The sequence below is a fragment of the Aeromonas bestiarum genome, assembly GCF_000819745.1.
In the GTDB taxonomy this organism is placed as follows: Bacteria; Pseudomonadota; Gammaproteobacteria; order Enterobacterales; family Aeromonadaceae; genus Aeromonas; species Aeromonas bestiarum.
This window is the reverse complement of record NZ_CDDA01000028.1, coordinates 1-230,686: the sequence shown is the minus strand read 5'-3', so window position 1 is coordinate 230,686 and position 230,686 is coordinate 1. Positions and strand designations below refer to the sequence as shown.

Sequence of the window (230,686 nt, the reverse complement as noted above, 5' to 3'; positions counted from 1 at the left end):
AGGGGCGTCACCGAGCTGGGTACGCCGCTCCAGCAGGGTCTGTGCGAAGGGTTCCAGCGCCAGATCGGCCAGTGGCAGCAGTGCATTGACGGCGGCGCGATCACGGGCCGTGGTGGTCGGCGAGGTGAGGCTGAAGGTGTCGCTGATGATGGCCCCTAGCAGCAGGCGAGCCTGGGTGCGAGAGAGGGTGTCATATCCCATCAGCTCCAGCAGGACGGTGGCGCTGCAACCCACGGCCCGGATCCAGGCATCGAGCGGGCCCCGGGTGATGAGTGTGCCTATCCTGTGGTGATCGATCAGCCCCTGCACGTCGGCCTCGGCCAGCCCCTCCGGCCCCTGCTCCAGCTCGCTGAAATCCACCAGAAACACAGATTTGTTGGCCACGCTGCCCTGCAGCAGGGGCGGGGTATCGACCCCGGCAGTTTCCAGAATGAAGCGGGTTTCGGCTATGGGTTCACCCAGGGCATAGGCCTGGGCCTGCCGGCCCTGGCGATTGAGCCAGTCGGCGGTGACCAGGGCGGTACAGATGCTGTCGCTATCGGGGTTCTTGTGGCCAAACACATGGAGCATAAAGACATTCCTGACGTTGGAGGCTAGCCTGGCCGAGATCGCGATGACGCAGATCGGGCAGGGGGCGCGGCTAAGATGGCTAAACGGAGTGAGGGCTTGCCCCCAGTCTGGTTTCACTCTATGCAGCTGTGCTACTTATGGCAACCAGGCTGATCCGCTAGCCCCTTGCCGCCCCCCGTCGTGCGGGTGGGCGGAGCCGGTCATGGCGAGCACCTTGTTGCAGACCCAGACCCAGACCCAGACCCAGACCCAGACCCAGACCCAGACCCAGACCCAGACCCAGACCCAGACCCAGATCCAGACCCAGACCCATGCTCGGATCCTGCCCCAGGAACTTGGCTGCAGCTCAGGTGTTGTCCTGTCTACCGCTGGCGCCAGTGCCGGATCCGGGTCAGAGAGGCTGCTCTGATATTGGTTGGCCAGCCAGAGGAGGGGATTGTGGGAGAGGAAAAGAGCATGAGGCAATGAGGGGAGAGCAATAAAAAAGGAGAGCCCAACCCTGCGGGTCTGGCGCTCCCTTTTACTGCCTGCCTGGAGATGCTTGCTCAGGAGGCCAGCAGCTCGCGGGCATTGGCCAGGGTATTGTCCGTGATATGGTCGCCGCCCAGCAAACGAGCCAGCTCCTTGAGGCGGGCTCCCTGATCCAGCGCCTGCATCTGGGTCTCAGTTGTCTTGCCGTCCGTGTGCTTGCTCACCACCATGTGCTGGTGGCCCTTGCCAGCCACCTGCGGCAGGTGAGTCACCACCATGACCTGAGTGGATTCACCGAGCTGGCGCAGCAGACGACCCACCACGGCGGCGGTGGGGCCGCTGATCCCCACGTCCACCTCATCGAAAATCAGAGTCGGGGTCGAGACCTTGCGGGCGCTGATCACCACTATGGCGAGGCTGATCCGCGACAGTTCACCGCCGGAGGCCACCTTGCCAAGCGGCTGGATCGGTTGCCCCGGGTTGGTGGTGACCATAAATTCCACCCGATCGATACCGAGTGGCGACAGGCTGCTCTGGGCATCCGGTCGTACCTCGATGGCGAAGCGGCCGTCCGGCATCGCCAGCTCGTGCATGCTGGTGGTCACCTTGGTGCCTAGCTCCTGGGCGTAACGCTGACGGCTCTGGCTCAGGGCCTCGGCGGCCTGCACGAAGGCGAGGCGGGCCTCGGCCAGTTCATCTTCCATGCCCTCGAGGCGCTCCTCGTCGGAGTTGAGGCGGGCGAGATCACTGGCCAGATCCTGATGATGCAGGGCCAGCTCGGCCGGTTTGACATGGTGCTTGCGGGCCAGATTGATGGCTTTGGAGAGACGGGCTTCCAGCTCGTTGAAGCGTTCGGGATCCAGTTCAAGCCGATCCAGATAGCTGCGCAGCTCGCTGTGGCTCTCCTGCACGCCTATCATCGCCTCGTTCAGCATCTCCAGCACAGGGGTGAGCCGGCTGTCCATGCCCACCAGACCCTCGGCCTTGTCGACGGCGATCTGCAACAGGCCGGCGATGGTGGTCTCTTCGTTGTCATAGAGCAGATCGAGACAGGCGCCGCACTCCTGCATCAGCTCGGTGCCGTTGGCGAGCCGCTGATGCTCTTCTTCGATCGCCTCGAACTCCCCCGGTTGCAGGGCAAACTCGTCCAGCTCCTGCACCTGATATTCGATGAGCTGACGGCGGGCCTCCCGCTGTTGCTGCTCGGCCTTGAGGCGGTTGAGTTCGTTTTGCAGCTGACGCCACAGCTGATAGTGCTGGCGCACTTCGTCCAGCAGCAGGTGATGGCCGGCATAGCCATCCAGCAAGCTGAGCTGATAGTCGGGTTTGAGCAGGAGCTGGTGGGCGTGCTGGCCGTGGACGTTGACCAGCAGTTGACCCAGGTTCTTGAGCTGGGTCAGGGGGACGGGTACGCCGTTGATGTAGCTGCGGGAGCGCCCCTCGGCGGAGAGCACCCGCCGCACTATGCATTCGCCTTCGTTGTCCAGCTCGTTGGTGGCGAGCCAGGCGCGGGCGGCCGGGTTGCCGTCCAGCAGGAAACGGGCGCTGACCTCTGTCTTGTCGCTATCGGGGCGCACCATGCTGGCTTCGGCCCGCTCGCCGAGGCAGAGGCCGAGCGCGTCTATGGCGATGGATTTACCGGCACCCGTCTCACCCGTAATGCAGGTCATGCCGGGTTGCAGATCGAGTTCGAGAAACTTGACGATGGCGAAGTTGTTGACGGTCAGCTGGGTCAGCATGGTCTCATCCTGTATGGGCCAACATTACTGTGTATGCATCCAGTATATACTGGTTTTACATACAGTAAAGAGTCGGCCCGCAACAGGATGGATAAGGAAGGGTTGAAAAGCGGCTTAGAACAGCTTGCTGCCCCAGCCGAGCTTGTTGCGCAGCACGTGGAAGTAGCTGTAGTCGAGCGGGTGCACCAGGTGCAGCTTGTGGCTGCTCTTCTTGATGAGGATCTCGTCACCCGGGTGCACCGCCAGGGTGACCTGACCGTCGCAGCTCACCTGCATGGCGTCATCCTGGTTGTCCGGCGAGACCAGCAGCCGCACCTCGCTGTCCGCATCCAGCACTATGGGGCGGCTGCTGAGGGTGTGCGGAAACATGGGCACCAGTGTGATGGCGTTGAGCTTGGGGGTGAGGATGGCGCCGCCCGCCGATAGCGAATAGGCGGTGGAGCCGGTCGGGGTGGCGACTATGATGCCGTCCGAGCGCTGGCTGTACATGAAGCTGCCATCGATATAGACCTCGAACTCGATCATGTGGGCTATCTTGCCGGGGTGCAGCACGGCTTCGTTCACCGCCAGGTTGCTCGATTTGCGCTCCCCATGACGATAGACGGCGGCCTCCAGCAGGAAGCGGTGTTCACTCTTGTAGTGGCCGGAGAGCACCTGTTCCAGCGGCAGCAGGTAATCCTGCGGCGACAGGTCGGTCAAAAAGCCGAGATTGCCCCGGTTGACGCCGATCACCGCCACATCGAACCGTGACAGCACCCGGGCCGCCCCCAGCATGTTGCCGTCGCCGCCGACCACGATGGCCAGATCCGCCTGCTCACCGAGCTGGACCAGATCCATCACGTTCTCATCCATGATGCCGAGGGTATGGGCCACCCGGCTCTCCACCAGCACCCGAAAACCTCGGGTAGTGAGATATTGATGCAGACCGGTCAGGGTCTGGTTGGCCCCTTCGTGGTGGGGTTTGCCAATCAGGGCAATGGTTTTGAACGGAGAATCCATATGCTGTCGGGTCTGGGATGAGTATTGGGGGGAGTATACCGCGCTTTGTGGGGGATTTGTCTGCTGCCGGCGTCTACTGGTGGGCATAGCGCCATGAAAAGTGGCAATTTGGCCGTTGGCTCGGCTCATTGGCGACGATAGCGCCCTTTTCCCCTTGAAAGCCGGGGCTGCGTCCCCATAATAGCGCCATTACAGGGTCTGTTACCGACTTGTCGCGCACCCGAACGTCAACAGACCCTAACAAGCAACCCTGAAATTGGAGATGTCATGAACCACGAAGAACAAAAGGTTGAAGCGATGGAGCAAGTGGAAGTCCAGCCAGTCGAGCCAACCGATGTAGACAGTGAAGTGACAGCCGAGCAGGCCCGCATTGCCGAGCTGGAGGCCCAACTGGATGCCGCCCGGCTGGCGTCCAATGAAGAGCGCGAGCGTGCCATTCGTGCCGTCGCCGAGATGGAAAACCTGCGTCGCCGCGCCGCCCAGGACGTGGAGAAGGCTCACAAGTTTGCGCTGGAGAAATTCGCCGCCGAACTGCTGCCGGTACTGGACAACCTGGAGCGTGCCATCGAGCTGGCGGACAAAGAGAACGATGCCCTCAAGCCCATGATCGAAGGGGTCGAGCTGACCCTCAAATCCATGCAGAGCTCGGTGGGCAAGTTTGGTCTGAATCCGCTGGATCCGCTCAATCAGCCGTTCGATCCCAACGCCCATCAGGCGATGAGCATGATCGAGAATGGCGAGCTGGCACCGAACACCGTCATCGCCGTGATGCAGAAGGGCTACGAGCTCAACGGTCGGGTGATCCGTCCGGCCATGGTGATGGTCTCCAAGGCGCCGGCCTGAGAGTCATCGCTGTGCTGAGCCCGCCGCTCGGCGGGCTTTTTATTGATAGCGGCGCCATTTTGCGTATTAAGTGGCGCCATTTGGCAAGCATTCAGCCGTAAACAGGGCAAGAATGCGCGGTTTTTTGAGGGCGGGGCTTGAAGCGACAACTTGAGACCCCATATAGGTTGCAAGGCCGCGGCGGCACAAAAAATTTGATGCCGGGAGCTTGAAAGCCACTCTGGCTGCCCCCACCTAGCCGTTAACGCATTAAGGCGAGTTCCTCGCCAGTTTATTCAAAGTATTTGGAGATTCGTCAAATGGGTAAAATCATCGGTATTGACCTGGGTACTACCAACTCCTGCGTCGCTATTCTGGATGGCGACACCGCTCGCGTGATCGAGAACGCAGAAGGCGATCGTACTACTCCGTCCATCATTGCCTATGCCGATGATGGCGAGATCCTGGTTGGTCAGCCGGCCAAGCGTCAGGCCATCACCAACCCGAAGAACACCCTGTTCGCCATCAAGCGTCTGATCGGTCGCCGTTTCGAAGATGAAGAAGTGCAGCGTGACCTGAAGATCATGCCGTACGCCATCGCCAAGGCCGACAACGGTGATGCCTGGGTTGAAGTGAAGGGCAAGAAAATGGCACCGCCGCAGATCTCTGCCGAAGTGCTCAAAAAAATGAAGAAGACCGCCGAGGATTACTTGGGCGAGCCTGTGACCGAAGCAGTCATCACAGTACCGGCCTACTTCAACGATGCCCAGCGTCAGGCTACCAAGGATGCCGGTCGCATCGCGGGTCTGGATGTAAAACGCATCATCAACGAACCGACTGCCGCGGCTTTCGCCTACGGCGTGAACAAGGTCAAGGGCGAGCGCAAGGTTGCCGTGTATGACTTGGGTGGCGGTACTTTCGATATCTCCATCATCGAGATCGACGAAGTCGAAGGGGAAACTACCTTCGAAGTACTGGCGACCAACGGTAACACCCACCTGGGTGGTGAAGACTTCGACAACCGTGTCATCAACTATCTGGTAGACGAGTTCAAGCGTGAGCAGGGCATCGACCTGCGCAACGACCAGCTGGCCCTGCAGCGTCTGAAAGATGCCGCCGAGAAAGCCAAGATCGAACTCTCTTCCGCCCAGCAGACCGACGTGAACCTGCCGTACATCACCGCAGATGCCACAGGTCCCAAGCACATGAACATCAAGGTGACCCGCGCCAAGCTGGAATCCCTGGTGGAAGACATGGTGAAAGACTCGCTCGAGCCGGTTCGTACCGCCCTGAAAGACTCTGGTCTGGCTGTTGGCGAGATCGACGACGTCATCCTGGTCGGCGGTCAGACCCGCATGCCTATGGTGCAGAAGACTGTTGCCGAGTTCTTTGGCAAAGAGCCGCGCAAAGACGTCAACCCGGACGAAGCCGTGGCCATGGGTGCTGCCATCCAGGGTGCCGTACTGTCCGGTGACAAGACCGACGTACTGCTGCTGGACGTGACTCCGCTCTCCCTGGGTATCGAAACCATGGGCAGCGTGATGACGGCGCTGATCGAGAAGAACACCACCATCCCGACCAAGAAGTCCCAGGTGTTCTCCACCGCCGAAGACAACCAGTCTGCCGTGACCATTCACGTGCTGCAGGGTGAGCGCAAGCGCGCCAGCGACAACAAGTCCCTAGGCCAGTTCAACCTGGAAGGTATCCGTCCGGCTCAGCGTGGTCTGCCGCAGATCGAAGTGACCTTCGACATCGATGCCAACGGTATCCTGCACGTCTCTGCCAAAGACAAGGAGACCAACAAGGAGCAGAAGATCACCATCCAGGCTTCCTCCGGTCTGTCTGATGAAGAGATCGAACGCATGGTACGCGAGGCGGAAGCCAACGCGGCCGAAGACAAGAAATTTGAAGAGCTGGTGCAGACCCGCAACCAGGCTGACGGTCTGGTCCACTCGGTCCGCAAGCAGGTAGCCGAAGCCGGTGAAGCCCTGCCTGCCGACGACAAGACCAAGATCGAAACCGCATTGAGCGAGCTGGAAGCCGTCATCAAGGGTGACGACAAGGCGGTCATCGAAGCCAAGCAACAGGCGCTGATGGAAGCCTCCCAGAAGCTGATGGAGATTGCCCAGCAGCAAGCCCAGGCTCAGGGTGCTGGCGCCGATGCCGGTCAGTCCTCTTCTTCCGCCAAGGCTGACGACGACGTGGTCGATGCCGAGTTCGAAGAAGTGAAAGACGACAAGAAATAAGCCACACCCAGATGGGCAGAGTCCGCTCTGCCCATCGGCTTGAACGATGAATTTACGGGCGTTGGGTGACCAACGCCCGTCTGCATAACTGTTTACGTAGCAACAGGATCAGTATGTCAAAGCGCGATTTCTATGAAGTGCTTGGGGTATCGAAAGATGCCGACGAGCGCGAGATCAAGAAGGCGTACAAGCGTCTGGCGATGAAGTTTCACCCGGATCGCAACCAGGGTGATGCCGCCTCCGAAGAGAAGTTCAAAGAGGTCAAGGAAGCCTATGAGGTCCTGACCGATGCCAACTTGCGCGCCCGTTATGACCAGTACGGTCATGCCGGCGTGGATCAGAGCCAGGGTGGCGGTGGCCACGGTGGCTTTGGCGGCGGAGCCGATTTCGGTGATGCGTTCGGTGACATCTTTGGCGACATCTTTGGCGGTCGCAACGGCGGCGGTCGTCGTGGTCCGGCCCGGGGTTCCGACCTGCGCTACACCATGGAGCTGACCCTGGAAGAAGCGGTGCGCGGCGTCTCCAAGGAGATCAAGGTACCGACCCTGGTCCACTGCGAGGTCTGCAACGGCTCCGGCGCCCACACCGGCAGCAGTGCCCAGACCTGCCCGACCTGCCACGGTGCCGGTCAGGTGCAGATGCGTCAGGGCTTCTTCGCGGTGCAGCAAGCCTGTCCGCACTGCCACGGTCGCGGCAAGATCATCAAGGATCCGTGCCGCAAGTGCCATGGCGAGGGTCGCTACCAGAAGACCAAGACACTGTCGGTGAAAATTCCGGCGGGCGTCGATACCGGCGATCGCATCCGTCTCTCCGGCGAAGGGGAAGCGGGGGAAGCCGGGGCTCCGGCCGGGGATCTCTACGTACAGGTGCACGTCAAGGAGCACGAGATCTTCGTGCGTGACGGCAATAACCTCTACTGTGAAGTGCCCATCAGCTTCACCGCGGCCGCACTCGGTGGCGAGATCGAAGTGCCGACCCTGGATGGTCGCGTCAAGCTCAAGGTCACTCCCGAGACCCAGACCGGCAAGATGTTCCGCATGCGGGGCAAGGGCGTCAAGTCCGTGCGCTCCGGCCAGGTGGGGGATCTGATGTGCAAGGTGGTGGTCGAGACCCCGGTCAAGCTGACCGAGTCCCAGAAAGAGCTGCTGCGCCAGCTGGACGAGTCGTTCAGCGGTGCCGCCGCCAAGACCCACAAGCCGAGATCGGAAGGTTTCTTCGAAGGGGTGAAACGCTTCTTCGATGACCTGACCCGCTGATGGCAGCCGGTCCGGCACCAAGATAGAAAGAGGGAGGCATGATGCCTCCCTCTTTTTTTGTCGTCTTGATCCAAGCGCTATCGCGACCTGTCATCCCGATGTGCAGAGCTGTCCATATCAGGCGCCGACCAGCGTGCTGCCGAGGAAGGCATAGGCGAAGCCAAAATAGATCAACACACCCAGCAGATCCATGATCGAGGTGAGCATGGGGGAGCTGAGGGTGGCCGGGTCAGTGCCTATCTTGCGCGCCACGAATGGCAGAGCCAAACCGAGCAGGCTGCCAACGACGGTCACCGTCATGGCCGACAGGCTGACGATCAGCACTATGTCCCAGCCGATGCTCTTGCTCCAGAATGCCATCACGCCTTCCAGCACGGCGACACCCACCCCCAGCGCCAGGGCCACGGGCAGATCGCGACGCAGTACGAAGAAGAAGTCACGCAAGCTCAGCTTGAGCTGCCCCATGCCCATAGAGCGGATCACCAGGGTGGCAGACTGGCTGCCCGCGTTGCCGCCCATGTCGATGATGGGGGCAATGAAGGCGGCGAGGATCAGGACCTCGCTGAGCAGATCCTCCTGGGCCGCGACCAGATTGCTGGTGAGAATGCCAAAAATGGTCAGTACCGCCAGCCAGAAGAAACGGGCATTGAACATGCTCAGTGTGCTGGATGCGCGAAGATCGAGTTCGGGGCCACCCAGAGCCGCCGTGCCACCGAAACGGGCAATGCGGTTGGCGTCCTCTTCTTCGGCCACATCCATCGCATCATCCACAGTGACCATGCCGAGCAGCTGCCGGTCATTATTCAACACCGGCAGGGCCAGCAGGTTATAGCGGGCTATCATGTCCGCGGCGGCTCCCTTGTGGGCATCTGCCTGAATACTCACCAGCTCCCGCTGCATGATGCTTGATATGGGGGCCTTGCTGTCGGCCAGAAAGAGTTCTCGCAGCGAGACAACCCCGATGAGGCGGCGCATTTCATCCACGACATACAGGGTGTAGATGCTTTCTCTGTCAGCGGCAGTGCTGCGCAGGCGCTGCAGCCCCTCGCCCACAGTGATGTCGGCCGGCAGGCTGGCACAATCCGAGCTCATGATGGAGCCGACCAGGCTGTCGGAGTAAGAGGCCAGTCGTTGGGTATCCTCCCGCTCTTCCTCCGTCATCGCATCGAGCAGGATCTGGCGCAAGGCGGCGGGCAGACGATTGTAGAGGTCGGCCCTGTCATCGGGGGAGAGGCGGGTGCACAGCTCCTCCAGCTGGGTCTTGGCCATGGATCGCACCAGACTGGCCTGAATATCGCTTGGCAGATGGCGGAAGATGCGAGCGGCCCGCAATGCAGGCACCAGGCTGAGGAAGGTGTGAATATGCTTGTCTGTCAGGCGCTTTATCGCTTGAGCCAAATCGACTTCATGAATATTCAGGCTCAGGCTCTGGATCCCCATGCGATCCTTGTTTTGCAGCAGTACGTACAGCTGTTGGTGAATATCTTGGTATTGCATTTATATATCCTTTAATACATCAGCCGGAAAAATGGCAAATAGAGTCCCGACTGACATCACATCAGCAAAAATAGATAAAGAAATAACACCCGAAAATTAACTCGGGCTAGTCGCCAGTACAGGCTCCAGGGTCAGGGTCCATAAGGCACCTCCTGATTGATGTAGAAAACGGCCATATTCTTGCCCGTCATGGGCAATGAAAGGGGAACTGAACTGGTGCAACGCTCGGCCAGCGTGCGGCAAGGGAGACCGGATGGCGAGACGGACGCAACCCGGTGACCGGCGGCTGCCATGTCCCCTGCGGTTTCGCCGGCAAGCCGCATGGCCACTGACCCTCGGCAAACCGGGCTCGCCATTGGCAACTCGCGCCATGGGCGGAGCAACATGGGTTGATGGGTAGACAGCGGTAATGACATGCGGGTCCTGATATCAGGAGAAGATCCATGCAGGCATGATTGACGGCATCCAGCGGGTGACCCTGGATGGCGCAAGTAATAGACATCGAGTGAATACAGGGAAGGGGTGCACTCAGGTGCAAATAAACCGCTCTCCGCATAGCGCGAGATAGCGGCAGAAGACTCTGCGGGATCTCGCGACTCAGGTATTGGCTGACGAGCTCAACAACCTACTGTCATCTGATGAATTGCCCACTGATGGTCTCCGTTATTAATCAATGCGGCGATGCTACTGGAATGACACTTGTTGGTAAATAATTAATCCGTCGACAGAAACATTTAGAAACATCTTTATTGATATGTTTCGTGATTGAACGACAGGGTACATTGGGTACGCGGCCATATTACGCGCCGGGCTCGGCATCATTATCTGCCACTTCGCCGCCGACCCAGATGGTGCACTGTGTGTGTCAACGTCCACTCACAGGATGGTGCATGGCCAATGCCCGGCAGACCCATCGTCAGCACCATGACCCCCTTGACCCATATTGCCAGCGAGATGCGGCCCCTCATCCACACCGCCAGCCGGGATCGCCGGTCTGCGGATGTGGATCCGCCCTATTGAGTGGATCCCGATGAGGGATCCACCTCACAACTCCCGCCAATTCCCCCTGTACAAACGTTATCCCGCTCACAGAGTGGCTGAAACGGTTTAGCTTCTGTATTGAGTTAGCTAAAGCGGTTTAGCTATGCTCTCTTCGCCGATAAAAACAGAGCCCGATCGGGCAACACACGACAGGTGAGGAAGATGATGATGTTCAAGAGCAGATTGGCGTTGGCGGTAGCGCTGGGATTGGGGATGAGCGGCCCGCTGTGGGCGGCTGAGGGCGGTATCGAAGCCAGGCTGGCAGCGCTGGAGGCGCGGGTACAGGCGGCCGAAGCGCGAGCCGAGGCGGCGGAAAGTCGTGCCAGTCAGGCCGAGGTGAAGGCGAGTGCGGCCAGTGAGCAGGCCCAGGTCGCCAACAGCCGCAGCCAGAAGGTGGATGAGAAGACGGCGGGGGCGCAGGGCTTCGAGTTTCACGGCTATGCCCGTTCTGGCTTGCTGGTCAACGGCAATGGCAACGGCGGGCGCGGCGGCCCCTACCTCACGCCAGCCGGCTCGGTGGGCGGGGCTGTTGGCCGGCTTGGCAACGAGGATGACACCTACATGGAGGCCAATCTGCTCAAGACCCAGACCTTCGCCGATGGCAGCTGGGCCCGCTACAAGCTGATGCTGGCCGATGGCGTGGAGACCAGCAACGACTGGACCGCCAGCGATTCGAGCCTCAATACCCGCCAGGTGTTTGCCGAAATCGGCAATCTGGCGAGCTTCGACGGCCCCTTCAAGCATGCGGTGCTGTGGGCGGGCAAGCGCTTCGATCGGGACAACTTTGACATCCACTGGCTCGACTCGGACGTGGTGTTCCTGGCCGGGACAGGTGGCGGCGTCTACGACGTGCAGCTGGCCGACAGCTGGAAGGCGAACTTCTCCCTCTATGGTCGCGACTATGGCGACATCAGCGCCAGCGGCCTGTCGGACATAGAGAGCCATATCCTCACCATGAACAACCGCGTCGGCAACTGGCAGTGGATGCTGAACGGCCTCTCGGCCAAGGACAACGAAGCGCGCATCAACGACGGCGGCAAGGGAAGCGAGGCGGCGAACAAGGGGGCGCACACCCTGCTGGCTTATCACGCCGACAGCTTCTTTGGTATCAACCCCGGCTTCTCCAAGGCCGCCATCCTCTACGGTCATGGCCTGGGGGCCGAGCTCAAGGGGCTGGGTTCCGACAGCGAGTTGCTGCCGGATGCCGATGCGGTGCGAGTTGCCGTGTTTGGCGCCACGGATCTCAACCCGCGCTGGCGTTTCGCGCCGGCCCTGCTGGCAGAGCAGAGTCAGGACCGTTACGTAAAGGGGGATGAATACCAGTGGCTGACCCTCAATACCCGGGTGGCCCAGGTGCTGAGCCAGAACGTCGAGCTGGTCTACGAGGCGGCATGGCAGTACATGGATCTGGATCCCAAGGGCTACAAGGGCCGCCAGACGGTGAGCGGCAACTTCACCAAGCTCACCTTCGCTCCCACCTTCAAGGCGCAGACCGCCGGCTTCTTCGAGCGGCCAGAACTGCGGGTGTTCGCCACCTGGATGGACTGGTCATCCGAGCTCGACAACTATGCCAGCGACGACGCCATGGGCCAGAGCAACTTCACCGCCGGTGGCGAGTGGAACTTTGGCGTACAGATGGAAACCTGGTTCTAGTTCGTTATCCCGATCACAAAAATGGCAGCCGGTGCCGAGATCTGTTGGTTGGCTAAATCGGTTTAGCTGATAATGAAAGCCAAGAGATGAGGGCTTGGCCCCGTCAATGAATCCTGTGCAGCAGTGGAGTAGCAAGGTGACGAATCGTGTGTGGGTAATGGGGGATGCTGTGGTGGACTTGATCCCGGAAGGGGAATTGCACTACCTCAAGTGTCCGGGTGGCGCACCCGCCAATGTAGCGGTCGGGGTGGCACGGCTTGGCGGTGATGCGGCCTTTATCGGCCGGGTCGGCGCCGATCCCTTCGGTCGCTTTATGGCTGATACCCTGGTGACCGAGGGGGTCGATATCGGTCACCTGACCCAGGATCCGGCCCATAACACCTCGACCGTGCTGGTGGCGCTCGATGAGGCAGGGGAGCGCAGCTTCACCTTCATGGTGCGCCCCAGTGCCGACCAGTTCCTCGAACCGGCGGACTTGCCCCGCTTTGAGGCCGGTCAGTGGCTGCTGACCTGCTCCATCGCGCTCGCCAACGAGCCGGTGCGCAGCAGTTGCCTGCAGGCCATGGCAACCATCAAGGCCGCAGGCGGACGGGTCTGTTTCGACCCCAACCTGAGGCCCGAGGTGTGGGGCAAGCCAGCCGAGATGCTGCCGCAGGTAAGCGCGGCCATCGCCCTGGCGGACGTGGTCAAGCTCTCCGGCGAGGAGCTGCAACTGCTGAGTGGCGAGGATGATCTGGCCGCAGGGCTCGCCACCATACGAGGGCCTGCCCTGGTGCTGGTAACCCGGGGGGCGGCCGGTGTGGTGGCCCGCTTGGATGGCGAGTTGCTGGAGTGGGTGGGGCAAAAAGTGACCCCGCTCGACACCACGGGGGCGGGGGATGCCTTCGTCGCCGGTCTCCTGGCCGCGCTGGCACAGGGCGAGCGATTGCCCACGCTGGCCGAACTGCCCATCATCCTGGCCCAGGCCCACGGCTGCGGGGCGCTTGCCACCACCGCCAGGGGGGCCATGACGGCGCTGCCGACCCGCACAGAACTGGATGCCTTTTTGCGATCAGGCACAAGCGGCTGTTGATCTGCGGCTAGAAGCCCGGGTCGACAGCCCTTACTCTCATGTGACAAGGACCCGCCAGCGTGGCGGGTCATAAGAGGAAGAATATGAATATCAGTGCGATAGCCAAGGATCTGGTGCCCCTGCTCGGGGGCAAGGAGAACATCGTCAGCGCCGCTCACTGTGCCACCCGGCTGCGGCTGGTACTGGCCGACGACAGCAAGGTGAACAAGGCCGCCATCGACAAGCTGGACGGGGTAAAAGGCTGCTTCAGCAACGCGGGTCAAATTCAGGTGATCTTCGGCACAGGTCTGGTCAACAAGGTCTATGCGGAGTTCGTCGCCCTGACCGGTACCGGCACCGCCAGCAAGGCGGAGCTGACCGACATGGCGACGGCCAAGCTTAATGTGGCCCAGCGCCTGGCGCGGACGCTCTCCAACATCTTCGTGCCCATCATTCCGGCAATCGTCGCGTCCGGTCTGCTGATGGGGCTGCTCGGCATGGTGCGCACCTACGGTTGGGTCAATGCCGACAGCGCCCTCTTCGTCATGCTCGACATGTTCAGCTCGGCGGCCTTCATCATTTTGCCGATCCTGATCGGCTTTACTGCGGCGCGTGAGTTTGGCGGCAACCCGTATCTGGGGGCCACCATGGGGGGCATCCTTACCCATCCGGCGCTGACCAACGCCTGGGGCGTGGCCGGTGGCTTCAAGACCATGGACTTCTTCGGTCTCGATGTCGCCATGATCGGCTATCAGGGCACAGTCTTCCCTGTGCTGCTGGCGGTCTGGTTCATGTCCCATCTGGAGAAGCAGTTGCGCAAGCGCATTCCGGACGCGCTGGATCTGATCCTCACGCCGTTTCTCACCGTCATCATCACAGGTTTCGTGGCGCTGCTCTTCATCGGCCCGGCGGGTCGGGTGCTGGGGGACGGTATCTCCTTCGGTCTGAGTGCGCTTTATGAGCAGGCAGGCTGGTTGGCGGGGCTGGTGTTTGGCGGCACCTATTCCCTCATCGTCATCACCGGCATCCACCACAGCTTCCACGCCATAGAGGCGGGACTGCTCACCAATCCGGCCATTGGGGTCAACTTCCTGCTGCCCATCTGGGCCATGGCCAACGTGGCGCAGGGCGGGGCCTGTCTGGCTGTCTACTTCAAGACCCGGGATCCGAAAATCAAGGCGATCACAGTGCCGGCGGCCATGTCCTGCCTGCTCGGCATCACGGAGGCGGCGATCTTCGGCGTCAACCTGCGTTACATCAAGCCCTTCCTGGCCGGTCTACTCGGCGGTGCCCTGGGCGGTGCCTACGTGGTGGCGGCCAAGGTGGGCATGACGGCGGTGGGGCTGACCGGCATTCCGGGCATGGCCATAGTCCAGCCCATGAGCCTCATACACTACGTCATCGGGCTGGTGATTGCCTTTGGCGCCGCCTTCGCCGCCTCCTGGCTGCTCAAGTACAAGGTGGAGTGATGAAGGACGTCGATCTCCTCAACCAGGTTGTCCGGTCCCTGCTGGCCGGACAGCTCAAGGCGGCGGCCGATCCCCATAGGCCCCGCTGGCATCTGGCAGCCCCGGTGGGGCTGCTCAACGACCCCAACGGTTTTATCGAGCACGACGGGCGCTACCACCTCTTCTACCAGTGGAATCCGCTCGGCTGCGAGCACCGCAACAAGGGGTGGGGCCATGTCAGCTCGACCGATCTGCTGCACTGGCAGCACGAGCCGGTGGCGCTCTTGCCCACCGAAGCCTATGAGAGCCACGGCTGCTACTCGGGCTCGGCGGTCAGCGACGAGCAGGGGCGCTTGACCCTCATCTACACAGGCAACGTCAAATACCCGGATGGCAGCCGCACCGCCTACCAGTGTCTGGCTCGCGCCGACGGTGAGGGCGGTTTTGCCAAGCTGGGCCCTGTGCTGGAACTGCCCGCAGGCTACAGCGGCCATGTGCGGGATCCCAAGGTGTGGCACGACGGCCAGCAGTGGCTGATGGTGCTGGGGGCCCGCACTTTGGACGACAGGGGCGAGGTGCTGCTCTATCGCGGCGACACCCTGCAAAGTTGGCAGCTGGTGGGCCCCATCGCCGGCAGCGGGCACGGGGGGCTTGGCGAGTTTGGCTATATGTGGGAGTGCCCGGACCTCTTCCCGCTGGCCGATCGCCATCTCCTGATCAGCTGCCCGCAGGGGATTGCCCCGGTGGGTGACGATTATCGCAATCTCTACCAGTGCGGCTGGCTGGCGGGCACTTTCGACGGGATGCAGTTTACTCACGGGGCTTTCCACGAGCTGGACAGGGGCTTCGAGTTCTATGCACCGCAAACCACGCTGGACAGTCAGGGGCGGCGCCTGCTGTTTGGCTGGCTGGGGCTGCCGGAGGAGAACGAGATGAGCCAGCCCACCATCCCCTATGGCTGGATCCATCAGATGAGCTGCCCGCGGGAGCTGTTCTGGCAAGACGACTGGCTCTGCCAGCGGCCGGTGGCAGAGTTGGCGGCATTGAAGGGGGAGTTGACCCGGTTCGAGGGGATGCCCGGCGAATTTGCGGGGCTGGCCATCGACTCGGCCTGGCTCGATCTGGATCTGTGCGGTGAGGGGAGTCTCTGGTTCGGCACCGTGGCCGAGCTGGTGTGGCAGCCGGGGCGCATCACCCTGCGGCGCCAGAACTGGCAGAGCGGGGAATGGGAGACGCGATCCACCCCCTGGCTGGGTGGGCGGATCACAGTGCTGTGCGATCGCTCCAGTCTGGAGTGTTTCATCGATGGCGGTCGCCATACCCTGTCGGCCCGCTACTTCCCCGGTGAAAAGCCGCAGCTATCGGCAGGGAACGCGGGTGGGGGCTGCAAAATTTGCCTCAATCACTGGCCGCTGTCGGCTTGCCTAGTACAATAGCCCGGTGCTAGTCAGCCGGGAGGCCAGGTGGAGAAGAAGAAACGGATCACGATTGCCCAGATAGCCGAGTTGGCGGGGGTGTCCAAGGCGACCGCCAGTCTGGTGCTCAACGGCAAGAGTGCTGAGTACCGGATTGCCGATCAGACCCAAAAGCGGATCCAGGCGGTGGCGGATGAGTGCCACTACCAGCCGAGCTTTCATGCCCGCGCCCTGCGCGAGACTCGCAGTTACACCTGGGGTCTGGTGATCCCCGATCTCACCAACTTCGGTTTTGCCCGCATCGCCCGTGCCCTCGAGGCTCACTGCCGGGAGGCGGGCATCCAGCTGCTGATCGCCTGCTCCGAGGATGATCCCACCCTGGAGCAGACGGTGGTGGACAACCTCATCAGCCGTCAGGTGGATGGCCTCATCGTCGCCTCCAGCGGCCACAGCGACGATATCTATGCCCGTATTCACGACCGTCTGCCGGTGGTGCAGCTGGATCGCCACATAGGCGAGTCGCGCCTGCCCATGGTGATCTCCGATGCCTGCAAGGCCACCGCCGAGCTGGTGCGGGACATGGCCAGCGAGTGCGGCGAGGAGATCTACTACTTCGGCGGTCTGCTGGATCTCTCCCCCAGTCGCCATCGGCTTGCCGGATATGAGCTGGGGCTGCATCGGGCCGGGCTTGAGGCGGACGCCATCCGGGTGCGCCATCGCGACTATCAGCCCAGCTCGGGCTATCAGCTGATGGCCGAGCTGGTGGCCGAGCTGGGTGCGCCGCCCCGCGGGCTCTTCACCGCTTCTTTTACCCTGTTGGAAGGGGTGCTGCGCTACCTCAACGAGGCGGGGCTGATGGAGACGGGCATGCGGCTGTGCACCTTCGATGATCACGATCTGCTCGACTGCATACCGATGCGCATCGACTCGGTGGCGCAGGATTGTCCGGCGCTGGCCCGCGCCGCCTTCGAGCTGATGCAGCAACTGATCGCGGGCAATGCCCCCGCGCAGACCGCCCAGGTGATCAGCCCCAGGGTACGCTGGCGTACCCGCCGCTAGTCGCGCAGGTTCGCTCCCATAGAAAAGCCCCGCCAGAATTGGCGGGGCTTTTTGTTTATCGGGGGAGGGCGCACAGACATGCCCAGCCGGTTCAATCCGTGGTACTGGCGCGCCAGAACACCTGCTTGATATGGGGATGAATGGCCAGCTTCACCATCAGGGCATCCAGCTCGTCGCCATCGATGGAGGTGGCCAGCAGCACGGCGGAGATCTCCAGATCCTGTTCACCGAACGGCTCTATGTCCAGTTCGCTCAGAGGGTAGTTGGCCTGCTCCATCATCTCTTCGAGCCAGTGCAGCACCTCTTTTTGATACTCGCGCTGGGCGAGGGCCGTGACCCTGTAGGTCACCTCGGTATCTGTATTGTCCACCGGGCGGCGGTTGATCTGGTTGACCAGCGGTCGCAGCAGGGTGTTGGCGGCCAGCACGAACAGGGCGCCGAGCACTGCCTCCATGGCGAGCCCGGCCCCGCTGGCCGCGCCCACAGCCGCCACGCCCCACAGGGTGGCTGCCGTGTTGATGCCGCGGATATTGCCAGACTCGCGCATGATGACACCGGCGCCGAGAAAGCCGATGCCGGAGACGATATAGGCCACCACATGGACCACGTTGTAGTTGCCGCCGTGCAGGTCATAGATGCGCTGGGCCAGGCTGACGAACAGGGCGGCCCCCACGGCGACCAGCACGTTGGTGCGAAGACCGGCGGTACGCTGGCGGTACTGGCGCTCCAGCCCGACCAGGCTGCCCAGCACGAAGGCCAGCAACAGACTGGCCAGGGTGTCGAGCAGGGAAATCATGTCAAATTGCTGCCACATTCTCATGGCGTACTCCTTCTGGTTTGAGATGGCCTTCGGGATACAGGATAGAAGGCCCAGTGAGCATTCCTGATGAATCGCAGAGGTGCGCGCGGTGAAGGCCATCATGGGAAATGAAAGCGGGCGCACGGTCAAACGGGCCCGCGCACTCAGAATGGCGAGCAGATAGCCGGGCCAGATGGAAAGGGGCCAGCATGGCTGGCCCCCGATCTACGCGATCCCGGTTAGTTGAGCAGCGGCTCGGCGTCGCGACGGGGGCGCAGCTCCCAGCGAACCGGGTGGGCGACCCCGACCTGGTGCACGAACTGCACCAGATAACGGCGCTGTGGCGGGGTGCAGTGCAGATTGAGCACCAGCTCCCGACCTCCGCTGCGCCCTGGCCTCAGGGACTGCATGGGACGCAGCCCGGCCGGTTGCAGGGTATGAGTCACCATGTCGAGCACCTGCTCCATGTCGGCGCGATCCTGGCAACGGATCTGCAACCTGTAGTGGTGCTGACTCGGCTTGGCGCGCAGCCAGAGTGGCAACAAACCACGGCCCAGCTTGCTCAGCAGGGGGTGAGCCTGGGTGGATCCGGACTTGGTTGAAATAAAACGCATAGCAGCCTCCTTGTGGGAAGCAGAAACTATGCAGGCAAGGTGTCCAGGCCTGGGCTTGGGTCACCTGACGTCAAGTGTAAAAAGAGAAGAGGGGAGTGGATTTCCGCTTCTCGCAGGGTTGCGAGAACGCGGCAGAGGAAGACCTGCGGCTATCTCGCGACCTGGGTGCCGACTGACTGGGTCGGCCTACAACTGTCACTTGATGAATTGCCCACTGATGGTCTCCGCTGTTGATGAACGGCCAGATGGTACTCATCCAGAGCGATGAGGTAAAGCCTTATCCGCGCTCAGCAACATTTAGATACAAGTTTGTCAATAACCTGAGCCACTTGGCTACATTCATACCAGCCCGGCCAAGGCCGGCGCCATCCCAGGCGCCGGGCCAGTGGCCGCGGCAGCCTGCGCCATGATCCACGGCCATGCCTAGGGTTTACTCTCACATAAAATTAGATATTGCTAATTTAGGTTTTATTTATAGAATGAAGCTTAATATAAGCAACTGCTAATTTATGCCTATGGCCCCTTTCGATGAGATGACCCGGCATGCCAGCGAGGCGGCCGCCCTGCTCAAGGCGCTGGCCCATCCCGAGCGGTTGCTGGTGCTCTGCCAGCTGCTTGATGGCGAGAAGGGTGTTGGTGAACTGCTGGCGCACAGTGCGCTGGGGCAGTCGGCGTTCTCCCAGCAGCTGGCGGTGCTCAGGCGCAGCGGCCTGATCCGGTCGCGCAAGGTTGCCCAGCAAATCTACTGCTCGCTGGCGAACGAGGCGGCGGCGGATGTACTGGCCGTGTTGCGCACCCATTTTTCTCACTCCCAAGACGACGAGGTGTCCTGATGTTTGAAACCCAATGGTTACTTGCCCTGGCCGGGGGCATGCTGGTGGGGCTCTCCGCCCTGATGCTGATGCTGTTCAACGGCAAGGTGGCCGGGATCAGCGGCATTCTGGCGGGCGCCATGCAACACAGGCACGCCTGGCGCTGGCTGTTTTTGCTGGGACTGGGGGCGGGGGCCTGGCTGGCATTTTCCCTGGACTGGGCCAGGCTGCCGCGCTTCGACACCCTGCCGGCCTGGCCGCTGGTGTTGCTGGCTGGGCTGCTGGTCGGGATCGGTACCCGTCTTGGCAATGGCTGCACCAGCGGTCACGGCATCTGCGGCATGGGTCGGCTTTCTGTGCGCTCCATCCTTGCCACCCTCACCTTCATGGCAACCGGTGCCCTCACCGTGTTTGTCACCCTGCATCTGTTGTAACGAGGCGATGAGATGAAACTCTTTATCAGTCTGTTGGCCGGTCTCTTGTTCGGGCTCGGCCTTGCCATCTCCGGCATGGTGGATCCGGCCCGGGTCATCGGCTTTCTCGACGTGGCGGGGGCCTGGGATCCCAGCCTGGCCTTCGTGATGGGGGGGGCCTTGCTGGTGTTCATGCCGGGCTACTTTCTGCTGGTCAAACCGAGCCGCCAGAGCCTGCTCGGTGAGCCATATTCGTTCAGCCAGGCCCGGCAGGTGGACGGTCGCCTCCTCGGTGGCTCGGCCTTGTTCGGCATCGGCTGGGGCCTGGTGGGCATCTGTCCCGGGCCTGCCTTGAGCCTCATCTCCAGCGGTCAGCCCATGATACTGCTGTTCGTGGCGGCCATGGTGAGCGGGATCTTGCTGGTGGACAGGGTATGGCCGACGCTGTGGCCCGCCCGCAGCGCCTGATCCCCAGGCGCCATGAGCCCGCAGTCCCGGCATCCGTGCCGGAGTCAGGCAGGCGCAATAGCGAGAGGGCCACCTGGGTGGCCCTCCTCTTTTCACACGTTCAGGTGGCTGGCGCGCTGAGTCAGCGTCCTTTCATCAGCGGGAAGTAGCGTCGGTCGGCCTGGCTCATGTGGCCGACAACCAGCTCCTGAATGATGAAGTTGAGCAATTCGTCGTTGCCAAGCTCGCCGGCCCTGGCGGCGGTCATCAGCTGGCTTGCCCTGTGCAGCAGCCGCTGGTGGTCCTGCTGGTGGCTGGCCAGCTCGGCATACTCCAGCTCGGCCAGCATCTGCTCCTCGAAGGCGAAGTGATGGCGCGCCATCTCGAACAAGCCTTCCAGACTCTCCAGATAGAGGGCAGGGTGTTCGCTGTTGTCTTTCATGCGCTCCAGCAGCCGGTTGGTCAGCACGAAGAGCTGGCGATGCTCGGCATCGATGCGGGGGTGGCCGCACTCGTGGCTGTTTTGCCACAGCAGTGAGCCCAGCTCGGGATCCAGCCCGGCGGTAAACAGGCAGACCCGGCCGCGGCCCCGTCCCTTGGCCTGATACATGGCCTGATCGGCATGGTGCATCAGGGTCTTGGGATCCGTGCCATGTTCCGGGTAGAGCGCCACCCCTATGCTGCTGGAGATCCGCAACTCCTGCTCTTCATCCACCCGGAACGGATGACGCAGGCTCTGGTGCAGATGATCCGCCACTGTCAGCGCCTCGTCACTGATATCGGGCAGCAGGATCACGAACTCATCGCCCCCGAGGCGGGCCACCAGATCCTGTTCCCGCACGCAGTGGCGCATGCGCTCGGCCACCATGTTGAGCAACACATCGCCGGTTTCATGGCCGAAGGTGTCGTTGATCGGCTTGAAGTGATCCAGATCGATGAACATCAGCGCCAGCTCTCTCCCCTCGTCGGCCATGGCCTCCTTCAGCCGCAGTTGCAGCAGGCGACGGTTGGGCAGGTTGGTGAGCGGATCATAGAAGGCGAGGCGGTGCATCATCTCCTCGCTGGCGGCGCGTTCCGTGATGTCGCGGGTGACCCCCAGGATGGCGTCTGGCTGGCCTTTCTCGTTGCCGTGCAAGGTGGTGATGGTCTCGGTCGCGACCAGATGCCCCTCCCTGTGCCGCAACTGGGTGCGGATCACGCAGCGGGTCTGCTCGTGGTCGCCTCGTTGCCAGGCAGCGAGGGAGTCACTGAGCTCATCGCGCAGCTGTTTTCTGGAGGTCTCCGGGATCAGTTGCTTGAGGGGCAGGCTGAGGATGTCGATCGCCTCGTAACCGCTGAGCGGCAGAATGGCCGGGCTGACGTAGCGAAAGCGCAGGGTGGCGGTATCCATGGTCCAGATGACGTCAGCGCTGTTCTCCGCCACAAACCGGTAGTGCTGTTCGCTCTGGGCCAGTTCATGGGTGAGCCGCAGTCGATCCCGGGCCTCCTGACGCAGGCGCAGGTAGAGATGGCAGAAGATGCCGAGCAGGGTCAGCAGGGTGAAGGTGATCAGCATGGCGACGGCCACGCTTTTGTCGAACAGCTGCCTCTGCTGGCGCATCCGCTCCCGGTCCGGGTTGTAGAGGAAGCGCTCCAGATCGGGCAGGGAGCTGAGCAAGCCCGCCTCCAGGTAGGTTCTGGCGATCTGCTGCCATCGCTCGGGTTGCATGTAGCCGGGCTCGATAAGATCCGGCTGCATCAGCTCCCTGGTTTCATGGGCCTCGAACTCCAGCTGCTCACGACCGTAACCGCTGGGATAGTGCTCCATGATCCAGCTGATCATCTCCTCCGGGTTTTCCATGGCATAGCGCCATCCCTTGAGGCTGGCCTGCTGGAATGCATAGACCCGCTCCGGCCTGCCCGCCAGCTCACGCTCAGAGGTAAACAGATTGTCACCGTAGAAGTCGAAGTCGATGTCGCGGGGGGAGAATACCCGGTAGGGGATCCCCAGCTGGGCCAGATAGAAGGGCTCGGTGGTGCTGTAGGCGCTGATGGCATCCACCTGTCCGGTCAGCAAGGCCTGCAGCCCCTGTTCATAGGGCAGTCTGGTCCAGCTCTGTGGCTGGGCATGGCGGCCGAGATAGACCTGCAACTCCCTTGAGCCTGGTTCCAGCATCAGGCGCTTGCCCGCCAGATCAGAGGGTTGCAGTATGTCGGGCCGTTCCAGCGAGAGCAGGACCAGCGGCGAGTGCTGCAGCATGGCCGCCAGTACCACGACCGGACGGCCTGCGGCACGGGCGAGCAGCAAGTCGCTGCCGCTGATCCCGAACTGGGCATTGCCCGACACCACCTCGTTGACCACATTGGTCTGCGGCGTGGCGGCGCGCAGCGCGACATTCAGACCGGCATCACGATAAAAGCCCTTGAACTGGGCTGCGTAATAACCGGCGAACTGGAACTGATGTTGCCATGGCAGTTGCACCACTATCTGATCTGCCGCCCTCAGGGGCAGAGAGGTGACGCTGTAGCAGATCGCCATACCCAGCATTGGCAGATACCAGAGCAAGCGATGAAGGGAGGAATTTACGCCTGTCATATACATTCCTCTCGGGAGACGGGTTCGATCCTAGAGTCAAACAATTCCTTGTTGCCCGCAAGGGGGCGAAAGGCCGCTGGAATGGGGGATGGGTGACAAAAAAAGTGATTTCTGTGTCGTTTATCACATTTGGCTTTCATGCTCGGTATTTTTGTCAATTATGCGAATAATTAAGGAGCCATATGGCCTATAAAAACGGTCGCATTTTAGTCGTATTTAGCTGTTGTTTACCTCAGTAATAGTGAGTGATTGCTTTTTTCACGGTGCAATGCGTCAACCTGTGTCGCCGTATCAAAAGATACTTTTCTGATGCTGTGGGAATGTATCCGGATTGATTCTATTAGGTTGTTAATCGGTAACGATGGAGCCCAGCCGGCAAGGGCCCAAATCCAGTCGCCAGCGGTGGTATGATAGCGGCTCTTCCTTCTCGTTGAGGCTCTCTCATGTCCCGATTGCGTCTGTTGTTGTCCGACTCTCACGATCCCCTGTTCAACCTGGCGGTGGAGGAGTGCATCTTTCGCCAGATGGACCCGAACCAGCGGGTGCTCTTCCTGTGGCGCAACGCCAATACGGTAGTGATTGGCCGCGCCCAGAACCCCTGGAAGGAGTGCAACACCCGTCGCATGGAAGAGGATGGGGTGACCCTGGCCCGGCGCAGCAGCGGCGGCGGCGCCGTGTTTCACGACCTTGGCAACAGCTGCTTCACCTTCATGGCGGGCAAGCCCGGCTATGACAAGAGCATCTCCACCGCCATAGTGCTGGATGCGCTCAAGCGGCTCGGGGTGAGCGCCTTCGCCTCCGGGCGCAACGACCTGCTGGTGGCGACCCCGGACGGGGATCGCAAGGTGTCGGGCTCGGCCTATCGGGAGACCCAGGATCGCGGCTTTCATCATGGCACCCTGCTGCTGGATGCCGACCTGGGCCGGCTCGCCAACTACCTCAATCCCGACCCCAAGAAGCTGGCGGCCAAGGGCATCAGCTCGGTGCGCAGCCGGGTGGCCAACCTGTGCGAGCTGCTGCCCGGCATTGACCACAACCAGCTGAGCCACGCTCTCTGCGAGGCCTTCTTTGCCCATTACGGCGAGCAGGTTCTGCCCGAGCACATCTCTCCGAGCCAACTGCCCGACCTGCCCGGCTTTGCCGACACCTTCGCCCGCCAGCGCAGCTGGGAGTGGAACTTCGGCCATGCGCTTGCGTTCAGCCATCAGCTGGACGAGCGCTTCGGCTGGGGCGGGGTCGAGCTCCATTTCGATGTGGAGAAGGGGGTCATAGGCCGGGCGCAGATCTTCAGCGACAGCCTGGATCCGGCGCCGCTGGATGCGCTGGCCGAACGGCTGGTTGGCCTCGCCTATCGCCGCGAGGCCATAGCGGCGGGGCTGTCGCAACTGCGGGCCGATTTCCCGGCCCAGCAAGCCGAGCTGGACGAGCTCTCCCGCTGGTTGCTGGCCGCACTGCGCTGAAGTTTTTTCCTGTCCGATCACGAAATCAAAAGAGGCGCCCAAAAGGCGCCTTTTTGCCAGCCCACGCCACGGCTCATCATGACAAAAAGTAGGGGAGGCCATTAGATATTGTCGCTGTTTCAAACAGCGGCTCAGGGGTATAAGGGCAGCACACTTGCTGTACTAATGGTATAAAAATGAGTGACTTAGTTTATCTGAAAGATGAAGACGTCAACGCCGTCCACCCCGATTTCTCCGCCCGTTTCGCCACAGTCAAAGCCAACTTTTTCTCGCGCAATCCCGATCTCTGGCCGGTGTTTCGCGAGCCCGGTTTCGCCACCCTCAACGAGTTTCGCGCCCGTGGCCTGGCGCCGGATGCCCGCCTGAACGCCTGGCCAGATGGCCGCGCCCGCCTCGCCGATCTCTGCGAGACCATGCCGGTGCCCGCACAGATGCGCACTCCGGGCGAGCCCATGACCGAGCTGCTGTTTGCCGGCGCCCTGTCGAAAGACTGGGAGAACCCCTCCAGCGTCGAGAACGTCATCACAATGTCGGCGGATCCCGCCATCTACGGCGCCCAGATGGGCATATTGGCCAACCCCAACCTGGTCTACTCCGAGTATGCCGGGGTGGCCGAGGAGCTGGAGAAGAAGGTGGTGCGCCAGATAGCCCTGCTGGCGGGCTATGATCCGGCCCGCGCTACCGGCATCTTCACCCAGGGGGGGACCTTCTGTAACCTCTACGGCTACCTGCTCGGCATTCGCAAGAGCTTGCCCCAGGCCAAGCACAAGGGGCTGGGCCACTATCAGGACTACCGCATCATCAACTCCCAGGGCGGCCACTACTCCAACATCACCAACCTCTCCCTGCTCGGGGTCGACATAGAGAACAAGACCATCCGCATCCAGGTCGGCGAGAACAACGACATCGATCTCGATCATCTGGAGCGCACCCTGACCGCCTGTTTTGCCCTCAAACATGTGGTGCCCACCATCATGCTCACCATGGGGACCACGGACACCTTCGGGGTGGACCAGGTCAAACCCGTGGTCGAGCTGCGGGATCGCCTCTGCGAGCGGTTCGAGGTGTCGGTCAAGCCGCACATCCACGTGGATGCAGCCATCGGCTGGTCGATGATTTTCTTCCTGGATTACGACTTTGGCGCCAACCCGCTCGCCATCAACGGCGCTACCCTGGCGGGGATCGAGCGCAACGTGGCCCGCTTCGCCGAGCTGAAATACGCCGACTCCTTCACCGTCGATTTCCAGAAGTGGGGCTATGTGCCCTACACCTCCAGCCTGGTGATGATCAAGGAGCAGGACGATCTCAAGGCGATGGAGAACGACCCGGAGAACTTCTCCTATTTTGAGCGGGACATTCAGGGCCAGACCCACCTGCAGTCCACCATAGAGTGTTCCCGTGGCGCCAGCGGCCTGTTCGGTGCCTATGCGGCGCTTAACTACCTGGGGGTCGAGGGTTATCGCACCGTGCTGGCCCACTGCCTGCAAAATGCCAACTACTTCCGCTTCCGGTTAAGCCAGCTTGGCAACGTCAAGCTGGTGGCCCAGGAGAATCAGGGGCCGAGCGTGGGCTTCAAGATCTACAACCCCGAGTGGGTGCAGGATCCGGACGCCGAGTTCGCCTTCGAGCTGGCACGCAGCCCGGATGCGGCCTACAAGGCGCGCTTGCAGCGCAACACCGACTATCACCGCGGCCTCTTTACCGGGCGCGGCAAGGTGGGGCTCTACACCAACTGGGTGGAGGCCATAGCCCACTCCGACTACGATGCCCGCGGCAAATACTCCTATATCGCAGGGGAGAAGGCGGTCTTTATGAACCCCGCCTGCGGTCGTGAGCAGATCGATGCCTTCATCGCGCACATTCGCGGCTGATGGCGGATGAATGACGGGGCGCAGGCGGGTTTCCCCCTGCGCCCTGCTTTTTTGATACGTCAATCAATTGAATCAAAAGGGATTGCTTGCGAATCCCCCGGGAAATGTGAAGCTCTGCACGTTACGCCCCTCTGCATCCCTTTCTGACTTTTCTCGCCCTGTTTTTTCCGTACGGTATGGACTCCAACGGGCTGACTTTCAGCCTTGGATATCAACAAAAGGAGCCGTTATGGACAAGCACAGACGCAGAGTCACCCTGGGATTGTTGAGTGCCCCACTGGTCGCCACCCTGGCCGGGTGCAACAGCAGCAACGACAGCGAAGGGAGCCCGGTCGACTTTAGCACCACCCTGACAGACCGGCTGAGCGCCGAATTGCACGACGAGCAGACGGCCCGCCGGCTGGCCCCCTTCATCGAGGAGGCCTGTTTCAACATGACCCCGTCCCGGGTCGTCATCGACAGCGTCAACTGCGTAATAGCCTTTGCCTTTGGCAACCGCCCCAACGCCTCGGGCAACCCGGATGAGCTGGCCGAACCCGGCCCGATGAACGAGGCCCTGGCCGCCTGTTGCGCCGCCCTCTATCGGCAAAAGCCGGTACCCATGTATGTGCAGTGGGAGATAGCCCGCTTCCTGGACTCTAAAGCTTATGGGGATATTCCAACCACGGATATCATCTCCATCGAGCCTTACTGGGATGACGCTGGCAAGCTTATCTATCTGAGCACGGATGATGTGGTTAAAAAGATTATTGAGGAGCACACCCAGGATCAAGACCCGGCCAGCCTCGGCATGGCGGCCGTTATAGGTCACCGCGACCACGTCAAACGCTGCATCATCACCTGCCGTGCCCGCAAGGTGGCGAGCCATGCCCCGGAGGGGATCGAACTGCCCGTCTGGTATGACGAGCAATCCGATCAACCCTGGACCCGTCGCCGCGACCTCTATGTGCTGCAGGACATCTCGGCCCAGCTGATGGGGGTGGCGCAGGCCAACATAGCCCAGGCTTATCCGAACGGGTGAGCCGCGCTGATGGCGCAATGCAAGCCGGGTCAGGGGCCCGGCCTGTTTGTCATCATGACGGGCGAAGCGCCAAGGCATCAGATGGATTGCCTCTGCGGGCTCACACCGGCCTGGATAATATCGGCTTGTGCCCGAATGTGGCGTAATTAGTGCGGCGTAATAGAGACATGCCGGTGCAAGGTGCACCGGCATGATGTGATCAAGGTATATTGAAGGTGATGGGTTCAGGGAGTCGGCACCGTACTGGCGCAATCATATTGTTCGCCACTTAATCCCATGATATGACAGGTTGCGGTCAACACATCATTGGGACGGGCCCATGCAGGATCCCAGCCGCCCATAGGTTCATCATGGCGTTTGTCTTTATACAGATCCCACATGATCATGCCGGATGGTGAATATCTGGCCGTGCGCGTGGCGATATCCGTGAGGAGATCCTTGCTCAGCAATAAATTGCCTGTCGCCGGTCTGCCAACTTCAAATCCGACCGTGATGGCTGGACTTATCAGCAATTTTTGCGGTTGAATGGCGGCGCTGGCATAACTCGGCGATCCTTTTACCACTGCGTGCCCAGGTCGTATGGTGTCACCGGATTTCAGCCAGCTGAAGAAGGCCCCGTAATAATAATCAACCTGTCCTGCCAGATCGCACGGAATATTGGTGTCGCCCCCACAGTCAGTTTCGCTCAGGTCATATGACATTATGCCAATGGTGCTGAGCCGATCGACCAGATCCGGATATTGCAGCGCGGTATTGTAAATCAGGCCATATAAATTACCGCCCCACCAGGCACCACCATAGGTATTGCTGGTATAGGCATTGCTGCCCCAGTTGGCCGACATGTTTGGGATACCGCCGGTTGCGGGGGCCGCCGTGCTCAGTGCCAGCTCGGGGTTGATGGCATCTATGGCCTGGTAGAGGGAGCGCATGATGGCCGCAAACTTGTCGACCGTGTCCGGCATGATCCTGGGATAGGGCTGCTCGGCGGGATTGAGTTGCATGCTGTCGTTGTAGACCCGCACTCCCTTGCCTCTGCTCATCAGGGTAGCCGTGTCCAGGTATTCCACATTGCTGGCCGGCGGCTGCACCGAATCCGGCGTCAGCCGCCAGCTGTAGGCGTTGAGATCCGCGTGCCAGAACTCCTCGTAGTCCAGATCAATGCCTGCCACGCCGAGGTCATTGGCCAGCTGCACCACGTTGCGATACGCCTGATCCGCAGCCTGGCCGGATATCAGGTTGTCGAAGCGGTTGCGGGGGCCCGGGTTGGGGAAGGAGTCGTATTGCTCTCCGGCCGGGCCACAGGCATCCACCTTGCCCGCCGTGACATCGTAGTATTCCGGGATGCAGCTGAAGTTCCAGCCCCCGACGGCAATATAGGTCTCGACGCCATGGAGTTTGAAGGTGTTGATAATATCCCTGAGCTGGGAAAAGTCGGCGATGGATTTATTATTATCAGCCAGATTGTTTTGGGTTGTGGTATCGCAGATATATCCAAACAATCCGGTGCAGGCCAAATCATTTTGCGTGTAATTGACCAGGCTGGGTTGGACAAATGACAGTACCAGCTTGTTGAAATTGCTCTTTTGACTGGCCACCTGATTGCTCAAGGTTTCCAGATTGTCCAGTGACGCATAGTAACCAGGGGTATTGGCTGGAGCATCCGAGCCACTCAGATAGTAGGCGGTTATTTCCGGCGTTTGGGCCATGGCGCCGCTGGCAAACAGCAGCGGGATCGCGCCGAACAGGGGGTGATGTTTCATATAATATCCTTATTGATCTCTACAAGAGCGCAGTAGAGCCGAAAGCAACATCCTTGCTCTCATACAGGGTTATCTTGGATGACATTATCGGTGGTATATTTTATTGGTCTGATGTGACTCCGGTTATGAATAAGGAGCCCTGATAATAAGGTGAGATGACTGTTTTTTGCTGAATATAAACTGAATGGCTGTCAAGCTTGTTTTATTAACTTTGTTGTCAGTGTTTCATCATTGTTTTAAATGCAAATAACTGCTCGTAGTTATATATCCAGCCTGCTTGCCGAGGTCTTTGTTGAATTATATTTGGATGTTTGACCATAATCCGGTTGGGGTGCATCAAGAATAAAGAAAGGGAATATGAAAGGCGGAGGGTGTCCGCCTTCCATATTCCAGTTTCACGTCGGTTGTTTTACCGCTTCTGCAACTGGGTGACCGTCAGCTTGCCGGCCGGGTTTTCGGCGTGAAAGCGCACCGCATCCCCCACCTTGAGCCCCTTGGTCAGGGCGGGATCGGCCAGCAGGAACACCATTGTCATGGGGGGCATCTTGAGGTTGTCGATGGCCTCGTGTTTGATCCCCACCTTGCCGCTGGCCTCATCTATACGGCTGATGACCCCCTTGGTCATCACGCTCTCTCCCATCGCCTGCATATCCGTCCCCTCCATCTGGGCCATATCGTGTCCCTCGTGGCTCATGGTCATTTCGGCCCGGGCCTGGAGAGAGGCGAGGCCAAGCAGCAATGTCAGGGTCAGCGTCTTGTAATTCATGATGTTTTCCTTCAGTCGTTTATTCAAAATCGGTTGTAAGTTCGGGTTATTCGGCTGCCTGGTGCGCGGCCTTGCCAAGGCTTCGGCTGCGCCACAGGTAGTAGGCGGCGGGCAGCACCAGCAGGGTCAGCACCAGCGCGCTCACCATGCCGCCTATCATGGGGGCGGCGATGCGCTGCATCACCTCCGAGCCCGTGCCCTGGCTCCACATGATGGGCAAGAGACCCGCGATGATGGTCACCACAGTCATCATCTTGGGGCGCAGGCGCAGGGCGGCGCCGTGGATCACGGCCTGGTGCAGGCCCGCCTTGTCCGGTTTGCCCTTGGCTACCAGGTCATCCCAGGCGTGGTTGAGGTAGACCAGCATCAGCACGCCCGTCTCCACCGCCACCCCGGCCAGGGCGATAAAGCCCACTCCCACCGCCACCGAGAGGTTGAAATCCAGCAGCCAGATGGTCCAGATCCCGCCCACCACGGCCAGTGGCAGCGTGGTGAGAATGAGCAACACCTCCTGCATGCGGCGAAACGCCAGATAGAGCAGCAGCACGATAATGGCGATGGTTAACGGCACCACGTAGGCGAGGCGCGCCTTGGCCCGCTCCATGTATTCGTACTGACCCGACCAGGTGAGGGCGTAGCCCGCCGGCAGTACCAGCTGCTTGGCCACCTCGGCCTTGGCCTCTGCGACGAAGGTGCCGATGTCGCGACCGCGAATATCCACGTAGACCCAGCCGTTCAGGCGCGCGTTTTCGCTGCGCAGCATGGGGGCCTCGTCACTGATGTAGACGCGGGCCACGTCCGCCAGCGCGATGCGCGCACCGCTCGGGGTGATCAGCGGCAGCAGTTCCAGGCTGGCTACTGAGTCGCGATAGCTCTGGGGATAGCGCAGGTTGATGGGGTAGCGCTCGCGCCCCTCGATGGTCTGGCCCACGTCCATGCCGCCCACTGCGGTGGCGAGCACCGCCTGCACGTCGGCGATGTTGAGGCCATAACGGGCGGCATTGAGCCGGTCTATATCCACCTTGACGTAGCGGCCACCGGCCACCCGTTCGGCGTAGACGGAGGCTGCCCCCGCCACCTTGCCGACGATCTGCTCGAGCTGCTGGCCGACTTGCTGGATCACCTTGAGATCGGGCCCGGCTATCTTGATGCCGACCGGGGTCTTGATGCCGGTGGCCAGCATGTCGATGCGGGTCTTGATGGGAGGCACCCAGGCGTTGGTGAGGCCGGGGAAGCGAATCAGGGAGTCTAGCTCCTCTTTCAGCTTCTCCGGCGTCATGCCGGGGCGCCACTGGTCGCGGGACTTGAGCTGTATGCTGGTCTCCATCATTACCAGGTCGGCGGGGTCTGTGGCCGAATCGGCGCGCCCCGCCTTGCCAAACACGTTCTGCACCTCGGGCACGGTACGAATGAGCTTGTCGGTCTGCTGCAATATTTCCCGCGCCTTGCCCACCGAGATGTTGGCCGCCGTGGTGGGCATGTACATTATGTCCCCCTCATCGAGCGGCGGTATGAACTCCGAGCCCAGATACTGGAGTGGCCAGAAGCCCGCCACCGTCACCAGCAGTGCGGCGGCCAGCGTGGTCTTGGGGTGCGCCAGCACGGCTTTGAGCAGCGGGATATAGGCCTGGCTCAAGCCACGGTTGAGGGGGTTGGCCTGTTCGGCCAGCACACTGCCACGGATGAAATACCCCATGATCACCGGCACCAGCGTGATGGAGAGCCCGGCCGCCGCCGCCATGGCGTAGGTCTTGGTGTAGGCCAGCGGATGGAACATGCGTCCCTCCTGCGCCTCCAGCGCAAACACCGGCAGGAAGCTCATGGTGATGATGAGCAGGGAGAAGAAGATGGCAGGCCCCACTTCGATGCTTGCCTCCGTGATGATGCGCCAGCGGTTCTTGTCCGTTAATGCCTCCCGCTCCATGTGCTTGTGCACGTTTTCGATCATCACTATGGCGCCGTCCACCATGGCACCGATGGCGATGGCGATGCCGCCAAGGGACATGATGTTGGCGTTGATCCCTTGCAGGTGCATGACGATGAAGGCGGTCAGGATGGCGATGGGCAAGGTGATGACCACCACCAGGGACGAGCGCAGGTGGAACAGGAAGGCCAGACAGACCAGTACCACCACGGCGAACTCCTCCAGCAGCTTGCCGGAGAGGTTGTCGATGGCGCGCTGGATAAGATCGGATCTGTCGTAGACGGTGACTATCTCCACCCCCTCCGGTAGGCTGCTCTTCAGCTCCGCCAGCCGCGCCTTGACCCCGTCTATGGTGTGCTGGGCATTCTCGCCGTAGCGCATGACTATGATGCCGCCCACCACTTCCCCTTCGCCGTTGAGCTCGGCGATGCCGCGCCGGCTCTGGGGGCCCGTGACCACATCCGCCACATCGCCGAGCAGCAGGGGAGCGCCCCTGACCTGGGTGCCGAGCGGGATCTGCTTGAGGTCTTCGACGCTCTTCAGATAGCCGTTGGAGCGCACCATGTATTCCGCTTCCGCCATCTCGATGACGGAGGCGCCTGTCTCCTGGTTGCCCTGCTCTATGGCGGTCTGGATGAGGGAGAGGGGGATGCCGTAGGCACGCAGCTTGTCCGGATCGACCCGCACCTGATACTGGCGCACCATGCCGCCGACGGTGGCGACTTCGGAGACGCCGTTGACGGTCTGCAGCTCGTATTTCAGGAACCAGTTCTGCAACGAGGTGAGCTGGCTGAGATCGTGCTTGCCGCTTCTGTCCACCAGGGCGTACTGGTAGACCCAGCCCACCCCGGTGGCATCGGGACCCAGCTGGGGTTTCGCCTCGGGCGGCAGATTGGGGGCGACCTGGCTCAGATACTCCAGCACCCGGGCGCGGGCCCAGTAGAGATCCGTGTTGTCGTCAAACAGCACGTAGACGAAGGAGTCGCCGAAGAAGGAGTAGCCGCGTACCGTGGTGGAGCCCGGCACCGCCAGCATGGCGGTGGTGAGCGGGTAGGTGACCTGATCCTCCACCACCTGGGGTGCCTGGCCCGGGTAGGAGGTCTTGATGATCACCTGCACGTCGGAGAGATCCGGCAGGGCGTCTACCGGGGTCTGTTTGACCGACCAGAGCCCCCAGGCGGTGAGCATCAGGGTCAGCAGCAGCACCAGAAAGCGGTTGCCCACGGACCAGCGAATAATCGAGGGGATCATGATCTGGCTCCTTGCTCATGTTGCGCAGAGAGCGGAGCTTGGTTGTCAGCAACGCAGCGAATGATGGAAGGGATCATGGCTTGGCTCCCATATCATGCTGGCTATGGTCCATGCCTTCCATGTCCGTCATGTCATCGTTGGCAGGCGCGGCGCTGTTGGCGGGGGCATCCTCGATATGGATGTTGGTGATGCGGTACTCGTCCCCCTGCTGTTCCACCTGCAGATGCAGGGTCTGACCCGATGCGAGTTTGGTCATGTCGACGCCGTCCGCCACGGTGAACTCCATCTCCATGGCGGGCCACTGCCACTCGGGGATGGGTTGGTGGGAGACCGTCAGGGTGCGGTTGGCAAGAGTGATCCCCTGCACCTCGCCCTGGGTCCACACCTGGGTGGGACGCACCGCTGTCATGCGCTGGAAGTCCGAGTCGATGGCCGATTCGGAGTCGAGCAGGAACTGGGCCGAGCTGACTATGCTGTCACCCGTTTCCACCCCCTCCTCGATGGCGACCTTGTCACCAAACTGGGCGCCCAGGGTGACGGCCACCGACTTGAAGCTGCCATCTCCCAGCGCCAGTACCAGCCGGTTCTGGTTGCCGGTGCGGATCACGGCTTCGCTCGGTACCACCATTTGGGGTTCCCCCTTGCCGGTGCGGATGCTCACCTTGGCGAACATGTTGGGTTTCAGGAACTCGTCCGGGTTGTCAAAGCGCAGCCGTACCTTGAGGGTGCGGGTGGCGGCATCGAGCGTCGGATAGAGGTAATCCACCCGGCCCTGCCAGCTGCGACCGGGGGCGTAATCCAGGGTCATGGTGACCGGATCGCCCACCTTCAGCTGGGCTGCCTGGCGTTCGAACACCTCGGCGCTCACCCACACCTGCTGCAGGGTGCTGATGTTGAACAGGGCGGCGGCGGGCTCCACGTACTGGCCCTCGCGCACCTTCAGCTCCGACACATAACCGCTGCTGGGGGCATAAATACTGATGGTTTCACGCACCTGGCGGCTGCGCTTGAGGGCGGCTATCTGGTCCGCCGGTACCTGCAGGGACTTGAGCTTGCCCTCGGCGGCGCGCAGCAGCAGCGGGTTGGCGGTGTTGAGCGCCAGCAGGTATTCGTGCTGGGCGTTGACCAGATCCGGGGCGTAGAGCTCATAAATCAGGCTTCCCTTGGTCACCCTCTGCCCCTCGCTCTTGATGGCGAGGGTGCGGATCCAGCCCGCCATGCGGGCGTTGACCGCCTCCAGCCTGTCTTCGTCATAGCCGACGTAACCCACGGTCTCGATCTGCTGGTGGATGGGCAGCCTCTCTACCTTGGCCAGCCGCACTCCCAGGTTCTGCTGGATCTCGGGGCTGATGGTGATGGTGCCGGGCGAGCCACCCTGTTTCTCCTCATAGACGGGGATGAAGTCCATCCCCATGTTGTCCTTGGCGGGGGCATCGCGCTTGTCGCGGGGATCCATGGGGTTGACCCAGTAGAGCGGCGTCTTCTCTTTGGCGCTGGCGCCGTCGGTCGTCTGTTTGGCTACCCAGTAGCCGCCACCGGCCCCGAGGGCGAGCAGCAGGGCAGCGACCAGCAGTTTCTGGCTCATCGCACACCTCCTGTCTGCGGGAGGCGGGTGGCACTTGGTTCGACGCAGCGCTTGGCACTGTGTCCGGGAATGCGGGCAGATGACATCATATGTCTTCTCTTCTGTCAGGCCGCCGGGCTGCCGTGATGACAAGTGCGCCAGAGTGGCACCTGGCTGTCGTTATCACGGCAGCACACACGGGTAGGGCGGCAAACGGGGCGCAGCTGTGTCAGCGCGCACGGCTCCCTGTGGTGACTGGCATGGCCAGTCGTGACAGGGTCAGGCAAGGGCGTGCGCAGGCGACAAAATGAGCCTTGCCGCGAGCACGCGAGAGAAGTGCTTTCTAATGGCGCAACACCGACAGCATCAGATGTCGGCGGGGCCAGGAGGGAGGGTGAGTACCGCGAGATCGCAGGAAGGGATCTCGCAGCCAGTGATCGAACAGATGGCTGGCGACCCCCAGATGGGGCAGCAGCAACAAAGGGAGAACGAGCAGGGTCAGCAGCGCGGCCAGCAGCGGCAGACCGGCACCGGTTGGCGAGGTGAGGCCGCCGTGCATCTGGCACTCCCCCTGGCTCATGGCATCGCCCTGAGCGCCATCATCGGGTGCCATTGTGTGGCAGGCGAGCCCCTGCATGGCGGTCGCGCTCATGGTTGCGTCGTCGCTGCCGGTCGCCATGGCGGGGGAGATGAGACTGGCCCCGTGCCAGCTGATGCAGAGGGTGAGATTGCAGACGAGCATGAGCGCCAGCAACAGCCGGGCAATGCGCTCAGTGGGCAATCTCGATGACAGCATGGACATGTCCTGATGATGATTGGGGTCACTGTAAACCTTACCTTGAGAGTAAGGTCAAGGTGAGTACAAGCCAATCGGCGCGGTTGTGATCCCGCCGGCGCTTTGCCTGAGGAGGTGCCTGGATGGGAGGAGCAGATGGAAGCACAAGGAGGGGGCGACAGATGAGCCGCGTATGCATAACAAAGCCCCCGCATCGGCGGGGGCTTGTGTCACTGTTTCTGCTGGGGCGCGGGGGCGCGGGGTCGCTCCGATCGCTTCATGATGAGGCGGAAGAAGAGCGGGATGAAGAAGATGGCGATGAAGGTCGCCGCCAGCATGCCGCCGATGACCGGCCAGCCGAGGGCGTGACGGCTCGCCGCGCCGGCGCCGCTCGAGGTCACCAGCGGCACACAGCCGAGGATGAAGGCGAGCGACGTCATGACGATGGGGCGAAAACGCAGCCGCGCCGCCTCCAGCGCCGACTCGATGAGGCTCATTCCCTCCTCGTGCTTCATCACCGCAAACTCCACGATCAGGATGGCGTTCTTGGCTGCAAGGCCCACCAGCGTCACCAGCCCTATCTGGAAGTAGACGTTGTTGGTGAGCCCGACCAGCCAGGTGGCCAGCAGGGCGCCGAACAGGGCGAACGGTACCGCGGTTATCACCGCAAACGGCAGGCTCCAGCGTTCGTACTGGGCCGCCAGGATGAGGAAGATCATCACTATGCCGAAGCCGAACGCGGTGCCGGCGCTGCCGGCGGCCGCCTTCTCCTGATAGGCGGAGCCGGTCCACTCCAGCTTGGCGTCGTTGCCGAGGGACTCGTCGGCCACGGCCTCCAGCGCGGCTATGGCCTGGCCCGAGCTGTAACCCGGCGCCGGTTGCGCCATGATCTTGGCCGCCTGGAAGATGTTGAAACGCTCGACCAGTTCGGGGCCTGTGGCATCGCGCACCGTCACCAGACTGCTGAGCGGTATCATCTCCCCCTTGTCGGAGCGGACATAGACGTTGCGGATGTCGCTCTTCTTGGCGCGGTAGTCCGCCTCGGACTGCAATTGCACCCGGTAGGTACGGCCGAACTGGTTGAAGTCGTTGACATAGACCTGACCGAAGGTGGCCTGCATGGTGTCAAACACCGCATTGATGGGCAGCCCCAGCGCCTTGGCTTTCTCGCGATCCAGATCGAGATAGACCTGGGGCACGTTGGCGCGATAGGTGGAGGTGACGCTGGCGAACTCGGGGCGCTCTTTGGCCGCTTCCAGGAAGCGCTGCACCTCGGCCGAGAAGGCCTGGGCATTGCCGGTGCTGCGGTTTTGCAGATAGGCCTCAAGCCCGCCTGTGGTGGACATGCCTGTGATGGGCGGCGGGTTGAAGGAGGCGACGAAGCCATCCGCCAGCCCCATCAGGCTCATGCCCTGGAAGGTCTTGGCCAGGGAGAAGGAGTCCTGCCCCGTGCCCTGGCGCTCGCTCCAGTCCTTGAGGGTGATGAAGCTGATGCCGCTGTTGCTGATGATGGCGTTGGAGAGGATGTCAAAGCCCGAGAAGGTGATGACGTCCTTGACGTTGGGGTTGGCCATCGCCATCCGGTCGAAGTCGTTCGCCACCGCCTGGGTGCGGGTGAGGGAGGCCGCATCCGGCAGCATGACGGCGGAGAGCAGGTAGCCCTGATCTTCGTTCGGTACCAGCTCCCCGGGCACCTTCAGCAGCAAGCCGTAGATGGAGACCAGGATGAAGGCGATGATGGTGAACGCCACCCCGACCCGGCGGTTGAGGAAGGCGACCCCGCGCACGTAGCGACGGGTCAGGCCGTCGAAGGCGTTGTTGAACCAGACGAAGAAGCGGGCCGGCTTGTGGTGACCCTCTTTCAGCAGCACGGCGCACAGGGCCGGTGACAGGGTCAGCGCCACCAGACCTGAGATGGCTACCGACACGGCGACCGTGATGGCGAACTGCTTGTACATGACCCCCGTCATGCCGCCCATGAAGGCGACCGGCAGGAAGACGGCGCACAGCACCAGCACGATGGCGATGACGGGGCCCGACACCTCCTGCATGGCGAGGATGGCGGCCTCCTTGGGCGAGCACTTCTTCTCCTGCATTATTCGCTCGACGTTCTCCAGCACCACTATGGCGTCATCCACCACGATACCGATGGCGAGCACCATGCCGAACAGGGTCAGCAGGTTGATGGAGAAGCCCAGCACCAGCATGCCGGCAAAGGTGCCGATCAGCGACACCGGCACAGCAATGCAGGGGATCAGGGTTGCTCGGAAGTTCTGCAGGAAGAGGTAGACCACCACGAACACCAGCAGGATCGCCTCGAACAGGGTGTGCACCACCTCCTCGATGGAGATCTTCACGAACTCTGTGGTGTCGTAGGGGATCTGGTACTCGATGTCCTGGGGGAAGCGCTCTTTGAGGCGCAGCATGGTGGCATGTACCTGATCGGCCACCGCCACGGCGTTGGCGCCCGGTTGCAGGTAGGTGGCGATGCCGATGGCGGGCTTGCCGTTGGCCTTGGCCAGCAGGTCGTAATCCTTGCCGCCGAGCTCGACCCGGGCCACGTCCTTGACCCGGATTTTCGAGCCGTCCGGCATGGAGCGGATGATGATGTTCTGGAACTCTTTCACATCCTCGAGGCGCCCCTTGGTCTGCACCGTGTAGGTGAAGTCGATGGGGGCCGTGGTGGGCTGGGCGCCTATCTTGCCGGCCGCAAACTGGGTGTTCTGCTCGCGGATGGCGCCGATCACGTCGCTCGGGGTGAGCTCGAGCTGGGCCAGCCGGTCCGGCCGCAGCCAGATGCGCATGGCGTAGTCGGTGCCGCCGAACAATGTGGTATCGCCGACCCCGGGAATCCGCTTGAGCTCATCTATGATGTTGAGCAGGGCGTAGTTCGACAGATAGGTGGTGTCAAAGGTGCCGCCCGGGGATTGCAGGGTCACTACCTGCAGGATCGAGGTCGATTTCTTCTTGACCGTCACCCCCTGCTTTTTGACCTCTTCCGGCAGCTGGGCCATGGCGGCCGAGACCCGGTTGTTGACGTTGATGGTGGCCTGATCCGGATCGGTACCGATCTCGAAATAGATGTTGAGGTTCATCTGGCCGTTGGAGGCCGAACCGGACTGCATGTAGAGCATCCGCTCCACGCCGTTGATCTGCTGCTCCAGTGGCGCGGCCACCGTCTGGGAGATCACCTCGGGGGTGGCGCCCGGGTAGAAGGCAGTCACCGACACCACGGGCGGCGTTATCTGCGGATACTGCTCTATGGGCAGGGATCGCATCGCCGCCAATCCAGCCAGCACTATGATGATGGAGATCACGCTGGCGAAGATGGGGCGTTCGATGAAGAACTTGGAAAACATACGAACTCCTTACTTGGCCGCGGCCTGGCTGACCATATTGGCGCTGATGGCCTTCATCTCGGCGGCCGAAACCGGCTTGACCACGGAACCGGGACGGGCCTTCATCAACCCCTCGACTATGTAGCGCTCGCCGGGCGCGAGCCCGCTGTCGATCAGCACGCCGCTGTCGACCACTGAACCCAGCTTGACCGGCCGTGGCACCACCTTGTTGTCGGCATCCACCACCATCACCATGCGGTCGGCCTGGGACTGGACTATGGCGCGCGGCGGTACCAGGATGGCGTTCTTGCGCAGCCCCAGATCGATGGTCATGCGCACGAACTGGCCGGGCAGCAGGGCGCCCTTCTTGTTGTCGAAAATGGCACGGGCACGTATGGTGCCGGTCTGGGGATCGACCCGGCTGTCGGAGAAGTTGAGCTTGCCCGCCTCTGGATAGACGGAGCCGTCGGCCAGCCGGATGTGGGTGCGCCAGTTGGTGGCATCCTTGGCCTCAATCAATCCCTTTTTCACCGAGTTCTCGAAGTTGAGACGATCCTGCTCCGAGTAGGAGAAGTTGACGTAGAGCGGGTCGAACTGGGTGATGGTGGTGAGCAGGCCATTTTCGCCGCTGGTGGAGATGAGGCTGCCTTCGGACTGGGAGCTCTTGCTCGCCATGCCGTTGATGGGGGCCGTGACCTGGGTGTAGCTGAGGTTGAGATCCGCCTCCTTCACCTTGGCCTGGGCCGCCTGATGGCTGGCGATGGCGGCCTCGTAGTTGGCTATGGTGTCGTCATAGTCCTTGCGACTCACCACCTGGCGTTTGAACAGGGGGATGATGCGATCCCGATCGGCGCGGGCCTTGTTGAGACGGGCCTGCTCCTGGGCAAGTGTGCCTCTGGATTGCTCCAGCGCCACCTTGTAGGGCTCGGGGTCGATCAGGAACAGCTCCTGGCCGGCGCTGACCGGCTGGCCTTCCACATAGGTGCGTTTGAGCAGTATGCCGCTCACCCGGGAGCGGACATCGATCTCGCGAAAACCGGCGGTTTCACCCACCATCTCGGCGGTCAGGGGCACATCGGTCAGCTTGACCTCGGCCACCACCACGGGCACGGGAGGCAGCGCCTGGGCACCTGCGGTCGGCTCGTCGCCACAGGCGGTCAACAGGCTGGCCAGTGCCAGGGCAATACCACAACGCTTGAACCTAGCTTCCCTGACGTTTTGCACTTTCATCATCACACTCCTGTTGGATGGACAGCGATCGCCGTGCACACCTTTCTTCTGAACTGACATCATCAACAGCATGGTTACAAATTCAACTCATTGGATTACTGACAATTTTTCATGATAGAGCACGAATATTGAACCCAAGCTGCTCGGGGATGGAAGTTATCAGTGCCAATGGCGGCAGAGAGGCGAGCCAGCGACAACTTGTGTCCCGGCGCCGGACGCACTCACTATAAGCGTTGCGCGCGGCACGGGTGGTCTGGTGGGCATTATAAGAAGGAAAAGGACGGGGAAGTGGGGGCCGGGTCACAGTGGGGGCGTCAAACGTCCCCACTGTGTGTCGTCATCAGGCGAAGCAGGCCCAGATGGGGGCGTGGTCCGAGGGTTTCTCGATGCCGCGCAGCTCGTAGTCGATGCCGGTCTCGGTCACAGCGTCCTTGAGGGCGTTGGAGGCCATGATGAGGTCGATGCGCAGGCCGCGATTCTCGTCAAAGCCCTTTGAGCGGTAGTCAAACCAGGAGAAACGCTCGCACTCGGTGGGGTTGGCGGCGCGGAAGGTGTCGGTCAGGCCGAACCCTTTCAGCCGTTCCATCCATTCCCGCTCTATGGGCAGGAAGGAGCACTTGCCATCCCGCAGCCAGCGCTTGCGGTTCGCCTCGCCGATGCCGATGTCGAGATCGGTGGGGGAGATGTTCACATCCCCGATCAGTACCAGCTGATCGTCCGGGGTGTGGTGGGTCTCCAGATAGTGCTGCAGATCCTCGTAGAACTTCTGCTTGGCCGGGAACTTGGTCTCGTGGTCCTGGCTCTCGCCCTGGGGGAAGTAGCCGTTCATCACCTTGATGAGGGAGCCATCTTCGCGCTTGAAGGTGGCCATGATCATGCGGCGCTGGGCATCTTCCGGATCCGTGGGGAAGCCTTTTTGCACCTCGACCGGTTTCTGCTTGCTCATGATGGCCACCCCGTAGTGGGCCTTCTGGCCGTGGAACTCCACGTGATACCCCATGGCCTCCACATCCGCCAGCGGGAAGGCCTCGTCGTGCACCTTGATCTCCTGCAGGCCGATCACATCCGGCTGGTGTTTGTCGATGATGGCTTGCAGCTGATGAAGACGGGCGCGCAGGCCATTGATATTGAAAGAGATGATCTTCATGTCCGGGATGCTCATGTCATTTTTATAAGTCGCTATTGGACTAGGAATCCGCCCTGGATGCAAGTTCAGGGAGGGGTTGGCGCCGCGGGGGCGGGCCAACCCCCGTCAGCGGGTCATCTTCTTGACGAACACCACCACAAACAGCGCCAGCGTGAAGCTGCCGGTGAAGGCCTCGAAGGCGGCGAAGAGCCGTGACAGGCCTATGGGGGTGAAGTCCCCGTAACCCAGGGTGGTGAAGGTCACCACGCTGTAATAGAGGCACTCGAGCAGGAAGATGGCGTTCTGCTCCAGGGGGGCGCCTGGCCGGTAGATGAGGTGGTTGCCGTTGAAGCTCAGGCCAAAGAAGAAGTAGAAGATGCTGCAGATGAAGATGAGCAGCAGGGAGAAGAGCACCACCCGCATGGGCGCCTCGCCATAGCCGCAGAAGAGATCGACGATCCAGGAGGTGAAACGCTGGGTCGACCAGAGCGGCAACTGCAGCCGGCGCATGGTGAGCTCCTGCTGTATGTAGCGGCCGGACATGGTGAAGATGCCCTGGGCCTCCGAGGCCTTGCGCAGATCCCGGTAGGTCTCCTCGGCCTCTTTCAGCCAGATGCGGGCCTGCACGGGATCGCGCTCCTTGCGGCCGCGCCGCTCCTGCATCAGCCGTTTGCCGGTGTTGAGGTTGTCGAGGCGGGTGTTGTGCCAGCGAATGCCGAGCAGGTTGACGTCGTCGAGCTCGGCGCAGTGCAGGTTGGCTTCGCTGAGATCCGCTTTCATCAGGCTGCCGCCCTTGATGCGGATGCCGTAGAGGTGAGCTCCCTGCAGGTTGGCGCGATAGAAGTTGCACTGTTCCAGCAAGAAGCCCTGCGGGGCCCCCTTCTTCACCAGGTTGAGGCCGGCCAGGTTGGCGCGGGCCAGTTGCAGGCCGTGGCACAGACCCCCTTGCTGGATGTAGTGCTCCAGCTCGCGAGCGGTATGGGGACTCTGATGATCGGCGTGGGGATAGTGCCAGCGGCACAGTTCGTGCTCCTCCGCCTCCTCGCTGCAGTGGCGCCCGTCCGCCACCAGATATCGACACATGGCCATCGTCTGTTTCCTCCCCTCGCCGAGTCTGTATCAGCATAGGCGAGCGGGCCTTGGCCGGGGTCAACTGAGCTGGGTAAACTCCTGACGCAGTTTGCGAAAACGATCCTGCTGTGCCGGGTTCAGGGGGATGCCGTCCAGCACCTCCAGGGTCTCCTTGCACTCGGCGCCAAACTCCGGGCTCTTGCGGTTCTTCTGCATCAGTTGCAGCAGCACCTGGATCTTGTTGAGGGCGGCACCTGTATTGGCGGGGGCCCGGCGCAGCGCCTCGCGAAAGTGGCCGAGGGCCTGCTCCAGTTCACCGCTCTGGTAGGCCTTGATACCCAGTTCGTTGAGCTGCTGGTAACGCTGGCGGCGCTCGAGCACCGTCTTGTCGTCGCGGGTGGCCTGGATGCAGGTGGTGAGCAGCCTGTCTTCATCCTCCGCCAGCAGCGCCTGCAGCGTCTCGGCATATTCGAATTCGCCGAGCTGGTAGAGGGCGAGTATGGTCTCGCCCAGCAGGCTGGGGGGCATGGTGCCCGGCTGATCGAGCCAGTTCTGGTTGGCGCGATAGAGCATCTTTTTGCCCTTGAGCAGCTCGCCCAGGGCGATTTGCACCCGGGCCTGGCAGATCTGCTCGAACACCGGGTAGTTGAACTCCGACATCATCAGCGAATCGCGAATGCGCGACAGCGCCGAGTTCACCTGCTTTTGCAGGTTGGCGATGTGGTAGATGTCGTTGCTGTTGAGGGCGTACAGGGTCAGCGCCTGGATATAGGCCCCCAGATAGTGGGGGGTGCGATGGATGGAGTTGCGCGACAAGTCGATGAGCGACAGCAGCACGTCCTTGGCCTGGGCGTAGTCGTGGCGCAGCAGGCACACCTCCGCCAGCCGGCGGGAGAGCTGCACCGACTGGGGGGAGATGTCCACCGCCCGTCTGAGCTCCTGCTGGGCCTGTTCGTCATTGCCGAGCGCCAGCTGGGATTCCGCCAGCCAGAGGTGGGCCTCCACCATCAGCGGGGTGTTCTTGAGGGTCGCCTGCAGGTGGCTCACCGCCTCCTCATTAAGTCCGAGCGTATGGCACGCCTTGCCCAGGGTCAGCCGGGCCCAGCTGTTCTCCTGGCCGGCCAGCAGCTGGCGCATCAGGCTGCGCGCTTCCTTGGCCTGCCCCAGCTTGAGCTGGGTATCGGCCTGCAGGCAGCGGCAGAAGTTGGCAAAGCGCGGCACCGCATCGGCCCGTTCGGCACAGGCGGCCAGCAGGGTGGGCAGATCGTCCTGGGCGAGGGCGCTGAACACGCTCTCCAGCGCCAGGCGGCGGGCGAGGGCGCGTTTGAGGCGAAACGAGAACTGCTCCTGGGAGAAGGGCTTCATCAGGTATTCGTCGGGCTCGGCCTCCAGCGCGCTCAACACCATGGCACGGGAGCTGTCGCCACTCACCATGATCACCACGCTCTGGGGGGGGATGAGCTTCTGATCCCGCAGGCTCTCCAGCAACTGGCGGCCGTTCTCGCCGACCCCCAGTTCGTAATCGAGCAGGTAGATGTCAAAGGTCTCTTTCTGACAGCGACGTCTGGCCTCCTCGGCCGAATTGACATAGGTGATGCGACTGATGCCGATGTTGATCAGCATCGCCTTCATCATCACCTGAAAGGATCGCTGTTCGTTGACCAGCAGAATGCGCTTGGGCTTGGGCGGGGCTTTTTTTTCTGGCTCGGGTTCCGGTGTCTGCATCTGTCTGGGTCAGGGCGCTACGGGCGGATAACAGAAGTGTGCCACCAAAGCGCGCAGACAGGCAATTGAACATGGGGTGGGTGCCCTGTTTTTCGGCAAAGCCCCGTTATTCATGGCTTTTTCTGCACCAGATAGGGGGCAAATTGCGGGCTGTAGTCGGCCCGAAAGCCCTGCTCCGTCTTGATGATGAGGTAGACGGCCAGTTGGTGCTCCCTGGCGAAGGCCATGGCCTGCTCGGGCCCCATCACCATGAGCGCCGTGTCGAGGGCGTCGGCTTCCAGTGCGGTCGGGGTGATCACGCTGGCGGAGACCAGTTTGTGGGTCACAGGCGCGCCCGTGGCGGGATCTATGATGTGGGAGTAGCGCTGGCCATCGAGCTCGTAATAGTTGCGATAGCTGCCGGCTGTGCTGAGGGCCATGCCGTTCGGGCTTACCACATCGGAGAAGGCCCCCGGTTGATCGGACGGCTCGACTATGGCCACCCGCCAGGGGTTGCCCTTGCCCTTGCCCTTGCCGTTGTGGCCCTTGCTGCGCACGGCACCGGCCACTTCGATCAGGTAGTTGTGTACCCCCTTGCTCTCGAGCAGGGCGGCTATCTCGTCCGAGGCGGCCCCCTCGCCCAGGGTGGAGAGATCGAGGTAGAGCGTCGGGATTGTCTTGCCGAGCAGGAAGTGATTCCCCTCCGGCGTCAGGCTCAGCTTGTCTATGCCTACCTTGAGGCGGGCTGCGGCAATTTGCCCGGCATCTGGCCGCTTGAGCGGGCGCTTGTCCGGGCCGAATCCCCACAGGTTGACCAGCGGCCCCACAGTCACGTCCAGCTTGCCCTGGGTGAGATGACCGGCGTCGATACCCTGCTGCACTATCCTGGCCATGGCCGCCGGAATGACAGTGGGCTGCTTGCCCGTGCTCTGATTGAAGCGGGAGATGAGGGAATTCGGATCGTAGGTGGAGATCTCGTGGTTCATGCGCGCCAGCAGGGAGTCGACCTCCTGTTGCAGCGCAGGCTCGCCCCCCGGGAAGGGATCGCTCACAGTCACCACATAATAGGTACCCATTGTCTTGCCCTGAATGCGGGTCTGGGTCGGTGCAGGCTGGCAGGCGGTCAGCGCCAGTATCAGGGTCAGCAGGAGGCCGCGCAGGGCCAATACCGGGGGAAACGACATAAGCAATATCTCTATCTTGAACAGGGCCTGGTGCCATGGGCCGCCAGCTTAGCCAAGCGGCTGGCGGCTGGCGAGTGGCCGTGTGGAAAATGACGGGAGAAAATTAAACAGGGGTGGGCCGGGAGAGGGGTTGATGCGTATCCATTCAGGTTCAGCGTCTGTTGTGAATAAGGTCAATCTGGTGACCTGACCCGCAGCTTTGCGCTAAAGCCATAGCCGATTGACAACATTTGAGTAGAATAAGGTCGATTTTGACAGCATCTTTGCCAGTCCGGGCGCTCGCCTGCAGGCAATCGTGTTGCCATCTATTGCCAATCAAAGGAGAGGATGATGAAAAAGGCGATTACCCTGCTGTTTCTGAGTACCCTGGCTGCCCCGGCTCTGGCCGATGAGTGCGCGTTGGTCATCGAAGGCAATGATGCCATGCAGTACAACCTCAAGGAGATGAGCGTACCTGCCACCTGCAAAGAGGTGACTGTGACCCTCAATCACACCGGCAAGATGCCGGTGACCGCCATGGGCCACAACTGGGCGCTGGCGAATACCGCTGACTATCAGGCCGTGGCCACCGCAGGCATGAGTGCCGGTGCCGACAACAACTACCTGCCCAAGGATGATCCGCGCGTGCTGGCCCACACCAAGCTGGTGGGCGGTGGCGAGAGCACCAGCGTCACCTTCAAGACCGACGGCCTGGCCGGCAAAGACCTCACCTTCTTCTGCTCCTTCCCCGGCCACTTCGCCATGATGAAGGGCACCTTCAAGATCGGTTAAGCCGCTTGTCGGGTTGTCATGAAGAAAAAAGCCGGGCTGCCCCGGCTTTTTTTATGGTGCGGATACCTGGTGTCTATCGCGCTGTGCTGACGAGCCAAGCGATTGAATGAATGGTTCATTTCGTGATCTGGCGAGGAGTGGCCGCGTCCTGGACGGGATAGAATAGGCCGCAAGCGGGGCCTGTTGCCCCAGACTCAGAATGGATGTGGGTGATGAGAGCAGTCAAATGGGTGGTCAGCTGTTGCCTGCTGCTGGTGTGCGCCCTGGCGCTGGCGGCAGAGCCCCCGGTCAAGAAGAGCAGGAGCGGTATCTGCCACCCCCAGGGCGGCACCTACTACAGCCGCACCAAGCATTATGTTCCCTACGACAGCATGCAGGCCTGTCTCGACAGCGGGGGCCGCGCCCCCAAACGCTGAGCCCGACACCAGGGCCTGCACGGGTGTCTTCCTTAGCGGGCTTGCAGGGTAAAGAAGGCGATGGCCGTCTTCTTCTGGCACTCCAGTCGTATGCTCTCTTCCCCCGTGACCACCAACGTCTCGTTGACCGCGACGGCTTGGCCCTCAACGTCGAGCTGGCCGCTCAGCAGGTGGCAGAGGTAGGTCTTGTCTGTATCCAGACTGAGGCTAAGCGGGAAGGGCAGATTGAGCACCCGCACGTTGGCGCCGATGCGCACGGGATCGTAGATGAGCCCCAGATCCGTCACCTCTTTTTTCAGCAGCTCGCAGTGTGTCTCGTCATCGCCGCTGAAGTGGGCCGCCTCTAAGGTGGCATAGGGGTGGCCGTTGAGCACGAAGCCGGCGCCGCTGATGGGCAGCAGGATGCGTTGATAGCCGGGAAATTTGGAGAAGGGACCGGCGGCCTTGATGGGGGCCGAGCTCAGCCGGTAGTCAAAGTCGAGCTTGTCCAGGGTGGCGCCGCTGGGGGCGATGAGGATCTGGGCTGTGGTGCCCTGCTTGTTCTTCCAGGGCATCTTCAGCTGGTCGGACTCTTTTATCAGGGTGATCACTATGGCGCCTCGGCAGTGGAGTGAGAGAAGGGGCAATGAGGCCAAGTGATACCATCCCCCAGGCCGGCTCACAAGGCGGCGGCGCTTCGCGGTCGTCCGGTTGGCCACGATTTAGGCGCATTGGTCCGTCTGCCACCCGGCCTGCTCAAAATGCCGCCACTCGACGGGGCCGGGTCGGGTGAAACCCTCAGGCTGTGATCCCTGCGCTGTTAAACGGGCGGGAGGTCGCTACACTGGCAACTCTCTTGCTGTCTGGAGGCCCCATGGCCCACAAAATCATTCTGGATACGGATCCCGGTATCGACGACGCCATGGCAATACTGTTTGCCGAGGCGCACCCCGCCATCGAACTGCTCGCCATCACCACAGTGTTTGGCAATGCCACCATAGACAACGGCACCCGCAACGCGCTCTGGCTCAAGCAGAAATATGGCATGAAGGCGGATGTGGCCAAGGGAGCCGTGGCCCCACTGCGCCGCGAGCCGGTGGGGCCGACCACGGTCGTGCACGGCCCGAGCGGACTGGGGGACGTGGAGGCGGGGGAGGTGACCATCACGGCGGATCCCAGACCCGCCTGGCAATATATCGTCGAGGCGGTGAAGGCCGCGCCTGGCGAGATCACCCTGGTCACCATAGGACCGCTCACCAACCTGGCGCTGGCACTGCAGGAGGCGCCGGAGATCACCAGCCTGGTGAAGCAGGTGGTGGTGATGGGGGGCGCCTTTGGCGTCAACGGCCATCGCGGCAACGTGACCCCCTATGCCGAGGCCAATATCCACGACGATCCCGATGCCGCCGACCGGGTGTTTACCGCCGACTGGCCCGTGGTGATCATAGGGCTGGATGTGACCCAGCAGAGCTTCTTCAGCAGCGCCTATCTGGATGCGCTGCGCGATGATGCGGGTGAGCCGGGCCGCTTCCTGTGGGATGTGAGCCGCTTCTACCTGCGCTTCTACTCGGAGCGTATCGGTCTGGATGGCTGCCACGTGCACGATCCCTCCGCCATTGCCTACGTGATAGATCCGACCCTGTTCACCCTGCGGGAAGGACCGGTGCGGGTCATCAACGAGGGCCCGGCCATCGGCCATACCCTGCAAAAATTCGATGGCAAGTCCCATCCCCACGATGGCTGGGCCGACTATCGTGCCCAGCAGGTCGGGGTGGCGGTGCGGGATCAGGCGCTGCTGGCACTCTATCGCGAGACGCTGGTGGCCTGGGGCAAGGATTGCTGAGTGGCGCTCAAATGACGCTGTGGCTGTGATCCCCGCCAAACAATCGGGAGCCATGGCGGCCTATACTGGCAGCCATGGCGCGACCGGAAGGGCCTGAGATGGCCTGATCTGCGCGCGGATATCGAGTCGTTAGGAGGGAAATAGATGGCCTGGTTATCCTTGTTGGTGGCGATTGCCCTGATCTGGTGGTTGATGAAGCTGGGACGGGGCGCCCTGTTCGAGATCCGGCTTGCGCCGGGCAAGCTGGTGGTCAAACGGGGCAAGGTGCCTCCCGCGTTCATTGAGCATGCCAAGCAGATACTGCGCCACGAGACGGTGCGGGGCCGCATTCTGGGTCAGCGTGACGGAGACGGCGTCAAGCTGGTCTTCTCCCGCTCCATCCCCGAGCCGGTGGCCCAGCGTTTTCGCAATGTCTTCCCCTATGCCGATTACCGCCAGCCGGCGGCGCCCCTGCCGGGCTCAAAACCGCGCAAGGGTTGACGCTGCGCTCGCACACAACAAACGGGCCTCCACTGGAGGCCCGTTTTTTTATGGCAGAGGTGGTGCGGCGCAGGCTTATTCGTGCAGCGCGCGCTGGGCCTTGACGGTGGCCGGCTTGATGGCCACCCCTTCATTGCCCCAGGATGCGCGCAATGTGTTGACCAGCCCGGCCACCTGTTCGTCGTTGAAGGTCCAGCCATAACCCGGCATGCGGTAGCCGATATGACCCTGGGTAATGGGGGTCTCGGCGCCGTACAGCAGCACGTTGAGCAGGCTGGCCGGATCGTCGGCCAGCACTGTCTGGTTGCCCACCAGAGATGGAATCACTCCATCATTGCCCTGACCGTTGACGCCGTGGCAGGTGGAGCAGTACATGGCATAGTCCGCCTTGCCGCCCGCGTTGGCGTAGGCCCGGTTGCCCTGGGCTGGCGGCGTATGGTCTCCGATCTCGATAAGATAGGTGGCTATGCCGGCCAGATCCGCATCGCTGAAGTACTGGCTGCTGTGAGTGATCACTTCCGCCATGGGGCCGGAGACGGCCTGATGCTGGCTGCGACCGGTTTTCAGCAGATCGATCAGCGCCTGCTTGTCGTAGCGGGTGCCGCGGATGTCGGGGGCATACCAGCCATCCAGGGTGGCGCCGCTCAGATAGAGGGGGTCTGCCTCGGTCAGGGCTTTTTCCTGCATGCCGAGTCCGCGCGGGGTGTGGCAACTGCCGCAGTGACCGGCACCCTGCACCAGATAGGCGCCGCGATTCCACTGCTCGCTCTTGCCCGCCACCGGGGTGAAGCGGCTGTCATCGTGATAGACCCAGTTCCAGCCCATCAGCGGCCAGCGCATGTTGAGCGGCCAGGGGATGTCGCTCTCCTTGTTGGCCACCGCCAGCGGCTGCACCTCCTTCATCAGATGCTGGTAGAGATCCCCGAGATCTGCGTCGCTCATCTTGGCGTAGGCGGTGTAGGGCATGGCCGGATAGAGCCGATGACCATCCCGGGCCACCCCTTCACGCATCACCTTGATGAACTCCGGCAGGCTGTAGTTGCCGATACCGTGGGTTTTGTCGGGGGTGATGTTGGTGGAAAACACTGTGCCGATCGGGGTCGGGAAGCCCTTGCCGCCAGCCAGCGGCTGGCTGGTTTCGCTGGTGTGACAGGCGGCGCAATCCCCCAGCTTGGCCACGTATTCCCCCGCCGACATGGCAGGCGTTGCCTGTGCAGCCAGGGCGGGCAGGGCCAGCAGCAGGGCGCTGGCGGTCAGTGACAGGGCGCGGTTCATTGGGCACCTCCCTTCTGCATGGCGACCAGCTCGTTGACCGCACGCCAGGCCTGATCGATGGCGGAGTGGGCGTAGGGGCTCCAGTCCGAGTCGGAGTTGGCTATGGTGATGTTGCCTATGGGCTGACGACCCAGCTCAATCCATTTTTCGCACTGCGCCTCGTCATCGAACAGGGTGTTGGTGATGTAGGAGTAGCCGTGGGACCAGCGGTTGACCGTGATGGCAAGGATATCCTGCTGGTGGTTGAAACCGGCGCTGCCCAACATCCCCTGCAGCTGCTCGCGGATCATCTGCTCGTGCTGCTCGAACGGCATGCCGAGGATCATGGCGCGCCCCTTGCGGGACTGCTCGCGGGACGAGAGACCGCTGCCCGGCAGGGTCGGCACATAGACCATGTGCAGGCACATGGGCTGCTCCGGGCTCTTGGGATGCTCGTAGCCGCCGAGGTTGACCGGGTAGTCCAGCTTGACCCGGCTGTAGGGGGCCGCCGGTGAATAGACCTCGTGCACGCCGAGTTTGACGAAGGCGTGCCAGTTCTTGATCACCACCTTGGTGTAGACCAGCGGCGCCTTGGCATTCTGGCGCAGCGCCTCCTTCTGGGGCTCCGGCAGCTCGGGCACCATGTAGGGGATCATCATGTTGTAACCGGCCATGATTGACTGCTTGGCCCGCACCCTATGCAGTTTCCCCTCCTTGATGTAGGTGACATCCACCGCCGATTTGCCATCGGCGAGGCGGACGTTTTTGGCCTGCAGCGCCGTGCTGCCAAGGCGCAGTTGCACCTTGTGCTCCGGCAGGTCGAGCTTGCCGTAGTCAAACTTGGCCAGCACCACGTCCTGCATGGTGTGGCCGGGGGCCACCTGCGGAATGAGCTTGCGCACCATCAAGCGGGTCAGGCCGGCGTTGCCGTCCGGGAAGTGGAAGATGTAAGGATCGTCCAGCTCCGCCTGCTCCTCGGCATCGAGGGGAGTGAGATCCAGCCCGTCGAAGCCCGGCAGGGCACAGAGGCGCGCATCGGCGCAGGCGGTGGCGTCTATGCCGACCGCCTGGAAGTCGTTGGTGCGCTGCTGGAAGTAAGTGATCGCCCGCTCGCTGAGCCCCACCTTGTCGCGCAGGAAGCTGGTGTAGCTGTTGCGGGTCATCCAGAGGTCTTTCTCCTCCCGGCTCATGCCGCTCAGGTAGTCGATCTTCTCTTCGTGCAGGGCCAGCAGGGCCGCACGGTCGCTCTCGTCGAGCGGGAAGTCACCGATGAACTGTGCCAGCGGTCGGCCGTTCAAGCGATCGCGGGGGATGTCGTCGGCCACGTTGTGGCCCGGATCGCCGCTCACTACCTTGTTGACGCCAAAGTGCTGCTCGTCGAAGTAGACGCCGCGGCTGAGCCCCAGATCCGGGTAGAAGGTCTGCTGGAAGCCCTTGGCCAGCTCGTCGATGTTGACCTCGAGCGCCTTGAGCAGCCCGAGCGCAATGGGGCTGTAGACGGAGCGCGGCGATTGCAGGGATTCGCTGCCGCCGTAGCCCAGCCTCAGCCCATCGGGGGTGGTGAACTCGTTGCGCTTGGCGTGGCCGCCAAAATCGTCGTGGTTGTCGAGCAGCAGGATCTTTTTGTCCGCGCCGAGCAACTGCTGATAGAAGCAGGCGGCCGCCAGGCCGCTGATGCCGGCGCCGACGATCACCAAATCGTACTCATCCTCGAGGAGGACATTGGCGAAGTCATACTGCTTGCCGTCGCGGGCTATGCTGTGGGCCGGCTCGAAGGAGCCCGGATGGTTGCCGCGCAGGCCGGTGAGGGCGGGCGGATAGGCCAGCGTCTTGTCGGCCAGCGCGTTGCCGCCTTGCGCCGCTTGCAGCAGATTGATGGGGGCGACACCGGCCGCAATCGCTATGGCTACGCCGTTGAGAAAGTCTCTGCGTGTGATACTCATGGCAATCCCTGTTGTATGAAGAGTCAAATGGGAAATGGGATAGGGTTGAATTCGTGACTGGCTTGGTAACGAAGGGGCGCAACCTAACGCCATATCCGGATGGAGTCCATGGCCTTGATAATAACTTATTAAACAAAATGATGAGTCCTGTGATGGATTCGGCCCCTGGAAATGCATGCAATATGCATCTTTGCGGACTATGGCCCCATCAAATTCATGGAATTAATTAGAGTTTAATTTGATTAATTATGGTCCGGATTGAGTTCCACCCAATGATCTGTCTGTTCGGCGGCGGCGCCGAAAATAGCGTCGATATTTTATACAAATAGCAACGAACGGGGCGATTTAACCCTGCCGAATATAGGGTGAAGCAGCTATCTGTCTATTCAATCAACAACTATTGGATGAAATAAAGTCGGTTAATGATGAATTCATGATTTGTGGGATTTGATAAATACCTTGCCGTCAAGGCATTAACATGCTTCACAGGGAAATCCCAAACCGCACACAAGTTCGGGATTAATTTTTCATGTTGTTCACATCCCCCCCCGATGCAATAGAATGATGCGTTTTTATTACAACTTTACGCCTTGCGAAGATGAGGAAACGGCATGAGACCTGATGTAAAAAGGGGCTTGGGCGCCTTGCTGTTGCTCGCGACAACCGGCTTGCTCAGTGGTTGCGACATGGCTCTGATGAGCCCCAAAGGGCAGATTGGTCTGGAACAGAAATCACTGATATTAACGGCCATCGGGCTGATGTTAATTGTAGTGATCCCTGTGATTATTATGGCAGTGGTATTCTCTCGTAAATACAGAGCATCCAATACCAATGCCAAATACACCCCGGATTGGTCTCACTCCAACAAGATTGAAGCGGTCGTCTGGACCGTACCCGTCATTATTGTCGCCATCCTGGCGGTCATTACCTGGAAAACATCCCACTCGCTGGATCCTTATAAACCGCTGGAATCGGACGTCAAACCGATCCAGGTCGATGTTATTTCCCTCGACTGGAAGTGGTTGTTTGTCTATCCGGAACTGGGTATCGCCTCGGTCAATGAACTGGCCTTCCCGGTCAATACCCCGGTCAATTTCCGGGTGACCTCCGACACTGTGATGAACTCCTTCTTCATTCCCCAGCTGGGCGGTCAGATCTACGCCATGGCGGGCATGCAGACCAAGTTGCATCTCATCGCCAACGAGGCGGGCCAATACAAGGGGATCTCCGGCAGTTACAGCGGCGCCGGTTTCTCCGGCATGAAGTTCCAGGCCATCGCCACGCGGGATCAGGCCGACTTCGATGCCTGGGTCGCCAAGGTAAAACAGTCACCCAAGATGCTTGCCACCATGGCCGAGTTCGAGGCCCTGGCCAAGCAGAGCCAGAACAATCCGGTGGAGTATTTCGCCAGTGCCGACCCGGCCCTGTTCGTCAACGTGATCAACAAGTTCATGGGTGACATGAAACCGGGTGAGCACCAGGGCATGGCCCACGAAGGTGCCATGCAGCATGGCGACACCCTGGATCATCAAGCAATGGACCATGACGAGATGACCCATGATGCACAGATGGATCATGCCGGGCATATGGCCATGCCGATGGATGACAAGAGTGTGAAAGCAGGATCCGAGGAATAATTGATGTTTGGAAAATTAACGCTCGACGCTGTCCCGTACCATGAACCCATTATCATGGTCACGATAGCCGCTATCTTATTGGGCGGGCTGGCCATCGCCGGGCTGATCACCTATTTCGGCAAGTGGCAGTATCTGTGGCAAGAGTGGTTCACCTCTGTGGATCACAAGCGTCTCGGTATCATGTATCTCATCCTGGGCATGGTCATGCTGCTGCGCGGCTTTGCCGATGCGGTCATGATGCGTACCCAGCAGGTGATGGCCTCGGCCGGTGGCGAAGGCATATTGCCGCCCCACCACTACGACCAGATCTTCACCGCCCACGGCGTCATCATGATCTTCTTCGTGGCCATGCCGCTGGTGATCGGCCTGATGAACATAGTGGTGCCGCTGCAGATCGGTGCCCGTGACGTGGCCTTCCCCTTCCTCAACAACCTGAGCTTCTGGTTTACCGCCGCCGCCGTGGTGCTGATCAACGTCTCCCTCGGGGTCGGTGAATTTGCCCAGACCGGCTGGCTGGCCTATCCGCCCTTGTCGGGCAAGGAGTTCAGTCCCGGGGTCGGGGTCGATTACTGGATCTGGAGCCTGCAGATCTCAGGATTGGGCACCCTGCTGACCGGCGTGAACTTCTTTGCCACCATCATCCGGATGCGTGCCCCCGGCATGACCATGATGCGGCTGCCGGTGTTCACCTGGACCGCGCTGTGTGCCAACATACTGATCATCGCCTCCTTCCCGATCCTGACCGTCACCATAGCCCTGCTCACCGCAGACCGTTACCTGGGTACCCATTTCTTTACCAATGACATGGGTGGCAACATGATGATGTACATCAACCTGATCTGGGCCTGGGGTCACCCCGAGGTCTATATCCTGGTGCTGCCGGTGTTCGGGATCTTCTCCGAAGTGGTGGCGACCTTCTGCAAGAAGAAGCTGTTCGGCTACACCTCCCTGGTGTGGGCGACCATTGCCATTACCGTGCTCTCCTTCGTGGTCTGGCTGCACCACTTCTTCACCATGGGATCGGGCGCCAACGTGAATGCCTTCTTCGGCATCACCACCATGATCATCTCGATCCCGACCGGGGTGAAGATCTTCAACTGGCTGTTCACCATGTACCGCGGTCGCATCGAGTTCACCTCGCCCATGCTGTGGACCGTCGGCTTCATCATCACCTTCACCGTGGGTGGCATGACCGGGGTACTGCTCTCCGTGCCGGCCGCCAACTTCGTGCTGCACAACAGCCTGTTCCTGATCGCCCACTTCCACAACGTCATCATCGGCGGCGTGGTGTTCGGTTGCTTCGCCGGTATCACCTACTGGTTCCCGAAGGCGTTCGGCTTCAAGCTGGATGAGGTCTGGGGCAAGCGCGCCTTCTGGTTCTGGATCACAGGTTTCTTCGTGGCCTTCATGCCGCTCTACGTACTGGGCTTCATGGGCATGACCCGTCGGGTCAGCCAGAACATAGATCCCGAGTTCCACGGCTGGCTGGTAGTCGCTGCCTGCGGTGCCGGCCTGATCGCCATCGGCGTCCTGTGCCAGGTTATCCAGGTGGTGGTCAGTATTCGTGACCGCGAGAAGAACCGTGATCTGACTGGCGATCCCTGGGGTGGCCGTACCCTGGAGTGGTCGACCTCTTCACCGCCGCCCTTCTACAACTTCGCCATCGAGCCGAAGATCACAGGTCTGGATGCCTTCTGGGAAGCCAAGCAAGACGGTTCTGCCTTCCTGCGGCCGGCCCAGTACGCTCCCATCCACATGCCGAAAAACTCGGGTGCCGGTGTCATCATCGCCGCCTTCAGCGTGGTGTTCGGCTTTGCCATGATCTGGCACATCTGGTGGATGGCCATCGCCGGCTTCGTCGGCATGATAGCCACCTGGATCGTCCACAGCTTCAATGAGGACGTGGATTACTACGTGCAGGTTGACGAAATCGAGCGCATCGAAGGTCAGCATTTCGACAATATCAACAAGGTGGCTTAATTCCATGGCGACTGACGTTCTACATCACACTCACGGCGCCCATGACGATCATGGGCACCATGATGCCGGTGCCACCAAGGTGTTCGGTTTCTGGATCTACCTGATGAGTGACTGCATCCTGTTTGCGACCCTGTTCGCAACCTATGCAGTCCTGGTCAACGGCACCGCCGGCGGCCCGAGCGGCAAGGACATCTTCGAACTGCCGTTCGTGTTTGCCGAAACCATGCTGCTGCTGCTGAGCTCCATCACCTTCGGCTTCGGCATGCTGGCCATGAACAAGAACAAGGTCTCCGCGGTCAATACCTGGCTGCTGGTCACCTTCCTGCTTGGCGCTGGCTTCATCGCCATGGAGATCTACGAGTTCCACCACCTGATCGCCGAGGGCTTCGGCCCGCAGCGCAGTGGTTTCCTCTCCGCCTTCTTCACCCTGGTCGGTACCCACGGGATCCACGTGACCAGTGGCCTGGTCTGGATCATCGTGATGATGGTGCTGATCAGCAAGAAGGGGCTGACCGAGCGCAACCGTACTCGCCTGATGTGCCTGAGCCTGTTCTGGCACTTCCTGGACGTGGTGTGGATCTGCGTCTTCACCGTGGTCTATCTGATGGGGGTCATGTAATGAGTCATTCCGTTGACAATCACGGCGCGAGCCACGGCAGCGTCAAGTCCTATATGACCGGCTTCGTGCTGTCACTCATCCTGACCGCAATCCCCTTCTGGATGGTGATGGACGGCTCCGCCTCCCATGCCATGGTGCTCGGCACAGTGGTGGCCATGGCGGTGGTGCAGATCTTCGTGCATCTGATCTACTTCCTGCACATGAACACCTCGTCAGAGGAGCGCTGGAACCTGGTGGCACTGGTGTTTACCGTGCTCATCATCGCCATCGTGGTCGTGGGTTCCCTGTGGATCATGTACAACCTCAACATCAACATGATGGTTCACTGAGCGGCTTGATGTGATGATGAAGCAATACCTGCAAGTGACCAAGCCGGGCATCATCTTCGGTAACCTCATCTCGGTTATCGGGGGATTCCTGCTGGCCTCCAAGGGGAGCCTGGACGTGCCCCTGTTCATCCTGACCATGGTGGGTGTCTCCCTGGTGGTGGCCTCCGGTTGTGTGTTCAACAACTACATCGACCGGGACATCGACTGCATCATGGAGCGCACCAAGAACCGCGCCCTGGTGAAGGGGCTGATCGCCCCCGGTGTGTCGCTCTGGTATGCGAGCGCGCTGGGCGTTGCGGGCATTGCACTGCTCTACTTTGCGGCCAATCCGTTGGCCGCCTTGCTGGCAGTGCTGGGCTTCCTGGTCTATGTGGGGGTCTACAGCCTCTACATGAAGCGTCACTCCGTCTACGGCACCCTGGTCGGCAGCCTCTCCGGCGCCGCGCCACCCGTCATCGGTTACTGCGCCGTGAGCGGTCAGTTCGACTCGGGCGCCTTGATCCTGCTGGCGATCTTCAGTCTGTGGCAGATGCCGCACTCCTATGCGATCGCCATCTTCCGCTTCAAGGATTACCAGGCCGCCAACATACCCGTGCTGCCGGTGGTGAAGGGGATTGTCGTGGCCAAACACCACATCACCCTCTACATACTGGCCTTCATGGTGCCGACCCTGATGCTGTTCCTCGGCGGTTACGCCGGTTACAAGTATCTGATCGTCGCCACCGCGGTCAGCGTCTGGTGGCTGGGTATGGCGCTGTCGGGTTACAAGCAGGCGGTCGATGACTCCCTCTGGGCCCGCAAGCTGTTCATGTTCTCCATCGTCACCATTACCTGTCTGAGCGTGATGATGTCGGTGGACTTCCAGCCGGATGCAACTCCTGTGCTGGTGAGCATGCTGCCCTGACCCTGACCCTGACGCGGCATGTTCTCCATCGTCGTCATCATCTTCACCTGCCTGAGCGTGATGATGTCGGTGGACTTCCAGCCGGACGCAACTCCCGTGCTGGTGAGCATGCTGCCCTGATAGTGTGAACTGCACCCCTAAATGCATGAAATCCAGAGCCGGGAACCTTCCCGGCTCTGTTATTATGGGGCCGCCCTGCGGGGCACTTTTCCCGTTGTTCGGGTGTGGCGCGCCTTGTGTCATCCACCCCTTGCGTCTCCCTTCTCTTTGACCTATCGAGGCCATCATGAATGATTTCACCATGACGAGGGGCGAGCGCCGCGCGACCTGGGCGCTCGGCTCCGTCTTCTCCCTGCGCATGCTCGGCATGTTTATGGTGCTGCCGGTGCTGACCACCTATGGCATGTCGCTGGCGGGCGCCTCCGAAGCCCTGATCGGCCTTGCCATCGGCATCTATGGCATGACCCAGGCGCTGTTCCAGATCCCGTTCGGCCTGCTCTCCGATCGCATCGGCAGAAAGCCGCTCATCGTCGGCGGCCTGCTGATGTTTGCGCTGGGCAGCGTGATCGCGGCGCTGACCCACTCCATCTGGGGCGTCATCCTCGGTCGCGCCCTGCAGGGCAGCGGCGCCATCTCGGCGGCCGTCATGGCGTTGCTCTCGGATCTCACCCGCGAGCAGAACCGCACCAAGGCGATGGCCTTCATCGGGGTGAGCTTTGGCATCACCTTCGCCATCGCCATGGTGACTGGCCCTCTCATCACCCACGCGCTGGGGCTGTCCGGTCTGTTCTGGCTCATCGCCCTGCTGGCGCTGGGGGGCATAGCCATCACCCTCTGGCTGGTGCCGACCCCGACCGGTCACCTGCTCAATCGCGAGTCCAGCATGGTCAGGGGCGGGATGCGCACCGTGCTCACCAACCCGCGCCTGCTCAAACTCAACCTCGGCATCCTCTGCGTGCACACCCTGCTGATGTCGAGCTTCGTGGCGCTGCCGCCGCTGCTGGAGCAGGCCGGTCTGCCCCGTGACAGCCAGTGGCAGGCCTATCTGGTCACCATGCTGGTCGCCTTTGTCAGCGTGGTGCCCTTCATCATCTATGCCGAAAAACGCCGCCAGATGAAACGGGTATTCCAGGCTTGCGTGCTGGTGATGCTCATCGCCGAAGTGGTGCTGTGGCAAGCCGGGTTGCAGCTGTGGGGCCTGCTTGCCGGGTTGCAGCTCTTCTTCATCGGCTTCAACGTGATGGAGGCGCTGCTGCCGTCGCTCATCAGCAAGGAGTCGCCACCGGGTTACAAGGGCACCGCCATGGGGGTCTACTCCACCAGCCAGTTCATCGGGGTGGCCATAGGCGGCAGCCTGGGTGGTTTGCTCTACAGCCTGGGCGGCGGCGTGCTGGTGTTTGGCAGTTGCGCCCTGCTGGCCCTGGCCTGGCTGGGGGTCAGCCTGACCATGCAGGAGCCCCCCTATGTGAGCAGCCTGCGCATAGTGCTGCCAGAAGGGGTCGAGGCGAGCCCGGCGCTGGAGCAGAAGATCCGCGCCTGTGACGGGGTGAGCGATGTGCTGCTGGCGCCGGCCGAGCATTCGCTCTATGTGAAGGTGGACAGCAAGCGCCTCACGCGCAGCGATCTGGAGCGGCTGGTCGCCGTCTGACGGCGTCTGCCAGCATGCAAAAGCCCGCCAATTCGGCGGGCTTTTTGTTGGACTGTGCTCAGTTGGGCCGGGTTCAGTCGGCCAGGCAGGGCTGCTCGCTGGGGAGGCTCGCGGCGTCACCCAGCAGCAGGGTGCTGAGGGCCTCTCTGGCGCACTGCGAGGAGTGCAGCTGGCCATGCCGGTTGCTCTGCTCCACCCGCACCAGACGGGCGGCGCTGCCAAAGGCGGCCTGCATCTGGCGGGCACCGGCGAAGGGGGTATTGGGATCGTACTCGGCGCCGAGCACCAGGGCCTTGGCATCATCCGGGAGCTTTATCTCGCCGGCGCCAGCAGTCGCGATGGGCTGGCGCGGATAAGGCCAGTCGGCGCAGGTGTTGAAGCTCTTGGCCAGCAGCAGGGCGCCGGCCCCCTGGAAGGCGGCATCTTCCGGATCCAGCGCCTGCCAGCCATAGGGCTCGCTGTTGTCGGTGCAATGGATGGCGCTGAAGAAGGGCATTTCCAGCAGATCCTGGTAGGGGGTCTCGTCGGCCTGCTCCTTGGCGAGGCGGGCCAGCAGGGGGCCGGCATCATCCTGCTGCCAGAAGGCGAGCTGATCATCGTGCTGGCTGCCGCTGATGGCATCGCTCATCACAGCTTCCCAGTGGGCGCGGTCGAGCACATTGCCCATGTTGTCCACATAGCGGCCGCTGTCGCGCACCTGGCGGGTCACCGCCATGCTGCGCTGCAGTGCCTCGGCCCCGAAGCGCCAGGCAAGGATGCGATTGGCATTCTCGGCATCGCCGCGGAAGATGGCCGGGTAGCGGCTCTCGGCAGGGGACATCGGCGAGTCGACCACCAGGTTGGCCACGTGGCTCGGGTAGCGGGCGGCATAGAGGGCGGCGAGGCGGGTGCCGTAGGAGAAGGTGATGGGGGTGATACGGTCGCGCCCCAGATGCTGGCGCAGTCGCTCCATGTCCTCGACCACGGCCCGCGAGCCCAGGTACGGCGCATGCAGCTTCAACGGCTCGTCGCAACGCTCCCGCAGCGCAGTGCCGAAGGCCTTGCCCTGATCGTCACCGCTCTCGAGCGCCAGCAGGGCGCCCTTGTCACGGCTGGCAAAGATCTGGGCGAGCTGCGCCGGGGTCATGTCCGGCCGGATGCCGCTCTTGTCCGTCAGCAGGCAGCTTCTAAGCTCGTGCCCGAGCGCGCTGTAACCTGCCCCGCGGGGATCCAGGGTGACTATGTCGTAGTGCGCCAGGATGGTGGGGTTGGCACTGCGCAGCATGTCGAGCAGGATACCCAGGTCCGGGGTGGCCGAGGTGGGGCCGCCCGGGTTGTAGAAGAGGGTGCCGCGATAGTCGCCGGTGGCGCGATAGTGCACATAGAAGAGGTCTATGGTGTCCCCCTTGACCGTGCGGGTCTCCTGCTTGATCTCGTCCCGGATGGGGTTGCCTGACCAGGAGGGGGTCGAGAAGCGGCTTGTGTTGCCAGAGAGGAAAGTGGCAGCCGGGGCGGGGGCAGGGCGTTTCTCCCATTTGGTCTGCTTGATCTGGACCCACTCCTTGTCGTAATCGAGCGGCACCGTCAGGTAGTGGCAACTGACCTGGCTGGCGGGCACGGCGACGCCATCCTCCTGCCACCCCTGTTGCAATTGGCGGCAGATGTTGCCCGTGTCATAAGCGGCGGTAATATGCCGCGCCTTGAAGGGAGCCTCCTCTTTTTTTTCCAGATCGCAGCCCGCCAGCAGGGCTGGCGCCAGCAAAGATATCATCAGCGTGTATTTCATTTTTTTGTTTCCATCGTATTGCCTGAACAAGCGGATGGTAAGCGAAGGAGTGGTATGAGACGCAGCAATTAATTGTGTATAAATATTGCTGTGATTTATATCAAAAATACATGCAAACAGTTAAATTACAACATTGATAATAACGGTTGAGGTGGCGGCTGTTATTTTTACATTGCTCAGCTGGTTTGTTGGTGGGTATGATGGTTTTAATTAAATCAATTAAAAATAATGGGTTGTAAATTATTATGGATGTGACGTCCTGATTGCAGGGTGATAGTTCAAGCATGGAATATGAGCTGGTTTTTTATGATATCTCGTTGCCCATCTGCTTTATCATGCCGCATCTGGCGCACGACATTGCTGGAACATTTTCCGCCAGTAGTAAAAGGAAAATAAGAGAGAATAAATCCACAACCATAGCGTCGAGTCTCAGCCAGATAAAAATACCCACTCGTGTGGGTATTTTTATTGTCGAGTGCGGGATGGCGCAGATCAGCGCTCGATCAGCGGGGCCGAGCGATAGCTCCACAGGCCGTAGGTGCGCAGCGCATCGCGGTAGATACCGAGCAGCTCGCTGTCGCTCACCTTGGCCAGTGTCGAGAGCGACTTGTCCGGGTAGCTGACGCTGTCTATCTGGATCCCGGCCGGGCCGCTCTGCCAGCAGGCGATCTCCAGTAATGTCTGGCCCCGGCGCACATGGCTGGCGGAGCTCACCAGGGTGGCGTACTGGATCTGGTGGCGGGCGAGGGCGTAGCCGCTGTAGAGGGCGTTCTCCACCGTACTGGTGGCGTAGTTATCCTCTATGATGCGCGAGCGATCTATGCCCTTCTTCACCAGCCAGTCCGCCATCAGCTTGCCCTCGGTCTGGCGGTTCTGGGGCACGCCGCCGGTCAGTATGATGAGCGCCGCCGGGTTGGCCTGGGCCAGGGAGCGGGTGGTCTCCAGTCGGCCCAGCAGTATGTCGTGCATGCTGCCATCGGGGTTGAGGGCATAGCCCAGGGTGACGATGGCCCGGTTGCCCGGCTTGGGTGAACGCTCCCCCTGTTCCTTAAGCGGGGTGGCGTTGACGCGGGCCACCGTATCCAGGATGCGCTGCAGATCGGCAGCACGGCCGGGATTGAGGGTCGCCAGCTTGCTCTGGTATGCCTGGGCGGCACTGGGGTTTTGCTTGAAGGTCTGCCAGGTGGCCAGGTAGGTGAGCAGGTCTATGTCGTCCGGCGCCGTGCTGAGCGCCTGCTCGAACAGGCCTATGGCCTTGTCCACGTTGCCGTTGTAGATCTGGGCGTTGGCCGCCGAGATCAGCAGGTCGGTGCGATAGGGTTCGAGCTGATAGGCCTGCAGCAGCAGCTCTGTGACCTGCTCCATGTTGCTCGGCATCTTGGCGGTGAAGCCGGCGGTGGAGATGCGGGCCGGCGACTTGAAGATCTGCCAGGCATCCGCCAGCAGCTGATCCACCACCTGACGCTTGCTGATGTACTGGTCGTAGTTTTGCTCCTTTTGCAGGGAGCGCACCGGAGCAGCCCAGGCATTGGTGGAGACAAACACTGGCAGCGCCAACAGGCTGGCCAGGGTCAGGGCAATCGCGGTTTTCTTCATCATGGCGTTCCACTTGGGGTTAAGGGCGTTATGCCATTGCATGACCCGTAGGGGCTTTTCCAATAAAAACATAAACTTGGTGATTGCCTACTCTACTCCTTTTCAGATGAAAAAAACGTGAACCGATTCGGTTATCCGGGGATGGGGTCTGTGCCTCGCTCCTGTGCCGTCTGCCGAGCTGCTGGACCCTGCTGGCTGGCGCTCATTGGGCTTGTGCTCACTTGCGGGTCAATCCTGCCGCGTTTTCGGGCGAGCCCCTGTCCGGGGTGAAAAAGTTGCCTAAGCCAATCGTTTTACCGCTTTTTCTGTGACGGCGATCACTGTACCATCGGCGCCCCTGTGGTTTGCCAATCTGGGCTCCATCGCGGTGCAGCTCGGCTCCATCGGCACCATGGCGCCGGAGCGCCGTCACGATGTGGCCAATATGGGCTTCAAGGCTGTGCTGGCGGCGACCCTGGCCAACCTGATGAGCGCCACCCTGGCCGGGATCTTTGTCTCGCTGGCCTGATAGCTTGATGCAATAGCTGCTTAGTCGGCGGCAAAAACAAAAGACCCCCTCTTGCCGCTGGGCAAGAGGGGGTTTTTTCGTGGGAGGTTACAGCTGCAGATCGGGCAACAGCGCAGCCTGTTCCTGAAAATGGCGACAGCGGCGCTCAACGTCATGTCGGTAGCGTGCCAGATAAGCCAGCTCGGCGGGATTGTCTGTCTCAACCATGGCGATGGCGGCATCCAGATGAAGGAGGATGTCGTTGGCCAACTTGTGCAGGGTCTGCTGCAACAGGCGTTTGGGCAGGTCACATGCCTCGGCCATCTCCAGCAACTGCCATGCGTTGACCGCCTCGGGGGTAAACTCGTCGCCTATGGCCATGGCCAGATGCTGGTTGAACTCGGGGTAAAGCCCCACATTGACCAGATCGTACCAAGGGGTGGGCGTCAGCCCTGCCCGCGAGACGAAGAAGCTGTAGTTCTTGCCATGGGCATCATGGTTGTTGACGCAGAGGTTGAAGAGCAGCCATTGCAGCATGTTCAATCTGGCTTGCGCCGGATTGACACAAAGGGCGCTGAGGCTGAACAGTCGTGGCAGGCTCACCCCTTCCCTAATATGGGCCACATCCCGCCCGTCACCGAAGTTGCGTTCATATTTTCGCGTGACGGGGAACCCCAGCCCCTGACAGGCGTCGATCATGTGGCGACGGCGAACCCTCAAGCCATCTTCATCAAGACGCCGATCAAACCGTTCCACCAGCAAGCCTCGGTGGGACTTCTCATCTTGACCAAATGTGTGCAGTTCAACCTGTGCGACCGGCATGCCCAGCAACGCGGTCAGCCGCATGGTCACAAATTCATTGATCACCAGATGAGGGTGATGCTCGAACTTGAGGAGGTGGGTGGAACAGAGTTCGCCCTCGCCAAACCCCAGCGCCCCCTCGAGTCGCAGCACGTTGAGCTTGGCCTGCACACCCGCAACCGAGAGTCGGGGGCGACCATCCCAGACTTCCAGCGGCCAGATCTCGGGCTGATCGAGTCGCAGCATCAACTCCTCTGGGGTGATGGGGCGAAAGTGGGTGGGAATGTCGGACTCTGCGGACAGGGTAAAGGTGACAGCTCCGGATACATCGCGGCCAATGCCGTGGATCAGGGCAAAGAGATTGCTGCGCGAAACGGATAGCGCCTCAATCAGGTGCTCCAGCCCGCGATTTTCTGGCAGCAAGTTGCCGAGATATGCCCGGATCTGGGCGCTGCTGGCCGAGCCATCCAGCGCCAGCGGTGGTGAAAGCGGGAATCCATGCGCTTGCCACTCTGGCAGATAGCCGAGCTGAAACGCATCCCGGCTGGAGTCATATTCGAGATGGCCGATCAGTTGGCTACCCAGCCGAAGTTCAAGCCGATGGTGCTCAGAACCACTCATCATCACCGACCTCTGGTTGGCTGTTGCCGCTCGTTACCTGTGAACCCACTTCCTGCACCAGTTGCAAGCGCAGCCCCAGCGCCTTCATCACCTGCAATAGGGTAGAGAGGTAGACATCCCCACCCTTCTCAATCTTGATCAGGGTCTTTTTGGATATGCCGCACAGTGAGGCCGTCACCTCCTGCGTCATCCTGGCGGCCTTGCGCCTATCGCGTATCGCCAGCCCCAGCGAGGCGGGATCCAGTTCTTTCGGGCCGGTTTGCAACGATGTGTCTGCCATCATGATCACGGAAAAAGTGTAGGTTGTTACACCTTAACTCATGGTAAGAGCAAACAGCAATCAAAAGTGTACGATGGTGCACTTTTTATGGTCTAGGTGCTGTTTGCGAGAGAAAAGTGTAGAGAGGTTCACTTTTTAGAATAGAAGAGGTGGTTAGGGATGGTCTGGGGGATGACTGAGGGGCCGGGAGGGTGTTGCTTGCAGAGCAGCCTTGCACTTCACGTTCACTTCATCGAGCGGGGGTAGAGTAGGCTCACGTTTTCAGTTGGAGCTTTACCCTATGCCCACCATAGTCACTCACGCCGCCGTCCCTCTCTGTCTTGGGCTCGGGCTTGGCAGCCGGATGATTCCGCCGCGCCTGCTGCTGGCTGGCGTTGCCATCGCCATGCTGCCCGATGCCGATGTGCTTGCCTTCAAACTGGGGGTCGCCTATGGCCATGTCTTGGGTCATAGGGGCTTTACCCATTCACTGCTGTTCGCCTTTGTCCTGCCCACTCTGGCCATGTTGTTTCACCGCCAACTTAAGGCGAGCGCCGCCACCGTCTGGTCGTTTCTGCTGGTTTCGCTACTTTCCCACAGCCTGCTCGACTCGCTCACCACCGGCGGCAAGGGGGTTGGCTGGCTCTGGCCTTGGCGTGACGAGCGTTTCTTCGCCCCCTGGCAGGTGATCCGGGTCGCCCCCTTCAAGCTGGAGGCCTATCTTACCGCCCGAGGTGAAGCGGTGATCCTCTCCGAGCACTACTGGGTCTGGCTGCCGGGAATTGTATTGATGCTGGGATTCATGGGGTGGCGGGTATTGAGAAGGGAGGGAGGCGTGGGACGAGGGTCGCCACGCGTTGAAACTAGATCTGTACACGTTGACAGTCAATCTTGAGGTATTTTTTAAAACCCATAGTTATTCGTGATACTGCAACCATATTACTGTATCTAATTCCGCCAAGTTCTGAGCTGGGTGCGACGGGTTTTCCTTTAGAGACAGACGCAGTTTTTTCGCTAAATCAATGTAAGCAACACCTTCGCTTGCACCTTTAGGGGCTCTGAAATTAATATCTTCTAAATAAGACCATACTGGTTTGTTCAAAACCGGATAGCGTTCTGGATAAGTTAAACATAACATCTCAGAAAAGAATGCAGTCCTAGCCGATACCTTCAACTTTTTAAGCCTGTCAATTTCTCTGACAACAACGTCATCACGTTCGAAATCTGATGATTTAATTATTTTTAGATAACTAATTGATAACTCATGAAAATTACTTGCTCTCCCTCGACGTTCCCATCCTCTGCCTTGAAGTCTGTTACCAATTTCCCAGCTCCAAAAATTTGGTAGTTGGGCATAAAATTCCGATGAAAGTATATTTTTTGATGCACAATTGACGAACAGTTCATGTAAAGATGATTTCACCGCCTGATGTTTTAAAATCTGCTGTCTACGTTCGTCAACTTTATTTTTGGCACCATCAGGCAGAGGCAAGAGTAAACTTGCTATTGAGTTTTGTTTGTCTGAATTATTAAGAGGTTTATTTTTGCTTGAAGGAGTACCTTCGATGTACTGTGCGAGCCAATCCTCTGATACAACGACAGATTTCTCTGTGATTTTTCCTATCCAGTTTTTTGCTTGACTGTATGATTCAGAATTAATTTCTGAGTAGATATTAGCCTCATAATTACTTTCGAAAGCAGCTTTAGTGAGATTTGATGAACCAATAAGTACATGACACTTGTCTTCAGTATCTTTCCAAAAAATAGCCTTGGGGTGAAAACCATCAATCTTGTCTGCGACCAAAAATTGGCCTTTCCTTTCTGAAGGTAGCCACTGCATTATTTTATGGCATGCTGATTTCTTTGTAATACCAAAATCTTTGCCAATGATAACTCTGAAATTCTCACATGACTTGTTAAGTTTTAAAGACATGTCCCAATGAGTTAAATATGCAGTTACAAGATATAGTTCAACTGCTTCATTAAAAGCTTTTTGATAAATTTTCCGGATGTCGGTATCTTGGTCTGGACTATGTAAAAACATTTTCATGATGACTATCTACTATTGTTTTTTAATAAAAAAGCTTGGAGATTCATCTTTTTATTCTTGCTGTGTAACGCTTTACTAAGAAAGATGGATGTCCTGGTTTTTACTCAATAATAGTCTTCGTAAGGATTTTCATTTTCTAGTTTATAAACGCAATCCTTACATAGAGCCTTATAGTTCTCCCAGCCTTTCATATTGCCAAAGTCTCGGTGCTCAAGTTCACCCTCGAATTCAAGAGTCTGGCATTGCTCACATTCAACAATTGGCTCTGAATGACCGCATAAGTAACAAGTATCTATACCATCGTAGATGACAAATGTATCTTTTTTACATGCTGGACACTCCCATACTTCATTATCTGGAATTTCTTCAGCAGCCATTCGTTCCGAGGCTCTATTTTCTAGCTCTTCAACATAGCTATCGAGCTTTAGTACCTCTGAGTGCAACTTGGGTGGGAGCTGAGAGAAAATATCTGAAGCCAAATGATCTCGGCAAAATGATGAATAAAAACCTACAAGACTTACAAAATTGGACTTAATTTGCTCGATCGAAAGATCAAACTCAAAATGAACTATTTGGTTTCGAAGCTCAGATGCAGTCCTAATGCACTTAACATCAGGTTGCTTCAATTTAACTTTCGAGATTTTCTCCAGCCTCTCAATCGCTAAACTCAGATCTACGGTGTTTTTGGGCTTATCTATATTCGAGTAGATAAAAATCTCATTAGTTCTTCTCAGGCGTTCTTTTAGACTGGTTTCGATTGCCTGAACTAAAAGCAGTATCGCAAACTTCCATTTATTTTCATCTGATTCAGCCTGAATAGCCTTACTCACAGACTCTAAGAAGAAGCTTGTGGAGTTTTCTAAAAGTGTCATTTTTAAATTAGGCATGTAATCTCCACATAAAGCTAATGTCCCTCTCGTATGTTGGGCTAAAAATCGTAGGTTGGTGTTGAGCAAACTGAAGCCCAACGCTTACCGCGAATATATTTGAAATCTGTTTTACGGATCTGCCACATCCATATTTATCCCGCTCTGGGTAGAGGGTGGAGTAATAATGCTCGCCTGTTGGGCTTTGCTACACGCTGCGCCAACCTACAAAAACCACGCTACCGCCCCTGAGTGACAGCTCCCAGCCTGCTGCTTTTAACCTGCGAGATAGCAACAATCGCAGCCATGGTGCGCTCCCGAGAGAGGGATTGTCGTTTGGCTATCTTAAGGGGGAGGGTGGCGTGTCGAGAAGCGGGTTTTAGCGGGAATCTGTGTTGGATCAATAAATTAGTTATTAAGGCGTGGGTTGAGAGAGCAACTCATTTGGTTGGGAATGCAAAGCCGCCCTCACCCCAGCCCTCTCCCGGAGGGAGAGGGAGCAACACATCCAGAGTTGCAAGCGTGAGCAAGCGACAAAAAGAAAGGGAGCCGGTCAGGCTCCCTTTTTCGTGGTTATGGCGTGGCTATGTGAACTGACATATTAGGGCCACAGACAATCGACCCCATACCCGACCTTAGCGGTTGGTCGCGGCCTTCATCCCTTCCACAAACTCTTTCAGACGAGTGAGCATATGCTCCGGGTTCTGGTGGTGGGTCTCGATGATCTTCACCACGGCCGAACCCGAGATGGCACCGGCGGCGCCAGCGGCAATGGCCTCACGCACCTGAGCCGGTTCGCTGATGCCAAAGCCGAGCAGGGCGGGGGGAGCCTTGAACTCGCGCAGGGTATTGATCAGCCCCTCCACCGGCATGCCGGCCTTGGTCTCTGCGCCGGTCACACCGGCACGGCTCACCAGATAGGTGTAACCGCTGCCAAGCTCCGCCACCTGTTTCAGGGTCTCGGCATCGCCATTGGGCGGGGCGATAAAGATGCTGTCGATGCCGAACTTGTCGGCGGCCGCCTTGTAGGGGGCACACATCTGCACCGGCACATCGGCGACCAGCACCGAATCCACGCCCGCCAGCTGGCACTTCTCGTAGAAGCCGTCGATCTGGCGCACATAAACCAGGTTGGCGTAGACCAAGAGGCCAATGGGCAGTTGCGGGTACTTGGCGCGGATGCGGCCAAGCAGCTCGAAGCAGTCGTCCGGGGTGGTGTGGCTCTCGAAGGCGCGCAGGGCGGCGCCCTGAATGGTGGGGCCGTCCGCTACCGGATCGGAGAAGGGAATGCCGAGCTCGAGGGCATCTGCGCCCCCTGCGACCAGCGCATCGACGATGGCCAGCGACAATTCGGGGGTGGGGTCACCCAGCATCACGAACGGCACAAAGGCGCCCTGATTGACCGCATCCAGACGGGAGAAGAGTTGTGCGTAACGGTTCATGACAAGGTTCCTTCTTTCTCGAAAATGTCAGCGACGGTGAAGATATCTTTGTCGCCACGGCCGGAGAGGTTGACGATGAGCACCTGCTCTTTTTCCGGTTCACTGCGGGCCATCTTGAGGGCGTGGGCCAGGGCGTGGGAGGACTCCAGCGCTGGGATGATCCCTTCGGATTTGGCCAGCTCCTGGAAGGCGTCCAGCGCCTCCTTGTCGGTGATGGAGACATACTCGGCGCGGCCGATGGAGGCCAGATGGGCGTGCTGCGGGCCGACGGAGGGGAAGTCGAGCCCCGCCGAGACGGAATAGGACTCCTGAATTTGCCCCTGTTTGTCCTGCATCAGGTAGGAGTGCATGCCAAAGAAGACCCCCTTGCTGCCGTGACCCAGCGGCGCACCGTGCTCGCCACTCTCGATGCCGTGACCACCCGGCTCGACCCCGATAAGACGTACCTCCTTGTTGTCGATGAAGTCGGCAAACATGCCAATGGCGTTGGAACCGCCGCCGACACAGGCGATCACCGCATCGGGCAGCCGCTCCTCTTTCTTGAAGCACTGGGCCTTGGCCTCTTCGCCGATCATCTTCTGGAACTCCCGCACTATGGTGGGGAAGGGGTGCGGACCGGCGGCCGTACCCAGCAGATAGTGGGCGTTGTCGTAGTTGGCAGCCCAGTCGCGCAGCGCCTCGTTGCAGGCATCTTTGAGGGTGCTGGAGCCGGAGTGCACCGGAATGACGGTGGCGCCCATCAACTTCATGCGAAACACGTTGGGCTTCTGGCGCTCGCAATCCTTGGCGCCCATGTAGACCCGACACTTGAGGCCGAGCAGGGCGCAGGCCAGTGCGGTAGCGACGCCGTGCTGACCGGCGCCGGTTTCGGCGATGATCTCGGTTTTGCCCATCCGCTTGGCCAGCAGCGCCTGACCCAGCACCTGGTTGGTTTTGTGGGCACCGCCGTGCAGCAGGTCTTCACGTTTCAGGTAGAGGCGGGTCTTGGTGCCCTTGGTCAGGTTGCGGGTCAGGGTAAGCGGGGTCGGGCGACCGGCATACTCGGTCAGCAGCTCCTGAAATTCGGCGATAAAGGCCGGGTCTTCCTGGGCATCGACGAAGGCCTTTTCCAGCTGGAGCAGGGCGGGGATGAGGATTTGGGGCACATACATGCCGCCAAATTCACCAAAAAACGGGTTGAGCAGGGTCATGGTTTCTTCCTTATACCTTGAGTCAAAAACGGAACATCAAAAACGACACATAGATTCAGTGGCAGCCTTAGAGCGCGCGCAGGGCGGCGAAGGCAGCGGTGAGTTTGTGGCCATCCTTCTGGCCTGGGGCACTCTCTACCCCGGAGTTGAAATCAAGGCCGAGGCAGCCGACCTGGGCCGCCTGCAGGGCATTGTCGGGATTGAGCCCGCCTGCCAGCATCAGCTTGGCTTTATCGAGATCGGCCAGCATGGCCCAGTCGAACGCCTGACCTGTGCCGCCGCTCTGGCTGCCGACTTTTGTATCCAGCAACAGGCGATCGGCCGGATAGTCGAGGGCGGGCAGTGGCTCGCCGCTTTCTTTGCCGAGAGAGACGCCTACGGCTTTCCAGATCTGGCAGCTCGCCGGCAGCAGCGTGCGCAGGTTGTCGATATAGGCGGCATCTTCCTCCCCGTGCAGTTGCACCGCGGCCAGTCCCAGGGCCTCCACCGTCTTGGCAATGGTCTCTTGCTGGGCGTTGCGAAATACCCCGACGTAAGAGAGCGGCGCGCCAGCCATCACGGTGCGGGCGGCGGGGATGTCCACGTAGCGCGGGCTTTTCGCCACAAAGATAAGGCCGCCAAACACGGCGCCCGCCTGATGGGCGGCGGCGGCATCTTCGGCACGGGTCAGGCCGCACACCTTGTTCTGGCCCAGCACCAGTTTGCGTACCGCGGCCTCCAGATCGGCTTCCTCCATCAGGGAGGAGCCCACCAGGAAGCCCTTGGCATGGTGGCGCAGCTCGGCCACCTGGGTGCGATCCTTGATGCCGGATTCGCTAATCACTACCCGATCCGCCGGGATGCGGGCGGCCAGCTGCTTGGTGCGGTTGAGATCGACGCTCAAGTCGCGCAGATCCCGGTTGTTGATGCCGATCACGGGGGCGCCCAGCGCGATGGCGCGGGTCAGCTCTTCTTCATTGCTCACCTCGGTCAGCACACCCAGGCCCAGCTCCCTGGCCACCGCAAACAGGGCGCGATAGCCCTCGTCGGTGAGCACGGAGAGCATCAGCAGTATGGCGTCCGCCTGATAGTGGCGGGCCAGATAGAGCTGATAGGGGTCAATCATGAAATCCTTGCAGAGCACAGGCTGGCTGACCCTGGCCCGCACCCGTGGCAGGAAGGCGAAATTCCCCTGAAAAAACTTTTCGTCGGTCAGTACCGAGATGGCGGTGGCGTATTTGCCGTATATATCGGCGATGGCCTCCGGGCTGAAATCATTGCGGATCAGCCCCTTGGAAGGGGAGGCCTTCTTGCACTCCAGAATAAAGCGGGTGGAACCGGCCTTGAGCGCACCGACAAAATCCCGATCGCTTTGGGTCAGTTCGTCCTTGAAACTTTCAAGAGGCTGAGCCAGCTTGCGGGCGGCGACCCATTCCTGCTTGGCCGCCACTATTTTGCCGAGAATGGTCTGGTTGATGGAGGCCATGTTCAGGAAGGCATGGGGGGCAATGAGGTCTGACATCTCGTTATCCTTGCGAAACTGGGTGCTGCCCTGTGGGCTAGGGTTATAGCCCTGCGGGCGATCTGAGCTAGTGCCTGAGTGAGTGCCGTGCTGGTTCGTGGCTGACATCATGCCTCCTGATGGCTCAGGGTGGCGAGCCGGGCGGCGAGCTCCGCTGCCTTGCCGCTCGCCAGCACCGCCAGCACTTGGGCCGCCGCGCTCTTGAGATCTGCGGCCTTGCCCGCCATCAGCAGCAGGGGGGCCACGTTGGCGGCGATGGCGGCGTTGTGGGCCGGGGTGCCTTTCCCTGCCAGAATGGCGGCCGTGATGGCGCGGTTCTCTTCAGGCTCGCCCCCTTGAATGGCGCTGACCGGATAGGTTTCCAGGCCAAAGTCAGCCGGGGTGATCATGAATTCGCGGATCTCGCCGTCACGGATCTGGGCCACCTGGGTCGGGCCGTGGATGGCAATCTCGTCGAGCCCGGCACCGTGAACCACCATACCGGTTTTCAGACCCAGTGCCAGCAGGGTTTCGGCGATGGGGCGCACCAGCTCGGGGGCATAGACGCCCATCAGCTGATAGGTGGGGCGGGCCGGATTGATGAGCGGCCCCAGCACGTTGAACAGGGTGCGGGTCTTGAGGGCCTGACGTACCGGCATGGCGTGGCGCACTCCGGCGTGGTACTGGGGGGCGAACAGGAAGCAGATGCCGAGTTCGTCCAGACAGTGGCGCGCCTGCGCCGGGCTCATGTCGAGCTTGATGCCCATCTTGTCGAGCAAGTCGCTCGAGCCCGACTTGCTCGAGACCGAGCGGTTGCCGTGCTTGGCCACTTTCAGGCCGCAGGCGGCGGCCACCAGTGCCGAGGTGGTGGAGACATTGATGGTGTTGAGGCCATCGCCACCGGTACCGACTATGTCGCAAAACTCGTAGTCCGGACGCGGGAAGTCGCGCGCCTCCGCAAGCAACGCTTCGGCGGCGCCGGCGATCTCCTCCGGTGTCTCCCCCTTGATCTTGAGGGCGGTCAATAAACTGGCGAGCACTATGGGATCCACTTCGCCACGAACCACTTGCCCGAAGGCGTCACGGGTACTTTCACGGCTCAGAGACTGACCCTGATAGAGGGTGTTGAGATGATGATGCATAGGGTCTTCCTTACCGCACACTGCTAACTGGACGGGTGATATGGGCGAGCGCCTGGGTCAGCAGGCGGGCCCCTTCCGAGGTCATGATGGATTCCGGGTGGAACTGGAAGCCCAGCACCCTGTCGTCCTGCTGCTCTATGGCCATGGGCATGCCCTGATAGTGGGCAATCACCGTCAGCTCTTCCGGTACATAGGTGGCCACCAGCGAGTGGTAGCGCGCCACCGGCAGCGGGCTCGGCAGGCCGGCGAAGGCGCCGTGGCCGTTGTGCTCGATGAGCGAACGCTTGCCGTGGACGATTTCCCCCGCCGCGCCGACTGTGCCGCCGTAGGCTTCGCACAGGGCCTGATGGCCGAGGCAGATGCCGAGGATGGGCACCTGACCACGAGCCAGCTTGATCAGATCGATCAGGCAACCCGCCTCGTGAGGCGCGCCCGGCCCAGGCGAGAGCACCAGCACGGCATCCCCTTCGCAGGCGGCGATTTCGCTCATGATGCGGCTCGCTGGCAGGCTGTTGCGGTAGATCCGCACCGGATAACCGAGGGAGCGGAATTGATCCACCAGGTTGTAGGTAAAGGAATCGAAGTTATCGAGCAAGAAGATGTTAGTCATGATGCTGCTCCTTCGAAGTGCGGAACTGATCGGCCGGGGCGCTGTAGGTAAAAGAGTCGAAGTTATCGAGCAAGAAGATGTTAGTCATGGCTCACGTCCTTATGTTGCTCCTGCTGGGCGCTCAGGGCTTGCAGTGAAGTGCCATGGCTGGCGGCGATGGCGGCCAGCACGGCGGCCGCCTTGGCGCGGGTCTCGTCCGCTTCGGCCTGGGGTTTGGAGTCATAGACCACACCGGCACCGGCCTGCACATGGGCCACCCCATCTTTGACAAACGCCGAGCGAATGACGATGCAGGTATCCATCTCGCCTGCGCCGTTGATGTAGCCGACGGCGCCGCCGTAGCTGCCACGGCGCTTGCCCTCCACCATGCGGATCAGCTCGCTGGCGCGGATCTTGGGGGCGCCTGTGAGGGTGCCCATGTTCATGCAGGCCTGATAGGCGTGCAGGGCGTCAAGGTCTGAACGCAAGGTGCCGACCACCTTGGAGACCAGGTGCATCACGTGGCTGTAGCGATCCACTTTCAGCAACTCCTTGACGTAGCGGGTGCCGGGCTCGGAGATGCGGGCTATGTCGTTGCGGCCCAGATCCACCAGCATCAGGTGCTCGGCCACCTCTTTTTCGTCCTGGCGCAGCTCCAGCTCGATGCGGCCATCCAGATCCCGGTTGATGCTGCCGTCCGGGTTCAAGCCCCGGCGACGGGTGCCGGCGATGGGGTACATCTCGACGTCGCGGCTGGCGGCGCAGAACTTGACCGCGCTCTCCGGCGAGGCGCCAAACAGGGTGAAGCCCTCATCCTGCACGTAGAACATGTAGGGGCTGGGGTTGGTCTGCTTGAGGCGGCGATAGGCGGCCAGCGGGTTCGGGCAGGGCAGCGAGAAGCAGCGGGACGGCACCACCTGGAAGATGTCGCCCCGGCGGATGAAGCCCTTGAGCTTCTCCACCTCGGCGCAGAACTGCTTGTCGCCCTTGTCCACGCTCATGCCGCCGGTGAGGGGCTGGGTGGTCAGCTCGGCGCTCAGGGTTTGTTGGCAAATCTGTTTGAAGTCGGTGAGCCGATCGCTCAGGCGGCTATATCTGTCTTCCACCTGGCTCTCGTCGCTGTCGCCGCCAAAGATGCAGGCCAGCAACTGGGTTGAGCGCTCGATATGGTCGATGGTGATCAGGGTCTCGGCCACATAGAAGCAGTAGTCGGGGCAGTTGTTGCTCCCCTCCGGCACCTGCGGCAAATCTTCAAAGGAGGCGATCAGATCGTAGGCGAAGCTGCCCGCCATAAACAATGCTTCTTTGCCCAACTGGCACTGCAGCTCCTGTTGCAGGGTGCGCAGCACGTCCAGCACGCTGCTCCCCTTGAGGCGAGAGTCTTCATCCAGCTCCCGATCGGAGGCCGGGAAGTCGAGCTGCAGCTCGCCATCCACCAGGGTCTGGCTGATAACGGCGGGCAGACGCTCGGCCAGCAGGCTCTGCAACTGGGCGCCGTTGTCGTTCAGAGTGCGAACCCGCACAGTGCGACCCCGGCATTCGATGCGCAGGCAGGCATCGACCAGCAGCAGGCTCTGCTTGCCCGCCTTGGAGTCGATCTCCACCGATTCCAGCAGCAGGTTGTTGGGGCGACCCTGGCAGAGTCGGGTGTAGAGCGCCAGCGGGTCGGCCACATAGGGGGCGTTGAGCTTGAGGGTATCGAATTCACCCAGGGGCAAGCGAGTCGTATTGACGGTCATAGTGCGTTCCCTTGCGTGTGATGCTTTTTACCGATGTTCATGACATTGAATTCCTTGAAAATTAAATTGGTTTAGGCGGTTTCAGTAGGGTCGCCATCGCCAGGTCAGTGTTCTTGTCTGAATTCTCGGTTTCATCACAGGTCCATTTGCCGGATAATAAAAAAGCCCGCTGGGGTCAGCGGGCTTTTTCTTTGGGTTCTTAATTTGCTGTCAGATTACAGATACAGCAACGACCACACGCCCGCATGTCAGGGAGTGTGCCACCACCAGATGGTCAGGATGGAAGTCGTTTGCATGATAGAGTCCTGTAAAATTTTGTTTGCAATGAAGTGCCTACAGAAAACGATAAAGCCGCGGCCAAGTCAAGTCGCTTTTTAGCCTTCTTTCACCGATGGTGACCTGATCATGAGAGCGGAATAACCTGATGAGATTCGATCTTCACTGTCATACCACTGCCTCCGACGGTGTGTTGAGCCCGGCCGAACTGGTGCGCCGCGCCGCCGAAAAACAGGTCGAGGTGTTAGCAGTCACTGACCACGATACCCTTGACGGGCTTGATGAGGTGCGCCGCACCATAGCATCCGAGCAACTGCCGCTGCGGCTGGTGAGCGGGGTCGAGATCTCCACCGGCTGGGAGCATCACGAAATTCATATAGTGGCGCTGGGGGTGGATGAAAAAAATCCGCAGCTGGTGGCGTTTTTGGCGGGGCAGCGTGCTCGCCGCGAGGCGCGCGCGCTGGAAATAGGGCGCCGTCTGGAGAAGTGCCTGATCCCCGGCACCTATGAAGAGGCCAAGGCATTGGCCGGTGATGCCGCCGTGACCCGGGCCCACTTTGCCCGTGTGCTGGTGGCGCGCGGGGTGGCGGACAACATGCAGAAGGTATTCAAAAAGTACCTGAGCCGAGGCAACAAGGGTTATGCCCCGGCCGAGTGGCCCGAGATGAGCGAGGCCATTATTGCCATTCACGCCGCAGGCGGGCTGGCGGTACTGGCCCATCCCAGCCGTTACGATCTCACCGCCAAGTGGATCAAGCGGTTGCTGGTGGCCTTCAAGGCGGCCGGTGGCGATGCCATGGAGGTGTCACTGCCCCAGCAGAGCCCGCAGGAGCGAGCCAACCTGGGCCAGTGGGCGAAGGATCACGACCTCTATATCTCGGTGGGATCGGATTTTCACTTTCCGTCCAACTGGACCGAGCTGGGCCGCCACCTCTGGCTGCCCAAGGAAGGCATGCCGGTCTGGCTGGCCTATCCCGGCCACTTCGGGCTCACCACCGAGCAGCATGCCGCCCTGCTGGCCAGTCGCTAGCACGGGGTCGGCCGCCGGCCCTCTGCTGCATGGGAGGGCAAACCGGCGTCAAACAGGTTAAGGTAGCGTCATGGGTCTGGAACCCGTGACCATGAAGCGGGCACCGCGCGTGCCCCTATCGCGAGAAGAGCATATGAGTCAGCATTTTTACGTACATCCGGAAAATCCCCAGGCCCGTCTGATCGGTCAGGCGGTGCAGATCATCCAGAACGGTGGCGTCATTGCCTACCCGACCGATTCCGGCTATGCGCTCGGTTGCCAGATGGGTGACAAGGGCGCGCTGGAGCGCATCTGCCGCATCCGTCGCATCGATCCCACCCACGACTTCACCCTGGTGTGCCGGGATCTCTCCGAGATCTCCACCTATGCCAAGGTGGACAACACGGCGTTTCGCCTGGTCAAGGGCAACACGCCGGGGCCCTACACCTTCATCTTCAAGGCGACCAAGGAAGTGCCGCGCCGCCTGATGAACGAGAAGAAGAAGACCATCGGCATCCGGGTGCCCGCCAACAACATAGCGCTGGCCCTGCTGGAAGCCCTCGGTGAGCCGCTGCTCTCCACCACCCTGATCCTGCCGGGTTCGGAGATGGCGGAGTTTGACCCGGAAGAGATCTTCGACAAGCTGGGCAAGCAGCTGGATCTGGTGGTCAACGGTGGCTATCTGGGCGAGCAGCCCACCACTGTGGTGGATTTCTCCGATGACGAGCCCGTGCTGCGTCGTCGTGGTGCCGGAGACCCGACCCCGTTTGAGTGATGACCCTGTGCCCGTGATGGCCCCGCCTGCGTTGGGCGCAATCGGGGAGGGCATTCTCCCCCAGGCCATCCCATCCCCCATAGCGCGGGTGCTGGGGCAGCCCTACCATGAGCTGCCCCAGGACTTGTTCATTCCGCCCGATGCGCTGGAAGTCTTCCTCGATACCTTCGAGGGGCCGCTCGATCTGCTGCTCTATCTCATCCGGCGCCAGCAGCTGGATATCCTGAACCTGCCGATCCTGCAGATCACCGCCCAGTACATGGAGTACGTGGAGCTGATGCAGGGGCTCAATCTGGAGCTGGCTGCGGAATATCTGCTGATGGCGGCCTGGCTGGCGGAGATCAAATCTCGCCTGCTGCTGCCCAAAGCCCCCGAGCTGGAGGATGAAGAGGAGGGGGAGGATCCCCGCGTCACCCTCATTCGCCGGTTGCAGGAGTATGAGCGCTTCAAGGTGGGGGGCGAGCGTCTCAATGCCTTGCCACGGGTGGAGCGGGAGATCTTTATCGCCGCCGCCCTGCCACCGGATTTTGGCTCTCTCAAGCCATTGACTCCCGATGTTTCGCTGGTTGAGCTCGCCCTTTACATGCAAAGTGTGGTAAAACGCGCGACTCATTTCGAACATCATCAGATCCGCCGCGAGCAGATCCCGACCCGGGTGCGCATGGCGGAGATCCTCGCCATGCTCTCGCTGGGCCGGACGTTGCGACTGGAACAGGTGCTCAGAGCCGAAGAGGGGCGCATGGGGGTGCTGGTGACGTTTCTGGCCCTGCTGGAGCTGTGCAAGGAGTCCCTGATCTGGATCCTGCAGGCCGAGCCGCTGGGGCCGATCCACTTTGCCCTGGCGAGCCAAGATGAGAGCGGGGAGCGTGAACATGCACACTGAGTTGTTTTCTTTGTCCCGAGCCTGTTGCCCGCCTGCCGGGGTCTGTGTGCCTCTTCCGTTGGCCAGCCAGCCTGACACCATGAACGGGGAGGGCAACCGTGGCGCTGCCCGCTGAACGGCTCAAGACGCTGGTCGAGGCCGCGATCTTCGTGGCCGGACGGCCATTAACCGTGAGCGAGCTCAAGGCCGGCGTGCTGGCGGATTACCCCGTCACCGGCCGCTATATTCAACTCTTGCTGGCAGAACTGCGGCAGGATTACAGCGAGCGGGGGGTAGAGCTCAAAGAGGTTGCCTCCGGCTGGCGCTTTCAGGCGCGTCAGGAGTATGCCGAGGAGCTCTCCAGGCTCTGGAGCGAGCGGGCACCCCGCTATTCCCGCGCAGTGATGGAGACGCTGACGCTGATTGCGTATCGGCAGCCCATCACCCGGGCCGAGATCGAAGCCATCCGCGGGGTGGCGGTGTCGAGCCAGATAGTGAATACCCTGAAAGAGCGTGGCTGGGTGCGCAGCGTCGGTCACAAGGAAGTGGTGGGTCGCCCCGAGCTGCTCGCCACCACCCGGGAATTTCTGGATTATTTTAATCTGCAGAGCCTGGAGCAGCTCCCCGAGCTGGATCCTGAACTGCAACACCCCTTGCCCGGTCTGCCGGTCGAGGGAAGCTAGGCCGGTCTAGGTCGCTGGCCTGTGCCAGCGGACTGGGCCTCTTGAACATCAGGGCGTGTCGGATGACCCATGCGGGATCCTGCACCGCCATCCCCTTGCCCGGTATGCCGGGCGAGGGCCGCGAGACCGGGTCCACTGTGCTGGCATGTGCCGGCTGACCCGATCTTTTGAGCCTTGAAGCGTGTCGGATTGCCCGTACTGGGTTCGACACAGTAATAACCGTTGCCCGTTATGCTGGCGGGCAGCGATCAACAATCAGGTAACCCCGATGAGTGAAAAACTGCAAAAAGTGTTGGCCCGCGCGGGTCACGGCTCCCGTCGTGAGATGGAGGCCCTGATCACCGCAGGTCGGGTCAGTGTGGATGGCAAGGTGGCCACACTGGGAGATCGCGTCGAAGTGAACGCCGTGATCCGTGTCGATGGCCATACGGTCAAGACCCGTGCCGAGGAAGAGATGATCTGCCGCGTGCTGGCGTATCACAAGCCCGAAGGGGAGATGTGTACCCGTCACGATCCGGAAGGTCGTCCCACCGTGTTCGATCGTCTGCCCAAGCTGGAGAGCGCCCGCTGGATCGCGGTAGGCCGTCTCGACGTCAACACCTCCGGCTTGCTGCTGTTCACCACAGACGGTGAGCTGGCCAACCGCCTGATGCACCCGAGCCACGAAGTGGAGCGTGAATATGCGGTGCGTGTGTTTGGCGAGATCACCGAAGCCATGCTGCAACGCCTGCGCAAGGGTGTGCAGCTGGAAGATGGCATGGCCAAGTTCAACAAGATCAAACCGGCCGGCGGTGAAGGCCTGAACCAGTGGTTCAACGTCACCCTGACCGAGGGCCGCAACCGTGAAGTGCGCCGCCTGTGGGAATCCCAGGAAGTGCAGGTGAGCCGCCTGATGCGCGTGCGCTACGGCGACGTCACTCTGGATCGCGGCATCCCCCGTGGTGGCTGGCAGGAGCTGAAACTGCCGGAAGTGAACTACCTGCGCGGTCTGGTCAACATGCCGCCGGAGACCGAATCCAAGGTCGATCTGCAGCAGGATGGCAAGAGTACCCGTCACAAGCAGGCCGCCCAGATCCGTCGCGCCGTCAAGCGTCACAAGGACATGCAGGGCATGGAGCCGCGCGCCCGCAGCACCACGGCCCGCCGCAAGCCGACCTCCTCTACCCGCAACTCGGGTACCGGCAGCAAGTAAGCGTTGCGCTGAGCCTCATGGGTTCGCGCAAGGAAAGGCCCGCCTCTCAGGCGGGCCTTTTTGTTGCTGCCGTCTGCCGTTTATTATTCCAATCCCCTCCTTGCTGAATTAAACCACCCGGCGGATCCACTGCGGGGGAGGGGCAAGGTTGCTCTGCCAGAGCGAGCTTGTTAGCCTTTGCGGCACTGATACAGGAGATAATAATGAGCAAGGTACTTGATGAGCTGCTGGCACTGCTGGCGCTCGAGAAAATCGAGGAGGGCCTGTTTCGGGGCCAGAGCCAGGATCTCGGTCTGCGGGCCGTGTTTGGCGGACAGGTAATGGGGCAGGCCTTGTCAGCCGCCAAACAGACGGTGGCCGCCGATCGTCAGGTGCACAGTTTCCACTCCTACTTCCTGCGCCCCGGTGATGCCAATCGTCCCATCATCTATGACGTGGAGAATATCCGTGACGGCCAGACCGTCTCCACCCGCCGGGTCAAGGCCATTCAGGGCGGCAAGCCCATCTTCTATCTCAACGCCTCCTTCCAGGTCGAGGCCGAGGGATTCGAGCATCAGATCGCCATGCCCGCGGGGATCACCCCGCCCGAGCAGCTCAAGAGCGAGCTGGAGCTGGTACGTCCCTACGAGCAGCAGATCCCGTCCGCCCTGCGCGACAAGATCATGTGCGAGAAGCCCATCGAAATTCGCCCCGTGACCCTGGTCGACCCGATCCGCCCGGATGTGCACGAGCCGCTGCGCCACGTCTGGTTCAGGGCCAACGGCCAGATGCCGGACGATCAGCGGGTCCACAAGTACCTGCTGGCCTATGCCTCCGATTTCCACTTCCTGTTTACCGCCCTGCAGCCCCATGGCGTCTCGTACTGGGAGCCGGACATGCAGGTGGCCACCATAGATCACTCCATGTGGTTCCACCGGGACTTCCGGTTGGATGACTGGCTGCTCTACGTGGTGGACAGCCCGAGTGCCAGCGCAGGTCGTGGTCTGGTGCGCGGCCAGTTCTTCACCCGCGACGGTGTGCTGGTGGCGAGCACGGCGCAGGAGGGGGTGATCCGCCGACGCGGTTGACCTCAGATGCCAGCCATAAAAAAACGGGAGCCACTGGCTCCCGTTTTTTTATGTGTTTGCTTGCCGTATCAGGCTGCGTCCTGCTCGGCGCCGAGCGCTGTCTCCCCGCGCTGGGCGAAGCGGTCGGCCCACAGGGCGATGACGCCGTCACCTGTGACGTTGCAGGCGGTGCCGAAGCTGTCCTGCGCCAAGTAGAGGGCGATCATCAGGGCGATGGAGGCCTCACCGAAGCCGAGCATGGAGGTGAGCAGGCCCAGGGCGGACATGACGCCGCCACCCGGTGCACCCGGCGCGGCTATCATGATGACGCCCAGCATCATGATGAAGGGCAGCATGGTGTCCAGTCCCGGAATGGCCAGGTGCTCGGAGAGGAACATCACAGCGGTGGCGCAGGTCACCAGGGTGATGGTGGAGCCACACAGGTGAATGGTGGCGCACAGCGGCACGGTGAAGTTGGCGATGCCGTCGCTCACGCCGTTGTTCTTGCTGGCCTGCAGGGCGACCGGGATGGTGGCGGCGCTGGACATGGTGCCGAGAGCGGTGAAGTAGGCGGGCAGCATGTTCTTGATGAGCATGGCGGGTGAGCGACCCAGCGCCAGCCCGGTGCCGACGAACAGCACGGAGAGCCAGAGCCAGTGCATGACGATGGCCATCACCAGCACCACGCCGAAGGTCTTCAGGGTGGCGAAGACGGTGCCTTCCACCGTCATCTCGACGAAGACGCCGGCGATGTAGAAGGGCAGCAGCGGGATGATCACCTTGGCCAGCAGGCGGTCTATGATGTCGCGACCCTGATCGGCGACCCGGCGCAGATCGGTGGCCTGGGTGGCGCTGATACCGATGCCGAACACGAAGGCGGCGGCCAGTGCCGACATGACCCCGAACAGCGGCGGTATCTCCAGGTTGACGTAGGAGCCGAGCTTGATGGCGGCGGCGGCCGTGGGCTCGGCGGCTGTGGTCAGGCGCGGGATCAGGTTGCTGGCCACGGCAAAGGCGAACAGGCCCGCCAGTATGGTGGAGCAGTAGGAGAGGGCGACCGTCTTGCCCAGCAGCTTGCCGGAGTTCTTCGGCAGGCTGGCGATGCCGCTCATGATGAAGAACAGGATGATGAGCGGAATGGTGAAGGTGATCAGCTGACCTATGACTGTCTTGGCCGTAAACAGCACGCGTGCGACCCATTCGGGGGCGTAGAGACCGAGCAAGAGACCGGCCAGGATGCCGGCAACCAGTTTGAGGACAAGTTTCATAAGTAAATCCAGGTGTTAGTGTCTGATTTGTTATTTAATTTTGATTTTAATGCCGCTTTTTAACACAAACACCGCATCTTGTCTGCCATCACCTGGTTAACTCCGAGTTAAATATTGTTATCTGGATGATGGATCACGGGGAATGGGTCCCTTGAAGCGACGGCGGCGATATTGATGCAGGGTGGGAGCTAGCTCGGGGAGGCGGATCAGCAGGGCATGCAGCCAGCGGCCGTGCACGGCATCCTCGCTGCACCAGCTCTGATGCAGGGCAAACGGCAGGGGGGCGATCAGTTGTTGCAGACGGGCCTCATCGAGCCGGGTCTGCAGCGGATATTCGTCTTGTGAAGGGGCCACGGCGCAGCTGTGCTCGCCCTCGCCATAAGGGAAGGAGCAGTAGAGCGGCGCCCGGGGTTTGATCAGGCCGGCGAGATGCATCAGGGCGGGGGCAAGCTCTCCCTCGGCCAGGCAGGGCAGCGAGCCGCTGGCCCAGATGCCGTCAAAGGGCAAGGCGCTGTGCATCTGCTCGAGGCGGCAGACCCGCACCGGTTGGCCGCTGCGGCGCGAGGCGAGCCTGGCTTGGGCCAGGCTGGCATCAAAGGCGGTGACCATGAGACCTTGCTGCCGGAAAAAGAGCAGATCCTCGCCCGCTCCACAGCCCGCCTCCAGCAGATGGGCCCCGCTTGCCAGCAATATCAGAAAGCGCTGACGGGCTGACAGGGTGTCGGCATCCGCCACAGATGGCAGACTGGAGGAGCCATCATGACTGGGCAGTGGCGATGCAGATGGCTGACTGGGAGAGGCATTGTGGCCGGGCAGCGGCGATGCAGATGGCTGACTGGGAGAGGCATTGTGACCGGGCAGCGGCGATGCAGATGATTGACTGATGGAGGCATCATGGTCGGGCAGTGGAGATATGGACATGGCAGGCACCTTCTTTCGGGGGCGCTACTCTAGCAAATTTGGCGACGGGCTACCAAAGCGTCGTGCCGTGAATCGGTACTGCCAGGCTGGGGAGCGGTTCTGTGGTGGCGTGCGGTAGCAAGGAGCGGGGCCAGCGTCGGGCTGGCCCTGGGCTATCAGGTGCGGCGGACGGCTGGGCCGGTTGGCAAGGCTATCAGGGCAAACAGGCTGTCGAGCAGGAAGTCGGCCTCCCGGGTCAGGTCGATGCGCTCCGGGAAGTGCAGCCAGTTGATGATGTAGCCATCCAGGGTGCAGTGCAGCAGGGTGGCGGCCCGCTGCAGATCCAGTCCCCGGGGCAGCTGGCCGAGGCGCACCGCATTGGCCAGGGTGGTCTCCAGGTCCCGGAAGAAGTTGGCGGACTGGCTGCGCATGTGCTCGCGCAGCGAGATGGCTTCCCCTTCCAGCGACTCGAGATTGAACATGATGGTGAACATCTGCTGGTGGGCAGGATTGGTGCTGATCTTCACCAGCACCTCCTTGAGGAAGCTGCGCAGCTTGCCGAGGGGGTCCGGCTCCTGTTCGGCGACACAGGCGTCGAGCTGATGGGAGAGCGGTTGGCACAGCTCCTCCCACAGGGAGACGAACAGCTCCTCCTTGTTCTTGAAGTGCCAATAGATGGCGCCACGGGTCAGATCGGCGGCCCTGGCAATATCGGTCAGGCTGGTCTTGGCCAATCCTTGCGAACAGAACAGATTCAGGGCCGTACTCATGATGTGGCAGCGGGTCTGCTGCGCCTCTTCTTTGGTTCTTCTGGCCATCGACATCTGCGCCTTGTAAAAGTAAAAAAAGTCACTTACATACATTTATGAATGTATGTATATTGCCTCATCTTTCCGATTTTACCAACAGGGTCATACAAAACCTGTGGTTATTCATTGATTGACAGAGGCTCAGGTTCTTCATGCATAAACATATTCTCGCACGTTCGGTCGGCCTTGCCCTGCTGGCAAGCGGTCTGCTGACAGCTTGTGGCGAACAGGGCAGTGCCCAGCAAGGGCCGGGTGAGATGCCACCCGCCGCCGTGGATGTCGTCACCCTGCACACAATGCCGTTGCAGCTTACCTCGGAGCTGACCGGCCGCAGTGCCCCGCTGCGGGTCGCCGAGGTGCGTCCCCAGGTGAGCGGCATCATTCTCAAGCGCCTCTTTACCGAAGGCAGCGACGTCAAGGCCGGTCAACTGCTGTACCAGATAGACCCCGCCGTCTATCAGGCCAGCGTGGCCAGTGCCAAGGCCAATCTGGCCAAGGCGCAGGCCAACGAGCAGAGCGCCCGCCTCAAGGCCAAGCGTTATGCCGAGCTGGTGAAGGTGAAGGCCATCAGCAGCCAGGAGTATGACGACGCCGACGCCGCCTGGAAGCAGCAGCTGGCCGAGATTGGTGCCGCCAAGGCCGCCTTGCAGAGCGCCAACATCAATCTGGCCTATACCCGCATCACGGCCCCCATCAGCGGTCGCATCGGCAAGTCTGCGGTGACCGAGGGGGCCCTGGTGACGGCCCAGCAGGCCGACAGCCTTACCTCCATCCAGCAGCTCGACCCCATGTATGTGGATGTGCGTCAGTCCACCGCCGATCTGCTGCGCCTCAAGCGCCAGGTCGCCGCCGGCAAGCTGACCCAGGGCCAGCAGGATGGCGCCAAGGTGCGCTTCCAGCTGGAAGATGGCAGCAGCTACAGCGAAGAGGGCTCATTGCAGTTCTCCGACGTGACCGTGGATGAGACCACCGGCATGGTGACCCTGCGGGTGATAGTCCCCAACCCTCACCAGCTGTTGCTGCCCGGCATGTTCATGCGCGCCACCCTGCAAGAGGGTGAGCGGGCCGAGGGACTGCTGGTGCCGCAAACCGCCGTGACCCGCACCCCGAAAGGCGGTGCCACCGTCATGGTGGTGACCGCGGACAACAAGGTCGAGCTGCGGGAAGTGCAGCTGAGCCGCATCGTCGGCAGTGACTGGGTGGTGGAATCCGGTCTCAAGACGGGCGAGCGAGTGATCGTCGCCGGTCTGCAAAAGGTAAAACCCGGGGTTGTCGTGGCGCCCACTGAACAGACTGCCACCGAGCTGTCTGCCCAGACCCCGGCCAACAAGTAGGATGGAGTAGTCGCCTCATGGCACGATTTTTCATAGACAGACCCATTTTCGCCTGGGTGATCGCCCTGGTGATCATGCTGGCGGGGAGCCTGGCCATCATAGGCCTGCCGATCGCCCAGTATCCCAGCATAGCGCCACCCGCCGTCGGCATCTCCGCCAGCTATCCGGGCGCCTCCGCCAAGACGGTGGAAGACTCGGTGACCCAGATCATCGAGCAGAACATGACGGGGCTGGATCACCTGCTCTACATGTCTTCCCAGTCCGATTCGTCCGGCAATGTGTCGGTGACCCTCACCTTCCAGGCCGGTACCGATCCCGATATCGCCCAGGTACAGGTGCAGAACAAGCTGCAGCAGGCGATGTCGTTGCTGCCGCAGGAAGTACAACAGCAGGGGATCCGGGTTCAGAAGACCTCCAGCAGCTTCCTGATGGTGGCAGCCTTCATCTCCAGCGATGGCAGCATGAACAACGATGACCTGGCCGACTACGTGGTGGCCAACATCAAGGAGCCGCTGAGCCGTCTGGACGGGGTCGGGGACATCACCTTGTTCGGCAGCCAGTACTCCATGCGGGTCTGGCTCGATCCGAACAAGCTCAACCGGGTACAGATGACCCCGATTGATGTGCAGACCGCCATCAAGGCGCAGAATGCCCAGGTGGCGTTCGGCAAGCTGGGCGGTACGCCTTCCGTGACCGATCAGCAGTTCACCGCCACCATCATGGGGCAGACCCGTCTCTCCAGCGTGGCCGAGTTCAACAATATCTTGCTGCGGGTGAATCAGGACGGCTCCAAGGTACGGCTGCAGGATGTGGCCCGGGTTGAGCTGGCGGGCGAAAACTACGACGCCGATGCGCTCTATAACGGCCAGTCCACCGCGGCTGTCGCCATCAAGCTGGCGACCGGTGCCAACGCCCTCGATACTGCCGAGAAGATCCGCGGCAAGCTGGATGAGCTCTCCGCCTACTTCCCGGCCAACATGGAAATCGTCTATCCGTACGACACCACGCCGTTCGTGAAGATCTCCATCGAGGAGGTGGCGCAGACCCTGATCGAGGCGATCTTCCTGGTGTTCTGCGTCATGTATCTGTTCCTGCAGAACTTCCGCGCCACCCTGATCCCGACCATAGCCGTGCCCGTGGTGCTGCTGGGGACCTTCGGCGTCATGTCGGCGTTCGGCTTCTCCATCAACACCCTGACCATGTTCGGTCTGGTGCTGGCCATAGGCTTGCTGGTGGATGACGCCATCGTGGTGGTGGAGAACGTGGAGCGGTTGATGAGCGAGGAGGATCTCTCCCCGCTGGAAGCGACCCGCAAGTCCATGACCCAGATCACGGGTGCCCTGGTGGGGATAGCCCTGGTGCTGTCCGCCGTGTTCGTGCCCATGGCCTTCTTCGGCGGCTCGACCGGTGCCATCTATCGCCAGTTCTCCCTCACCATAGTCTCGGCCATGGTGCTGTCGGTGCTGGTGGCGCTGATCCTGACCCCGGCGCTCTGTGCCACCCTGCTCAAGCCGATCAAGCACGGCGAGTTCGGTGCCCAGCGCGGCTTCTTCGGCTGGTTCAACCGAGCCTTCGATGCCGGCGCCAACCGTTACCAGAACGGCGTGCGCAAGGTGGTCAAGCAGGGGGTGCGTTACGGCATCATCTATGCCGCCATGCTGGCGGTGCTGGCCATCCTGTTCATGCGCATGCCCACCTCCTTCCTGCCGGAAGAGGATCAGGGGGTCATCATGTCCATGGTGCAACTGCCGGTCGGTGCTACCAAGCAGCGAACCGAGGTGGTGCTGGCGGACATGCGCGACTACTTCCTGAAGAACGAGAAGGATAACGTCGAGGCCGTGCTGACGGTGGCGGGCTTCAGCTTCGCCGGTAGCGGTCAGAACAGCGGCATGGCGTTTATCAAGCTGAAAGACTGGAAAGAGCGCGACACGCCGGAGCGCAGTGCCAACGCCATCATAGGCCGCGCCATGGGCTACTTGTTCAGCATCAAGGAAGCCCAGGTGTTTGCCTTCAACCTGCCCCCCATTCCGGAGCTCGGGACGGCCACCGGCTTTGACTTCTACCTGCAGGATCGCGGCGGGCTGGGGCACGAGAAGCTGATGGCGGCGCGCAACCAGCTGCTCGGCATGGCGGCGCAGGATCCCAACCTGGTGCGGGTGCGCCCGAACGGGATGGAAGATACACCGCAGCTCGACGTCAAGATCGACTACGAGAAGGCGCTGGCGCAGGGGCTCTCCATCAGTGACATCAACAACACGCTGGCGGCGGCCTGGGGCTCTTCCTACGTGAACGACTTCGTCGATCGCGGTCGGGTCAAGAAGGTCTACCTGCAGGCGGATGCACTGTTCCGGATGAACCCGGAAGATCTCAAGCTCTGGTACGTGCGCAACAGCGCGGGCCAGATGGTGCCCTTCTCCGCCTTTGCCAGCACTGAGTGGAGCTTTGGCTCGCCCCGTCTGGAACGCTACAACGGTGTCTCCGCCATGGAGATAGTGGGTGAAGCTGCGCCCGGCAAGAGTACCGGTGATGCCATGGCGGCCATAGAACAGATGGTGAAACAGCTGCCGGAAGGCATCGGCATCGAGTGGACAGGTCTCTCCCTGCAGGAGCGCCAGGCGGGCTCCCAGGCGCCGGCCTTGTACGCCATCTCCCTGCTGGTGGTCTTCCTCTGTCTGGCGGCCCTGTACGAGAGCTGGAGCATTCCCTTCTCGGTGATGCTGGTAGTGCCGCTCGGGGTGTTGGGCGCCATTCTGGCGGCGACCATGCGGGGGCTCGAGAACGACGTCTACTTCCAGGTGGGCTTGCTCACCACCATAGGGCTGTCGGCCAAGAACGCGATCCTGATCGTCGAATTTGCCAAGGAGCTGTATGACAAGGGGATGGGCGTCAGCGAAGCCGTGGTGGAGGCAGCCCGGTTGCGGTTGCGTCCGATCCTGATGACCTCGCTCGCCTTCATCCTCGGCGTGCTGCCGCTGGCCATCAGCTCGGGCGCGGGTGCCAGCAGCCGCAACGCCATAGGTACCGGCGTGATGGGGGGCATGATCAGCGCGACCGTGCTGGCCATCTTCTTCGTGCCGCTGTTCTTCGTGCTGGTGACGCGCTACTTCACCAAACACAGTTCACGGGAAGAGCGTGCTGCCCTTGCCAAGGAGACTCATCATGACTAAGACGATCGTCGCCTTGAGCGTGACACTGCTGCTGGGGGCCTGTTCCATGGCCCCCGACTATCAAAGACCCGAGCTGCCGCAAGGCGCCTCCTGGCAGAGCAACCAGGCAGAAGGGGAGGCGGTTGCCTCCCCCTGGCAGCAGCAGTTCCTCGATCCTGTCCTGCAGAAACTGATCGCCACTGCGCTGGAGAACAACCGGGATCTGCGTATCGCGGCCCTCAACGTCGAGGCCTATGAGGCCAGATACCGGATCCAGCGGGCGGCCCAGTTGCCGACCCTGGCGGCGAATGGCTCAGGCACCCGCCAGCAGGGGTCCGATGATCTCAGCAGCACGGGGCAGGGGACTATCAGCAGCCAGTACGATGCCAACATAGGCATCACAGCCTATGAGCTGGACCTGTTCGGCCGGATCCAGAGCCTGAAGGATCAGGCGCTGGAGACCTATCTTGGTCAGATCGAGACCCAGCGCAGCACCCAGATTGCGCTGGTCGCCTCGGTGGCCAACGCCTATCTCACCCTGCTGGCGGATCAGGAGTTGCTGGCGCTGAGCGAGGCAACCCTGTCTACCGAGCAGGAGAGCTATGGCCTGACCGAGCACAAGTATCGCCTGGGCGCGGCCTCCGAGATGGAACTGGCGCAGGGGCGTACCGCGCTGGAGAGTGCCCGGGTCAGCCTGGCCCAGTACCAGCGCCAGGTGAAGCAGGATCGCAACGGTCTGGCCCTGCTGCTTGGCAGCCAGGTACCGGCACTGGACGGTCAGCCGGCGACCCTGGCCGAGGTGCAACTGGCGGCCATCCCGGTCGGCGCACCTTCCAGCCTGCTGCAGCAGCGCCCGGATATTCTGGCCGCCGAGCACAGTCTGAAGGCGGCCAATGCCAATATTGGTGCGGCGCGCGCGGCCTTCTTCCCCTCCATCTCGCTCACCGCGACGGCGGGCACCGCCAGCAATCAGCTGAGCGGCCTGTTTGATGGCGGGACCGGGACCTGGTCGTTTATCCCCCAGATCAACCTGCCCATCTTCGATGGCGGCAAACGCATTGCCGATCTCGACGTGGCCGAGGTGAGCACCAGACAGGCGGTGGCCAGCTACGAGAAGAGCATCCAGACCGCCTTCAAGGAGGTTGCGGATACGCTCGGCACCCAGGCTGATTACCAGCAGCAGTTGCAGGCGCAGCAGGCACTGGTCGAGGCCAACCAGACCTACTTCAAGCTGGCGGAGTTCCGCTATGAGCAAGGAGTGGACAGCTATCTGACCCGGCTCGATGCCCAGCGCTCGTTGTTCAGTGCCAAGCAGGGGCTGATCAGCACCCGTCTGGCCCAGCTGACCAACCAGGTGGCGCTTTACAAGGCTGTCGGTGGCGGCTGGCAAGCCCCTGACGCAAGCGCGACGGCGAGTGTTCAGCAGCAGTAGCCATCACCTACCAGCTTGCGTTATCGTATAGCCATAGGGCGAACCATCCGGTTCGCCCTGTTTTTTGAGCAAGATCATATGCATATGGCACCTTGATGACATAATGCGTCGTGCTTTATCGAGTTGGGAGACGCGTTTTGGATATCAGCGATATTGATGGTGTGTGAAATGGCGGCGGCATTGCAAAATAGCATTTGCATCATGTTAACCAGATAAAAAGGACCTTATCAGGACCTGTTATCTTAGTGTCTATCGCCAGTCTAGGTGAGTAAAAATTCATTTTTGCATTTAAGATCAAATAAATAGTAACTGAGCAAGCTAAAGACTAGCCGTGATGGTTCTTGCCTTATATAAGCAAGGAGTGTGAATGGCAAGAAGGTGAGCAGGGGTGATGTCGGCCCTGTCCAAGGGTCAGATCTGACGGTGCAACAGGTCGCTAAAGGCGTTAGAATTCTGCCTCATTGTTGAAATGGAATAGCTCAGTAAGATAGGTTAAAAAGTCAACTTATCATTGGACTGTCATAAGCAAGTCGTGGCCAAGATATCTGCCGCTACGCCGCAAGCTGGAGGGCACTATGGCCAACAGCACACTCAATCTGGTTAAAAGCAGCGAACTGGGAGCTGTAACTCAGGGGCGGTAGCCATTGCATTTTTTCCGTTGATAGTCAGAAATCTGCCGGTCAGACATGCTTATTCTTGTCTCTCACCTCATTGCCGAAAACGGTATGGTTTTTCATTTTTCATTTTAATTTCAATAGCATACATATGAAAATCCTTGTCACTGGTGGCGCTGGCTTTATCGGGTCGGCGGTTGTTCGTCATATCATTGGGCATACCCAGGATTCAGTCATCAACCTCGATAAACTCACTTATGCAGGTAACCTGGAATCGCTGGCTGATGTGGCAGCGAGTGCTCGTTATGCCTTTGAGCTGGTAGATATTTGCAACCGTGGTGAACTGGATCGGGTGTTTGCTCTGCATCAACCGGATGCCGTGATGCACCTGGCGGCTGAAAGCCACGTCGATCGCTCCATCACAGGGCCCGCTGATTTCATCAAAACCAATATTGTTGGCACCTATGTGTTGCTGGAAGCTGCCCGTGCCTATTGGAACGATCTGGACGAGACGCGCAAGGCGGCTTTCCGTTTCCACCATATCTCTACCGATGAGGTGTATGGCGATCTGCCTCACCCTGATGAGGTAAGTAGTGAAGAGCCGTTGCCGTTGTTTACCGAGACCACTCCCTATGCTCCGAGCAGCCCCTATTCTGCTTCCAAGGCATCCAGTGATCACTTGGTTCGCGCTTGGTACCGTACTTATGGTTTACCTATACTGGTGACTAACTGCTCCAACAACTATGGTCCCTATCAATATCAAGAAAAGTTGATTCCGCTGGTGATCTTGAATGCCCTAGATAGCAAGTCACTGCCGGTTTATGGCAAGGGTGACCAGATCCGTGATTGGCTCTACGTAGAAGATCATGCCCGCGCCCTCTACACAGTGGTGACCAGTGGCATTATCGGTGAGACGTACAACATAGGTGGTTACAACGAAAAGCAGAATCTTGATGTGGTACATACCATTTGTGATCTACTAGATGAAATGGCGCCTTTACCGCCTTCGCCCCGTGGGGGAAAAGGCAGAAGCTACCGAGATCAAATTACCTATGTGACAGATCGTCCTGGCCACGATCGTCGTTACGCCATCGACGCGAGCAAAATGAGCAATGAGCTGAATTGGAACCCACAAGAAAGCTTTGAAAGCGGTCTCCGCAAGACGGTACAGTGGTATATGGGCAAGTCAAACTTGGTCAATGAATTTATCGAGAATTAATAGAATGACAGAAAAAAAAGAGTTTTTTCAGTTTATCTCATTGTTACGAGGATTTGCCGCTCTATTGGTTGTATGGTCACATCTAGTCGGTTGGTGGCTAAACGCTAATAAACTTGAGTCACCATATCAATACTATTGGGAAAATACAATTGTCAAACCTTTTCATTTATATCAAAATGGGGGGCATCTTGGAGTTGTTTTATTTTTTCTTATAAGTGGATATGTTATTACACATGTTTCATTGTCGGAGACTACTAAAGAATTTATTATAAAGAGAGTGCTAAGAATATTCCCGACACTCTTTATTGCTCTGCTTATTACCGCTGGCATTGTTTCACTGTGTGTTTATTTTGGGCTAATGCTTCCTCTTGGCACAGGAGAAAGGACGGTTGAGCAGTACATATATTCCTTCCTGCTATTGAACATTCCGCTTGGAATGCCGGCTGCCTTGAGTGTGACATGGACGCTCGCTATTGAAATTATTTTCTATGTGCTCACGGCCATTTTTCTTATGCCGACTAAGAAAAATGCATTAACTTCTACATATTTGTTCTGTTTAATCACATCATTGACTATTTTATTCTCTCCCTATTCCCAGCTATTGAAAGAGACTGCATATTTACTGGTGTATATATTTATACTGTTGATTGGTAGAGTTTATTACTTTGGGGTTAGAAGTGAAAAAGATAAAAGCAAATATTTGATGCTTGGTGTTTTAAATTTTGTTTTTTTCTCTTATTTTTATGATTATTTGTATCCAGGAAGGTTTTTTTCCATCGAGTCTGGGAAGGTGAATTACCCATTGATATATACATACGCAATTGCTTTGTGTATATTTATAATTTCTAGTCAATTATATTATTCTAGAACTAAAGTCGGTTCATTTTTTTCTGACATAAGTTACTCATTATATCTTATCCATCTTCCAGTTGGCTGTTTTGTTCTTGCTATCTGTCATGTTAATAAGTGGAGTTTTGAACTGTCGGTTATAGTAGCTTTTATAATATGTTTCATCTTATCTAAATGCATGTACGAATGGATAGAGAAACCACTTCAAAATTTAGCAAGAAAGTGGTGCTCACATATCTCAGTTGGTAGATCTATAGATATTCAGGCAAGCAATGTGTGAGACAAATTCAATTCTCTCGTATGTACGGAATGATACTCAAAATATAATAGGTTGTTATAATTAATGTTGGCGAATCATATACTAAAAAGTACTCTCTGGATGATGCTAGAGAAAGGGAGCCGACTGTTTATAGGAGTTATGGTCAGTAGCCTAATGGCCCGCAGCCTTGGTCCGGACGGTTTTGGTGAACTTAATTATTTAATTTCACTTCTGACGATAGCATCGGTGCTCAGTTCACTTGGTCTAAATCGTATCATTGTACGGGAGGTTGCTAACAACATTGAAGATAGATTTTTTTGTCACAGCACTGTCTTGACAGCATTTTATTTGAGACTTGCCGTATCCTTTATTCTGTGGCTTGTAGTAGTTGCTGCTAGTGCGCTGTTCTGGCCTGAAAATATATTATTCGTCACCATAATTTTTGCTTCGCTCTTTTTCATATCTTTTGACGTGTTTGATTTTTACGCTCAAGGGATCTCAGATTTCAAAATAATCAGCCTTTGTCGTCTTGCCACATTTCTAGTTACATCATTGCTCAAAATTGGAGTCATTTTACTCGGTGGAGGACTAGAAGAATTTGTCTGGTTGGTGATGATAGAGTATTTTCTAGTCGCGGTGCTTTTTTATTTCGTTTTTGTCCGCAGGCGTCATCTGGAGTTACAACCCCAGCAGGTCCAAGTGCGACGAGGCATTGAGTTGGTTATGGAATCTTGGCCAGAAATCATTGCGGGGTTTGGTGCGATACTGTTTATGCGCCTTGATCAGATATTGCTTCAATGGTTATCTGGTGATGCCAGTGTCGGGATATACTCTGCTGCGACTCGGATTACTGAAGCATGGTACTTTTTACCATCGGTAATCATCGCAACGACGTTTCCAAAGCTGGTGTCGTTACGCAGCTCTTCCTATGAGCGCTATTTTGAAGGTATCCGGGCGTTGATGTCTTTTTTGGTCATGCTTTCCGTTGCCGTTGCGCTGTTTTTCAGTCTGACAGCAGACTGGATAGTCGCTTTGCTATTCGGTCCGAATTATGCCGAGAGTGCCAACGTCATCGTGTTGCACACTTGGGGGGGGATTTTCCTGTGCATGGGTATTACCTCCGGTTCTTGGTTAGTGGCAGAACGCAAGCTAAAATTAAATTTGCAGCGTAATCTATTTGGGCTGGCGGTGAGTGCAATAACAAACTGGATGTTGATCCCTCTCTATGGCGTTACTGGCTCTGCCATTGCAACCGTTGCAGGGCTAGGGGCCGCATTTTATTTCTTCGATCTACTGCATCCCCAGCTCAGACCTATGTTCTGGCTCAAGACTAGTGCATTTTTACCTACTCATCTTTATCACTTTGTCCGTGACTGGAAATAATTTAATCATGAAGCTTAAATCTATTTATCAACACCTGCGCCACTCGCTTTTTAGACATGGCACTGCATTGGAAAAACCTTTAGTAATTCAGTTTCCGGTCATTGATACTTGCAATTCTCGTTGCCAGATGTGCCGTATCTGGGAGAACAAGAAAAGCCATGACATTACGGTTGAGGAGCTGCGCAAAGGGTTGAGCAGCGAGCTATTCAGCCGCGTTGAAGGAATTGGCTTTAACGGTGGTGAGCCCACCTTGCGTGATGACTTGATTGAGTTGGTTGAGGTGGTGCTCGATCAGCTGCCTAATCTTAAAAATGTATCTCTTATTACCAATGCTTACAAATATCTGCAAGTGATCGAGCAGATCGAAAAAATGGGGCGTCTTGTCAGATCCCGTGGCAAGCATTTCGATGTAATGATATCGCTGGATGGCTTCGGAGATGTACATGACCGCGTGCGTGGTCGCAGTGGAAATTTTGAAAATGCCAAGAAAGTATTGGCATTTCTCAGCGATTTTGATGGGGTAGACAACGTTAGAATTGGTTGCACCGTCATTCGGGAGAATGTCTTTCATCTGGCCGATTTATTCGAGTTTTGCGTCAGTCGCGGGCTTTATATCAAGTATCGGCAGGGGGTTCCCCATCAGCGGCTATATACAGAAAATCTGTTAGACCCATATGCGTTAACTTTTGAAGAAAAATATGAGTTTGTTGAGTTTCTTGAAGGGCTCATAAAGTATTACGAGCCAAGTCCGCTGCAGCGTTTCTTCTATCGCTCACTGATTGATCAGGTTCTATACAACAAACCGCGAGCGGCGGGATGTGACTGGCAGCATCGTGGGGCCACGATTACCGCCAAAGGAGAGCTCGCTTATTGTGCGGTTAAAAGTAAAGCCCTGATGAGCAATATTGCCGATGGGGACCCTATGCAGGCGTATTTTGGCAACCAGGCCCATTTGCACGAGATCCTCGCTAACGAGTGTGCCAACTGCCACCATGACTATGTAGGCCTGCCCAGTCCAGCCGTTTATCGCCGGATAATGATGGCGCGCATTGAGGAGCGTATTGGCCTTAAAGACAAGTTGCGCCGGGTGCCAGGGTTTACAACGCTCAATCGTTATCGCCAACGTCATGGCTACAGTAAACAGCTTCAGTATTATCAAGCTCAGAGCGATCGCCCGCAGGTGTCCGCAGCAGGCAAGCAAGTGATTATCTGTGGTTGGTATGGTACCGAGACCCTGGGAGATAAGGGAATTATCGGCGGGGTGATGCATGCGTTGAGGCGTCAGCTTGGGGAAGAGACCCGGTTTGTCGTCGTAGCTCTCAATCCCTATATCAGTGAGATGACTCGTCGCCAGATGCCGGAGTTTCGTAATACCCGCATAGTGACACCAGAAGAGGGGGTGGGGCTTGCCCGCCATATGGATTTTGTGGTGTTCGGTGGCGGTCCCTTGATGGCGATTGATTCTCTGGCTCCCATGCAAGCCATCTTTGAGCGCGCGAAGCAGGGGAGAGCTTGCACCATAGTGGCTGGCTGTGGGGTCGGACCACTTGGGGATACTTGGCACAATGACAGCATTGCCACCATTTTGCGATTGGCTGATATCAGGGTCTACCGGGATGCACGTTCACGCGACTATGCGCAGCAAATTGGTGTTGATGCAGCGCGAGATCCGGTGGCAGAAGATCCCGCCTTTACCTGGTTGGCCAGCATCGCCGAGCAACTGCCCAGCAAGATGCCAGATCCCGAGCGCCCAATCTTGTTGTTGGGACTACGTGACTTCCCCTATCAGGAGTATGCTCGCCATATCCCGCTTGTTCAGGCGTTGGCCATTCGTGACAATTATGAGCGGGTCGTGGTGGATGCCCTTATCCAGCTGGCTGCCAAACGTCCTAATCTGGTGATCAGGCCACTGCCTATGTGCACCAATCACTTCGGGTCGGACGACCGCTGGTTCTACCGCCGCTTGTTCCGTCAGCAGCCTGAGCTGGAGGCAGCCCTTGACTACTCATTGCTGGGGCCAGAGATGGCGCCATTGCCTTATTGTGAGGCATTCAGAGCCGCCGATGCGTTGCTGGCCATGCGTTTCCACTCTTTGGTGTTTGGCCTAGGATTGGGGGTTAACTCGGTTGGCATGGACTACACCCTGGGCAAGGGCAAGGTCCGTTCTTTGGCCGAGCGCTTTGGCGCACCCCTGCTGGGCATGACAGATCTCAAGGTTGATGAATTGGTGAGTGCGCTAGAAAGTGCGCTCGATGCAGCTCCTGCCATGCCCATCACTATGGAACAGCTCAGTTTTGTCCCTGCCTTGTTGGCAAAATTGCAGGAGGCAGAGGCATGAGGATCCTGCATATTTGCTATAGCGACCTGGATGGTGGTGCCGCACGCGCCGCTTTTCGCTTGCATCAGGCCCAGCGCAGCCAGGGCCTCGACAGCCAGATGCTGGTGATCAACAAGTGCTCGGATGATCCCTTCGTGCATACCGTCTCCGGTTTAAAGCAATTGCGGATCAAGCTGGTCTCTGCATTGAGCCGCCTGCTTCTGCGCTGGCAGAAAAGCCCCAATTCGGTGCATCACTCACTCAACCTGTTTCCATCCGGCCTGCTACGTGAAATAGACAAATTGTCCCCCGATATGGTCAACCTGCACTGGTTGGGGGGAGAGATGCTGTCAGTGAAGGAAATCGGTCGAATTCGTCAGCCAGTGGTCTGGACACTGCATGATATGTGGGCCTTTAGCGGGGCCGAGCACTACGACGATGAAAAACCGTCGGAGCGTTATCGCACAGGATATAGCCGTGAGAGTCGTCATCCCCAGCACAATGGACTGGATCTCGATCGCTGGATATTTAGGCGCAAGCAAAAGGCATGGGCTGGCAAGCCATTTCAGATTGTGACACCCAGCAACTGGCTGGCCGACTGCGTTCGGCAAAGTAGTCTGTTTGCCGGCTTGCCTGTGTCGGTGATCAGCAACTGTATCGATCACACCCAGTATCGCCCGCTGTCTCGGGAACTGGCCCGTGAAGCGCTGGGATTGCCACAAGACAAGCAGTTGTTGCTGTTTGGCGCCATGTCGAGCACCTCGGATCCGCGCAAGGGTTATCACCTGCTGATCTCCGCGCTGCAGCATTTGAGTGCAGAGGGCAAGGCGAAGCAGATCGAACTGGTGGTGTTTGGCGCTAGCCGGGGGGATGCCGAACAAGTTACGGGGATCAAGACCCACTATATGGGGCGTCTGCACGACGATATCAGCCTCTGCCTGCTCTATAATGCTGCAGATCTATTTGTTGCCCCTTCATTGCAAGATAATCTCCCTAATACCTTGGTCGAGTCGCTGTCTTGCGGCACTCCTTGCGTAGCTTTCAAAATCGGTGGAATGATCGACCTCATTCCCAATGCGCTATATGGTGAGTGCTGCAATAATATCCATGAGTCTGATTTGGCTAATGCTATTTCAGTTCAATTAGATAAAGTCGACTCAAATAGAAAGAGCAAGATACATAATGCTAGCTATTTAACCCGTTCTTTTGAACCAATAGTTGAGAAATACAGTGAGATATACAACTCAAACCGAGTTAGATAATGACTCACCTTCGAAAAACAAAGAAAATTCAGTTAGCATTATAAACTATTTTTTATTAGTGGTTGTTTTGTTTTTAAACCCATTGTTATCACTATTTACTGTCGCGCTGTTAAATTTTTTTGTTTCGATAAATAAAAAATTATTATATATATATGCCTTTGTTTATACAATACTCATTGTCAATAGAGAGTATTATGTAAGATTTGGTGAAAGTAATGGTGATGACACGGTAAGATATATCCCATTTATTAGGGAGATGCTGAACTTAGATATTTCTGATGCATTAATTACTCAGAGAGACATATTTAGCATTGAGCCTGTTCCTCGGCTGATATGGTGGGTGGAAACCCAACTGGGGTTGGATGTAAATGTCATTATATTTATACAGGCGCTTGTATGGGTCTTTTCATTAATATTTCTTGCTGAAAAAATAAGTAGCCGCTTTTCATTTGTCATCCTATTTATTGGTATCTGTTTCTTTTCATATACGGTGCCCTATACATTCTTTCATTTATATAGACAGGCGTGGGCCCTCAGTTTTTTCATATTATATATTGTTCTTTTTGAGTCTAGATGGCGCTACTTTTTGCTAGTATTAGCATGTTTGTCTCATCTACTCATCATTCCTGTATTTATAGCAATTGAACTACTTGTTAAAAAAATCAAACCGTCCAACATATTAATGTTGTTAATAACCGTATTTTCATTGAGCTATCTTCTTTGGGAGCCCATCACTGCAAAGTTTTTTGCATACTCATCAGTAGATAATTTAAATTACAATCCACTAAAGTCTCTCATCTATTCAATATTGTTTTTTATGCTATTTCATCTATCAAAAAATAACAATCAATTACTTTTAATTACTCGTTATTTATTTTTTTTCTTGATTGCTATATATATAATCGCATTGTTTCCTTTTCTTGCTGACATAGCTAATCGTTATGTTTTATTATTGAGTCCTGTGCTGATTATGATGACCGCACCACTTTCTGTCAGGTATAGATGGGTTCTTTTTATTTTATTTGCGTTGTCAGCAGTCAAACTTATGGTTATGTTGATATCGGATGGTAATATATATTCATTTGTTATCAATGGTAGCCTTGATTTCTTTAATCCAATTGACGCAATATTTTTTTATTTTCAGCGAAGTATTTAACCATTTATGATATCTATAATTACAGTTGTTTATAATGACCCTGCTGGTTTAGAAAAAACTATAAAATCAGTAAGTTCTCAGAAACTACCCCGCCATTCTATTGAGTTTGTTGTTGTGGATGGTGGCTCTGGTCCCGATACAGTCAAGGTTATTAATGATTACGTATCTTTTATTAGTTCATGGGTGAGTGAAAGAGACAATGGCATTTATGATGCAATGAACAAAGGTATTAGTCTTGCCAAAGGAAACTGGATCTATTTTCTGAACGCTGGTGATACATTAGATAATGAAAATGTATTAAGTGTACTGCTAAAGGAAATTAATACTATATCCGGCAATGTCAATTTATTCTATGGCGGTTATCGTACCGATGGGATAATTCAGGAACAAGAGTGTTCATTGTCATTCTTGATTTCTCATATGTTGAACCATCAGAGCATGATTTACCACCGTTCTCTGTTCAAGCAGACATATAATACTCGTTATCGCTTTTGTGCAGATTATGCTCATCTTCTTTGTGTGTGGAAGAATCTTAAGCCGAAGGCGTTGGATCTTTGCATTGCAAATTTTGATACAACCGGCGTTAGTTCCCAAGCACATAATAAATCGTGGATGTGGAAAGAAAGGCTACACGCAGTATGGCAATCCGACTTTAATATTTTACAGAAGATGCTGCTGAGCAGCCGAGGCTTAATTGCATGGCCATATCATTCTGTAAAAAACTTCCTAACAAGGTCAAATTAATGAGCGGTATATGCTTTCAGACTACTCTATTCGTTGGTGTCTGCGTTACGAAGAATGATTGGTTACGCCATCAAAATTCGTTAAAAAGTTCATTTGAACACATCGCTCAAGCTTGGGGTAATCAGGTCTTGATTTTCCTTGTTGTACAAGGTGATAAAAAATCAAAGACTTCATATGCTGACTTACCTAATTATGTTAGTGTCTTTGAAACTGAATTTATGGGGATATCAAGAGCTAGAAATATATGTATTGAAAAAGCAATTTTTGTAGGTGCAGAGTTTATTCTATTTCATGATGCCTCTATCTACTGGCCTATGGAAAGTGCTGACTTTATTGCATGTAATCGGTATCATAACCCCAAGATAAAAGTTAGATTTTCTGATTGTGACAGAACTAATGTCAGTTTTAACAAAACCTTTATTAATGGTGATCTTAAAAAGATAAATCCAATATATGATACATATGTTTGGTCATATCTCTTCAAAGTTTCAGACATTGGTTTGATAAGGTTTGATGAAAATTTTGGGCCAGGTCAATTAACTCGTTTCAAAAGTGGTGAGGATGTTCTTTTTTTATTTGAGTATTTTAGTAAAAAAAATTACATTCGTGTATTAGAAGCAAGTGCAGCCTATGTTTATCATCCAGCAAGATCAGCGAGTTATGAAAAACACTTAACCTATGCAAAAGGTCAAGGGAAAATGTTTAGAGTTTTGTTAAAACAGCATCCTTCATTCTTATTGTATCGAGATTTTTTTTTGTTTTTAGGTAATGCAGTCATGCGTTGTTTATTAGGTAAGCCTAATTCGTATAGAATTTTGAGGCAAAGATTTATAGGTTTTTTTGACAGAGGTATTTAATTCATGAAAGTAGCACTAATCACCGGTATCACCGGTCAAGATGGGTCTTATTTAGCTGAGCTGTTGGCAGAAAAAGGTTATAAAGTGCACGGCTTGATTCGTCGTGCTTCTTCTTATAACACAACGCGTATTGACCAATTATGTAATAGTGACAACAATATTACGTTGCACTATGGTGATCTGTCAGACAGCTCAAATATTATTCGTCTAGTGAAAGAGATTCAACCGGATGAGATTTATAATCTAGCGGCTATGTCCCATGTCGCAGTCTCTTTTGAATCACCGGAGTATACCGCCGATGTAGATGCACTGGGGACGTTGCGTCTGCTGGAGGCGATCCGCATCAATGGGCTGGAAAAGAAGACTCGTTTCTATCAGGCATCTACTTCTGAGCTTTATGGTCTGGTACAAGAGATCCCGCAGCGGGAGACAACTCCTTTCTATCCCCGCTCTCCCTATGCTGTGGCCAAGATGTATGCCTACTGGATCACCGTTAACTACCGCGAGTCCTATGGCATGTATGCCTGTAACGGCATCCTCTTTAACCATGAGTCCCCCCGTCGTGGTGAGACTTTTGTGACCCGCAAGATCACTCGTGCCATTTCCAATATTGCCCAGGGCATAGAGCAGTGCCTTTATTTGGGCAATATGGACTCGTTGCGTGATTGGGGCCATGCCAAGGATTATGTGCGGATGCAGTGGATGATGCTGCAACAGGCGTCGGCGGAAGATTTTGTTATTGCCACCGGCAAGCAGATCTCCGTTCGCGAGTTTGTCCGGATGTCAGCCAAAGAGGCCGGGATTGAACTTGAGTTCAGCGGCGAAGGTATTGATGAGATTGCTACAGTGTCGGCGGTCAATGGCTCCAATGCTCCCGCTGTCAACGTGGGGGACGTGATTGTGCGTGTTGATCCACGTTATTTCCGTCCGGCAGAAGTAGAAACCTTGCTGGGAGACCCTGCCAAGGCCAAGGCTAAATTGGGCTGGGTACCCGAGATCACGGTTGAAGAGATGTGTGCCGAAATGGTTGCCAATGATCTGCAGCAAGCCAAACAACATGCTTTGCTCAAGGCCAATGGCTTTGATGTGGCAATTTCACTGGAGAATTGATTTATGACCGTAAAGGACACCACTACAAAACGGGTGTTTGTGGCGGGCCATCGGGGGATGGTCGGTTCGGCCATCTGCCGTCAGCTGATCCTTCGTGACGATGTGGAGCTTGTTGTGCGCACCCACCGTGAGTTGGATTTGACTCGCCAGGAGGCGGTCGAGCATTTCTTTGCGAATGAAGCGATCGATGAGATCTACTTGGCTGCGGCCAAAGTGGGCGGTATCCACGCCAATAACGCTTATCCAGCAGAGTTTATTTTTGAGAACTTGGTGATGGAGTGCAACATCATCAATTCGGCTCATCAGGCTGGTGTGCAAAAGTTATTATTTTTGGGTTCATCCTGTATTTATCCCAAGTTAGCTGAACAGCCGATGACAGAAGCGGCACTACTGACGGGAACTCTTGAGCCAACAAACGAGCCTTATGCTATCGCCAAGATCGCAGGCATCAAACTGTGTGAATCTTTTAATCGCCAATATGGGCGTGATTACCGCAGCGTCATGCCTACTAATTTGTATGGTGAGAACGACAACTTCCATCCGGAAAACTCCCATGTGATCCCGGCACTGCTGCGCCGTTTCCATGAAGCCAAGCTAAATGGTGACGGTGAAGTGGTGGTATGGGGCAGTGGAACCCCAATGCGTGAGTTTTTGCATGTTGATGATATGGCGGCTGCCAGCATTCATGTAATGGAGCTCTCTGACGATGTGTATCAGGCCAATACCCAGCCGATGCTCTCTCACATCAATGTGGGTACTGGGGTTGATTGCACTATCCGCGAGCTGGCAGAAACAATGGCCAAGGTGGTTGGTTTTACCGGCCAGGTGGTATTTGATGCCACTAAACCCGATGGAACACCACGCAAGCTGATGGATGTCAGCCGTCTTGCCGATCTTGGTTGGCGTTATCGCCATGACCTGGAAGCTGGTTTGACGATGACTTATCAGTGGTTTTTGGCCAGTCAGGATCAATTCAGGTCATAACATGAGTAAGAAACTGGATTTACCGCTATTCAAGACGATCGTTGCCCATACTCCTTTGGTTTCGATCGACTTGATCGTGTTGAATCGTGATGGCAAGGCGCTGCTGGGGCAGCGCCTTAATCGCCCTGCGCAAGGCTATTGGTTTGTACCGGGTGGACGGATCAGAAAAGATGAACCATTTGATGTAGCCTTTTTACGCTTAACTGCTGAAGAGTTGGGGGTAAGTATGCCACTGACGGGAGCCAGTTTCTTGGGCGCATATCAGCATTTTTACCCCGACAATTTTGCCGGCGGTGATTTCTCAACCCATTATGTGGTGCTTGGTTATCAGCTTGTCGTCGATGAGCTCGTCATGAAATTACCAATAGAACAGCACGATGCGTATCGTTGGTTTGACACGGTTGAGCTACTTGCTGCAAAAGATGTGCATCAGCACACCAAAGATTATTTTACAGAAAGGATGTAACGCTATGTTATTGCCTGTTGTGATGGCTGGTGGTTCTGGCACCCGACTATGGCCTTTGTCTCGAACCCTTTTCCCCAAGCAGTTTTTGTCTCTCACCAGTGATGCCACCATGTTGCAAGAGACCCTGCTGCGCATTGCACCGTTGGCTCATCAGCCTGCCTTCATTATCTGTAATCAGGAGCATCGCTTTATCGTGGCGGAGCAGTTGCGAAAGGCCAATCTGACCCATGGCAGCATTGCGTTGGAACCGGTTGGCCGTAACACCGCACCGGCAGTTGCCGTTGCAGCGTTGCATGCAACAGCCAAAGGTAATGACCCTTTACTGCTGGTGCTGGCGGCGGATCATATGATTGGGCGGCCCGACGTATTTTGTGCGGCGGTACAGGCTGCCATACCATTGGCAGAGCAGGGGAAACTGGTCACGTTTGGTATTGTGCCAACAGAGGCAGAGACCGGTTATGGTTATATCCAGCAAGGTGTGGATGCCGGACAAGGCGCTACTATGGTGAAGGCATTTGTCGAGAAACCAAGCCTAGAATTGGCAGAACAATATCTAGTTGATGGTCGTTACCTGTGGAATAGCGGCATGTTTTTGTTCAAAGCGTCGGTCTATTTACAAGAGTTGGAACAACACTGTCCGCAGATGGTTCAGGCGTGTCAGCAGTCATTGCAACTGGCGCAGGATGATCTCGACTTTATTCGGCTCGACCCTATAGCATTCGCGGCTTGTCCGGATGACTCGATCGATTATGCAGTGATGGAAAAAACCGCCAATGCCGTAGTAATGCCACTTGATGCAAGCTGGAGTGATGTCGGCTCTTGGTCGGCACTTTGGGAGGTAAGCGATAAAGATGAGCGAGGCAATGTATTGCGCGGTGATGTACTGACTGAGTCAACTGAAAATAGTCTGATTTACTCCCAACATCGCTTGATCGCCACGGTTGGGGTGTCTGATTTAGTGGTAGTTGAGACAAAAGATGCCGTGTTGGTGGCACATAAAGACAAGGTACAAGAGGTTAAAGGCATTGTTGCGCAACTCAAGCAAGTAAACCGCCCTGAGCAGTTGCAACATCGCGAGGTATTTCGCCCCTGGGGTAGCCACGATGCGATTGCTGATGGTCAGCGTTATCACGTCAAACAGGTTATGGTGAAGCCCGGACAAAAAACCGCATTACAGATTCATTATCACCGTGCCGAGCATTGGGTGATTGTCTCCGGTACCGCACGAGTTACCCGTGGTGATGAATCCTATATTGTGTCTGAGAATGAATCTACTTACATTCCTGTCGGGGTTGCTCATGCTATCGAAAATCCAGGAAAGATCCCGTTGGAGATGATTGAAGTGAGAACAGGTGTTTATCTGGCAGAGGATGATATTGTACGGTTGCCATCAACAGGGGTTGGATATTGATGAAGGTCAGTATTATTACTGCTACTTTTAATAGTGCTGCGACGATTTGTGATACATTGTCCTCATTAGAATGCCAAACTTACCCTAATATAGAGTATATTATTGTTGATGGTGCTTCGCAGGATAATACTCTTGAAATTATCCAAAAAAAATCCAGCAGAGTCAGTATGATCATTTCTGAACCAGATCGTGGGATATATGATGCGCTAAACAAGGGAATCGCTGCTGCAACTGGGGACATTGTCGGTTTTTTGCATTCAGATGATCTATTTTCTGCTCCTGATTCCGTTGAGAAACTAGTATCGGCTTTCGTCGCCGGAAATTATAATGCAGTGTATGCCGATCTTGACTATGTAGATAAATACGATACCAGAAAAGTTATTCGACATTGGGTGAGTGGTTATTTTAAACCAGTGAAGTTACAGTTTGGTTGGATGCCGGCGCACCCAACTTTTTATATGACTAAAGCTATGTATGAAAAGTGGGGGGGGTTTGATCTTAATTTTAACATTGCTTCTGATTATGACTCTATATTACGCTATTTTAATAGTGGGGAATTAAAGGCAGCTTACTTACCACAAGTTGTTATTAAAATGCGGGTAGGGGGAGCGAGTAATAATTCACTACGAAATGTTAAGAGAAAAATAAAAGAAGAAGTGAAAATTATGCGTAGCAATGGGGTGTTTTTTCCATTGGCATTATTAATGAAGCGATTGACAAAAATACACCAATATTTTAACTAAATTAATTGAGCCGAGTATTATGAATACTAAGCGAGTGATCGCCGATAGTCATGTTGCCTTTGGCACCAGTGGTGCACGCGGCCTTGTTGTGGATTTTACCCCTGAGGTATGCGCAGCCTTTGTGCATGCATTTATTACTGTAATACGTCGTGAATTCGATGTTCATCAGATGGCATTGGCCATCGATAACCGACCAAGTAGCTTGGCTATGGCACAAGCCTGTGCCGCAGCTATGCTGCAAGTGGGAATTGATCCAGTATATTATGGTGTGGTTCCGACACCAGCTCTGGCCTATCAGGCGATGCAGGATAAAATGCCATGTATCATGGTAACCGGAAGCCATATTCCATTTGATCGCAACGGTTTGAAATTCTATCGACCAGATGGTGAAATAACTAAACTCGATGAACTGGCGATCTTGTCAGCAGAGGTTCAGTTTTCACCATTGCCACCGCTCCCACAATTAATCGCTAGCTCACGGGCGGGGGAGACGTATTGCTCGCGGTATCGATCTTTATTTACTACTGATTTATTGGCAGGTAAGCGGATAGGTGTTTATGAGCACTCTAGCGCGGGCCGTGAATTATATGCACCTTTATTTGAGTCTTTGGGAGCTGAGGTTATTCGGATTGGGCGTAGTGACCAGTTTGTACCGATTGATACCGAAGCTGTTGGTGAGGAAGATAAAGCCAGAGCTCGTCGCTGGTCTGTTGAGTATCAACTAGATGCTATCTTCTCAACCGATGGCGATGGTGATCGACCGTTGGTCGCCGATGAAAATGGTGAATGGCTACGTGGTGATATTTTGGGTTTGTTGTGTGCCAATGCCTTGGATATAGAAGCGTTGGCGATTCCAGTGAGCAGTAATACCGTGGTTACTAGCTGTGGTCATTTTAATAAGGTAAAACTGACAAAAATTGGTTCCCCTTATGTGATTGCTGAGTTTTCTACTTTAGCCAAAGAATATAAGCGTGTAGCTGGGTTTGAAGCCAATGGAGGTTTCTTGTTGGGTAGCGATATTGATCTGAATGGTCAACCGCTTGCCGCCTTGCCAACACGTGATGCTGTATTGCCTTTCTTGATGTTATTAGCTACAGGGAAGGGAAAAATTTCTACACTAGTTACAGCACTGCCCGCGCGTTATACCTACTCAGACCGTATTCAAAATTTTCTGACCGAGCGTAGCCGAACGATTTTAGCCAACGGAATGGATAATCCTCAGGTATTATTAGAGCAACTTGGTTTAGCCGATTGTCACGTCACTCGAGTCGATTCCACCGATGGGCTACGTCTTACGTTCAAGGATTCATGTATCATTCACCTGCGCCCATCTGGTAATGCACCAGAGTTACGTTGTTATGCCGAGGCAAATGATATTGAAACGGCACAAGAGTTGGTTTTTAAGGTTTTAAAAAACATCAAAAATATTTAGTTTTTGCATGGGCTATTCTGTGCGGAATCATATAAATGATGCTTTATTGTGATTTAAATAAAGTTAATTTAACGGTAATTAATGATCTCGCGTTATTTTTCGCACTTTCATTTATTTCAACTCTTGAGGTGTGTTATGATTTTGTTAACTGGTGCTACTGGCTTTGTGGGCCGTGCAGTGTTAACTCAGTTAATGCATCAACCTGGCTTGTCAATACGCACGTATGGTCGCCATGCGCCTGCTGGTTTGCCAATTGGCACTGCGCATAATGTCACTCATGTTATTGGTGAGATTGGTGGCGCTGCTGATTACGCAACTGCTCTGAGTGATATCGATGTGGTGATTCATTGTGCCGCTCAGACCCATGTCATGAGTAATTTAACTCATGACGGCCGCGATATTTATCAAGATATTAATGTTGATGGGGCACTTAATTTAGCACATCAGGCTATTATCGCTGGTGTTAAGCGCTTTATTTTTATCAGTTCTATCAAAGTTAACGGTGAGTCGACACGCAGTCTGCAGCCATTTAACCATACAAGTTCCCCGGCGCCAGAGGATAACTATGGTCGTTCAAAGCAGGCAGCAGAAGATGGGCTGCGCAGGTTGGTCATCAACAATTGCATGGAGTTGGTAATTATTCGTCCACCCTTAGTATATGGCCAAAGTGTTAAAGGAAATTTTTCAACATTACTCGAGATAGCCAAAAAGAATCTGCCTTTGCCATTGGGCGCTATCCACAATCAACGTAGTATAGTTGCTCTCGATAATTTAATTGATCTAATTATCACCTGTATTGATCATCCTAACGCTGCCAACCAAACATTTTTAGTGAGCGATGATCAAGATGTCTCCACCACTCAATTGATCAAGATGATGACACTGGCTGTTGGTAAGTCGCCAAGGTTACTGTCGGTGCCGATGGGCTGGCTCAAATTATTGGGAAAATTGACCGGTAAACAGGCGGTGATTGAGCGGCTTTGTGGTAATCTGCAAGTGGATATTACCCATACAAAAGAGACCCTAGGTTGGAAGCCACCTATCTCGGTTGAAGAAGGGCTCAGGCGCTGTTTCGTTGAGGATAATAAAACATGTTGATTAAGTTTTTTGATTATTTTGCAGCATTTTTCGGCTTATTATTACTCTGGCCTGTATTATTGATAGTTACCCTGATAGGCCTGTTTGATACAGGCTCACCTATTTTTGTGCAAGAGCGTGTCGGACGCCATAAAAAGCCATTTAGCCTGATTAAATTTCGTACTATGGCGGTAAGTACGGAATCGGTTGCCAGCCACTTGGCAAGTTCTAGCTCTATTACCAAATTTGGTGCTTTTTTGCGTAAGACAAAGATAGATGAATTACCACAATTGATCAATGTGCTTAAAGGTGAGATGAGCTTGGTTGGACCACGTCCTAATTTGTTTAATCAAGTAGAGTTAATTTCTGAGCGAGATTTTTTGGGGGTATATAATGTGTTGCCTGGTATTACCGGGCTTGCACAAGTGAAAAACATTGATATGTCGACCCCAAAGTTGTTGGCCAAGACGGACCGTGAGATGATTGATACGCTCACCTTAGCTAACTACTTTCGCTATATTATGATGACTGCCACCGGTAGTGGTGCTGGCGATGCAGTCAGGTCGAAATAGCATCTATCTTTGTAGCTGCACGCAATCCTTCTTCACCGTAGTTAATTTCATGGTGTAATTATGTTAACCTATTTTCTGGGTATCCCTCGTCTTTATAAGAGAATGATCTGCGTACTCGCAGATACGCTATTGCTGTCGCTGGCATTTTGGGGCGGTTATTGGGTTCGGTTAGATGCCAAAATTCCTCTTCAGAGTAGTTTGCATTGGCAAATGTTAGCGCTGTTGCTGCCAGTGACCGTTATCATTTTTATACGGTTGGGCCTTTATCGTGCAGTGCTCCGTTATGTTGGATTCAAGGTGTTGTGGACTGTATCGCTTGGCGTGTTTATGTCCACCATGTCATTGGTGATGCTGGCTTTCTTTATGGAGGTCCCGTTACCAAGAACTGTGTCAGTTATCTATTTTTCCTTCGCGGTATTGTTAGTCGGGGGGGTACGCTTATTTTTCAGAGCATTGGTCAATGGTGGTAAACATCAGCGGACAGCTGTGTTGATATATGGTGCAGGAGCATCTGGTAGGCAGTTACAGGTAGCGTTAAATCAGGGAAAAGAATTTTTTCCAGTTGCGTTTATCGATGATGAACCGACTTTGCAAAAGACGGTGATCCAGGGTATTAATGTTTATAGCCCAGATTGGGCTGGTGAGCTGATTCAGCGATTTGATATCAAAAAGATTTTGCTTGCTATGCCTAGTGCCTCTCGAACGATCCGCCAAGAGGCCCTTCATCGATTGGAGCATTTTCCTTGTGAAGTGCTTTCTATTCCGGGCATGGCTGATTTGGTGACTGGGCATGCACACATTGATGAGCTCAAAGAAGTCTCTATTGAAGATCTGCTGGGACGCGATCCAGTTGATCCTATTCCTGGGTTGATCAATGCCAATATCAGTGGAAAACGGGTGATGGTTACTGGTGCCGGAGGTTCAATCGGTTCAGAACTTTGCCGCCAGATTATTTGTTGTAAACCTTCCCAATTGGTGTTATTCGAGCTGTCAGAGTACGGCTTGTATGCGATAGACAAAGAGCTTAACGAAATTAATCGAGCACAAGATTTACAAGTTGAGATTGTACCTTTACTTGGTTCTGTGCAGCGTCAACATCGTTTGCAAGCAGTGATGAGTACCTTCCAAATTCAAACAGTATATCATGCTGCGGCGTATAAGCATGTGCCACTGGTTGAATATAATGTAGTTGAGGGGGTACGCAACAATGTGTTTGGTACTTTGTATTGTGCTCAGGCCGCCATTCGTGCTCAGGTAGAAACCTTTGTTCTTATATCAACTGATAAAGCTGTTCGCCCAACTAACATTATGGGTACAACTAAACGGTTGGCAGAATTGGTATTACAAGCCTTGGCCGCAGCCCAAAGCCAAACCAGATTTTGTATGGTGCGTTTTGGTAATGTGCTTGGATCTTCCGGATCCGTGGTGCCGCTGTTTCGCAAGCAAATCCGTGATGGCGGGCCATTGACAGTCACTCATCCCGATATTATTCGTTATTTCATGACGATTCCTGAAGCTTCACAATTGGTTATTCAGGCTGGGGCCATGGGGTTGGGTGGGGATGTGTTTGTATTGGATATGGGAGAGCCGGTAAAGATTATCGATTTAGCACACCGGATGGTCCGTTTGAGTGGTTTAACCCTTAAAAATGAACAGAACCCGAGTGGTGATATCGAGGTCAAGATAACTGGATTACGGCCGGGGGAAAAACTATTTGAGGAGCTGTTGATTGGTGAGCAGGTTGAGGGTACCTCTCACCCTCGGATCATGAAGGCATCTGAACAGTTGCTGCCATGGCCCGAGTTGCGCACATTTTTGGTAAAGCTGGATGATGCCTGCCATCATTTTTCTCACGAGCAGATCCGTAGTTTGTTGCTTAGTGTTCCCGCTGGATTCAATCCAACAGATGGTATTTGTGATCTAGTTTGGAAGGCGAAAGGTTCAGCTAAGGGAGCACTGAGTCGGGCACTTATTGATGATGATATTGAATTTCTCAATTCGGAGGCTGATTTGCCTATGTATGGATACTGAACTATGGCAGGCCTTCTGACTGATTCCATATTATTACTGGGAGAGCATGGTCAATTGGGGCGTTCACTGGTGGCTCAGTGTAAGGCTGCCGATATAAAGTTGCGTCAATGGACTCACGATGAATACCCCAGCGGGAGAAGGATCCCTCTCAATGAGGTGTTCGCATTGTGTACACCCCAAGTGATTATCAACGCTACTGCTTATACCCAAGTCGAGCTGGCAGAGGAAGAGCCTGAGCAGGTGATGGCGGTCAACCGAGACAAGGTTTGTCATTTAGCTCGGGTAGCCAAGCAGCATGATGCCCTCTTGGTGCATTTTTCAACCGATTATGTGTTTGATGGCAGTGGTGTGCGACCATGGTGTGAAGAGGATACACCTAATCCTTTAAATATTTATGGCCAGAGTAAATGGTTTGGTGAGCAGGAGATTATCGCTAGTGGTTGCCGCTATCTGATTATTCGAACTAGTTGGTTGCATAGCCCCTGGCGCCATAATTTTGTAAAAACCATGCTACGGCTGGGACAGACACAGAGTGAATTATCTGTAGTCTGTGATCAGATAGGAGCACCCACTTCTGCCGCTCTGTTGGCTGAGTTGACCATGATGGCAGTAACTCGAATACAGTCCATGCCCTCCCTTGCCGGCTTATATCATGTTACCGCAGAGGGGGAGGTGAGTTGGTTTCACTATGCAGATTTTATATTCAACGAGGCTCATCGTATTGGGTTGATAGAGAAGGTACCTAGACTTATTCCTGTGACTAGTGCTTCTTACCGAAGTCCGGTGCGTCGACCGCTCAACTCTCGTCTGGATACAATGCGTTTTTGCAGCACTTTTGGTGTGAAATTACCTGATTGGCGTGAAGGCGTGAGAGATACCTTATTACAGTTGCAGAGGACGAAATGAGAACCAAGTCTACACAACAGTTTCGTAAGGGAATTATTTTGGCTGGTGGTTCTGGTTCTCGGCTTTACCCGGCCACTTTGGCGGTGAGTAAACAACTGTTGCCTGTTTATGATAAACCTATGATTTACTATCCACTTTCAACTCTGATGCTAACTGGGATTAGAGAAATCCTGATAATCACTACTGAAGTGGATATGCCCCGATTTCAGCTACTTCTAGGAAACGGAAGGCAATGGGGGCTTACTCTTAGTTATACGGTGCAGCAACAACCGCAGGGGATAGCCCAAGCACTGTTGATTGCCGAAGAATTTCTGGCCGGGCATCCTTGTTGTCTCATCTTGGGGGATAACCTTTTCTATGGCGCCGATCTTGCCAAGCAGCTCCAACGGGCAAACCGAATCTCCACAGGTGCTGGTATCTTTGCTTATCATGTTAATGATCCTGAGCGTTATGGAGTATTAAGTTTTGATAAAATGGGAACAGTGATCGCAATTACAGAAAAACCTGCTGTGCCGAAAAGTCATTTTGTTGTTACCGGGCTTTACTTTTATGATGAACAAGCTTCTTCATTGGCTAAACAGTTGGTGCTCTCTGATCGCGAAGAACTGGAAATCACGGATCTTAATTGGCTCTACCTTGAGCGCGGTGAGCTTGATATTACCTTTATTGGGCGTGGTTGTGCCTGGCTTGACACAGGAACTCACGATAGCTTGCAAGAGGCGGGCAGTTTTATTCAAACATTGGAAAAACGCCAAGGATTGAAAGTTGGTTGCCCTGAAGAGATTGCATGGCGACAATCATGGATCGATGATATGCGGCTGCGTGAGCTTGCGATCCCCCTCAAAAATAGTGGTTATGGTAAGTATTTATTACGCTTGTTGGAGCCTAGTTTTGGCTGCCATGAAAATAGTTTAGATTAGCTATATTTTGTGATTTTTTATTTCAAATTAATATCTACATCCACTTTTTAGGTATTAACATGCAATACCGTGCTACTAGTTTAGTTGATGTTGTTATTCTCACACCACAGATATATCGTGATCATCGTGGTGAGTTCATGGAGTGTTTTCGTCAGAGTGAATTTGAGCTGCATTGTGGGGAATACAAGTTCGTACAAGACAATTTGAGCCGCTCCAATGGCGGAACCTTGCGAGGTTTGCATTATCAGCAGCGTCACCCACAGGGCAAGTTGGTACAGGCAATAACTGGCACCATTTTCGATGTTGCAGTGGATATCAGGGTTGGCTCTCCTACTTATGGTACTTGGGTAGGGCATATATTGAGTGCCGATCAAGGGGAGTTGATGTGGATCCCCCCCGGTTTTGCCCATGGTTTCTATGTGATGAGCGAGATGGCGGATGTTTTTTACAAGTGTACCGATTATTATCAGCCTGGTGATGAGCATTGCATCCGCTGGAATTCTTCCTCATTGGCAATAAATTGGCCACTGTCGGATAAATACCCTCTGTCTTTGTCTGATAAGGATCGTCAGGCGGTAAATTTTAGCATCGCGGTAAGCGCTTGAATCAAGCATCAGTTTTTGGGATTTTATTGGATAAGAGATAGCAAATGAAAGAGAGAACTCCGGATGTGCCAGCGCAGTGGGTACAAACCACCGGCTCTGATGTGATTAATCTACGTGAGCTCGTATTGGTGCTGTGGCGCCAGAAGATATTGATCTGTTTGGTGGCAGGCATTTTTGCCGTTGCCGGGATTATCTATGCGTTATTGGCTCCACAAGTTTGGTCGGCTAATGCCGTGATCCAGACTCCAGCCAACAAAGATCTGCTGCCCATGCTACAAGTTGCCAGCCAGGCCAAACTGCTTGGGGTCACCGACTTTCCCGATAACAAGGCCATTTATGATGAATTTGTGCGCGAGTTCAATACTTATGAGAATCGTCGTGATTTCTTGATGGGAAGTGAGTTTTTTAAAAAACACGTTGAAGAGGCGCAGCTGGATGAGCGAGGGCAGCGCCTTTGGGTCCGTGAGTGGGCCAAGTTTATCTCTGCTGAGGCTGTCGATAAAAAGGGTGAAAGACCGGGTATTACCTTGACGAGCAGTGCAGATGCGTCAAATAAGGCATTGACCATGTTGGAAAGCTATATCCAGTTCATCATTGCAAAGCAACAGCTGCGTTTGGTCAGTGACCTTACAGCACAACAGTCAATGCAGCTCGATACTATGATGACGAACCTTAAATTGACCAAAGAGGATGCTGAGCGAGCTCTTAAGCGTGAGATTGAGAGTACCGTGCTGACGATTTCCGTTGCTAACGCCGCCGGTGTTGAACGGCCCCTAGAAAATTACAACAATGGAGAACGCTTTCCGATTACGCTGGGCACCAAAGGGTTAGAAGCGAAACTGAAAGTACTCAGGACTATTGACTTGAGTGTTTATCAGCCGAAACTTGCGGATCTACAGGCTCAGATAGATCGCCTCAAGCAAGTTAAGCTTGATGGCATCACCTTCAGGCCCTTCTCGTATCTTGATGCGCCGGAAGAACCGCTGAATCGTGACAAGCCCAAGCGTCCTCTGATCGTGGTGTTGGCCACCTTGCTCGGTGGCATGCTGGGTGTCGGGATTGTGCTAGTACGCCATGCTTTCCGCCGGCCTGAACAGGCATAATGTTTACCAAGTAAGTAATGGGGGGCTTTGCCCCCTTTCTTTTTTGGGGTTGGTGATTGTGTTCAAGAGCATGAAAACAAGGGGTCAGGGCTGATGAGGGTGACAACAAGGATCTTTGGTGTGGTCAGCGTGCTTTATTGGTTGCTGGGCATGCACTTTTTCATGCACAACCCCGGCGGGGCCGGGCTCTATCTGCCGTTCAATGCCTGGGGCTGGATCTTTGCCAGCCTCGTCATAGGTCTGGGGTCGTGGCAGGTGACGCTGCAGCAGCGGCTGGTGTTCTCGCCATTGCAGGCCTGGCTATGGTTTGGTGGATGCTTGCTGTTGCTGCCCATGGCCTATCCAGGTTTCGAATTCAAAGACTATGCCATTCCCCGGCTGTTGGGGCTGTTTGCCGGTCTGCTGTTTCTGTTTTGTCTGTACCAATGGCAGTTGGCTCGTCAGGCCCGTGACAAGCTGCTCTATTTGCTGTTGGGGGCTGTGGCCATAGAGGCGCTGCTTGGCTTGGTGCAGTACTACCTGCTGACCCCCGGCAACTGGCTCGGTTATGACACTCGGGTCAATCGCCCCTACGGCATCTTTCAGCAGCCCAATGTGATGGCAACCTTCATGGCGACCGGGCTTGCGCTGGCCACCTGGCTGGAGCTGCGCGGCAATGCCAATGTCTGGCTCAGAGGGCTGCGTTATGGGGTGATCCTGGCGGCCAGCCTGTTGTTGGTGGGGTTGCAATCCCGGGTGGGGCAACTGGGTGGCTTGCTGGCCCTGCTGCTACTCGTACCACAACTTTATCGCCAGCAGCAACTGCACAGGGTTCTGGGGCTGGTTGGATTGGGCATCGCCTTGGGGTTGATATCTCAATACGGGATCAGCGGCGTCAAACGCGGGCTCGAGGCCTATCAGTCCGGCGGTATGCGTTCCATCTACTGGCCCTACGCCGCCAAGCTGATTGCACAATCTCCCTGGGTCGGCTGGGGCTACGGCAGCTTTGAGACCACCTTCCTGCATCACTACATGGCTGACAAGGCGCTGAACCCGGCCATGGTGCAGATTGAATACAACCTCGATCACCCCCACAACGAGTTTCTCTACTGGGCGGTGGAGGGCGGGCTGGCCCCCATGATCGGCATGGCGCTGATGGGCGGTGCTCTGTTGTGGCGGCTTGCCAGGGCGGGTTGGGTCAAGGGGGCGGCGCTGCTGGCGCTGGTGACCCCCATACTGCTGCACACCCAGACCGAGTATCCGCTCTATCATGCCATCGTCCTCTGGTGGGCCCTGCTGCTGCTGATCCATGTGCTGGATGCGGAGGTGGAGGAGGGGCTGCAGGCCTCGGGCAGTGCCAGCTGGCGCGAATATGTCTATCGTCCCTGGCTGTTGTTGCGCTTCGTGGCCATCACCATTCCTCTGCTGGTCGTGCCCTTCATGCTCACCGCCATTCATACCGCCTGGGTGGTGACCAAGTATGAGCGTAGCGGCTACAAGGAGCCGACCCTGTTGCTCGACATCGTCAATCCCATGGCCTGGTTGACCCGTGTGGAGTTTGACGTGAACTCGGTGCGACTCATGGTGGGCTTGCAGGCCGACAACAAGGCGGAGCTTGAAGCCTATCTCGACTGGGGCCAGGCCTTTGTGCGCCACACCCCCAGATCCAATATCTACGCGAACATGGTGCTCGCGCTCGGCGCGCTGGGGCGGCAGGAGGAGGCAAGGGCGCTGCGAGCGCAGGCCCTGATGCTCTATCCGGGTGATCCCTTGCTGACCGGCTCGGCCGCCACCTCAGTGGCCACGGCGCTTGAGCGCAAGCCCTCCTCCTGATGTTGGCTGTCGGCGCCACGCGGGGCGGCCAGGTTGTGCGATGTTTCATCAACCGCCTCACGGCTTCGCAAAAATGGTTGCCTCTGCTGGACGGCAGAGGCGCCATGGCTAAGATAGTGGCCTCAACGTCTTGTTTTAGAAAGGGAGTATGAAATGGAGTTAGTGCTAGGCCCATTGGAGGCCCGAGTGATCGGCGCTCTGATCGAGAAAGAGATCTGCACGCCGGATCAATACCCCCTCTCCCTCAATGCCCTGGTCAATGCCTGCAACCAGAAAAGCAACCGCGAGCCGGTACTGGATCTCTCCGAGCTGGATATCCGCGCCGTAGTGGATGAACTGATCCGCAAGCGTCTGGTGGTCAACACCGCCGGTTTCAACGCCCGGGTGCCCCGTTACCAGCACCGTTTCTGCAATACCGAGTTCGGCACCCTCAAGTTCAGCGAGCAGGAGCTCGGCATCGTCTGCGAGCTGCTGTTGCGCGGCCCGCAGACACCGGGCGAACTGCGCTCCCGTACCAACCGCCTGTGCAGCTTCGATGATGTCACTCAGGTGGATACGGCGCTGGCCGCCCTGATTGAGCAGGGGCCCTATGTGGTCAAGTTGCCCCGTGAACCGGGCAAGCGTGAATCCCGCTATGCCCATCTGTTCAGCGGCGAGGTGGATCTGCAGGCGCTGGCCGAGGCATCCCCAGCCAGCAGCTATGCATCCCCGGCGGCGGACAGGTTGAGCGCGCTGGAGGAAGAGGTCGAAACCCTCAAGTCACAGTTGCAGGCTCTGGAAGCCCGTCTGGCGCAGCTGGAAGGCTGACACGTCGGCACGTTTACCCCCAAAGAGGCGCTGCGGCGCCTTTTTTATTGTCATTTCGCCGAGGTTGCAGCCTCTTGCCATCCCTCGGCGCTCAGCCCTGCTCGCGGTGTTCTATGAGCCAGTCGGCTTTTTTTTGGGTTATTTCACGGTTAAGGGTCGAGCCGCCGCCGCTTTCCCGTTAAAATTCCGCTTTTGCACCTGCCCGTGAGTCTTGATGTCTGCGTTCACCCTCTCTTCCGATTGTTATGCCCTGCTCAGTGAGCTGCAGTTGCAGCGCACCGCCAGTACCCGCTATTTGCAAGAACAACTGCAAGCACAGCAGCCGCTCGGGCGGGCCTTGATCGACAAGCTGAGCCAGTTGCAGTTGCAGGGGCTGGTGCGGCTGCGCGGGGAGCAGCAGTGGAGTCTGACGGCAGAGGGAACCCTGGCGCTGATCCTGGCGGTGCGCTCGGGAGCCTGCCCCATGCCGAACTGGGCACGGGTGCCCTCGGTGACCGGCCAGGAGATGGCCCAGGCCCTGGTGCGCGAGCTCTGCCTTGGGGAGGCGGGTCAGGTGCCGACTTACTACCTCGCGGCCGATCTGCTGAGCCTGCTCGACGTGCCCGAGGCCCATCGCCTGCTGCCGGGGTCCAGCCCGCAATGGCAACAACTGATGCTGATGCACTTCGCCCTGCAAACCCTGCTCGATGCAGAACCGGGTGAGCGGTGGCCGCTGGCATCGGTCGCCAGCGCCTGTGCCCCCGAGCTGACCCGCATGGGCGAGGGGGCCGCATCCGAGTGGCAATGGCTCTGTGGCGACCTGGCAGGCGAGGTAACCACTCACTGGCCCGCCTTGCAGCAGCTGGCGGAGCAGGGGGCGGAACAACCCCTTGCCGAGCGGTTGCTCGGTGCCCTCGGGCAGTGGCAGGCGCAAGGCGGCCAGGGTCAGTGGCCGCTGATGTTCGGCGGTCTGCTCTGGCTCGGCTGGCTGCAACAAGCCGACCCCGTCATTGCCAGCGAGCAGCGCAAGAAGTGGCAGCGCAGCCTGGGCAACCAGTTTCCACTGCTGGCGGATCTGCTGGGCCAGTGGGCCGGAGATCGCCACGGCCAGGCGGTCGGGTTGTTCGATACCCTGCAACTGCCGCTGGAGGAGTTGCACTGGGGTTATCTCTGGCTCGATCTCTGCGCCCTTGCCCGACATGGTGAGCAGAGCCCCCAGGTTGCCATACTGCACAAGTGGGATCTCTCCCACGTGCTGGAGGCCGACCCCCATCACAGGCTGATGGCCTTCTGTCAGGATCTGCTGCGGCTCCTGCTGGGGCAGGGGGCGCAGCGTGCACCGCTGCAACAGCTGCGCGCCGCCAACGAGGAGGAAGAGACGGACGAGCAGGACGGGGAGGACAAGACGCCCGCCTCGGCCAGCTGGCTCAACTGGCTGCAGGGGCTGGGCCGCTCCAGCGGCGTGCGCAAGGCACAGGAGCGGCTGGTGTGGCTGCTGCATGCCGAAGGGCCCGAGCTGGAGTGCAAGATCCAGAAGCAGAGCACCAAGGGGGAGTGGACCGCCGGTCGCCGGGTCGATCCCGCGCTGCTCTCCACCCAGTATGCCGCCCTGCTCGACGAAGAAGACTGGGCGCTGGTGCGCACCCTGCCCCGGGTTATGGGCCACTTGCCGCGAGAGGCCTGGGCACCGCTGGCCAACCATCCGCGCCTGTTCAATGCCAAGGGACAAAAGCTGCAACTGGCCATCAGTGCGCCCCTGTTGCAGATTGTCACCCTGGAGCAGGGCATGGGCGCGGTACTGAGTCCGGCCGCCGCCGCGCGCGGGGCCCACATACTGCCGCTGGCACAGGATTTGTGGCAGCTCATCCTCACCCCCCAGGCGCTGCTCGATCGCCTGCCCGCGCTGGAATCCATTCCCCCCTTGTCGGCCGAGGGCTTAAGCGAATTGCAGCGTACCCTGGATGCCATCCCGGGCCTGCCCTGGCACAGCCAGGTGGCCGGCCTGACAGGCAATGCCGAGCTGGCACCCTGGCCCGGCGTTCCCTCGGTCCAGCTGGATTGGCAGGATGGCCAGCTGGCGGTCAGGCTGGTGACCCGTCAGGGCGAGTTGCCGCCACTGCCCCTTGGCAAGGGGGAGGCCATAGTGCGGCAGGGGATCAAGGATTATCACTACTGGCAGCGGGACCTGGCCGCCGAGAAGATACAGGCCCAGCAGCTGCGCAATTCGCTGCCCATCGGCCTGCCCGGCAGTGAGTGGCTACTTCAGGGGGAGCAGGCGCTGGCACTGGTCAACGCCCTGCCCGAACTGGTGGATGCCGGCGTGGTCATTCACTGGCACCAGGACAGCGCCCGCCTCAAGAGTCTGGATGAAGCGGCCCTGAGCCTGCGCATCGAGCGGCGCCAAGACTGGTTCCAGGTGGAGGGGGCACTGGCCCTCGATGAGCACCAGATCCTCGACCTGCGTCTCATCCTGCGCCAGATGACGCCGGGCCAGCGCACCGTCCAGCTCGATGAAAAAACCAGCCTGATGCTGAGCGACAAGCTGGTGGAGCGGCTCACCATGCTGGGCGCCATGCTGGATGAAGAGCAACGCATCAACAACAAGCTGGCCTATCCGCTCACCCGCCTGCTTTCCGTCATCACCACTGAGGGGGATGACGCCTGGCACTCCCTGCAACAGGAGTGGCAGCAGGAGGTGGAGTGTCCGGCCGAGCTGCTGACCCCGCTGCGGGACTATCAGAAGGACGGGGTGCGCTGGCTGGCGACCCTGGCCCATCATGGCTTTGGCGCCTGTCTGGCCGATGACATGGGTCTGGGCAAGACCCTGCAGGCGCTCATAGTGCTGCGCATGCGCCAGCATCTGGGCCCGGCGCTGGTGGTGGTGCCAAAGTCAGTGGTCACCAACTGGCAGGAAGAGGTGGCGCGCTTCGCCCCCGAACTCGAGGTGGTGGTGTTCGAAAACCCCTCCGAGCGGGAAGGGGTGATCCGCGATGCCAGGGCCGGCCAGGTGATCCTGATCAACTACGGCATGCTCGGCAGCCTGGCGGAGGCGCTCAAGTCTCGCCGCTGGTCGAGCATGGTGCTGGACGAGGCGCAGCAGATCAAGAATGCCGGCACCCAGCGTGCCAAGCTGCTGTTCCAGCTTGAGGGCGATTTTCGCCTCGCCCTCTCCGGCACCCCCATCGAGAACCACCTTGGGGAGCTGTGGAGCCTGTTTACCTTTATCAACCCGGGTCTGCTCGGCAGCCTGGGCGAGTTCAAGCGCCGCTTCGGCAAGGCGGTGAAGGATCCCCAGCACATGGCGCTGCTGCGGGCGGTGATCAGCCCCTTCATCCTGCGCCGTCTCAAGCAGCAGGTGCTGACCGAGCTGCCGGACAAGACAGAGATCATTCATCACATCAGCCTCTCCCCCGAGGAGCGCCAGCTGTATGAGGCCACCCGGCGCGAGGTGGTGCAGCAGGTGCAAAGTGCCGATGGCCGCGCCCTGATGCACGTGCTGAGCGGTTTGACCCGGCTGCGCCGGCTCTGCTGCTCCCCCGAGCTGGTGATGCCCGAGTGGTCCCAGACCAGCAGCAAGCTGGACGAGGCGATGGCCCTGCTGGACGAGGCGATCGGCAACGGTCATCGGGTGCTGGTGTTCAGCCAGTTCGTCGATCTGCTGAGCCTGCTGCGTGCGCGCATTGAACAGAAGAAGTGGGATTACTGCTATCTGGATGGCGGCTGCTCCGCCAAGTCCCGCCAGGACTCCATACTGCGCTTCCGGCACGAGCCGGTGCCGCTGTTCCTCATCAGCCTCAAGGCGGGGGGCACGGGCCTCAACCTGACCCAGGCCGATACTGTGCTGCACCTGGATCCCTGGTGGAACCCGGCGGTGGAGGATCAGGCGAGCGATCGGGCCCACCGCATGGGGCAGACCCAGCCGGTGACGGTTTATCGGCTGGTGTGCGAGCAGACGGTGGAGGAGAAGATAGTCGCCCTGCATGACGAGAAGCGCGCGCTGGCCGATGGCCTGCTGAGCGGCCAGTCCGAAGTGCGCGGGCTGGATGTGGAGAGCCTGCGCGCCCTGCTGATGGGCTGATCAGGCGGAGGTTGTGCACAAGGGGGGATCGCCGGCAGGCGATCCCCCCTTTGTTTATGTCTGTGGCTGTGCAGGAGCTCCTGTCGAAGAGGCGGACCGCTCAGCCAGGCCCGCGGTGGCATCTTGCCAAGGCGGGGCAAGGGGAGTCTGCCGGCTTGCAGCTACCCCTGATAGAGGTAGAGGTGCAGCCGCTCTATGATGGGCTCACCGCCGATCTTGCGATCCCGCCGCGCCTGCCGCAGCTTGGGCGGGTAGTGGCCAAGGTGGGTGACGGCGGGCTGGGTGTCCGAGCAGAGCAGCAGGGGCAGGCTCGCCTTGAGCTGCTGCTTGCGGGGTTCCCTGTCCTGCCAGAGCAGGTTGATCATGGGGTGGGTCTTGACCGGTCGCCGGATCCTGAGCTCGGCATCGGCAGGCAGGCGGCGAAGGTCATAGACCTCCTGATCCACCATCTTGCTCCACTCCTCGTTGTTGGAGAGCGCCGGAATGTAGCGACGGCTGCGCTCCAGCATCTCCAGCACCTGCTCCCGGCTGAGGCGGTTGATGCTCTGCTTGTCGGCCCAGGTAAAGCCGAGGGAATGCAGCTCTCCTTCCAGCAGGGTCAGCTTGCGGTAGACCTGCAGGGTGATCACCCCGGGCAGGGCCCTGTGTACCAGCTCGAACTTCTCATCCCGCCCGCCAGCCTGCTGCACCAATTCCTTGAAGGCGAGCTTGCGGGTGTTGACCTCTTCGATCAGCGGGCGCAGCTGGCTGGCGCTGGCGGCAGAAAAGCGCAGCCAGCCCGGCAGGCGGTGGGTGGCCTTGGTGGAGCAGCCGGGGCGAGCACTGTGATCCCGGTAGGCCGCCAGGGTGGCCGCCAGCGCCTCCTCACCGCCCAGATAGCCCACCTCTATCTGTTCGATGGGCTCGTGCTCCTGCCCCTGAGGCACGGCGGGGAGGGGATAGACGTGGGCCTCCAGCAAGGGGAGCTGCGCCAGTTGTCGGGCCAGGCGGGCCAGCGCCTCTTCGAGCGCGTCCATCTGTTGACGCAGGGCGGCAGTCGGGGTAAATGTGTCCATCGGCGTGTCCTGTGGTCGCCCCTGTCACCCCCTCCACAGGGGCTGGCAGAGACGTAGCTAAACTACTGTATAAATAACCATACCAGCATGCCGAAAGCGCGCCAAGCGTCTCCTTTGCGGTGCGCCTGGCGAGGGTCAAAAGCGATAGCCATCTGAGTGTGTTTATTTTGTATCTATCTGTTAAATAAGGATCAACAAAAGATCTCTTGATTAACAATCGGATGTAAATCCCAGGTTGCCAGCCTCGCCTTGAGATCCCGTGACTGCATAGCCAAGACAAGAAACTGCATAGTTAGAGGTGCGCCATGCAGGAGAATATGCTGTCGGGCTTTCAGACGGAATAAAATGATTATTTAATAGTTTAAAATCAATCTGTTAGGTTTTACAGATTGACGATATTCACCATTAGTTTTACTAATGTCTTGTATCAAAATTCGTCAATTGAGTCGGTTGTCCCTCCTGACTAAGCTTTGCGCAACAAATTCGCACCCCGCGCAGACATCATCAAGAGGAGCCACATCATGGCCAACATGACTTATACCGAGACCGGTTACCAGCATTCCAGCCAATCGAATCTGGTTGCTCGCGTCAAAATGACAGTGCTGACCTGGCTGGAACGCAGCCGCAGCCGTCGCCAGCTCTCCGAGCTGCCCGAGTACCTGCTCAAGGACATCGGCCTGAACGAATCTGATCGCTATCAAGAGACCACCAAGCCGTTCTGGCGTGGTTGATCAGCCGGGCATGGATGCCTCGTTTTTCTGCTGATCCCGACTTTGCTGTGTCAACCGGCCTGACGCCGGCGCTTGAATGATTGCCCGATATTTTCTCGTCCCTGTCGCTTCATTTCCCCTTCTCGCCGTTCCCTCGTTCACCCCATGCCTGCCGACTTGTCATTAACTGTCGCCACATTTGTATCCTTACTGTTTGAATTTGTTTAAAAACTGATTTTAAGCCCTCTCGCGTTGCGTATAATCCGCCCATAGCGTTCCTGACAAAAGGGTGAGATGGATGATTCCCCAGCATGACTTTTTGGCCCTGACTCGTCGCCATGAGTGGCAGCTTGAGCCCTTCACATTTGACCTGCCCGGTGGCTCACGGGTGAGCGTGTGGGATACGGGCGTGCTCTGCCTGGAACCCGCGAAAGGGGCCGATGATAGGCCGGGGGGGGGCAAGGACATAGTGCTCTCCTGCGGCATTCACGGTAACGAAACCGCCCCCATCGAGATCTGCAACCAGCTGCTGACCCGGCTGCTCAGCGGTGAGCTCAGCGCCCGTCATCGGGTGCTGTTCCTGTTTGGCAACCCGGCCGCCATGAACCTGGGGTTGCGGGAGGTGGAGGAGAACATGAACCGGCTCTTCTCCGGTGCCCACAGCAAGGGGGAGGGGCTGTGCAATCAGGAGCGCATTCGCGCCATGCGCCTGGAGCAGTATGTGAGCCGCTTTTTTGCCGATCCGGCCCGCCCCCGTTATCACTACGACTTGCACACCGCCATTCGCGGTTCGCGTCACGAGAAGTTTGCTGTCTACCCTTTCCCCCATGAGCGGCCGCACTGCAAGGAGCAGGTGCAGTTCCTCGGTGCCTGCGGGGTGCGCACCATTTTGCTCTCCAGCGGCCCCACTACCACCTTCAGCTATTACAGCTCGCACAGCCACGGTGCCCATGCCTTCACGGTGGAGCTGGGCAAGGTGCGTCCGTTTGGTGAAAACGACATGACCCGCTTCATCGAGACCCGTCAGGCGTTGCAGGAGCTGGTGACCCAGGATGAGGTGGTGCTAGAGCCCTGGCAGGCGGATGACTTCACCATCTTTGCCATCGACCGGGTGATCAACAAGCGTTCGGAGCAGTTTCGTTTCCTGTTTGCCAGCGATGTGGACAATTTCACCGAATTTCCCCAGGGTTTCGTGCTGGCCGAGGATGGGGAGCTGCGCTATACGGTAGAAAAGACGCGGGAGGCTGTGGTCTTCCCCAACGCCAATGTGGCCATAGGTCAGCGCACCGTGCTGCTGGTGGTGCCGACCCGCTTGTGGGAGTGAGCTGAACCCTTTTGGGGCCCTCCACCAGCGCGCCGTGCGGCTGGTGGCGCCCCTTCATCCTCGTGGGATTGATCCCGCAACCGCCCGAACAGGGAGCCCGAAGCGGCTCCCTTTTTCGTCTCTGCTCAGCCGAAAAGTTCAATGTCTTTCTGAAATTAAAGAAGTTTCTACTGGTCTTACCTGGTTAAATCACATTGCTCTTTAGTTAACATCTTATTTACATTCTAAGGGTCACCTCATGGTGGTGACGTTGACAACGGCAAGGAGCCAGTTATGACCCATGTCGACATCCCTTTCCTTCGTTACCTCGATGAGGAGGGGCGCCCGGTCGCGACACTGCCGACCTGGCTGGACAAGGCGATACTGCACACTTTCTACCGCAACATGGTGATGGTGCGCAGCTATGACAAGAAAGCAATCGCGCTGCAGCGAACCGGCAAACTCGGCACCTTTCCCTCCCATCTGGGAGCAGAGGCGGTCGGGATAGGGGTCGGGCTCGCCATGCAGGAGCAGGATGTCTATGTGCCCTACTACCGGGACATGCCCACCCTCTACGTGCGGGGCGTGCCCATGGAGAAAAACCTGCAATATTGGGGCGGGGATGAACGGGGTTGTGTCTTTTACAAGGCCGATGGCGAGCTGTCGGAGGACCTGCCCATCTGCGTGCCCATCGCCACCCAGATCACCCATGCCGCCGGCATAGCGGCGGCCTTCAAGTTGCGCAACCAGCCTCGCGTCGCCGTGGTCACCATAGGCGACGGTGGTACCTCCAAGGGCGACTTTCTGGAGGGGCTCAACTGCGCCGGTGTCTGGCATCTGCCCATGGTGATGATCATCAACAACAACCAGTGGGCCATCTCGGTGCCGCGCAAGTTGCAGTCGAGTGCTCCCACCCTGGCCCAGAAAGGGATAGGGGCCGGGGTACGCAGCATTCAGGTCGACGGCAACGATGTGGTGGCCGTCTATGATGCCACCCGCATCGCCGTGGAGCGGGCGCGCACCGGCAAGGGCCCGACCCTCATAGAGGCGATCAGCTATCGACTGGGGGATCACACCACGGCCGACGATGCGACCCGCTATCGCGACGCCGCCGAAGTGGAAGCCGCCTGGGCCAGGGAGCCGGTCAAGCGGCTGCGCCAGTTCATGTTTGAACAGGGCTGGTGGGACGAGCATCAGGAGCAGGCGCTGCTGGCCGAGGCGAGCCGGGAGGTCGATCGCGCCGTGGCTGCCTATGAAGGCACGGCCCCGCAAGCACCGGAAACCCTGCTCGACTATCAGTTTGCCGAGTTGCCCAAGGATTATCGCGGGCAGCGCCAGCGCATCATCGCCAAGGGCATGCAGCGTCACGCCGGGGAGGAACGCTCATGATGGATGAGATGATACTGCAGGATGCCGTCAAGCCAGCGTGGCGGGATGACATGACACGCAAGGGGAATGGGGTGGCTGATGACGCTGCGTCGGGGAGGCTGCATGAGTGAAATGACACTGCTCGAAGCGATCAATCTGGCGCTGCATCACGAGATGGAGCACGACCCCGATGTGGTGGTGCTTGGTGAGGACGTGGGGGTCAACGGCGGGGTGTTTCGCGCCACAGTCGGCCTGCGTGACAAGTTTGGTTTCAAGCGGGTGATAGACACGCCGCTGGCCGAGGGACTGATTGCCGGGGTGGCGGTCGGCATGGCGACCCAGGGGCTCAAGCCGGTGGCCGAGTTCCAGTTTCAGGGCTTCATCTTCCCCGGCATGGAGCAGATCATCTGTCAGGCGGCGCGGATGCGTAACCGCACCCGTGGCCGTCTCTCCTGTCCCATCGTTTACCGCTCTCCCTATGGCGCCGGCATCCACTCGCCGGAGCACCACAGCGAGAGCGTCGAAGCCCTGTTTGCCCATATTCCGGGCCTGCGGGTGGTCATTCCCTCCAGTCCGAGACGGGCCTATGGCTTGCTGCTCTCGGCCATTCGCGACCCGGATCCCGTGATGTTCTTCGAGCCTGATCGCATCTATCGCTCCATGAAGTCGGACGTGGTGGATGACGGTGTCGGCCTGCCGCTGGACGTCTGCTTCACCCTGCGGCCGGGACGGGACATCACAGTGGTCGCCTGGGGGGCCTGCATTCAGGAGGTGATGCGAGCGGCAAGTCTGCTGGCGGAGCAGGATATTCAGTGTGAAGTGCTGGATCTTGCCACCATCAAGCCGCTGGACATGGAGAGCATTCTGGCCTCTGTGCGCAAGACGGGCCGTCTGCTGGTGGTACACGAGGCGTGCGGCAGCTTCGGGGTGGGCGCCGAGATAGTGGCGCGGGTGACCGAGGAGGCGTTGACCTCCCTCAAGGCACCGCCAAAGCGCCTCACCGGGGTGGATGCCGCCGTGCCCTACTACCGCAACGAAGAGTATTACCTCATCACCGAGCAGGATATCGCGGACGCAGCGCATCAGCTGATGGAGAAGTGGCTATGAAATTTTTCAAATTACCGGATCTGGGCGAAGGCTTGGCCGAGGCCGAGATAGTCGAATGGAAGGTGAGCGCCGGCGATACGGTGAGTGTCGATCAGGTGTTGTTGTCGGTAGAAACCGCCAAGGCACTGGTGGATGTGCCCTCGCCGGTGGCGGGGGTGATCGCCAGGTTGTGCGGGCAGGAGGGCGACATACTCCACATAGGCGCGCCGCTGGTTGAGTTCGAAGGGGGCGAGGATGACGGCACAGTCGTGGGCAAGGTCAGTGCCCATCAACAGCATATCGAGGATCACTTCGTGGTGGGTGCCATAGCCCCGGGTGGCAGCCTGGTACAGGCCATGCCTGCCGTGCGTCTGCTGGCGCAAAAATTGGGGCTGGACATAGACCGGATCAAGGGTAGTGGCAGCGCTGGCATGGTGACAGAGCAGGACGTGCAGGCGGCATTCGAGGCTCAGCAAAGCAGCGGCAACGAATTCCTCAAGGGTTCGCGCCGGGCCATGGCCAAGGCGATGGAGCTTTCCCATCAGACTGTGGTGCCGGTCAGCATTACCGACGAGGTGGATCTGCGTCACTGGCACCCGGATGAGGATGTGACGGTACGCCTCATCAAGGCCATCGGCGTCGCCTGTCGTGCCGAGCCCTCCATGAACGCCTGGTTTGATGGCGATACGCTCTCAAGGCGGCTGTTCCAGGAGGTCAACGTCGCCATTGCGGTAGACTCCCGGCATGGGCTCTATGTGCCCGTGATGGAGAACGTGGCTGAGCGGGAGGGGGCAGACATCCGGCAGGGGCTGGATCGCATGATCGCCGATGTGAAGGCGCGCGCCGTGCCGCGGGAGATGCTGCAGGGGGCGACCATCACCCTCACCAACTTCGGTGCCATCGCCGGCCGCTATGCCAGCCCGATAGTGACGCCACCTCAGGTGGCCATCATAGGCGCCGGCAAGTTGTTCGAGAAGGTGGTGTTCATCCACGGAGAGGCTCGTCCGGTCAGGGCACTGCCATTGTCGATGACGTTTGACCACAGAGCCTGCACCGGCGGCGAGGCTGCACGCTTCCTCAAGGTACTGGTTCAGGCACTGGAAGCACCCGCGCTATAAACCCTTGTGCCCTGCCGTCGGCAGGGCACAAATTTGTTTGCGTAATCCCCAAAGCCACGTATAATCTAAACCAGCTTGAAAGGGCGAAAGTTATGTCAATGAATATGATGTTTTACATCTTTTCCTGTTGTTCATAAGTTAATCCCGTTTTTGAGCTTTATCCGCTGAAAAGCATAAGTAATTATTTTGAATACAGGTTATAGATATGTCTAACATGATCACCGGTACCGTTAAGTTTTTCAACGAAACCAAAGGTTTTGGCTTCATCCAGCAAGAAAACGGCCCGGACGTTTTCGTTCACTTCAGCGCTATCAGCGGTAACGGTTTCCGTACCCTGGCTGAAGGTCAGCGCGTACAGTTCTCCGTGACCCAAGGTCAGAAAGGCCCGCAGGCTGAGAACGTAACTGCTCTGTAATTCTTACAGAATTTAAGAAAGCCGTGGTACCTCTGGTTCCACGGCTTTTTGTTTATGGGTGCTTTTTAGACTTGTATCGACTTCACTTTCGCCGCCATATCTCACCATGATTCCATCACTCCTGCTGGCCGCCAGCCTGCTCATCTCCACCAATACTCAGGCACAGAATGCTTTTGCCACGGAAGCGAAAGCCGTGTGCCAGCAGTTTGTACAAGTTCGCCTGGGAAGCACAATTGTGCCCGATGAGATCAAGGCGCAGCCTTTGCCTAAACGGGAAGGCGAATGGATGGTCGATGGCAAAGTAAAAGGACCCGAAGGTCCTTTGCTGTTTGCCTGTTTGCTGCGGCAGGGCTCGCGCTGGGAGTTGCTCAACTTTTCACTCTGGGCCCCGCAGGCGATCAAAGCGGTTTGAGTGCGACTATCAGATGCTGCAGATGCTCAACCATGGTCATGCCAAAAGGAGTCAGGTAGCCGCCATCTTCTGCGCTGATGAGACCTTGCTGATGCAGGCGTACTGCCGCCTGGCACAGCTCGTCGGACATGTCACTGCGCAACTTGATCCCCAGGCTCATGTTGGCCGGATCAAAGCATGCCAGTATTTTCAAGTCGTTTACAAAGTCGTTAGAAATCTGGTCGATCCCAATCATGAATGCACTCCTTACGCTAAAGATGTATGCAAACTAGCATTCCCGGATCCACTTTAGTGGGCGCTGGTTCAAACTATTGGGCTTTCTCTGGCGCCACCCTGCCTGAACGCTGTTTTTTTGGGCATTGCCCTCCGATTTGAGCCGTGAAAATGTGAGTCCGCTCGCGGGCGTTCAAACATGATAGGATAGGGCCCTCCTTTGTCTTTCTGGCCGAGCACAGCATATCGGCCTTCCAGTTCAAGGCGCCCCTCATGGTAAAGATCACGCTAGTATCACTGCTTCACTCTCTTGGCCCCCGTTTCCCTGTTTATCCCACCTCCCTGTTGCTGCCGCTGCTCGACCAGCATCAGGGCGATATCTGGCTGCCCGCGATCAAGGGCGCTGATGTGGCTGCCTTGCGTCAGCATGGCAAGGGGGCGGCTGCGCAAACCCTGGCGTCGCTGACGGCGGGCTGGTGTGACTTTGCCGCCAGCGATGTCGGGGCGACCCCCGAGCTGGATGCCCTTGCCAACTATGACACCGAGATGATGGACAACCTGCTGATGTACTGGCATGGCCCGGCCAAGATAAACAGTCCGATCACCGATAACCTGTTCGAGCTGCGCCGCGAGGTGGTGGACGAGGCCCATGGCAGCAAACTGGCCAGCGCCTGGGAGCAGCAACAGCAGTTGCGGTTCGAGCAGATCATGCAGGGCGTGCAGGCGGGACGGGATCAACTCTGCTTCGTCGAGGTGGAATCTGCCTACTGGTTGCGCCAGCGTTGCTGCGAGACGGTGGAGATCACCCTGGTGACGCCTGAGCTGGGTTGATATCGCCGAAAAATAGGTGACCGATCTCTCATACTGGACAAGCCGCCAGCAAGATGTGAACATGGCGCCCTTTATTGAAAGAGAGACTTGGCCAATGAGCTATGAATTGAGCGAAACCGAGCGCAATGCTGCGCTGCAACTGAACGCCGACTACCGCTACGAGCACTTCATCAGCAAGCTGGTCGAGCACGAAGAGCTGTTCGTCCTGACCGACGAGCACGGCGTCATGATGCTGACCACAGACGATGAAGATTGCATTCCGGTATGGCCGCACCCCGAGTACGCCCAGGCGTGGGCCGAGGGTGAGTGGGCCGAGTGCAAGCCGCAGTCCATCACCCTCAAGGTGTGGCTGGAACGCTGGGTCGACGGCATGGAGCAGGACGAGCTGTGTGTTGCCGTGTTCCCGACCCCGGATCAGGAAGGCATAGTGCTGGAACCGGCCGATGTGGCCGACGCCATTGCCGAGAAGCAGGCCAAGCGCGCCTGATCGCTTCTGAGCTTCCCTTGCAACCTTGGTTGCAATAAAAAGACCCCGCCAACGTGCGGGGTCTTTTGTTTTCGGCTCCGATGGGCTGTGTCCTTTTGGGGACTAGGCCATGACAGGGCGAGCCACCTCAGCGCTGCTGGTAGCTTGTGTCTGTCAGGGTGACGGCGGGGAAGGTCTTGCCGCTCTCGATGGCCGCCCTGGTTTCCGCCTTCGCCTGCTCGTCAATCCAGAACAGGCCGCCATAGCTGTAGCCGCTATTTCCGCCATCGAGCGGCCAGTAGAGCAGCTCGCTCTTGGGGGTTGCCGGCACCTTGGGCAGTTTTATCCAGCGCCAGGCCCCTTCCCGGGTATAGGGCACCTGATAGGCGGGCACGAAGCTGGCCAGCTCATAGAGCCGCTGCTGGACCTGCCGCGACAGGGCCGCCTTTTTGGCAAAATCGAACTCCTTGTCGTACTGCTCCACCAGTGCCGTGATGGCCTCGTCATCTATGTTCATGATGTTGTTGGTCTGGGGCTTGTTGGCATTGACCTTGTGAAAATGCTCCCAATAGGCGGGGTAGCGGCCGGAGCTCCAGCCCATCCAGGCACTCTGGTGCTTCTTCTCCAGCATGGACTTGAAGCCAGCCGAGGCATCCATCAGGTTGAGTTCGAGATTGAGCCCCGCCTTCTTGGCCTCTTCTCGCAGCAGGGTGAGGCGTTGGGCATGCTCCGCAATGGTGTAGGTGATGCTCAGGGTCAGTGGCTGCCCCCGCTCGTTTTGCAGGGTGCCGTCCGGTCCAGCGTCGGTGAAACCAGCCTTGGCGAAGTAGTTGCGCGCAAGCTGGGGATCGAACGGGCGAGCCTTGAGCTCAGTGTTGGTGAAGGCGCCCTGGCCAGATCCATAGCTGTTGAGGCGCTGGTAATCCCCTCGCAACAGGGTGGCGAGCATCTTGTCGAGGTTGAGGGCATGCTGGATGCCGAGCCGCACATTGATATCCTTCAGCAGCGGGTCGGCTGTGTTGAGATAGAGTCCCATGGGGGATTGGGGGGTCTGGTTGTAGAACCAGCGCCGCTCGATATAACCCTTCTCGAACTCGGCGGTTTTGGTCTTGTCGTGCCACCAGTTGGGCATGACCAGCGGGAAGGTATCCAGCTCGCCGCGCAAGAAATGCTGCCAGGCGATGTTCTGATCCCGCAGTACCTTGATTTCTATCTTGTCCGGATTGAAGCGGTGCTGGAGGTAGCGTTCATCGTTGCCCCACCAATCCTGGATCCGCACTAAGCTGACCGACTTGCCCTTCTTCACCTCGCCGAGCTGATAGGGGCCCGTGACCGGCAATATCTTCCAGTTGTACTCCTTGACCCAGTTGGCGGTGAGCTTGATGGCGTGGCTCGGCTCAGGGCTGAACGGCAAGGACTCCAGCAGATCCTGGCGGCTCTTCTCGCTGCCGCTGGTGATGGCCAGGGTGCGGTCATCGAAGCGGGTCACGTCGGTTATCTGGGTGCTGTAGTAGTTGTTGTACCAGGGGTCGCTTATCTCCTTGCTGCGCATCATCTTGAGGGTAAACACCCAGTCATCGGCGGTGACGGGCTGGCCATCCGACCAGCGCGCCTTGGGGTTGATGCGAAAGTAGAGCGTCTTGTTGTCGGCGCCGAAGGCCCACTCGTTTGCCAGCATGGGCATGGGGTTGCCGGTGACTGGATGGGTACTCAGCAGCGGCAGGTTGGTCTCCCTGACATAACCGGCAAATCCGCCGTTGGAGTCGGGGCCGAATTTGCGCAGGGTCAGGGGAAAGCTGGTCATAAAGGTGTGGAAGGTGCCGCCCCGTTTGGCGGCCGGATCTGCGTAGACAGGATCCGTGTTGTTGCTCTCCCACTTGAGGTCTGCAGGCAGGCTGGCGCTCCAGCCAAGCGGGCTCCAGAACAGGGTCAGGGTGATGGCGGCAGTACGAATAAGGGGTGGGACCGGGCTCACCCCGGCTGAGGCTGTCGATGGCATATCCATGCTCTCTCCTGATGGTCTGCTTCCTGCAGGTCACGCTCTGGTGACGCCAGTCCCGATGGGGACTGGCTCATGATGGAAATTTTCCCCAGCCGGGTCAATGGCGGGTGGAAAATAACCGGGTGACCATCAAGGCGCCGTCTCTTGCTTGAACCAGCGCAGCCGGCCACCCAGCAGATGGACCACGAAGCCGAGCAGCACCAGGCCGGAACCCAGCCACTGCAAGGGGGTCGGGTGTTCATCGAGCAGCAGGGCGGCCGCCACCATGCCGACACAGGGCACCAGCAGGGAGAGCGGCGCCACCTGCGCCACCGGATAGCGCATCAGCAGACGCCCCCACAGGCCATAGCCGAGCCAGGTGGCGACAAAGGAGAGATAGAGCACGCACAAGAGCCCCTGCCAGCTGAAGTTGAGCAGGCTGCTGGCAATCAGCGCCGGCCCTTCGAACAACCAGGATAGCGCGAAGAAAGGCAGTATGGGCACCAGACCGCCCCAGGCGATAAGGCTTGGTAATGGTGTTTGATAACGCAGACCAATCTGGCGGTTGATGACGTTGCCAAGGCCCCAGCAGGCGGCCGCGCACAGCGTCAGCACGAAGCCGAGCAGGGTCAGGTTACCTTCACCGTGAGTGGCGATGAGATAGAGGCCTGCCCCCGCCAGCGGCAGCGCCACCCAGTGGTGGGGCTGCCAGCGCTCCCCCAGCCAGAGCATGGCGAACAGCAGGGTGAACACCACCTGGGATTGCAGTACCAGCGAGGCCATGCCCGCCGGCATGCCGAACTTCATGGCGCAAAACAGGAAGGCAAACTGGCCCAGGCTGATGGCGCCGCCATAGGCCAGCAGCCAGCGCCAGGGCATGGCGGGCCTTGGCACCAGCAAGATGGCGGGAAAGACCACGCCGACGAAGCGCAGCGCCCCCAGCAGCAGCGGGGGTATCCCCTCCAGCCCCCACTTGATCGCCACGAAGTTGAGTCCCCAGCAGAGGATGACCAGGGCGGCCAGACATTTATCCTTGGTTTGCATTCAGCTTCCTTGTCATCAGAGGAATGGCGATCCCCGTTGCACGGGCGGATCGGCAAGGGGACGAGCATACCCTTGAGAGGGTGGCTGGCGTCAAGCCGCCAGGCGGGGCTTGGCTTTAGATTGCGAGCCGCAATGACAGGTTCAGGCGGTAACGCAATGCAGGGTTATGCCGCGAGCCGCGATGGCGGCTCGCATGGGGGCGGGCAGGGCATCGTCGGTGACCAGCACGCCGATCTGGCCCGGCGTGCCAAGCTGGCTGGGGTGGATGGCGCCAAACTTGCTGCTGTCGGTGATGACCACATTGGTCATCCCCTTGGCCAGCACGCTGTTGACCACGTCGGCCCGCATCATGTCGCGGCTGGTAAAGCCCACCTCGGGGTGAAAACCATCGACCCCGATGAAGGCCTTGGAGAAGTGCACCTGCTCGATGCACAGGCGCGTCAGCGGCCCCACCACGCTCTCGCTCTGGTGCTGGAACAGACCGCCGAGCAGCACCACCTGGGCCGGCGTGTCCTTGAGCAGATGGGCGATATAGCTGCTGATGGTGATGATGGTGACCCGTTTGTGCAGTGCCAGGTGGCGGGCCAGCATGGCGTTGGCGCTGCCCCCTTCGATAAAGACAGTCTCGCCGTCTTCCACCAGCTGGGCGGCCCGCTCGGCGAGGCGCTCCTTGAGCAGATAGTTGATGTTCATCCGGGCATCCGGATCATCGGTCTCCAGCGCCATGGCCGAGCCGTGCACCCGCTTGAGCAGTCCCTGTTTCTCCAGCGCCGTGAGATCGTTGCGCACCGTCACCTCTGACACCCCCGTGTGGCGGGACAGCTCGGCCACGCTCATCTTGCGAGCCTGATGGACCAGAGTGAGGATCAGTTGGTGGCGTGGATTCATGGTGCGCTCGCATGCAAGGTGGTGGATAGCGGCAAGCCACCCGTGGGGTGGCTTGCCAATCATATGACGTCACAGGCGCCATGGGGAGGGCCCCGTCAGAGACTGTGCTCGGTGCGGGCGATGATATCATCTTGCGCATCCGGGGATAAGGCGGTGAAGAAGGCCGAATAGCCTGCCACCCGCACCACCAGATCCCGGTACTGATCCGGATGGGCCTTGGCCGCCAGCAGTGTCTCCCGCGAGACGATGTTGTACTGCACGTGCCACCCCTTGTGCACCTCGAAGAAGGTGCGCAGCAGGCTCATCAGCTTGGTTTTATCCCGCTCGTTTTCAAGGCTGGCCGGGCTGAGCTTCTGGTTGAGCAGCACGCCACCGAGAATGGCCGCCGTGGGCAGCTTGCCGATGGAGTTGAACACCGCCGTCGGGCCGAGACGATCCGACCCCGAGGAGGGGCTGGCCCCTTCCGCCAGCGGGGTGCGGGCGCGGCGACCATCCGGGGTGGCCATGGTGGCGGCACCGAACGGCACGTTGGCGGAGATGGAGGAGGTGCCGGCATAGTAGGTACCGCCGATGGGGCCGCGCCCGAAGCGGGTGTTGTGCAGCCCCTTGAGCTCGTCGATGTAGCTCTGGTAAGCCTGCACCAGCAGCATATCTACCTCGTCCAGATCGTTGCCATATTTGGGGGCGGCGTTGGTGAGGCGCTGACGCAACTGCTCCCCCGCCAGCCCGGCAAAGTCTTGCTCCAGGGCGGCGGCCAGCTCGTGCTGATCCACCACACTCTGTTCGAACACCAGTTTCTTCAGGGCCGCCAGACTGTTGCCCAGGTTGGCAATCCCCACCTGCAGACCGGAGACCCAGTCATAGACGGCGCCTCCCTCCTTGATGGTCTTGCCGCGCTCGACGCAGTCATCTACCAAAGTGCTGCAGAGGATGTCGTGGGCTTGCGCCTCCAGCACGCTGTCGACCACGCAGTCGATCTCGATGGATTTGCGGGTGAAGTAGCGCACCTGCTCATCCCAGCGGGCCATCACCTCGTCAAAATGGCCAAAGGTTCCTTCCCGCAGCGACTGGGATTGGGGCAGGAATACCTTGCCTGTGGTGGCATCGCGGCCGCCATCGAGGGCCGCCAGCAAGATGCGGGCGAAGTTGATGAAGCTCATGCCGGTGCAGCGGTAGCCCCACTTGCCGGGCACTGCGGTTTCGATGCAGCCGATGGCGGCGTAGTGGTGGGCATCCTCCACGCTCACCCCGAGCTTGATGAACTCCGGGATCACCACCTCGTCGTTGTTGAAGGCGGGCATGCCAAAGCCGCAGCGGATCACCTGAATGCAGGCGTCGAGGAAATCTTCGCTCATTCGTGCGTGGTAGCGCACCGAGAGGTTGGGCTGGGTGGATCGCAACTGGCCGCAGGACTCCAGAATCGCGTAGGAGAGGCCGTTGACCGCATCATGGGCTGCGCCATCGCGCCAGTTCTGGCCGCCTATGGTGACATTCTGGTAGAGCGGGCTGCCGGCGGAGGCCTTGGAGTGGGTGCCGGAGCGGATCTTGTTCACTTCCAGCAATTTCAGCCAGCACCCTTGCAGAAGTTCGATGGCGCGCGGGCGTGACAGGGATCCTGACAGCTCCACCTCGCGGCGATACCAGGGGTAGAGGTACTGATCCATCCGGCCAAACGACACCGAGTGGCCGTTGGATTCGATCTGCAAAATGAGCTGGATAAAGTAGCAGAGCTGCAGCGCCTGCCAGAAGGTCTCGGGGGGCTGGTGGGCGATGTGGGCGCAGTTGAGTGCCATGGTCTCAAGCTCGCTCTGGCGCTCCGGGCGCGACTCCTGCGCGGCCATGCTGCTGGTAAGGGCGGCGTAGCGCCCGATGTGATCGCTGACCGCCTCCAGGGTGATGGCGACGGCGTGCAGGAACTGCTCGCGCTGCAGATCGGCCCAATCCGCCAGATCCAGCCGACTGCGCCGCTCGGCCACCTTGGCCTTGAAGCCATCGAGACCCAGCGTGAGCAGCTCCTCGTAGTTGACCGCGAGGTGGGCATCCCCCGAGGTCATGTTGCCCTCGGCCTTGATGATGCCGCTCTCCAGCAGCGCTTTCTGCTCGTCGGTAAAGAGGCCGAAGCAGCGATCCTGCACCGTCTGCCCACGCCAGAAGGGGGTGAGGGCATGGATGATCGCCTTGTCGGTTTCGCTCACCGCAAAGCCGGCACCGGGTCTGTCTGCCAGCTCGTCTATTTCCTTCTCAATCCAGCTCACCGTGTATTCGGGAAACAGCGGCGCCGCCCGTACCTGACTGGCCTGGTTGCCGACGATAAGCTCCTCGTGCTTGATCCAGATGGTGCGTTCCTTGAGGTGATGAGCCAGCGCCAGGGCGCGACGCACCGGCAGCGGGCGGGCGAGATGAGCCTGATAGGCTTGCGTGTAGTGGCGGGCACGCTCGGTGCAGACCGGTGGCTGAACGATGTGGATCAGGCTCTCTTTGTGGGCGCGGATCCGCGGGCTGAGGCTATTGAGGTCGAGCTGGGTCATGATCTTATCCTCTGGTCACAGGGGTCAGCCCCTGACGTTGGGCGTATGCGTGGGCAAAGCGGAGTAAATCTGGGTCGTCGAGCTGTGTGTCCGGCGCCTGATAGGGCAGATCCAGCAGGGCATATTTGCCCATCCCCAAGGTGTGGTAGGGGAGGAAGTGGATCTCTTGCACAGTGCCGAGGCTGGCGGCGGTGTCGGTGATGGCTTCGATCGATTCGCGGTCGGCATTGAAGCCGGGAATGAGCGGCACCCGGATCTGCATCGGCACGCCGTGCTCGGCGAGGCGTTTGAGGTTCGCGATGGGCAGCTCCACCTTGCCGCGGGTCCAGTGGAGGAAACGTTCTTTATCCACGTGTTTGAGATCCGCCAGCACCAGGTCCAGCGAGGGGAGGCTTGGCTCAATCTGGTGCCAGGGCACATGCAGGCAGCTCTCGACCGCAGTGTGCAGCCCTTGTGCCTTGCAGCGGGCCAGCAGGGCGGCGGCAAAGTCAGGCTGCATAAAAGGCTCGCCACCGGAGAGGGTGACGCCACCGCCGCTGCGCTCGAAGAAGGGGCGATCCCGCAGTATGGTGTCCATCAGGGTGTCCAGGGTTTCATCCCGGCCGCACACCTGCAGCGCTTCGCTCGGGCAGAGGCCGCGCAGCCGTTCCATATCTTCGGCCTTGAGGGCTGAACGGGTGAGCTGGATCCCCTCGCTGTCACGCAAGATTGCCGGACAGGTCTGGCTGCAGAGCCGGCATCCCTCGATGCATTGGCGCCGGTCGAGTAGTATGTCCGGCTTGGGAGAGCGGCTTTCCGGGTTTTGACACCACAGACAGGCCAGCGAGCACCCCTTGAGAAACACCAGGGTGCGAATGCCGGGGCCATCGTGAGTTGAATATCGTTGCAGGTCGAAAATCATACCGCCTCCTTTTGTTTTTTCATTCTATTTGCTTTCATTCGAAAGTTGATTTGATTTCGATCAAGCAATTCGCAGATGTTTTGTCGCTAGAATGGCGACATATTGAACATCCCGTTAAGGAGTTAGAGATGGAGCTGTATCTCGATACCGCCGATGTGGCGGCAGTGCGTCGCTGGTCACGGATCCTGCCGTTGGCCGGTGTGACCACCAATCCTTCCATTACTGCCGCCGGGGGATTGCCGCTCAAGGCGCTGCTGCCCGCCCTGCGCGACGTGCTGGGCCCCAAGGCTCGCTTGTTTGCCCAGGTGATGGCCAAAACCGAAACCGAGATGGTGCGCGAGGCGTTCGCCCTGCGTGAGCTGGACCCGGATCTGGTGATCAAGATCCCGGTATGTGAAGAGGGGCTGGCGGCGATCAAGAGCCTGACCGCCAATGGCGTGCCGACCCTGGGCACGGCTGTCTATACCCCGCTGCAAGGCTGGCTGGCGGCTGTGGCTGGCGCTGAATATGTCGCCCCTTATGTCAACCGGCTGGATGCCCAGGGTGGCGATGGCATAGCCACGGTGCAGGAATTGCAACAGCTGCTTGAGCTGCACGCGCCGAACAGCAAGGTGCTGGCGGCCTCCTTCCGTACCCCGCGCCAGGCGCTTGACTGCCTGCTGGCTGGTTGCCAATCCATCACGCTGCCGCTCGACGTGGCCGAGCAGTTGCTGAAGGTACCCGCGGTGGATGCGGCATTGGCGAAGTTTGATCAGGATTGGCAGCGGGCCTTTGCCTGAGGTCAGCGGTCGGATTGAGGGAGCCTAGAGGAGGGGTGGCGGGCGGACTAAGCTATAAGAGACAACCCGGTGTGACGGGCTGATGTCGATGGCTTACCGGAGGTGCCTCATGAGCGACCATACCCTGCTGCCCCATGGTGAAGATCTGCGCCGCGCCGTGCGCTGGCTCAGCGAGCACCATCAACACGACATCCGGGCCATCGAAGAGGCCTGCATCCGCTTTGACCTGTCACCGCTGGATGAGGAGTTTCTCATCCAGCATTGTGTCGAGCGGCCCCGGGAGGGGGGAACCAACTAGACGAAGTTGGCGAGGCTGATGCCGAACTCCTTGGGATCGACCGTGCTTTCTATGCTCTCCTGAACTCCCGACTTCGCCAGATCCAGCCACTGCACCTCGAGGTAGTGGCGCTGGGTGGCGTGATAGATCACCTTCACCACCGGCTTGAGCGGCTCATGAGGATTGCGCTGCATGACGATGGCCAGCCGCTGGTTGGAGAGTTGAACCAGAGTTCCCACCGGATAGACCCCCATGCACTTGATGAACTTGGTCACCAGCCCCCGATCGAAATGGTGGTCGGCCCCCTTGAGCAGGATCCGGAATGCCTGGGTCGGCTGCATTCCCTGTTTGTAGACCCGATCCGCCGTCACGGCGTCGTAGACGTCGACAATGCCGCTCATGCGGGTATGGAGGGAGAGCTGATCTCCCTTGAGGTGGCGGGGGTAACCCGTGCCATCGAGCCGCTCGTGGTGATTGGCGGCGACTTCCAGCATGGTGGCCGTGATACCGGGGGTATGGCTGAGGATGTCGTAACTGTGCACCACATGCTGGCGCATCACGGTGAACTCTGCATCGGTCAGCTTGCCCGGTTTGTTGAGCACCTCGTCCGGGGTCATGATCTTGCCCACATCGTGCAGCAGGCCCCCCAGCGTCAGCTCCTTGAGCACGCAGCGATCCAGGTCCAGATAGCGGCCGAAGTTGGCGAGCAGTATGGCCACGTTCATGGAGTGCTCCATCAGGTAGGCATCCTTGGCGCGGATCCGGGCCAGGCAGAGCATGGCATCGCCGTGGGTGAACATGGTGTCCACCATCTCTTCGGCCACCGCCGCCAGCGGCGTGATGTCGATGGGCTCACCCGCCTTGAGCTGACGGATGAACTTGCCCTGCAGCTCGCGGGCTTCCTGATAGAGACGGCGGATCTTGAGTTCACGGCCCTCGCCGTTGGCACTGCCTGCCGGGCGTTGGGACGACGCGGACAAGGCTGCCGGGTCGGGGGAGATGATCTGCTCTATGCCGGCCAGCTTGCTGCGGGCGAGATCCACGCGCACCGTGAGCACACCGCGCCGGACCAGATCATCGATCTGCTGACGGGTGGTCACCAGCCCCATCTGGGCAATCTCCATGCCGCCTGTCTGGCTGATGATGGCGATCACATACATGCCGGCTTGCAGCTGGTTGACGGGAATGACGGGATGAGGAGTGTGCGACTTCATACGGCTTCCTGACTTTATTATTATGCGTAACGTTAGGCCCTCTGCAGGCAGTCTAACACCCGCGCCGGGCTTCGTCATGACGACATGGTCTGCATCGCCACCGCTTAGTGCTGGAGTTGTTGGCCTCGGCCTATATAATGGCGCCCCTTTATTGATGGACTCTGAGGTTGTGCATGCGGCTCGATAAATTTCTTTGCGATTGTTCCGATTTGACCCGGTCCCTGGCGGGCAAGCTGATCCGGCAGGGAGAGGTCACGGTGGACGGCATAGTGGTCAAACAACCCGCTTTCCACATCAACGAGCAGAGCCAGGTCGAATTTGACGGCGTCACGCTGACGCTGGATCAGCGCAATCGCTACTTCATGCTGCACAAACCGGAAGGGTACGTCTGCTCCAACGAAGACCCGGATCACCCGACCGTCTTCTTCCTGATGGATGAGCCCGCCATGGGCAAGCTGCACGTGGTTGGCCGACTGGATCTCGACACCACGGGTCTGGTGCTGGTCACCGACGATGGCAAGTGGTCCCACCGCATCACCTCGCCGCGCCATGAGTGTGCCAAGACCTATCACGTCTGGCTGGCAGACCCCGTGCACCAGGATGCCATCTCCTTGTTTGCCGATGGTGTCTTCCTGCGCAACGAATCCGAGAAGACCCGTCCCGCCCAGCTGGAAATTCTGGGTGAGTGCGAGGCACGCCTCACCATCCATGAAGGCAAGTATCATCAGGTGAAGCGGATGTTTGCCTCCATCGGCAACAAGGTGGTGGGGCTGCATCGGGAGCAGATCGGTACACTGGTGCTGGATGATGCGCTGGCACCGGGCGAATACCGCGAGCTGACGGCCGAGGAAATTGCCCAGTTCTAGTCACCCGACCCGGCCATCAATAGTCGATTAGGGCGCCATGGGGTTAATCAAACCCATGGGCAAAACTTGGTCGCAGGTTCGATTGGCCAAGCCTATTCGGACGAGAGTGTTCAACCCCAGCGTTGACGTCGAGCCGTCTTACCCGGCTCCCAGCACCATGGTCGTCCCCAGGGTGGCCAGCAGGGCGCCCGCCCAGGCCGCCAGCGAAGGGCGCTGGCCCGAGTGCCACCACAGCAGGGGCAGCAGAATGACAGGGGTGGTGGAGGAGAGGATCGCCACCATGCCGACTTCTCCCTGACGCAAGGCGACCAGGATCAGCGTCATCCCCATGGCCATCGCCAGGAAGCCGTTGATGCCAATCATCCCCAGTACCTGACGGTTGATGGGGTTGTGCGGCAGTGACAGCGGTACCCGCAGCGCCCGCAAGGTGCAGTGGGCCAACAGGGCGCTGCCCATGCGGATGCCGGAGGCGCTCACCGCATCCACGCTGCCGCTCATCATCACGGGCTTGGCGATGATGGCGCCCAGACTCTGGCAGAAGGCGGCCGTCAGACCCAGACCTATGCCGATGGCGAGATGCCCGCGCACCTGTTCCCACTCGTTGTGCTGATTGTCGCCACGCCGGCCGAACAAAATGGCGAGCATGACGCCGGCAAACACCAGCAAGGCCCCCACCAGTCGCCAGCCACCGAGCTGCTCGCCAAACAACCAGAGGCCGAGCAGGGCGGAGAAGAGGGCATGGCAGGAGAACAGCAGGCCGCTGCGCCTGGGGCCCAGCCGGTTCATGCAGGCAAACAGGGCGGTATCGCCGACGAAGATGCCGATAAGGCCCGACAATGCCAGCAGGGGCAGGGCGCTCTCGGTGAGAGATTGCCAGCCGCCGGTGGCTAGGCTGACGGAGCCCAGCATCAGGCTGACCAGAAACATGCGCCAGCGACTGTAGGCAAACGCCCCCAGGTGACGGGCCGGTTTGACGGAGATCAGGGCCGCCACTGCCCACAAACTGGCCGCCGCCAGCGCCAGCCACTCATACCCCATAACAACTCCTGAAAATGTAGCTAAATCGAAAGACGCATCAGGCCGTTACCGGCGACAGCCATTCGCACTTCATAAAAAACTACAGAAAAAAATAGCCCGAAAGACTCCATCTCTTGAGCAAGCCCGATACAATACGGGGCGTCTTCGGGGATAACAAGCGCAGCATCATGCATTCGTATTCAGGCGCGCTGCCGGCCTTCCCCCTTCTTGAAATAAAGTGAATTGAACGAGGTTTATGTCATGGTTTTGTGCCCCGCTTCCCGGCCAGCCCGTCGCTGGCTCTCTCCCTTGCTGCTGGGTCTGTTGATGGCCCCTGCAGTGCAGGCCACCACTGTGTCCCAGGAGCCCGCGTTGTCGGATCGTCAGACCCTGGTCAAGGGCAACGGCGCCGAGCCGGAATCCCTCGATCCGGCCCAGATCCGCTCCGGTTTTCCGGGCGAGGTAGTGCTGGTGGACTTGTTCGAGGGGCTGGTGAGCGAAGATGGTCAGGGCAAGATAGTGCCGGCTCAGGCCCAGCGCTGGGAGACCAGCGAAGACGGGCTGGTGTGGCGCTTCTTCCTGCGCCCGCAGCTCAAGTGGTCCAACGGCGAGCCGCTCGGCGCGCAGGACTTTGTCTATGCCTGGCGGCGACTGCTGGATCCGGCGCAGGGCTCACCTTCCGCCGGGCTGCTGCTGGCGACCGGTATCAACAATGCCCAGTCCATCTACGCAGGGGCGCTGGATCTCAATACCCTGGGGGTGGAGGCCGAGAGCGAGCAGATCCTGAAAGTGACCCTGGAGCGGCCTGTGCCCTATTTCCTGCAGCTGATAAGCCAGCGTCCCTTCGTGCCGGTCAACGAGAAGGCCATCAACCAGTTTGGCAAGCAGTGGACCCAGCCAGGCAAGCTGGTCAGCAATGGCGCCTACAAGCTGGTGAACTGGGTGCCCAACGAGCGCATCGAGGCGGAGCGCAACGTCCAGTATTGGGACGATGCCCACACCCGGATCCAGCGGGTCACCTATCTGCCGCTTGCCTCCCAGCACGCCGAGCGGCTGCGTTACGAGGCGGGCGAGATCCAGCTCACCAACAAGGTGGCGCTGGAGTATTACCAGAAGACCAGGGAGGCGACCCCCGAGCGGATCTGGGGCCTGCCGCTGCTCGGCACCTATCTCTATACCTTCAACCTGCGTCGCCCCGAGCTGCAGGATGTGCGGGTGCGCCAGGCGCTGGCCATGACCATAGACCGCCATTTGCTGACCGAGAAGGTCAGCGGCCAGGGCGAACAAGCCGCCTGGTCACTGTTGCCAGGCATGCCTGGCTATGAGGCGCTTAGCTCGCCGCTGGCCTTGCAGGATCAGCCGACCCGGCTGGCCAGAGCGAGCGCGCTGCTGGCACAGGCTGGTTACAACAGCGCGCATCCCCTCAAGCTGACACTGACCTACAACACCTCGGAGAATCACAAGAAGCTGGCACTGGCGGTGGCTGCCATGTGGAAGCCGCTGGGGGTGGAGGTGGCGCTCAACAACATGGAGTGGAACGCCTATCAGGTGGCCAAAGACAGCGGGGATTTCATGCTGGCCCGCTCCTTCCTGTTCGGGGATTACGTGGAACCCTCGTCCATGCTCAACAGCTTCCGTTGCCAGGATCCCCAGAACGAGAGCGGCTACTGCAATCCGGCCTTTGACAGTCTGTTGCAACAGGCCTCGGAGACCCTGGATGGTAACGTCAGGACCGGGCTCTACCGTCAGGCCGAGCAGTTGCTGATGGACGAGATGCCCGCCATTCCCGTCTATCACTACAACCAGATGCGGTTGGTGGATCCCACCCTGCGTGGCCTGCCCGTTCAGAATCTCAAGGGGGCGATCGCCACCAAGGATCTCTATTTCAGCCAGCCGTGAGGAGCGTGTGATGAAGATTGCCATTATTTCGGACCTGCACGGCAGCCTGAGTGCCCTGGAGCAGGTACTTGACCAGCTTGCCGCCTGGCAGCCGGATCACTACCTGTTGCTCGGCGACGTGCTCAACCACGGCCCGCGCAACCCGGTCCCGCCGGGTTATGCCCCCGCCGCCGTGGCCGAGCGGCTCAATCAGCTGGCGCCGCACATCATGGCGGTGCGTGGCAATTGCGACTCGGAAGTGGATCAGATGCTGCTGGATTTTCCCATGATGGCCCCCTACAACCAGTTGCTGGTGGATGGCCGGCGCTGGTTTGTCAGCCATGGTCATCTCTATCGCCCGGAAACGGTGCCGCTGCCGGCAGGCAGTCTGTTCATCAGCGGCCATACCCATATGCCCGTGTTGCAGCGGGAAGGGGAGCTGGTGCTGATGAATCCGGGATCCATCTGTTTTCCACGGGGAGAGCTGGCGGCAACCTATGGCCGCTATGAAGACGGGGTATTGAGCATCCATGCCTGTGCAGATAGCGAGGCCTTGCTGCGTCTGACCTTGTAAGGTGTGACGAAGGCGCGGATCAGGGATGGCTGTGAGGGGAAACTGAAAACGGGAAGGGAGAGGTCAGGCCTTGATGCCGAATGAGCGGGTACCGGAGCGGGTATTGCCCTTGGCGTCATAGGTCAAGGAGTTGCGATCGCGCAACTTGCTGAGGAAGCTGGCCAGGCGGCGGTTGGAGACGATGCTGAGCTCGAGCAGGCGACCATTGAGATCATTTTGTTCCTGGCAGGCATCGAGTTTTTCACGCAGAAGATGCATCTGCTCGGGAAAGGCATTCAGCTGTTGTTGCAGCTCGGGCAGCTGGGCCAGGGTCTGATCCAGCACTTCAATATCGGCAAGCAGTTTCTGCTTGCGCTCTGTCAGCTCAGGCAGCGCCAGTGCCTGGTGCTGCCTGAGCAGGTTGAATTCCTCCTCCAGCAAACCTTGCATCTGGGAGAGGTATTCGTCTTGGGTATGCAGCAGCGAAGGTAAATCCATCATCCCAGCAGCTTGTCCAGATTGGATTCAAAGCTGAACATCTTCTTGGCCACAGCCTCGCTGTTGATCTGATATTCACCATTGGCCACGGCTTTCTTCAAGCTCTCGACCCGGCTTTCATTACCGGTAGAGGCTGAGTTGAGGTTTTTCTGCATCTGTTGCAATTGCTGCGCCTCATTGGTCAAGGAGACGGAGTCGGTCTTGACGGTCGCCGCACGGTTGTCGGGGGACGAGGTCGCTGGTTTGGTATTGGCACCCTGGCTGCTACCGGTGTTTTGCAACCGATTGTTCGCTAGGTTGTTGATATTGTTGATAGCCATAGTGTTTACCTTCGTCTGCTTTGCTGTTCGCTTACCTGTTTATCGGTGACGGTCGTCAGAACTTTAGAAAAAAGTAACCTAAAACATTCAGAAGGTGACCACCACGGCGCCGACTGCGCTGACTTTTCCCTGCACCGTTTTTCCTGAACGAATATTGACGAGTCTGATCATGTCTCCGAAGCTGCCATCTTGCAAGGCTCGGGCCATGGTTTTGATTTGCATGCTGCTATTTTCTGCACTGAGTGTGACCTGATCGCCTTTGCACACCACGCAGACCTGGGTGAGCCGTATGGGCTGACCCGGTTTGAGCTCCCGCTTGCTGCGCACGCCTATGAGGGGAGCCGGGTCGCTGAGATAGTCACCACGGATCAGCGTCTGATCCTGATAGGCCAGCGTCAGCATGCCTTCGCTGAGAATGTCGCCCTTGGCCACCGGCGCCGAAACGGTCACATAGGGCTTCTGTATGCTGACCCGAACCGGCAGATAGAGATCCCAGGGTTTATCCTCCTCGCATTTGAGGTAGACGGTAGTGTTGCGACGCACCTCCATCCTGGCGGGGAAACTGATGGTGAGATGCTCTTCGCAGCGGGTCAGGGGCAGGCGTTCCTCGATGGAGGCGGCTTGTACCTGTGCCTGGGCATCGAGCGGAATATCGAGCTGGCCGAGCACAAACTCTTGTGCCATTTCTTGCAGATAGCTGGTCACCTCGGATGCCGTGGCGTGAGAAATGCCGCAAAACAGCAGTAAGGTGAGGAAAAGTCTACTAATCATTTTCGCTCGCAGGCCGATAAGTTGTTCACGCATATCACCATATTTAACTATGCTTGCTTCAGAATTCGTTTGTAGTGACATCGATAGTCTGACGCAAGCCAACACGCATGCATGATTAGTGCCAAGCGTTTTTAGGGAGTGTTTATGGCCAGTATTCTGGACTCGGTCAACCAACGTACCCAGCTGGTGGGACAAAACCGGTTGGAGTTATTGTTGTTTCGTCTCAATGGACGTCAAAGATTTGGCATCAACGTATTCAAAGTGCGTGAAGTGTTGCAATGTCCCCCCTTGACAGTCATGCCCAAGCTGAACTCCTGCATTCGCGGGGTTGCCCATATCCGCGGCCAGACCATCTCGGTGATCGATCTCAGCATGGCGATGGGCAAGCGTCCTATCGAGGACCTGACCAAGTGCTTCATCATCATCTCCGAGTACAACCGTTCCATCCAGGGCTTCTTGGTGCATTCGGTCGAGCGCATCATCAACATGAATTGGGAATCCATTCTGCCACCCCCCAAGGGGGCTGGTCGCATCAACTACATGACGGCGGTCACCGAGGTGGATGGCGAGCTGGTGGAGATCCTGGACGTTGAACGCATCCTCAACGAGATCTCGCCGGTATCGACCGAGGTTAGCAAAGAGCTGGTGGAAGCCAGCGTGGATCACCCGACTCTGGGACGTCCCGTGCTGGTGGCGGATGACTCTTCCGTGGCTCGCAAGCAGGTACAACGGGCCCTTGAGGCTATCGGCGTGCAGTGCGTGCTTGCCAAGGATGGGCGTGAGGCGCTCAATATGTTGCTGGAGATGGCCAAGAATGGCCCCATCAAGGATCAGATTGCCTTGGTGATCTCGGACATCGAGATGCCGGAAATGGACGGTTATACTTTTACCGCCGAGATCCGCAACAATCCCAATCTCAAGGACTTACATGTTATTCTGCACACATCCCTCAGTGGGGTGTTCAATCAGGCCATGGTGCAGAAAGTCGGTGCGAACAATTTCATTGCCAAATTCCAGCCGGATGAATTGGCCAAGGCCGTACAAGGCGCACTCTAATCAAGAAGAACAAACTGCATGAAGACACTTTCGGACGACTTATACAAACAATTCAGCAACTTTCTGGCAGTACAGAGCGGGATCGTGCTGGGTGACAACAAACAGTATCTGGTCAAGAGTCGGCTTTCGCCCTTGATGACTCAGTTTGGTATTGAGAGTCTGTCTGATCTGGTTACGCGAGCGATGAGTGTGCGTGAGCGTGACCTGAAAATGGCAGTGGTTGATGCCATGACCACCAACGAAACCCTGTGGTTTCGGGATACCTATCCATTCCAGTTGCTGACGGACAAGATCTTTCCTGAACTTGGCAAGAGCGGCCGCCCGATCAAGATCTGGTCGGCAGCGTCCTCGTCCGGCCAGGAACCCTATTCCATCGCCATGACGGCGCTGGAGCAGCAGGTCAAGAAGCCAGGCACCTTGCCCGGTGGCGTGCAGATCGTGGGCACGGACATTTCCAGCACCATGCTCAACCAGTGCAAGGAAGGGGTGTACGACAGTCTGGCGCTGGCCCGCGGTCTGTCGCCCGAGCGCAAGAAACTATTTTTCGAACCTTATGGTGACAACAAGATGCGGGTGGTGGAGCGTGTCAGAAAATTGACCACCTTCCGGCCGCTGAACCTGCTGGAGAGCTACAGCCTGCTCGGCAAGTTCGACATCATCTTCTGCCGCAACGTACTCATCTATTTTGCGCCGGAAGTGAAGTCCAAGATCCTCAACCAGTTCGCAGCCAGTCTCAATCCCGGCGGTTATCTGATGCTGGGGGCTTCCGAGTCACTGGCTGGTCTGACCGACAGGTTCGAAATGGTCCGCTGCAATCCCGGCATCGTCTACAAAGTCAAATAATCCCCGCCTAAATCCCCTTTGGCACACCTCTTGCTAATAATTTATCAAGCAGGAGGTGTGCTATGGCAATTTCATTCGACAAGGCATTTGGTATTCATCAATACGCGCTGAGCGTTCGCTCCAAGCGTGCAGAGGTGTTGTCCAGCAACATTGCCAACGCGGATACCCCAGGTTTCAAAGCCAGGGATATCAACTTCTCACAGGCACTGGAAGAGGCCCAGCATCAGCAGGGGTTCGGTCTGTCGACGACCAGTGAGAAGCACTTTGCCTTGCAGTCGGATGCCCCTGGCCTGACGCAGTACCGCAATCCTCTGCAGCCCGACACCGGTGATGGCAACACGGTAGACGTGCAGCAGGAGCGCAGCGAGTTCTTGCGAAACAGCCTTGAGTACCAGACCTCCCTCGAATTTATGAATAGCAAGATCAGTGGCCTGCTGAAGGCGCTGAAAGGAGAACAGTAATGAGTTTGTTCAAGGTCTTTGACATTGCAGGCTCGGCCATGAGTGCACAGTCTGTTCGACTCAACACGGTGGCCAGCAACATGGCCAACGCCGACAGCGTCAGTTCCAGTGTGGAAAATACTTACCATGCCAGGCGGCCAATCTTTGCCGCTCAGCTGGATCAGGCCATGTCAGACAAGCAGGCATCCGTCGGGGTCGAGGTGAAGGGGATTGTCGAGAGTGAGGCCCCCTTGCTCAAGGAGTACAACCCGGGCCACCCCATGGCTGACAAGGATGGCTTTATTTTCAAGCCCAACGTCAACATGGTGGAGGAGATGGCAGACATGATCAACGCCTCACGCAGTTATCAGACCAATGTGCAGGTTGCCGATTCTGCCAAGAAGATGCTGCAGCAGACGCTTCAGCTTGGCAAGTCCTGATAGGGGTAAGCACAGATGGTAGATACAACCAATAATGTGAACGGCATCAGCCGTACCACATCCCAGACCACTGGCACGACGACGCCCAAGAAAGAGCTGGATCAGGCGTCGTTTCTGAAGCTGCTGACCATGCAGCTCTCTTATCAGGATCCGTTCAAGCCGGTGGACAACGCCCAGATGCTGTCCCAGATGACATCCATGTCGACCTCGGAAGGGATCACGAGTCTGTCGACCCAGATGGGCAATCTGAATACCTTGATGACCTCCAGCCAGGCGCTGCAGGCTTCCGCTCTGGTGGGGCAGAACGTACTGATCCCCTCCAACACCGGCTATCTGGAAAAAGATGGCAAGATCTCCGGAGTGGCTGCCGTCGGCGACAAAACAATGTCGAACGTGAAAATCACGGTGGAAGATGCAAAAGGGCAGGTTGTCAAGACCTTCTCCCTTGATGGAGAACATCAGGGTAACGTGGCCTTCAGCTGGGATGGGACCGACAAGGACGGCAAGCCCGTCAAAGAGGGCAAGTACCAGATTAAAGCGACCGGCACAGTGGCCGGCAAATCAGAGAGCATTTCGGCCTTGACCTATGGGCGAGTAGAAAGCGTCACCCTGGGTAATGGCACCTCTCCCACCCTGGTTAAATTGAAAGGACTCGGGGCCATTTCTCTGGGGGATATCCTGGAGATTGCCGGTACCAATTCCAACCAGACCACACCACCAACGACCAAGCCTACAGCATCGATCTAAGGAGCTGGATATGTCATTTAACAATGCCTTGAGCGGTGTCAACGCGGCACAAAAAGATCTGAACGTCACCGCCAACAACATTGCCAACGTCAACTCGATCGGCTTCAAGGAGTCGCGAGCCGAATTTGCCGATGTGTATGCGAACTCGATCTTCGTCAATGCCAAGACGCAAGTCGGTAATGGTGTGGCCACGGGGGCCGTTGCGCAGCAGTTCCATCAGGGGGCGCTGCAGTTCACCAACAACTCGCTGGACCTTGCCATTCAGGGCAACGGTTTCTTCGTGACCTCGGACGGTCTGACCAATCTGGATCGCACCTATACCCGGGCCGGGGCCTTCAAGCTCAATGAAAACAGCTATATGGTCAACAACCAGGGCCATTACCTGCAGGGGTATGAGGTTAACGTGGATGGCACGCCGAAGGCGGTGAGCATCAACGCTACCAAGCCTATCCAGATCCCCGACAAAGCTGGTGAACCGACCAAGACCAGCACAATTGAAGCAAGCTTCAACTTCCCGTCAGACGCCAAGCCGCTGGCCGCCGGGAATGCGGCTGCAGATGCCTCCATCTTCGATCCGACCGATGACAAGAGTTATTCTGCGTCGACCTCGGTCACCATCTATGACTCGTTGGGTTCACCCCATGTCATTACTCAATATTTTGTCAAGGAGGCTGACCCGGCGAACGTGACCCAGCCTGCGAGCCCGACCGCCTGGCGCATGTACATGTACGAGGGTGACAAACCTATCGATGTGGCTGGAGGTGTCGCTACTACGATGTCAGGGAGTGTTACTGCAGTCCCCCCACTGGCTGCCCGCGTCACCTTCGATGCCGATGGCAAGATGATCACACCGACTACGCCGGCCACCATCAAGACCATAGCACTGGGGACACCGGGGGCCGGCATCATCACCAATGGCGCCGACGGTACCCAGCAGGTGGAGCTCAAGCTCACCAACGTGACCCAGTTCTCCTCCCCGTTTGAGGTGAACAAGCTGACTCAGGATGGTTCCACCGTTGGCCGTCTGACCAAGGTCGAGATCACCGCCGATGGCATCGTCTCCGCCACCTACAGCAACGCCACCACCCTGAAGGTAGCCATGGTGGCCATGGCCAAGTTCGCCAACTCGCAAGGGCTGACTCAGGTGGGTGATACCTCCTGGCGTCAGTCCCTGCTATCCGGCGATGCTTTGCCGGGTACCCCCAATTCGGGCACCTTTGGCAGCATCAAGTCCTCCTCGCTGGAGCAATCCAACGTGGACTTGACCACCCAGCTGGTGAACCTGATCACGGCGCAGCGCAACTTCCAGGCCAACTCCCGTTCGCTGGAAGTAAACAGCTCGCTGCAGCAGACCATACTGCAGATCCGTTAATTCACACCATGATGAAAAGGGCGCCTCGGCGCCCTTTTTCTCGGCATTTCCCGCCTGTTTTATCTCTTTCCTTGCATTACTGAACCGGTATTGGCACTCAAATTGCAGTTCTCTCTCCAGAGTCATCAGTTTGACGGAGGATCCCATGGATCACCTGCTTTATATCGCCATGTCCGGGGCCAAGGAGAACATGAACAGCCTGGCTGTGCGTGGCAACAACCTGGCCAACGCCAACACAGTCGGTTTCAAGTCTGACTTCGAGCAGGCGCGCAGCATGCAGGCGTTCGGCGAAGGGTTGCCCTCCCGGGTGTTCGCCATGACGGAGCGGCCGGGTCAGAATCTGCAGCATGGCATGCTGATGACCACGGGTCGGGATCTTGACGTGGCCGTTGACGGTCAGGGCTGGATCGCGGTGCAGGATCCCAAGGGTGGCGAAGCCTATACCCGCATGGGCAACCTGCAGCTGAGCGCGACCGGCAACCTGCAGACCTCTACCGGCCTCAATGTTGTGGACGATGGTGGACAACCCATAGTGCTGCCGTTGCCGATGGAAAAGATCGAGATCAATCGGGACGGCACCATCAGCGGTCGCCCCGAAGGCGCCGCGGCCAACCTGCCCGAGGATTTTCAGCGTATCAAGCTGGTAAAGCCTGCCGCCGATGCGGTGGAGAAGGGGCAGGACGGTTTGTTTCGTCGCAAGGATGGCCAGACTGAAGCCGCCTCGGCCAATGTCGGCCTCATCGCTGGCTCGCTCGAGGGCAGCAACGTCAACGTGGTCGATGAGATGACCAACCTTATCCGGTTGCAACGTCAGTTCGAAACCCAGGTCAAAATAATGAAGACCGCGGAAGAGAACGACGAAGCCCAAACCCAGCTGCTGCGTATCAGCTAATCAAGGAGTTTTAAATGAACCCTGCACTCTGGATCAGCAAGACCGGCTTGGATGCACAGCAGACCAACATCGCGGTCACCTCGAACAACCTGGCGAACGCCAGCACCGTGGGTTTCAAAAAATCACGGGCCATCTTCGAGGATCTGCTTTACCAAAATATCAACCAGCCGGGTGGCCGCTCGTCGGCGGATACCGAGCTACCATCCGGCTTGATGCTGGGGGCCGGTGCCAAAGTCGTTGCCACCCAGAAAAACCACAGCCAGGGTAACGTGCAGACCACGGACAACTCGCTGGATCTGATGATCAGCGGCCGCGGCTACTTCGAAATCCAGTTGCCCGATGGCAGCGCAGCCTATACCCGCAACGGTCAGTTCACCCTCAATGATGAAGGGACCATAGTCACCCCGGGCAACGGCTATCCGCTGCAACCGGAAATCCAGATCCCCGAAAACGCCCAGAGTGTGACGGTGGGAGAGGATGGTCAGGTATCCGTACAGCTCAAGGGGGACGGGGCATCCCAGGTGGTGGGCCAGATCAACACCTCTGACTTCGTCAATGCCTCCGGCCTGCAACCCATGGGTGAAAACATGTTTGTCGAAACCCAGTCCAGTGGTGCCCCCATTCAGGGGACTGCCGGTGCGGACGGGCTCGGCGTCATCAAGCAGGGCATGCTGGAAACGTCCAACGTCAACGTGACCGAAGAGCTGGTCAACCTGATCCAGGCCCAGCGGGTCTACGAGATGAACTCCAAGGTTCTCTCGGCGGTGGACGGCATGATGTCCTTCCTGATCCAGCGTACCTAAGCGGGTGATGGACACCATGATCTCATTTTTGATCTCGCGCACATCGGTAGGAGGCGCATGATGAAAGCCATATGGATGCTGGGGCTGCTGACGCTGGGGGGCTGCAGCAGCACCCCCAACACGGCCAAGCCAGATGACCCCGAATTCTCCCCTGTGTACGGGGAATCTGAGCCTGTCTCCGTCAGACCGACCGGGGCCATTTTTCAACCGGATCAGGTCAACGGCATCTATTCGGACATCAAGGCGCACAAGGTGGGCGACATCATCACCATAGAGCTGGCTGAGTCGACTTCTGCCTCCAAGAAAGCCAATACCCAGAGCGGCAAGGACAACAAGCTGAGCCTGGATCAGGTCTCCCTGGGCGGTGTGCCGGTCACGGCAGGCCCTTATGACCTGTCGGCATCGCTGGGTCAGAACAGCGCCTTCAAGGGGCAGGCCAAGGCGGATCAGAGCAACAGCCTGCAGGGCAATATCTCGGTCAGCGTGGCCAAGGTGCTGCCCAACGGCAACCTGATAGTGCGCGGCGAGAAGTGGATCATGCTCAACAATGGCAACGAATATATCCGGATCACCGGCATGATCCGCCCCGAAGATGTGACGTCCGAGAACAGCGTGTCGTCACAGCGGGTCGCCAATGCCCGCATCCATTACGGCGGTACCGGCGATCTGGCCAACAGTCAGGAGCAGGGGTGGCTTACCAGCTTTTTCAATGGCCCCTGGTGGCCGCTCTAGGAGATGTTATGAAGTCACTCCGTCTTGTGACCCTGCTCTGCTGCCTGATGCCCTTGGGAGTGGCCCACGCCTCCCGTATCAAGGACATCAGCTCGGTGGAAGGGGTACGTAACAACCAGTTGATCGGCTATGGTCTGGTCGTCGGCTTGCCTGGTACCGGCGAGAAAAACAACGCCTTCACCGAGCAGACCTTTCGCACCATGCTCAACAACTTCGGCATCAAGGTGCCGGACAACATCAAGCCCAAGATCAAGGATGTGGCGCCTGTGGCCATCCATGCCGATCTTCCCCCCTTCTCCAAGCCGGGTCAGACCATAGACGTGACGGTATCGGCCATCGGCGAGTCCAAGAGCCTGCGGGGCGGCACCCTGCTGCAAAGCTTCCTGAAGGGGCTGGACGGGCGTGTCTATGCGGTGGCGCAAGGCAGCCTGGTGGTAGGCGGTCTGGGCGCCGAAGGGGCCGATGGCTCCAAGGTGGTGGTCAATACGCCGACCGTGGGCCGCATTGCCAACGGCGCGACCGTGGAGCGGGAAGTGCCGAACTCCTTCAGCCAGGGCGATACCATCACCTTCAACCTCAATCGACCCGATTTCACCACGGCCCGCCGGCTGGCGGACGTGGTCAACGATCTGGTGGGCCCCAACACGGCGCAGGCGCTCGATGCGACCTCGGTCAAGGTCTATGCGCCACGGGATCCGGGGCAGCGGGTCTCCTACCTCGCCACCATCGAAAATCTGGAAGTCGACCCGGCCAGCGAGGCCGCCAAGATCATAGTCAATTCCCGTACCGGCACCATAGTCATCGGCAGCCAGGTGCGGCTCAAACCGGCGGCCATCAGCCACGGCGGGTTGACGGTCACCATAGCCGAGAATAAGCAAGTGTCCCAGCCCAACCCGCTCTCGGGCGGCCAGACGGTGGTCACCAACAACTCCACCATCAACGTGCAACAGGAGCAGGGACGCATGTTCAAGCTCGATACCGGCGCGACCCTGGATGATCTGGTGCGGGCGGTGAATCAGGTCGGGGTGGCGCCCGGCGATCTGATGGCGATCCTGGAGGCGTTGCAACAGGCGGGCGCCATCGAAGGTCAGCTGGTCATATTGTAACAAGCGGCAAGGGGTTGCCACGGGCGGCAATGAGGTAAGCAAAATGGCAGAGTTCGACACCAACAGCGGCGTGAATATGGGCATGGTGCAGGATATCCAGAATCTGGATCGCCTGCGCCAGCTGAGCCAGAGCAAAGAGGGCAAGGCCGATGCGCTCATGGCTGCCTCTCGCCAGTTCGAGTCCATCTTCACCCAGACCTTGTTTCAGGGCATGCGTCAGGCCAACCAGGCTTTGACCCAGGACAACCCCATGAACAGCAGCTACACCCAGTTCTACGAGGGCATGCTGGATGAACAGCGGGTCGCCGACATGACCAGCAAGGGAGGCATGGGGCTGGCCGAGATGGTGGCCAAGCAGCTCTCACCCGAGACCTTTACCCGTCACGATGGGCGTGTGCTCAAGATGCCGCAACGCACCGAACGGGTCTACAAACCCTACCAGCCGCCCACCTCTGCCCCTAACGATCTCATCTCCGCCTCAAAAGTTGGCAAAGATTTTGCTGACAAAGAGATGAGTGCCGATGCCGAGCCACTGGCTGTGCCGCATCGCCCCCGTCGCACGGTTCCCCCCATGGGGGCCGCGCAGGGGGGGCAGGCTGCACAGGGAACCAAGGCGCTGGACAAGACGGCGCAAGTGTTTGAAACCCCGGAAGAGTTCGTCAATCGGTTGATGCCGCTTGCCAAGAAGGCGGCGGACAAGCTGGGGTTGAGCCCGGCGGTGCTGGTGGCCCAGGCGGCGCTGGAAAGCGGCTGGGGCAAGCGGGTGATCAAGGACGGGGAAGGGCAGGTGACTCACAACCTGTTCGGCATCAAGGCCGATCCGCGTTGGGAAGGTCCCAAGGCGGTGGTCAGCACCCTGGAATATGAGCAAGGGGTGGCCTCGCGTCAGAAGGCATCGTTTCGCTCTTACGAGTCGTTCGAGGAGAGCTTCAACGACTATGTCGATTTCCTGACCTCGGGCTCCCGTTACAAGGGCGCCCTGGCCAAGGTGGACAACCCGGATCGTTACTTCGAAGCCCTGCAACAGGCCGGATATGCCACGGATCCCCAGTACGCCAGGAAACTGAAACAAGTATTGCGCAGTGATGCCATTGCCCAGTACACCGAAATGGAGCTGTAAGTCATGGCAAGCGATCTGCTTGGAATTGGTACCTCGGGTGTGATGGCCCAGCAGCGACTGCTGCAGACCACCAGTAACAACATAGTGAACGTCAATAGCCAGGGCTATGTGCGTGAACGTACCCTGATCTATACCAATTCCGTCGGTCTGGGCACGGGCGACATGCTGACCGAGCGGGTCATCAATGCCTATGCCCAGGGCGAAGTACGGCGCGATACCTCCGCCTATTTTGCCTCGGCCACCCACTACGAGCAGCTCTCCAATACCGATACCCTGCTGGGGGATACCAGCAACAGCGTCGGTGCCGCCATTACCTCCTATTTCAAGGCGTTTCACACCGCCAACGAAGCGCCGGCCGACATTGCCGGCCGCAAGACCACCCTGAGCGAGCTCAGCGGCATGGTCAACCGCTTTCATACCCTGTCGGCCCAGCTGGACAAGCAGACCGACACCATCAACACCACCATAGGTGACGAGACCAAGCGGGTGAACGGTCTCATCAACAGCATCAACGATCTGAACCAGGCCATCATTCGTACCCAGGGCTCGCCGGAAGAGAACCTGATGCTGTTCGATCAGCGGGATGAAGCCATCCGCCAGCTCTCCGAGAAGATGGAGATCCGCACTGTGCCCCAGGCCAATGGCAGCATGCTGGTCAACATGAGCACGGGTCACTCCCTGGTACTCAATGGCGGGGTGGCCCAGTTCAGCGTCGTGCCGGGTAATCCTGATTCCCGCGAGTCCGAGCTGCAGCTGATTGCAGGAACCAACAAAACCAGTATTAACGAAAGCACCATGGGTGGCGGTGTGGGGGGCTTGTTCTCCGCCCGCCGCGATCTGGAGCCGGCCAAGCGCGAACTGGGGCAGTTGGCCGCGGCCATGGCCGATGCCATGAACCAGCAGAACCGGCTGGGCATGGATCTGGATAACGAGCTGGGGGGGGATCTCTTTTCCCTCGGCGTCAGCGATGGCCTGCCTTATGACCAGAACACAGGTACGGGTGCCGCCAAGGTCAATTTCGTGCCCGGCAAGGGCAGTGAAGTGACCACCTTCGATTACGAGGTACAGTTCAGCAGCGCCACAGGTTACGAGGTGTTTTCGCTGGACAAGGATGGCAATCGTACCTCGCTGGCGACGGGCACCACGCCCCCGGCCAAGTTCCAGCTCCCGGGCCATGGCATCGAGATTGACTTGTCCGGCACGCCGGCGGCAGGGGATCGCATCCTGCTGCAGCCGACCAAGCGGGCGGCTGCCGGTTTGGGGCAGCTTGCCACCCGCCCCGAGGATCTGGCGCTGGCATCGCCCCTCAAGGCGGACAAGAGCAAGAACAACTTCGGCTCTGCCGAGATCAAGCTCAACGGCATCTTCAACACCAGCACGGGATCGGGTTTTGGTACCAATACCCTGGATCCGACGGCTCCCCAGGTGGTGAAGGTCGACAACAGCGGCAACTATGAAGTGTATGCGGCGGATGGCACCACCCTGATAGGGGTGGCACCGGCCTCCAGCAAGGGCCAGAACCTGATGTCGGCCATCGTGAATCCCTTCCCGGCCGGGGCCAATGTCTACGCCAATCCGCAGCAGACACCCGGCTACGAGTTCAGTATCACCGGGACCGTGGAGCCCAAAGACAGCTTCACCCTGAGCTACAATCAGGATGGTTTCGCCGATAACGCCAATGGCTTGGCACTGGCCGAGCTGCAGAACAAGGATCTGGTGCGCAAGAGCACCAATACGGGCACCAGCAATGACAAGATGACCTTCAACGAGGCCTATTCCGGCCTGGTGACAGGGGTGGGCAACAACACCAGCCAGGCCAAGACGCTGCTCAAGGCCAACGAGGCCAAGCTGACCCAGAGCACCAGTATTTTCGAGAGTGTCTCCGGGGTGAGTCTCGAGGAAGAGGCGGCCAACCTGATCCGCTACCAGCAGTCTTATGCGGCATCGGCCCAGGTGGTCAGCACGGCCAAGACCATCTTCGACACCCTGTTGTCATCAGTGAGGTAAGTTCATGCGTATCACCACCAACATGGTCTATAACCGGAATATCTCTTCCCTGAACAACGCCAATGAAAGACTGAGCACGGCTTATGAACAGCTGCAGAGTGGCGATAAATTCAAGACGTCGGGAGAAGACCCCTCCGGCATGAGCCAGAAGATGGCGCTGACCAAGGAGATAGACCTGTTCAAGCAGTATGGCGTCAATGGCAGCCTGCTTGAGAACAGCCTGGGCCATGAAGAGACAGTGCTGACCGCGCTCAATACCGCCATGACCAGCGCCCAGACCCTGATCCAGAAGGCGAATGACTCGGCGGTGGGGTTCGATGATCGCAAGGCGATCGCCAGCGAGCTGGAAGGCTTGCAAAAGCAGATGTTCGATCTGATGAACAGCAAGAACTCCCAGGGCGAATTCATTTTTGGTGGCAACCAGAGCAAGACCCAGCCCTTCGTCAAGGATGCCAGCGGCAATTACCTCTTCCAGGGGGATACAGGCCAGCGCAATATCCAGGTCTCTCCGACGGTGCAAATCGCGGCCAATGACTCCGGCTTCAATCTGTTTGAAATCGTGCCGACCCGCAGGACCAGCAGTGCGGGCAGCGCCAATATTCAGGTCGGAGTGGCCGATCAGGGCAACTTCGACAGCTTCTATCGCAACAACTATGACCCTGCCCTGGCCAGCAACCAATATACGGTGACCACGGCGGCGGGCGCACCGGATACCTATGAGATACGGGATGGCGGCGGCACCCTGCTGCAAAGCGGTGACTATGTGGCAGGCAACAAGATCCCCTTCAATGGCCTGGAGCTGACCCTGGATCTGCCCGCAGGGGGCGCGGCGCAAAACTTTGTGCTGGACCCGCCCCAGAACAACAACATTCTGGATGGCATGTCCGACTTCATTACGGCGCTGCAGGATCCCAACATCACCCCGGACACCTTTCAGGTGAAGGTGGCGGATGCCACCTCCCACATGAAAAATGCCCGGCTGAATGTCGATCAGGGGCTGGGTGAGATTGGCGGCAGAATGAACAGCCTGGAGCAGGTATTGGGCTCGAACGAGGGGCTGAGTACCCTCAATCAGCAGGCCAGGGCCAAGGTTTCCGAGGCGGACTTGTATGAAGTCATTGCCGCCTTGTCCAAAGAGGATGCGGCCTTGAGCGCCTCCCAGCTCTCCTTCAGCAAAATAAGCAAACTGACCCTGTTTGACTATATTCGTTGATATTTTCCACCCCTGTTCAGCGCATTTCGGGACGCGATGAACAGGGGGGGCCATCCGTATCTGGTTTGCCCCGCCCTGATATATCCTCGTTTAAATCCTCTTTTTCTCCAATTGTAACAAGCTGTTGCAGTGGGCCATTTAGCCCTCCCTGTCGGGTTGACTCACACAGCGCATTCGATAATCATTCAGCCCGCACAACAGAGGGTTGTGCTGATTTTTTGTTGCAGCATCTCGTTAGGCGAGGCTCCTGTATAAACAAAGGCCACTGATCTCACGACGTCGAGAGACGCCCAAGCTCAGGACAGTTTTCATCGGATTAAGGTGTAAACCCAAGTGGCTTCCGGCATGCCGGATACGTTATACAGTGCTAAAGCTGGTACGTGGGGATGATGACACGCCGGACGGCGTCATTTCCTGCCTATTACTCGTCAATCAAATTGCTGTTTTCTTTCAGACAGCGAGCGGATATCCGATCGCGCTCAGGCTTAGCCTGAAATCACATGAGGTCATTTGTGATGAAGAAAACACAGACTCTACTCAATCGTCATCAACTGCTCGATCTGGCCGCCCTGCAGGGCTGGCTGGAGAATAATCTGGATCCGGTTCAGCGTGCCGATCAACTGCTGACCCTGCGTCCGGAAGAGCTCAACTGCATCTTCGATACCCTGCCCATTGCCGAAGGTGCGGCGCTGCTCAGCTCGTTGTCGGCCGATTGTGCCGGACGTCTGCTGATGCGGCTGCACGCCAGCATAGTCGGCCTGTTGCAAGGGGCCATGCCCCGTCGCGACATGCTGGCCATACTGCGCCGGCTCGGTAGCAGCGATCGCACCATGCTGCTCTCCCGCTTCCCGGAGCCGGTACAGTCCACCTTCTACTCCCTGCTCGACTGGCCGACCGAATCGGTCGGTGCCAACATGCGCCATGAATTTTTGGCCATCGGAGATCAGGAGACGGTGGGCAGTGCCAAGCAGCTGATCCACGATGCCTGGGACAACGCCCAGTTGTTCCAGCACCTCTATGTGGTCAACACCGAGAATCGCCTGCTCGGCAGCATAGCGCTCAAATCCTTGCTGATAGCGGATCCTCTGCTGCCGGTCAGCGAGCTGATGGACAGGGATACGGTGCGCATCAATGCCAGGGCGGATCAGGAGCTGGCGGCACGCCTGCTGATCGACCGCGACATCTCGACCCTGCCGGTGGAGGAGCAGGGCAAGCTGGTGGGTATCTTCCATGTGGATGATGCCGCCGACATCCTGGAGCTCGAATCCACCGAGGATGCCGAGATGCAGGGTGGTTCCTCGCCGCTCGATACTCCCTATCTGCAGGCGACCCCCTGGCAGTTGTGGCGCAAGCGGATCGGCTGGCTGTTGATCCTGTTCGTGGCCGAAGCCTATACGGGTACTGTGCTGCGGGCGTTCGAGGAGCAGCTGGAAGCCGCCATCGCGCTGGCCTTCTTCATCCCGTTGCTCATAGGTACCGGCGGTAACAGTGGTACCCAGATCACCACCACCATAGTGCGCGCCATGGCGGTTGGCGAAGTGAGCATGCGCAACCTGGGGACTGTCTTGAAGAAGGAGCTCTCCACCGGTCTGCTCATCTCGGCGGCGATTGCAGTGGCAGCCTGGATCCGGGCCTGGAGCCTGGGCGTCGGTCCCGAGATCGGCATGGTTGTGACCTTTACCATCATCGCCATCGTGCTGTGGAGCGCCACTGTGGCATCCATTATCCCCATGGTGCTGCGTCGCTTCCGGATTGACCCGGCCGTGGTGTCTGCCCCCTTCATCGCCACCCTGGTGGACGGTACCGGCCTCATCATCTACTTCGAGATGGCCAAGTTGTTGCTGCCCGAGTTGCAGTAACCCGCACCTGACGCGGATGAGTCAAACAGCAAAAAGGCAGCCTGGGCTGCCTTTTTGCTTGTCTACCTGCCGAACAGGCGGGATCAGCTGAGCTGAAACAGCAGCGGCCAGCCCTGCTCCTGACAATAACGGTGCTCTTTCTCCAGGTTCTGGATCAGCAGGCGGTTCTCGTCGCACCAATCTATCGGCAGGGTGACCACCAGCTGATCTTCGGCGGCCTGTACCTTCCATTCCGGCAACAGGTTGTCCTGGCGCCTGTGGTGCGCCGCCACGGCGAGGCGCAGGATGCGAATGCAACGCAGCACAGTCTGCTCGTCGTGGTTGGGCAGGGGAGGGAGCTCTGAGAGCTTGAGCCCCTTGCGCTGAAACCGCACCAGGGCCGCCAGCAGGGCCTGATCGTCCTGGTTGAAGCCGGGCAGATCCGTGTTCTGCAAGATGTAAGCTGAGTGGCGATGGATGCCGCTGTAGTTGATGGCCAGACCAATCTCGTGCAGTCGCGCCGCCCAGCCGAGAATGGCGCGGTAGGGCTCCTCCTGCATCTCCCAGGGACCGCTCAGCGCATCGAACAGGGTCAACACGCTCTGCTCGACCCGGTTGGCCTGACGCTTGTCGATACGATAGTGGGTGGAGAGCGCCAGTGCGGTACGCTCGCGAATGTCGTGGTGCTGCAAGCGCTCCTCGAATTCGTACAGCAGCCCTTCGCGCAGGGCGCCGTCCGAATACTCCATCCGATCGATCGGTAGGGAGGTAAAGAGCCCTAGCAGTATGGCCACGGCGGCGGCAAACACCTCCTGGCGCTCCTCGGTCAGGCCGGCAAGCTTCAACTGATCGACCCGCTTGTGGTCGAGCATCTCCCGCTTGAGCCGCTCCAGCCCCGCCAGCGTGATGGCGCCATCGGTCCAGCCTTCCCCCTGCAGCACGTCGCGCACGGTGCGGATCGAGCCGGAGCTGCCGAGGCAACTCTGCCAGCCCAGCTTGCGATACTGGTTGATGATGGGGGCGAGCTGATGCTGTGCCTCCAGTACGGCATTGTTGAAAGCCTTCTCGCTCAGCTTGCCGTTGGCAAAGAAGCTCTGGGTGAAACTGACACAACCCATCTTGCGGCTGGTGAGCGCCTTGTGATCGAAGCCTTCGCCTATGATGAGCTCTGTGCTGCCACCGCCTATGTCCACCACCAGCACCTGGCCTTCGATATGCTGGGTATGGGCAACCCCCTGATAGATGAGGCGCGCCTCTTCCTGACCACTGATGATCTCGATGGGATGGTTCAGCACCTTGGTTGCCTCGCTCACGAATTCGCGGGCGTTGCTGGCGCGGCGCAGGGTATAGGTGCCGGCAATGCGGATCTGATCCGGCTTGATGTTGGTCAGTCGTTCGGCAAACAGGGCGAGGCACTCGAGCCCCCGGCCCATGGCTTCCACCGACATGCGGCGCTGTGCATCCATTCCTTCCGCCAGCCGGACCCGCTCCTTGATGCGGTCGACGATCTGCAGACGTCCCTCGTTGAGGCGGGCGATCACCATGTGAAAACTGTTCGAGCCAAGATCCACGGCGGCGTACAGGCTATTGTCCATTGTTTGACTCTATGCGTTTGAGGTAGTCGTAAATCGCGACCTGAGAACGGATCTTGCGGCGGTTGCCCCGTTTCACATACGCGTTTTGCTGGTCTGCATCTATGACCCTTGCCTTGCAGGTGTCGCTGAGCTGCAGCTGCAAGATATCCAGGATGCGCTGCTTGAGGCGCTCGTCGTAGATGGGGGTTCCCACCTCGATCCGGCCATCTATGTTGCGGCTCATCCAGTCGGCACTGGAGATATAGAGCTGGGGGTTGCCCTTGTTGTGGAACACCATGACCCGTGGATGCTCGAGGAAGCGGTCTATGATGCTGATCACCTGGATGTTGTCGCTCAGACCCGGCACGCCGGGGCGCAGGGCACACATGCCACGGATGATCATCTGGATCGGCACCCCGGCCTGGCCGGCGGCATAGAGCCGGTTGATGAGATCCCTGTCCACCAGGTTGTTGATCTTGAGGGTGATACCGCTGGGCTGGCCCGCCTTGGCGTTGGAGAGCTCGTTGTCGATGAGTCGATAGAGCTGACGGCGGCTGTTGATGGGGGAGACCAGCAGGTGGTTGAACTTGTAACGTTTATAGGGATACTCGATGTATTCGAACACCCCCTCCACCTCGGCTGTGATGTCCGGGTGGCGGGTCAGCAGGGAGAAGTCGGTGTAGATCTTCGCCGTCTTCTCGTTGAAGTTGCCGGTGCCGATATGGGCGTAGCGCACCGCCTCGCCATGTTCGTGGCGAGTGATGAGGCAGAGCTTGGAGTGGATCTTGAGGCTGGGCACTCCGAACACCACCTTGACCCCGGCGTCGGTGAGAATGTTGGCCCAGTCGATGTTGGCCGCCTCGTCGAAACGGGCGCGCAATTCGACGACGACCGTCACCTTCTTGCCGTTGTTGGCGGCATCGATGAGGGAGTGGATGATGCGCGACTTCTTGGCGACCCGGTAGATGTTGATGCGAATGGCGCTGACCGCCGGATCGAACGCCGCCTGGCGCACCAGCTCGGTGAAGTGGTGGAACTTGTGATACGGGTAGTAGAGCAGTATGTCCTGCTTGGCGATGGCATCGAAGGCGTTGACGAAGCCGTCAAAGTCGCGGCAATCGAGGGCCGGCAGCTTGGGGTTTTCCAGATAATCCCGGCCCACGTTGGGGAAGCCGATGAAATCCTTGAAGTTGTGATAGCGCCCGCCCGGCATGATGGCGTCGTAGGAGCTGATCTGCAGCTTGAGCTTCAGGAAGCTTATCATGGCCGCGGGCATCTCCCGCTCGTAGACGAAGCGCACCGGCATGGCGGTGAGGCGCTGCTTCAAGCCGTCACTCATCTTGTCCACCAGGCTGAGATCCAGCTGGTCGGAGAGATCATATTCGGCATCCCGGGTCAGCTTGACCGCGTAGGCGGCTATCTCGTCGTAGTCGAAGAAGCCCTTGAAGATCTCGTCGAGACAGAAGCGGATGACGTTGTCCAGAATGATGATCTGCTTCTTGCGGCGAGTGCCTTCCGGCGGCAGCTGGAAGAAGCGGGGCAGATCGTCGGTCGGCACCTCCACCAGGGCGTACTGGATCACCTGGCCATTCTTCTTCATCTCTATGGCCAGATAGGTGTACTCGTCCTTGAGGAACTTGACCGGGTTGACCTCCTTGTTGAGCAGGATAGGGATGATGTGGCGCAGCACCTTCTCCCTGAAAAAGACCCGCAGCCACTGCTGGATCGACTCGGAGATCTGGCTCTCGTTGACCAGGAAGATGTTGTGGCGGGCCAGCGCTATCAACAGCTCCTTGTAGGTGTTGTCGAACGCTTCGCCGAGCGCCATTACCTTCTGCTGGATGGCGCGCAGCAGCACCTTGGCCTCGTCGTCGCCGCCGTGCACCTCGTTGATCAGGATGCGGCGCTTGACGTCCGACACCCGCACCTTGAAGAACTCATCCTGGTTGGAGGAGAAGATCCCCAGGAAACGGACCCGCTCTATGAGGGGCACCGTCTTGTCCATTGCCTCTTGCAACACCCGTTCATTGAATGAGAGCCAGCTCAGCTCTTTCTCTTCATACTGCTTGTCGGTGCTCATGTGATGCCTCTGTGGTCGGGTCGCGTCTGCGCGGCAGTAATGGCGTGAAAATATGACAGTGTGATGACCATCCGCTCAGTCGGCGAACGCCTGGTCTATGTCGACCACCAGATCGTCGGAGAGAGACTCCAGCGCTGTGATCAGATCGTCGAGTTCGAGCTGGGGTGGCAGGGCCACCAGGGCATGGGCGTAGAAGAGCGGGGCGCCGGAGTGGGGGGCCGGCTCGCAACCCGTGGTGAGGTCGGACACGTTGATGTTGAGCTGGCGCAATATGCTGGCCACTTCGTGGACTATGCCGGCTCTGTCGTTGCCGGTGACGCTGAGCATCACCTGACGCTCCGGCTCCTGGCCGGGCTGGCCTTCGGCAAAGCTGACGGTGAGGCCGGGCAGCATCACTAGCGCCTCGCACAGGCTGCGGTAGTGCTCGTCGGGTACTGTCACGTGCAGGATGCCGGCAAATTGCCCCGCCAGCTCGCTCATGGAGCTGCCCAGCCAGTTGCCCTGCTGCTGAGTGATGACATCCGCCAGACTCTCGACTATGCCGGGTTTGTCTGTGCCTATTACTGTCACGACCAATTGCTTTTGCATCCTGCTCTCCTTGGAATTGGGTTTCTGTAGCATTGTGCCTGCTGTGACAGGCCATATGAAGCCCCGCCCGGCGTAAATAGGGTGAAAAAGCGCAGAAGGGAGGGGGCGGGCCATGTTTCAGCGCTGCCTGCCACTGAGCCCCTGTGGTAGAGTGATGCCCCTCTTTTGTTTTGTGAACTGGATAGTGCGCTCATGAATACCCTTGTCGTATCGGGATTGGTGTTGTTGGTGCTGCTCCTGCTGGCGGTCTTCTGGACCCGAGGCAAGAAAGGCAAGCCGTTGCCCTATGATGTGCAGGAGACCCTGTTCAGTCCGGCCGAGCGCTCCTTCCTCGGCGTGCTGGATCTTGCGGTCGGTGACAAGGCCCGGGTGTTTGCCAAGGTGCGGGTGGCCGATGTGCTCACCCCTGAGGCGGGCATGGGCAAGAGCAAGTGGCAGCAGGCGTTCAACAAGATCAGCGCCAAGCACCTGGATTACCTGCTCTGCCACCCGGCCGATCTCTCCTTCATCTGCGCCATCGAACTCGATGACAGTTCCCACCGCCAGCAGAAGCGCAGAGCCAGGGACAGCTTCCTCAAGGCTGCCTTTGACAGCGCCGGCTTGCCGCTGCTGCAGATCCCGGCAAGCAGCCACTATCAGGTGGAAGAGCTGCGGGATCTGATCCTGCCGCTGCTGATCAAGACGACCGCGCCGCTGGCCGACGATCTGATGCCGGGCGAGCGTCGCGAGCCGACCTTCAGTCCCCTGTTGCTCGATGGCGTCGACACGGAAGAGACCCGTCATGGCGGCCGCTCGCCTTCCAGTTCCTCGACCATGTCGACCGTCACGACCCCGGTCAGGAGTGCCCTGGTCTCTGCTACAGACAGCGAACTGGTGGACAACCTGTTTGCCGAGGTGGACGACGAAGAGGACGACCACCCGCACCAGGCGCCTCACTGCCCTCGCTGCGATGCCCCGCTGGTCGAGCGGGAGGCCAAAAAAGGGCCTCATGCCGGCCGCCTGTTCATGGCCTGCAGCCGCTTCCCCGAGTGCCGCTACGCCGCGCCTCACACGAACGCCCGTCACTGACCCCCTGTCGCCGTTCCCGGCCTCGTCATGGGGCCTGGAATGAGTGGCCGCTCGTCCCGTCTCTTGCGCTTGTTGGCGCCTCTCATCAAAAAAAGAGGCGACAAAATTTATCTTATTCCGCAGTTGCGTCGATAAACTTAGGTTAAATGCGACAATTTTTGACAATGCGTCGGAATTTTGGCACTTTGTGCCTCCTGCATAAAGTGCGTGGCTAGACCACATAAGCACAATAAAACAATAAGTTACGTCGATTATAAGAGGGATGTATATGATGGCGATGGGAGTATTGATTGTTGATGCCGATGCGCAGCGGCGCCAACAGTTGGGCACTGTGCTCTCGTTCATGGGGATCCCGTGGCAGGAGATAGTCGAGAACGAGCTGGATGTAGCCATCGAGTCGTCCGGCCCGCTGCAAGGGGTGCTGGCGGGAACCTTGACCGGCCGTTCGCTGGATGAGCTGCTGACCAGCTTTCCCCGGGTGCCCTTCCTGTCTCTGGTAGAGGCGGATTTCCCCAACAGCAACTTCATCGGCGTCGCCGAAGCTCCCTTCACCTACGAATCCCTCACTCGCCATCTGCACTTCTGTCAGGCGTTTGTCTCCCTGCATCCCCGTCAACAGACTCACGACAAGGGCCAGGCGCTGCTGCGTCTGCTGGTGGGCAAGGGGCGGGGCATCCAGGAGGTGCGCCGTCTCATCAGCCAGGTGGCGGAGACAGAGGCCAACGTGCTGATCCTGGGGGAGTCCGGGACCGGCAAGGAGGTGGTGGCCCGCGCCATTCACGAGCTCTCTCCCCGCAGCGGGGGCCCCTTCGTGCCCATCAACTGCGGCGCCATCCCGGCCGAATTGCTGGAAAGCGAGCTGTTTGGCCACGAGAAGGGCGCCTTCACCGGCGCCATCGCCGCCCGCCGGGGCCGCTTCGAGCTGGCCCAGGGTGGCACCCTGTTCCTCGACGAGATCGGTGACATGCCCTTGCCGATGCAGGTCAAGTTGTTGCGGGTGTTGCAGGAGCGGCTGTTCGATCGGGTGGGGGGTGGCAAGCCGATCCAGGCGGACGTGCGCATCATAGCGGCCACCCACAGAGATCTGGAGGCCATGATCCGCACCCAGGGCTTTCGTGAAGATCTCTACTACCGCCTCAACGTCTTCCCGATTGAGACGCCGCCGCTGCGGGATCGCATCGACGACATTCCCCTGCTGCTGCAGGAGCTGCTCAACCGCCATGCCGAGCAGCATCAGGGCATCATTCGCCTGACCCAGCGGGCTCTCGAGTCCCTGATGCAGTACCCCTGGCCCGGCAACGTGCGCGAGCTCTCCAACCTGCTGGAGCGACTGCTCATTCTCTATCCGCAACAGATAGTCGACGTGGCCGACCTGCCGAGCCGCTATCGTCTGCTGCCGTGTGAGCCGAGGGATGAGCGGCTGACCGAGATGGATGAGCGCGACGCGCTGGCCGCCGTGTTCCAGGATCCCCCCGAGCTGGAGCACAGTGCCAGCCACTCCCGTGCCATGCAGCTGCCGGAGGAGGGGGTCAATCTCAAGGAGATGCTGGCCGACCTCGAGGTGGAGCTGATCCGCCAGGCCCTGGAGTCCCAGGACGGGGTGGTGGCCCGCGCCGCCGACTTGCTCGGCATGCGTCGTACCACCTTGGTGGAGAAGATGAAAAAATACGGGATGAGCAAGGAAGTATAAGGGTCAAAGCCTTGACGCCTTTGTTCAAGGCTTTGATTTTTAGTGATAATTTTAGTGGCATGGAAATTGAATAACCTGACCCAATAGCCAGTTTGAGGTCAGCTTTATGACAGCCCAGCAGCAAGACAATCCACTCCAGTCTCACGAGGTGAGCCAGCTCTACGCCATTTTCCAGGCGCTGCCGACCGGTGTATTGCTGCTCGATGGCGAGGGGCGCATCACCCGTGCCAACCCCGCCGCTCTGGCGCTGCTGGGGGAACCGCTGGAAGGTCAGGCCTGGCGCCAGATCATCGCTCGCTGTTTCCAGCCCCGTGAGGATGACGGCCACGAGATCTCCCTGCGCGACGGCCGTCGGGTCCAGCTCTCGACCCAGCCGCTGCCGGATCAACCCGGTCAGCTGGTGTTCATCACGGATCTCACCGAAACCCGCAAACTGCAGGACAGAGTCAACCACATGAAGCGGCTGTCTGCCCTGGGCAACATGGCCGCCTCGCTGGCACACCAGATCCGCACACCGCTCTCCGCCGCCATGCTCTATGCGGCCAACCTGGCCAACCGCACCCTCAAGCCCGAGTCGCGCAGCCAGTTCCAGCAAAAGTTGATGGATCGGCTCAAGGATCTGGAGAAACAGATCAACGACATACTGCTGTTCGCCCGCAACGGTGACAACCAGGTGGTGACGCCCATTTCGGTCCAGGGATTGCTGGCGGAGGTGCAGGCCGGTGCCGAGGCATTTTGCAACCAGCAGGGCTGTGAGCTGCACATGGAGGCGCCCGAGCCGGATCTCTGCCTGCTCGCCAACAGCAACGCGCTGGCGGGGGCCATCAACAACCTGATCGCCAACGCCCAGCAGGCGGGGGCTACCTCCTTGCTGGTGAGTGCGGTGCGCAGCGGCGCCCGGGTGGAGATGCGCATCCTCGACAATGGCAAGGGGATGCCCGCCCACCTGCTCAACCAGATTTTCGAACCCTTCTTCACCACCCGCTCCCAGGGCACAGGCCTGGGTCTGGCTGTGGTGCAATCCGTAGTACGTGCCCATCAGGGGGAGGTCAGCGTGGCCTCAGTGCCCGCTGAAGGCACCTGCTTTACCCTGTCGTTCCCCCTGCATCAGCAAGCTGTGCAGCTTGGAGGTGTCGCATGACTCAGGCCCGTATTCTGGTCGTGGAAGATGACAATGGCCTGCGCGAGGCGCTGGTGGATACCCTGTTGCTCGGCGGCTACGAGTGCCGTGAAGCGGACAGCGGCGAGCGTGCCCTGCTGGCGTTGTCGCGCCAGAGCTTTGACATGGTGATCTCGGATATCCAGATGGGGGGCATGGATGGCCTGACCCTGCTGGCCAACATTCGCCAGCAATATCCCCAGGTGCCTGTGCTCTTGATGACCGCCTACGCCAACATAGACGGGGCCGTGCGCGCCATGCGCGAAGGGGCCATCGACTACCTCGCCAAGCCGTTTTCACCCGAGGTACTGCTCAACCAGGTCAGCCGTTATGTACCGGCCCAGAAGGTGGAGAAGCGCGCCGTGGTCTACGGGGATCCCAAGACCGCCGAGCTGTTCCAGCTGGCGACCCGGGTGGCCCGAAGCGAGGCTACCGTCATGGTGACAGGTCCGAGCGGGACGGGGAAAGAGGTGCTGGCCCGCTACATCCACGACAACTCCAGCCGTGCCGAGCAGACCTTCGTCGCCATCAACTGCGCCGCCATCCCGGAAAACATGCTGGAGGCGACCCTGTTTGGCTACGAGAAGGGGGCCTTCACCGGCGCCGTGCAGGGGTGCCCAGGCAAGTTCGAACAGGCCCAGGGCGGCACCTTGCTGCTCGATGAGATCACCGAGATGGATCTGGGGCTGCAGGCCAAGCTGCTGCGGGTCTTGCAGGAGAAAGAGGTGGAGCGGCTCGGCAGCCGCAAGCTGATCCCGCTGGATGTGCGGGTCATCGCCACCAGCAACCGGGATCTCAAGAAGGCGGTGCAGGACGGCCTGTTCCGCGAGGATCTCTACTACCGTCTCAACGTCTTCCCGCTGCGCTGGACCTCGCTCTGGGAGCGGCCCGGCGACATATTGCCGCTGGCTGAACACCTGCTGGCGCTGCATGCCAGCCAGCAGGGGTTGCCGACTCCGCAGCTGGCAGACGCAGCGCGCGAACGCCTGCTGGCCCACCCCTGGCCCGGCAACGTGCGGGAGCTGGACAATGTGGTGCAGCGTGCCCTGATCCTGAGCCCGGATGGGCTCATCGGCTGCGAGCACCTCATCCTGGAAGAGGTGGACGAGGAAGAAATCCGCTTCACCGGCGGCGAGCGCAGCAGTGGCAGCGAGCATCTGGGCAGCGAGCTCAAGCAGCAGGAGCACCAGATCATCCTCGATACCCTGCAAGACTGCAACGGCAGCCGCAAGGCGGTGGCCGACCGGCTCGGTATCAGCCCGCGCACCCTGCGCTACAAGCTGGCCCAGATGCGGGAGGCTGGGATAGATCTGCCCGCCTGAGTTCGGAGTGGGCATCGCCTGGAGCCTGGCGACCCTGTGCTTCTATCCGCGCGGCTGGCGTGCCCTGCCAGGGAACTGTCATGGTCTTGGCGGTCTGGCTCGATTATCATGGGGTCCTCGGCGCTTTGTGCCTGGACCCTGTTTTTATTGGTAGAGCAGGGGAGCCTGGCCTCAACAAGGGACCCTTATGATCTCTCATCGGAAACTCGAAACCCTACTCAACCATCTGCTCGAACCCCACGCCATCAAAGACTATTGCCCCAATGGCCTGCAGGTGGAGGGGCGCGAGCGCATTCGCAAGGTGGTGACCGGGGTCACCGCCAGCCAGGCCCTGATCGACGCGGCCGTGGCCGCCGATGCCGATGCCATCCTGGTGCATCACGGCTACTTCTGGAGCGGCGAACCGGCCCAGATCACCGGCATGAAGCAGCGCCGCCTCAAGACCCTGTTGACCCACGACATCAACCTGTTTGCCTACCATCTGCCGCTCGATGTGCATCCCGAGGTGGGCAACAACGCGCAACTCGCCAGGCTGCTGGACATCAAGGTACGCCGCGGCCTGGAGCCCTGGAACAGCAAGAGTGTCGCCATGGTGGGCAAGCTGGAAGAGCCCATGAGCGGCAGCGACTTTGCGAAGCTCATCACCGAGCGGCTCGGCCGTGAACCGCTGCATTGCGGTGACAGCGGCCCCGCGCTTATCCGCTCCGTGGCCTGGTGCACCGGCGGTGGCCAGAGTTATATCAATCTGGCGGCGGAGCAGGGGATCGATGCCTTCATCTCGGGCGAAGCCTCCGAGCAGACCATTCACACAGCCCGCGAGATGGGCATGCACTTCTACGCCGCCGGCCACCACGCCACCGAACGCTATGGCGTCAAGGCGCTGGGGGAGTGGCTGGCGACCGTGCACGGGCTGGAGGTCACCTTTATCGACATCGACAATCCGGTTTAAGTCCTGCGCCGGCCGATGGCCGCTGTACTGCAAAAGACAAAAAAGGGAGGCCATAGGCCTCCCTTTTCACATCTCGGTGTTTCCGCTACTCGCTGGCATAACCTGCCGGGCCAAGCGCGGCACCGTCCAGCAGGACGGCATCACCTTGCATTCTCAGCCTTCCCTCGCAGAACCACTGCACCACCAGCGGGTAGATGCTGTGTTCCTGCACTTGCACCCGGGCAGCCACCTCGTCCGCGTCATCCCCTTCGAAGATGGGGACGCGGGCCTGCAGGATCACCGGGCCGCCATCCAGCTCTTGGGTGACGAAGTGGACGCTGGCACCGTGCTCACTGTCACCGGCGTCGATGGCGCGCTGGTGAGTGTGCAAGCCCTGGTATTTCGGCAGCAACGAGGGGTGGATGTTGATCATCCTCCCCGCGAAGTGGCGCACCAAGGGGGCGCTCAGGATCCGCATAAAGCCGGCCAATACCACCAGGTCCGGCTTATAGTCCGCCATCAACGCCTGCAGGGCGAGGTCGTAGTCATCCCGGCTGGCAAACTGCTGCTGGGCCAGAATGGAGGTCGCCACACCGGCCTCTTTGGCGCGAATCAGACCATAGGCATCGGCCTTGTTGCTGATGACGCCGACCACCTCGCCGGCAATCTTGCCGCTGGCGCAACTGTCGAGAATGGCCTGCAGGTTGCTGCCGCTGCCGGAGATCAGCACCAGAATGCGTGTCATCGGGCTCATCGGATGATGACCTGCTCCTCGCCATCGGCAGCCTTGGCGATATGGCCGATGTGCCAGGCGTTCTCGCCTTCCGCCTTGAGCAGGGTCAGGGCCTTCTCCAGCTGGGAGGCAGGCAGGGCTATGATCATGCCGACGCCGCAGTTGAAGGTACGGTACATCTCGTGGCGGGTGACGTTGCCGGCCTGCTGCAACCAGCTGAACACCGCCGGCCACTGCCAGCTCTGCTCGTCGATCACCGCCTGGGTGTTGGCGGGCAGCACGCGTGGGATGTTCTCCCAGAAGCCGCCGCCGGTGATGTGGGACAGGGCGTGGATCTCGCACTCCTTGATGAGCTTGAGCACGGGTTTCACATAGATGCGGGTCGGCTCCAGCAGGGCGTTGGCCAAAGTGGTGTCACCGAGTGGCTGATGCACGTCTGCCTTGGAGACTTCCAGGATCTTGCGCACCAGGGAGAAGCCGTTGGAGTGGGGGCCGCTGGCGGCCAGGGCGATCAGGGCATCGCCGTCACCGACCTTGCTGCCGTCGATGATCTCGCTCTTCTCCACCACGCCGACGCAGAAACCGGCGATGTCGTAGTCTTCCCCTTCATACATGCCCGGCATCTCGGCGGTTTCGCCGCCCACCAGGGCGCAGCCGGACTGCTCGCAGCCCGCACCTATGCCGGTGACCACGGCGGCGGCCGTGTCTACATCCAGCTTGCCGGTGGCGTAGTAGTCGAGGAAGAACAGCGGCTCGGCGCCTTGCACTATCAGGTCATTGACGCACATGGCCACCAGGTCGATGCCGACGGTATCGTGCTTTTTCAGATCTATGGCGAGACGCAGCTTGGTGCCCACACCGTCGGTGCCGGAGACCAGTACCGGCTCCTTGTAGCCCGCAGGGATTTGACACAGGGCCCCAAAGCCGCCAAGACCACCAAGGACTTCAGGACGACGAGTGCGCTTTGACACGCCCTTGATACGTTCAACCAGTGCATTGCCGGCATCGATATCTACGCCGGCATCCTTGTAGCTCAGTGAGGTTTTGTCAGTCACGCGTATTCCCCGTCATATAAAGAAGTGGAGGGTAAAATTCGGGGCGTATTCTAACAGTGGCCGGGTAAAAGCAGAAAGGAAATCGTTTGCGCGTTTTTGCGTGGAAAAGCTCTACAAGCGGCGGCTTTTGTTGTATGATTCCGCGATTTTTTTGCGGCAGTTAGAGGAGATAATAATGAAAGTCGTTGAAGTCAAACACCCCCTGGTCAAACACAAGATCGGGCTGATGCGTGAAGGCGATATCAGCACCAAGCGTTTCCGTGAACTGGCCAAAGAAGTGGGCAGTTTGTTGACCTACGAAGCGACCTCTGACTTCGAAACCGAGAAGGTTACCATCGATGGCTGGAACGGGCCAGTGGAAGTTGACCAGATCAAGGGCAAGAAGGTCACGGTCGTGCCTATCCTGCGTGCCGGTCTGGGCATGATGGATGGCGTGCTGGAGCACATGCCGAGCGCCCGCGTCAGCGTGGTCGGTATCTACCGCGATGAAGAGACCCTGCAACCGGTTCCCTACTTCGAGAAGATAGTCAGCAACATCGAAGAGCGTCTGGCTCTGGTCATCGACCCCATGCTGGCCACCGGCGGCTCCATGATCGCCACCATAGACCTGCTGAAGAAGAAAGGCTGCCAGTCCATCAAGGTGCTGGTGCTGGTTGCCGCGCCGGAAGGGATCAAGGCGCTGGAAGCCGCTCACCCCGATGTAGAGCTCTACTGCGCCTCCGTCGACAAAGGTCTGAACGAGAAAGGCTACATAGTCCCGGGTCTGGGCGATGCCGGCGACAAAATCTTCGGTACCAAGTAAGTTGATGCATTGACCCGCTTCCCACGTGGAAGGGGTGATCGGAGCCGGCGCCTCGCCGGCTCTGCTGTTTATCCCCCTCCAGCTTGCTGCAATGCGCGCCTTGCCGCTACCATAAGCACCATCTCCCATTTCGAGACTCTTCTCATGTTCAAACGTGTTGTGACCGCCCTCTGCTGCGGCTTGTCATTCATGGTCTCGGCCGCTCAGGTGACCGATCTCTATCAGGGCAAGGCGCCCACCAGCGGTGACATGGTGGCGGCCCAGTCCCAGGCGTTGGGGGATGTGCTGGTCAAGGTGACCGGCAAGCGGGATATCCTCACCCAACCGGCCGTGGTCAAGGCGCTGGCCGCCCCTGGCGACTATGTGCAGCACTACGGCTATCAGGATGTGGGGCCGGTCAAGTTTCTCAAGGCCGACTTTGACGTCGCCAAGGTCAACGCCCTGATCTCCCAAAGCAAATTTGCCCTGCTTGGGCCGGCCCGGCCTCAGGTGGCCATCTGGCTGGTGATCAATGAGGGAGAGCGCCGCGTCCTGCCGGATCAGTCCAGCGATGGCTGGGCCGCCGCGCTGCGAACCCAGAGCCAGGCCATGGGCCTGCCGGTCAGCATTCCCTTGATGGATCTCGATGACAACATGGCGGTCAATGCCACCGATGTCTGGGGCCGCTTCGCCGATCCCATCCTCAAGGCGAGCCAGCGTTATGGCGCCGAGATGGTGGTGCTGGGCAAGCTGACCCCGGAAGGGGAGAAGTGGAGCATAGACTGGGGCCTCTATGGACCCAAGGCCGGTGGCGAGCTGGCCGAGTTGACCCGCGGCAGCGGCAGCGGCACCCAGGCCGAGGTGGCGCAGGGATTTGCCGATGGGCTGGCGGCCTGGCTGGTACAAAACTATGGCGCCCGCATCTCGGGTGTTGCCTCCAGCCAGACCCTGGTGGTGGAAGGCTTGTCCGGCATAGACGGCATGATCACGGTGCAGAAGATGCTGCAGGGCATGGCCAGCGTCACCAAGGTGGAGATAGGCAAGCTGGAGGGGGACAAGGTCACCTTCAACCTGGCATTGCAGGGGGACAAGGCCGAGCTCATCCGTGGCTTGCAACTGGAGAGCCGGCTGCGCCAGATTGATGATAATGACAGCGGTTTGCGCTACCAATGGTCGCAGCCCTGATCATTTCTGCCTTGTACCAACCGCCCGGCCAGGTCCGGGCGGTTCTCTATCTGCTTTTGCGATGATACACTCAGCCACAAATGTCACAGTCAAAGCCCAACGAGTGAAGCAACCGGCCCAACTGTCTTTAGCCGTACAATTACCGGATGATGAAACCTTCGTCAGTTTTTATCCCGGCAACAATGCTCATCTGATCACCGCCCTCAAGAATGCGGCCATCGGTCAGGGATCACCTTTCCTCTATTTCTGGGGCGCCAAGGGATCGGGACGCTCCCACCTGCTGCACGCCACCTGCGCCGAGGTCAATGCCCGCGATGCGGCGGCGGCCTATCTCTCCCTCGATCAGTTCGAACAGCTGGATCCCAGCATGCTCGACGCCCTCGAAAGTCTGCCGCTGGTCTGTCTGGACAGTCTGGAAGCCATCGCCGGCAATGCGCTGTGGGAGCGAGCCCTGTTCGATTTTTACAATCGCTGGCAGGAGAAGGGCGAGGGTACTCTGGTGGTCACGGGTTGCAGCGCCCCGCGCAAGCTGGGGCTGCAGTTGCCGGATCTCGCCTCCCGCCTCGACTGGGGGGTGAGTTTCCATCTCGACGAGCTGGATGATGAAGGCAAGCTCAGTGCCCTGCAGCTGCGTGCCGAGCTGCGGGGCTTCAAATTGCCCATCGACGTGGGCCGCTTCCTGCTCAACCGACTCTCCCGCGACATGCGCACCCTGCTTACCACCCTCAATCAGCTCGATAACGCCTCATTTCGCGCCAAGCGCAAGCTCACCATCCCCTTCGTCAAAGAGATCCTCGAACTCTGAGCCGGCGGTGAGCGCCTGTCTGCGCTGCATCCTTGAGCGGCGAGCAAAAAGAAACCCCGGCACCTGGCCGGGGTTTTTGTTCGAGCTCGGTGGCTCGCATGCAGTTATCAGTGGAACTGATCTTCTTCGGTGGAACCTGTCAGCGCTGTCACTGACGATTGGCCACCCTGGATGACGGTGGTCACCTTGTCGAAGTAACCCGTGCCCACTTCCTGCTGGTGTGCCACGAAGGTGTAACCACGGCTGGCGGCGGCAAATTCCGGCTCCTGCACCATCTCGACGTAGTGCTTCATCCCCTCGCCACGGGCGTACTGGTAGGCCAGTTCGTACATGTGGAACCACATGTTGTGGATGCCAGCGAGGGTGATGAACTGGTACTTGTAACCCATGTCGGACAGCTCCTGCTGGAAGCGGGCGATGGTGGCATCGTCCAGGTTCTTCTTCCAGTTGAAGCTGGGGGAGCAGTTGTAGGCCAGTATGGTGTCCGGGTACTGCGCCTTGATGGCTTCGGCAAACTTGCGCGCCTCGTCCAGATCCGGCTTGGCGGTTTCGCACCACACCATGTCGGCGTAAGGGGCATAGGCCAGGCCACGGGAGATGGCCTGCTCGATACCGGCCTGCACCTTGTAGAAGCCTTCTGCGGTGCGCTCACCGGTCAGGAAACCGGCATCGTAAGGGTCTGCATCCGTGGTCAGCAGGTCGGCCGCGTTGGCGTCGGTACGGGCAATCACCAGGGTAGTGGTGCCGCAGACGTCGGCTGCCAGACGGGCGGCGACCAGCTTTTGTACCGCTTCCTGGGTGGGGACCAGCACCTTGCCGCCCATGTGGCCGCATTTCTTCACCGAGGCCAGCTGATCTTCGAAGTGCACGCCGGCGGCACCCGCTTCAATCATCCCCTTCATCAGTTCGAAGGCGTTCAGCACGCCGCCGAAACCGGCTTCGGCATCCGCCACGATCGGCAGGAAGTAGTCGATGAAACCGGCATCCTGCGGACCCACCTTGTTGGCCCACTGGATCTGGTCGGCACGGGCAAACGAGTTGTTGATGCGCTCCACCACGGACGGGACAGAGTTGGCCGGGTAGAGGGACTGATCCGGGTACATGGTGGAGGACAAGTTGTTGTCCGCCGCCACTTGCCAGCCGGAGAGGTAGATGGCCTCTATGCCCGCCTTGGCCTGCTGCACCGCCTGGCCGCCGGTCAGGGCGCCGAGACAGTTGACGTAGCCTTTCTTGGCGCTGCCGTGGATCAGTTCCCACAGTTTGTCGGCACCGCGCTGAGCCAGGGTGTGCGCCGGCTGCAAGCTGCCGCGCAGGTTCACCACGTCTTCGGCGCTGTAGCCGCGCTTGATCCCTTTCCAGCGGGGGTTTTCTGCCCAGTCTTTCTCGATAGCCTGGATCTGTTGCTCACGGGTCAGTGCCATATCAGTTCCCTCTTTCATTGATTTCACGTTTCCATTGACTTGTTATTGGCGGGCTCCGCTGGGGAGGCCCGGAGTTCAGAGCCGCTCGTAACCGGGCAGCGTCAGAAAATCGATCAGGGTGTCGGCGCAGGTGATCTGCTCCATCAGCTCGCTCGCCTCGGCAAAGCGCCCCGCTTGCCAGCGGGCGTCGCCCAGTTCGTGTTTGACCACCTGCTGCTCCTCGGCCAGCATCTGGCGGAACAGCGCCTTGGTCACCACCTGGCCGTTCGACAGGCTCTTGCCGTGGCGGATCCACTGCCAGATGGAGGTGCGGGAGATCTCTGCGGTGGCCGCATCTTCCATCAGGCCATAGATGGGCACGCAGCCGTTGCCGTTGATCCAGGCTTCCAGGTATTGCAGGGCGACCCGGATGTTGGTGCGCATGCCCGCCTCGGTGCGCTCACCCTCGCAGGGGGCCAGCAGGTTGGCGGCCGTGATGGGGGCATCCTGCTCGTGCAGTACGCCGATCTGGTTCTTGGCGCCAACGGGAATGGTGGCGTTGAAGACCGCCATGGCGGTGTCGGCGAGGCCGGGGTGGGCGACCCAGGTGCCGTCGTGGCCGTTGTGGGCTTCGCGTTCCTTGTCTGCCTTGACCTTGGCAAACACCTGCTCGTTGACGGCCGCATCCTTGGCCGGAATGAAGGCGGCCATGCCACCCATGGCCAGCGCGCCGCGCTTGTGGCAGGTCTTGATCAGCAGCCGCGAATAGGCGGAGAGGAAGGGTTTGTCCATGGTGACTACCTGACGGTCCGGCAGGACCCGATCAGGGTGATTCTTGAGCGTCTTGATGTAGCTGAAGATGTAGTCCCAGCGGCCGCAGTTGAGCGCGACTATGTGATCCTGCATCTGATAGAGCAGCTCATCCATCTCGAACACCGCAGGCAGGGTTTCGATGAGCACAGTGGCCTTGATGGTGCCGCGGGGCAGGCCGAACTTGTCTTCGGTCCAGGCGAACACTTCGCTCCACCAACGCCCTTCCAGATGGCTCTGCAGCTTGGGCACATAGAAGTAGGGGCCCGAGCCCTTGGCCAGCAGCGCCTGATGGTTGTGCAGGAAGTAGAGGGCGAAGTCGAACAGGCCGCCTGGGATGGGGGCGCCATCGAAGGTCACATGTTTTTCAGGCAGATGCAGGCCACGCACCCGGCAGATGAGCACGGCCGGATCCGGGTTCAGGGTATAGGCTTTTCCTTCCGGACTGGTGTAGGAGACGGTGCCGTTGACCGCATCGCGCAGGTTGATCTGCCCCTCGATCACCTTGTTCCAGGCGGGGGCCAGCGAATCCTCGAAGTCCGCCATGAATACCTTGACGTTGGCATTGAGGGCGTTGATCACCATCTTGCGCTCGACCGGGCCCGTTATTTCCACCCGTCTGTCTTGCAGATCGGCGGGGATGCCGCGAATGGTCCAGTCACCGGCACGGATGTGGGCGGTTTCCGGCAGGAAGTCCGGCAGCTCGCCGCCATCGATGCGGGCCTGGCGTGCCACACGTTGTTTCAGCAATTCCCCTCTTTGGGGCGCGAAGCGTTCCACCAGTTCGGAGACCAGAGCCACCGCGTCCGGCGTCAGAATTTGCGCGTATTCGGGCAGCATCTCGCCCTGGATGCGAAGGCGGGCGCTGCAGTGGGTCTGAGCCGGTGCCGACATAAGGTTCACTCCTTTGAGAATTACATTTTGAACTTACTAACTACGACTAAAGTCGATCCCTGTTCTTTCAAACTTCCCGTAACAACGGGATAACACGATTCATAAGGTGCGAAATATTGCCCTGTTCGTCAACCACTTTTTTAAAACGCCTGTTTTTGACTGGTGGTTAAGATGATGTTTTTAATGGACTTATGTGATTAGCGCAAAAGCTCTATGCAGATGGTTATGCGCTTGTTTTCCGACCCCTGATGGTGGTGTGATCCAGTGGAGGGAATACGGCTTGGGATGTAACTTATTACGTAATAAAATTACAAATGCAAAAACAAATCCCGACCTAACTCCAAGCTTTAAAAAAACAGCTGTATGAAATGAGATCGGCGATCCCAGTGAATATCCAGCTCCTGCCAACATTGGCTAGTGAACGTTTGTTTAAAACTTGGATGGCGAATGGGGGCCGAATGGGATTTACCCCACCAGCGAGGGGAAAGTGACGAGCAATAACGTAGGTTTGTATCACCTTGGCCTGACAGCCCGCAGAGGGAGGGGAGGGTGATGAGTAGTGAATGCAACTGGTTATGTTCAGTTTTACAGCATTTTATTGTTATTTGTATCAGCGGGCCTTCCTGGCCACTTGGGAGGATGAAAGGGTGGCGAAATTCACGGCTCAGCGGCCACACTCTCCTGTTGCGTGCGGGGGATCCCTTGAGGGGCGGGATCAGTAATCGTCGTCCGGCGCCGCCAGATCGACCACGTCAAGACGCACTATGGTGCCGTATTCGTTATCACCGAGCTCGACGTTCGGTAGTGGCAGGGGGGCCTGGTCGGGTTGTGCGTCAACTGCTTGCGTCATGGGTGCTTGCCTCGTTGGATTGCAAGCCGGTTGGTGACTCCATCACCCGGATTTCCACCTCCCTGTATCCATTGCCGGCGGAAAAGTGGCGTATCCTAGCGGGACTCTTGAAAGGTTTCAAGCGGTTCTGTATAAAAAACATGCCGTCGATAGTGATGGCTCTGTGGGCAAGGCGTTTGGCAGGACAATAAAGATGGGAAGCGGGCAACGAGGCAAAAAAATAGCCCAGTCGCGAGACTGGGCTATTTTCGGGGAAAATGGTCGGTGTGAGAGGATTCGAACCTCCGACCCTCTACACCCCATGCAGATGCGCTACCTGGCTGCGCTACACACCGACGAGGTCAGTCTGAGCTGACGGAAAGGAGTCTAATGATATGGATCGGTTGGTGCAACTCCTTTTTTATCAGGGAGATGCCGACTGCTTCTTTATTGCGCAACCAAGATGTAGCTTGGGCCTGCAGGTGAGATTTGGCATAATCGCCGCCCCGTGTTGCGGTGCGTGCATCCACTGCCAGGCGAGCAGCCTTGCCGGGTGATCGCGTATGTCGTCATCAGCCGCCGGGCAGGGGCTGGTCCTGGATAACCGTATCTAGGTAAAGAAGAGACGGATGAGCGATCAATCAGGCCGGGAAGCAGGACAAACCGTCATGAACAAGCTGTCGAGAGAGGACAAGGGCGTGGAACCACCAGAAATCGCACCGTGCTTGGGGCATGGCGCACAGGCAATATAACGACAAAGAGGTAAGGGCGTGACGCCATCAGAGAATGCTGACTCCTTTGAGCAAGCGCAGCAAGACGAGCGCTGGATGCGCCACGCCATGGCGCTGGCCGCCAGGGCCGAGGGGATAGGCGAGATCCCGGTCGGCACGGCGCCAATGTTCAAGGCACAAAGGCAATATAAAGAGGTAAGGGCGTGACGCCATCAGAGAATGCTGACTCCTTTGAGCAAACGCAGCAAGACGAGCGCTGGATGCACCACGCCATGGCACTGGCTGCCAGGGCCGAGGGGGAAACGGGTGAGATCCCGGTCGGCACGGCGCCAATGTTCATGGCGCACAGGCCATATAACGACAAAGAGGTAAGGGCGTGACGCCATCAGAGAATGCTGACTCCTTTGAGCAAGCGCAGCAGGACGAGCGCTGGATGCGCCATGCCATGGCACTGGCCGCCAGGGCCGAGGGGATAGGCGAGATCCCGGTCGGTGCCGTGCTGGTGCTGGGGGACGAGGTGGTCGGTGAGGGGTGGAATCGCTCCATCAGCGCCCATGACGCCTGCGCCCATGCGGAAATCATGGCGATCCGCGCCGCCGGTGTCCGGCTGGAGAACTATCGGCTGCTCGACACCACCCTCTACGTGACGCTGGAGCCCTGCTGCATGTGCGCAGGCGCCCTGATCCACAGCCGGGTCAAGCGGGTGGTGTACGGGGCGCGGGATCTCAAGACAGGGGCGGCCGGGTCCGTGTTCGAGATATTGCAGGACCCGCGCCACAACCACAGGGTCGAGTTGACCGGCGGTGTGCTGGCGGAAGCCTGCTCGGCCCAGCTGTCGGCCTTCTTCAAGCGTCGCCGCGCCGAGAAAAAGGCGGCCAGACAGGCGCTGCAACAAAGCGGCGGCCCCGCCGTCTGACAGCAAGGGGGTGAGCCGCCTCGCCCCCTCGTTTGATGCCTTCATATATCCTCATATAAAACAGCAGGTTGGCACCGCTGCTTGCCGACAATGCCCTGCCTGAATGCCCCCAAAATAACCTCTTCACAGAGGGCCTCGATGTAACAAAACTGTCATGCAACCGCCATATAATGCCGCCAAGCCTAGCTCACATTGAGGTCTTGCATGTCATCGGAATCGATAAACTTGGGTATGGCGGGCAGTAGAAAGCGCCGTATCAAGGATAAGTTGGCCAAGTACGGGGTCACCACGGGTGGTGCCCTGGTGCTGGTGGCCCTGTTGCTCATTTTCTTCTACCTGCTCTATGTGGTGAAACCCATCTTCAATGGCGCCACGATGGAGCCGACCGCGTCGTTCACGCTGCCCGTTGCGGGCAAGACCGCCTGGCTCGGGATGGAGGAGCAGAACGAGATTGGCTACCGCTTCAGCGACAAGGGGCTGGTCAACTTCTTCGCCGTCCAGGGGGATGGCAAGGTCAAGGTGGGTCAGGCGCTGGGTCAGGCCCAGGTCGCGGGTGACATCACCACGGTCGCACCGCCGGCACCGGGTCAGAAGCTCATCGCCTACGGTTTTGCCGATGGCAAGGCGCTGGTGATGCAACCCTACTTCAAGGTCTCCTATCCCAACGACGTGCGGGTCATAGAACCCAGCCTGCAGTATCCCTTCGGCGAAGCGCCCGTGGTGATAGATCCGCAAGGGAAAGCGTTGCAGCTGATGGTGTTCGAGGCGACCAAGGAGAAGATGGCCACCGCCGCCGTGACCGAGGATGGCCGCGGCGTGATGACGGTCATGAGCGGCGAGGAGAACTTCCTCTCCGGCGAGGTGGAGTGGAGCGCCCAGAACTACAGCATTCCTTCCCTGCCGCGTCATGTGGATCAGCTGTTGCTGACCCCCAACTTGCGCATCCTGTTCGTGCGTGAGGGCAACCGTCTCTCCGTCTACGACATTCACAACCTCAATGACATCTCCCTGCGCAACGTCATGGAGATCAATGCCCCCAACGCCAACGTGACCCGGGTCGAGCTGCTCTCCGGTGCTTCCTCCCTGCTGGTGGGCAATGACAACGGCGTCATCTCCCAGTGGTTCGAAGTGGCCAAGGACGGCAAGCGCCAGTTCACCCCCATTCGTGACTTCAAGGGCGATGGCCCGGTCGACTTGCTGACCCCGGAGCACTTTCGCAAGGGCTTCATCAGCGCAGGCAAGGATGGCACCGTCAGTTTCTTCCACGCCACCGGCGAGACCAAGCTGCTGAGCGAGAAGGTAGAGGGCGGCGCCCTGTCGGCCCTGGCCATCTCGCCACGCCACAACGTGCTGCTGATGCAGCAGGGGGATGGCTTCAAGCTGTTCGCGGTGGAGAATGAGCACCCCGAGGTGACCTGGTCTGCCCTGTGGCAGGAGGTGTGGTACGAAGGCTATCCTGAGCCCCAATATGTGTGGCAATCCACTTCCGCCAGCAATGACTTCGAAGCCAAGCTGAGCCTGGTGCCGCTGGTGTTCGGCACCCTGAAAGCCTCCTTCTACGCCATGATGTTTGCGGTGCCGCTCGGCGTTGCCGGCGCCATCTACACCGCCTACTTCATGTCGGCCGGGCTGCGCAAATACGTCAAGCCGACGGTCGAGATCATGGCGGCGCTGCCGACCGTTATCCTGGGCTTCCTGGCGGGTCTCTGGCTCGCTCCCATCATAGAGGGGGCGCTGCCCGGGGTGATCCTGCTGCTGATCCTGCTGCCGATGGGGATGCTGCTGACCGCGTTGGTGTGGAACTACCTGCCGGAGCGTGGCCGGTCGTGGTTGCCTGAGGGCTGGCACGCCATCCTGCTGATTCCTGTGCTGCTGCTGATCGGCTGGGGCGCCTTCGCGGTGAGCCCGCTCATCGAGAACGCCTTCATGCATGGCGACTCGCGCATCTGGCTGACCCACGAGATGGGTATCAAGTTTGACCAGCGCAACTCCCTGGTGGTCGGTATCGCCATGGGCTTTGCCGTCATCCCCACCATCTTCTCCATCGCCGAGGATGCGGTCTTCTCCGTGCCCAAGCATCTCACCCAGGGTTCGCTGGCGCTGGGGGCGACCCCCTGGCAGACCCTGAGCCGGGTGGTGATCCTCACCGCCAGCCCGGGCATCTTCTCGGCGGTGATGATGGGCCTTGGCCGCGCCGTTGGCGAGACCATGATAGTGCTGATGGCCACCGGCAACACCCCCATCATGGACTTCTCCATGTTCCAGGGATTGCGCACCCTGGCCGCCAATATTGCGGTGGAGATGCCGGAATCGGAAGTGGGCAGCTCTCACTATCGGGTGTTGTTCCTCGCGGCCTTCGTCCTGTTTGTGTTCACCTTTATGTTCAACACCCTGGCCGAGTTCATTCGTCAGCGGTTGCGTGAAAAATACAGCTCTCTGTAATGAGCCGTTCCATCAAAAGCGGCGTTCTGTATATGAACAAGGAATCGATAATGGGTAAGTGGTTTAAATCAGGGGCCCCCTGGATCTGGATGACCGGTGGTGCCGTCAGCCTGAGTCTGGTCGCGGTACTGGGTCTGCTGCTGCTGATCGGCTGGCGCGGTCTGGTCTACTTCTGGCCTCACCCCATCTATGAGTGGCAGCTCGAAGATGCAAACGGCAACAAGAGCGTGCTGATCGGCGAGATCAACGACCGTGAATTGGTGCCGGTGGAGCGGCTGCGCGCCGCAGGCTTGCCGCTGGAGGGGGAGGAGCGTGAGCTGCTGACCCGCTACCTGGTCAAGACCGGCAACCGCGAGTTCGTCGACCTCGATTTTCGCTGGGTGCTGGAGACAGACATCCAGTCCCAGAGCCTGCCGACCGAGTTGGCCATGGTGGAGCGTGCCACCAACGGCAACTTCTACGGCTACATAGTCGGGGTCAAGGAGGACGGCCGCGAGCTGAGCCAGGATCTGCATCCCGCGCTGCAACGGGTGCTGGCCCGTGCCAACGATCTCTCCGAACAGGCTGACGATCTGCAAAAAGGGGACATAGGCAGCATCAACTATCAGCTGGAACGGCTGCGCCTGAAAGAGCGCAAGGCCGAGCTGGACGACAAGCTGACCGATCAGCTTAAAACCCAGCTGGCCGAGCAGCGTCAGGCTCTCAACGACAACTATCAGGTGCTGGAGAAGCAGCTCTTCTCCCTGCGTGCCCAGGCGGACAGAGACAGCATCACGGTCAAGGACATGCGTGGCGAGCTAGTGGTCATGCCCATGTCCAAGGTGCTGGACGTGGTGTGGCCCAACGACATGAGCCTGCTGGCCAAGGTGGGTTACTGGTTCCACCAGATCGGCAAGTTCGTCTCCGACGATCCCCGCGAGGCCAACACCGAGGGCGGTGTATTCCCGGCCATCTTCGGCACCGTCTTCATGGTGTTCCTGATGGCCATCATAGTCACGCCGCTCGGCGTGGTGGCGGCTGTCTACCTGCACGAGTACGCGGGCAAGAACAGCCTGACCAAGATCATCCGCATCGCCGTGATCAACCTGGCGGGTGTGCCCTCCATCGTCTACGGCGTGTTCGGTCTGGGCTTCTTCGTCTACACGCTCGGTGGTTCGTTAGACCAGCTGTTCTATCCGGAAGCGCTGCCGAGCCCGACCTTCGGCTCCCCCGGCGTCATCTGGTCGGCGCTGACCCTGGCCATCCTGACCCTGCCTGTGGTGATCGTCTCCACCGAAGAGGGACTGGCCCGGATCCCGAGCACCATTCGCCAGGGTTCGCTGGCGCTTGGCGCCACCCAGGCAGAGACCCTGTGGCGCATCGTGCTGCCCATGGCGAGCCCGGCCATCATGACCGGCCTCATCCTGGCCATCGCCCGCGCCGCCGGTGAAGTGGCGCCGCTGATGCTGGTGGGGGTGGTGAAGCTGGCGCCTACCCTGCCGATGGATGGCAACTTCCCGTACCTGCACGTGGAGCGCAAGTTCATGCACCTGGGCTTCCACATTTACGATGTGGGCTTCCAGAGCCCCAACGTCGAGGCGGCGCGGCCACTGGTGTATGCCACCTCCTTCCTGCTGGTGACGGTGATCGTCGGCCTCAACCTGACGGCCATCGGCATTCGTAACCATTTACGCGAGAAGTTCCGTTCTTTGGAGCATTGATGATGAACCTGACGGACATCACAGGCATTCGTAACCACTTGCGTGAAAAATTCCGGTCGCTGGAACATTAATCCAGCCACCCCAGACTGATGTGAGGCAAGGGACGGGCGGCCGCCCCCCTTGCCAGTCAAGTGTTCCGGCCGCTGGCACATCAAGATGCCCGCCGCCATCGACTGATTTGAGGTAACAGATGATCAACGTAACGACAGCTTCCACCCAGCACACTGCGCTGGACCTGCTCAACCTGAGCCCGGAGCAGACCGCGCTGGAGGTCAAGGATCTCAACCTGTACTACGGCAACAAGCAGGCGCTGTTCAACGTCAACATGAAGATCCCGAAAGGGCAGGTGACGGCTTTTATCGGCCCGTCCGGGTGCGGCAAATCGACCCTGCTGCGCTGCATCAACCGGATGAACGATCTGGTGGAGATCTGCCGCATCGAGGGGGAGATCCAGCTGCACGGCCACAACATCTACGACAAGGGGGTGGATGTCTCCGCCCTGCGTCGCCAGGTGGGCATGGTGTTCCAGCGCCCCAACCCCTTCCCCAAGTCCATCTACGAGAACGTGGTCTACGGCCTGCGCCTGCAGGGGATCAACGACAGACGCACTCTGGATGAGGCGGCCGAGCGCTCACTGCGCGGCGCAGCCCTGTGGGACGAGGTGAAGGACAGGCTGCACGACAACGCCTTCGGCCTCTCCGGTGGCCAGCAGCAGCGTCTGGTGATCGCCCGGGCCATCGCCATCGAGCCGGAAGTGCTGCTGCTGGATGAACCGACCTCGGCGCTCGACCCGATTTCGACCCTCACCATCGAGGAGCTGATCAACGAGCTCAAGAGCCAGTTCACAGTGGTGATCGTCACCCACAACATGCAACAGGCGGCGCGGGTCTCGGATCAGACTGCCTTCATGTACATGGGCGAGCTCATCGAGTACTCGAACACCAACACCATCTTCACCACCCCGGCCAAGAAGAAGACCGAGGACTACATCACCGGTCGTTACGGCTAATAGTGTGAGTGGCAGAGCAGGGGTGATAGATATGAACAGCAAGAAACAGATTACCGGTCAGTTCAACGGCTAAGGCATGCTTGGTGCAATAAGGGTTATTGGTATGAGCAAGATGAGCATCAAGAAACAGATTACCGGTCAGTTCAACGGCTAGGGCATACTCGGAGCATAAGGATTATTTGTATGGACAATATGAACCTCAATAAACACATCTCCGGTCAGTTCAATGCCGAACTTGAGAGCGTGCGCAATCAGGTGCTGGTGATGGGCGGCCTGGTGGAGCAGCAACTGACCGACGCCATCGCGGCCATCCACGATCAGGATCTGGATGCGGCGCGCAAAATAGTGGCCAACGATCACAAGGTCAACGCCATGGAAGTGGCGATCGACGAGGAGTGCACCCGCATCATCGCCAAGCGTCAGCCCACCGCGTCCGACCTGCGGCTGGTGATGGCCATCATCAAGACCATCACGGATCTGGAGCGCATCGGCGACGTGGCGGACAAGATTGCCCGCATGCTGACCGACAACGCCAACAAGCCGCAACCGCCGCTGGTATCGCTCGAGAACATGGGCCGGCGCACCATCAAGATGCTGCACGACGTGCTCGACGCCTTTGCCCGCATGGATCTGGAGGCGGCCATCGCCGTCTACAAGGAAGATGACAAGGTGGACAGGGAGTACGAGTCCATCATTCGCGAGCTGATGACCTACATGATGGAAGATCCGCGCACCATACCCCAGGTGCTGAACGTGCTGTGGGCGGCGCGGGCCATAGAGCGGGTCGGCGATCGTTGCCAGCACATCTGCGAGTACATCGTCTATTACGTCAAGGGCAAGGACGTGCGCCACACCAAGGCGGACGAGCTCAATGAGCTGCTCGGCAAGCACTGACCGCAAAATGAATAAAAAGGCGCTTTGGGCGCCTTTTTTGTTGCACTGGGTGCCAGAGTAAGATATCGCCACCCAACAGGCGCTTTTCTGCTAGAATATGCCCCCTGTGTGAGTCCCGGATGGACTCACGGTCTGGTCTCCTAGGCCCAGTTTGCCGTCTTGTGCTAAGACGGGTGTAGCAATAGGTTAATCATGAGTTTTGCCGATAGTTTATTTTTTCTGATGTTGCTGGTTGCCGGCAGCGTGTTCTTCTCTCTTTCCGAGATATCCCTTGCCGCCTCCCGCAAGATCAAGTTGCAGGTGATGGCCGATGAGGGAAATCGCCATGCCGCCAAGGTGCTGGCGCTGCAGGCCCAGCCGGGTAATTTCTTTACCGTGGTGCAAATCGGCCTCAATACCGTCGCCATTCTGGGCGGTATCCTGGGTGAGTCTGCCCTGAATCCTGCGATCAAGGGGTTCATCTCCGGCTTCTATCAAGGCCCCTGGCTCAGCCAGATAAGTTCTGCCGCTTCCTTCGTATTCGTCACCGGCATGTTCATCCTGATCGCCGACCTGATGCCCAAGCGCCTGGCCATGACCATGCCGGAGCGGATCGCCGTGGTGGTGGTTCGCCCCATGCTGCTGTGCGTGACCCTGCTGATGCCACTGGTGTGGTTCTTCAATGGCATGGCGAATGCGTTGTTCCGTCTGCTGCGGGTCTCCATGATACGCAACGACGAGATCACCTCTGACGACATCTATGCGGTGATGGATGCGGGCGCCGAGGCTGGCGTCATCCAGCGTGAAGAGCATCAGCTCATCGAGAACGTGTTCGAGTTGCAGTCCCTCGGTGTCACCTCCGCCATGACGGCCCGCGAGAGCCTCATCTACTTCACCCTGCAAGAGGGCGAGGAGAGCATCAAGGCCAAGATTGCCGAACACCCGCACAACAAGTTTCTGGTGTGCGATCACAACCTCGACAGCATCAAGGGCTTCGTCGATGCGAAAGAGCTGCTGATCCGCGTCATCAGCGGCCAGAGCATAGACCTCAACAGTGGCTCCCTGGTGCAGAACGTCATCATCATTCCCGACACCCTCAACCTCTACGAGGCGATGGAGTACTTCAAGAACCACAGGGGCGACTTCGCCGTGGTGATGAACGAATACGCGCTGGTGGTGGGGATAGTCACCATGAACGACCTGATGAGTACCGTCATGGGCGAGTGGGCCACCCACGTGGTGGAAGAGCAAATAGTGCAGCGGGACGAAAACTCCTGGCTGGTGGATGGAGTGACCCCCATCTCGGACGTGATGCGGGCCTTCGACATCGAAGAGTTTCCGGATAGCCAGAACTACGAGACCATAGCCGGTTTCATCATGTTCATGCTGCGCAAGATCCCCAAGCGTACCGACTCGGTGAAATACGCGGGTTACAAGTTCGAAGTGGTCGACATCGACAGCTACAAGATCGACCAGCTGCTGGTCACCCGGGTCGAACCCGTGGTGGCCGAGAAGCCTGCTCAGGAATCGTAAAGGAGCTATCAAGGAGTCATGAAGATGCAGTCTCATTCCCGTGCGCTGGCCTGTGTGGCGCTCGCCCTCGCGCTGGGCGCTTGCAGCCAGAGCACACCCCGCAAGGCCACAGCCGTTGCCAAGCCTGCCGCTCCCAAGGCGGTGGTGGTGCCGCAGCCGGATCCCGATGCCGTGGTGCAAAGTGGCGTGGCAGAGCCGAGCCCTGTGTTCGATGAAGAGTATCACGGCCCGGATCAGGGGTCCCTCGAGTCGGTGACCGCCCTGTTTGCCCGCGGCTACATAGAGTCGGCCATGCGCGAGACCATGCTGGCGGCGGTGCACAACGACTATCCGCTGCTCGGCATGCGGGATGTGCGGCTGACCGATCCTGTCTCCAAGTTCCTCACCTCCGCCCATGCTGCCACCACGGCCCACGATTATCTCTATGCCGGGGTGCAGCGTCGACTGGGTCGTCCACTGAGCCCAGCTCAGTGGGAGCAGATCTGGCGTGGTCTGCCCCAGCAGGGTCGGGTTTCCGACTGGACCAAACAGATAAAACGGGTGCTGGCAGGGCGTTAAGCCACCTGTTCATCCCGTTGCAATGAGGCCACCCTTGGGTGGCCTCACGCTTTTCTGCCTTCTGCCTTCTGCCTTCTGCCTTCTGCCGCCTTCGCTGTTTTCCCGTCTCTGTTGTCTGCTGATGTCCTGTGATACCGATTGCCGTCAGCTCGGCTTTGTTCTATCTTGTTTTGGCCGTCTAAACATCCATATGTTTTTATGGCTGATTTGGCGGTTCACCCTGAATGGGCAAGGCGATGCACAGCCACGCCAGCCAGGAGAACAGCCACAGATGAAACATGCAGACAAACACAACAACAAAGAGACAGGACAGATGGAAACACAGGCATTGTGGGTACTGGACGGTGGCATGGGGCGTGAGCTGGCACGGCGGGGCGCGCCATTTCGCCAGCCCGAGTGGTCGGCGCTGGCGCTGATGGAGGCGCCGCAGACGGTGCGCGAGGTGCATCAGGCCTATGTGGCGAGCGGTGCCCGCGTCATCACCACCAACAGCTATGCGCTGGTGCCGTTTCATATCGGCGCCGAGCGTTTTGCCGCCGAAGGGGAAGCGCTGGCGGCGCTGGCTGGCCAGCTGGCCCACGAGGTGGCCGATGAACAGGGCGGTGCCGTGCAGGTGGCGGGATCCTTGCCGCCGCTGTTTGGCTCTTACCGCGCCGACTTGTTCGAGGCGGACAGAGTGAGCGAGCTGGCGACGCCGCTTATCCGGGCGCTGACGCCTCATGTGGACATCTGGCTGGCCGAGACCATGAGCCTGATTGCCGAGCCGCTGGCCCTCAAGGCGCTGTTGCCCGAGGATGGCAAGCCGTTCTGGGTCTCCTTCACCCTGGAGGACGAGGCGCCGGGCAGCGAGCCGACCCTGCGCTCCGGCGAGCGGGTAGTCGATGCCGTCACGGCGCTGGTTGCGGTCGGGGTGGATGCCATCCTGTTCAACTGCTGTCAGCCCGAGGTGATTGAGGCTGCGCTGACGGTGGCTGGCGCCAGATTGCAGGCGCTGGGTCGAGGGGATATTCGCCTCGGCGCTTACGCCAATGCCTTCCCGCCCCAGCCAAAAGAGGCGACCGCCAACGACGGGCTGGACGAGATCCGCGCCGATCTGGGGCCGCTGGATTACCTCGGCTGGGCCGAGCGCTGGCGCACCGTCGGGGCCTCTCTCATCGGCGGTTGCTGCGGCATAGGCCCAGAGCATATTCAGGCACTGGCCAGCCGGCTGCGCTAAGGAGAGCATATGAAAGAGAGCAAAATAGGCCTCTGGTCCCTCACCGCCCTGGTATTCAGCTCCATGGTGGGGGCGGGCATCTTCAGTCTGCCCCAGAACATGGCCGAGGTGGCCGGCGCCCGCGCCGTGCTGATCGGCTGGGGCGTGACCGGGGTAGGCATTTTGGCGCTCGCCGCGAGCTTCCTCTACCTGTCGCGGCTGAAGCCCGATCTCGATGGCGGCATCTACAGCTATGCCCGCGCCGGTTTCGGCGATCTGGTGGGCTTCTTCTCCGCCTGGGGCTATTGGCTCTGTGCCACCATAGGCGTGGTGGGCTATCTGGTGATCGCCTTCGCGGCGCTGGGCAGCTTTGTCGACACCCCGGAGCGGGTCTGGTTTGGCGAGGGCAACACCCTGGCGGCTTTTGTCGGCGAGTCCTGCATCCTCTGGGCCGTGCATCTGCTGGTGGCCCGTGGCGTGCAGCAGGCCGCCCTGTTCAATCTGGTGGCGACCCTGGCCAAGAGCCTGCCGCTGCTGCTGTTCATCCTGTTTGCCTGCTACTGGTTCGACCCTGTGACCTTCGCGGCGGATCAGGGGGGCAGCACGCTTGCTGTGCCGGTCTCCGAGCAGGTGCGCAACACCATGCTCATCACCCTCTGGGTCTTCACCGGCATCGAAGGGGCGGCCGTGCTGTCGGCCCGTGCCAGAAACAAGCGGGATGTGGGCACGGCCACAGTGCTGGGGGTGGTGCTGGCACTGCTGCTCTATGTGCTCATCTCTGTGCTGGCGCTGGGGATATTGAGCCGCCCTGAGCTCGCGGCCCTGCCCAACCCCTCCATGGCGGGACTGATGGCCCAGATGACAGGCTCCTGGGGCAAGCTGCTGATAAGCGTCGGCCTCATCGTCTCCGTGCTCGCCTCCTACGTGAGCTGGACCCTGTTCTCGGCCGAGGTGCCCTTCAGCGCGGCGCGCCATGGCGCCTTTCCGGCCATCTTCCGGCGCCAGAATCGCAACGGCACTCCCATAGCGTCGCTGTGGCTCACCAGCCTGACGGTACAGGGCTGCCTGCTGCTGGTGTGGTTGCTTGGCAAGGGGTATACCAGCCTGCTGCTCATCTCCACCTCCATGATCCTGGTGCCCTACCTGCTGATCGGCCTCTTCCTGCTCAAACTGTCCTTGAGTGGCGAGGGCAATGGCCTGATGCGGACCGTGGCGCTGGTGTCGAGCGGTTACGGCCTCTGGCTGCTCTATGCCGCCGGGGTGGAATACCTGCTGCTCTCCTTGTTGCTGTACGGGCCGGGCCTGCTGCTGTTTCTCTACAGTCGCCGTCAGCTGGCTGACGCCGAACGACTCAGTGGCCGCGAGCGACTGCTGGCCGGGATAACCCTGGTGAGCCTGATTCCCGCACTCTGGTCATTTGCCCATGTCTGATCCGGGTCTGTGACTGGCAATGAAAGAGAGCGCCCCGGTGGCGCTCTCTTTTTTTACTCTGTGGCAAGATTCTGATTCAGACGTTGCCGGGGCCGGCCGGCTTGCCAAACAGCACGCCGAGTTTCTGCTGCCAGGGGAGGCCACGGGCCTCGCGCAGCATGTCGCGCCACTCGTGGAAGGTGAGGGTGAGCGGATTAAAGCTGCGGATGGGCTTGGTGATGCCGAAGCGACAGGGCTCGGCGGGGTCCTCCTCCACGAAGGTGCCGAACAGCCTGTCCCAGATAATGAGCACCCCGGCGAAGTTGCGGTCTATGTATTTGGCGTTGCTGGCGTGGTGCACCCTGTGGTGGGAGGGGGTATTGAAGACCCATTCAAGTCGGCCCAGCTTGCCCACCACCTGGGTGTGAACGAAGAACTGAAAACCTAGGCTGAGCAGTACGGTCGCCACCACGGCCTGGGGCGGGAAGCCGATGAGGATCATGGGGATCCAGAACAGCCACATGCCGGAGATTGGGTACATCAGACTCTGGCGAAAGGCGGTGGAGAGGTTGAGTCGCTCCGAGCTGTGATGCACCACGTGGGAGGCCCACAGCCAGCGCACATGGTGGCTGGCAAAGTGGAACAGCCAGTAACAGAGATCCTGCAGCAAAAAGAGCAGCAAGATGCTCCAGAGATTGAGCTCTATGTCGAACAGGCGCCAGCCCCAGAGGGCGTCATACAGGTAGGCGATGGCGATGGCCGTCAGTGCATCGCCCCCCTGATGCATCAGGGCCAGGGTGGCGTTGGCGAACAAGTCTCGCCACTGGTAGGTGGCGGTGGGAAAGGCCGCCCCGTGCTTGCGCAGGTAGAGCATCTCCCAGCCGATAAAGACCAGGAAGATCGGGGAGAGATAAAGCAGCAGCAGTTGCACATCCATGTCGGGCATCCGGTTTGACCAGTTGGGTTCCAGCATACCGAATGGATTTAAAATTTCATTAACATTTCATGTCCCAAGCCGTGCAGGGCCTGCCGAGGCACAGATTCAACGGCTTGTTTTTACTGACAAATAGTGACCGTTGATGACATGCCTTTGGATGCACCATCCCGAAGCCGGTGCCCTGTCGTCTGGCGGGTCCTCGCTTACACTGGAACAATGAACGTCCCGGTTGGGGGCTCGATGGGTGGCAAGGTGCCGGCAATGGAGGGGGGGATGAGAACGATCCATTTATATGTCATGTTCGGCCTGCTGAGTGCGAGTGCGCAGGCCAATGACAGCTTCAACAGCGAGCTGAGCCATTTCATCGGTGGCGCGGCCATGGGGGCGGGCTTTACGGCGATCGCCGATCATTACGGCTATCGGGAACAGAGAGGCTGGATCGGGTTCGGGGTTTCCACCGGGATCGGGGTGGTGGGAGAGCTGGCGTCGAGAAACGGTGAGTTCTCTGCCCTTGACGCGGGTGCCAATGCGCTGGGGGCGGTGATTGGCGCCTTTGCCACCGAGCGCTGGATCCTGGCCCCCGTAGTGCTGCCCGAGCAGCACTACGCAGGACTGATGACCCGTTATCGCTTCTAAGAGCCAGCCGCGCTGGCCGCTCCACTGATGGGCATCAATAACAGAGGGAGCCATGGGCTCCCTCTTCTGCTTTCTACGACTGTCAGCGTCAGAGCACCTGACTTAAGAACTGGCGCAGGCGCGGGGAGGGGGGATTGTCAAAGAAGTCGGTCGGCTTCTCATCCACCAGCAGCTCACCGTTTTCCATGAAGAGCACCCGATCCGCCACTTCGCGGGCGAAACCCATCTCGTGGGTCACCACCACCATGGTCATGCCCTCGCGGGCCAACCCCTTCATCACGTCCAGCACCTCGCCCACCATCTCGGGGTCCAGCGCACTGGTGGGCTCGTCAAACAGCATGATGCGCGGCTGCATGGCGAGTGCCCGGGCGATGGCCACCCGCTGTTGCTGGCCACCGGAGAGCTGGGAGGGATAGCTCTCGGCCTTGTTCGACAATCCCACTTTCAGCAGCAGGGCCTTGGCTCTGTCCCGCGCATCGTTGCGCGACAGCCCGCGCACCTTCTGCGGTGCCAGGCAGATGTTGTCCAGCACGTTCAGGTGGGGGAAGAGGTTGAAGGACTGGAACACCATGCCCACCTCTTCCCGCAGTTTGTTGACGTCACCCGGTTCGGTCAGAGAGATGCCATCGACCACTATGTTGCCGTCGTTGATGGTCTCCAGCTGGTTGAGGGTGCGCAGGAAGGTGGATTTGCCCGAGCCGCTCGGGCCCACTATCACCACCACTTCCCCTTCGGCCACCTGGGTGCTGACGTTTTTCAGGGCGTGTACCTCGGTGCCATAGAATTTTTCGACACCTGTCGCCTTGATAATGGGATCAGTTGCTGTACGCATATTTCGCCTCCAGAAGACGACCAGGGAAGGCGCTGGATGTGCCGGTCATGGCAGCACTTCTCGGCTCCTGTTGAGCCTTGATAATGGGATCAGTTGCTGCGCGCATATTTCACCTCCAGACGACGTACCAGGAAAGAGAGGGTGCCGGTCAACACCAGATAGAGCAAGGCCACGGTGAACCACACCTCGAACGGACTGAAGGTGGAGCTGACCACCTCGCGCCCCGCCTTGGTGAGATCCGTGATGGAGATGACAGACACCAGGGAGGAGTCCTTGATGAGGTTGATGAACTGGCCCGCCAGCGGCGGCAGTACCCGCTTGAAGGCTTGGGGCAGTATGACGTAACGCATGGTCTGGGCCGAGGTGAGCCCCAGGCTGCGACCGGCTTCCATCTGCCCCTTGTGAATGGAGCTGATGCCGGCGCGCACGATTTCGGCTACATAGGCGCCGGTAAAGACGGCCAGCGCCGCGACCCCGGCGGTGAACCTGTCCAGGTTCAGCACTGTGCCGATGAAGAAGTAGACGATGAAGATCTGCACCAGCAGCGGCGTGCCGCGAATGAGCTCCACATAGGTGACCGCCAGATTGCGCAGGGCCGGGTTCGGGGAGAGGCGGGCCAGGCCTGCCAGGGTGCCGAGCAGGATGGCGAACACGCCCGCCACCAGAGAGAGCTTGACCGTGACCCAGACGCCCCAGGCGATGGGGCCAGCGGTCCAGGTGAGTTCGGTATCCAGGGTATCGCCCCGGAAGATGGTGTCCCCTTCGGCAACCTTCACCCCTGTGCTGGCGATGGTCTGGCGCTGATTGGGGTCGAGATCGTTTTGCAGGAACAGCTTGCCCTGCTCGGCGCTGGTGGTGCCGGCGATCACTGTGCCGTCAAATTCGGCCAGGTTGTTCTGCTCCGCCTGATAGACGATGTATTGGGGGATCCGCTCCCAGCGCCAGGTGTAATCCACGGACTGAACCGCTTTATAGATGCCGAAGACGGCAGCCAGCAGCATCAGCAGGAAGACGCCGTGCCAGAGCAGCTTATTGGGTTGTTTTTCCATCTGTCTTGTTGGGTTGTGCACTGTCGCAACCTCGTTGTAGTTATTTATTGTGTGGGGATCTGCGTGAAGGGGCGGCAGGCCGCCCCTTGCGAGGTTACTTGAGCTGATTCAGCCAGGCGTTGGATTCGAACCACTTCTTGTAGAGGCGGTCGTAGCTGCCATCACCCTTGATCTGGCGCAGGTAGTTGTTGAACCAGTTGAGGGTGTCCTGGTCGCCCTTGCGGATGGCCCAGGCCAGAGGTTCGAAGGTGAACGGCTTGTCCAGATGCACCACGGCGCCTGTGTTCTGGGAGGCGAAGATGGCGTTGTAGGGCAGGTCATAGACGAAGGCATCGACCTTGCCATTGATCACTTCCAGCTTGGCGTCATCCTGGGTTTCAAACTGCAGCAGGGTGGCTTTGGGGATCAGACGCTTGACTGCCTGCTCGCCCGTGGTGCCGAGCTTGACCGCGATCTTGTACTTGGGGTCGTTGAGATCGCTGAAGGACTTGATCTCGCCAACCTTCTCCTTGCGCAGCACTATGGTCTGGCCCACGACTATGTAGGGATCGGCGAAGTTGACGCGCAGGTTGCGCTGGGGAGTGACTGTCATGCCGCCCATGATGACGTCGAACTTGTCGGTCAGCAGCGCCGGAATGATGCCATCCCAGGCGGTGTTGACGAACTCGACCTTCACGCCCATCTCCTTGGCGACCATCTTGGCGAGATCCACATCGAAACCTATGTACTGGCCCTGCTTGTTGGTCATTTCGAAGGGTTGATAGCCGGCGTCAAAGCCGACCCGCAGCACACCGCGCTCCAGCACGGCGTCCAGAGTGGAACTAGGGGCGGCACTGGCCAGCCCGCAAAACAGCAAGGTAGATAGAATGAGTTTTTTGATCATAAGTGACGTCTCTGTCGATGTTGTGTTCAGCCTTGAACCTGCTCCCGTGCGACTCCGTGGCACAAGAGACTGCTGCATCCGGCAACAGGCAAGACAGGATTATTGTCTTGGTTGAGGCAAAAGCCCCATATGAGATTCCATTTCCTGTGTGCTGAGTGAAAAATGTACCAAATTCCGATTGTGCCAGATGACTCAATAGGTTAGTGGCGCTTTTTCCCCGTGACTGCACTCATAAAATCACACGAAAACAACATATCTATCTAATGGAGCGGGTTCAAGTCCAAAATGTCCGCGGGACACTTTGTTACACCGAGCCCTCTCATCAGCAGTGTCAAACGTTACTCACTTTCCGGTGGGTAGCAGGAGAGGGATTCTTATGGGGCATTTTTAGCGGAATTTTATGCAACAGGTGAACTTTTATTGAGGATTTACTCAGACGCCACTGGGTCTTGTTTTGCGCTTCAAATATACTCAGTTACCTTCGTTTAGTGGCACGGGTATGGACGCCTCAATACTGCTCAAGCTGGATGTATTCACCCTGATGATCATGGCCCTGGGTGGCTACAGCCTCGGTTTTATCACCCTCTCCATCATATGGTCGACCCACAGGGAGATCCCCGGACTCGGACTCTGGTGGTGGTCGAGCCTGTGCGCCCTGGCGGCCCAGAGTCTGTTCACCCTGCAGGCCTTCATGCCCAATCTGGCGGGGATCTGGCTGGCCAACCTGCTGATCACCGTCTGCCTCGCCCTGATGCCGCTGGCGCTGCAGCGCTTCTTCGGCAAGCCCCTCAGCTGGCGTGCCACCGCCCTGTTCATGCTGATCTATGTGCTGATCCTGAGCTGGAGCATCTTGTTCAACGAACAGATGGCGCCCCGGGTATTGCTGGCCTGCCTGAGCTACATGGTGCTGGGGGCCCTGATAGTGCTGCTCATCTGGCGGCACGGCTATCCTGCCTACTTGCCCGCCGTGCTGGTGTTCACCGTGGTCAACATCCTGCTATACGGCTTCAACCTGATGCGGATGGGGTTTCTGTTGCAGGGGGATGCCCGGGTGCTGATGGATCAGAGCGGCGTCAATGTGCTGCCCTTTCTCTCTATGCTGATGGGCAGTTACCTCTCCACCTTCGGGGTGCTGCTGCTCTGTACCCAGTACCGGGCGCTGGCGCTGCGTCAGCAGGCCAGTCACGACTCCCTGACAGGTCTGCTGAACCGGCGCGGTTTCATGGAGCGGATGGCGGCGCGGCGGGTGAGCGAGTTTGGCGCCCTGGCGGTGCTGGATCTGGATGACTTCAAGCAGATCAACGATCGCCACGGCCACGAGGCGGGGGACAGGGTGCTGGCGGCCGTTGGCGCCTACCTGGGTGGGCGGCCCGAGCTGGTGGCCAGCCGTTTTGGTGGCGAGGAGTTTGTCGTGCTGCTGCCGCAGGAGGATGAGCAAGCCCAGCAGGCGCGCTGCGAGCAGATATTGCAGGATCTGGCGGCGCTGGAGCTGGACGGCATCGGCATCACGGTCAGCATGGGGCTGGCGCGCTGCCAGCACGGCTGGCATTTCGACACCCTGTTCAGCCAGGCCGACGGCGCCCTCTATCAGGCCAAGCGGGAGGGCAAGAACCGGATCTGCCGCCTGGCCTGACGCCTCAAGGCGCCAACTCAGCTTCTGGGGCCTGGGTGCGCGGCGCCTGGGCCTTGAGGAAGGGGAGCAGCAACAGGGCCGAGACCCCGGCCGCCACCGAGATCACCACGAAGAAGCCGTTCCAGTGCCAGATCTCCATCACCTTGGCCAGCGGATAACCCGACAGCGCCGCCCCCATGTAGGCGAACAGGCCGACGAAGCCGGTGGCGGCCCCCGCCGAGTTTTTATGGGAGCACTCGGCTGCCGCCATGCCGATCAGCATCTGGGGGCCGAACACGAAGAAGCCGATGGTGAAGAAGCAGGCTGCCTGCATCACATAGCTGAAGAAGGGCATCAGCCACAGCGACCCCACCGCCAGCAGTATCCCCACCGCGAAGATGAGGTTCATGGGCCCCCGGTTGCCGTTGAACAGCTTGTCCGATCCCCAGCCCGCCACCAGGGCGCCGATAAAGCCCCCCACCTCGAACATCGAAATGGCCGAGTTGGCGCTCATCAGGTTGAAGCCGCGCTGCTCCGTCATGTAGAGATTGCCCCAGTCGTTGATGGCGGTGCGCACCACGTAGACCAGCACGTAGCAGCAGGCCAGCAGCCAGATATAGGGGTTGCCGAGCACGTATTTGCGCAGGATCTGGCGAGGAGATAGGCCCGCATCCTGGGTCTGCTGGGCGATCTCCAGCGCATCCTGGCGCCATTCGCCGACCGTGGGCAGCCCCATGGCACTCGGGGTGTCCCGCAGCCGCCAGCAGAGGAACAAGCCGGTCAGAATGGCGATGATGCCGGGCACTATCATGCCGTAGCGCCAGCCGTGTTGCAGGGCAATGGTGCTGACGATGAGCGGGATCAGGGCCCCGCCCACGTTGTGGGCCGTGTTCCAGGCCGACCACCAGAAGCCGCGCTCGGTGCGCGAATACCAGCTGGTGAGCAGCTTGGAGCAGGGGGGCCAGCCCCAGCCCTGGAAGAAGGCGTTGGCGACCCAGAGTGCCGCAAACAGCCACAGCGACGAGGAGAGGCCGAACAAGATGTTGATGACCCCGGTGGCCATCAGCCCCAGCCCCATGAAGTAGCGGGGGTTGGCGCGGTCGCTGATGATGCCGGAGAAGAACTTGGAGCAGCCGTAGGTGATGTAGAACAGGGTCCACAGCATGCCGATGTCGGACTTGTCCAGCATGCCGTCCGCCAGCATGTCCGGCATGGCGAAGTTGAAGCTCTTGCGGGTGAAGTAGAAGACCGCATAGCCCAGGTACATGGTCAGCAGAATGTGGAGGCGCCAGTGGCGGTAGCTGGCATCGATCTCGGCCTGATCGTGGATGAGCGGCTGGGGCGGCGCGCTTCTCATAAAGCTCAGCATGCAGAGCCTCGCTGGATAAGGGGGTCAGCCATGAGGCTCCTCGCGTTTGCGATTGGGCAGGGCCACGGTCAGCTGGGTGCCGTGGATGCAGGAGAGTTGCAGGCTGCCGCCGAGGGCCTGCACCCGCTCGCGAATACCGAGCAGGCCATACCCCTGGGGCGTGCGGTGCTCCGGCAGGCCGCAGCCGTCATCCTCCAGCAACAGCAGCAGGCGCTCGGCCTGGCGATGGGCGCGAATGGTGACCGAGCTGGCGTTGGCGTGTTTGACCACGTTGTTGAGCCCCTCCTGACAGACCCGAAACAGGGTGACCCGCTGGGCGTCGGAGAGCCCCTCGTCTGCCAGCTGCCACTCGAGCCGGGTGACGATACCGCGGCGCTCCAGCTCCAGCTCCCGCAGCAGGCCGCGTACCGCCTGCTCCAGACTCATGTCGTCGAGCTGGCGCGGGCGCAGGCGACCGAGCAGACCGCGCACCGCATCGTAGATACCGAGCGACAGGGTTTCGATGAGGGCGCTGCTCTGGCCGACGCTGGCGTTGTCCGGCGCGAGACGCCGTACTATGCCGGCCTGGGTGCGGATGGCGGTGATGGTCTGGCCAATGTCGTCGTGCAGCTCGCGAGCCACCTCCTTGCGAATGCTCTCTTCTGTCTCCAGCAGCCGCTCTGTGAGCTGGCGGTTGTGGGCGAGCTGGCGGGTCAGCGCCTGATTGAGCTCGCGCTGGCGCTGGATGCCGGCCCCCAGTAGCAGGCCGGTCAGGCTCTGGGCCAGCAGGGAGAGCAGCAGATCCAGCGGGTGTTCGTGCCAGGCCTGGCCCGCCATCAGGGCGACCGTGTTCATCAGGGTGGCGAGCAGAGCCCCCTGCCAGCCGTAGCGCCAGGCCATGGCCATGATGGGAATGGCGAGGCAAAACGGGGTGAAGCGCACCAGCGAGTCCGGCAGGCCGAGCTGCAGCCAGAGGCTCAGCACGAACAGCAGCAGATACCAGACCAGATGACGAAAGCGCCAGTCCACCGGTTGATCCACCAGCGCCGGCCCGAGCGGCACCCAGGTGGCGCGGGTGAGGTAGTGCCAAATCAGCATGCAGGTGGAGGTGAGGGTCAGGCCGCCGGTCAGGGTGAGCAGCAGGGCGGTGAGGCCATCTTCCCCGGCCAGATGCCAGAGCAGGGATTGCAGCAGCGCCGCCACAGTGACGGTGGCGAGCAGCACCAGCAGCTGTTGCCAGTCGTTGCGCACCTGCTGGCGGCGGGCGATGAGCAGCGGCAGCAGGGTGAGCAGGCTGCCCGCCTGGATCAGCGGCCACAGTGGCAGCCCTACCTCCTGATTGAGCCAGTAGAGCAGCAGGGATTCACACAGCAGCAGCGGCGGCCAGTAGGCGATCGGGCTTTGCAGCAAGAGGCCGAGGCGCAGGCCGAACGGGAACAGCAGCACCGCCAGTATGGGGGATCCCGCCAGATGCAGGCTGATGCTCCACAGGCAAAACCAGCCGGCGGCAAAGATGAAGCTGGCCGCCAGCGAGATGGCGACATAGCTGGCAAGACGGGGGATCACCAGCTGTCCAGCATGCGGTGGGCCAGTTCCACGTTGTTGCTGACCTTGAGTTTGTCCATCAGGTTGGCGCGGTGCACGTGCACCGTCTTTGGGGAGAGGCCGAGCTGTTCGGCGATGGCTTTGACCTCCAGCCCCCGCGCCAGTAGCTGCGCCACTTCCCGCTCCCGGTTGGTGAGGGGATCCTGACTGTTGCAGGCCAGCTTGTGGGCTATGTCCGGGGTCAGGTAGCAGCCACCGTGGGCGGCGGTGCGCACTGCGGCGATCAGCTCGTCCGGGCTGCAGCGCTTGGAGAGAAAGCCCTTGGCACCGGCCTGCAGCGCCTGCTCGATCAATGCCGGACTGTCGTGCACCGACAGCATCACCACGGCGAGGCCGGAGGGGAGGCGCTTGAGCAGGTCCAGTCCGGATTGATCCGGCATTGAGATGTCGCACACGCACAGCTGCACGCCGCTGCCCGGCAACCCGGCGAGGGCGTCGGCGGCCGAGCCGAATTCGGCCACGACCTTGAGATCGGGCTCGAGATTGAGCAACTGGGCAAAACCGGAGCGGACGATCTGGTGATCGTCGATGAGGGCAATCTTTATCATGATGTCAGCCTGAAATCTGCGGCCAGGGTGCTGGCGCGGCCAACAAGATACCTGCCGCCTCGCTCGGGCTCAAGAGGAAGGGCGCATTGTGGTCAGTATGGTGGGCGCTTCCGCCCCAAAGCTTGATCGGGATCAGGAGGGAGTGGCTTTGCATCCGGCCTGGGCCGGGGAGAACACGCGCCGTCCCCGTGGTGCTCGGGTCGGCGCGTGCCCGTGGCGGCTAGCGGTGCAGCTCGCCAGCCCGTTCCGGCTGATAGACCACTTCCAGGATCTCGACCTGGATGGTGCGACCGGCGGGGCCCGGCCAGGCGATGCTGTCGCCCACCTTCAGCCCCAGCAGGGCGCTGCCGACCGGGGCCAGCACTGAGATCTTGGACTCATCCCCCTGCACATCCTTCGGATAGACCAGGGTCAGGCAGAAGTCGTTGCCGCTGCTCTGCATCTTGAAGCGCACAGTGCTGTTCATGGTCACCACGTCCGGTGGCATGTCGGCCGGCTCGCGCATCTCGGCGCGGTCCAGCTCCTCCTGCAATGCCTGGTGCTGCGGGTGGTTGCCGAGCAGTTGCTCGATGCGATCGAGATCCAGGCTGGAAATCACGAGATGAGGTCTTTGCATAGGATATTCCTTATCGATGGGTCATATGACCAGGATGGCGGGCAAGCTGGTCGAAAAAGGGGGGTCGATACGAAAAAACAGATCGGGAACGCATGCCCCCGAACGACTCGCTGTCAGGGGCGAGGGCGGGGGCTCAACGGGGTGTGAGCTGGCTTGGAAAAATCATGAACGCTTTCATGGGGATACCATAACCATTCTGGACTGCTTTGGCAATTATCCTGATAGGCTTGTCAGGGGGCCTGATAATCGTACTGCTTGATGATGCGCGCCAGGCTGCCATCGTCGCGCATGGCCAGAATGGTCTTGCGCCAGCGCAGCGCCTCGGCAGGGGGAAAGCGGGGGCTGGCGGCAAGGTAGAGCGCCGTCTGCTGCAGGGTGTCGCCGCGCACCAGATCCGCCAGCGGCAAGCCGGCCTGCTGCTGATTGTAGCGGGCGCTGTTCCAGGCCACGGCCCAGCCCTGAATGCGATCCAGCGCCAGCTTGCTGGCATTGCTGACCTCCTCGGCCACCACGTCCTGTTTCACCTGGCCAAGCGGCTGGATCAGGCTCTGGCCATAGGATCCGCGCATCACCCCTATGGTCAGGCCGGGCAGCGCCTTGACCGAGAGTGGCTCGGGGTGGTGCTGGCGATGGCTGACCAGCACGAAGGCTTCGTCCAGCAGGGGGGCGATCCAGAGAAACAGGGGTTCGCGCTGGGGGCTTTTGACCGGTGGTACCAGCAATACGTTCTGGCGATGGCGGGTCTGGCTGAGGGCGCGGGCCAGCGGCATCAGCTCTATGGTCAGCGGCTCCTTGAGGCGGCGGGCGGCTTCCTCCAGCACCTCTATTGCCATGCCGCTCGGGGCGCCCTGATAGGAGCGGATGACATAAGGGGGGATCTCGGCCGCGATGACCACAACGGCATGGGCCTGAATGGCCGGAAAGAGCAGGCTGCAGCACAGCAGCATGAGAACGGGAATGCGCATAGGAGACCGGATCAGGGATGAGTACACAGAGTGTAACATCCCGTTACCGCAAGTCAGCCCACCCCATTCAGGGTGGCGCGTCAGTCGAAGAAATCCCTCAGATCCAGGGTCTGGTAGCCCTCCAGCTGCAGCCAAGGCAGCTGCTTTGGCAAGGGCTTGAGGGTCACCTCCATCCGGTAGCTGCGATAGCCATCGAGGCTTGCCGACTCCACCACCAGCGGCAACTGCCAACGGCTCGACCAGAGAATGTGGGTACGCTGCTTGCCCTCGCGCCCTTCATACCAGCGCGCCTGCTCGGGGGCGGCCTCATCGAGGGGCGTCATCCCTTGCAGCAGGGCCGGGTTGATGAGGTAGCGGATCCGCTCCCAATCCGGTTTGAAAGCCACCTGGCCATACTCTTCTTCCGGCACCTCCACCAGCTGGTTGTGCCAGCTGTCGGCGTAGCGCAGTTGCAGCTCACCGCGAGTGTCGCGGGTTACCCAGCGCGCCGCCATCTGATGGGTGAAGTGCTTGTGGCCCGGGTTGGCATCGTGGGTGGCGTGATAGGCGCGAGCCAGCGGCAGCGGGATCAGCCGCTGGCTCCACACCTGGTTGCCGACCCGCATCCACTTCTCCTGCCAGCTGTTTTCCTTGGCGATGCCATCGCTGCTGGTGACCCTATCGTGATAGCTGATCCGGGCGGCCAGATCGGGGGTCTCCTCGGCATGAGCCTGAAAGGAGAGGGCGCTGCCAAGCAGCCATAACGGAAGTAACAGTCGCATCATGCTTGATCGCTCGAAAGAGCAGGGCCCGGGTTCAGGAACCCGGGCCCTGCCGCTTACAGGCCGAGCGCCTCCCGCAGTTTGCCGAACACCTTGGTGTTGTCCAGCGTACCCTTGAAGCGGCTACTGCCGGCGCCGTCCGCGAACAGCATCACATCGCCGCCGCCGTGGGTTTCGGAGCCCAGCTTGACGCCCGTCTCCTGCAGGTAGTCGTCGCTCATTACCTCATCGCTGGTGAGGGTGGGACGCACCGCCGGGCGGTTGGGGCCGTTGCCGAACACTAGCGTCGTGAAGGGCTTGCCATCTACGTCGTTCTGGGTCGAACCGTCGGCGTTCTTGACCAGATCCAGCACCTTGTTGCCCTTGGCGGAGTAGCCGTTGATGGTCATGGTGTGGTCGTGGTCGGCGGTGACCACGATCAGGGTATCTTTCAAGTCCACCTTGCCGAGCGCCGTCTTGACCGCTTCATCCAGCGCCACCGCATCGGTCAGCGACCGCTTGGCATTGGTGCCGTGCAGGGCGTGGTCGATGCGGCCCCCTTCCACCATCAGGAAGTAGCCCTGGCTGTTCTGGCTCAAGAGATCGATCGCCTTGGCGGTCATCTCCGACAGGGACGGCTGGGTATTGGCCGCCCCCTTGGCGACGCGGTCCAGCTCGTAGTCGAGGTGGGACTTGGGACTGAACAGGCCGAGCAGCTTGCCACTGCTGATCTTGGCGAGATCGCTCTGGGTGGTGACATAGCTGTACCCCTGGGCGGTCAGCTCGGCGGTGAGATCCCGGCCATCGGCGCGGCCGCCCTTGTTGCTGGCGCTGTAGGGGGTCCAGTGATTGGCACCGCCCCCCATCAGCACGTCCACCCCGTCCCCGAGGGCGGCGTTGAAGCCGGCCCCGCCCGGTACCGCCTGCTCGGCGATGGCGTAGGCGGCATCCCGGTGGCAGATGTGGGCGTAAGTTGCGGCCGGGGTGGCATGGGTCAGCTCAGTGGTGGTGACGGCGCCGACCGACTTGCCCGCCGCCTTGGCCAGCTCCAGTATGCTGGGCACAGGCGTGCCGTTGTCGCTGGTGCAGTTGTTGATGCTCTTGTTGCCGTTGACGTCCTTGCCGGGGGCGACGGCCCTGGTGTCGCTGCTCATGGCGATCACCTCGTTGTTCATCTTGACGCCTGTGGTGTAGGCCGCCATGGAAGGGGCCGAATCCGTGGTCTGGGCATCATTGGAGAAGGTCTTGATACGGGCGCTGCGTGGCAGCTTCATCATCTCCAGGTTGCCCTCTTCACCCACCTTGAACAGGCGGGTGGCGGTGAGCACAGTGGGGCCCATGCCGTCACCGATAAACAGGATGACGTTTTTGGCATCGCTGGCCTGGGCTTGGGCAAAGGCGCCGAGGGCGGTGAGCAGGGCGGTGCAGACGAGGGTTCTGTGCAGGTTGTTTTTCATGGTTCTTTTCATGGATCCTTTCATGGGAATGCTCCTTACAGCCCGGCTGCAGCCTTGACCTTGCCAAACACGGCGGTGTTGTCGAGTGAGCCGTGGAAGCTGTCCGCTCCCTGGCCGATGGCGCCGAGGAAGACATCGGTGCCGCCATGGGTCTCGTTGCCGATCTCGCCCACCTTGACCACCACCTCCTGGTGATAGTCGTCGGCGGAGACGGTGGCGTCATCCAGCGCGGCGACGTTGCTGCGCGGGCCATCCACCCGGTTGTAGCCGTTGCCGAAGCCGATGATGGTGTAGGGCATGCCATCGCTATCCTTGCTCGGTTCGCCTGTCTCGTAGTTCCTCACCAGCCCGAGCACGCCCGGGTTGTCGGCCGTGGTCTTGCCGGTGCGCTTGGCATAGCCGTTGAGCACCAGGGTATGGTCATGGTCGGCGGTGACCACTATCAGGGTGTTTTTCAGCTCGGGGTCGGTCTTCTTTACCTCGTCGATGGCGGCCTTGATGGCGTTGTCGAAGGCGAGGGTGTCCTGCAGGGCGCGCTTGGCGTTGGTGTCGTGCAGGGCGTGATCGATGCGTCCCCCTTCCACCATCAGGAAGTAGCCCTTCTCTTTATCCTTGAGCTGCTTGATGGCAGCCAAGGTCATCTGGGTAAGGGAGGGCTCGCTGGCGGGCCTGTCCAGGTCATATTTCATGTGGCTCGCCCCAAACAGCCCCAGCAGCGGCTTGCCCGCCTCGGCCTTGTTCAGCTCGTCCAGGTTGCTGGCGAACTGGTAGCCCTTGGCCTGCATCTCGCTGATGAGGTTGCGACCATCCTCCCGCTTGCCCTTGTCGGCTTTTGGCAGGAAGAAGCCGCTGCCACCGCCGAGCACCACGTCCAGCCCCTCTTTCAGGGCGCCGTTGTAACCGGTGCCGCCCGGCACCAGCTGGGCGGCGATGTCCGCCTCCAGATCCCGGTTGCAGATGTGGGCATAGGTGGCGGCCGGGGTGGCGTGGGTGACCCGGGTGCTGGTGACCACACCGGTGCCGCGGCCGTCGGCCTTGGCCAGCTCCAGCAGGGTGGTGACCGGCTTGCCGGCACTCTGGCTGCAGTCGCTCTCATAGGTGGCATCGCCGTCCATGCTGATGACACCGTTGTTGCTCTTGACCCCTGTCATGTAGGCCGCCATGGAGGGGGCCGAGTCGGTGACCTGGGAGTCGTGGGAGAAGGTCTTGATGAAGGCCGTCTCCGGCAGGGTGTCTATGGTGAGACTGCCCTCTTCCCCGACGCCATAGATGCGGGCCGCGGTCAGGGTGTTGAGGCCCATGCCGTCACCGAGGAAGAAGATGACGTTTTTGGCGCCTGGCGCCGGGCTGTCGCTGTCGTTGTTGGAGTTGCAGCCGGCGGCCAGGGCGGCGCCGATCATCAATGCAAGTCCTGCCATTTTTCTCATTGGGGTTCGCTCCTTGTAAAACCTGAGCGAAGCCTAGAGGGATCAGATGACACTTTTAGTGGTTATCGATGACAATCCGGTGAAGGCTGGGCTTGAATGTGATGTTGTATCAATCAGTTATCTGCAAAGAGCAATCGAATGAACCCCGGGTTTGCGCTGGCGGCAAGGGGGGCGCGATCCTTGGTGGTTTGCGCTCATGGGGCTAGAATAGCCTGTCAAATCCGGGCATCAGCAGGTAAAATACGCCCCCTTGCGACGCCTGACGTCCGCCATTGCCCGCCGCTCGTTCCATAGCAAGCCAGCGCCCGCAGCCCCTACAGAGAGTAACGGATATGTCCATCAACTGGTTCCCCGGCCACATGCACAAGGCCCGCAAAGAGATTGCCGAGGTCATGCCCCAGGTCGATGTCATCATAGAGATGCTCGATGCCCGCATCCCCTTCTCCAGCGAAAACCCGCTGGTGCCCGAGTTGCGCGGTGATACCCCTGTTATCAAGGTGCTGAACAAGGCCGATCTCGCCGACCCCGAGATCACGGCGCTGTGGGTGGCCCACATGGAAAAAGAGAAGGGGATCAAGGCGCTGCCGCTGACCCAGCAGGAGCCGGAGAAGATCAAGCAACTGCTGACCCTGTGCCACGAGATGCTGCCTGAACGCAACTTCGACCTGCGCGGGGTGCGCGCCATGATCATGGGCATTCCCAACGTGGGCAAATCCACCCTGATCAATACCCTGGCCGGGCGCATCATCGCCAAGACAGGCAACGAGGCGGGGGTGACCAAGTCCCAGCAGCGGATCAAGCTGGACAACAACGTCATCCTGACCGATACCCCGGGCTTCTTGTGGCCCAAGCTCAACCCGCCCTCCTGCGGCTATCGGCTGGCGATCACCGCCGCCATCAAGGACACGGTATTCGACTACGCCGACATCGCCATGTTTGCCGCCGACTACTTCATCAAGGCCTATCCTGAGCGTGTCAAGGCGCGCTACCAGATAACCGATCTGCCGGAGACGGAGATCGAGCTGCTGGAGCTGATCGCCCGCCAGCGCGCCTTTATGCGCAAAGGGGGCCTTGCCGATCTGCACAAGGCGTCCGAGATCCTGGTCAACGAGTTCCGCGCAGGCTTCTTGGGTCGCATCTCGCTGGAAACCCCCGAGATGGTGAGCGCCGAGATAGTGGCGGCCGAAGAGGACGCGGCGCAGAAGGCCAAGGAAAAGGCCGAACGGGAAGACGAGCGTCAGGCGCGCGCCCGTCGCAAGTACGCCAGGAAGCGTCAGAAATAGCCGCTATTGTGCTTTATATAAAGAAGAGGCGACCCCGGGGTCGCCTCTTCTTTTAGGGCGTCCATGGTCAGAACAGGGGCCAGGCAAGCCAGTGGTGCGCCCAGGTCGACATGATGGTGTACCCCTCGAACCGGTAGCCGTTACCGGCCACTGTTTGTTTTCCCCGCCTGCTGTTGAGCACCAGCAGCCTGTCGTCACACTCACGGCGTTGCTAAAGGTTGATGACGATGATCGACCGACCATGGCCCGCCATGGCGGCCAAAAATCCCGTTAATCAAGGGGATAAGCCAGATGTCGAAAGGGTGTCGTGCGGTGCCGATCAACGCGGCAACGCCTGCACGGAGAAAAACATCGCCTGCGCGATTTCAGGCCGATTGACAATGCCGTTGGCGGTGGCATGATGCGCTCGCATTTTGACTCTCCTCACGGTTTTATCCATGACTACATACACCCGGCCAGTGCTGTTGTTGCTCTGCGGCCTGCTGCTGCTGACCCTGGCCATCGCGGTGTTGAACACGCTGGTACCGCTCTGGCTTGCCCATGACAATCTGCCGACCTGGCAGGTGGGGGTGGTCGGCTCCGCCTATTTCAGCGGCAACCTGTTGGGAACCCTGCTGGCAGGGGCGCTGATCAAGCACTGCGGGTTCAACCGCAGCTACTACCTGGCGTCCGTCCTCTTTGCCGCAGGCTGTGTCGGCTTGGGGCTCACCCTTGGCTTCTGGAGCTGGCTCACCTGGCGATTCATCGCCGGCATTGGCTGCGCCATGATCTGGGTGGTGGTGGAGAGCGCGCTGATGTGCAGCGGCAATGCGCGCAATCGCGGACGGCTGCTGGCTGCTTACATGATGGTCTATTACCTGGGAACCGTGCTCGGGCAACTGCTGGTCAGCAAGCTGTCGACCGCGCTGATGGATGTGCTGCCCTGGGTGACCGGTCTGGTATTGGCGGCTATCCTGCCGCTGCTGTTCACCCGCATCGTCAGTGAGCGCAGCGAACAGCAGGGGGCAACCCGGGTCTGGCCTATGCTGCGCCTGCGTCAGGCGCGGCTCGGTGTCAACGGCTGCATCGTCTCCGGCATGGTATTGGGGTCGCTGTATGGCCTGATGCCGCTCTATCTGACCCATCGGGGGGTGAGTGATGCCGGCATTGGCTACTGGATGGCGGTGATGGTGAGTGCCGGCATCCTGGGGCAGTGGCCGATCGGCCGCCTGGCAGAGCGGTTCGGGCGCCTGCAGGTGCTGCGGGTTCAGGTGTCGGTGGTGATCCTGGGCTCTGTGGCCATGCTCGGCACAGTGGCGATGGGCCCGGCGCTGTTCATCCTGGGGGCTGCGGGTTTTACGCTCTATCCGGTCGCCATGGCGTGGGCCTGCGAGAAGGTCGAGCACCATCAGCTGGTGGCGATGAACCAGGCGCTGCTGCTGAGCTACACCATAGGCAGTCTGCTCGGCCCGGCCTGTACCGCACTCTTGATGCAACACTACTCGGATAATCTGCTGTTCATCGTGATCGCCTGTGTGTCGTGCATTTATCTGCTGATGTTGCTGCGCAAACTGGGTGAACATCCGACGCCGGTGGCCCACGCCTGATGCTGATCGCGCGTCGATGTGCAGTGCATGACGCGTTCACGGGTCGGCCTTGCTCATGGTGACCTCGGCACGGCGCAGTCGTGCTGCACATTAAAGAAGAGGCGGCCCCGGGGCCGCCTCTTCTTTTACGGGAACCCACTTTTACAGGAACCCAGATTTGGTCAGCAAGCGGACTGTTTATGGCGCGTCTTGACCGAAGCGACGGCGCGCCTCCTCGAACAGAGAGAGGTGCAGCGGGATCAACTGCTGCCAGTCGCGCCGATAACCGCCGCCCGGTACGGCCGCAATGGGCAGTCCGTGCCGGTAGGCGCAGTCAAATACCATGGCATCGCGCTGGCGTACCCCCTCGTCGCTCAAGGAAAGGTAGCCAAGCTCGTCGCCCTGGTGCACATCGACCCCGGCCTGATAGAGGATGAAGTCGGGGGCATAGAGCCGCAGCGCCAGGTTGAGCGCCTCTGTCAGTGTGGTGAGATAGGCATCGTCCGCCATGCCGCTTGGCAGGGCAAAGTCCATGTGGGAGGCGGGCTTGTGGCGAGGGAAGTTGTGCTCCCCGTGCAGGGAGAGGGTGATGATGTCGCGTCGGCTCTGGCACAGTGCTGCACTGCCATCCCCTTGATGTACATCGAGATCGACGATCAATACCTGCTCGCAGCGCCCTTCGTCCAGACAAACCTGGGCGGCGATCACCAGATTGTTGAACAGGCAGAAGCCGCTGCCAAAATCCCGGTGGGCATGGTGATAGCCGCCGGAGATCTGCAGGCCGCAACCCTGTTCGAGGGCATGGCGGCTGGCGGCAAGGGTGGCGCCCACCGAGCGCAAAGTGCGTTCAATGAGCATGGGGGACCAGGGGAAGCCGAGCTGGCGGATGGCGCCCATATCGAGGGTGCCGGCGAGGGCCGCCTCCACATAGGCGGCATGGTGCACCCTTTTTATCTGCTCAGGGGTGGCTGCCGCGGCTTCTGTCAGCGGATAGCCGAGGTTGCCGAGGCGCTCAAACAGCGCCTGATACTTGGCCAGCGGGAAGCGGTGACGCTCTGGCAGGGTCAGGGCGGAGTAGAGAGGATGATAAAAGATGCGCAGTGACATGAAAGCAGGGCCTTGGCGGATATGAAGAAGGGGAGCCAGGCTCCCCTTCTTGCACCAGATGGCATTCAATACGCCATTACTGCTGCTGAATAACCCAGATCTGGAAGGCTTTGCGGGTTTCTGCATCGGCCTTGTTGTACCAGCTCTGCAGCTGGGTCAGGGCTTCCGGGTTGCTCTGAACCTTGCTCGGGGCAACCTGGACCGGCGCACTGGCGGCGGCCATGACGGCGGCGCTGGAGACGGCGACCGTGGCTGGCTGGTTGAAGGCCTTGCCCATGCCCAGCAGCTCTTGCTGATAGTCACGGGTCAGCTGGAAGCCTTCGACTTTCGGCAGCACGAACTGTTCGCTGGCGACGACTTGACCGCTGCTCTTGTCTTTCAGAACCACTTTTTGATCCTTGACGAACTGTTTGGCTTCGGTTTCGTTGCGCGGTTTTTTGTAGTCCAGCACCAGTTTTTGGTTGTCGGCGGCGGTGAAGTTGATCACCAGCGGCTCTGCGGTCACCAGCTTGATGTCGCTGCGGCTGGAGTAGTTGCCTTCGAAGGCGACGACCAGCTGATGATCACCCGCCTTGATGGGGAAGGTGTTGGTCTTGTCGAGCAGCTTGGGATTGATGGACTGACCATCGATCAGCTGGACGATATAGGGGTTGGTGACTTCCAATTGGGCATCGGCCAGGGCACTACCTGCCCACAACAGACCAGCCAGGGCCGGCACCAGAACAGTCAGTTTCATTTCATCTCCTTGAACAGTCAGGCGAGTGCCCACTGAAAAACAGGGGCTCATTTTTACAGGTTTGCCCAAGGGCAGCAATAGGCGTTTATGACGCCATGGATTGGTCCGGCTGCCCATCTTTCTATCAAAAACGGTATGTGCCAGTCAGCCCTGCTCCCGCCGGGGGGCTGGACCCTATTCAATCCGGCGGCTGAACGGTGGCAGCGCCTCGAGCAGCCCCTTGCCGTAGCGCTTGGTCAGCAGGCGCCGGTCGAGTATGGTGACCCGGCCCCTGTCCGCCTCCTTGCGAATGAGGCGGCCGCAGGCCTGAATCAGCTTGCGGGAGGCTTCCGGCACCGTCAGCTGCAGGAAGGGGTTGCCGCCCCGTTTCTCGACCCACTCGGCGGTGGCTTCTTCCACAGGCGAGTTGGGCACCGCAAAGGGCAGCTTGGTGATCACCAGGTTGGTGAGGTAGTGGCCGGGCAGGTCCAGCCCCTCCGAGAAGCTGCCGGTGCCAAACAGTATGCTGGCCTGGCCGCCGTCGCACTTTTGCTTGTGCAGGGTGAGCAGGGCATTGCGGGAGGCTTCTCCCTGTACCAGCAAGGAGAGCCCCTTGGCTCGCAGCCCCACCGCCACCTCGTTCATCTGCCGGTAGGAGGAGAAGAGCACCAGGCTCGCCTCCTTGCCGGCCAGCAGCCGGGGCAGGGCGCTGATGAGCTCCTGGGTGAAGGCGGGGGAGCTGGGTTCATGTTCCATCCTGGGCAGATAGAGCTCGGCTTTCTGGTAATCAAACGGGGATCTCAGACGCAGATAACGGGTGCCGTCGTGCTCTTTCAGCCCTACCTGATGGCGAAAATAGCTGAATGAAGAGAGGGCTGTGAGGGTGGCCGACACCAGCACTGCGCCCAGACAGCGGGACCAGAGCCACTCCTCCAGCAGATACCCCACTTCGATGGGGGAGGCGTGCAACCAGATGTCGCCGTCGTCGCTCTTGGCCATCCAGCGGGCGAGCGGTGTCTTGCCCTCGGGCACATGGCGCCCCAGCATCTCCCACAGGGCGCAGAAACTCTCCAGCCGCTGCAAGTGAAAACCGGTTTCCGCCAGCAGGGGCTCGGCTTCCTTGCGCCGGATCTCGCCATCCTTGAGCGCCTCGCCGATGGCGCCCTGCATCCGGTCCAGTGCCCGCAGCGCCTTCTTGCTCGCCTCCTTCAGGTTTTCCGCCAGCATGGGCAGGGGATCTGGCAGCACACCTTCGGTGAATCGATAGTGTGCCTCGCCATTGAACAGCCGGTCGTTGGCGCCGAGCCACTGTTCCAGGGCCTTGAGATCCGGTTGCAGGGAGGCCAGCGCATCCTGCAGCTTCAACTGGGGGTCGAGCAAGCTGTCCTTGTTCAGCGTCCTGGCCAGCTTGCCGGCACTCTGTACCAGCTTCTCCAGCCAGCGACGGGAGCCCTTGACGCTGGCCGAGGCGGCGCCGTGATCCCGGGCTATGGTGGGCAGGTGATGGGCCTCGTCCAGCACATAGAGGCACTCGTCGGGGGGCGGCAATATGATGCCCCCGCCCATGGTGAGGTCGGAGAGCAGCAGGGCATGGTTCACCACCAGCACGTCGGCCGCATCCATGTCGTTGCGGGCGCGGTGGAAAGGGCAGTGCTGATGATGGCTCAGCGCCTTGTTGCAGGTGTGGCGGTCGGCGGCGATGCGATCCCAGCACAGATCGGGGATGGGCTTGGGCCAGTTGTCCCGGTCGCCATCCCATTTCCCGTCCGTATAGGCCTGCCACAGCGCCTGATAGCGCTCCTTGTCAGAATCTGACGGCTTGTGCTTGCTTAAGCTACCGAAATCGAGCTCGAAGTTGGCCATCTCGGTGCCGCTTGCGGCTTGTTCAAGCAGATGTTCGCAGCAGTAGCGCTGGCGCCCCTTGACCAGCATGAAACGAAACGGCAGCTCGCTGTGGCGGTGATAAAAGGGCAGGTCCTTGTGGATCAGCTGCTCCTGCAACGCGACGGTAGCGGTGGAGATCACCAGCTTCTTCTGGGTCAGGCGTGCCACCGGGATGGCACCCTGGGCATAGGAGAGGGATTTGCCGATGCCGGTACCGGCTTCGGCCACCAGGATGCGACGCTGCTTGTCATACTCCCCCGTCAGGGTCTTGGCTATCTCCGCCACCAGAAAGTTCTGCTCCTTGCGCGGCACAAAACCGGGTAAACCATCGGCGATTTGGCGATAGGTATTGCGAATGGCGGCTTTGAGGCGGGTAGACAGCATGAAAGAAAAGACCGTTGCGGGGGGTGAAGAAGGACAGGATACCCGTAACTGCCAACCCGGGTCGAGGCATGGTGCAACGCACAGATCAGACCTCTTCTTCTATTTATAAGGCGGGCCCTCGTTACTGTGCGATAAATCACCAGCATGGGCCGCTAAAGCCAGCCATTATCGCTGTAAACGTTTTCCCAAGAGGTGCAAACAATGTGGGATTCAGGTCACAAATTTTCCGCTATGACTATGCTTTTCGTAAAAAGTTCCAAGTTTTTTCATTGCGGATTGGAAAACCCGGTGCTAGTCTCGGGCCCCATAGTGATGCAAAGAACATCGCTAACACAGGGAATAACAACAACTTAGTGTTTAATTACAGTAGGCATTGGAAACTATGAAAAAGACAATTCTGGCTATTGCTATCCCGGCTCTGTTTGCATCCGCCGCTAACGCTGCAGTGATCTATGACAAAGACGGTACCACTTTTGACGTATACGGCCGTGTTCAGGCTAACTACTACGGTGACACCAACGAAGCTGACTCTACCGCTGCTTCTGGTTACAAAGATGTTGATGGTGAGCTGAAAGGTTCTTCCCGTCTGGGTTGGTCCGGCAAGATTGCTCTGAACAACACCTGGTCCGGTATCGCCAAGACCGAGTGGCAAGTTTCTGCTGAAAACTCCGCCAACAAGTTTGACTCCCGTCACATCTACGTTGGTTTCGACGGCACCCAGTACGGCAAGGTTATCTTCGGTCAGACCGATACCGCCTTCTACGACGTACTGGAACCTACCGATATCTTCAACGAGTGGGGCAGCGAAGGTAACTTCTATGACGGTCGTCAAGAAGGTCAGGTCATCTACTCCAACGCCATCGGCGGTTTCAAGGGTAAAGTGTCCTATCAGACCAACGATGACCAGGCTGTGAAAGTGGCAGACGTTGCTGGTGGCATCAAGACTACCGTTTTCCCGGACGTGAAGCGTAAGTATGCTTACGCCGCTGCTGTCGGTTATGACTTCGACTTCGGCCTGGGCTTCAACGGTGGTTATGCTTACTCCGACCTGGAAGGCAAAACCACAGACGCTACCGGCAAGAAATCCGAGTGGGCGCTGGGCGCACACTACGCCATCAACGGCTTCAACTTCGCCGGTGTTTACACCCAGGCTGAAGTGAAGAACGACACCACTGGCTACAAAGATGAAGGTCGTGGTTACGAACTGGCTGCTACCTACAACGTTGATGCCTGGACCTTCCTGGCCGGCTACAACTTCAAAGAAGGTAAAGAGAATGCCAACCTGAGCGGTTCTTCCTACGAAGACCTGATGGATGCCACTCTGCTGGGCGTACAGTACTCCTTCACTTCCAAGCTGAAAGCCTACACCGAATACAAAATCAACGGTGTTAGCGGCAAGGATGACGACTTCACTGTCGCCCTGCAATACAACTTCTAATCCAGCCTCTGCGCTGATTTAGTTGGTAAACGGCCAAGCTTGCTTGGCCGTTTTGTTTTATCTGCTGCCTGTTATGTCATTGCCCGCTTTCGCCCGCGTTAATCACTTCCCCTTGGCCTCTTTGGCCTGCGCCAGCTCACGTTGTCTCTTTTTTGTCCTTGGCTCTTCGTCAGTGAATCGCTAGATTATCCAACTCGTTGAAGGACGCTCGACAAACAGGGAAGGACGACGCTTGATTGACTTCAGTCACCCGCAATGGCGGGAACTGGCCCGCCAGCTACTGGATCACTCCCCCCTGGTGATCCGGGCTCGCCAGTATCTGCCACTGGTAGGCCTGCTCAAGGACAACCAGTTGCTGCTCGCCCTTGGCAATCACAGCTATGAACTGACCCCGGCCGGGCGGCGCTATCTGACCCGCGAACTGACGCTGGCCGACATTGCCACTGCGCCGCCAACCCCCGAAGAGTGGCTGCAGGCCCATGGCTGGCAGCTTGGTGAGCGAGTCAACGAGCGAGTACTGGCGGCGCTCTATCGCAAACCCGAGGCAACCTTCAGCCCCAACGAGCAGATCGATTTCGAGGACAAGGGCATTCGGCTCTGCGCCGATCAGCTGCTGCGCTTGCGTGCACCGCAGCCCTTCAGCCTGTTTTTCAGCGGTGGCACCCTGCTCGATGCGGCCCCCTGGTTGCAGGCATTGGGGGAGTTGGCCTTGCCTGAGCGTACCCTGGCCGGGCTTGGCAAGATCCTGTGGGGAGAGGGGAATATCGAGCGGGTGATCACCACCGACAGCGTCGGTGCCTTTGCCGAGCTGGCGCTCTGTGCTGGCTCCCTGCTGGTATGGTCGCCCACGACGGCGCAAGTCGCCTTGCAACAGGTCGTGGCCGCCCTGCCGCCCAATGTGCAGTGGAGCCACCTCACTTCACTCGATCCCGCCGGTGTGGATCGGACACTGGCGCTGGCCCAGCGGCTGGGCCGTCCGGCCAGCTGGTGGCTGCCAACCGCCTTCTCCCCCATAGTGTCGGCCTATGCCCTGCCGCTGGGTGATGGCCGCCCCTGGGAGCCGAGCCGGATCCCCAAGTCGTTGTTAGCAGTTTGTAGCGGTTTGGTTGAGTCCAATGGTGGCTTGTCCGCCGAGGTGTGCGCGCTGGCGCCAGAGTGGCATGCGGTCGGCTGATATTGCCGCAGATGTCGTTGAGAAAGCGGTTTTCCCCCATTGAGCACGATGATATAAAGAGTTGACGAAGCGCTCGCCAAATAGGCGCTTTCGTGTGTCACAGACGGTTTGCCGACACGCTTTGCCACCCAACGAACTCAACGGAATACAGGGAATACCATGTTTGAAAAGGTTGTTGCCGCCCCAGCGGATCCGATCCTGGGCCTGACCGAAGCCTTCCGCGCTGACTCTCGCAGCCACAAGATCAATCTGGGGGTCGGGATCTACAAGGATGAGACCGGTGCCACCCCTATCCTTCACTGCGTCAAGAAAGCCGAGCAGAAGCTGCTCACCGACGAGAAGACCAAGAATTATCTCGGTATTGAAGGCAATATCGAATACGGCCGCATAGTGCAGCAACTGCTGTTCGGACAGGACTCCGCTTTGATCACCAGCGGCCGCGCCAAGACCGCCCAGGCGCCGGGCGGCACCGGTGCCCTGCGGATCGCCGCCGAGTTCGTGGTGCGCAACGGGCTGGCCAAGACCATCTGGATCTCCGATCCCACCTGGGCCAACCACGTCAGCGTATTCCAGGCCGCCGGTTTGACCGTCAAGTGGTACAAGTACTACGACGCCGCCACCAAGGGGCTCGACTTTGCCGCCATGCAGGCGTCGCTCAGTGACGTACAGGCTGGTGAGCTGGTGTTGCTGCACGGCTGCTGCCACAACCCGACCGGTATCGACCCCACCGCTGAGCAGTGGCACGCCCTGGCCAAACAGAGTGCCGCCGCCGGCTGGCTGCCGCTGTTTGACTTCGCCTATCAGGGCTTTGCCCGTGGCATCGAAGAAGATGCCGAGGGTCTTCGCATCTTCGCCGAATGTCACGACGAGCTGCTGGTGGCGAGCTCTTTCTCCAAAAACTTCGGCCTCTACAACGAGCGGGTCGGCGCTTTTACCCTGGTGAGCGCGACCAAGGCAATCGCCGACGTGGCCTTCACCCAGGTCAAGACCGTTATCCGTGCCAACTACTCCAACCCGCCGTCACACGGCGCTGCCGTGGTGACCACCATCGTCAGTGACCCTGCCCTCTATGCCGAGTGGGTTGAAGAAGTGGCGGCCATGCGGGTGCGCATTCGCGAGATGCGCGAGCTGCTGGTGGAGAAGCTGGCTGCCCTCGGTGTGAGCCAGGATTTCAGCTTCATCCGCGAGCAGAACGGCATGTTCTCCTTCTCCGGTCTCTCCAAGGATCAGGTGGAGCGCCTCAAGAGCGAGTTTGCCATCTACATCGTCGGTTCAGGCCGGATCAGCGTGGCCGGGATCACCCGTACCAACATAGATCCCCTGTGTGACGCCATCGCCAAGGTACTGTGATGCTCCAGCCGTGATGGCTGAGTGTTTGCGTAGGTGATGTTGCCAGAGCAGTGAAAAGCCCGCCGGGGAGACCCGGCGGGCTTTTTTGTATCCCTGTATTACGGCTGCGTCAACGGCGTCGCTTGTTGCCGCCCAGCAGGGAGCCGAGTACGCCGCGTACCAACTGGCGCCCCACCTCGTTGCCAATGGTACGAGCCACGCTCTTGGCGGTGGTCTGCACTATCCCATCGTGCTGGCCACCGCGCGGGCCTGTACGGCCAAACAAGATGCCATTGAGAGTATCGAGCAGACCACCTTCGGCATCGGTCTTGGCTTCGCCATCTGATGCAGCTGAAGCCTTGCCGTCATTGAGTCGCTCGAAGGCCGATTCGCGATCTTCGCGGGTCTCGTATCTGCCGTAGAGCAGTGATCCCCGGATCAGTGCCAGCCGCTCGGCCTCGCTCAAGGGCCCGATACGGCTGGCAGGTGGTGCTATGAAGGCGCGCTCCACCACGTTCGGGCGTCCCTTCTCATCGAGCAGTGACACCAGGGCCTCGCCCACCCCGAGCTCGGTAATGACGCCGGCCGCATCGAAGGCTGGGTTGGCGCGCAATGTATTGGCGGCGATCCGTACCGCCTTCTGATCGCTCGGGGTGAAGGCGCGCAGCGCGTGTTGTACCCGGTTGCCGAGCTGCCCCAGCACACTGTCGGGAATATCGGCCGGGCTCTGGGTCACGAAATATACACCGACCCCTTTCGAGCGGATGAGGCGCACCACCAGTTCAATTTTTTCCAGCAGCGCCCTGGGTGCATCGTTGAACAACAGATGGGCCTCGTCGAAGAAGAACACCAGCACAGGCTTGTCCGGGTCGCCTACCTCGGGCAGTTGCTCGAACAGCTCCGACAAGAGCCAGAGCAGGAAGCAGGCATAGAGCCGGCTGGACTGGGTCAGTTTGCTCGCCGCCAGCACATTGATGTGGCCGTGACCGGCTTCGTCAGTCTGCAACAGATCCTGGATATCCAGCATGGGCTCGCCGAAGAAGTGATCGCCCCCCGCGCTCTCCAGGGTGAGCAGGTTGCGCAGGATGGCGCCGATAGAGGCGGTCGACACATTGCCATAGCGGGTGGTCAGGGATTTGGCGTTCTCCCCGGCAAACTGCACCATGGCGCGCAGATCTTTGAGGTCGAGCAGCAGCAGGCCCTCCTCGTCCGCCACCCTGAACACCAGCTCCAGCACCCCGCTCTGGGTGTCGTTGAGGCCGAGCAAACGGGCCAGCAGCAGGGGGCCCATGTCGGAGACGGTGGCCCGCACCGGGTGCCCTTGCTCGGCGAACAGATCCCAGAAGAGGGTCGGGGTGGCGGTAAAGACGGGAGCCGGCATGGCGAGCTGGGCCAGACGGGCATCCAGCTTGCTGGATGGGGTGCCGGCGGCACCCAGTCCACTCAAATCCCCCTTCACATCTGCCAGAAAGACCGGCACCCCGAGGCGGGAGAAGCCCTCTGCCAGCACCTGCAGGGTGACGGTTTTACCCGTGCCTGTGGCGCCCGTAATGAGGCCGTGGCGATTGGCCATGGCGGGCAGCAGGGAGAGGGGTTGGCCATTGGCATAGGCCAGCGTCAGCGGTTCTGTCATGGTGCGCTCCTTGTCCTGGCAGGTGGCATGCAGCAGATATCTACAAGGAGTGTGGCGGCAGAGCCAAATGATGGCAAGAGAGGGGGAAATCACCTTGCCAGGACAAGGGCTGTCCTGACAAGGTGCCGATCAGCGTGCGCGTGCCAGCTTGGCCAGTTGCAACAGCAGCAGGGTGAGGGCGGCGCCGCAGGCGGCGGTCAGCACCGCCAGCAAGAGGCTGCCGAGCAGGAAGGGCGGCACCAGGGTCGCCGCCTCCTGTTCCAGCCAGTGCAGGGACCAGGTGAGATGAAACGGCTCCGGCGTCTTGTGCAGCACCAGGCAGCCGGTGCGGTAGGCATAGAGATACATGAAGGGGAGCGTCACCGGGTTGTTGAACCAGACCGCCAGCAGGGCCAGCGGCAGGTTGAGGCTGAAGGCCAGCGCCAGCGCGACGGCGATCAGCGAATGCATGGGGACCGGGATCCAGCAGGCGAAGAGGCCGGCTGCCACGGCGCCGCTCAGGGCCCGTGCTCCCCCCTGCCAGAGTGCGGGTGCCAGCAGGCGTTCACCAAACAGGGCGAACCACTTCTGTTGGCGCAAGGTGTCCGGATCTATCTTGAAACGGGCAAACCAGCGGCTCAGCATGCCCGCGCCTCCTTGCGCTTTTGCCACTGGCGTACCGTGCTGATGCGCCAGAAGGTGCGGATCAGGGCATAGCCGATCAGCGAGCTCAGCAGGGCGAGCACCAGGGAGCCCAGCAGCAGGGGCGGGGCCAGCGTCTCGAATACCGACACCAGCCAGGCCCAGGTGAACTCGATGTCGATGTGCTGGGAAGGTTGCCCCAGCAGCTGGCAGCCGGTCAGGTAGGCGCCGTAAAACAGGGGCGGCATGGTAAAGGGGTTGGAGAGCCAGACCAGGGCGACCGAGAGGGGCAGATTGACCCGACAGGCGATGGCGCCACCGGCTGCCAGCAGCATCTGGCAGGGGAGGGGGATCCAGGCCATGAAGAGGCCGACCGCGAACGCGCCGGCGGCGGAGCGCCGGTTGAGATGCCACAGATTGGCATCGAGCAGCAGCTTGCCGAACAGCCGCAAGTGCTTGTGTTCCTTGAGTCTCTCTTGATCAGGCATCCAGCGTTTTATGAGTCGTTTGGGCATATTGAAACCTTGCTAAATACTTGCACCATGGATCTGCGCTTGTTGTCGTTTGCCCTGGGGGCAAGCTCCTCGCTACTCTGGCCATGGTTACCTTCATGGGAATGGGGGGGCCTGATGCTGCTGATCGCGTTCCCCCTCGCCTGTTGTCGCTGTTGGCGTCTGCTGTTTCTGCTGCTCGGCATCCTCTGGATGCAGGCCAGTCTGCAGTACCGGCTCGCCTGGCTGGATCAGCTGGAGGCGCAGGCGAGCCACATCATAACCGCACGCTTGCAAAGTGCAGAGCCCGAGGGCGATAAATTTGTCCGGCTGCTGCTGCAGGTGGCGTCTCTCGATGGTCAGGCGCTGACCCCGGCGCCGCTGGTGCGGATCAATGCCTACCAGACCCTGCCCGCTCTGCCGGCGGGCAGCCAGGTGACGCTGGTGGTCTCTCTCAAACCGGCCCATGGGCTGGCCAACGAGGCTGGCATGGATGGACGGCGCCTGTTGCTGGGCAAGGGCATCACAGCCACCGGCAACCTGCGCCGCATCATGAAGACGCAGGCCGCCGCGCCGGGCTGGCGGGATCGCTGGCTGGCTGAGGCCGCCGCCAGCTGGCAGGGGCTGACCCATGCTCCCCTGTTGTCGGCACTCACCTTTGGCGAGCAGAGCGGCATCACGGATGAGCAGTGGACGCTGTTTCGCGGCAGCGGGCTGACCCATATCATCGCCATCTCGGGTCAGCACATAGCGCTGGTGGCCGTGCTGGGCTGGTGGCTAGGACGGTTGTTCGGGCTGCGCGGGGCCATACTGGTCGCCCTGTTGTTTGCCGCCGTCTACAGCTGGCTGGCAGGGTTTGCGGTGGCCACCGAGCGGGCCCTCATCATGGTGCTGGTGTGGAGCCTGCTGCGCTGGCGCCGGCGCGAGTGGCCCGCTTATCGCATCTGGCTGTGGGCCTTCGTAGCGCTGGTGTTGTGGGATCCCTTCGCCCTCTACTCGGCCGGCTTCTGGCTCTCGTTTCTGGCGGTGGCCCTGCTGCTGGCGGCGGGTTATCTGGAGGCCAAACCCGGTCTGGTGCGGCTGCAGGGCTTGCTGCTGCTCGGCTTGCTGCCGCTGCAACTGGCCTTGTTCGAGGGCATAGCGCCGCTGGCGCTGCTGCTCAATCTGCTGGCGTTGCCGCTGTTTTGCATCGGGATCATTCCGCTGGCGCTGATCGGCGTCCTGCTGGCGCCGCTCTGGGGCTGGCTGGCCCACGGCTTGTTCTGGCTGGCGGATCTGGGGTTGCAGTGGGTGTTGTGGGGGCTGACGCAACTGGCCAGCCAGTGGCAGCTCTGGTGGCCCGTGCCGGGCTGGGTAGTACCGGTCAGCGCAGTGCTGACCCTGCTCTGGTGCACCTGGCACGTGCCGGGGGCTCGCCCGCTGGTTATTCCCGTGGTCGCGGCCCTCTTGCTTGCCGCCTGGCCTATGCCAACGGGCTGGCAAGTGAGGGTGCTGGATGTGGGACAGGGTTTGTCTGTGCTGATCACCCGAGGGGATCGTGGCATCCTCTATGACACCGGCGATCGTTATCCCGGCGGCTACAACATGGCGGATGCCGCCATCCTGCCGCTGCTCAACCGGCTCGATGTGCAGGTGCTGGATTATCTCGTCATCAGCCACAAGGACAGGGATCACGCCGGCAACCGCCGGGCCATATTGCGGGCGCTGCCGGTGCGCCATGAGCTCTCCTCGTTTGCGTTTGGCAAGCTCACCACTCTGTGCCGGCGTGGCCAGCGCTGGCGCTGGCAGGGGATCGACTTTGCCGTGCTCTGGCCCGAACAACCTGGGCGCGGCCACAACAACGACGGCTGCGTGCTGCAGATAAGCGACGGCAACCGGCGCATTCTGCTCAGCGCGGACATAGAGCAGGAGACGGAGCGCCGTCTGCTGGCGCTGGATCGGGGCGAGTTGGCCAGCACCTTGCTGGTGAGCCCTCATCATGGTAGTCGCACCTCGTCCACCCCGGCTTTCGTCGCGGCCGTGAATGCCCGGTATGTGGTGCACAGCGCGGGATTTATTAATCAGTGGGGCTTTCCTCGTCCCGAGGTGGTGGCCCGCTATCGGCAGGCCAGTCAGTGGGTCACCGGGCTTGATGGCGCCATCCTGATTGAACCCCAGGCTGACGGGTTCGGCATCCGTACCGAGCGCGACCATGGCCCCTGGTATCGCCGGGGCGGCGCCTGGTGGCGTCCTGCGGGCTGGCCCAGATGACCTTCTGCCATTTCCCGCCAGGATCCGCTGTGGCGAGGGGCCGCCGGCCCGGAGCCGGCCAGGAAATAATCCATCATCTCCCTCTAGCGAGGGGCGGATGTTGGCTATCAAGATGGCGGTGCCTGGTGGATGCGCAGGCGTTGGCTTGGGCATTAATCCGTCATTTCCGGTGCGGACTCTGGCTATCAAGATGGCGGCGCCTGGTGGATGCGCAGGCGTTGGCTTGGGCATTAATCCGTCATTTCCGGTGCGGACTCTGGCTATCAAGATGGCGGCGCTTGGTGGATGCGCAAGCTTTGGCTAGAATACCCCGTCATTTCCTTTATTAACGGCTATTCATGCAACAAGAAACCTCACAAGACAGCTGGCCCGTCTTCAAGCGTCTGCTCGGTTATGTCCGGGATCGCAAGCTGGGTCTGGTCGGCGGCATCATAGGGATGCTGGGCTATGCCGCCGTGGATACCACCTTCGTCTACTCCATCAAGCCACTGATCGATCAGGGCCTCAATGGCAATGACAGCGGCGTGCTGAAATGGATGCCTTTCTTCGTACTCGGCATCGTTGCCCTGCGTGGCTGCGCCACCTTCCTCTCCAACTATTGCATGGCCTGGGTCGGCAACCATGTGGTGATGCGGCTGCAACAGCAGGTGTTCAGCCACCTGATGGCCATGCCCATGAGCTTCTTCGACCGCCAGAATACCGGCAACCTGCTGGCCAAGGTGACCTATGACGCCGGTCAGGTCTCCTCTGCAGCCAGCTCCACTCTGGTCTCGCTGGTACGGGAAGGGGCGACCGTGGTCGGTCTGCTCGGCCTGATGTTCTGGCACTCCTGGCAGTTGTCGGTGATCTTCCTGGTGGTGGGCCCTGTGGTGGGCATACTGATTGGCCTCATCAGCCGTCGTTTTCGCAAGATCAGCCGCCACATCCAGCAGGCGGTGGGCGACATCACCACCTCGACCGAGCAGATGCTCAAGGGTCATAAAGAGGTGCTGATGTTCGGTGGCCAGCAGGTCGAAGAGAAACGCTTCTTCCGCGTCAGCAACCACATGCGTCAGCAGACCATGAAGATGGTCGCCGCCGATGCCATCGGCAGTCCCATAGTGCAGATGGTGGCCTCGGTCGCGCTGGCCGTGTTCCTCTACGTGTCTACCATAGACAGCGTCAAGGCGACCCTGACCGCCGGTACCTTCACCGTCATGGTCACCTCCATGATGATGCTGCTCAAGCCGCTCAAGAGCCTGACCGACGTCAACAACCAGTTCCAGCGCGGCATCACCGCCTGTCAGAGTCTGTTCGGTCTGCTCGATTCCACCCCGGAAGAGGACACAGGCACTCGCACTCTGGATCGTGCCCGTGGCGAGATCGAGTTTCGCAACGTCACCTTCACCTACCCGACCAAGGATACCCCTGCGCTGCACAACGTCAGCTTCAAGGTGGAGGCGGGTAAATCCGTGGCCCTGGTGGGGCGCTCCGGCTCAGGCAAGAGCACCATCGCCAGCCTGCTGACCCGTTTCTACGACGTGGAGCAGGGCGAGATCCTGCTGGATGGCGTCAATATTCGCGAGTACCGCCTGAGCGAGCTGCGCAAGCAGTACGCCCTGGTCTCCCAGCATGTGCACCTGTTCAACGACACTGTCGCCAGCAACATCGCCTATGCGGCGGAAGAGAAATACAGCCGGGAAGAGATCCAGCAGGCGGCCCGCATCGCCCATGCCGACGAGTTCGTCAGCAAGATGACCCAGGGTTACGATACCGTGGTCGGCGAGAACGGGGCTTCACTGTCCGGTGGTCAGCGTCAGCGTATCGCCATCGCCCGCGCCCTGCTGCGCGATGCCCCCGTATTGCTGCTGGATGAGGCGACCTCGGCGCTCGATACCGAGTCCGAGCGTCACATCCAGGCTGCCATCGACGAGCTGTGCAAGGCGCGCACCTCGCTGGTGATCGCCCACCGTCTCTCCACCATAGAGAAGGCGGACGAGATCCTGGTGATCGACGAGGGTCATATCGTCGAGCGCGGCAACCACGAAGCCTTGATGGCCAATCAGGGCACCTATGCCCAGTTGCGCGCCATCCAGTTCGGCAACGTAGCTGCGGGTAACAAGGGCTAATGCTGCAGCAACTCTGGTATGGGCAGAGCCGCTGGCGCTGGTTGCTGGCACCCTTTGCCCTGCTGTTTGCCATTATCAGCGGCGCCCGTCGCGTCGCCTATCGACGCGGCTGGTTCAGGGCCTATCGGGCCAGCCTGCCGGTGATAGTGGTGGGCAATATCTCGGTGGGTGGCAACGGCAAGACCCCGGTCGTGGTCTGGCTGGTGGAACAGCTGCAAGCCCGCGGGTTCAGGCCCGGAGTGGTGAGTCGCGGCTATGGCGGCAAGGCGCCCCATTATCCCTACCGGCTCGATGCCAATAGCGGCACGGCGCAGGCGGGTGACGAACCCGTGCTCATCGCCCGTCGCTGCGGCTGCCCCGTGGTGGTCGCCCCGAAACGGGCCGATGCGGTGCGGCTGCTGGAGCAAGGTGGCGAGGTGGACATCATCATCACAGACGACGGTCTGCAGCACTATGGGCTGGCCCGCGACATCGAACTGGTGGTGGTGGACGGAGTGCGTCGTTTTGGCAACGCCTGCCTGCTGCCCATGGGGCCGCTGCGCGAGCCCGTGACCCGGCTCAAGCGGGTGGATGCCATCATCTGCAACGGCGGCATGCCGGCCCGAGGGGAGTACCCCATGGCGCTGGTGGCCGATGCGCCGCGCCGGGTGCGCGATGACGAGCTCGCCAGCGAGCCCTTGCCCCGCACCGTGGATGCCCTGGCCGGCATAGGCCATCCCCCCCGTTTCTTCGCCACCCTGACCAGCCTTGGTTATGAGCTGCAGCAGCGCGTCGGTTATGCGGATCATCAGGCGTTTGAGCGGGATGAACTGCTCGCCCGCTTCGGCGAACGGCCGTTGCTGATGACCGAAAAAGACGCGGTCAAGTGTCGTGGGTTTGCGCCGGATAACTGGTGGTATCTGCCGGTCAGTGCCGAGTTGCCTGCTTCCTTGCTCGACAGCCTGTTGCAGAAATTGCATCCGGCAAAGGCGCCCGCTTCCGACACTGAACACTGAAGAATGGCATGCCGGCTGGTCCGGCATCCTGGCCCGCTCGATAGAGTGGAAGGAGCCGCGATTTGGCTCCGGGTTTTAGAATATCAATGGCTCGACATCATAGCGTGCCCGGCATTTTGGCCCGCTCGAGATAGTCGCTTGCTCGACATCGTTGAAGGAGTTTCGTTTTGGCACTGGATATCAAATTGCTCGACATCATCGCCTGCCCGGTTTGCAAGGGGAAGCTGCACTACAACAAGGCCGTACACGAGCTGGTCTGCCGTTTCGACAAGCTGGCCTATCCGCTGGAGGAGGGGATCCCTGTGCTGCTGGAGAACCGCGCCCGTCACCTCAATAGCGACGAGATGCCGTCATGAGTTTCGTGGTGATCATTCCTGCCCGCTACGCCTCCACCCGCTTGCCGGGCAAGCCGCTGGCGGACATCCATGGCAAGCCCATGGTGCAGCACGTGGTGGAAAAGGCCCTGCAATCCGGCGCGGATCGGGTGATCGTCGCCACCGATGACGAGCGGGTACGCAGCGCGCTGGCCTCCTGTGCCGCGCTCGCGGGCTTTGAGGTGTGCATGACCTCGCAGGATCACCAGTCCGGCACCGAGCGTCTGGCGGAGGTGTGCCGTCACTACGGCTTTGCCAGCGATACCATCATCGTCAATGTGCAGGGGGATGAGCCGCTCATTCCGCCCGCCATCATACGTCAGGTGGCCGACAATCTGGCCGCGGCGACGGCGCCCATGGCTACCCTCTCTGTGCCCATTGTTGATGCGGAAGAGGCGTTCAATCCCAACGCGGTCAAGGTGGTGACCGACAAGGATGGCTACGCCCTCTACTTCAGCCGCGCTTGCATTCCCTGGGACAGGGATCGCTTTGCTGCCAGTGATCGCGCTGCTGGGCGCCACGAGCAGATTGGTGATCTCTACCAGCGCCACATCGGCATCTACGCCTATCGCGCCGGTTTCATCCAGCGTTACGTGGACTGGGCGCCGAGCGTGCTGGAGCAGGTCGAGGCCCTGGAGCAGCTGCGGGTGCTCTGGTACGGGGAGAAGATCCACGTGGCCCAGGCGCTGCAAGCGCCGCCGGTCGGGGTGGATACCCAGGCCGATCTGGACAAGGTGCGTGCACTGCTGGCGAACTGATGCCAGCGCCACCGATATGACGCTGAACGGTGCCTGCGGGCGCCGTTTTTTGTGTTGAATCCTTGCATAATTATTTGATTACAAACGTCATTTATGAGCACTTTCAAACTTTTCCCGCCCATGGTTTGCCAAACCAGCGAGTTTGGTTATGATGCAAGACGCCGTGTTAACCCTAACTGGCATATAACGAGATAAAAAAACGGGGTGTTTGGGTGATAAATGTATTCCTGGTCGATGATCATGAGTTGGTGCGTACAGGGATAAGACGCATTTTGGAAGATGTCCGCGGGATCAAGGTGGTGGGCGAGGCGCAGAGCGGGGAAACCGCAGTCACTTTCTGTCGTCAGCACCATCCAGACGTGATCCTGATGGACATGAACATGCCGGGCATCGGCGGCCTGGAGGCGACCCGCAAGATACTGCGGATCCGGCCCGATGTGCGCATCATAGTGCTGACCATTCATTCAGAAAATCCGTTCCCCACCAAGGTGATGCAGGCGGGTGCCGCCGGTTATCTCACCAAGGGCGCCGCCCCGGACGAGATGATCCACGCCATTCGCCTGGTGCACTCGGGCCAGCGTTACATCTCCCCCGAGATCGCCCAGCAGATGGCGCTCAGCCAGTTTGCGTCGGCGGATGAAAATCCCTTCAAGTCCCTCTCCGAGCGCGAGTTGCAGATCATGATGATGATCACCAAGGGGCAGAAGGTGACCGACATCTCAGAGCAGTTGAACCTGAGCCCGAAGACGGTCAACAGCTATCGTTACCGCCTGTTCAGCAAGCTCAACATCAACGGCGATGTGGAGCTGACCCATCTGGCCATTCGCTATGGCATGCTGGACGCCGACACCCTGTAAGCGGGTGACGGGCAGTCAAAAAGGCGGCGGGTGCCGCCTTTTTGCATTTCGCCGGCCTGGCGCAGTATGCTCTCCCCGTTGATGCTGACTTCTATCGTTTTCGCCCCTTTGTGTTGAGCCGAGTAGCCGATGACCCTTTCTCCCGAGCCCCTTTTTGACAGCAAGGCCTTTCTGAGCGCCGTGACTCACCAGAGCGGCGTCTACCGCATGTACGACAGCGGTGGCACCGTCATCTATGTGGGCAAGGCCAAGGATCTTAAAAAACGGCTCTCCTCCTACTTTCGCACCAAGGTCGACAGCATCAAGACCCACACTCTGGTGCGCCAGATCGCCGATATCCAGGTGATGGTGACCCACACCGAGACAGAGGCGCTGATCCTCGAGCACAACCTCATCAAGCAGTACCAGCCGCGCTACAACGTGCTGCTGCGCGACGACAAATCCTACCCCTGGATCATCATCACAGGGCACCGGCATCCCCGCATAGGCGTCCATCGCGGCGCGCGCAAGGTGAAGGGGGAGTACTTCGGCCCTTATCCCTCCGGCGGCGCCGTGCGCGAGAGCCTGCACCTGATGCAGAAGATCTTCCCGGTGCGCCAGTGCGAGGATGCCGTCTATGCCAACCGTACCCGTCCCTGCCTGCTCTATCAGCTCAAGCGCTGCGCCGGCCCTTGCGTGGCGGGGCTGGTGAGCGAGGCGGAATATGCCCAGCAGGTGGAGCTGGCCAAGCTGTTTCTGGCGGGCAAGAACCAGCAGGTGATAGGCGAGCTGGTGGGCAAGATGGAGTCCGCCAGCGGCGATCTGCGTTTCGAGGATGCGGCCCGCTACCGGGATCAGATCCAGGCTCTGCGCCGGGTGACCGAGCAGCAGTCGGTGAGTGGCAACGTGCTCGATGAACTGGATGTGGTGGGGGTGGCGTTCGAGCAAGGCGCCGCCTGCATCCATGTGCTCTTCATTCGTCAGGGCAAGGTGCTGGGTTCCCGCAGCTATTTCCCCAAGGTGCCGAGCGATACGCCGCTGGAGGAGGTGGTGCAATCCTTCCTGCTGCAGTTCTATCTGTCGGGGCAGGGGGGCAGGCAGATCCCGAGCGAGGTGCTGCTGGACGTGGCCCTCGAGGACGAGAGCGTGATTGCCGAGACCCTGAGCCAGACCGCAGGTTACAAGGTGCGGGTGGTGAGCCGTACTCGTAGTGAACGAGCGCGCTTTATCAAGCTCGCCTCCATCAATGCACAAACGGCGCTGCGCTCGCGCCTCGCCCACAAGAGTACCACCCAGGCCCGCTTCAGCCAGCTGGAAGAGTTGCTGGAGCTGGAGCAGCCTATCGCCCGCATGGAGTGTTACGACATCTCCCATACCATGGGCGAGCGCACAGTGGCTTCCTGCGTGGTGTTCAACCGGGAGGGGCCGCTCTCCTCGGAATACCGCCGTTTCAATATCGACGGCATCACGGGGGGGGATGACTACGCCGCCATGGAGCAGGTGCTGGAGCGGCGCTTCGGCAAGCTGCAGGAGCCGGACAAGGTGCCGGACGTGCTGTTTATCGACGGCGGCCTGGGTCAGCTGCGCCGCGCCGAGGAGATCCTGGCCCGTCAGCTGGAGTTCCTCGGCGGCAAATATCCGCTGCTGGTGGGCATCGCCAAGGGGGTGACCCGCAAGGCGGGGCTGGAGACCCTGATCCTGGGGGAGAGCCACGAAGAGCTGCACTTGCCGGCAGATATGCCCGCTTTGCACCTTATTCAGCATATTCGCGACGAATCTCACCGTTTCGCCATCACGGGCCACCGGGCGCGGCGCGCCAAGGCCCGCACCACCAGTACCCTGGAGGATATCCCTGGGGTGGGGCCCAAGCGTCGTCAGGCTCTGCTCAAGTACCTGGGCGGCCTGCAGGAGGTGAAGAAGGCCGGGGTGGACGAGCTCGCCAAGGTGCCCGGCATCAGCCAGGAGCTGGCCCAGTCCATTCATGATGCCTTGCACTCGCTCTGAGCCGGCAGAGTGCTCGGCATCAGCCAGGCGCAGGTCTGATCCACACCATTCACGATGCCTTGCACTCGCTCTGAGCCGGCAGGGTGCTCGGCATCAGCCAGGCGCTGGTCTGACCCACACCATTCACTATGCCTTGCACTCGCTCTGAGCCGGCAGGGTGTTCGGCATCAGCCAGGCGCGGGTCTGATCCACGCCATTCACGATGCCTTGCATTCGATCTGAGCCAGGGGTCAGGGCTCATCGTGCTCGGCATTCAACCCAGTCCATCCTGGATGCCTTGCATTCGCTCTGAATCGTGGCCGCAATCCCGCCTCTGGACGCACAAGAGCCGTGACGCAGGGGGCCCGTAAATGCCATAATGGCCCGCATCCTGAGGTTGTTGATGGATTAATAGACCAAGGCGGGCGCCTGTCCGGTTGCATCCGTGATCGGCTTGGGGCTACCATGTAGCGGCATACAAGAAGTGGCTGAAAATAATGACAAATATTCCTAACCTGCTGACGTTTTTTCGGATCTTGCTCATCCCCGTCTTCGTCATCCTGTTCTATGTACCCTATCAGTGGTCCTATCTGGCGGCGGCCCTCGTTTTCATTCTGGCGGCCGCGACCGACTGGTTTGATGGCTACCTCGCCCGCAAGCTGAACCAGTCCACCGCCTTCGGCGCCTTCCTCGATCCTGTCGCCGACAAGATCATGGTGGCGGCGGCGCTGGTAGTCATAGTCGAACACTACAACACCATCTGGGTCACCATACCCGCCATGACCATGATTGGCCGCGAGATCATCATCTCCGCCCTGCGTGAATGGATGGCCGAGCTCGGCAAACGCTCCTCGGTGGCAGTCAGCTGGATTGGCAAGTGGAAGACCATGATCCAGATGGTGTCGCTCACCGGCCTCATCTGGCAGTACGACATCTGGATGGTATGGCTCGCCTACGTGCTGCTCTATGTGGCGACCGTGCTCACCTTCTGGTCCATGTTCCAGTACATGAAGGCCGCCTGGGGCGATCTGACCTACCACTCCCGCTTCTAGTGCCTGTCTTGGCATAAAGCATCGTTTCCCCGTCGTTGGGGCAGGGAAACGATCATGAGTGGTAAAAGTGCAGGAAAAGGGTAAAAAACACCCGAACGATCAGGGTATTAAACATTTTTGGTTGACTGGGCGAGGAACATCGCTAGAATGCGTCCTCGTAGTCAGGCAGTCAGCCAGACCAATGCGGGAATAGCTCAGTTGGTAGAGCACGACCTTGCCAAGGTCGGGGTCGCGAGTTCGAGTCTCGTTTCCCGCTCCAAATTCAGACAATAGAGAGCCAACTCTCTTTTGCATGGCGCGTTAGCAAAGCGGTTATGCAGCGGATTGCAAATCCGTTTAGTCCGGTTCGACTCCGGAACGTGCCTCCATATTGACAAGCCCGCAGCGCGGACTTGATACCGATTGCGGTGCCCGAGTGGTGAAATCGGTAGACACAAGGGATTTAAAATCCCTCGACGTTCGCGTCGTGCCGGTTCGATTCCGGCCTCGGGCACCATTAAAATCAAAGCCTTACTAAGGCCACTAGCAATAGTGGCCTTTTTGTTTTCCTCCCAGTGTCCACATTTGATCCACACAGATTTATTCCGGTAGCTCTTCCCGCTTCACTTCGAGCTGTACGCGGTTGGTGTAGCCCTGGTTGGTGAGGCCGTGCACCACCTGAGTGAGTAGCCAGGGGGCGGCGTCGATATCAGGTTTGAATCCCCTGACGGTGGTTGGCTGTTCCGGGTAGAGCTCGGGTCGGCCCTTGGTCAGGGTGATGTCGAACTCGGCCACCCCGCGCTGGGTTCCCATTCTGCGCGGGCGGCCTGCATGGCGTTGATCTGGTTGGCGTAAACATGGCACAGCTCTTTGACGTTCTCGCTGTCGCCGACCAGCAGCTCGTGTTCCTTCTTGTTGACTACCACGCCCGGCGGCAGGGGCCGTTCCGGCTTCGGCCTGGTCTTCTTCTTTCGCTTCACCTCGATTTTCTTCTTCTCGGCTGCCTTGTTGTCTTGCCAGTAGGCCGTCACGCCGGTGTAAGCGTCGCAGTCAGCCACCGAGAAGCGGTGCTGATAGCCATCTTGGCGGGTGATGGCAGGCCATCAAGCTACACGGGAAGAGGGCATCGTTGAGGTCGATGAGACCTTCTTCCTTGAATCGTTCAAGGGGCAACGGGGACTGCCGCGTCCGCCACGTCGTCGCGGTGGTAAAGGGCGAACTCGTGGCACCGGGCCGGATTACATCCCAGTGATGGTGGTGCAAGACCGGGCAGGCCACCATGCAGATTTTCAGCTGGAGCAGATTGTATGGAGATGGTATTCACCTGACAGTTGCCCACAAAAGGGAGTGGTCATACGGCTTCAAACCGGATAACAAAACGGTACCCCTACCGTGTTATCTGGAGTCACCGTATGACCACCAACGAGAAAGTAGCACGTCGCAAACTCAGCCTGCTAGAGCTCGCCAAAGAGC

The 230,686-nt window shown here is 59.3% G+C and carries 197 protein-coding genes, 4 tRNA genes, 3 pseudogenes and 1 riboswitch (1 of these 205 cut by a window edge); of the genes and pseudogenes, 127 read left to right on the top strand and 77 right to left on the bottom strand.

The window, feature by feature from the left end:
• Positions 1-570, bottom strand: the 5' portion of a protein-coding gene (locus BN1118_RS14360) for a DHHA2 domain-containing protein (protein ID WP_043556791.1). It extends 324 nt beyond the left edge of the window; only the first 570 of its 894 coding nucleotides appear in the window; the start codon lies at positions 568-570; the stop codon falls past the left edge of the window.
• Positions 571-772: 202 nt separating this feature from the next.
• Here BN1118_RS14360 and BN1118_RS22145 point away from each other — a divergent pair, with 202 nt between their 5' ends.
• Positions 773-979, top strand: coding sequence for a hypothetical protein (locus BN1118_RS22145; protein WP_043556789.1), 207 nt, complete (start codon positions 773-775; stop codon positions 977-979).
• A 136-nt stretch (positions 980-1,115) separates the two neighbouring features.
• On the opposite strand, the gene recN is transcribed toward BN1118_RS22145, so the two are convergent.
• Both recN and nadK read right to left on the bottom strand, forming a co-directional pair.
• Complete coding sequence (gene recN, locus BN1118_RS14350) at positions 1,116-2,780, bottom strand: DNA repair protein RecN (protein WP_043556787.1); 1,665 nt, start codon at positions 2,778-2,780, stop codon at positions 1,116-1,118.
• A gap of 114 nt (positions 2,781-2,894) precedes the next feature.
• Entirely contained in the window at positions 2,895-3,779 is an 885-nt protein-coding gene (nadK, locus tag BN1118_RS14345; protein ID WP_042871168.1) for an NAD(+) kinase, read from the bottom strand.
• Between the two features lie 267 nt (positions 3,780-4,046).
• On the opposite strand from nadK, the gene grpE reads away from it, so the two are divergent.
• From grpE to dnaJ, 3 genes are all read left to right on the top strand, one after another.
• Positions 4,047-4,622 (top strand): nucleotide exchange factor GrpE, encoded by a 576-nt coding sequence (grpE, locus tag BN1118_RS14340; RefSeq protein WP_043556786.1) that lies wholly within the window; start codon positions 4,047-4,049, stop codon positions 4,620-4,622.
• A 299-nt stretch (positions 4,623-4,921) separates the two neighbouring features.
• Entirely contained in the window at positions 4,922-6,847 is a 1,926-nt protein-coding gene (gene dnaK / locus BN1118_RS14335) for a molecular chaperone DnaK (RefSeq protein ID WP_043556785.1), read from the top strand.
• 113 nt (positions 6,848-6,960) lie between these two features.
• Complete coding sequence (gene dnaJ / locus BN1118_RS14330; RefSeq protein WP_042871174.1) at positions 6,961-8,103, top strand: molecular chaperone DnaJ; 1,143 nt, start codon at positions 6,961-6,963, stop codon at positions 8,101-8,103.
• 117 nt (positions 8,104-8,220) lie between these two features.
• On the opposite strand, the gene mgtE (BN1118_RS14325) is transcribed toward dnaJ, so the two are convergent.
• On the bottom strand, positions 8,221-9,600 hold the full coding sequence (gene mgtE, locus BN1118_RS14325; protein WP_043556784.1) for a magnesium transporter: 1,380 nt from the start codon (positions 9,598-9,600) through the stop codon (positions 8,221-8,223).
• Between the two features lie 897 nt (positions 9,601-10,497).
• On the opposite strand from mgtE (BN1118_RS14325), the gene BN1118_RS22395 reads away from it, so the two are divergent.
• The 6 genes from BN1118_RS22395 to BN1118_RS14300 all read left to right on the top strand — a co-directional run bounded on the left by BN1118_RS22395 (position 10,498) and on the right by BN1118_RS14300 (position 17,267).
• Complete coding sequence (locus BN1118_RS22395) at positions 10,498-10,620, top strand: hypothetical protein (RefSeq protein WP_280136100.1); 123 nt, start codon at positions 10,498-10,500, stop codon at positions 10,618-10,620.
• Positions 10,621-10,803: 183 nt separating this feature from the next.
• The gene (locus tag BN1118_RS14320; RefSeq protein ID WP_156994999.1) at positions 10,804-12,294 is read left to right on the top strand and encodes a carbohydrate porin; all 1,491 of its coding nucleotides are present in this window, start codon (positions 10,804-10,806) and stop codon (positions 12,292-12,294) included.
• 115 nt (positions 12,295-12,409) lie between these two features.
• Positions 12,410-13,366: an aminoimidazole riboside kinase gene (locus BN1118_RS14315; RefSeq protein WP_156994996.1), complete on the top strand. Its 957-nt coding sequence runs from the start codon at positions 12,410-12,412 to the stop codon at positions 13,364-13,366.
• Positions 13,367-13,449: 83 nt separating this feature from the next.
• Positions 13,450-14,814, top strand: coding sequence for a sucrose-specific PTS transporter subunit IIBC (locus BN1118_RS14310; RefSeq protein ID WP_043556782.1), 1,365 nt, complete (start codon positions 13,450-13,452; stop codon positions 14,812-14,814).
• Positions 14,814-16,229 carry a glycoside hydrolase family 32 protein gene (locus BN1118_RS14305; protein WP_043556780.1) on the top strand — a complete coding sequence of 472 codons (1,416 nt, stop codon included), beginning with the start codon at positions 14,814-14,816 and terminating at the stop codon, positions 16,227-16,229. The genes BN1118_RS14310 and BN1118_RS14305 overlap by 1 nt, the downstream gene beginning before the upstream one ends.
• Positions 16,230-16,256: 27 nt before the next feature.
• Positions 16,257-17,267, top strand: a complete 1,011-nt coding sequence (locus tag BN1118_RS14300) for a substrate-binding domain-containing protein (protein WP_043556779.1) — start codon at positions 16,257-16,259, stop codon at positions 17,265-17,267.
• Between the two features lie 91 nt (positions 17,268-17,358).
• On the opposite strand, the gene BN1118_RS14295 is transcribed toward BN1118_RS14300, so the two are convergent.
• The gene (locus BN1118_RS14295) at positions 17,359-18,087 is read right to left on the bottom strand and encodes an MgtC/SapB family protein (RefSeq protein ID WP_043134302.1); all 729 of its coding nucleotides are present in this window, start codon (positions 18,085-18,087) and stop codon (positions 17,359-17,361) included.
• Between the two features lie 218 nt (positions 18,088-18,305).
• Positions 18,306-18,680 carry a hypothetical protein gene (locus BN1118_RS14290; protein WP_043556778.1) on the bottom strand — a complete coding sequence of 125 codons (375 nt, stop codon included), beginning with the start codon at positions 18,678-18,680 and terminating at the stop codon, positions 18,306-18,308.
• Positions 18,681-19,195: 515 nt separating this feature from the next.
• Between BN1118_RS14290 and BN1118_RS14285 the strand changes: the two genes are divergently transcribed.
• The 3 genes from BN1118_RS14285 to BN1118_RS14275 are packed head-to-tail and all read left to right on the top strand — an operon-like array spanning position 19,196 to position 20,373.
• Positions 19,196-19,513, top strand: a complete 318-nt coding sequence (locus BN1118_RS14285) for an ArsR/SmtB family transcription factor (RefSeq protein ID WP_043556775.1) — start codon at positions 19,196-19,198, stop codon at positions 19,511-19,513.
• Positions 19,513-19,926, top strand: a complete 414-nt coding sequence (locus tag BN1118_RS14280) for a YeeE/YedE family protein (RefSeq protein WP_043556773.1) — start codon at positions 19,513-19,515, stop codon at positions 19,924-19,926. The genes BN1118_RS14285 and BN1118_RS14280 overlap by 1 nt, the downstream gene beginning before the upstream one ends.
• A 12-nt stretch (positions 19,927-19,938) precedes the next feature.
• Positions 19,939-20,373 (top strand): YeeE/YedE family protein, encoded by a 435-nt coding sequence (locus BN1118_RS14275; protein WP_043134296.1) that lies wholly within the window; start codon positions 19,939-19,941, stop codon positions 20,371-20,373.
• 121 nt (positions 20,374-20,494) lie between these two features.
• On the opposite strand, the gene BN1118_RS14270 is transcribed toward BN1118_RS14275, so the two are convergent.
• Positions 20,495-22,927, bottom strand: coding sequence for a diguanylate cyclase domain-containing protein (locus BN1118_RS14270; RefSeq protein ID WP_043556762.1), 2,433 nt, complete (start codon positions 22,925-22,927; stop codon positions 20,495-20,497).
• A gap of 443 nt (positions 22,928-23,370) precedes the next feature.
• Between BN1118_RS14270 and lplA the strand changes: the two genes are divergently transcribed.
• From lplA to BN1118_RS14255, 3 genes are all read left to right on the top strand, one after another.
• Positions 23,371-24,387 carry a lipoate--protein ligase gene (lplA, locus tag BN1118_RS14265; RefSeq protein ID WP_043556761.1) on the top strand — a complete coding sequence of 339 codons (1,017 nt, stop codon included), beginning with the start codon at positions 23,371-23,373 and terminating at the stop codon, positions 24,385-24,387.
• Between the two features lie 176 nt (positions 24,388-24,563).
• Positions 24,564-26,258, top strand: coding sequence for a pyridoxal phosphate-dependent decarboxylase family protein (locus BN1118_RS14260; protein WP_043556758.1), 1,695 nt, complete (start codon positions 24,564-24,566; stop codon positions 26,256-26,258).
• A 229-nt stretch (positions 26,259-26,487) separates the two neighbouring features.
• The gene (locus BN1118_RS14255; RefSeq protein ID WP_043556756.1) at positions 26,488-27,279 is read left to right on the top strand and encodes a hypothetical protein; all 792 of its coding nucleotides are present in this window, start codon (positions 26,488-26,490) and stop codon (positions 27,277-27,279) included.
• Positions 27,280-27,503: 224 nt separating this feature from the next.
• Here BN1118_RS14255 and BN1118_RS14250 read toward each other — a convergent pair whose 3' ends face one another.
• From BN1118_RS14250 to BN1118_RS14200, 11 genes are all read right to left on the bottom strand, one after another.
• Positions 27,504-29,039 carry a glycosyl hydrolase family 18 protein gene (locus BN1118_RS14250; protein WP_043556755.1) on the bottom strand — a complete coding sequence of 512 codons (1,536 nt, stop codon included), beginning with the start codon at positions 29,037-29,039 and terminating at the stop codon, positions 27,504-27,506.
• A gap of 409 nt (positions 29,040-29,448) precedes the next feature.
• Positions 29,449-29,805: a copper-binding protein gene (locus BN1118_RS14245; RefSeq protein WP_043134287.1), complete on the bottom strand. Its 357-nt coding sequence runs from the start codon at positions 29,803-29,805 to the stop codon at positions 29,449-29,451.
• Between the two features lie 46 nt (positions 29,806-29,851).
• Positions 29,852-32,980 carry an efflux RND transporter permease subunit gene (locus BN1118_RS14240; protein WP_043556754.1) on the bottom strand — a complete coding sequence of 1,043 codons (3,129 nt, stop codon included), beginning with the start codon at positions 32,978-32,980 and terminating at the stop codon, positions 29,852-29,854.
• A 73-nt stretch (positions 32,981-33,053) separates the two neighbouring features.
• On the bottom strand, positions 33,054-34,565 hold the full coding sequence (locus BN1118_RS14235) for an efflux RND transporter periplasmic adaptor subunit (protein WP_043556753.1): 1,512 nt from the start codon (positions 34,563-34,565) through the stop codon (positions 33,054-33,056).
• Positions 34,566-34,887: 322 nt separating this feature from the next.
• Positions 34,888-35,340: a hypothetical protein gene (locus BN1118_RS14230; protein ID WP_043556752.1), complete on the bottom strand. Its 453-nt coding sequence runs from the start codon at positions 35,338-35,340 to the stop codon at positions 34,888-34,890.
• A gap of 209 nt (positions 35,341-35,549) precedes the next feature.
• Positions 35,550-38,678 carry an efflux RND transporter permease subunit gene (locus BN1118_RS14225; RefSeq protein WP_043556750.1) on the bottom strand — a complete coding sequence of 1,043 codons (3,129 nt, stop codon included), beginning with the start codon at positions 38,676-38,678 and terminating at the stop codon, positions 35,550-35,552.
• 9 nt (positions 38,679-38,687) lie between these two features.
• A complete protein-coding gene (locus tag BN1118_RS14220; protein ID WP_043556749.1) occupies positions 38,688-39,887 on the bottom strand; it encodes an efflux RND transporter periplasmic adaptor subunit in 1,200 nt (399 codons plus the stop codon).
• Positions 39,888-40,227: 340 nt separating this feature from the next.
• A complete protein-coding gene (gene xthA, locus BN1118_RS14215; RefSeq protein WP_042871215.1) occupies positions 40,228-41,034 on the bottom strand; it encodes an exodeoxyribonuclease III in 807 nt (268 codons plus the stop codon).
• A 105-nt stretch (positions 41,035-41,139) separates the two neighbouring features.
• Positions 41,140-42,102, bottom strand: a complete 963-nt coding sequence (locus tag BN1118_RS14210) for an ion channel (RefSeq protein ID WP_043556747.1) — start codon at positions 42,100-42,102, stop codon at positions 41,140-41,142.
• 60 nt (positions 42,103-42,162) lie between these two features.
• A complete protein-coding gene (locus BN1118_RS14205; protein WP_043556745.1) occupies positions 42,163-43,809 on the bottom strand; it encodes a tetratricopeptide repeat-containing response regulator in 1,647 nt (548 codons plus the stop codon).
• 110 nt (positions 43,810-43,919) lie between these two features.
• Positions 43,920-44,972, bottom strand: a complete 1,053-nt coding sequence (locus BN1118_RS14200; protein WP_043556744.1) for an FAD:protein FMN transferase — start codon at positions 44,970-44,972, stop codon at positions 43,920-43,922.
• A 330-nt stretch (positions 44,973-45,302) separates the two neighbouring features.
• On the opposite strand from BN1118_RS14200, the gene azu reads away from it, so the two are divergent.
• Both azu and BN1118_RS14190 read left to right on the top strand, forming a co-directional pair.
• Positions 45,303-45,743: an azurin gene (azu, locus tag BN1118_RS14195; protein WP_042871224.1), complete on the top strand. Its 441-nt coding sequence runs from the start codon at positions 45,303-45,305 to the stop codon at positions 45,741-45,743.
• A 212-nt stretch (positions 45,744-45,955) separates the two neighbouring features.
• Entirely contained in the window at positions 45,956-46,159 is a 204-nt protein-coding gene (locus tag BN1118_RS14190) for a hypothetical protein (RefSeq protein WP_043556742.1), read from the top strand.
• 32 nt (positions 46,160-46,191) lie between these two features.
• On the opposite strand, the gene BN1118_RS14185 is transcribed toward BN1118_RS14190, so the two are convergent.
• A complete protein-coding gene (locus BN1118_RS14185; protein ID WP_043556741.1) occupies positions 46,192-46,749 on the bottom strand; it encodes a HutD family protein in 558 nt (185 codons plus the stop codon).
• A gap of 263 nt (positions 46,750-47,012) precedes the next feature.
• Between BN1118_RS14185 and BN1118_RS14180 the strand changes: the two genes are divergently transcribed.
• A complete protein-coding gene (locus BN1118_RS14180) occupies positions 47,013-47,981 on the top strand; it encodes a nucleoside hydrolase (protein WP_043556739.1) in 969 nt (322 codons plus the stop codon).
• A gap of 144 nt (positions 47,982-48,125) precedes the next feature.
• On the top strand, positions 48,126-48,461 hold the full coding sequence (locus BN1118_RS14175) for a DUF3634 family protein (protein ID WP_043556737.1): 336 nt from the start codon (positions 48,126-48,128) through the stop codon (positions 48,459-48,461).
• Positions 48,462-48,536: 75 nt separating this feature from the next.
• Here the strand turns inward: BN1118_RS14175 and BN1118_RS14170 are convergent, their stop codons facing one another.
• Both BN1118_RS14170 and BN1118_RS14165 read right to left on the bottom strand, forming a co-directional pair.
• On the bottom strand, positions 48,537-49,736 hold the full coding sequence (locus BN1118_RS14170; protein ID WP_043556735.1) for a c-type cytochrome: 1,200 nt from the start codon (positions 49,734-49,736) through the stop codon (positions 48,537-48,539).
• The gene (locus BN1118_RS14165) at positions 49,733-51,658 is read right to left on the bottom strand and encodes an NAD(P)-binding protein (RefSeq protein ID WP_043556734.1); all 1,926 of its coding nucleotides are present in this window, start codon (positions 51,656-51,658) and stop codon (positions 49,733-49,735) included. The genes BN1118_RS14170 and BN1118_RS14165 overlap by 4 nt, the downstream gene beginning before the upstream one ends.
• Positions 51,659-52,269: 611 nt before the next feature.
• Here BN1118_RS14165 and cyoA point away from each other — a divergent pair.
• The 7 genes and pseudogenes from cyoA (at position 52,270) to BN1118_RS14135 (ending at position 58,775) form a co-directional block, all read left to right on the top strand.
• Positions 52,270-53,295, top strand: a complete 1,026-nt coding sequence (cyoA, locus tag BN1118_RS14160; protein ID WP_084214134.1) for a cytochrome o ubiquinol oxidase subunit II — start codon at positions 52,270-52,272, stop codon at positions 53,293-53,295.
• 3 nt (positions 53,296-53,298) lie between these two features.
• The gene (cyoB, locus tag BN1118_RS14155) at positions 53,299-55,275 is read left to right on the top strand and encodes a cytochrome o ubiquinol oxidase subunit I (RefSeq protein ID WP_043134253.1); all 1,977 of its coding nucleotides are present in this window, start codon (positions 53,299-53,301) and stop codon (positions 55,273-55,275) included.
• Positions 55,276-55,279: 4 nt separating this feature from the next.
• Positions 55,280-55,894, top strand: a complete 615-nt coding sequence (locus BN1118_RS14150) for a cytochrome o ubiquinol oxidase subunit III (protein ID WP_042871241.1) — start codon at positions 55,280-55,282, stop codon at positions 55,892-55,894.
• On the top strand, positions 55,894-56,223 hold the full coding sequence (locus BN1118_RS14145) for a cytochrome o ubiquinol oxidase subunit IV (RefSeq protein ID WP_025327639.1): 330 nt from the start codon (positions 55,894-55,896) through the stop codon (positions 56,221-56,223). Before BN1118_RS14150 ends, BN1118_RS14145 begins: the two co-directional genes overlap by 1 nt.
• A gap of 10 nt (positions 56,224-56,233) precedes the next feature.
• Positions 56,234-57,127: a heme o synthase gene (cyoE, locus tag BN1118_RS14140; protein WP_043134248.1), complete on the top strand. Its 894-nt coding sequence runs from the start codon at positions 56,234-56,236 to the stop codon at positions 57,125-57,127.
• 18 nt (positions 57,128-57,145) lie between these two features.
• A pseudogene (locus tag BN1118_RS22510) lies at positions 57,146-57,247 on the top strand (heme o synthase); the annotation flags it as partial.
• Between the two features lie 166 nt (positions 57,248-57,413).
• Positions 57,414-58,775 carry an MFS transporter gene (locus BN1118_RS14135; protein WP_043556729.1) on the top strand — a complete coding sequence of 454 codons (1,362 nt, stop codon included), beginning with the start codon at positions 57,414-57,416 and terminating at the stop codon, positions 58,773-58,775.
• Positions 58,776-58,848: 73 nt separating this feature from the next.
• Here BN1118_RS14135 and BN1118_RS14130 read toward each other — a convergent pair whose 3' ends face one another.
• Positions 58,849-60,540: an alpha/beta fold hydrolase gene (locus BN1118_RS14130; RefSeq protein ID WP_043556728.1), complete on the bottom strand. Its 1,692-nt coding sequence runs from the start codon at positions 60,538-60,540 to the stop codon at positions 58,849-58,851.
• A 492-nt stretch (positions 60,541-61,032) separates the two neighbouring features.
• A complete protein-coding gene (locus BN1118_RS14125) occupies positions 61,033-62,136 on the bottom strand; it encodes a YdcF family protein (RefSeq protein WP_043556726.1) in 1,104 nt (367 codons plus the stop codon).
• A gap of 337 nt (positions 62,137-62,473) precedes the next feature.
• Between BN1118_RS14125 and BN1118_RS14120 the strand changes: the two are divergent.
• A pseudogene (locus tag BN1118_RS14120) lies at positions 62,474-62,644 on the top strand (nucleoside transporter C-terminal domain-containing protein); the annotation flags it as partial.
• Positions 62,645-62,731: 87 nt separating this feature from the next.
• On the opposite strand, the gene BN1118_RS14115 reads toward BN1118_RS14120, so the two are convergent.
• On the bottom strand, positions 62,732-64,048 hold the full coding sequence (locus BN1118_RS14115; RefSeq protein WP_084214132.1) for a HipA domain-containing protein: 1,317 nt from the start codon (positions 64,046-64,048) through the stop codon (positions 62,732-62,734).
• On the bottom strand, positions 64,032-64,325 hold the full coding sequence (locus BN1118_RS14110; RefSeq protein WP_039216115.1) for a helix-turn-helix domain-containing protein: 294 nt from the start codon (positions 64,323-64,325) through the stop codon (positions 64,032-64,034). The genes BN1118_RS14115 and BN1118_RS14110 overlap by 17 nt, the downstream gene beginning before the upstream one ends.
• Positions 64,326-64,605: 280 nt before the next feature.
• Between BN1118_RS14110 and BN1118_RS14105 the strand changes: the two genes are divergently transcribed.
• A complete protein-coding gene (locus tag BN1118_RS14105; protein ID WP_244463619.1) occupies positions 64,606-65,199 on the top strand; it encodes a metal-dependent hydrolase in 594 nt (197 codons plus the stop codon).
• A gap of 21 nt (positions 65,200-65,220) precedes the next feature.
• On the opposite strand, the gene BN1118_RS21290 is transcribed toward BN1118_RS14105, so the two are convergent.
• The 8 genes from BN1118_RS21290 to BN1118_RS14070 all read right to left on the bottom strand — a co-directional run bounded on the left by BN1118_RS21290 (position 65,221) and on the right by BN1118_RS14070 (position 74,802).
• Positions 65,221-66,354 carry a phospholipase D family protein gene (locus tag BN1118_RS21290; RefSeq protein ID WP_084214130.1) on the bottom strand — a complete coding sequence of 378 codons (1,134 nt, stop codon included), beginning with the start codon at positions 66,352-66,354 and terminating at the stop codon, positions 65,221-65,223.
• Between the two features lie 104 nt (positions 66,355-66,458).
• Positions 66,459-67,241, bottom strand: a complete 783-nt coding sequence (locus BN1118_RS14100; protein WP_043556724.1) for a hypothetical protein — start codon at positions 67,239-67,241, stop codon at positions 66,459-66,461.
• 614 nt (positions 67,242-67,855) lie between these two features.
• Entirely contained in the window at positions 67,856-68,662 is an 807-nt protein-coding gene (gene trpA, locus BN1118_RS14095; protein ID WP_043556722.1) for a tryptophan synthase subunit alpha, read from the bottom strand.
• A complete protein-coding gene (trpB, locus tag BN1118_RS14090) occupies positions 68,659-69,852 on the bottom strand; it encodes a tryptophan synthase subunit beta (protein ID WP_043556721.1) in 1,194 nt (397 codons plus the stop codon). Before trpB ends, trpA begins: the two co-directional genes overlap by 4 nt.
• A 67-nt stretch (positions 69,853-69,919) precedes the next feature.
• Positions 69,920-71,461, bottom strand: a complete 1,542-nt coding sequence (gene trpCF, locus BN1118_RS14085) for a bifunctional indole-3-glycerol-phosphate synthase TrpC/phosphoribosylanthranilate isomerase TrpF (RefSeq protein ID WP_043556720.1) — start codon at positions 71,459-71,461, stop codon at positions 69,920-69,922.
• On the bottom strand, positions 71,461-72,474 hold the full coding sequence (trpD, locus tag BN1118_RS14080; protein WP_043134228.1) for an anthranilate phosphoribosyltransferase: 1,014 nt from the start codon (positions 72,472-72,474) through the stop codon (positions 71,461-71,463). The genes trpCF and trpD overlap by 1 nt, the downstream gene beginning before the upstream one ends.
• 10 nt (positions 72,475-72,484) lie before the next feature.
• Positions 72,485-73,084 (bottom strand): aminodeoxychorismate/anthranilate synthase component II, encoded by a 600-nt coding sequence (locus BN1118_RS14075; protein ID WP_005319135.1) that lies wholly within the window; start codon positions 73,082-73,084, stop codon positions 72,485-72,487.
• Positions 73,085-73,164: 80 nt separating this feature from the next.
• Positions 73,165-74,802 (bottom strand): anthranilate synthase component 1, encoded by a 1,638-nt coding sequence (locus BN1118_RS14070; protein WP_043556719.1) that lies wholly within the window; start codon positions 74,800-74,802, stop codon positions 73,165-73,167.
• A 424-nt stretch (positions 74,803-75,226) separates the two neighbouring features.
• Between BN1118_RS14070 and rnm the strand changes: the two genes are divergently transcribed.
• The 6 genes from rnm (at position 75,227) to tesB (ending at position 80,666) form a co-directional block, all read left to right on the top strand.
• A complete protein-coding gene (rnm, locus tag BN1118_RS14065) occupies positions 75,227-76,108 on the top strand; it encodes an RNase RNM (RefSeq protein ID WP_043134224.1) in 882 nt (293 codons plus the stop codon).
• A gap of 133 nt (positions 76,109-76,241) precedes the next feature.
• The gene (locus tag BN1118_RS14060) at positions 76,242-76,862 is read left to right on the top strand and encodes an L-threonylcarbamoyladenylate synthase (RefSeq protein ID WP_043134223.1); all 621 of its coding nucleotides are present in this window, start codon (positions 76,242-76,244) and stop codon (positions 76,860-76,862) included.
• Positions 76,807-77,745 (top strand): segregation and condensation protein A, encoded by a 939-nt coding sequence (locus BN1118_RS14055; RefSeq protein ID WP_156994994.1) that lies wholly within the window; start codon positions 76,807-76,809, stop codon positions 77,743-77,745. Before BN1118_RS14060 ends, BN1118_RS14055 begins: the two co-directional genes overlap by 56 nt.
• A 98-nt stretch (positions 77,746-77,843) precedes the next feature.
• Positions 77,844-78,407, top strand: a complete 564-nt coding sequence (scpB, locus tag BN1118_RS14050; protein ID WP_043556717.1) for an SMC-Scp complex subunit ScpB — start codon at positions 77,844-77,846, stop codon at positions 78,405-78,407.
• 268 nt (positions 78,408-78,675) lie between these two features.
• A complete protein-coding gene (gene rluB, locus BN1118_RS14045; protein WP_043134216.1) occupies positions 78,676-79,599 on the top strand; it encodes a 23S rRNA pseudouridine(2605) synthase RluB in 924 nt (307 codons plus the stop codon).
• Positions 79,600-79,802: 203 nt separating this feature from the next.
• Positions 79,803-80,666, top strand: coding sequence for an acyl-CoA thioesterase II (gene tesB / locus BN1118_RS14040; protein WP_043556714.1), 864 nt, complete (start codon positions 79,803-79,805; stop codon positions 80,664-80,666).
• 68 nt (positions 80,667-80,734) lie between these two features.
• Here tesB and BN1118_RS14035 read toward each other — a convergent pair whose 3' ends face one another.
• The 3 genes from BN1118_RS14035 to BN1118_RS14025 form a co-directional block, all read right to left on the bottom strand.
• Positions 80,735-81,913, bottom strand: coding sequence for a dicarboxylate/amino acid:cation symporter (locus BN1118_RS14035; RefSeq protein WP_043556713.1), 1,179 nt, complete (start codon positions 81,911-81,913; stop codon positions 80,735-80,737).
• A gap of 117 nt (positions 81,914-82,030) precedes the next feature.
• Entirely contained in the window at positions 82,031-82,603 is a 573-nt protein-coding gene (locus BN1118_RS14030) for a class I SAM-dependent methyltransferase (protein ID WP_156995014.1), read from the bottom strand.
• 386 nt (positions 82,604-82,989) lie between these two features.
• Positions 82,990-83,631 (bottom strand): TetR family transcriptional regulator, encoded by a 642-nt coding sequence (locus BN1118_RS14025; RefSeq protein WP_043556833.1) that lies wholly within the window; start codon positions 83,629-83,631, stop codon positions 82,990-82,992.
• Positions 83,632-83,774: 143 nt separating this feature from the next.
• Here BN1118_RS14025 and BN1118_RS14020 point away from each other — a divergent pair, with 143 nt between their 5' ends.
• The 27 genes from BN1118_RS14020 (at position 83,775) to BN1118_RS13925 (ending at position 120,230) form a co-directional block, all read left to right on the top strand.
• Positions 83,775-84,956, top strand: a complete 1,182-nt coding sequence (locus BN1118_RS14020) for an efflux RND transporter periplasmic adaptor subunit (protein WP_043556712.1) — start codon at positions 83,775-83,777, stop codon at positions 84,954-84,956.
• A 17-nt stretch (positions 84,957-84,973) separates the two neighbouring features.
• Complete coding sequence (locus BN1118_RS14015) at positions 84,974-88,123, top strand: efflux RND transporter permease subunit (RefSeq protein ID WP_043556711.1); 3,150 nt, start codon at positions 84,974-84,976, stop codon at positions 88,121-88,123.
• The gene (locus BN1118_RS14010) at positions 88,116-89,534 is read left to right on the top strand and encodes an efflux transporter outer membrane subunit (protein WP_043556710.1); all 1,419 of its coding nucleotides are present in this window, start codon (positions 88,116-88,118) and stop codon (positions 89,532-89,534) included. Before BN1118_RS14015 ends, BN1118_RS14010 begins: the two co-directional genes overlap by 8 nt.
• Before the next feature lie 765 nt (positions 89,535-90,299).
• Complete coding sequence (gene rfbB / locus BN1118_RS14005) at positions 90,300-91,367, top strand: dTDP-glucose 4,6-dehydratase (RefSeq protein ID WP_052449201.1); 1,068 nt, start codon at positions 90,300-90,302, stop codon at positions 91,365-91,367.
• A gap of 4 nt (positions 91,368-91,371) precedes the next feature.
• Positions 91,372-92,496, top strand: a complete 1,125-nt coding sequence (locus tag BN1118_RS21285) for an acyltransferase family protein (protein WP_167336111.1) — start codon at positions 91,372-91,374, stop codon at positions 92,494-92,496.
• Between the two features lie 63 nt (positions 92,497-92,559).
• On the top strand, positions 92,560-93,858 hold the full coding sequence (locus BN1118_RS14000) for a flippase (RefSeq protein ID WP_043134199.1): 1,299 nt from the start codon (positions 92,560-92,562) through the stop codon (positions 93,856-93,858).
• 7 nt (positions 93,859-93,865) lie between these two features.
• A complete protein-coding gene (locus BN1118_RS13995) occupies positions 93,866-96,196 on the top strand; it encodes a polysaccharide pyruvyl transferase family protein (protein WP_080741027.1) in 2,331 nt (776 codons plus the stop codon).
• Positions 96,193-97,437, top strand: a complete 1,245-nt coding sequence (locus tag BN1118_RS13990) for a glycosyltransferase (RefSeq protein ID WP_043134197.1) — start codon at positions 96,193-96,195, stop codon at positions 97,435-97,437. The genes BN1118_RS13995 and BN1118_RS13990 overlap by 4 nt, the downstream gene beginning before the upstream one ends.
• Complete coding sequence (locus BN1118_RS13985) at positions 97,406-98,593, top strand: EpsG family protein (RefSeq protein WP_167336110.1); 1,188 nt, start codon at positions 97,406-97,408, stop codon at positions 98,591-98,593. The genes BN1118_RS13990 and BN1118_RS13985 overlap by 32 nt, the downstream gene beginning before the upstream one ends.
• 6 nt (positions 98,594-98,599) lie before the next feature.
• Entirely contained in the window at positions 98,600-99,337 is a 738-nt protein-coding gene (locus BN1118_RS21280) for a glycosyltransferase family 2 protein (RefSeq protein ID WP_084214124.1), read from the top strand.
• Positions 99,337-100,194, top strand: coding sequence for a hypothetical protein (locus tag BN1118_RS21805; protein WP_156994993.1), 858 nt, complete (start codon positions 99,337-99,339; stop codon positions 100,192-100,194). The genes BN1118_RS21280 and BN1118_RS21805 overlap by 1 nt, the downstream gene beginning before the upstream one ends.
• 3 nt (positions 100,195-100,197) lie before the next feature.
• A complete protein-coding gene (gene gmd, locus BN1118_RS13980) occupies positions 100,198-101,304 on the top strand; it encodes a GDP-mannose 4,6-dehydratase (protein WP_043137615.1) in 1,107 nt (368 codons plus the stop codon).
• A gap of 3 nt (positions 101,305-101,307) precedes the next feature.
• Complete coding sequence (gene fcl, locus BN1118_RS13975; protein WP_043137612.1) at positions 101,308-102,288, top strand: GDP-L-fucose synthase; 981 nt, start codon at positions 101,308-101,310, stop codon at positions 102,286-102,288.
• Position 102,289: 1 nt separating this feature from the next.
• Positions 102,290-102,754 carry a GDP-mannose mannosyl hydrolase gene (locus tag BN1118_RS13970; protein WP_043556708.1) on the top strand — a complete coding sequence of 155 codons (465 nt, stop codon included), beginning with the start codon at positions 102,290-102,292 and terminating at the stop codon, positions 102,752-102,754.
• A gap of 4 nt (positions 102,755-102,758) precedes the next feature.
• Positions 102,759-104,165: a mannose-1-phosphate guanylyltransferase/mannose-6-phosphate isomerase gene (locus BN1118_RS13965; protein WP_043556705.1), complete on the top strand. Its 1,407-nt coding sequence runs from the start codon at positions 102,759-102,761 to the stop codon at positions 104,163-104,165.
• Positions 104,165-104,908 carry a glycosyltransferase family 2 protein gene (locus BN1118_RS21275; RefSeq protein ID WP_084214122.1) on the top strand — a complete coding sequence of 248 codons (744 nt, stop codon included), beginning with the start codon at positions 104,165-104,167 and terminating at the stop codon, positions 104,906-104,908. Before BN1118_RS13965 ends, BN1118_RS21275 begins: the two co-directional genes overlap by 1 nt.
• A 19-nt stretch (positions 104,909-104,927) precedes the next feature.
• Positions 104,928-106,340, top strand: a complete 1,413-nt coding sequence (locus BN1118_RS21270) for a phosphomannomutase (protein WP_156994991.1) — start codon at positions 104,928-104,930, stop codon at positions 106,338-106,340.
• Positions 106,341-106,475: 135 nt separating this feature from the next.
• A complete protein-coding gene (locus BN1118_RS21265; RefSeq protein ID WP_084214118.1) occupies positions 106,476-107,438 on the top strand; it encodes a UDP-glucose 4-epimerase family protein in 963 nt (320 codons plus the stop codon).
• Entirely contained in the window at positions 107,432-107,989 is a 558-nt protein-coding gene (locus BN1118_RS13960) for a sugar transferase (RefSeq protein ID WP_111587545.1), read from the top strand. The genes BN1118_RS21265 and BN1118_RS13960 overlap by 7 nt, the downstream gene beginning before the upstream one ends.
• Positions 107,990-108,049: 60 nt before the next feature.
• Positions 108,050-110,020, top strand: a complete 1,971-nt coding sequence (locus BN1118_RS13955; RefSeq protein ID WP_043556703.1) for a polysaccharide biosynthesis protein — start codon at positions 108,050-108,052, stop codon at positions 110,018-110,020.
• A gap of 3 nt (positions 110,021-110,023) precedes the next feature.
• On the top strand, positions 110,024-110,926 hold the full coding sequence (rfbD, locus tag BN1118_RS21260; RefSeq protein WP_080741101.1) for a dTDP-4-dehydrorhamnose reductase: 903 nt from the start codon (positions 110,024-110,026) through the stop codon (positions 110,924-110,926).
• A complete protein-coding gene (gene rfbA / locus BN1118_RS21255; protein WP_084214116.1) occupies positions 110,923-111,846 on the top strand; it encodes a glucose-1-phosphate thymidylyltransferase RfbA in 924 nt (307 codons plus the stop codon). Before rfbD ends, rfbA begins: the two co-directional genes overlap by 4 nt.
• Before the next feature lie 59 nt (positions 111,847-111,905).
• The gene (gene rfbC, locus BN1118_RS21250; RefSeq protein ID WP_084214114.1) at positions 111,906-112,451 is read left to right on the top strand and encodes a dTDP-4-dehydrorhamnose 3,5-epimerase; all 546 of its coding nucleotides are present in this window, start codon (positions 111,906-111,908) and stop codon (positions 112,449-112,451) included.
• A gap of 44 nt (positions 112,452-112,495) precedes the next feature.
• The gene (locus tag BN1118_RS13940; protein ID WP_043556700.1) at positions 112,496-113,554 is read left to right on the top strand and encodes an LPS O-antigen chain length determinant protein WzzB; all 1,059 of its coding nucleotides are present in this window, start codon (positions 112,496-112,498) and stop codon (positions 113,552-113,554) included.
• A gap of 93 nt (positions 113,555-113,647) precedes the next feature.
• Positions 113,648-115,366: a PglL family O-oligosaccharyltransferase gene (locus tag BN1118_RS13935; protein WP_043556698.1), complete on the top strand. Its 1,719-nt coding sequence runs from the start codon at positions 113,648-113,650 to the stop codon at positions 115,364-115,366.
• A 153-nt stretch (positions 115,367-115,519) separates the two neighbouring features.
• Positions 115,520-116,173 (top strand): YceH family protein, encoded by a 654-nt coding sequence (locus BN1118_RS13930; protein ID WP_043556697.1) that lies wholly within the window; start codon positions 115,520-115,522, stop codon positions 116,171-116,173.
• Positions 116,174-116,387: 214 nt separating this feature from the next.
• The gene (locus BN1118_RS13925; RefSeq protein WP_043556696.1) at positions 116,388-120,230 is read left to right on the top strand and encodes a DEAD/DEAH box helicase; all 3,843 of its coding nucleotides are present in this window, start codon (positions 116,388-116,390) and stop codon (positions 120,228-120,230) included.
• 161 nt (positions 120,231-120,391) lie between these two features.
• Here BN1118_RS13925 and BN1118_RS13920 read toward each other — a convergent pair whose 3' ends face one another.
• The gene (locus tag BN1118_RS13920; RefSeq protein ID WP_043556695.1) at positions 120,392-121,285 is read right to left on the bottom strand and encodes a DNA replication terminus site-binding protein; all 894 of its coding nucleotides are present in this window, start codon (positions 121,283-121,285) and stop codon (positions 120,392-120,394) included.
• A gap of 521 nt (positions 121,286-121,806) precedes the next feature.
• Here BN1118_RS13920 and BN1118_RS13915 point away from each other — a divergent pair.
• From BN1118_RS13915 to BN1118_RS13885, 7 genes are all read left to right on the top strand, one after another.
• Positions 121,807-122,016 (top strand): DUF1127 domain-containing protein, encoded by a 210-nt coding sequence (locus BN1118_RS13915; RefSeq protein ID WP_043137637.1) that lies wholly within the window; start codon positions 121,807-121,809, stop codon positions 122,014-122,016.
• A gap of 277 nt (positions 122,017-122,293) precedes the next feature.
• Positions 122,294-123,319, top strand: a complete 1,026-nt coding sequence (gene astE / locus BN1118_RS13910) for a succinylglutamate desuccinylase (RefSeq protein ID WP_043556692.1) — start codon at positions 122,294-122,296, stop codon at positions 123,317-123,319.
• 273 nt (positions 123,320-123,592) lie between these two features.
• Positions 123,593-124,687, top strand: a complete 1,095-nt coding sequence (pdhA, locus tag BN1118_RS13905) for a pyruvate dehydrogenase (acetyl-transferring) E1 component subunit alpha (RefSeq protein ID WP_043556691.1) — start codon at positions 123,593-123,595, stop codon at positions 124,685-124,687.
• 102 nt (positions 124,688-124,789) lie between these two features.
• Positions 124,790-125,773, top strand: coding sequence for an alpha-ketoacid dehydrogenase subunit beta (locus tag BN1118_RS13900; RefSeq protein ID WP_043137578.1), 984 nt, complete (start codon positions 124,790-124,792; stop codon positions 125,771-125,773).
• Positions 125,770-126,870 carry a dihydrolipoamide acetyltransferase family protein gene (locus tag BN1118_RS13895; protein ID WP_043556690.1) on the top strand — a complete coding sequence of 367 codons (1,101 nt, stop codon included), beginning with the start codon at positions 125,770-125,772 and terminating at the stop codon, positions 126,868-126,870. The genes BN1118_RS13900 and BN1118_RS13895 overlap by 4 nt, the downstream gene beginning before the upstream one ends.
• A gap of 205 nt (positions 126,871-127,075) precedes the next feature.
• A complete protein-coding gene (locus BN1118_RS13890) occupies positions 127,076-127,285 on the top strand; it encodes a cold-shock protein (protein ID WP_005331438.1) in 210 nt (69 codons plus the stop codon).
• A 106-nt stretch (positions 127,286-127,391) separates the two neighbouring features.
• Positions 127,392-127,697 carry a hypothetical protein gene (locus tag BN1118_RS13885; RefSeq protein WP_043556687.1) on the top strand — a complete coding sequence of 102 codons (306 nt, stop codon included), beginning with the start codon at positions 127,392-127,394 and terminating at the stop codon, positions 127,695-127,697.
• Here BN1118_RS13885 and BN1118_RS13880 read toward each other — a convergent pair.
• Entirely contained in the window at positions 127,684-127,932 is a 249-nt protein-coding gene (locus BN1118_RS13880; RefSeq protein ID WP_005320240.1) for a TIGR02647 family protein, read from the bottom strand. The two genes, BN1118_RS13885 and BN1118_RS13880, sit on opposite strands and share 14 nt — an antisense overlap.
• 251 nt (positions 127,933-128,183) lie before the next feature.
• Between BN1118_RS13880 and BN1118_RS13875 the strand changes: the two genes are divergently transcribed.
• Both BN1118_RS13875 and BN1118_RS13870 read left to right on the top strand, forming a co-directional pair.
• On the top strand, positions 128,184-128,741 hold the full coding sequence (locus BN1118_RS13875) for a hypothetical protein (protein WP_043556685.1): 558 nt from the start codon (positions 128,184-128,186) through the stop codon (positions 128,739-128,741).
• A 94-nt stretch (positions 128,742-128,835) separates the two neighbouring features.
• On the top strand, positions 128,836-129,228 hold the full coding sequence (locus BN1118_RS13870) for a DUF2750 domain-containing protein (RefSeq protein ID WP_042036410.1): 393 nt from the start codon (positions 128,836-128,838) through the stop codon (positions 129,226-129,228).
• 127 nt (positions 129,229-129,355) lie between these two features.
• Here the strand turns inward: BN1118_RS13870 and BN1118_RS13865 are convergent, their stop codons facing one another.
• From BN1118_RS13865 to BN1118_RS13845, 5 genes are all read right to left on the bottom strand, one after another.
• Positions 129,356-131,206, bottom strand: coding sequence for an extracellular solute-binding protein (locus BN1118_RS13865; RefSeq protein WP_043556831.1), 1,851 nt, complete (start codon positions 131,204-131,206; stop codon positions 129,356-129,358).
• A gap of 132 nt (positions 131,207-131,338) precedes the next feature.
• On the bottom strand, positions 131,339-132,232 hold the full coding sequence (locus BN1118_RS13860) for an EamA family transporter (protein ID WP_043556683.1): 894 nt from the start codon (positions 132,230-132,232) through the stop codon (positions 131,339-131,341).
• A gap of 141 nt (positions 132,233-132,373) precedes the next feature.
• Complete coding sequence (locus BN1118_RS13855; RefSeq protein WP_043556681.1) at positions 132,374-133,120, bottom strand: DeoR/GlpR family DNA-binding transcription regulator; 747 nt, start codon at positions 133,118-133,120, stop codon at positions 132,374-132,376.
• 95 nt (positions 133,121-133,215) lie between these two features.
• Positions 133,216-135,648, bottom strand: a complete 2,433-nt coding sequence (locus tag BN1118_RS13850) for a formate C-acetyltransferase/glycerol dehydratase family glycyl radical enzyme (protein WP_043556680.1) — start codon at positions 135,646-135,648, stop codon at positions 133,216-133,218.
• Positions 135,649-135,652: 4 nt separating this feature from the next.
• On the bottom strand, positions 135,653-136,549 hold the full coding sequence (locus BN1118_RS13845; RefSeq protein WP_043556679.1) for a glycyl-radical enzyme activating protein: 897 nt from the start codon (positions 136,547-136,549) through the stop codon (positions 135,653-135,655).
• A 128-nt stretch (positions 136,550-136,677) separates the two neighbouring features.
• On the opposite strand from BN1118_RS13845, the gene fsa reads away from it, so the two are divergent.
• Entirely contained in the window at positions 136,678-137,328 is a 651-nt protein-coding gene (fsa, locus tag BN1118_RS13840) for a fructose-6-phosphate aldolase (protein ID WP_043556678.1), read from the top strand.
• A 109-nt stretch (positions 137,329-137,437) separates the two neighbouring features.
• Positions 137,438-137,626, top strand: coding sequence for a hypothetical protein (locus tag BN1118_RS13835; protein ID WP_043556676.1), 189 nt, complete (start codon positions 137,438-137,440; stop codon positions 137,624-137,626).
• Here the strand turns inward: BN1118_RS13835 and BN1118_RS13830 are convergent.
• Positions 137,623-138,819 carry an HD-GYP domain-containing protein gene (locus tag BN1118_RS13830; protein WP_043556674.1) on the bottom strand — a complete coding sequence of 399 codons (1,197 nt, stop codon included), beginning with the start codon at positions 138,817-138,819 and terminating at the stop codon, positions 137,623-137,625. The genes BN1118_RS13835 and BN1118_RS13830 overlap by 4 nt on opposite strands.
• Before the next feature lie 173 nt (positions 138,820-138,992).
• Here BN1118_RS13830 and rsuA point away from each other — a divergent pair, with 173 nt between their 5' ends.
• A complete protein-coding gene (gene rsuA, locus BN1118_RS13825; RefSeq protein WP_043137550.1) occupies positions 138,993-139,685 on the top strand; it encodes a 16S rRNA pseudouridine(516) synthase RsuA in 693 nt (230 codons plus the stop codon).
• Between the two features lie 138 nt (positions 139,686-139,823).
• On the opposite strand, the gene BN1118_RS13820 is transcribed toward rsuA, so the two are convergent.
• Entirely contained in the window at positions 139,824-140,723 is a 900-nt protein-coding gene (locus tag BN1118_RS13820) for a DMT family transporter (RefSeq protein WP_043556672.1), read from the bottom strand.
• 240 nt (positions 140,724-140,963) lie between these two features.
• Between BN1118_RS13820 and BN1118_RS13815 the strand changes: the two genes are divergently transcribed.
• Positions 140,964-142,601, top strand: coding sequence for a peptide ABC transporter substrate-binding protein (locus BN1118_RS13815; protein WP_043556830.1), 1,638 nt, complete (start codon positions 140,964-140,966; stop codon positions 142,599-142,601).
• A 10-nt stretch (positions 142,602-142,611) separates the two neighbouring features.
• The gene (gene yfcE / locus BN1118_RS13810) at positions 142,612-143,154 is read left to right on the top strand and encodes a phosphodiesterase (RefSeq protein ID WP_043137546.1); all 543 of its coding nucleotides are present in this window, start codon (positions 142,612-142,614) and stop codon (positions 143,152-143,154) included.
• Between the two features lie 63 nt (positions 143,155-143,217).
• Here yfcE and BN1118_RS13805 read toward each other — a convergent pair whose 3' ends face one another.
• From BN1118_RS13805 to flgA, 3 genes are all read right to left on the bottom strand, one after another.
• Positions 143,218-143,634, bottom strand: a complete 417-nt coding sequence (locus BN1118_RS13805; RefSeq protein WP_043556671.1) for a flagella synthesis protein FlgN — start codon at positions 143,632-143,634, stop codon at positions 143,218-143,220.
• Positions 143,631-143,951, bottom strand: a complete 321-nt coding sequence (gene flgM / locus BN1118_RS13800) for a flagellar biosynthesis anti-sigma factor FlgM (RefSeq protein WP_043556669.1) — start codon at positions 143,949-143,951, stop codon at positions 143,631-143,633. Before flgM ends, BN1118_RS13805 begins: the two co-directional genes overlap by 4 nt.
• An 87-nt stretch (positions 143,952-144,038) precedes the next feature.
• Entirely contained in the window at positions 144,039-144,644 is a 606-nt protein-coding gene (gene flgA / locus BN1118_RS13795) for a flagellar basal body P-ring formation chaperone FlgA (RefSeq protein WP_043556829.1), read from the bottom strand.
• A 222-nt stretch (positions 144,645-144,866) separates the two neighbouring features.
• On the opposite strand from flgA, the gene BN1118_RS13790 reads away from it, so the two are divergent.
• The 14 genes from BN1118_RS13790 to mgtE (BN1118_RS13725) all read left to right on the top strand — a co-directional run bounded on the left by BN1118_RS13790 (position 144,867) and on the right by mgtE (BN1118_RS13725) (position 159,352).
• Positions 144,867-145,778: a chemotaxis protein CheV gene (locus BN1118_RS13790; protein WP_043137541.1), complete on the top strand. Its 912-nt coding sequence runs from the start codon at positions 144,867-144,869 to the stop codon at positions 145,776-145,778.
• Between the two features lie 18 nt (positions 145,779-145,796).
• Complete coding sequence (locus tag BN1118_RS13785; RefSeq protein ID WP_043556668.1) at positions 145,797-146,621, top strand: CheR family methyltransferase; 825 nt, start codon at positions 145,797-145,799, stop codon at positions 146,619-146,621.
• Between the two features lie 62 nt (positions 146,622-146,683).
• Complete coding sequence (gene flgB / locus BN1118_RS13780; RefSeq protein ID WP_043556666.1) at positions 146,684-147,082, top strand: flagellar basal body rod protein FlgB; 399 nt, start codon at positions 146,684-146,686, stop codon at positions 147,080-147,082.
• Entirely contained in the window at positions 147,082-147,501 is a 420-nt protein-coding gene (gene flgC, locus BN1118_RS13775; protein ID WP_042870559.1) for a flagellar basal body rod protein FlgC, read from the top strand. Before flgB ends, flgC begins: the two co-directional genes overlap by 1 nt.
• A gap of 15 nt (positions 147,502-147,516) precedes the next feature.
• Positions 147,517-148,248 carry a flagellar hook assembly protein FlgD gene (locus tag BN1118_RS13770; protein WP_043137536.1) on the top strand — a complete coding sequence of 244 codons (732 nt, stop codon included), beginning with the start codon at positions 147,517-147,519 and terminating at the stop codon, positions 148,246-148,248.
• A gap of 10 nt (positions 148,249-148,258) precedes the next feature.
• Complete coding sequence (gene flgE, locus BN1118_RS13765) at positions 148,259-149,620, top strand: flagellar hook protein FlgE (protein ID WP_043137534.1); 1,362 nt, start codon at positions 148,259-148,261, stop codon at positions 149,618-149,620.
• A gap of 145 nt (positions 149,621-149,765) precedes the next feature.
• Complete coding sequence (flgF, locus tag BN1118_RS13760; protein ID WP_043556665.1) at positions 149,766-150,512, top strand: flagellar basal-body rod protein FlgF; 747 nt, start codon at positions 149,766-149,768, stop codon at positions 150,510-150,512.
• 14 nt (positions 150,513-150,526) lie between these two features.
• Complete coding sequence (gene flgG / locus BN1118_RS13755) at positions 150,527-151,315, top strand: flagellar basal-body rod protein FlgG (RefSeq protein ID WP_043137532.1); 789 nt, start codon at positions 150,527-150,529, stop codon at positions 151,313-151,315.
• 60 nt (positions 151,316-151,375) lie between these two features.
• The gene (flgH, locus tag BN1118_RS13750; protein ID WP_043556663.1) at positions 151,376-152,047 is read left to right on the top strand and encodes a flagellar basal body L-ring protein FlgH; all 672 of its coding nucleotides are present in this window, start codon (positions 151,376-151,378) and stop codon (positions 152,045-152,047) included.
• Between the two features lie 8 nt (positions 152,048-152,055).
• A complete protein-coding gene (locus BN1118_RS13745) occupies positions 152,056-153,153 on the top strand; it encodes a flagellar basal body P-ring protein FlgI (protein WP_043556662.1) in 1,098 nt (365 codons plus the stop codon).
• Between the two features lie 43 nt (positions 153,154-153,196).
• Positions 153,197-154,273 (top strand): flagellar assembly peptidoglycan hydrolase FlgJ, encoded by a 1,077-nt coding sequence (gene flgJ, locus BN1118_RS13740; RefSeq protein ID WP_043556661.1) that lies wholly within the window; start codon positions 153,197-153,199, stop codon positions 154,271-154,273.
• Between the two features lie 3 nt (positions 154,274-154,276).
• A complete protein-coding gene (locus tag BN1118_RS13735; protein ID WP_043137524.1) occupies positions 154,277-156,280 on the top strand; it encodes a FlgK family flagellar hook-associated protein in 2,004 nt (667 codons plus the stop codon).
• Between the two features lie 4 nt (positions 156,281-156,284).
• Entirely contained in the window at positions 156,285-157,493 is a 1,209-nt protein-coding gene (flgL, locus tag BN1118_RS13730) for a flagellar hook-associated protein FlgL (protein WP_043556659.1), read from the top strand.
• Between the two features lie 223 nt (positions 157,494-157,716).
• A riboswitch (M-box (ykoK) riboswitch) is annotated at positions 157,717-157,886 on the top strand.
• A 122-nt stretch (positions 157,887-158,008) separates the two neighbouring features.
• Positions 158,009-159,352, top strand: a complete 1,344-nt coding sequence (gene mgtE / locus BN1118_RS13725; RefSeq protein ID WP_043556657.1) for a magnesium transporter — start codon at positions 158,009-158,011, stop codon at positions 159,350-159,352.
• Between the two features lie 83 nt (positions 159,353-159,435).
• Here the strand turns inward: mgtE (BN1118_RS13725) and ppx are convergent, their stop codons facing one another.
• The 3 genes from ppx to BN1118_RS13710 all read right to left on the bottom strand — a co-directional run bounded on the left by ppx (position 159,436) and on the right by BN1118_RS13710 (position 163,573).
• Positions 159,436-160,926, bottom strand: a complete 1,491-nt coding sequence (gene ppx / locus BN1118_RS13720; protein ID WP_043556656.1) for an exopolyphosphatase — start codon at positions 160,924-160,926, stop codon at positions 159,436-159,438.
• Complete coding sequence (gene ppk1, locus BN1118_RS13715; protein ID WP_043137514.1) at positions 160,916-162,985, bottom strand: polyphosphate kinase 1; 2,070 nt, start codon at positions 162,983-162,985, stop codon at positions 160,916-160,918. The genes ppx and ppk1 overlap by 11 nt, the downstream gene beginning before the upstream one ends.
• 75 nt (positions 162,986-163,060) lie before the next feature.
• A complete protein-coding gene (locus tag BN1118_RS13710; protein WP_043137512.1) occupies positions 163,061-163,573 on the bottom strand; it encodes a glycine cleavage system transcriptional repressor in 513 nt (170 codons plus the stop codon).
• Positions 163,574-163,765: 192 nt separating this feature from the next.
• Here BN1118_RS13710 and BN1118_RS13705 point away from each other — a divergent pair, with 192 nt between their 5' ends.
• From BN1118_RS13705 to BN1118_RS13685, 5 genes are all read left to right on the top strand, one after another.
• Complete coding sequence (locus tag BN1118_RS13705) at positions 163,766-164,641, top strand: DUF2726 domain-containing protein (RefSeq protein WP_043556654.1); 876 nt, start codon at positions 163,766-163,768, stop codon at positions 164,639-164,641.
• A 268-nt stretch (positions 164,642-164,909) separates the two neighbouring features.
• Positions 164,910-166,331, top strand: a complete 1,422-nt coding sequence (locus BN1118_RS13700) for a sigma-54 dependent transcriptional regulator (RefSeq protein ID WP_043137501.1) — start codon at positions 164,910-164,912, stop codon at positions 166,329-166,331.
• A 106-nt stretch (positions 166,332-166,437) separates the two neighbouring features.
• Positions 166,438-167,472: a sensor histidine kinase gene (locus BN1118_RS13695; protein WP_043137499.1), complete on the top strand. Its 1,035-nt coding sequence runs from the start codon at positions 166,438-166,440 to the stop codon at positions 167,470-167,472.
• On the top strand, positions 167,469-168,812 hold the full coding sequence (locus BN1118_RS13690; protein ID WP_043556653.1) for a sigma-54-dependent transcriptional regulator: 1,344 nt from the start codon (positions 167,469-167,471) through the stop codon (positions 168,810-168,812). Before BN1118_RS13695 ends, BN1118_RS13690 begins: the two co-directional genes overlap by 4 nt.
• A gap of 187 nt (positions 168,813-168,999) precedes the next feature.
• Positions 169,000-169,761, top strand: a complete 762-nt coding sequence (locus BN1118_RS13685) for a Nif3-like dinuclear metal center hexameric protein (protein WP_043556652.1) — start codon at positions 169,000-169,002, stop codon at positions 169,759-169,761.
• A gap of 85 nt (positions 169,762-169,846) precedes the next feature.
• Here BN1118_RS13685 and purN read toward each other — a convergent pair whose 3' ends face one another.
• Together purN and purM are read right to left on the bottom strand one after the other, a co-directional pair.
• Positions 169,847-170,485, bottom strand: coding sequence for a phosphoribosylglycinamide formyltransferase (gene purN / locus BN1118_RS13680; RefSeq protein ID WP_043556828.1), 639 nt, complete (start codon positions 170,483-170,485; stop codon positions 169,847-169,849).
• A gap of 5 nt (positions 170,486-170,490) precedes the next feature.
• Positions 170,491-171,528 (bottom strand): phosphoribosylformylglycinamidine cyclo-ligase, encoded by a 1,038-nt coding sequence (gene purM, locus BN1118_RS13675; protein WP_043137490.1) that lies wholly within the window; start codon positions 171,526-171,528, stop codon positions 170,491-170,493.
• A gap of 175 nt (positions 171,529-171,703) precedes the next feature.
• Here purM and upp point away from each other — a divergent pair, with 175 nt between their 5' ends.
• From upp to hda, 3 genes are all read left to right on the top strand, one after another.
• Entirely contained in the window at positions 171,704-172,330 is a 627-nt protein-coding gene (gene upp, locus BN1118_RS13670) for a uracil phosphoribosyltransferase (RefSeq protein ID WP_043137488.1), read from the top strand.
• A gap of 144 nt (positions 172,331-172,474) precedes the next feature.
• Positions 172,475-173,494 (top strand): DUF2066 domain-containing protein, encoded by a 1,020-nt coding sequence (locus tag BN1118_RS13665; protein ID WP_043137485.1) that lies wholly within the window; start codon positions 172,475-172,477, stop codon positions 173,492-173,494.
• Positions 173,495-173,597: 103 nt separating this feature from the next.
• Complete coding sequence (gene hda, locus BN1118_RS13660) at positions 173,598-174,299, top strand: DnaA inactivator Hda (protein WP_016351307.1); 702 nt, start codon at positions 173,598-173,600, stop codon at positions 174,297-174,299.
• Between the two features lie 107 nt (positions 174,300-174,406).
• Here hda and aceA read toward each other — a convergent pair whose 3' ends face one another.
• From aceA to BN1118_RS13645, 4 genes are all read right to left on the bottom strand, one after another.
• A complete protein-coding gene (gene aceA, locus BN1118_RS13655) occupies positions 174,407-175,720 on the bottom strand; it encodes an isocitrate lyase (RefSeq protein ID WP_043137483.1) in 1,314 nt (437 codons plus the stop codon).
• 75 nt (positions 175,721-175,795) lie between these two features.
• Positions 175,796-177,403, bottom strand: a complete 1,608-nt coding sequence (gene aceB, locus BN1118_RS13650) for a malate synthase A (RefSeq protein ID WP_043556649.1) — start codon at positions 177,401-177,403, stop codon at positions 175,796-175,798.
• A gap of 715 nt (positions 177,404-178,118) precedes the next feature.
• Positions 178,119-178,253 (bottom strand): hypothetical protein, encoded by a 135-nt coding sequence (locus tag BN1118_RS22390; RefSeq protein ID WP_280136099.1) that lies wholly within the window; start codon positions 178,251-178,253, stop codon positions 178,119-178,121.
• A 258-nt stretch (positions 178,254-178,511) separates the two neighbouring features.
• Positions 178,512-178,588: transfer RNA gene (locus BN1118_RS13645), tRNA-Pro, on the bottom strand.
• Positions 178,589-179,002: 414 nt separating this feature from the next.
• Between BN1118_RS13645 and BN1118_RS22495 the strand changes: the two genes are divergently transcribed.
• From BN1118_RS22495 to BN1118_RS13600, 10 genes are all read left to right on the top strand, one after another.
• The gene (locus BN1118_RS22495) at positions 179,003-179,170 is read left to right on the top strand and encodes a hypothetical protein (protein WP_167336109.1); all 168 of its coding nucleotides are present in this window, start codon (positions 179,003-179,005) and stop codon (positions 179,168-179,170) included.
• 169 nt (positions 179,171-179,339) lie between these two features.
• Positions 179,340-179,879, top strand: coding sequence for a tRNA adenosine(34) deaminase TadA (gene tadA, locus BN1118_RS13640; RefSeq protein WP_084214110.1), 540 nt, complete (start codon positions 179,340-179,342; stop codon positions 179,877-179,879).
• Between the two features lie 204 nt (positions 179,880-180,083).
• Complete coding sequence (locus BN1118_RS13635) at positions 180,084-182,321, top strand: ABC transporter permease subunit (RefSeq protein WP_043556646.1); 2,238 nt, start codon at positions 180,084-180,086, stop codon at positions 182,319-182,321.
• 50 nt (positions 182,322-182,371) lie between these two features.
• Positions 182,372-184,021 carry a phosphate ABC transporter permease PstA gene (gene pstA, locus BN1118_RS13630; RefSeq protein WP_043556643.1) on the top strand — a complete coding sequence of 550 codons (1,650 nt, stop codon included), beginning with the start codon at positions 182,372-182,374 and terminating at the stop codon, positions 184,019-184,021.
• A gap of 190 nt (positions 184,022-184,211) precedes the next feature.
• Positions 184,212-185,030, top strand: a complete 819-nt coding sequence (pstB, locus tag BN1118_RS13625; protein WP_043137469.1) for a phosphate ABC transporter ATP-binding protein PstB — start codon at positions 184,212-184,214, stop codon at positions 185,028-185,030.
• A gap of 183 nt (positions 185,031-185,213) precedes the next feature.
• Positions 185,214-185,924 (top strand): phosphate signaling complex protein PhoU, encoded by a 711-nt coding sequence (gene phoU, locus BN1118_RS13620; protein ID WP_042036494.1) that lies wholly within the window; start codon positions 185,214-185,216, stop codon positions 185,922-185,924.
• Between the two features lie 192 nt (positions 185,925-186,116).
• Positions 186,117-187,436: a polyamine export protein PaeA gene (paeA, locus tag BN1118_RS13615; RefSeq protein ID WP_043137467.1), complete on the top strand. Its 1,320-nt coding sequence runs from the start codon at positions 186,117-186,119 to the stop codon at positions 187,434-187,436.
• An 18-nt stretch (positions 187,437-187,454) separates the two neighbouring features.
• Positions 187,455-187,994: a hypothetical protein gene (locus BN1118_RS13610; RefSeq protein WP_043556641.1), complete on the top strand. Its 540-nt coding sequence runs from the start codon at positions 187,455-187,457 to the stop codon at positions 187,992-187,994.
• Between the two features lie 313 nt (positions 187,995-188,307).
• The gene (locus tag BN1118_RS13605) at positions 188,308-189,210 is read left to right on the top strand and encodes a homocysteine S-methyltransferase family protein (protein ID WP_043556827.1); all 903 of its coding nucleotides are present in this window, start codon (positions 188,308-188,310) and stop codon (positions 189,208-189,210) included.
• A 9-nt stretch (positions 189,211-189,219) separates the two neighbouring features.
• A complete protein-coding gene (locus BN1118_RS13600; protein ID WP_043556640.1) occupies positions 189,220-190,620 on the top strand; it encodes a basic amino acid/polyamine antiporter in 1,401 nt (466 codons plus the stop codon).
• Positions 190,621-190,696: 76 nt separating this feature from the next.
• Here the strand turns inward: BN1118_RS13600 and BN1118_RS13595 are convergent, their stop codons facing one another.
• Positions 190,697-191,536: a sterol desaturase family protein gene (locus BN1118_RS13595; protein WP_043556826.1), complete on the bottom strand. Its 840-nt coding sequence runs from the start codon at positions 191,534-191,536 to the stop codon at positions 190,697-190,699.
• Positions 191,537-191,809: 273 nt separating this feature from the next.
• On the opposite strand from BN1118_RS13595, the gene BN1118_RS13590 reads away from it, so the two are divergent.
• On the top strand, positions 191,810-192,172 hold the full coding sequence (locus BN1118_RS13590) for a YfiM family lipoprotein (RefSeq protein ID WP_043556639.1): 363 nt from the start codon (positions 191,810-191,812) through the stop codon (positions 192,170-192,172).
• A gap of 88 nt (positions 192,173-192,260) precedes the next feature.
• Here the strand turns inward: BN1118_RS13590 and BN1118_RS13585 are convergent, their stop codons facing one another.
• The 3 genes from BN1118_RS13585 to BN1118_RS13575 form a co-directional block, all read right to left on the bottom strand.
• On the bottom strand, positions 192,261-193,004 hold the full coding sequence (locus BN1118_RS13585) for an amino acid ABC transporter ATP-binding protein (RefSeq protein WP_043556638.1): 744 nt from the start codon (positions 193,002-193,004) through the stop codon (positions 192,261-192,263).
• A gap of 89 nt (positions 193,005-193,093) precedes the next feature.
• On the bottom strand, positions 193,094-194,053 hold the full coding sequence (locus BN1118_RS13580) for an amino acid ABC transporter permease (protein ID WP_043556637.1): 960 nt from the start codon (positions 194,051-194,053) through the stop codon (positions 193,094-193,096).
• A gap of 94 nt (positions 194,054-194,147) precedes the next feature.
• Entirely contained in the window at positions 194,148-194,936 is a 789-nt protein-coding gene (locus BN1118_RS13575; RefSeq protein ID WP_042870751.1) for a transporter substrate-binding domain-containing protein, read from the bottom strand.
• Between the two features lie 499 nt (positions 194,937-195,435).
• On the opposite strand from BN1118_RS13575, the gene BN1118_RS13570 reads away from it, so the two are divergent.
• On the top strand, positions 195,436-196,569 hold the full coding sequence (locus BN1118_RS13570; RefSeq protein ID WP_043556636.1) for a GGDEF domain-containing protein: 1,134 nt from the start codon (positions 195,436-195,438) through the stop codon (positions 196,567-196,569).
• A 4-nt stretch (positions 196,570-196,573) separates the two neighbouring features.
• Here the strand turns inward: BN1118_RS13570 and uhpC are convergent, their stop codons facing one another.
• From uhpC to BN1118_RS13530, 8 genes are all read right to left on the bottom strand, one after another.
• On the bottom strand, positions 196,574-197,917 hold the full coding sequence (gene uhpC / locus BN1118_RS13565; RefSeq protein ID WP_043556634.1) for an MFS transporter: 1,344 nt from the start codon (positions 197,915-197,917) through the stop codon (positions 196,574-196,576).
• A gap of 24 nt (positions 197,918-197,941) precedes the next feature.
• A complete protein-coding gene (gene uhpB, locus BN1118_RS13560; RefSeq protein WP_043556631.1) occupies positions 197,942-199,462 on the bottom strand; it encodes a signal transduction histidine-protein kinase/phosphatase UhpB in 1,521 nt (506 codons plus the stop codon).
• The gene (gene uhpA, locus BN1118_RS13555; protein WP_042036506.1) at positions 199,459-200,049 is read right to left on the bottom strand and encodes a response regulator transcription factor UhpA; all 591 of its coding nucleotides are present in this window, start codon (positions 200,047-200,049) and stop codon (positions 199,459-199,461) included. Before uhpA ends, uhpB begins: the two co-directional genes overlap by 4 nt.
• Before the next feature lie 220 nt (positions 200,050-200,269).
• On the bottom strand, positions 200,270-200,665 hold the full coding sequence (gene rnk, locus BN1118_RS13550) for a nucleoside diphosphate kinase regulator (RefSeq protein ID WP_043556629.1): 396 nt from the start codon (positions 200,663-200,665) through the stop codon (positions 200,270-200,272).
• A 230-nt stretch (positions 200,666-200,895) separates the two neighbouring features.
• Positions 200,896-201,630, bottom strand: a complete 735-nt coding sequence (locus tag BN1118_RS13545; RefSeq protein ID WP_209428875.1) for a substrate-binding periplasmic protein — start codon at positions 201,628-201,630, stop codon at positions 200,896-200,898.
• Between the two features lie 80 nt (positions 201,631-201,710).
• Positions 201,711-202,394, bottom strand: coding sequence for a hypothetical protein (locus BN1118_RS13540; RefSeq protein WP_043556627.1), 684 nt, complete (start codon positions 202,392-202,394; stop codon positions 201,711-201,713).
• A gap of 53 nt (positions 202,395-202,447) precedes the next feature.
• Entirely contained in the window at positions 202,448-203,839 is a 1,392-nt protein-coding gene (locus tag BN1118_RS13535) for an alkaline phosphatase (protein ID WP_043556825.1), read from the bottom strand.
• Between the two features lie 23 nt (positions 203,840-203,862).
• A complete protein-coding gene (locus BN1118_RS13530; RefSeq protein WP_043556626.1) occupies positions 203,863-205,254 on the bottom strand; it encodes an alkaline phosphatase in 1,392 nt (463 codons plus the stop codon).
• A gap of 332 nt (positions 205,255-205,586) precedes the next feature.
• On the opposite strand from BN1118_RS13530, the gene ylqF reads away from it, so the two are divergent.
• On the top strand, positions 205,587-206,537 hold the full coding sequence (ylqF, locus tag BN1118_RS13525) for a ribosome biogenesis GTPase YlqF (RefSeq protein ID WP_042870767.1): 951 nt from the start codon (positions 205,587-205,589) through the stop codon (positions 206,535-206,537).
• A gap of 437 nt (positions 206,538-206,974) precedes the next feature.
• Complete coding sequence (locus tag BN1118_RS13520) at positions 206,975-208,123, top strand: MFS transporter (RefSeq protein WP_043556625.1); 1,149 nt, start codon at positions 206,975-206,977, stop codon at positions 208,121-208,123.
• A gap of 177 nt (positions 208,124-208,300) precedes the next feature.
• On the opposite strand, the gene BN1118_RS13515 is transcribed toward BN1118_RS13520, so the two are convergent.
• From BN1118_RS13515 to dinG, 3 genes are all read right to left on the bottom strand, one after another.
• Positions 208,301-209,209, bottom strand: coding sequence for a histone deacetylase family protein (locus BN1118_RS13515; RefSeq protein ID WP_043556624.1), 909 nt, complete (start codon positions 209,207-209,209; stop codon positions 208,301-208,303).
• 76 nt (positions 209,210-209,285) lie between these two features.
• Entirely contained in the window at positions 209,286-209,945 is a 660-nt protein-coding gene (locus BN1118_RS13510; protein ID WP_043556622.1) for a YccT family protein, read from the bottom strand.
• A 174-nt stretch (positions 209,946-210,119) separates the two neighbouring features.
• Positions 210,120-212,192 (bottom strand): ATP-dependent DNA helicase DinG, encoded by a 2,073-nt coding sequence (dinG, locus tag BN1118_RS13505; protein ID WP_043556620.1) that lies wholly within the window; start codon positions 212,190-212,192, stop codon positions 210,120-210,122.
• 382 nt (positions 212,193-212,574) lie between these two features.
• On the opposite strand from dinG, the gene BN1118_RS13500 reads away from it, so the two are divergent.
• From BN1118_RS13500 to BN1118_RS13490, 3 genes are all read left to right on the top strand, one after another.
• The gene (locus tag BN1118_RS13500; RefSeq protein WP_043137420.1) at positions 212,575-213,630 is read left to right on the top strand and encodes a porin; all 1,056 of its coding nucleotides are present in this window, start codon (positions 212,575-212,577) and stop codon (positions 213,628-213,630) included.
• Positions 213,631-213,862: 232 nt separating this feature from the next.
• Positions 213,863-214,804, top strand: coding sequence for a hypothetical protein (locus tag BN1118_RS13495; protein WP_043556619.1), 942 nt, complete (start codon positions 213,863-213,865; stop codon positions 214,802-214,804).
• Positions 214,805-214,963: 159 nt separating this feature from the next.
• Positions 214,964-216,154: an amino acid aminotransferase gene (locus tag BN1118_RS13490; RefSeq protein WP_043556617.1), complete on the top strand. Its 1,191-nt coding sequence runs from the start codon at positions 214,964-214,966 to the stop codon at positions 216,152-216,154.
• Between the two features lie 109 nt (positions 216,155-216,263).
• Here BN1118_RS13490 and BN1118_RS13485 read toward each other — a convergent pair whose 3' ends face one another.
• The 3 genes from BN1118_RS13485 to BN1118_RS13475 form a co-directional block, all read right to left on the bottom strand.
• A complete protein-coding gene (locus BN1118_RS13485; RefSeq protein ID WP_043556615.1) occupies positions 216,264-217,766 on the bottom strand; it encodes a helicase HerA-like domain-containing protein in 1,503 nt (500 codons plus the stop codon).
• Positions 217,767-217,895: 129 nt separating this feature from the next.
• On the bottom strand, positions 217,896-218,390 hold the full coding sequence (locus BN1118_RS13480) for a DUF2062 domain-containing protein (protein WP_043137411.1): 495 nt from the start codon (positions 218,388-218,390) through the stop codon (positions 217,896-217,898).
• Entirely contained in the window at positions 218,384-218,902 is a 519-nt protein-coding gene (locus BN1118_RS13475; RefSeq protein ID WP_043137408.1) for a DUF2062 domain-containing protein, read from the bottom strand. Before BN1118_RS13475 ends, BN1118_RS13480 begins: the two co-directional genes overlap by 7 nt.
• A gap of 27 nt (positions 218,903-218,929) precedes the next feature.
• On the opposite strand from BN1118_RS13475, the gene BN1118_RS13470 reads away from it, so the two are divergent.
• From BN1118_RS13470 to BN1118_RS13420, 11 genes are all read left to right on the top strand, one after another.
• The gene (locus BN1118_RS13470) at positions 218,930-221,128 is read left to right on the top strand and encodes a DNA internalization-related competence protein ComEC/Rec2 (protein ID WP_084214106.1); all 2,199 of its coding nucleotides are present in this window, start codon (positions 218,930-218,932) and stop codon (positions 221,126-221,128) included.
• Positions 221,129-221,466: 338 nt separating this feature from the next.
• Positions 221,467-223,236 carry a lipid A ABC transporter ATP-binding protein/permease MsbA gene (gene msbA / locus BN1118_RS13465; protein ID WP_043556610.1) on the top strand — a complete coding sequence of 590 codons (1,770 nt, stop codon included), beginning with the start codon at positions 221,467-221,469 and terminating at the stop codon, positions 223,234-223,236.
• Positions 223,236-224,231 (top strand): tetraacyldisaccharide 4'-kinase, encoded by a 996-nt coding sequence (gene lpxK / locus BN1118_RS13460; protein WP_043556609.1) that lies wholly within the window; start codon positions 223,236-223,238, stop codon positions 224,229-224,231. The genes msbA and lpxK overlap by 1 nt, the downstream gene beginning before the upstream one ends.
• Before the next feature lie 167 nt (positions 224,232-224,398).
• Positions 224,399-224,587, top strand: a complete 189-nt coding sequence (locus BN1118_RS13455) for a Trm112 family protein (protein ID WP_042036532.1) — start codon at positions 224,399-224,401, stop codon at positions 224,585-224,587.
• The gene (gene kdsB / locus BN1118_RS13450; RefSeq protein ID WP_043556608.1) at positions 224,584-225,363 is read left to right on the top strand and encodes a 3-deoxy-manno-octulosonate cytidylyltransferase; all 780 of its coding nucleotides are present in this window, start codon (positions 224,584-224,586) and stop codon (positions 225,361-225,363) included. Before BN1118_RS13455 ends, kdsB begins: the two co-directional genes overlap by 4 nt.
• Before the next feature lie 212 nt (positions 225,364-225,575).
• On the top strand, positions 225,576-226,220 hold the full coding sequence (gene uvrY, locus BN1118_RS13445; RefSeq protein WP_011706579.1) for a UvrY/SirA/GacA family response regulator transcription factor: 645 nt from the start codon (positions 225,576-225,578) through the stop codon (positions 226,218-226,220).
• Positions 226,221-226,349: 129 nt separating this feature from the next.
• The gene (uvrC, locus tag BN1118_RS13440; RefSeq protein WP_043556606.1) at positions 226,350-228,203 is read left to right on the top strand and encodes an excinuclease ABC subunit UvrC; all 1,854 of its coding nucleotides are present in this window, start codon (positions 226,350-226,352) and stop codon (positions 228,201-228,203) included.
• Positions 228,204-228,679: 476 nt separating this feature from the next.
• The gene (gene pgsA / locus BN1118_RS13435; RefSeq protein ID WP_042036538.1) at positions 228,680-229,234 is read left to right on the top strand and encodes a CDP-diacylglycerol--glycerol-3-phosphate 3-phosphatidyltransferase; all 555 of its coding nucleotides are present in this window, start codon (positions 228,680-228,682) and stop codon (positions 229,232-229,234) included.
• Positions 229,235-229,417: 183 nt separating this feature from the next.
• Positions 229,418-229,493 (top strand) — tRNA-Gly (locus tag BN1118_RS13430).
• A 35-nt stretch (positions 229,494-229,528) separates the two neighbouring features.
• Positions 229,529-229,602: transfer RNA gene (locus BN1118_RS13425), tRNA-Cys, on the top strand.
• A 41-nt stretch (positions 229,603-229,643) separates the two neighbouring features.
• Positions 229,644-229,730 (top strand) — tRNA-Leu (locus tag BN1118_RS13420).
• Between the two features lie 83 nt (positions 229,731-229,813).
• Here the strand turns inward: BN1118_RS13420 and BN1118_RS22305 are convergent.
• Positions 229,814-230,026, bottom strand: coding sequence for a hypothetical protein (locus BN1118_RS22305; protein ID WP_244463617.1), 213 nt, complete (start codon positions 230,024-230,026; stop codon positions 229,814-229,816).
• Positions 229,984-230,271, bottom strand: a complete 288-nt coding sequence (locus tag BN1118_RS22300) for a hypothetical protein (RefSeq protein ID WP_244463616.1) — start codon at positions 230,269-230,271, stop codon at positions 229,984-229,986. Before BN1118_RS22300 ends, BN1118_RS22305 begins: the two co-directional genes overlap by 43 nt.
• 28 nt (positions 230,272-230,299) lie before the next feature.
• Here BN1118_RS22300 and BN1118_RS21240 point away from each other — a divergent pair.
• A pseudogene (locus BN1118_RS21240) lies at positions 230,300-230,518 on the top strand (IS1595 family transposase); the annotation flags it as partial.
• Positions 230,519-230,686: the final 168 nt, after the last annotated feature.

Coding starts and splice junctions, on each gene's coding strand:
- BN1118_RS22145 (WP_043556789.1), top strand. CDS start 773: ATGGCGAGCACCTTGTTGCAGACCCAGACCCAGACCCAGACCCAGACC.
- recN (WP_043556787.1), bottom strand. CDS start 2,780: ATGCTGACCCAGCTGACCGTCAACAACTTCGCCATCGTCAAGTTTCTC.
- nadK (WP_042871168.1), bottom strand. CDS start 3,779: ATGGATTCTCCGTTCAAAACCATTGCCCTGATTGGCAAACCCCACCAC.
- grpE (WP_043556786.1), top strand. CDS start 4,047: ATGAACCACGAAGAACAAAAGGTTGAAGCGATGGAGCAAGTGGAAGTC.
- dnaK (WP_043556785.1), top strand. CDS start 4,922: ATGGGTAAAATCATCGGTATTGACCTGGGTACTACCAACTCCTGCGTC.
- dnaJ (WP_042871174.1), top strand. CDS start 6,961: ATGTCAAAGCGCGATTTCTATGAAGTGCTTGGGGTATCGAAAGATGCC.
- mgtE (WP_043556784.1), bottom strand. CDS start 9,600: ATGCAATACCAAGATATTCACCAACAGCTGTACGTACTGCTGCAAAAC.
- BN1118_RS22395 (WP_280136100.1), top strand. CDS start 10,498: ATGCCCGGCAGACCCATCGTCAGCACCATGACCCCCTTGACCCATATT.
- BN1118_RS14320 (WP_156994999.1), top strand. CDS start 10,804: ATGATGATGTTCAAGAGCAGATTGGCGTTGGCGGTAGCGCTGGGATTG.
- BN1118_RS14310 (WP_043556782.1), top strand. CDS start 13,450: ATGAATATCAGTGCGATAGCCAAGGATCTGGTGCCCCTGCTCGGGGGC.
- BN1118_RS14305 (WP_043556780.1), top strand. CDS start 14,814: ATGAAGGACGTCGATCTCCTCAACCAGGTTGTCCGGTCCCTGCTGGCC.
- BN1118_RS14295 (WP_043134302.1), bottom strand. CDS start 18,087: ATGAGAATGTGGCAGCAATTTGACATGATTTCCCTGCTCGACACCCTG.
- BN1118_RS14290 (WP_043556778.1), bottom strand. CDS start 18,680: ATGCGTTTTATTTCAACCAAGTCCGGATCCACCCAGGCTCACCCCCTG.
- BN1118_RS14285 (WP_043556775.1), top strand. CDS start 19,196: ATGGCCCCTTTCGATGAGATGACCCGGCATGCCAGCGAGGCGGCCGCC.
- BN1118_RS14280 (WP_043556773.1), top strand. CDS start 19,513: ATGTTTGAAACCCAATGGTTACTTGCCCTGGCCGGGGGCATGCTGGTG.
- BN1118_RS14275 (WP_043134296.1), top strand. CDS start 19,939: ATGAAACTCTTTATCAGTCTGTTGGCCGGTCTCTTGTTCGGGCTCGGC.
- BN1118_RS14270 (WP_043556762.1), bottom strand. CDS start 22,927: ATGACAGGCGTAAATTCCTCCCTTCATCGCTTGCTCTGGTATCTGCCA.
- lplA (WP_043556761.1), top strand. CDS start 23,371: ATGTCCCGATTGCGTCTGTTGTTGTCCGACTCTCACGATCCCCTGTTC.
- BN1118_RS14260 (WP_043556758.1), top strand. CDS start 24,564: ATGAGTGACTTAGTTTATCTGAAAGATGAAGACGTCAACGCCGTCCAC.
- BN1118_RS14255 (WP_043556756.1), top strand. CDS start 26,488: ATGGACAAGCACAGACGCAGAGTCACCCTGGGATTGTTGAGTGCCCCA.
- BN1118_RS14250 (WP_043556755.1), bottom strand. CDS start 29,039: ATGAAACATCACCCCCTGTTCGGCGCGATCCCGCTGCTGTTTGCCAGC.
- BN1118_RS14245 (WP_043134287.1), bottom strand. CDS start 29,805: ATGAATTACAAGACGCTGACCCTGACATTGCTGCTTGGCCTCGCCTCT.
- BN1118_RS14240 (WP_043556754.1), bottom strand. CDS start 32,980: ATGATCCCCTCGATTATTCGCTGGTCCGTGGGCAACCGCTTTCTGGTG.
- BN1118_RS14235 (WP_043556753.1), bottom strand. CDS start 34,565: ATGAGCCAGAAACTGCTGGTCGCTGCCCTGCTGCTCGCCCTCGGGGCC.
- BN1118_RS14230 (WP_043556752.1), bottom strand. CDS start 35,340: ATGCTGTCATCGAGATTGCCCACTGAGCGCATTGCCCGGCTGTTGCTG.
- BN1118_RS14225 (WP_043556750.1), bottom strand. CDS start 38,678: ATGTTTTCCAAGTTCTTCATCGAACGCCCCATCTTCGCCAGCGTGATC.
- BN1118_RS14220 (WP_043556749.1), bottom strand. CDS start 39,887: ATGAAAGTGCAAAACGTCAGGGAAGCTAGGTTCAAGCGTTGTGGTATT.
- xthA (WP_042871215.1), bottom strand. CDS start 41,034: ATGAAGATCATCTCTTTCAATATCAATGGCCTGCGCGCCCGTCTTCAT.
- BN1118_RS14210 (WP_043556747.1), bottom strand. CDS start 42,102: ATGGCCATGTGTCGATATCTGGTGGCGGACGGGCGCCACTGCAGCGAG.
- BN1118_RS14205 (WP_043556745.1), bottom strand. CDS start 43,809: ATGCAGACACCGGAACCCGAGCCAGAAAAAAAAGCCCCGCCCAAGCCC.
- BN1118_RS14200 (WP_043556744.1), bottom strand. CDS start 44,972: ATGTCGTTTCCCCCGGTATTGGCCCTGCGCGGCCTCCTGCTGACCCTG.
- azu (WP_042871224.1), top strand. CDS start 45,303: ATGAAAAAGGCGATTACCCTGCTGTTTCTGAGTACCCTGGCTGCCCCG.
- BN1118_RS14190 (WP_043556742.1), top strand. CDS start 45,956: ATGAGAGCAGTCAAATGGGTGGTCAGCTGTTGCCTGCTGCTGGTGTGC.
- BN1118_RS14180 (WP_043556739.1), top strand. CDS start 47,013: ATGGCCCACAAAATCATTCTGGATACGGATCCCGGTATCGACGACGCC.
- BN1118_RS14175 (WP_043556737.1), top strand. CDS start 48,126: ATGGCCTGGTTATCCTTGTTGGTGGCGATTGCCCTGATCTGGTGGTTG.
- BN1118_RS14170 (WP_043556735.1), bottom strand. CDS start 49,736: ATGAACCGCGCCCTGTCACTGACCGCCAGCGCCCTGCTGCTGGCCCTG.
- BN1118_RS14165 (WP_043556734.1), bottom strand. CDS start 51,658: ATGAGTATCACACGCAGAGACTTTCTCAACGGCGTAGCCATAGCGATT.
- cyoA (WP_084214134.1), top strand. CDS start 52,270: ATGAGACCTGATGTAAAAAGGGGCTTGGGCGCCTTGCTGTTGCTCGCG.
- cyoB (WP_043134253.1), top strand. CDS start 53,299: ATGTTTGGAAAATTAACGCTCGACGCTGTCCCGTACCATGAACCCATT.
- BN1118_RS14150 (WP_042871241.1), top strand. CDS start 55,280: ATGGCGACTGACGTTCTACATCACACTCACGGCGCCCATGACGATCAT.
- BN1118_RS14145 (WP_025327639.1), top strand. CDS start 55,894: ATGAGTCATTCCGTTGACAATCACGGCGCGAGCCACGGCAGCGTCAAG.
- BN1118_RS14135 (WP_043556729.1), top strand. CDS start 57,414: ATGAATGATTTCACCATGACGAGGGGCGAGCGCCGCGCGACCTGGGCG.
- BN1118_RS14130 (WP_043556728.1), bottom strand. CDS start 60,540: ATGAAATACACGCTGATGATATCTTTGCTGGCGCCAGCCCTGCTGGCG.
- BN1118_RS14125 (WP_043556726.1), bottom strand. CDS start 62,136: ATGAAGAAAACCGCGATTGCCCTGACCCTGGCCAGCCTGTTGGCGCTG.
- BN1118_RS14115 (WP_084214132.1), bottom strand. CDS start 64,048: ATGATGAGTGGTTCTGAGCACCATCGGCTTGAACTTCGGCTGGGTAGC.
- BN1118_RS14110 (WP_039216115.1), bottom strand. CDS start 64,325: ATGGCAGACACATCGTTGCAAACCGGCCCGAAAGAACTGGATCCCGCC.
- BN1118_RS14105 (WP_244463619.1), top strand. CDS start 64,606: ATGCCCACCATAGTCACTCACGCCGCCGTCCCTCTCTGTCTTGGGCTC.
- BN1118_RS21290 (WP_084214130.1), bottom strand. CDS start 66,354: ATGAAAATGTTTTTACATAGTCCAGACCAAGATACCGACATCCGGAAA.
- BN1118_RS14100 (WP_043556724.1), bottom strand. CDS start 67,241: ATGCCTAATTTAAAAATGACACTTTTAGAAAACTCCACAAGCTTCTTC.
- trpA (WP_043556722.1), bottom strand. CDS start 68,662: ATGAACCGTTACGCACAACTCTTCTCCCGTCTGGATGCGGTCAATCAG.
- trpB (WP_043556721.1), bottom strand. CDS start 69,852: ATGACCCTGCTCAACCCGTTTTTTGGTGAATTTGGCGGCATGTATGTG.
- trpCF (WP_043556720.1), bottom strand. CDS start 71,461: ATGTCAGCCACGAACCAGCACGGCACTCACTCAGGCACTAGCTCAGAT.
- trpD (WP_043134228.1), bottom strand. CDS start 72,474: ATGCATCATCATCTCAACACCCTCTATCAGGGTCAGTCTCTGAGCCGT.
- BN1118_RS14075 (WP_005319135.1), bottom strand. CDS start 73,084: ATGACTAACATCTTCTTGCTCGATAACTTCGATTCCTTTACCTACAAC.
- BN1118_RS14070 (WP_043556719.1), bottom strand. CDS start 74,802: ATGACCGTCAATACGACTCGCTTGCCCCTGGGTGAATTCGATACCCTC.
- rnm (WP_043134224.1), top strand. CDS start 75,227: ATGAGATTCGATCTTCACTGTCATACCACTGCCTCCGACGGTGTGTTG.
- BN1118_RS14060 (WP_043134223.1), top strand. CDS start 76,242: ATGAGTCAGCATTTTTACGTACATCCGGAAAATCCCCAGGCCCGTCTG.
- BN1118_RS14055 (WP_156994994.1), top strand. CDS start 76,807: ATGACGAGCCCGTGCTGCGTCGTCGTGGTGCCGGAGACCCGACCCCGT.
- rluB (WP_043134216.1), top strand. CDS start 78,676: ATGAGTGAAAAACTGCAAAAAGTGTTGGCCCGCGCGGGTCACGGCTCC.
- tesB (WP_043556714.1), top strand. CDS start 79,803: ATGAGCAAGGTACTTGATGAGCTGCTGGCACTGCTGGCGCTCGAGAAA.
- BN1118_RS14035 (WP_043556713.1), bottom strand. CDS start 81,913: ATGAAACTTGTCCTCAAACTGGTTGCCGGCATCCTGGCCGGTCTCTTG.
- BN1118_RS14025 (WP_043556833.1), bottom strand. CDS start 83,631: ATGGCCAGAAGAACCAAAGAAGAGGCGCAGCAGACCCGCTGCCACATC.
- BN1118_RS14020 (WP_043556712.1), top strand. CDS start 83,775: ATGCATAAACATATTCTCGCACGTTCGGTCGGCCTTGCCCTGCTGGCA.
- BN1118_RS14015 (WP_043556711.1), top strand. CDS start 84,974: ATGGCACGATTTTTCATAGACAGACCCATTTTCGCCTGGGTGATCGCC.
- BN1118_RS14010 (WP_043556710.1), top strand. CDS start 88,116: ATGACTAAGACGATCGTCGCCTTGAGCGTGACACTGCTGCTGGGGGCC.
- rfbB (WP_052449201.1), top strand. CDS start 90,300: ATGAAAATCCTTGTCACTGGTGGCGCTGGCTTTATCGGGTCGGCGGTT.
- BN1118_RS21285 (WP_167336111.1), top strand. CDS start 91,372: ATGACAGAAAAAAAAGAGTTTTTTCAGTTTATCTCATTGTTACGAGGA.
- BN1118_RS14000 (WP_043134199.1), top strand. CDS start 92,560: ATGTTGGCGAATCATATACTAAAAAGTACTCTCTGGATGATGCTAGAG.
- BN1118_RS13995 (WP_080741027.1), top strand. CDS start 93,866: ATGAAGCTTAAATCTATTTATCAACACCTGCGCCACTCGCTTTTTAGA.
- BN1118_RS13990 (WP_043134197.1), top strand. CDS start 96,193: ATGAGGATCCTGCATATTTGCTATAGCGACCTGGATGGTGGTGCCGCA.
- BN1118_RS21280 (WP_084214124.1), top strand. CDS start 98,600: ATGATATCTATAATTACAGTTGTTTATAATGACCCTGCTGGTTTAGAA.
- BN1118_RS21805 (WP_156994993.1), top strand. CDS start 99,337: ATGAGCGGTATATGCTTTCAGACTACTCTATTCGTTGGTGTCTGCGTT.
- gmd (WP_043137615.1), top strand. CDS start 100,198: ATGAAAGTAGCACTAATCACCGGTATCACCGGTCAAGATGGGTCTTAT.
- fcl (WP_043137612.1), top strand. CDS start 101,308: ATGACCGTAAAGGACACCACTACAAAACGGGTGTTTGTGGCGGGCCAT.
- BN1118_RS13970 (WP_043556708.1), top strand. CDS start 102,290: ATGAGTAAGAAACTGGATTTACCGCTATTCAAGACGATCGTTGCCCAT.
- BN1118_RS13965 (WP_043556705.1), top strand. CDS start 102,759: ATGTTATTGCCTGTTGTGATGGCTGGTGGTTCTGGCACCCGACTATGG.
- BN1118_RS21275 (WP_084214122.1), top strand. CDS start 104,165: ATGAAGGTCAGTATTATTACTGCTACTTTTAATAGTGCTGCGACGATT.
- BN1118_RS21270 (WP_156994991.1), top strand. CDS start 104,928: ATGAATACTAAGCGAGTGATCGCCGATAGTCATGTTGCCTTTGGCACC.
- BN1118_RS21265 (WP_084214118.1), top strand. CDS start 106,476: ATGATTTTGTTAACTGGTGCTACTGGCTTTGTGGGCCGTGCAGTGTTA.
- BN1118_RS13960 (WP_111587545.1), top strand. CDS start 107,432: ATGTTGATTAAGTTTTTTGATTATTTTGCAGCATTTTTCGGCTTATTA.
- BN1118_RS13955 (WP_043556703.1), top strand. CDS start 108,050: ATGTTAACCTATTTTCTGGGTATCCCTCGTCTTTATAAGAGAATGATC.
- rfbD (WP_080741101.1), top strand. CDS start 110,024: ATGGCAGGCCTTCTGACTGATTCCATATTATTACTGGGAGAGCATGGT.
- rfbA (WP_084214116.1), top strand. CDS start 110,923: ATGAGAACCAAGTCTACACAACAGTTTCGTAAGGGAATTATTTTGGCT.
- rfbC (WP_084214114.1), top strand. CDS start 111,906: ATGCAATACCGTGCTACTAGTTTAGTTGATGTTGTTATTCTCACACCA.
- BN1118_RS13940 (WP_043556700.1), top strand. CDS start 112,496: ATGAAAGAGAGAACTCCGGATGTGCCAGCGCAGTGGGTACAAACCACC.
- BN1118_RS13935 (WP_043556698.1), top strand. CDS start 113,648: ATGAGGGTGACAACAAGGATCTTTGGTGTGGTCAGCGTGCTTTATTGG.
- BN1118_RS13930 (WP_043556697.1), top strand. CDS start 115,520: ATGGAGTTAGTGCTAGGCCCATTGGAGGCCCGAGTGATCGGCGCTCTG.
- BN1118_RS13925 (WP_043556696.1), top strand. CDS start 116,388: ATGTCTGCGTTCACCCTCTCTTCCGATTGTTATGCCCTGCTCAGTGAG.
- BN1118_RS13920 (WP_043556695.1), bottom strand. CDS start 121,285: ATGGACACATTTACCCCGACTGCCGCCCTGCGTCAACAGATGGACGCG.
- BN1118_RS13915 (WP_043137637.1), top strand. CDS start 121,807: ATGGCCAACATGACTTATACCGAGACCGGTTACCAGCATTCCAGCCAA.
- astE (WP_043556692.1), top strand. CDS start 122,294: ATGATTCCCCAGCATGACTTTTTGGCCCTGACTCGTCGCCATGAGTGG.
- pdhA (WP_043556691.1), top strand. CDS start 123,593: ATGACCCATGTCGACATCCCTTTCCTTCGTTACCTCGATGAGGAGGGG.
- BN1118_RS13900 (WP_043137578.1), top strand. CDS start 124,790: ATGAGTGAAATGACACTGCTCGAAGCGATCAATCTGGCGCTGCATCAC.
- BN1118_RS13895 (WP_043556690.1), top strand. CDS start 125,770: ATGAAATTTTTCAAATTACCGGATCTGGGCGAAGGCTTGGCCGAGGCC.
- BN1118_RS13890 (WP_005331438.1), top strand. CDS start 127,076: ATGTCTAACATGATCACCGGTACCGTTAAGTTTTTCAACGAAACCAAA.
- BN1118_RS13885 (WP_043556687.1), top strand. CDS start 127,392: ATGATTCCATCACTCCTGCTGGCCGCCAGCCTGCTCATCTCCACCAAT.
- BN1118_RS13880 (WP_005320240.1), bottom strand. CDS start 127,932: ATGATTGGGATCGACCAGATTTCTAACGACTTTGTAAACGACTTGAAA.
- BN1118_RS13875 (WP_043556685.1), top strand. CDS start 128,184: ATGGTAAAGATCACGCTAGTATCACTGCTTCACTCTCTTGGCCCCCGT.
- BN1118_RS13870 (WP_042036410.1), top strand. CDS start 128,836: ATGAGCTATGAATTGAGCGAAACCGAGCGCAATGCTGCGCTGCAACTG.
- BN1118_RS13865 (WP_043556831.1), bottom strand. CDS start 131,206: ATGCCATCGACAGCCTCAGCCGGGGTGAGCCCGGTCCCACCCCTTATT.
- BN1118_RS13860 (WP_043556683.1), bottom strand. CDS start 132,232: ATGCAAACCAAGGATAAATGTCTGGCCGCCCTGGTCATCCTCTGCTGG.
- BN1118_RS13855 (WP_043556681.1), bottom strand. CDS start 133,120: ATGAATCCACGCCACCAACTGATCCTCACTCTGGTCCATCAGGCTCGC.
- BN1118_RS13850 (WP_043556680.1), bottom strand. CDS start 135,648: ATGACCCAGCTCGACCTCAATAGCCTCAGCCCGCGGATCCGCGCCCAC.
- BN1118_RS13845 (WP_043556679.1), bottom strand. CDS start 136,549: ATGATTTTCGACCTGCAACGATATTCAACTCACGATGGCCCCGGCATT.
- fsa (WP_043556678.1), top strand. CDS start 136,678: ATGGAGCTGTATCTCGATACCGCCGATGTGGCGGCAGTGCGTCGCTGG.
- BN1118_RS13835 (WP_043556676.1), top strand. CDS start 137,438: ATGAGCGACCATACCCTGCTGCCCCATGGTGAAGATCTGCGCCGCGCC.
- BN1118_RS13830 (WP_043556674.1), bottom strand. CDS start 138,819: ATGAAGTCGCACACTCCTCATCCCGTCATTCCCGTCAACCAGCTGCAA.
- rsuA (WP_043137550.1), top strand. CDS start 138,993: ATGCGGCTCGATAAATTTCTTTGCGATTGTTCCGATTTGACCCGGTCC.
- BN1118_RS13820 (WP_043556672.1), bottom strand. CDS start 140,723: ATGGGGTATGAGTGGCTGGCGCTGGCGGCGGCCAGTTTGTGGGCAGTG.
- BN1118_RS13815 (WP_043556830.1), top strand. CDS start 140,964: ATGGTTTTGTGCCCCGCTTCCCGGCCAGCCCGTCGCTGGCTCTCTCCC.
- yfcE (WP_043137546.1), top strand. CDS start 142,612: ATGAAGATTGCCATTATTTCGGACCTGCACGGCAGCCTGAGTGCCCTG.
- BN1118_RS13805 (WP_043556671.1), bottom strand. CDS start 143,634: ATGATGGATTTACCTTCGCTGCTGCATACCCAAGACGAATACCTCTCC.
- flgM (WP_043556669.1), bottom strand. CDS start 143,951: ATGGCTATCAACAATATCAACAACCTAGCGAACAATCGGTTGCAAAAC.
- BN1118_RS13790 (WP_043137541.1), top strand. CDS start 144,867: ATGGCCAGTATTCTGGACTCGGTCAACCAACGTACCCAGCTGGTGGGA.
- BN1118_RS13785 (WP_043556668.1), top strand. CDS start 145,797: ATGAAGACACTTTCGGACGACTTATACAAACAATTCAGCAACTTTCTG.
- flgB (WP_043556666.1), top strand. CDS start 146,684: ATGGCAATTTCATTCGACAAGGCATTTGGTATTCATCAATACGCGCTG.
- flgC (WP_042870559.1), top strand. CDS start 147,082: ATGAGTTTGTTCAAGGTCTTTGACATTGCAGGCTCGGCCATGAGTGCA.
- BN1118_RS13770 (WP_043137536.1), top strand. CDS start 147,517: ATGGTAGATACAACCAATAATGTGAACGGCATCAGCCGTACCACATCC.
- flgE (WP_043137534.1), top strand. CDS start 148,259: ATGTCATTTAACAATGCCTTGAGCGGTGTCAACGCGGCACAAAAAGAT.
- flgF (WP_043556665.1), top strand. CDS start 149,766: ATGGATCACCTGCTTTATATCGCCATGTCCGGGGCCAAGGAGAACATG.
- flgG (WP_043137532.1), top strand. CDS start 150,527: ATGAACCCTGCACTCTGGATCAGCAAGACCGGCTTGGATGCACAGCAG.
- flgH (WP_043556663.1), top strand. CDS start 151,376: ATGAAAGCCATATGGATGCTGGGGCTGCTGACGCTGGGGGGCTGCAGC.
- BN1118_RS13745 (WP_043556662.1), top strand. CDS start 152,056: ATGAAGTCACTCCGTCTTGTGACCCTGCTCTGCTGCCTGATGCCCTTG.
- flgJ (WP_043556661.1), top strand. CDS start 153,197: ATGGCAGAGTTCGACACCAACAGCGGCGTGAATATGGGCATGGTGCAG.
- BN1118_RS13735 (WP_043137524.1), top strand. CDS start 154,277: ATGGCAAGCGATCTGCTTGGAATTGGTACCTCGGGTGTGATGGCCCAG.
- flgL (WP_043556659.1), top strand. CDS start 156,285: ATGCGTATCACCACCAACATGGTCTATAACCGGAATATCTCTTCCCTG.
- mgtE (WP_043556657.1), top strand. CDS start 158,009: ATGAAGAAAACACAGACTCTACTCAATCGTCATCAACTGCTCGATCTG.
- ppx (WP_043556656.1), bottom strand. CDS start 160,926: ATGGACAATAGCCTGTACGCCGCCGTGGATCTTGGCTCGAACAGTTTT.
- ppk1 (WP_043137514.1), bottom strand. CDS start 162,985: ATGAGCACCGACAAGCAGTATGAAGAGAAAGAGCTGAGCTGGCTCTCA.
- BN1118_RS13710 (WP_043137512.1), bottom strand. CDS start 163,573: ATGCAAAAGCAATTGGTCGTGACAGTAATAGGCACAGACAAACCCGGC.
- BN1118_RS13705 (WP_043556654.1), top strand. CDS start 163,766: ATGAATACCCTTGTCGTATCGGGATTGGTGTTGTTGGTGCTGCTCCTG.
- BN1118_RS13700 (WP_043137501.1), top strand. CDS start 164,910: ATGATGGCGATGGGAGTATTGATTGTTGATGCCGATGCGCAGCGGCGC.
- BN1118_RS13695 (WP_043137499.1), top strand. CDS start 166,438: ATGACAGCCCAGCAGCAAGACAATCCACTCCAGTCTCACGAGGTGAGC.
- BN1118_RS13690 (WP_043556653.1), top strand. CDS start 167,469: ATGACTCAGGCCCGTATTCTGGTCGTGGAAGATGACAATGGCCTGCGC.
- BN1118_RS13685 (WP_043556652.1), top strand. CDS start 169,000: ATGATCTCTCATCGGAAACTCGAAACCCTACTCAACCATCTGCTCGAA.
- purN (WP_043556828.1), bottom strand. CDS start 170,485: ATGACACGCATTCTGGTGCTGATCTCCGGCAGCGGCAGCAACCTGCAG.
- upp (WP_043137488.1), top strand. CDS start 171,704: ATGAAAGTCGTTGAAGTCAAACACCCCCTGGTCAAACACAAGATCGGG.
- BN1118_RS13665 (WP_043137485.1), top strand. CDS start 172,475: ATGTTCAAACGTGTTGTGACCGCCCTCTGCTGCGGCTTGTCATTCATG.
- aceA (WP_043137483.1), bottom strand. CDS start 175,720: ATGGCACTGACCCGTGAGCAACAGATCCAGGCTATCGAGAAAGACTGG.
- aceB (WP_043556649.1), bottom strand. CDS start 177,403: ATGTCGGCACCGGCTCAGACCCACTGCAGCGCCCGCCTTCGCATCCAG.
- BN1118_RS22390 (WP_280136099.1), bottom strand. CDS start 178,253: ATGACGCAAGCAGTTGACGCACAACCCGACCAGGCCCCCCTGCCACTA.
- BN1118_RS13635 (WP_043556646.1), top strand. CDS start 180,084: ATGTCATCGGAATCGATAAACTTGGGTATGGCGGGCAGTAGAAAGCGC.
- pstA (WP_043556643.1), top strand. CDS start 182,372: ATGGGTAAGTGGTTTAAATCAGGGGCCCCCTGGATCTGGATGACCGGT.
- pstB (WP_043137469.1), top strand. CDS start 184,212: ATGATCAACGTAACGACAGCTTCCACCCAGCACACTGCGCTGGACCTG.
- phoU (WP_042036494.1), top strand. CDS start 185,214: ATGGACAATATGAACCTCAATAAACACATCTCCGGTCAGTTCAATGCC.
- paeA (WP_043137467.1), top strand. CDS start 186,117: ATGAGTTTTGCCGATAGTTTATTTTTTCTGATGTTGCTGGTTGCCGGC.
- BN1118_RS13610 (WP_043556641.1), top strand. CDS start 187,455: ATGAAGATGCAGTCTCATTCCCGTGCGCTGGCCTGTGTGGCGCTCGCC.
- BN1118_RS13605 (WP_043556827.1), top strand. CDS start 188,308: ATGGAAACACAGGCATTGTGGGTACTGGACGGTGGCATGGGGCGTGAG.
- BN1118_RS13600 (WP_043556640.1), top strand. CDS start 189,220: ATGAAAGAGAGCAAAATAGGCCTCTGGTCCCTCACCGCCCTGGTATTC.
- BN1118_RS13595 (WP_043556826.1), bottom strand. CDS start 191,536: ATGGATGTGCAACTGCTGCTGCTTTATCTCTCCCCGATCTTCCTGGTC.
- BN1118_RS13590 (WP_043556639.1), top strand. CDS start 191,810: ATGAGAACGATCCATTTATATGTCATGTTCGGCCTGCTGAGTGCGAGT.
- BN1118_RS13585 (WP_043556638.1), bottom strand. CDS start 193,004: ATGCGTACAGCAACTGATCCCATTATCAAGGCGACAGGTGTCGAAAAA.
- BN1118_RS13580 (WP_043556637.1), bottom strand. CDS start 194,053: ATGGAAAAACAACCCAATAAGCTGCTCTGGCACGGCGTCTTCCTGCTG.
- BN1118_RS13575 (WP_042870751.1), bottom strand. CDS start 194,936: ATGATCAAAAAACTCATTCTATCTACCTTGCTGTTTTGCGGGCTGGCC.
- BN1118_RS13570 (WP_043556636.1), top strand. CDS start 195,436: ATGGACGCCTCAATACTGCTCAAGCTGGATGTATTCACCCTGATGATC.
- uhpC (WP_043556634.1), bottom strand. CDS start 197,917: ATGCTGAGCTTTATGAGAAGCGCGCCGCCCCAGCCGCTCATCCACGAT.
- uhpA (WP_042036506.1), bottom strand. CDS start 200,049: ATGATAAAGATTGCCCTCATCGACGATCACCAGATCGTCCGCTCCGGT.
- rnk (WP_043556629.1), bottom strand. CDS start 200,665: ATGCAAAGACCTCATCTCGTGATTTCCAGCCTGGATCTCGATCGCATC.
- BN1118_RS13545 (WP_209428875.1), bottom strand. CDS start 201,630: ATGCGCATTCCCGTTCTCATGCTGCTGTGCTGCAGCCTGCTCTTTCCG.
- BN1118_RS13540 (WP_043556627.1), bottom strand. CDS start 202,394: ATGATGCGACTGTTACTTCCGTTATGGCTGCTTGGCAGCGCCCTCTCC.
- BN1118_RS13535 (WP_043556825.1), bottom strand. CDS start 203,839: ATGAAAAGAACCATGAAAAACAACCTGCACAGAACCCTCGTCTGCACC.
- BN1118_RS13530 (WP_043556626.1), bottom strand. CDS start 205,254: ATGAGAAAAATGGCAGGACTTGCATTGATGATCGGCGCCGCCCTGGCC.
- ylqF (WP_042870767.1), top strand. CDS start 205,587: ATGTCCATCAACTGGTTCCCCGGCCACATGCACAAGGCCCGCAAAGAG.
- BN1118_RS13520 (WP_043556625.1), top strand. CDS start 206,975: ATGACTACATACACCCGGCCAGTGCTGTTGTTGCTCTGCGGCCTGCTG.
- BN1118_RS13515 (WP_043556624.1), bottom strand. CDS start 209,209: ATGTCACTGCGCATCTTTTATCATCCTCTCTACTCCGCCCTGACCCTG.
- BN1118_RS13510 (WP_043556622.1), bottom strand. CDS start 209,945: ATGAAACTGACTGTTCTGGTGCCGGCCCTGGCTGGTCTGTTGTGGGCA.
- dinG (WP_043556620.1), bottom strand. CDS start 212,192: ATGCTGTCTACCCGCCTCAAAGCCGCCATTCGCAATACCTATCGCCAA.
- BN1118_RS13500 (WP_043137420.1), top strand. CDS start 212,575: ATGAAAAAGACAATTCTGGCTATTGCTATCCCGGCTCTGTTTGCATCC.
- BN1118_RS13490 (WP_043556617.1), top strand. CDS start 214,964: ATGTTTGAAAAGGTTGTTGCCGCCCCAGCGGATCCGATCCTGGGCCTG.
- BN1118_RS13485 (WP_043556615.1), bottom strand. CDS start 217,766: ATGACAGAACCGCTGACGCTGGCCTATGCCAATGGCCAACCCCTCTCC.
- BN1118_RS13480 (WP_043137411.1), bottom strand. CDS start 218,390: ATGCTGAGCCGCTGGTTTGCCCGTTTCAAGATAGATCCGGACACCTTG.
- BN1118_RS13475 (WP_043137408.1), bottom strand. CDS start 218,902: ATGCCCAAACGACTCATAAAACGCTGGATGCCTGATCAAGAGAGACTC.
- BN1118_RS13470 (WP_084214106.1), top strand. CDS start 218,930: ATGGATCTGCGCTTGTTGTCGTTTGCCCTGGGGGCAAGCTCCTCGCTA.
- msbA (WP_043556610.1), top strand. CDS start 221,467: ATGCAACAAGAAACCTCACAAGACAGCTGGCCCGTCTTCAAGCGTCTG.
- lpxK (WP_043556609.1), top strand. CDS start 223,236: ATGCTGCAGCAACTCTGGTATGGGCAGAGCCGCTGGCGCTGGTTGCTG.
- kdsB (WP_043556608.1), top strand. CDS start 224,584: ATGAGTTTCGTGGTGATCATTCCTGCCCGCTACGCCTCCACCCGCTTG.
- uvrC (WP_043556606.1), top strand. CDS start 226,350: ATGACCCTTTCTCCCGAGCCCCTTTTTGACAGCAAGGCCTTTCTGAGC.
- pgsA (WP_042036538.1), top strand. CDS start 228,680: ATGACAAATATTCCTAACCTGCTGACGTTTTTTCGGATCTTGCTCATC.
- BN1118_RS22305 (WP_244463617.1), bottom strand. CDS start 230,026: ATGGGAACCCAGCGCGGGGTGGCCGAGTTCGACATCACCCTGACCAAG.